198 protein-coding genes and 6 tRNA genes (2 of these 204 cut by a window edge) are annotated in these 227,560 nt (G+C 67.4%); 145 read left to right on the top strand and 59 right to left on the bottom strand.

Annotation, left to right across the window (positions count from 1 at the left end; translation table 11 throughout):
* The 3 genes in view from DK368_RS02120 to rsmA are tightly spaced (at most 5 nt apart) and all read left to right on the top strand, a layout consistent with a single transcriptional unit that may run on beyond the window.
* Positions 1–1,022, top strand: the 3' portion of a protein-coding gene (locus DK368_RS02120; RefSeq protein WP_162305822.1) for a peptidylprolyl isomerase. Its footprint begins 250 nt before the window's first position; only the last 1,022 of its 1,272 coding nucleotides appear in the window; its start codon lies beyond the left edge, outside the window; its stop codon occupies positions 1,020–1,022.
* Positions 1,022–2,038: a 4-hydroxythreonine-4-phosphate dehydrogenase PdxA gene (gene pdxA / locus DK368_RS02115; protein WP_114391879.1), complete on the top strand. Its 1,017-nt coding sequence runs from the start codon at positions 1,022–1,024 to the stop codon at positions 2,036–2,038. Before DK368_RS02120 ends, pdxA begins: the two co-directional genes overlap by 1 nt.
* A 5-nt stretch (positions 2,039–2,043) precedes the next feature.
* Positions 2,044–2,928, top strand: coding sequence for a 16S rRNA (adenine(1518)-N(6)/adenine(1519)-N(6))-dimethyltransferase RsmA (gene rsmA, locus DK368_RS02110; protein ID WP_420818883.1), 885 nt, complete (start codon positions 2,044–2,046; stop codon positions 2,926–2,928).
* 99 nt (positions 2,929–3,027) lie between these two features.
* Here rsmA and DK368_RS02105 read toward each other — a convergent pair whose 3' ends face one another.
* On the bottom strand, positions 3,028–6,072 hold the full coding sequence (locus DK368_RS02105) for an Rne/Rng family ribonuclease (RefSeq protein ID WP_114391878.1): 3,045 nt from the start codon (positions 6,070–6,072) through the stop codon (positions 3,028–3,030).
* 526 nt (positions 6,073–6,598) lie between these two features.
* On the opposite strand from DK368_RS02105, the gene DK368_RS02100 reads away from it, so the two are divergent.
* The 3 genes from DK368_RS02100 (at position 6,599) to DK368_RS02090 (ending at position 11,527) form a co-directional block, all read left to right on the top strand.
* Complete coding sequence (locus DK368_RS02100) at positions 6,599–7,909, top strand: N-acetylmuramoyl-L-alanine amidase (RefSeq protein WP_155524440.1); 1,311 nt, start codon at positions 6,599–6,601, stop codon at positions 7,907–7,909.
* A 119-nt stretch (positions 7,910–8,028) separates the two neighbouring features.
* Positions 8,029–10,653: a penicillin-binding protein 1A gene (locus DK368_RS02095; protein WP_114391876.1), complete on the top strand. Its 2,625-nt coding sequence runs from the start codon at positions 8,029–8,031 to the stop codon at positions 10,651–10,653.
* 205 nt (positions 10,654–10,858) lie between these two features.
* Positions 10,859–11,527: an OmpW/AlkL family protein gene (locus DK368_RS02090; protein ID WP_114391875.1), complete on the top strand. Its 669-nt coding sequence runs from the start codon at positions 10,859–10,861 to the stop codon at positions 11,525–11,527.
* Between the two features lie 131 nt (positions 11,528–11,658).
* Here DK368_RS02090 and DK368_RS02085 read toward each other — a convergent pair whose 3' ends face one another.
* The 3 genes from DK368_RS02085 to DK368_RS02075 all read right to left on the bottom strand — a co-directional run bounded on the left by DK368_RS02085 (position 11,659) and on the right by DK368_RS02075 (position 14,301).
* On the bottom strand, positions 11,659–12,231 hold the full coding sequence (locus tag DK368_RS02085) for a hypothetical protein (protein ID WP_114391874.1): 573 nt from the start codon (positions 12,229–12,231) through the stop codon (positions 11,659–11,661).
* A 140-nt stretch (positions 12,232–12,371) separates the two neighbouring features.
* Complete coding sequence (locus DK368_RS02080; protein ID WP_114391873.1) at positions 12,372–12,587, bottom strand: hypothetical protein; 216 nt, start codon at positions 12,585–12,587, stop codon at positions 12,372–12,374.
* 28 nt (positions 12,588–12,615) lie between these two features.
* Positions 12,616–14,301: a methyl-accepting chemotaxis protein gene (locus tag DK368_RS02075; RefSeq protein ID WP_114391872.1), complete on the bottom strand. Its 1,686-nt coding sequence runs from the start codon at positions 14,299–14,301 to the stop codon at positions 12,616–12,618.
* 690 nt (positions 14,302–14,991) lie between these two features.
* Here DK368_RS02075 and DK368_RS02070 point away from each other — a divergent pair.
* Both DK368_RS02070 and prfB read left to right on the top strand, forming a co-directional pair.
* Entirely contained in the window at positions 14,992–15,462 is a 471-nt protein-coding gene (locus DK368_RS02070) for a helix-turn-helix domain-containing protein (RefSeq protein WP_114391871.1), read from the top strand.
* Positions 15,463–15,604: 142 nt separating this feature from the next.
* Positions 15,605–16,727 (top strand): peptide chain release factor 2 gene (prfB, locus tag DK368_RS02065; protein WP_114391870.1). Its coding sequence is split into 2 segments (ribosomal slippage): positions 15,605–15,673 and positions 15,675–16,727, totalling 1,122 coding nucleotides; the frame shifts between segments, so codons are not numbered across the junction.
* Positions 16,728–16,883: 156 nt separating this feature from the next.
* Here the strand turns inward: prfB and DK368_RS02060 are convergent.
* Positions 16,884–18,722 (bottom strand): DUF885 domain-containing protein, encoded by a 1,839-nt coding sequence (locus tag DK368_RS02060; RefSeq protein ID WP_114391869.1) that lies wholly within the window; start codon positions 18,720–18,722, stop codon positions 16,884–16,886.
* A gap of 174 nt (positions 18,723–18,896) precedes the next feature.
* On the opposite strand from DK368_RS02060, the gene DK368_RS02055 reads away from it, so the two are divergent.
* Positions 18,897–19,439, top strand: a complete 543-nt coding sequence (locus DK368_RS02055; RefSeq protein WP_162305821.1) for a peptidoglycan-binding domain-containing protein — start codon at positions 18,897–18,899, stop codon at positions 19,437–19,439.
* Positions 19,440–19,500: 61 nt separating this feature from the next.
* Here the strand turns inward: DK368_RS02055 and DK368_RS02050 are convergent, their stop codons facing one another.
* Entirely contained in the window at positions 19,501–19,941 is a 441-nt protein-coding gene (locus DK368_RS02050; protein ID WP_155524439.1) for a hypothetical protein, read from the bottom strand.
* Positions 19,942–20,174: 233 nt separating this feature from the next.
* Between DK368_RS02050 and DK368_RS02045 the strand changes: the two genes are divergently transcribed.
* Positions 20,175–21,167 (top strand): chymotrypsin family serine protease, encoded by a 993-nt coding sequence (locus tag DK368_RS02045; RefSeq protein WP_114391866.1) that lies wholly within the window; start codon positions 20,175–20,177, stop codon positions 21,165–21,167.
* A gap of 161 nt (positions 21,168–21,328) precedes the next feature.
* On the opposite strand, the gene DK368_RS21200 is transcribed toward DK368_RS02045, so the two are convergent.
* The 4 genes from DK368_RS21200 to cysQ form a co-directional block, all read right to left on the bottom strand.
* Positions 21,329–21,571: a hypothetical protein gene (locus tag DK368_RS21200; protein WP_155524438.1), complete on the bottom strand. Its 243-nt coding sequence runs from the start codon at positions 21,569–21,571 to the stop codon at positions 21,329–21,331.
* A gap of 440 nt (positions 21,572–22,011) precedes the next feature.
* Positions 22,012–22,848 (bottom strand): ferritin-like domain-containing protein, encoded by an 837-nt coding sequence (locus DK368_RS02040; RefSeq protein ID WP_114392087.1) that lies wholly within the window; start codon positions 22,846–22,848, stop codon positions 22,012–22,014.
* 471 nt (positions 22,849–23,319) lie between these two features.
* A complete protein-coding gene (locus tag DK368_RS02035; protein ID WP_114391865.1) occupies positions 23,320–23,523 on the bottom strand; it encodes a hypothetical protein in 204 nt (67 codons plus the stop codon).
* 107 nt (positions 23,524–23,630) lie between these two features.
* Positions 23,631–24,416 (bottom strand): 3'(2'),5'-bisphosphate nucleotidase CysQ, encoded by a 786-nt coding sequence (gene cysQ, locus DK368_RS02030; protein ID WP_114391864.1) that lies wholly within the window; start codon positions 24,414–24,416, stop codon positions 23,631–23,633.
* A 495-nt stretch (positions 24,417–24,911) separates the two neighbouring features.
* On the opposite strand from cysQ, the gene DK368_RS02025 reads away from it, so the two are divergent.
* Positions 24,912–25,649 carry an SOS response-associated peptidase gene (locus tag DK368_RS02025; protein ID WP_114391863.1) on the top strand — a complete coding sequence of 246 codons (738 nt, stop codon included), beginning with the start codon at positions 24,912–24,914 and terminating at the stop codon, positions 25,647–25,649.
* 14 nt (positions 25,650–25,663) lie between these two features.
* Positions 25,664–26,149 carry a thermonuclease family protein gene (locus DK368_RS02020; RefSeq protein ID WP_240002292.1) on the top strand — a complete coding sequence of 162 codons (486 nt, stop codon included), beginning with the start codon at positions 25,664–25,666 and terminating at the stop codon, positions 26,147–26,149.
* Between the two features lie 38 nt (positions 26,150–26,187).
* Here the strand turns inward: DK368_RS02020 and DK368_RS02015 are convergent, their stop codons facing one another.
* Positions 26,188–26,454: a GlsB/YeaQ/YmgE family stress response membrane protein gene (locus tag DK368_RS02015; RefSeq protein WP_114391861.1), complete on the bottom strand. Its 267-nt coding sequence runs from the start codon at positions 26,452–26,454 to the stop codon at positions 26,188–26,190.
* A 201-nt stretch (positions 26,455–26,655) separates the two neighbouring features.
* Positions 26,656–26,730 (bottom strand) — tRNA-Val (locus DK368_RS02010).
* 219 nt (positions 26,731–26,949) lie between these two features.
* Here DK368_RS02010 and DK368_RS02005 point away from each other — a divergent pair.
* Positions 26,950–27,816 (top strand): DUF3108 domain-containing protein, encoded by an 867-nt coding sequence (locus tag DK368_RS02005; RefSeq protein ID WP_162305820.1) that lies wholly within the window; start codon positions 26,950–26,952, stop codon positions 27,814–27,816.
* Positions 27,817–27,842: 26 nt separating this feature from the next.
* Here DK368_RS02005 and gph read toward each other — a convergent pair whose 3' ends face one another.
* Complete coding sequence (gene gph / locus DK368_RS02000) at positions 27,843–28,532, bottom strand: phosphoglycolate phosphatase (protein ID WP_114391859.1); 690 nt, start codon at positions 28,530–28,532, stop codon at positions 27,843–27,845.
* 91 nt (positions 28,533–28,623) lie between these two features.
* Between gph and glmU the strand changes: the two genes are divergently transcribed.
* From glmU to gorA, 4 genes are all read left to right on the top strand, one after another.
* Entirely contained in the window at positions 28,624–29,985 is a 1,362-nt protein-coding gene (gene glmU, locus DK368_RS01995) for a bifunctional UDP-N-acetylglucosamine diphosphorylase/glucosamine-1-phosphate N-acetyltransferase GlmU (protein WP_114391858.1), read from the top strand.
* Positions 29,986–30,113: 128 nt separating this feature from the next.
* Entirely contained in the window at positions 30,114–31,601 is a 1,488-nt protein-coding gene (gene gabD, locus DK368_RS01990) for an NADP-dependent succinate-semialdehyde dehydrogenase (RefSeq protein ID WP_114391857.1), read from the top strand.
* 326 nt (positions 31,602–31,927) lie between these two features.
* Positions 31,928–32,329, top strand: a complete 402-nt coding sequence (locus tag DK368_RS01985) for a response regulator (RefSeq protein ID WP_114391856.1) — start codon at positions 31,928–31,930, stop codon at positions 32,327–32,329.
* A 193-nt stretch (positions 32,330–32,522) separates the two neighbouring features.
* A complete protein-coding gene (gorA, locus tag DK368_RS01980) occupies positions 32,523–33,899 on the top strand; it encodes a glutathione-disulfide reductase (protein ID WP_114391855.1) in 1,377 nt (458 codons plus the stop codon).
* Between the two features lie 51 nt (positions 33,900–33,950).
* Here gorA and gmk read toward each other — a convergent pair whose 3' ends face one another.
* Both gmk and DK368_RS01970 read right to left on the bottom strand, forming a co-directional pair.
* A complete protein-coding gene (gene gmk / locus DK368_RS01975) occupies positions 33,951–34,628 on the bottom strand; it encodes a guanylate kinase (RefSeq protein WP_114391854.1) in 678 nt (225 codons plus the stop codon).
* 62 nt (positions 34,629–34,690) lie between these two features.
* Entirely contained in the window at positions 34,691–35,560 is an 870-nt protein-coding gene (locus tag DK368_RS01970) for a YicC/YloC family endoribonuclease (protein WP_114392086.1), read from the bottom strand.
* Between the two features lie 193 nt (positions 35,561–35,753).
* Here DK368_RS01970 and DK368_RS01965 point away from each other — a divergent pair, with 193 nt between their 5' ends.
* Positions 35,754–36,518, top strand: a complete 765-nt coding sequence (locus DK368_RS01965; RefSeq protein WP_114391853.1) for an SDR family NAD(P)-dependent oxidoreductase — start codon at positions 35,754–35,756, stop codon at positions 36,516–36,518.
* A 34-nt stretch (positions 36,519–36,552) separates the two neighbouring features.
* Here the strand turns inward: DK368_RS01965 and DK368_RS01960 are convergent, their stop codons facing one another.
* Together DK368_RS01960 and DK368_RS01955 are read right to left on the bottom strand one after the other, a co-directional pair.
* Positions 36,553–37,152 carry a class I SAM-dependent methyltransferase gene (locus DK368_RS01960; RefSeq protein ID WP_114391852.1) on the bottom strand — a complete coding sequence of 200 codons (600 nt, stop codon included), beginning with the start codon at positions 37,150–37,152 and terminating at the stop codon, positions 36,553–36,555.
* A 271-nt stretch (positions 37,153–37,423) separates the two neighbouring features.
* Positions 37,424–39,316: an ABC-F family ATP-binding cassette domain-containing protein gene (locus DK368_RS01955; RefSeq protein WP_114391851.1), complete on the bottom strand. Its 1,893-nt coding sequence runs from the start codon at positions 39,314–39,316 to the stop codon at positions 37,424–37,426.
* Positions 39,317–39,484: 168 nt separating this feature from the next.
* Between DK368_RS01955 and ndk the strand changes: the two genes are divergently transcribed.
* Positions 39,485–39,907, top strand: coding sequence for a nucleoside-diphosphate kinase (gene ndk / locus DK368_RS01950; protein ID WP_114391850.1), 423 nt, complete (start codon positions 39,485–39,487; stop codon positions 39,905–39,907).
* A gap of 318 nt (positions 39,908–40,225) precedes the next feature.
* The gene (locus tag DK368_RS01945; RefSeq protein ID WP_114391849.1) at positions 40,226–41,800 is read left to right on the top strand and encodes a GGDEF domain-containing phosphodiesterase; all 1,575 of its coding nucleotides are present in this window, start codon (positions 40,226–40,228) and stop codon (positions 41,798–41,800) included.
* Positions 41,801–41,887: 87 nt separating this feature from the next.
* Here the strand turns inward: DK368_RS01945 and DK368_RS01940 are convergent, their stop codons facing one another.
* The 3 genes from DK368_RS01940 to purM all read right to left on the bottom strand — a co-directional run bounded on the left by DK368_RS01940 (position 41,888) and on the right by purM (position 43,974).
* Positions 41,888–42,112, bottom strand: coding sequence for a hypothetical protein (locus DK368_RS01940; RefSeq protein ID WP_114391848.1), 225 nt, complete (start codon positions 42,110–42,112; stop codon positions 41,888–41,890).
* Positions 42,113–42,262: 150 nt separating this feature from the next.
* Entirely contained in the window at positions 42,263–42,925 is a 663-nt protein-coding gene (gene purN, locus DK368_RS01935; RefSeq protein ID WP_240002312.1) for a phosphoribosylglycinamide formyltransferase, read from the bottom strand.
* A complete protein-coding gene (gene purM / locus DK368_RS01930; protein WP_114391847.1) occupies positions 42,922–43,974 on the bottom strand; it encodes a phosphoribosylformylglycinamidine cyclo-ligase in 1,053 nt (350 codons plus the stop codon). Before purM ends, purN begins: the two co-directional genes overlap by 4 nt.
* Before the next feature lie 112 nt (positions 43,975–44,086).
* On the opposite strand from purM, the gene DK368_RS01925 reads away from it, so the two are divergent.
* From DK368_RS01925 to DK368_RS01900, 6 genes are all read left to right on the top strand, one after another.
* Positions 44,087–45,259 (top strand): DUF2066 domain-containing protein, encoded by a 1,173-nt coding sequence (locus tag DK368_RS01925; RefSeq protein ID WP_114391846.1) that lies wholly within the window; start codon positions 44,087–44,089, stop codon positions 45,257–45,259.
* A 15-nt stretch (positions 45,260–45,274) separates the two neighbouring features.
* Entirely contained in the window at positions 45,275–45,877 is a 603-nt protein-coding gene (locus DK368_RS01920) for a CDP-alcohol phosphatidyltransferase family protein (RefSeq protein ID WP_240002291.1), read from the top strand.
* Entirely contained in the window at positions 45,874–47,043 is a 1,170-nt protein-coding gene (locus DK368_RS01915) for an AI-2E family transporter (protein ID WP_114391845.1), read from the top strand. Before DK368_RS01920 ends, DK368_RS01915 begins: the two co-directional genes overlap by 4 nt.
* A gap of 10 nt (positions 47,044–47,053) precedes the next feature.
* On the top strand, positions 47,054–47,776 hold the full coding sequence (locus DK368_RS01910) for an HdaA/DnaA family protein (protein WP_240002290.1): 723 nt from the start codon (positions 47,054–47,056) through the stop codon (positions 47,774–47,776).
* Between the two features lie 133 nt (positions 47,777–47,909).
* Entirely contained in the window at positions 47,910–50,078 is a 2,169-nt protein-coding gene (locus tag DK368_RS01905) for a TonB-dependent receptor (protein ID WP_240002311.1), read from the top strand.
* Between the two features lie 414 nt (positions 50,079–50,492).
* Complete coding sequence (locus DK368_RS01900) at positions 50,493–51,707, top strand: aldose 1-epimerase family protein (RefSeq protein WP_114391844.1); 1,215 nt, start codon at positions 50,493–50,495, stop codon at positions 51,705–51,707.
* 98 nt (positions 51,708–51,805) lie between these two features.
* Here DK368_RS01900 and DK368_RS01895 read toward each other — a convergent pair whose 3' ends face one another.
* Positions 51,806–53,335 carry a Ppx/GppA family phosphatase gene (locus DK368_RS01895; protein ID WP_240002289.1) on the bottom strand — a complete coding sequence of 510 codons (1,530 nt, stop codon included), beginning with the start codon at positions 53,333–53,335 and terminating at the stop codon, positions 51,806–51,808.
* Between the two features lie 12 nt (positions 53,336–53,347).
* Positions 53,348–55,645: an RNA degradosome polyphosphate kinase gene (locus DK368_RS01890; RefSeq protein ID WP_420818882.1), complete on the bottom strand. Its 2,298-nt coding sequence runs from the start codon at positions 55,643–55,645 to the stop codon at positions 53,348–53,350.
* Here DK368_RS01890 and DK368_RS01885 point away from each other — a divergent pair.
* Both DK368_RS01885 and DK368_RS01880 read left to right on the top strand, forming a co-directional pair.
* On the top strand, positions 55,632–56,162 hold the full coding sequence (locus DK368_RS01885) for a SixA phosphatase family protein (RefSeq protein ID WP_114391842.1): 531 nt from the start codon (positions 55,632–55,634) through the stop codon (positions 56,160–56,162). The genes DK368_RS01890 and DK368_RS01885 overlap by 14 nt on opposite strands.
* A gap of 103 nt (positions 56,163–56,265) precedes the next feature.
* Entirely contained in the window at positions 56,266–57,864 is a 1,599-nt protein-coding gene (locus tag DK368_RS01880) for a CYTH and CHAD domain-containing protein (RefSeq protein ID WP_162305819.1), read from the top strand.
* 39 nt (positions 57,865–57,903) lie between these two features.
* On the opposite strand, the gene DK368_RS01875 is transcribed toward DK368_RS01880, so the two are convergent.
* The gene (locus DK368_RS01875; protein WP_114391840.1) at positions 57,904–58,239 is read right to left on the bottom strand and encodes a DUF1491 family protein; all 336 of its coding nucleotides are present in this window, start codon (positions 58,237–58,239) and stop codon (positions 57,904–57,906) included.
* Positions 58,240–58,305: 66 nt separating this feature from the next.
* Here DK368_RS01875 and surE point away from each other — a divergent pair, with 66 nt between their 5' ends.
* The 3 genes from surE (at position 58,306) to DK368_RS01860 (ending at position 63,701) form a co-directional block, all read left to right on the top strand.
* The gene (surE, locus tag DK368_RS01870) at positions 58,306–59,061 is read left to right on the top strand and encodes a 5'/3'-nucleotidase SurE (protein ID WP_114391839.1); all 756 of its coding nucleotides are present in this window, start codon (positions 58,306–58,308) and stop codon (positions 59,059–59,061) included.
* 210 nt (positions 59,062–59,271) lie between these two features.
* On the top strand, positions 59,272–60,528 hold the full coding sequence (locus DK368_RS01865; RefSeq protein WP_114391838.1) for an efflux RND transporter periplasmic adaptor subunit: 1,257 nt from the start codon (positions 59,272–59,274) through the stop codon (positions 60,526–60,528).
* Positions 60,525–63,701: an efflux RND transporter permease subunit gene (locus tag DK368_RS01860; protein WP_114391837.1), complete on the top strand. Its 3,177-nt coding sequence runs from the start codon at positions 60,525–60,527 to the stop codon at positions 63,699–63,701. The genes DK368_RS01865 and DK368_RS01860 overlap by 4 nt, the downstream gene beginning before the upstream one ends.
* Before the next feature lie 112 nt (positions 63,702–63,813).
* Here DK368_RS01860 and DK368_RS01855 read toward each other — a convergent pair whose 3' ends face one another.
* From DK368_RS01855 to DK368_RS01845, 3 genes are all read right to left on the bottom strand, one after another.
* On the bottom strand, positions 63,814–65,511 hold the full coding sequence (locus DK368_RS01855; protein WP_114391836.1) for an AMP-binding protein: 1,698 nt from the start codon (positions 65,509–65,511) through the stop codon (positions 63,814–63,816).
* A 123-nt stretch (positions 65,512–65,634) separates the two neighbouring features.
* The gene (locus DK368_RS01850) at positions 65,635–67,188 is read right to left on the bottom strand and encodes an ATP-binding protein (protein WP_114391835.1); all 1,554 of its coding nucleotides are present in this window, start codon (positions 67,186–67,188) and stop codon (positions 65,635–65,637) included.
* A gap of 184 nt (positions 67,189–67,372) precedes the next feature.
* Entirely contained in the window at positions 67,373–68,617 is a 1,245-nt protein-coding gene (locus tag DK368_RS01845) for a YeeE/YedE family protein (RefSeq protein ID WP_114391834.1), read from the bottom strand.
* A gap of 428 nt (positions 68,618–69,045) precedes the next feature.
* On the opposite strand from DK368_RS01845, the gene DK368_RS01840 reads away from it, so the two are divergent.
* A complete protein-coding gene (locus DK368_RS01840) occupies positions 69,046–70,731 on the top strand; it encodes a methyl-accepting chemotaxis protein (protein ID WP_240002288.1) in 1,686 nt (561 codons plus the stop codon).
* Between the two features lie 187 nt (positions 70,732–70,918).
* Here DK368_RS01840 and DK368_RS01835 read toward each other — a convergent pair.
* Positions 70,919–70,992, bottom strand: a tRNA-Gln gene (locus tag DK368_RS01835).
* 327 nt (positions 70,993–71,319) lie between these two features.
* On the opposite strand from DK368_RS01835, the gene DK368_RS01830 reads away from it, so the two are divergent.
* From DK368_RS01830 to DK368_RS01815, 4 genes are all read left to right on the top strand, one after another.
* Positions 71,320–72,318 carry a Ppx/GppA phosphatase family protein gene (locus DK368_RS01830; RefSeq protein ID WP_114392080.1) on the top strand — a complete coding sequence of 333 codons (999 nt, stop codon included), beginning with the start codon at positions 71,320–71,322 and terminating at the stop codon, positions 72,316–72,318.
* 88 nt (positions 72,319–72,406) lie between these two features.
* Positions 72,407–73,153, top strand: coding sequence for an RlmE family RNA methyltransferase (locus DK368_RS01825; protein ID WP_114391832.1), 747 nt, complete (start codon positions 72,407–72,409; stop codon positions 73,151–73,153).
* Positions 73,154–73,347: 194 nt separating this feature from the next.
* Positions 73,348–74,835, top strand: coding sequence for an IMP dehydrogenase (gene guaB / locus DK368_RS01820; RefSeq protein ID WP_114391831.1), 1,488 nt, complete (start codon positions 73,348–73,350; stop codon positions 74,833–74,835).
* A 141-nt stretch (positions 74,836–74,976) separates the two neighbouring features.
* Positions 74,977–75,738, top strand: a complete 762-nt coding sequence (locus DK368_RS01815) for a TrmH family RNA methyltransferase (RefSeq protein WP_114391830.1) — start codon at positions 74,977–74,979, stop codon at positions 75,736–75,738.
* A 25-nt stretch (positions 75,739–75,763) separates the two neighbouring features.
* Here the strand turns inward: DK368_RS01815 and DK368_RS01810 are convergent, their stop codons facing one another.
* Both DK368_RS01810 and DK368_RS01805 read right to left on the bottom strand, forming a co-directional pair.
* Complete coding sequence (locus DK368_RS01810) at positions 75,764–76,288, bottom strand: isoprenylcysteine carboxyl methyltransferase family protein (protein ID WP_240002287.1); 525 nt, start codon at positions 76,286–76,288, stop codon at positions 75,764–75,766.
* Positions 76,288–77,364, bottom strand: coding sequence for a type III polyketide synthase (locus tag DK368_RS01805; RefSeq protein WP_114391829.1), 1,077 nt, complete (start codon positions 77,362–77,364; stop codon positions 76,288–76,290). The genes DK368_RS01810 and DK368_RS01805 overlap by 1 nt, the downstream gene beginning before the upstream one ends.
* 188 nt (positions 77,365–77,552) lie before the next feature.
* Between DK368_RS01805 and DK368_RS01800 the strand changes: the two genes are divergently transcribed.
* Complete coding sequence (locus DK368_RS01800; RefSeq protein ID WP_240002286.1) at positions 77,553–78,260, top strand: DUF502 domain-containing protein; 708 nt, start codon at positions 77,553–77,555, stop codon at positions 78,258–78,260.
* A gap of 35 nt (positions 78,261–78,295) precedes the next feature.
* On the opposite strand, the gene recG is transcribed toward DK368_RS01800, so the two are convergent.
* Positions 78,296–80,398 (bottom strand): ATP-dependent DNA helicase RecG, encoded by a 2,103-nt coding sequence (gene recG / locus DK368_RS01795; RefSeq protein WP_114391828.1) that lies wholly within the window; start codon positions 80,396–80,398, stop codon positions 78,296–78,298.
* 114 nt (positions 80,399–80,512) lie between these two features.
* Between recG and DK368_RS01790 the strand changes: the two genes are divergently transcribed.
* From DK368_RS01790 to DK368_RS01780, 3 genes are all read left to right on the top strand, one after another.
* A complete protein-coding gene (locus DK368_RS01790; protein ID WP_114391827.1) occupies positions 80,513–80,785 on the top strand; it encodes an FAD assembly factor SdhE in 273 nt (90 codons plus the stop codon).
* Between the two features lie 124 nt (positions 80,786–80,909).
* Positions 80,910–84,521 (top strand): transcription-repair coupling factor, encoded by a 3,612-nt coding sequence (gene mfd, locus DK368_RS01785; protein WP_240002285.1) that lies wholly within the window; start codon positions 80,910–80,912, stop codon positions 84,519–84,521.
* Positions 84,522–84,623: 102 nt separating this feature from the next.
* On the top strand, positions 84,624–85,010 hold the full coding sequence (locus DK368_RS01780; RefSeq protein ID WP_114391826.1) for a hypothetical protein: 387 nt from the start codon (positions 84,624–84,626) through the stop codon (positions 85,008–85,010).
* On the opposite strand, the gene DK368_RS01775 is transcribed toward DK368_RS01780, so the two are convergent.
* The 5 genes from DK368_RS01775 to DK368_RS01755 all read right to left on the bottom strand — a co-directional run bounded on the left by DK368_RS01775 (position 84,994) and on the right by DK368_RS01755 (position 90,714).
* Positions 84,994–86,088, bottom strand: coding sequence for a PepSY-associated TM helix domain-containing protein (locus tag DK368_RS01775; RefSeq protein WP_114391825.1), 1,095 nt, complete (start codon positions 86,086–86,088; stop codon positions 84,994–84,996). The genes DK368_RS01780 and DK368_RS01775 overlap by 17 nt on opposite strands.
* 4 nt (positions 86,089–86,092) lie before the next feature.
* Complete coding sequence (locus DK368_RS01770) at positions 86,093–88,261, bottom strand: TonB-dependent receptor (RefSeq protein WP_114391824.1); 2,169 nt, start codon at positions 88,259–88,261, stop codon at positions 86,093–86,095.
* A 155-nt stretch (positions 88,262–88,416) separates the two neighbouring features.
* Positions 88,417–88,692 (bottom strand): hypothetical protein, encoded by a 276-nt coding sequence (locus tag DK368_RS01765; RefSeq protein WP_114391823.1) that lies wholly within the window; start codon positions 88,690–88,692, stop codon positions 88,417–88,419.
* Between the two features lie 121 nt (positions 88,693–88,813).
* Positions 88,814–90,223, bottom strand: coding sequence for a type I glutamate--ammonia ligase (gene glnA, locus DK368_RS01760; RefSeq protein WP_114391822.1), 1,410 nt, complete (start codon positions 90,221–90,223; stop codon positions 88,814–88,816).
* 152 nt (positions 90,224–90,375) lie between these two features.
* Positions 90,376–90,714 carry a P-II family nitrogen regulator gene (locus DK368_RS01755; RefSeq protein WP_114391821.1) on the bottom strand — a complete coding sequence of 113 codons (339 nt, stop codon included), beginning with the start codon at positions 90,712–90,714 and terminating at the stop codon, positions 90,376–90,378.
* A gap of 400 nt (positions 90,715–91,114) precedes the next feature.
* Here DK368_RS01755 and DK368_RS01750 point away from each other — a divergent pair.
* The 33 genes from DK368_RS01750 (at position 91,115) to DK368_RS01590 (ending at position 124,771) form a co-directional block, all read left to right on the top strand.
* Positions 91,115–91,190, top strand: a tRNA-His gene (locus DK368_RS01750).
* Positions 91,191–91,392: 202 nt separating this feature from the next.
* On the top strand, positions 91,393–92,877 hold the full coding sequence (locus DK368_RS01745) for an NAD(P)H-hydrate dehydratase (protein ID WP_114391820.1): 1,485 nt from the start codon (positions 91,393–91,395) through the stop codon (positions 92,875–92,877).
* Positions 92,878–92,920: 43 nt separating this feature from the next.
* Positions 92,921–94,429, top strand: a complete 1,509-nt coding sequence (locus DK368_RS01740; RefSeq protein ID WP_114391819.1) for a malonyl-CoA decarboxylase — start codon at positions 92,921–92,923, stop codon at positions 94,427–94,429.
* Positions 94,430–94,540: 111 nt separating this feature from the next.
* Positions 94,541–94,759, top strand: coding sequence for a hypothetical protein (locus tag DK368_RS01735; protein ID WP_162305818.1), 219 nt, complete (start codon positions 94,541–94,543; stop codon positions 94,757–94,759).
* Between the two features lie 162 nt (positions 94,760–94,921).
* Complete coding sequence (locus tag DK368_RS01730) at positions 94,922–97,297, top strand: transketolase-like TK C-terminal-containing protein (protein ID WP_114391817.1); 2,376 nt, start codon at positions 94,922–94,924, stop codon at positions 97,295–97,297.
* A 117-nt stretch (positions 97,298–97,414) separates the two neighbouring features.
* Positions 97,415–97,499: transfer RNA gene (locus DK368_RS01725), tRNA-Leu, on the top strand.
* Positions 97,500–97,603: 104 nt separating this feature from the next.
* The gene (gene tig, locus DK368_RS01720; RefSeq protein WP_114391816.1) at positions 97,604–98,947 is read left to right on the top strand and encodes a trigger factor; all 1,344 of its coding nucleotides are present in this window, start codon (positions 97,604–97,606) and stop codon (positions 98,945–98,947) included.
* A 71-nt stretch (positions 98,948–99,018) separates the two neighbouring features.
* Positions 99,019–99,645, top strand: coding sequence for an ATP-dependent Clp endopeptidase proteolytic subunit ClpP (gene clpP / locus DK368_RS01715; RefSeq protein WP_114391815.1), 627 nt, complete (start codon positions 99,019–99,021; stop codon positions 99,643–99,645).
* A gap of 276 nt (positions 99,646–99,921) precedes the next feature.
* On the top strand, positions 99,922–101,187 hold the full coding sequence (gene clpX / locus DK368_RS01710) for an ATP-dependent Clp protease ATP-binding subunit ClpX (RefSeq protein ID WP_114391814.1): 1,266 nt from the start codon (positions 99,922–99,924) through the stop codon (positions 101,185–101,187).
* A 353-nt stretch (positions 101,188–101,540) separates the two neighbouring features.
* Positions 101,541–103,949 carry an endopeptidase La gene (lon, locus tag DK368_RS01705; protein WP_114391813.1) on the top strand — a complete coding sequence of 803 codons (2,409 nt, stop codon included), beginning with the start codon at positions 101,541–101,543 and terminating at the stop codon, positions 103,947–103,949.
* 139 nt (positions 103,950–104,088) lie between these two features.
* Complete coding sequence (locus DK368_RS01700) at positions 104,089–104,361, top strand: HU family DNA-binding protein (protein WP_114391812.1); 273 nt, start codon at positions 104,089–104,091, stop codon at positions 104,359–104,361.
* 252 nt (positions 104,362–104,613) lie between these two features.
* A tRNA-Val gene (locus DK368_RS01695) sits at positions 104,614–104,688 on the top strand.
* Positions 104,689–104,965: 277 nt separating this feature from the next.
* Positions 104,966–105,042 (top strand) — tRNA-Asp (locus DK368_RS01690).
* Positions 105,043–105,418: 376 nt separating this feature from the next.
* Positions 105,419–105,799: an NADH-quinone oxidoreductase subunit A gene (locus DK368_RS01685; protein ID WP_114392076.1), complete on the top strand. Its 381-nt coding sequence runs from the start codon at positions 105,419–105,421 to the stop codon at positions 105,797–105,799.
* Between the two features lie 28 nt (positions 105,800–105,827).
* Positions 105,828–106,400, top strand: a complete 573-nt coding sequence (locus DK368_RS01680) for a NuoB/complex I 20 kDa subunit family protein (RefSeq protein WP_114391811.1) — start codon at positions 105,828–105,830, stop codon at positions 106,398–106,400.
* A 28-nt stretch (positions 106,401–106,428) separates the two neighbouring features.
* Complete coding sequence (locus DK368_RS01675) at positions 106,429–107,133, top strand: NADH-quinone oxidoreductase subunit C (protein ID WP_114391810.1); 705 nt, start codon at positions 106,429–106,431, stop codon at positions 107,131–107,133.
* Between the two features lie 14 nt (positions 107,134–107,147).
* Complete coding sequence (locus DK368_RS01670; protein WP_114391809.1) at positions 107,148–108,359, top strand: NADH-quinone oxidoreductase subunit D; 1,212 nt, start codon at positions 107,148–107,150, stop codon at positions 108,357–108,359.
* Positions 108,356–109,018 (top strand): NADH-quinone oxidoreductase subunit NuoE, encoded by a 663-nt coding sequence (nuoE, locus tag DK368_RS01665; protein ID WP_114391808.1) that lies wholly within the window; start codon positions 108,356–108,358, stop codon positions 109,016–109,018. Before DK368_RS01670 ends, nuoE begins: the two co-directional genes overlap by 4 nt.
* A gap of 11 nt (positions 109,019–109,029) precedes the next feature.
* Positions 109,030–110,331 carry an NADH-quinone oxidoreductase subunit NuoF gene (gene nuoF / locus DK368_RS01660; RefSeq protein ID WP_114391807.1) on the top strand — a complete coding sequence of 434 codons (1,302 nt, stop codon included), beginning with the start codon at positions 109,030–109,032 and terminating at the stop codon, positions 110,329–110,331.
* A gap of 23 nt (positions 110,332–110,354) precedes the next feature.
* Positions 110,355–112,418, top strand: coding sequence for an NADH-quinone oxidoreductase subunit NuoG (nuoG, locus tag DK368_RS01655; protein ID WP_114391806.1), 2,064 nt, complete (start codon positions 110,355–110,357; stop codon positions 112,416–112,418).
* 7 nt (positions 112,419–112,425) lie between these two features.
* The gene (gene nuoH, locus DK368_RS01650) at positions 112,426–113,448 is read left to right on the top strand and encodes an NADH-quinone oxidoreductase subunit NuoH (protein ID WP_114391805.1); all 1,023 of its coding nucleotides are present in this window, start codon (positions 112,426–112,428) and stop codon (positions 113,446–113,448) included.
* A gap of 63 nt (positions 113,449–113,511) precedes the next feature.
* Positions 113,512–114,000, top strand: coding sequence for an NADH-quinone oxidoreductase subunit NuoI (gene nuoI / locus DK368_RS01645; protein WP_114391804.1), 489 nt, complete (start codon positions 113,512–113,514; stop codon positions 113,998–114,000).
* Positions 114,001–114,105: 105 nt separating this feature from the next.
* On the top strand, positions 114,106–114,711 hold the full coding sequence (locus tag DK368_RS01640) for an NADH-quinone oxidoreductase subunit J (RefSeq protein WP_114391803.1): 606 nt from the start codon (positions 114,106–114,108) through the stop codon (positions 114,709–114,711).
* A gap of 1 nt (position 114,712) precedes the next feature.
* Positions 114,713–115,021, top strand: a complete 309-nt coding sequence (gene nuoK, locus DK368_RS01635; RefSeq protein ID WP_114391802.1) for an NADH-quinone oxidoreductase subunit NuoK — start codon at positions 114,713–114,715, stop codon at positions 115,019–115,021.
* Between the two features lie 4 nt (positions 115,022–115,025).
* A complete protein-coding gene (nuoL, locus tag DK368_RS01630) occupies positions 115,026–116,960 on the top strand; it encodes an NADH-quinone oxidoreductase subunit L (RefSeq protein ID WP_114391801.1) in 1,935 nt (644 codons plus the stop codon).
* A gap of 21 nt (positions 116,961–116,981) precedes the next feature.
* Entirely contained in the window at positions 116,982–118,553 is a 1,572-nt protein-coding gene (locus DK368_RS01625) for an NADH-quinone oxidoreductase subunit M (RefSeq protein WP_114391800.1), read from the top strand.
* Positions 118,554–118,556: 3 nt separating this feature from the next.
* Positions 118,557–120,002 (top strand): NADH-quinone oxidoreductase subunit NuoN, encoded by a 1,446-nt coding sequence (gene nuoN / locus DK368_RS01620; RefSeq protein ID WP_114391799.1) that lies wholly within the window; start codon positions 118,557–118,559, stop codon positions 120,000–120,002.
* Positions 120,003–120,036: 34 nt separating this feature from the next.
* A complete protein-coding gene (locus tag DK368_RS01615) occupies positions 120,037–120,792 on the top strand; it encodes a biotin--[acetyl-CoA-carboxylase] ligase (protein ID WP_240002284.1) in 756 nt (251 codons plus the stop codon).
* 15 nt (positions 120,793–120,807) lie between these two features.
* Positions 120,808–121,602, top strand: a complete 795-nt coding sequence (locus DK368_RS01610) for a type III pantothenate kinase (RefSeq protein WP_114391797.1) — start codon at positions 120,808–120,810, stop codon at positions 121,600–121,602.
* 11 nt (positions 121,603–121,613) lie between these two features.
* Complete coding sequence (locus tag DK368_RS01605) at positions 121,614–123,296, top strand: ribonuclease J (protein WP_114391796.1); 1,683 nt, start codon at positions 121,614–121,616, stop codon at positions 123,294–123,296.
* An 87-nt stretch (positions 123,297–123,383) separates the two neighbouring features.
* A complete protein-coding gene (mce, locus tag DK368_RS01600) occupies positions 123,384–123,788 on the top strand; it encodes a methylmalonyl-CoA epimerase (protein WP_114391795.1) in 405 nt (134 codons plus the stop codon).
* A 15-nt stretch (positions 123,789–123,803) separates the two neighbouring features.
* Entirely contained in the window at positions 123,804–124,052 is a 249-nt protein-coding gene (locus DK368_RS01595; RefSeq protein ID WP_114391794.1) for a DUF1467 family protein, read from the top strand.
* A 149-nt stretch (positions 124,053–124,201) separates the two neighbouring features.
* Positions 124,202–124,771, top strand: a complete 570-nt coding sequence (locus tag DK368_RS01590) for a DNA-3-methyladenine glycosylase I (protein ID WP_114391793.1) — start codon at positions 124,202–124,204, stop codon at positions 124,769–124,771.
* A 396-nt stretch (positions 124,772–125,167) separates the two neighbouring features.
* Here the strand turns inward: DK368_RS01590 and DK368_RS01585 are convergent, their stop codons facing one another.
* Entirely contained in the window at positions 125,168–126,463 is a 1,296-nt protein-coding gene (locus DK368_RS01585) for an NCS2 family permease (protein WP_114391792.1), read from the bottom strand.
* 74 nt (positions 126,464–126,537) lie between these two features.
* On the opposite strand from DK368_RS01585, the gene DK368_RS01580 reads away from it, so the two are divergent.
* The 4 genes from DK368_RS01580 (at position 126,538) to DK368_RS01565 (ending at position 130,103) form a co-directional block, all read left to right on the top strand.
* Positions 126,538–127,086 (top strand): hypothetical protein, encoded by a 549-nt coding sequence (locus tag DK368_RS01580; RefSeq protein ID WP_114391791.1) that lies wholly within the window; start codon positions 126,538–126,540, stop codon positions 127,084–127,086.
* Positions 127,087–127,225: 139 nt separating this feature from the next.
* Positions 127,226–128,941, top strand: a complete 1,716-nt coding sequence (gene ade / locus DK368_RS01575; protein WP_114391790.1) for an adenine deaminase — start codon at positions 127,226–127,228, stop codon at positions 128,939–128,941.
* Between the two features lie 122 nt (positions 128,942–129,063).
* On the top strand, positions 129,064–129,804 hold the full coding sequence (locus DK368_RS01570) for a protein-S-isoprenylcysteine O-methyltransferase (protein WP_205027995.1): 741 nt from the start codon (positions 129,064–129,066) through the stop codon (positions 129,802–129,804).
* A gap of 116 nt (positions 129,805–129,920) precedes the next feature.
* Positions 129,921–130,103 (top strand): hypothetical protein, encoded by a 183-nt coding sequence (locus tag DK368_RS01565; RefSeq protein WP_114391789.1) that lies wholly within the window; start codon positions 129,921–129,923, stop codon positions 130,101–130,103.
* A 60-nt stretch (positions 130,104–130,163) separates the two neighbouring features.
* On the opposite strand, the gene DK368_RS01560 is transcribed toward DK368_RS01565, so the two are convergent.
* Positions 130,164–130,778: a flavin reductase family protein gene (locus DK368_RS01560; RefSeq protein ID WP_114391788.1), complete on the bottom strand. Its 615-nt coding sequence runs from the start codon at positions 130,776–130,778 to the stop codon at positions 130,164–130,166.
* A 152-nt stretch (positions 130,779–130,930) separates the two neighbouring features.
* Between DK368_RS01560 and DK368_RS01555 the strand changes: the two genes are divergently transcribed.
* Genes DK368_RS01555 through DK368_RS01545 form a run of 3 tightly spaced genes read left to right on the top strand, consistent with a single transcriptional unit; the run spans position 130,931 to position 133,717 of the window.
* On the top strand, positions 130,931–132,175 hold the full coding sequence (locus tag DK368_RS01555) for a lipoprotein-releasing ABC transporter permease subunit (protein WP_114391787.1): 1,245 nt from the start codon (positions 130,931–130,933) through the stop codon (positions 132,173–132,175).
* Positions 132,168–132,848 carry an ABC transporter ATP-binding protein gene (locus DK368_RS01550; protein WP_114391786.1) on the top strand — a complete coding sequence of 227 codons (681 nt, stop codon included), beginning with the start codon at positions 132,168–132,170 and terminating at the stop codon, positions 132,846–132,848. Before DK368_RS01555 ends, DK368_RS01550 begins: the two co-directional genes overlap by 8 nt.
* Entirely contained in the window at positions 132,845–133,717 is an 873-nt protein-coding gene (locus DK368_RS01545; protein ID WP_114391785.1) for a DNA-3-methyladenine glycosylase family protein, read from the top strand. The genes DK368_RS01550 and DK368_RS01545 overlap by 4 nt, the downstream gene beginning before the upstream one ends.
* Here DK368_RS01545 and DK368_RS01540 read toward each other — a convergent pair.
* A complete protein-coding gene (locus tag DK368_RS01540; RefSeq protein WP_114391784.1) occupies positions 133,714–134,142 on the bottom strand; it encodes an OsmC family protein in 429 nt (142 codons plus the stop codon). The two genes, DK368_RS01545 and DK368_RS01540, sit on opposite strands and share 4 nt — an antisense overlap.
* Before the next feature lie 176 nt (positions 134,143–134,318).
* On the opposite strand from DK368_RS01540, the gene DK368_RS01535 reads away from it, so the two are divergent.
* A complete protein-coding gene (locus DK368_RS01535) occupies positions 134,319–135,008 on the top strand; it encodes an RT0821/Lpp0805 family surface protein (protein WP_114392074.1) in 690 nt (229 codons plus the stop codon).
* A 152-nt stretch (positions 135,009–135,160) separates the two neighbouring features.
* Complete coding sequence (gene dnaE, locus DK368_RS01530) at positions 135,161–138,661, top strand: DNA polymerase III subunit alpha (protein WP_114391783.1); 3,501 nt, start codon at positions 135,161–135,163, stop codon at positions 138,659–138,661.
* Positions 138,662–138,710: 49 nt separating this feature from the next.
* Here dnaE and DK368_RS01525 read toward each other — a convergent pair whose 3' ends face one another.
* On the bottom strand, positions 138,711–139,259 hold the full coding sequence (locus DK368_RS01525) for a hypothetical protein (protein ID WP_114391782.1): 549 nt from the start codon (positions 139,257–139,259) through the stop codon (positions 138,711–138,713).
* 258 nt (positions 139,260–139,517) lie between these two features.
* Here DK368_RS01525 and rpsB point away from each other — a divergent pair, with 258 nt between their 5' ends.
* From rpsB to lpxB, 15 genes are all read left to right on the top strand, one after another.
* A complete protein-coding gene (rpsB, locus tag DK368_RS01520; RefSeq protein WP_114391781.1) occupies positions 139,518–140,306 on the top strand; it encodes a 30S ribosomal protein S2 in 789 nt (262 codons plus the stop codon).
* 112 nt (positions 140,307–140,418) lie between these two features.
* Positions 140,419–141,342 carry a translation elongation factor Ts gene (tsf, locus tag DK368_RS01515; protein WP_114391780.1) on the top strand — a complete coding sequence of 308 codons (924 nt, stop codon included), beginning with the start codon at positions 140,419–140,421 and terminating at the stop codon, positions 141,340–141,342.
* A 10-nt stretch (positions 141,343–141,352) separates the two neighbouring features.
* The gene (gene pyrH, locus DK368_RS01510) at positions 141,353–142,102 is read left to right on the top strand and encodes a UMP kinase (RefSeq protein ID WP_338045688.1); all 750 of its coding nucleotides are present in this window, start codon (positions 141,353–141,355) and stop codon (positions 142,100–142,102) included.
* Between the two features lie 37 nt (positions 142,103–142,139).
* Positions 142,140–142,661: a ribosome recycling factor gene (gene frr, locus DK368_RS01505; protein ID WP_420818881.1), complete on the top strand. Its 522-nt coding sequence runs from the start codon at positions 142,140–142,142 to the stop codon at positions 142,659–142,661.
* Between the two features lie 26 nt (positions 142,662–142,687).
* Positions 142,688–143,425: an isoprenyl transferase gene (locus DK368_RS01500; protein WP_114391777.1), complete on the top strand. Its 738-nt coding sequence runs from the start codon at positions 142,688–142,690 to the stop codon at positions 143,423–143,425.
* A gap of 1 nt (position 143,426) precedes the next feature.
* Positions 143,427–144,254: a phosphatidate cytidylyltransferase gene (locus DK368_RS01495; protein ID WP_240002283.1), complete on the top strand. Its 828-nt coding sequence runs from the start codon at positions 143,427–143,429 to the stop codon at positions 144,252–144,254.
* Positions 144,245–145,453 (top strand): 1-deoxy-D-xylulose-5-phosphate reductoisomerase, encoded by a 1,209-nt coding sequence (locus DK368_RS01490; RefSeq protein WP_114391775.1) that lies wholly within the window; start codon positions 144,245–144,247, stop codon positions 145,451–145,453. The genes DK368_RS01495 and DK368_RS01490 overlap by 10 nt, the downstream gene beginning before the upstream one ends.
* 26 nt (positions 145,454–145,479) lie before the next feature.
* The gene (rseP, locus tag DK368_RS01485; protein WP_114391774.1) at positions 145,480–146,613 is read left to right on the top strand and encodes an RIP metalloprotease RseP; all 1,134 of its coding nucleotides are present in this window, start codon (positions 145,480–145,482) and stop codon (positions 146,611–146,613) included.
* 16 nt (positions 146,614–146,629) lie between these two features.
* On the top strand, positions 146,630–148,981 hold the full coding sequence (bamA, locus tag DK368_RS01480) for an outer membrane protein assembly factor BamA (RefSeq protein ID WP_338045687.1): 2,352 nt from the start codon (positions 146,630–146,632) through the stop codon (positions 148,979–148,981).
* An 11-nt stretch (positions 148,982–148,992) separates the two neighbouring features.
* Positions 148,993–149,685: an OmpH/Skp family outer membrane protein gene (locus DK368_RS01475; protein WP_114391772.1), complete on the top strand. Its 693-nt coding sequence runs from the start codon at positions 148,993–148,995 to the stop codon at positions 149,683–149,685.
* A 4-nt stretch (positions 149,686–149,689) separates the two neighbouring features.
* Complete coding sequence (gene lpxD, locus DK368_RS01470; RefSeq protein WP_114391771.1) at positions 149,690–150,733, top strand: UDP-3-O-(3-hydroxymyristoyl)glucosamine N-acyltransferase; 1,044 nt, start codon at positions 149,690–149,692, stop codon at positions 150,731–150,733.
* A complete protein-coding gene (fabZ, locus tag DK368_RS01465; protein WP_114391770.1) occupies positions 150,717–151,184 on the top strand; it encodes a 3-hydroxyacyl-ACP dehydratase FabZ in 468 nt (155 codons plus the stop codon). The genes lpxD and fabZ overlap by 17 nt, the downstream gene beginning before the upstream one ends.
* A 282-nt stretch (positions 151,185–151,466) precedes the next feature.
* Positions 151,467–152,255 carry an acyl-ACP--UDP-N-acetylglucosamine O-acyltransferase gene (lpxA, locus tag DK368_RS01460; RefSeq protein ID WP_114391769.1) on the top strand — a complete coding sequence of 263 codons (789 nt, stop codon included), beginning with the start codon at positions 151,467–151,469 and terminating at the stop codon, positions 152,253–152,255.
* Positions 152,256–152,258: 3 nt separating this feature from the next.
* A complete protein-coding gene (locus DK368_RS01455) occupies positions 152,259–153,098 on the top strand; it encodes an LpxI family protein (RefSeq protein WP_114391768.1) in 840 nt (279 codons plus the stop codon).
* Positions 153,095–154,276 (top strand): lipid-A-disaccharide synthase, encoded by a 1,182-nt coding sequence (lpxB, locus tag DK368_RS01450; protein WP_114391767.1) that lies wholly within the window; start codon positions 153,095–153,097, stop codon positions 154,274–154,276. The genes DK368_RS01455 and lpxB overlap by 4 nt, the downstream gene beginning before the upstream one ends.
* A 51-nt stretch (positions 154,277–154,327) precedes the next feature.
* On the opposite strand, the gene DK368_RS01445 is transcribed toward lpxB, so the two are convergent.
* The 5 genes from DK368_RS01445 to DK368_RS01425 form a co-directional block, all read right to left on the bottom strand.
* Positions 154,328–154,561: a hypothetical protein gene (locus DK368_RS01445; protein ID WP_114392073.1), complete on the bottom strand. Its 234-nt coding sequence runs from the start codon at positions 154,559–154,561 to the stop codon at positions 154,328–154,330.
* 91 nt (positions 154,562–154,652) lie between these two features.
* Positions 154,653–155,267 carry a glutathione S-transferase family protein gene (locus DK368_RS01440; protein ID WP_114391766.1) on the bottom strand — a complete coding sequence of 205 codons (615 nt, stop codon included), beginning with the start codon at positions 155,265–155,267 and terminating at the stop codon, positions 154,653–154,655.
* A 9-nt stretch (positions 155,268–155,276) separates the two neighbouring features.
* Positions 155,277–157,271 carry a polysaccharide biosynthesis protein gene (locus tag DK368_RS01435; RefSeq protein ID WP_114391765.1) on the bottom strand — a complete coding sequence of 665 codons (1,995 nt, stop codon included), beginning with the start codon at positions 157,269–157,271 and terminating at the stop codon, positions 155,277–155,279.
* A 79-nt stretch (positions 157,272–157,350) separates the two neighbouring features.
* Entirely contained in the window at positions 157,351–158,064 is a 714-nt protein-coding gene (locus DK368_RS01430) for a sensor histidine kinase (protein WP_114391764.1), read from the bottom strand.
* A 258-nt stretch (positions 158,065–158,322) separates the two neighbouring features.
* A complete protein-coding gene (locus DK368_RS01425) occupies positions 158,323–158,544 on the bottom strand; it encodes a hypothetical protein (RefSeq protein WP_114391763.1) in 222 nt (73 codons plus the stop codon).
* A gap of 146 nt (positions 158,545–158,690) precedes the next feature.
* Between DK368_RS01425 and DK368_RS01420 the strand changes: the two genes are divergently transcribed.
* Both DK368_RS01420 and aptA read left to right on the top strand, forming a co-directional pair.
* Positions 158,691–159,707 (top strand): esterase-like activity of phytase family protein, encoded by a 1,017-nt coding sequence (locus DK368_RS01420; RefSeq protein WP_114391762.1) that lies wholly within the window; start codon positions 158,691–158,693, stop codon positions 159,705–159,707.
* An 80-nt stretch (positions 159,708–159,787) separates the two neighbouring features.
* Entirely contained in the window at positions 159,788–161,113 is a 1,326-nt protein-coding gene (aptA, locus tag DK368_RS01415; RefSeq protein ID WP_114391761.1) for an omega-aminotransferase AptA, read from the top strand.
* Here the strand turns inward: aptA and DK368_RS01410 are convergent.
* Together DK368_RS01410 and DK368_RS01405 are read right to left on the bottom strand one after the other, a co-directional pair.
* Positions 161,110–162,441, bottom strand: a complete 1,332-nt coding sequence (locus DK368_RS01410) for an FAD-dependent oxidoreductase (protein ID WP_114391760.1) — start codon at positions 162,439–162,441, stop codon at positions 161,110–161,112. The genes aptA and DK368_RS01410 overlap by 4 nt on opposite strands.
* 105 nt (positions 162,442–162,546) lie before the next feature.
* On the bottom strand, positions 162,547–163,917 hold the full coding sequence (locus DK368_RS01405) for a glutamine synthetase family protein (RefSeq protein ID WP_114391759.1): 1,371 nt from the start codon (positions 163,915–163,917) through the stop codon (positions 162,547–162,549).
* A 232-nt stretch (positions 163,918–164,149) separates the two neighbouring features.
* Between DK368_RS01405 and DK368_RS01400 the strand changes: the two genes are divergently transcribed.
* Positions 164,150–165,493 (top strand): glutamine synthetase family protein, encoded by a 1,344-nt coding sequence (locus tag DK368_RS01400; protein WP_114391758.1) that lies wholly within the window; start codon positions 164,150–164,152, stop codon positions 165,491–165,493.
* Here the strand turns inward: DK368_RS01400 and DK368_RS01395 are convergent.
* Entirely contained in the window at positions 165,453–167,306 is a 1,854-nt protein-coding gene (locus tag DK368_RS01395) for an ATP-binding protein (protein ID WP_162305817.1), read from the bottom strand. The two genes, DK368_RS01400 and DK368_RS01395, sit on opposite strands and share 41 nt — an antisense overlap.
* Positions 167,307–167,517: 211 nt before the next feature.
* Here DK368_RS01395 and DK368_RS01390 point away from each other — a divergent pair, with 211 nt between their 5' ends.
* The 11 genes from DK368_RS01390 (at position 167,518) to DK368_RS01345 (ending at position 177,464) form a co-directional block, all read left to right on the top strand.
* Entirely contained in the window at positions 167,518–167,907 is a 390-nt protein-coding gene (locus tag DK368_RS01390) for a hypothetical protein (RefSeq protein ID WP_114391756.1), read from the top strand.
* A gap of 42 nt (positions 167,908–167,949) precedes the next feature.
* Positions 167,950–168,087: a hypothetical protein gene (locus DK368_RS21590; protein WP_162305816.1), complete on the top strand. Its 138-nt coding sequence runs from the start codon at positions 167,950–167,952 to the stop codon at positions 168,085–168,087.
* Between the two features lie 61 nt (positions 168,088–168,148).
* A complete protein-coding gene (locus DK368_RS01385; protein WP_114391755.1) occupies positions 168,149–169,525 on the top strand; it encodes an aspartate aminotransferase family protein in 1,377 nt (458 codons plus the stop codon).
* Between the two features lie 234 nt (positions 169,526–169,759).
* Positions 169,760–170,857: a polyamine ABC transporter substrate-binding protein gene (locus DK368_RS01380; RefSeq protein WP_114391754.1), complete on the top strand. Its 1,098-nt coding sequence runs from the start codon at positions 169,760–169,762 to the stop codon at positions 170,855–170,857.
* A gap of 142 nt (positions 170,858–170,999) precedes the next feature.
* Positions 171,000–172,160 (top strand): ABC transporter ATP-binding protein, encoded by a 1,161-nt coding sequence (locus tag DK368_RS01375; RefSeq protein WP_114391753.1) that lies wholly within the window; start codon positions 171,000–171,002, stop codon positions 172,158–172,160.
* Between the two features lie 17 nt (positions 172,161–172,177).
* Positions 172,178–173,206, top strand: coding sequence for an ABC transporter permease subunit (locus DK368_RS01370; protein WP_114391752.1), 1,029 nt, complete (start codon positions 172,178–172,180; stop codon positions 173,204–173,206).
* A gap of 3 nt (positions 173,207–173,209) precedes the next feature.
* A complete protein-coding gene (locus tag DK368_RS01365; RefSeq protein WP_114391751.1) occupies positions 173,210–174,043 on the top strand; it encodes an ABC transporter permease subunit in 834 nt (277 codons plus the stop codon).
* Between the two features lie 4 nt (positions 174,044–174,047).
* Positions 174,048–174,503 carry a hypothetical protein gene (locus DK368_RS01360; protein WP_114391750.1) on the top strand — a complete coding sequence of 152 codons (456 nt, stop codon included), beginning with the start codon at positions 174,048–174,050 and terminating at the stop codon, positions 174,501–174,503.
* Positions 174,504–174,966: 463 nt separating this feature from the next.
* Positions 174,967–175,986, top strand: coding sequence for an agmatine deiminase (gene aguA, locus DK368_RS01355; protein ID WP_114391749.1), 1,020 nt, complete (start codon positions 174,967–174,969; stop codon positions 175,984–175,986).
* A gap of 101 nt (positions 175,987–176,087) precedes the next feature.
* A complete protein-coding gene (locus tag DK368_RS01350; protein WP_114391748.1) occupies positions 176,088–176,957 on the top strand; it encodes a manganese catalase family protein in 870 nt (289 codons plus the stop codon).
* Between the two features lie 87 nt (positions 176,958–177,044).
* Positions 177,045–177,464, top strand: coding sequence for a VOC family protein (locus DK368_RS01345; RefSeq protein WP_114391747.1), 420 nt, complete (start codon positions 177,045–177,047; stop codon positions 177,462–177,464).
* Between the two features lie 452 nt (positions 177,465–177,916).
* On the opposite strand, the gene DK368_RS01340 is transcribed toward DK368_RS01345, so the two are convergent.
* The 3 genes from DK368_RS01340 to DK368_RS01330 form a co-directional block, all read right to left on the bottom strand.
* Entirely contained in the window at positions 177,917–178,552 is a 636-nt protein-coding gene (locus tag DK368_RS01340; protein WP_114391746.1) for an ATP-dependent Clp protease proteolytic subunit, read from the bottom strand.
* 126 nt (positions 178,553–178,678) lie between these two features.
* Complete coding sequence (locus tag DK368_RS01335; protein WP_114391745.1) at positions 178,679–180,178, bottom strand: aldehyde dehydrogenase; 1,500 nt, start codon at positions 180,176–180,178, stop codon at positions 178,679–178,681.
* A 128-nt stretch (positions 180,179–180,306) separates the two neighbouring features.
* On the bottom strand, positions 180,307–181,104 hold the full coding sequence (locus DK368_RS01330; protein ID WP_114391744.1) for a phosphodiesterase: 798 nt from the start codon (positions 181,102–181,104) through the stop codon (positions 180,307–180,309).
* Between DK368_RS01330 and DK368_RS01325 the strand changes: the two genes are divergently transcribed.
* From DK368_RS01325 to DK368_RS01305, 5 genes are read left to right on the top strand one after another with little or no spacing between them, the layout of a single operon-like run.
* Positions 181,075–182,046 carry an SDR family oxidoreductase gene (locus tag DK368_RS01325; RefSeq protein WP_114392072.1) on the top strand — a complete coding sequence of 324 codons (972 nt, stop codon included), beginning with the start codon at positions 181,075–181,077 and terminating at the stop codon, positions 182,044–182,046. The genes DK368_RS01330 and DK368_RS01325 overlap by 30 nt on opposite strands.
* Positions 182,046–182,459, top strand: a complete 414-nt coding sequence (locus tag DK368_RS01320) for a dihydroneopterin aldolase (protein ID WP_114391743.1) — start codon at positions 182,046–182,048, stop codon at positions 182,457–182,459. Before DK368_RS01325 ends, DK368_RS01320 begins: the two co-directional genes overlap by 1 nt.
* 20 nt (positions 182,460–182,479) lie before the next feature.
* The gene (locus DK368_RS01315; protein WP_114392071.1) at positions 182,480–183,466 is read left to right on the top strand and encodes an ABC transporter substrate-binding protein; all 987 of its coding nucleotides are present in this window, start codon (positions 182,480–182,482) and stop codon (positions 183,464–183,466) included.
* A gap of 35 nt (positions 183,467–183,501) precedes the next feature.
* The gene (locus DK368_RS01310) at positions 183,502–184,269 is read left to right on the top strand and encodes an ABC transporter ATP-binding protein (RefSeq protein WP_338045686.1); all 768 of its coding nucleotides are present in this window, start codon (positions 183,502–183,504) and stop codon (positions 184,267–184,269) included.
* Positions 184,266–185,096, top strand: a complete 831-nt coding sequence (locus tag DK368_RS01305) for an ABC transporter permease (protein WP_114391741.1) — start codon at positions 184,266–184,268, stop codon at positions 185,094–185,096. Before DK368_RS01310 ends, DK368_RS01305 begins: the two co-directional genes overlap by 4 nt.
* Positions 185,097–185,123: 27 nt before the next feature.
* On the opposite strand, the gene DK368_RS01300 is transcribed toward DK368_RS01305, so the two are convergent.
* Positions 185,124–185,639 (bottom strand): adenine phosphoribosyltransferase, encoded by a 516-nt coding sequence (locus DK368_RS01300; RefSeq protein ID WP_114391740.1) that lies wholly within the window; start codon positions 185,637–185,639, stop codon positions 185,124–185,126.
* Positions 185,640–185,768: 129 nt separating this feature from the next.
* Here DK368_RS01300 and DK368_RS01295 point away from each other — a divergent pair, with 129 nt between their 5' ends.
* The 9 genes from DK368_RS01295 to DK368_RS01255 all read left to right on the top strand — a co-directional run bounded on the left by DK368_RS01295 (position 185,769) and on the right by DK368_RS01255 (position 194,428).
* The gene (locus tag DK368_RS01295; protein WP_114391739.1) at positions 185,769–186,911 is read left to right on the top strand and encodes an ABC transporter permease; all 1,143 of its coding nucleotides are present in this window, start codon (positions 185,769–185,771) and stop codon (positions 186,909–186,911) included.
* Positions 186,871–187,704 carry an ABC transporter ATP-binding protein gene (locus DK368_RS01290; RefSeq protein ID WP_114391738.1) on the top strand — a complete coding sequence of 278 codons (834 nt, stop codon included), beginning with the start codon at positions 186,871–186,873 and terminating at the stop codon, positions 187,702–187,704. The genes DK368_RS01295 and DK368_RS01290 overlap by 41 nt, the downstream gene beginning before the upstream one ends.
* A 4-nt stretch (positions 187,705–187,708) precedes the next feature.
* The gene (locus tag DK368_RS01285; protein ID WP_114391737.1) at positions 187,709–188,668 is read left to right on the top strand and encodes an MlaD family protein; all 960 of its coding nucleotides are present in this window, start codon (positions 187,709–187,711) and stop codon (positions 188,666–188,668) included.
* Entirely contained in the window at positions 188,665–189,351 is a 687-nt protein-coding gene (locus DK368_RS01280) for an ABC-type transport auxiliary lipoprotein family protein (RefSeq protein WP_114391736.1), read from the top strand. Before DK368_RS01285 ends, DK368_RS01280 begins: the two co-directional genes overlap by 4 nt.
* 31 nt (positions 189,352–189,382) lie before the next feature.
* A complete protein-coding gene (locus DK368_RS01275; protein ID WP_162305815.1) occupies positions 189,383–190,366 on the top strand; it encodes a TAXI family TRAP transporter solute-binding subunit in 984 nt (327 codons plus the stop codon).
* Between the two features lie 152 nt (positions 190,367–190,518).
* A complete protein-coding gene (locus DK368_RS01270) occupies positions 190,519–191,277 on the top strand; it encodes a DUF6969 family protein (protein ID WP_114391734.1) in 759 nt (252 codons plus the stop codon).
* Positions 191,278–191,412: 135 nt separating this feature from the next.
* A complete protein-coding gene (gene spbR / locus DK368_RS01265) occupies positions 191,413–192,519 on the top strand; it encodes a SpbR family protein (protein WP_114391733.1) in 1,107 nt (368 codons plus the stop codon).
* Positions 192,520–192,645: 126 nt separating this feature from the next.
* Positions 192,646–193,443: a DUF2383 domain-containing protein gene (locus tag DK368_RS01260; RefSeq protein ID WP_162305814.1), complete on the top strand. Its 798-nt coding sequence runs from the start codon at positions 192,646–192,648 to the stop codon at positions 193,441–193,443.
* A gap of 10 nt (positions 193,444–193,453) precedes the next feature.
* Complete coding sequence (locus tag DK368_RS01255) at positions 193,454–194,428, top strand: YihY/virulence factor BrkB family protein (protein ID WP_114391731.1); 975 nt, start codon at positions 193,454–193,456, stop codon at positions 194,426–194,428.
* 27 nt (positions 194,429–194,455) lie between these two features.
* Here the strand turns inward: DK368_RS01255 and hrpB are convergent, their stop codons facing one another.
* Positions 194,456–196,939 carry an ATP-dependent helicase HrpB gene (hrpB, locus tag DK368_RS01250; protein WP_114391730.1) on the bottom strand — a complete coding sequence of 828 codons (2,484 nt, stop codon included), beginning with the start codon at positions 196,937–196,939 and terminating at the stop codon, positions 194,456–194,458.
* A gap of 60 nt (positions 196,940–196,999) precedes the next feature.
* Entirely contained in the window at positions 197,000–197,380 is a 381-nt protein-coding gene (locus DK368_RS01245) for a response regulator (protein WP_162305813.1), read from the bottom strand.
* A 350-nt stretch (positions 197,381–197,730) separates the two neighbouring features.
* Between DK368_RS01245 and DK368_RS01240 the strand changes: the two genes are divergently transcribed.
* Together DK368_RS01240 and pssA are read left to right on the top strand one after the other, a co-directional pair.
* Complete coding sequence (locus DK368_RS01240) at positions 197,731–198,423, top strand: phosphatidylserine decarboxylase (RefSeq protein ID WP_114391728.1); 693 nt, start codon at positions 197,731–197,733, stop codon at positions 198,421–198,423.
* Positions 198,423–199,304 (top strand): CDP-diacylglycerol--serine O-phosphatidyltransferase, encoded by an 882-nt coding sequence (gene pssA / locus DK368_RS01235; protein WP_114391727.1) that lies wholly within the window; start codon positions 198,423–198,425, stop codon positions 199,302–199,304. Before DK368_RS01240 ends, pssA begins: the two co-directional genes overlap by 1 nt.
* 71 nt (positions 199,305–199,375) lie before the next feature.
* Here the strand turns inward: pssA and DK368_RS01230 are convergent, their stop codons facing one another.
* The 3 genes from DK368_RS01230 to DK368_RS01220 form a co-directional block, all read right to left on the bottom strand.
* A complete protein-coding gene (locus tag DK368_RS01230; protein ID WP_114391726.1) occupies positions 199,376–199,918 on the bottom strand; it encodes a PadR family transcriptional regulator in 543 nt (180 codons plus the stop codon).
* 117 nt (positions 199,919–200,035) lie between these two features.
* Positions 200,036–200,896 (bottom strand): class I SAM-dependent methyltransferase, encoded by an 861-nt coding sequence (locus DK368_RS01225; RefSeq protein WP_114391725.1) that lies wholly within the window; start codon positions 200,894–200,896, stop codon positions 200,036–200,038.
* A gap of 524 nt (positions 200,897–201,420) precedes the next feature.
* On the bottom strand, positions 201,421–201,768 hold the full coding sequence (locus DK368_RS01220) for a hypothetical protein (RefSeq protein ID WP_114391724.1): 348 nt from the start codon (positions 201,766–201,768) through the stop codon (positions 201,421–201,423).
* A 209-nt stretch (positions 201,769–201,977) separates the two neighbouring features.
* Between DK368_RS01220 and DK368_RS01215 the strand changes: the two genes are divergently transcribed.
* Both DK368_RS01215 and DK368_RS01210 read left to right on the top strand, forming a co-directional pair.
* A complete protein-coding gene (locus tag DK368_RS01215) occupies positions 201,978–202,637 on the top strand; it encodes a response regulator (RefSeq protein WP_114391723.1) in 660 nt (219 codons plus the stop codon).
* On the top strand, positions 202,609–203,118 hold the full coding sequence (locus DK368_RS01210; protein ID WP_114391722.1) for a hypothetical protein: 510 nt from the start codon (positions 202,609–202,611) through the stop codon (positions 203,116–203,118). Before DK368_RS01215 ends, DK368_RS01210 begins: the two co-directional genes overlap by 29 nt.
* 74 nt (positions 203,119–203,192) lie before the next feature.
* On the opposite strand, the gene DK368_RS01205 is transcribed toward DK368_RS01210, so the two are convergent.
* A complete protein-coding gene (locus DK368_RS01205; protein ID WP_114391721.1) occupies positions 203,193–205,616 on the bottom strand; it encodes a Tex family protein in 2,424 nt (807 codons plus the stop codon).
* Between the two features lie 386 nt (positions 205,617–206,002).
* Here DK368_RS01205 and hyfB point away from each other — a divergent pair, with 386 nt between their 5' ends.
* From hyfB to DK368_RS01175, 6 genes are read left to right on the top strand one after another with little or no spacing between them, the layout of a single operon-like run.
* Positions 206,003–208,036: a hydrogenase 4 subunit B gene (gene hyfB / locus DK368_RS01200; protein ID WP_114391720.1), complete on the top strand. Its 2,034-nt coding sequence runs from the start codon at positions 206,003–206,005 to the stop codon at positions 208,034–208,036.
* Positions 208,033–208,998 carry a respiratory chain complex I subunit 1 family protein gene (locus DK368_RS01195; RefSeq protein ID WP_193552236.1) on the top strand — a complete coding sequence of 322 codons (966 nt, stop codon included), beginning with the start codon at positions 208,033–208,035 and terminating at the stop codon, positions 208,996–208,998. The genes hyfB and DK368_RS01195 overlap by 4 nt, the downstream gene beginning before the upstream one ends.
* Before the next feature lie 3 nt (positions 208,999–209,001).
* Positions 209,002–209,667 carry a hydrogenase-4 component E gene (locus DK368_RS01190; protein WP_114391719.1) on the top strand — a complete coding sequence of 222 codons (666 nt, stop codon included), beginning with the start codon at positions 209,002–209,004 and terminating at the stop codon, positions 209,665–209,667.
* Positions 209,667–211,103, top strand: a complete 1,437-nt coding sequence (locus DK368_RS01185) for a hydrogenase 4 subunit F (protein ID WP_114391718.1) — start codon at positions 209,667–209,669, stop codon at positions 211,101–211,103. Before DK368_RS01190 ends, DK368_RS01185 begins: the two co-directional genes overlap by 1 nt.
* Positions 211,100–212,635 carry a hydrogenase large subunit gene (locus DK368_RS01180; RefSeq protein ID WP_114391717.1) on the top strand — a complete coding sequence of 512 codons (1,536 nt, stop codon included), beginning with the start codon at positions 211,100–211,102 and terminating at the stop codon, positions 212,633–212,635. Before DK368_RS01185 ends, DK368_RS01180 begins: the two co-directional genes overlap by 4 nt.
* Before the next feature lie 12 nt (positions 212,636–212,647).
* On the top strand, positions 212,648–213,211 hold the full coding sequence (locus tag DK368_RS01175; RefSeq protein WP_114391716.1) for an NADH-quinone oxidoreductase subunit B family protein: 564 nt from the start codon (positions 212,648–212,650) through the stop codon (positions 213,209–213,211).
* Here DK368_RS01175 and DK368_RS01170 read toward each other — a convergent pair.
* On the bottom strand, positions 213,208–214,812 hold the full coding sequence (locus DK368_RS01170) for an AAA family ATPase (protein ID WP_155524437.1): 1,605 nt from the start codon (positions 214,810–214,812) through the stop codon (positions 213,208–213,210). The genes DK368_RS01175 and DK368_RS01170 overlap by 4 nt on opposite strands.
* A 199-nt stretch (positions 214,813–215,011) precedes the next feature.
* Between DK368_RS01170 and otsB the strand changes: the two genes are divergently transcribed.
* The 4 genes from otsB (at position 215,012) to DK368_RS01150 (ending at position 220,093) form a co-directional block, all read left to right on the top strand.
* A complete protein-coding gene (otsB, locus tag DK368_RS01165; RefSeq protein ID WP_114391714.1) occupies positions 215,012–216,061 on the top strand; it encodes a trehalose-phosphatase in 1,050 nt (349 codons plus the stop codon).
* Positions 216,062–216,535: 474 nt separating this feature from the next.
* Entirely contained in the window at positions 216,536–217,108 is a 573-nt protein-coding gene (locus tag DK368_RS01160; protein WP_114391713.1) for a polysaccharide biosynthesis/export family protein, read from the top strand.
* A gap of 155 nt (positions 217,109–217,263) precedes the next feature.
* On the top strand, positions 217,264–218,736 hold the full coding sequence (locus DK368_RS01155; protein WP_155524436.1) for an nSTAND1 domain-containing NTPase: 1,473 nt from the start codon (positions 217,264–217,266) through the stop codon (positions 218,734–218,736).
* Between the two features lie 670 nt (positions 218,737–219,406).
* Entirely contained in the window at positions 219,407–220,093 is a 687-nt protein-coding gene (locus DK368_RS01150) for a LuxR C-terminal-related transcriptional regulator (RefSeq protein WP_114391711.1), read from the top strand.
* Positions 220,094–220,330: 237 nt separating this feature from the next.
* Here the strand turns inward: DK368_RS01150 and DK368_RS01145 are convergent, their stop codons facing one another.
* Positions 220,331–221,071, bottom strand: coding sequence for a helix-turn-helix transcriptional regulator (locus tag DK368_RS01145; RefSeq protein WP_240002279.1), 741 nt, complete (start codon positions 221,069–221,071; stop codon positions 220,331–220,333).
* A gap of 524 nt (positions 221,072–221,595) precedes the next feature.
* Between DK368_RS01145 and DK368_RS01140 the strand changes: the two genes are divergently transcribed.
* The 6 genes from DK368_RS01140 to DK368_RS01115 all read left to right on the top strand — a co-directional run.
* The gene (locus tag DK368_RS01140; protein ID WP_240002278.1) at positions 221,596–222,258 is read left to right on the top strand and encodes a response regulator transcription factor; all 663 of its coding nucleotides are present in this window, start codon (positions 221,596–221,598) and stop codon (positions 222,256–222,258) included.
* Positions 222,259–222,351: 93 nt separating this feature from the next.
* Positions 222,352–222,906, top strand: coding sequence for a thioredoxin family protein (locus DK368_RS01135; protein ID WP_114392068.1), 555 nt, complete (start codon positions 222,352–222,354; stop codon positions 222,904–222,906).
* 85 nt (positions 222,907–222,991) lie between these two features.
* A complete protein-coding gene (locus tag DK368_RS01130; RefSeq protein ID WP_114391709.1) occupies positions 222,992–223,657 on the top strand; it encodes a tetratricopeptide repeat protein in 666 nt (221 codons plus the stop codon).
* Positions 223,654–225,024, top strand: a complete 1,371-nt coding sequence (locus DK368_RS01125) for an outer membrane protein assembly factor BamB family protein (RefSeq protein ID WP_114391708.1) — start codon at positions 223,654–223,656, stop codon at positions 225,022–225,024. The genes DK368_RS01130 and DK368_RS01125 overlap by 4 nt, the downstream gene beginning before the upstream one ends.
* Positions 224,999–226,465, top strand: a complete 1,467-nt coding sequence (gene der / locus DK368_RS01120) for a ribosome biogenesis GTPase Der (protein ID WP_114391707.1) — start codon at positions 224,999–225,001, stop codon at positions 226,463–226,465. The genes DK368_RS01125 and der overlap by 26 nt, the downstream gene beginning before the upstream one ends.
* A 74-nt stretch (positions 226,466–226,539) precedes the next feature.
* A protein-coding gene (locus tag DK368_RS01115; protein ID WP_114391706.1) for a hypothetical protein crosses the window boundary here: on the top strand, positions 226,540–227,560 show its 5' portion. Its footprint extends 200 nt past the window's final position; only the first 1,021 of its 1,221 coding nucleotides appear in the window; the start codon lies at positions 226,540–226,542; the stop codon falls past the right edge of the window.

Below are 227,560 nucleotides of genomic sequence, written 5' to 3'. Positions count from 1 at the left end.
GGCTGCAGATCCAGGAGGCGCGGCAGCGTACCGTCAGCGTCAGCCCGGATGATGTGGATGACGAGCTGAACGATCTGGCCAAGCGCAACCGCATGACCATGGACCAGTTCAAGGAAGCGCTGGACAAGAGCGGGGTGCCCTTCAGCACCATCCGCGAACAGACCATCGCCCATGTCGCCTGGAGCAAGCTGGTCCAGCGCGCCGTGCGCCCGAGCGTCGTCGTGGCCGACGAGGAGGTCAACGCCTATCTCGAGCGCATCAAGGCCAATGCCGGCAAGCCGGAATATCTGGTCTCCGAGATCTTCATTCCCGTGGACAAGCCCACGGATGAGCAGCAGGCCAGCCAGCTGGCCGACCGTCTGGTCGACCAGATCGGGCAGGGGGCCAATTTCCAGGCCGTGGCCCAGCAATTCTCCCAGTCGGCCGGTGCCGCCACCGGCGGCGACCTGGGCTGGATCCAGCAGGGCCAGCTGGAGGAGAATCTCGACCGCGCCCTGCAGCAGCTGCGCCCGGGCCAGTTCTCCCGTCCCATCCGCAGCGTGGCCGGTTTCCATATCCTGTGGCTGCGCGACCAGCGCGCCGTTTCCGCCGGCGATCCCAAGGAGATCCAGGTCAGCCTGCGCCAGTTCGTGCTGCCGGTGGGCAATGCGCAGCAGGCCGAGGCCGTGATGGCGGCGGCCAAGCAGGTGGCCGAGGAGGCCTCCAGCTGCGAGGCGCTGGACGCCGCCGCCCAGCGCCTGCCCGGCGCCCAGACCCTGGCCCAGCCGCTGACCCGCATCGCCGACCTGCCGGCGCAGATCGGCCAGTTCGTCTCCAGCCTGGGTGTCGGCACGCCGACGCCGCCGATGATGACCGATCATGGTGCCATGATCCTGATGGTCTGCGACCGCGTGGTGCCGGAAGGCAGCCTGCCGCCGCTGGACCAGGTGCGCAACGCCCTGTTCCTGGAGCGGCTGGACATGCAGCAGCGCCGCTATCTGCGCGACCTGCGCCGGTCGGCCACCATCGAATACCGCCTGTGATGGTGGCGCCCGCCCGTCTTCCGCTCGCCCTGACCATGGGCGAGCCGGCCGGCATCGGCGGTGAAATCGCGATGAAGGCCTGGATGTCCCGGCAGGAGCAGGGGCTTCCGGCCTTCTTCCTGCTGGATGATCCGGACCGCCTGCGGTCCCTGGCCGCACGTCTCGGCTGGGACGTGCCGGTCTGCGCCATCGCCGACCCCGCGGCAGTGCCGGCACGGTTCGGCACGGCGCTGCCGGTGCTGCCGCTGCCGGTGTCCGCGCCGGTGGTGCCGGGCCAGCCCGATCCGGCCAACGGGCCGGCGGTCATCGCCAGCATCGACCGGGCGGTGGATCTGGTGCGCCAGGGCCATGCCGCAGCGCTGGTCACCAATCCCATCCAGAAGAGCAGCCTGTACCAGGCGGGGTTCCGCTGGCCCGGCCACACCGAATATCTGGCCCATCTGGCCGGGCTGTCCGACGATGGCACGGTGATGCTGCTGGAGGGCGGCGGCCTGCGTGTGGTGCTGGCCACCATCCATCTGGCGCTGCGGGAGGCGGCGCTCCGCCTGACGGCCGACTCCATCCTGCATGTGGCCCGTGTCACCCATGCCGCCCTGCGCCGCGATTTCGGCATCGCTGCGCCGCGGCTGGCCGTGGCCGCCCTCAATCCCCATGCCGGCGAATCCGGCAGCATGGGGCGGGAGGAGATCGACATCATCGCCCCGGCCGTGGCGGTGCTGCAGGGGGAGGGGATCGCGGCCAGCGGCCCGTATCCCGCCGACACGCTGTTTCATGCCGGTGCCCGCGCCCGCCATGACGCCGTGGTCTGCATGTACCACGACCAGGGCCTGATCCCGCTGAAGACCCTGGATTTCGATACGGGCGTCAACATCACCCTCGGCCTGCCCTTCATCCGCACCTCGCCGGACCACGGCACGGCGCTCGGCCTCGCCGGAACCGGCGGCGCCAGCGCCAGCAGTCTGGTGGCGGCGCTGCGCCGGGCCGCGGATCTGGCCGACCGCCGCGCCGGAGCCTGACCGCCATGACCATGACCATTCCGCCGGCCGTCGATCCGGTGCCCGCCGAGCGGCCGCACCCCGATCTGGCCAGCCTGCCGCCGCTGCGCGACGTCATCGCCCGCCATGATCTGGCAGCCAAGAAGGCCTTCGGCCAGCATTTCCTGCTCGACCTCAATGTCACCCGCCGCATCGTGCGCGAGGCCGGGGATTTCACCGGCGTCACCGTGGTGGAGGTGGGGCCCGGCCCCGGCGGCCTGACCCGCGCCCTGGTGGAGAGCAGGGCGCAGGGCGTGGTGGCGGTGGAGCGCGACCCGCGCTTCGCCGCGGCTTTGGCCGATCTCATCGCCGCCGCCGGTGGCCGGCTGCGGCTGGTGCAGGCCGATGCGCTGGAGGTGGACCCGGTCGATCTTGTCCCGGCGCCGCGCGCCGTGGTCTCGAACCTGCCTTACAATGTGGGCACGCCGCTGCTGATCGGCTGGCTGAAGCGCATCGACCAGTATGTGTCGCTGACGCTGATGTTCCAGAAGGAGGTGGCCGACCGCATCGTCGCCCGCCCGCGCAGCGGCGCCTATGGCCGTCTGGCCGTGATGTGCCAGTGGCTGGCGGACTGCCGCGCGGTCATGGATTTGCCGGCGCGGGCCTTCACCCCGCCGCCCAAGGTGGACAGCGCCGTGGTGCGGCTGACGCCCCGGATGCGTTCCGCCGACGATCCCGCCTTCGCCACCATGGAGGCGCTGGTGGCCGCGGCCTTCGGCCAGCGCCGCAAGATGCTGCGCGCCAGCCTCAAGGGCCTGCTGCACACGCCCGAGCCGCTGCTGGAAAGCGTCGGCATCGCCCCGACCGCGCGGGCGGAAGAGGTGGATGTGGACGGGTTCGTCCGCCTGGCCAAGGCCTGGCGCCCGCTCTGATCCCCGGGGCCGCGTCCGGGCGGCATCTCCCGTGCCGATATGAAAACGGGGGGATGCCCATGCATCCCCCCGTTTTGCTGGTCGGCGTCGTGACCGCCGTCAGCGGCGCTTGCTCCACCAGCCGCGGCGCGGGGACTCGGTCTCCGCGGCGGCCTCCGTCGGCTCGCCCGTCAGCGGCGCGCTGTTGGCCACAGGCTCGGCCGGCGTCTCGCTGATCGCCGGTGCCGCCTCGGCCACGGCCGGTTCTGCGGCCTTCTTGCGGCTGGCGCGCTTCTTCGGCGCCGGTGCTGCCTCGGCTTCGGGGACCGGCTCGGCCTTGGCCGCGGCGGCCTTGGTCCGGGCCTTGCTGCGCGACGGCTTGGCCGCCGGGGCTTCGGCCTCGGGCGCCACCTCGGCCGCGACAGGCTCGGCGGCCTTCTTGCGGCTGGCGCGCTTCTTCGGCGCCGGGGTCGCCTCGGCCGGTTCCGCCACGGTTTCGACCGCGGGCACCGGTTCGGCCGCGACAGGCTCGGCGGCCTTCTTACGGCTGCGGCTGGGCCGCTTCTTGGCGGCAGGGGCGTCCTCCGTCACTGCCGGCTCCACCAGAGCCGCGGCATCCGCCGTCACAGCCTCGGCCGGAACCACCGCCTCGACGGCGGCGGCGACGCTGTCGGCCACCTGCTCCACGGCCGCTTCGACCGCAGTCAGGGGGGGCGTCAGGGGCGCCGCGTCGGCCAGGCTGTCGGCCGTGCTCTCGGCTTCGTCGGACCCGCGTCCGCGCCGGCGCCCACCGCGCTTGCCGCGGCGACGCTTGCGCTTTTCGCTGTCCTCATCGTCGGCTGCGTCGGCCGTCTCCGCGGCAGCGTCCTCGGCAGCCTCATCCCCGGCAGGACCGTCCTCGGCACCGGGGGCGGCGGCGATGGCAGCCGGCATCTCGCCGGTCTCGTCGCTGTCCTCGTCACCCTCGGCGCCCTCATCCTCACCCTGCGGGTCCAGGGCGCGGCTGTCCGGCCGGTCGCCCCGACGACGGCGGCGCCGGCGGCGGCGGCCACGGCCTTCGCGCTCGCCATTGCCGGCGGACGGGGCGGGCGGGTTGGCGCTCTCCTCGGCTTCCTCCTCACCGGCGGCCTCGGCCTCGGCAGCCTCGGCGGCGGCCTCCTCCTGCTCCAGCTGGCGCTCGGTCATGGCGAAGACCTTTTCCGCCACCACGGGGGCGGGGGCGCTCTCTTCGCCCGGCAGCTTGGCCTTGATCCGCTCCAGCCGGTGGTCCGGGCCGGTCAGCTGGTCATCGGCCTGCATATAGACGCGCAGGCCGTGCCGCCGCTCGATATCCGCCAGAACCTCACGCTTCTGGTTGAGGATATAGAGCGTGACGCTGCTGGCGCAGGTGACGGTGATCTCGCTGGAGCGGCGGCGGATGCCTTCCTCCTCGATGGCCCGCAGCACGGCCAGCGCCGCGCTTTCCTGCGAGCGGATGAGGCCGGTGCCCTGGCAGTGCGGGCAGCGCTCGAAGTTGATCTCCTGCAGGCTGGGACGCAGCCGCTGGCGCGACAGTTCCAGCAGGCCGAACGGGCTGATGCGGCCCAGCTGGATGCGGGCACGGTCGGACTTCATCGCCTCTTTCAGGCGCTTCTCGACGGCGGCGTTGTTGCGCCCGTCCTCCATGTCGATGAAGTCGATGACGACCAGGCCGGCCAGATCGCGCAGACGCAGCTGGCGCGCCACCTCGTCGGCGGCCTCCAGATTGGTCTTCAGCGCCGTCTCCTCGATGTTGCGCTCCTTGGTGGAGCGGCCGGAGTTGACGTCGATGGCGACCAGCGCCTCGGTCTGGTTGATGACGATGTAGCCGCCCGACTTCAGCTGGACCACCGGGTTGAACATCGCCTCGATGGCACCCTCCACCTGGAAGCGGTGGAACAGGGGAATGCCCTCGTCCTTGTAGAGCTGGATCTTCTTGGCGTGGCTGGGCATCAGCATCCGCATGAAGTCCTTGGCGGTGCGATAGCCGTCCTCGCCCTCCACATGGATCTCGTCGATGTCGTTGGCGTACAGATCGCGGATGGACCGCTTGATCAGGTTCGCCTCTTCATAGATCAGCGCCGGCGCCACCGACTGCAGCGTCGTCTCGCGGATGCTGTCCCACAGGCGCATGAGATATTCGAGGTCGCGCCGGATCTCCGGCTTGCTGCGCTCGATGCCGGCGGTGCGCAGGATCACCGACATGCCCGAGGGGATGTCGAACTCCTCCAGCATCTCCTTCAGCCGCTTGCGGTCGGCAGGGTTGGTGATCTTGCGGGAGATGCCGCCGCCGCGCGGGGTGTTCGGCATCAGCACGGCATAGCGGCCGGGCAGCGACAGGTATGTCGTCAGGGCCGCACCCTTGTTGCCGCGCTCCTCCTTGGTCACCTGCACCAGCAGGATCTGCCGGCGCTTGATGACTTCCTGGATCTTGTAGCTGCGCAGCGGGCGGCGGCGGGCCGGGCGCGCCTCGTCCTCCGGCTCCTCTTCGATGGTCTCGCCGGTGTCGGCGGCGGCGTTCATGCGCCGCTCGCGGCCATTGCTGTGACGGAAGCGCGGGCGGCGGCGGCTTTTGGCCGGCGCGGCAGCCTCCTCGGGGGCATCCTCGGCGGCATCCTCGGCGGACGTCTCCGCCCCCGCGGCCCCCAGCGGGCTGGCTCCCTCAAGGGCGCTGTCGGGATCGGTCCCGTCGGCACCGGCCCCGTTGGCCTCGGTCCCGTCATCGCTCAGGCCGGCCTCGATCGGGGCGGGGGGGGCGCCCCCCACATCGTCCGGCAGCGGCAGGTCGGCCGTCTGTTCCTCGATGCTGCCGTCCTCGGCATCGGCCCGTTCGATGGCCTGGCGCTCGCGCTCCTCTTCCAGCTCCTGCTGCTCGCGCAGCAGGGCTTCGCGGTCGGCGACCGGGATGCGGTAATAGTCCGGATGGATTTCCGAGAAGGCCAGGAACCCGTGCCGGTTGCCGCCATACTCGACGAAGGCGGCCTGCAGCGAGGGCTCCACCCGGATGACCCGGGCCAGATAGATGTTGCCCTTCAGCTGCTTCCTGGAGGCGATCTCGAAATCAAGCTCGTCCAGGCGGTTTCCATTCACCACGACGACCCGGGTTTCCTCCGGATGCGTGGCGTCCACAAGCATACGCTTGGCCATATGTCGTCCCCGTGGCCACACCGACCACCCGTGCGACGCGGGTCGGCTGGCAGTCGCCACCGTCTGCTGCGGAGCGGGCGGCACGGAGTTCAACCTGTCGAACGGCGCTTCCGGGGAAGCGGCCAGGACGGGCCATCATGCCGATGCCGGGGTTCGGGCCGGCTCACCGGCTCGAAACCAGCTCCGTGGTTTCACAGGACCGCTTTCCAGAAGCGTCACGGCCCACAGTCGCGATACGGGCGCAAAACGGCCGATGGCGCGGGTTCGGGGGCGACGCAGACGCCCCGGGAAGGGGGCGCTTGGAGGAGAGCGGTTTGTCGCGGGACACAGGATAAACATCGTCCGGGTGTTCCACAATGAAAGAATTTAACCCTACCACCTCTCCTCCTTCGATCGGTCTGGTACATCGGGGTCACACCGGGCCGTGACATGAGTCGCGCTGTCATGAACGGCGTTGAAGCCCCTGATTCGTTAGGGGTATAAAGGGTGCCGTTCGTCCTGAAGGTCCCCCGAGTCGAGGTGATCCTTGCCCCATGGCCCGACCAGCTGGCTGCGTCACGGCCTTGCCGTGCTCTGCATCGCGTGCGTCGCCCTGCTGGCGGGGGGGGCGTCTGCCCGGACGGCTTCGGGGCAGATGACGGCGCAGACGGCGGCGCTGCCCGCCGCCGGGCTGGCCACGGCCGGGGCGGAGCATCAGATTCTGGGTGCCCGCTTGGGCGTCCATCCCGACAAGACCCGGTTCGTGCTGGACCTGTCCGCCGCCACCCCGTTCCGGGTGGAGACGCAGTCAAACCCCTGGCGCGTGGTGATCGATCTGCCGGAACTGGCCTGGGCCGTGCCGTCGCTGCCGCAGGGGCGGGGGCTGGTGCGCGCCGTCGGCCGCGAGCCTGCGGCGGCCGGGCGCAGCCGGCTGGTGCTGGACACCACCGGTCCGATCCATGTGCTGCAGGCGGCCGTGATCCCGCCGCGCGATGGCCATCCGCCGCGCTTCATCCTCGATCTGTCTCCCGGCGACGGCCGCACCCGGGCGGGCCAGACGGCCGGCACGCTGGCGGCGGCGAACCCGCCAGCCGCTTTGCCGCCGGCGGCCCGGGTGGCTGCGGCCACGGTGCCGCCGCCGGTGGCGCGCAAGCCGCTGACCAAGCCCCTGGTGGTGCTGGACCCCGGCCATGGCGGCAAGGACCCCGGTGCCCATGCCGTCAACGGCGTGCATGAGAAGGAAATCACCCTGGCCATGGCCAGGGAGGTGCGGCGTCAATTGCTGGCCACCGGCCGCTACCGTGTGGAGATGACCCGCGACCGCGACATCTATATCCCCCTGCGCGAGCGTGTGGCCTTCGCGCGCGACAAGGGGGCCGATCTGTTCATCTCGCTGCATGCCGACAGCATCGGCCGCAGCGAGGTCCGTGGCCTGTCCGTCTACACCCTGTCGGAGACTGCGTCCGACAAGGAGGCCGCCATGCTGGCGGAGCGGGAGAACCTGTCGGATGCCATCGCCGGCGTCGATCTCAAGGCCCGCTCGGCCCAGGTGGCCAGCATCCTCATCAACATGGCCCAGCGCGATACCATGAACCGGTCGCTGCGGTTCGCCTCGGGTTTCCTGGGATCGCTGGACCGGCAGGTGGCGGTGCTGCCGAACCGGCCGCTGCGGTCGGCCGGCTTCGCCGTGCTGACGGCGCCGGACATTCCGTCGGTGCTGGTGGAGATGGGCTACCTCTCCCACCGTGGCGACGCCAAGCTTCTGGCATCGCAGACGCATCAGAAGCGTCTCGGGGCGGCCTTCGTGCGTGCCGTCGATGCCTTCTTTGCCAAAGACACGGTATTGAGCCGGTCTTGATCAGGACATAATTGGGCATAGCCTGCATCGGTGGAAGGGCGGGACCCCGCCCGACGGGATTTTCATACCCGGCGCTGCCGGGGGCGTGCGCGCAGGCGGAAAACAGGCGGGTTTTGACGATGAAGCGTATTGTCGTGGGTGTGGTCGCCCTGCTGGCGGTCCTGGCCGGTCTCGGGGCCGGTGCCATCGGATTCGCCATCTGGCGCTATGGGCGTGACCTGCCGGAGTACCGGCAGCTGGCGGATTACCGTCCGCCCGTCGCCACCCGCGTCCATGCCGGCGACGGTCGGCTGGTGGCGGAATTCGCCAGCGAGCGCCGCGTCTTCGTGCCGATCGAGGCGATCCCCAAGCGCGTCTCCCGTGCCTTCATCTCGGCCGAGGACCAGAATTTCTACGACCATGGCGGCGTCGACTGGTTCGCCGTGCTGCGCGCCGCGGTGCAGAATCTCAAGAATATCGGCCAGGATCGCCGTCCCATCGGTGCCAGCACCATCACCCAGCAGATCACCCGCCATTTCCTGCTGACCAATGATGTCAGCTATGTGCGCAAGCTGAAGGAGGCCATGCTGGCCTCGCGCATCGAACAGGCCATGTCCAAGGACCAGATCCTGGAGATCTATCTCAATGAGATCTATCTGGGGAACCGGGCCTATGGTGTCGGCGCCGCGGCGCTGAACTATTTCGACAAGGCGCTGGACGAGTTGACCATTGCCGAGGCTGCCTTCCTGGCCAGCCTGCCCAAGGCGCCCGACCGTTATTTCCGCGAGCGCTTCCGCGACGCGGCGGCGGCGCGGCGCAACTATGTCATCGGCCGCATGCGCGAGGATGGCTTCATCACCGCCGAGGAGGCGGAGCAGGCGGCGCGGGAGCCGATCAATTTCCGTGACGGCCGCGGCGCCGACACCATCGAGGCCGATTACTTCGTCGAGGAGGTCCGGCGCGAGCTGGCCGGCGTCTATGGCGAACAGGCGCTCTATGGTGGCGGCCTGTCGGTGCGCACCACGCTGAACCCGCAGATCCAGACTTACGCCACCCATGCCCTGCGCAGCGGGCTCATGGCCTATGACCGGCGCGACGGCTGGCGCGGTCCGGTGGCCCATCTCGATACGGTCGACGGCTGGAAGGAGCAATTGGCCGGCATCCGCACGCCGCCGGGCGGTGAGGCCTGGACGCTGGCCGCCGTGCTGGAGCTGACGGCGGAGGAGGCCCGCATCGGCTTCGCCGACGGCGGACGGGGCATCCTGCCCCTGTCCGAACTGAAATGGGCGCGCAAGGCCAAGGACGGGCGCATCGTCGGCCCGATGGTGCAGAAGCCGGCCGACGCCCTGTCGATGGGCGATGTGGTCATGGTGGAGCCGCTGTCGGAGAAGGCATCGGACAAGGCGCCGGACGCCCGGGGCGCCGATGGCAAGGCTGCGGAGGGCAAGGCGGCCCGCGTCACCTATGCCCTGCGCCAGATTCCGGCGGTGCAGGGTGCCCTGGTGGCCATGGACCCGCATACGGGCCGTGTCCTGGCCATGAGCGGTGGTTTCAGCGCCCGGATGAGCGTGTTCAACCGTGCCACCCAGGCCATGCGCCAGCCGGGCTCCGCCTTCAAGCCGTTCGTCTATCTTACGGCGCTGGACCAGGGCTTCACCCCCAGCTCCCTGGTGCTGGATGCACCCTTCGCCATGGACCAGGGGCCGGGCTTGGGCAAATGGCGTCCGTCGAACTACAGCGAGCGCTTCTATGGGCCGACGCCGCTGCGCGTCGGCATCGAGAAGTCGCGCAACGTCATGACCGTGCGTCTGGCCCAGTATATCGGCATGGAGCCGATCGTGGAGACGGCCCGCAAGTTCGGCATCTACGACAATCTGCCGGCGCAGCTGTCGATGTCGCTGGGCGCCGGGGAGACCACGGTTCTGCGCCTGACCACGGCCTACAGCATGCTGGTCAATGGTGGACGCAAGGTCATGCCGACCTTCATCGACCGGGTGCAGGACCGGACCGGCAGGACCATCTACCGCCACGACAACCGGCCCTGTGCCGGGTGCAGCGATCCGCTGTCCCCGCCCGTTGCCGCCGATCCGGCGTCCGCCGCGGTGCCCGCGACCCCGGCGGTCATGGCTCCGGCGACCGCTCCCGTGACGACTCCCGCCATGGCCGCACCCGCCGCGGCGCCGGTCGATCCGGCCCAGGTGCCGCTTCTGCCGGACAACCGGCCGCAGATCGCCGACCCGCGCACGGTCTATCAGATCGTGTCCATGCTGGAGGGCGTGGTCCAGCGCGGCACCGGCACGCGGCTGAAGGAGATCGGCAAGCCCCTGGCCGGCAAGACCGGCACCACCAACGACGCCATGGATGCCTGGTTCGTCGGTTTCTCCCCCGACCTGGCCGTGGGCATCTTTGTCGGCTACGATCAGCCGCGGTCGCTGGGCGACCATGAGAGCGGCTCCAGCGTGGCCGTGCCGATCGCCAAGGATTTCCTGGCCGCGGCGCTGGCCAACGCCCCGGCCACCCCCTTCCGTGTGCCGCCGGGACTGCGCATGGTCCGCGTTGATCCGGAAACCGGTCGTCTGGCCGGTGCCGGTGAGCGCAACGCCATCTGGGAGGCCTTCATCCCCGGGACCGAGCCGCGCGGCAATGAAGGCGTGCTGGACGGCGGCGACCAGGGGGCCGCCATCGTTCCCGCCGAAGGCGAAGGGGCGCCCGGTGAGGCGGCGCCGCCGGCCAATGTCGGCACCGGAACCGGCGGGGTCTATTGATCCGTCAGTCCGGTGGTCGCCTAACTGTTGCTAAGATGGCACGGTGCAGCCGAACAGATCAGTGGCCGCGCCGTGCAAATCTCCAATTGATCCAAATCAGGGCAGCACCCCAGTGCGGCCCTTAAAAGCTCTCCTTGTCAAAGACAACCACAAGTGCGCAGCGCACCTGATTATTCGGCGAGCGCACGATAAAGGAGAGCAAGTCATGAGAGGTTTCGCTGGCTTTGCCGCCATGTCCTGCGCCGCCGTGGCGCTGCTGGCCGCCGCGCCGCAGGCTCATGCCGAGAAGGCCAAGGGCGACCTGATCGTGCGCAGCCGCGCCGTGCTGGTGACCCCGGACGAGGATGTGAACCTGTCCGTCGGTGGCGCCAAGATCGCCGGCAAGGGCCATGTCAGCGACCAGGTGATCCCCGAGCTGGACTTCAGCTACTTCTTCACCGACAACATCGCCGCCGAGCTGATCCTGGGCACCACCCAGCATGAAGTCAGCGTCACCGGCACGCCGGTCGGCGATGCCGATCTGGGCAGCGTCTGGCTGCTGCCGCCGACCCTGACCCTGCAGTACCACTTCGCTCCGAAGTCGGCCTTCAGCCCCTATGTCGGCGCCGGCATCAACTACACCATTTTCTATGGTGACAAAGAGAGCAAGAACATTAAGGGCGTCGATGTCTCCTACGACAACAGCTTCGGCTGGGCCCTGCAGGCCGGTGTCGATTACTTCATCACCGACCGTCTGCTCCTGAACTTCGACGTCAAGAAGATCTTCCTGAACACCGACGTCAAGGTGAAGGGTCTGGCCGGTATTCCGCTGGTGAAGGGCGATGCGGACATCGATCCGTGGCTGATCGGCGTCGGCATCGGCTACCGCTTCTGATCGCCGGCCGCGGGTCACCGCGGTCCGGATACAGGAACCGGATACAGGAAAGGGTGCGCTCCTACCGGAGCGCACCCTTTTTCTTTTTGAATTACGTGGTGTGCATCCCGTAGATCCCGGCGGCGCTCCCGTCAGTCCAGCAGCCAGCGCGTCATCTGCGGAAAGGGCGGCAGGCCGTTGTTCTGGAGCAGGGCAAAGGGGCCGGCGACGCCGGTCATGCCGGCTTGGGCCAGGGACGGAAGACCGAAATGGGTTCCGCTCTCGATCCAGCGCTGCATGGGGTGGGTGCCCTCATAATCGGTGTGCTTGTAGGCGCCGGGGAAGAAGATGCAGGCCGGCGGCACGCCGATGGCCAGGGCCGCGGCATAGGACCAGGCCTGGGCCATGCCCTCGCTGTTCAGCTGGATCTGGCGCAGGACCGGATCATCCGGTACCCCCATCTCCGCCGTGATGGCGGCGGTGGTGCTCTGTTGCAGATCGGTGCCCAGCTGCGGCCAGAAGCGCCGGGGCACGATGGCGATGTGACCCGCCTCGTGCAGCACGTCGCCTGAACCGACCAGGGTATCCGGGTCCACATGCAGGATTCCGGCATGGATATTGACCCCCGGCAGGAAGCCGCCCGCTGCTCCCGGCCCGATCTCCACCGCGAGGCCGATGTCACGCAGGAAGGCGATGATCGGGGGCAGGGCCTCCGGGTAATACATCCGAGTCGTCCTATCGGGGTGACCGCCATCGCGATCATCCCGTAAGAGGCAGTGTCCTGGCAAGGGCGTGCGTGCCCGGCTGCCATGTCCGCGTCCCGCCTGCGTTCCGGCGGCGGCCGGAACGCGGACGGGAGCGGCGCCTAGCGCAACGGGCGCGGCTTGCGCACAGAGAAGGGCCGGGCCTCGCCTGTCGGCGCGCCCTGGGACTGGGGGCGGGCCGACTGGTGGGCCAGGTCACGGCGGGTGGCGCCGTCGGCACAGTCGAACCAGGCCAGGCGGGCTACCCGTTCGGCCAGGGTCAATTGCCGGGCGGGCCGCTTGGGGCCAGCGTCGGGGGGAAGCGCTTTCCCGGTCATGGCTGTGCCGTCTGCTGGACGTCTGTGCTCAACTGGCTTTAACACCCGTAATGAAGGTTTCGACCGACTGCCGCAGCCGCACGGCCCGGCTTGCCAGGTCTCGGGATGCGGTCAGCACCTGCACGGCACCGGAGGCGGAGCTGGCGGCCCCGCCCTGGACGCCGCCGATGGCCCTGACCACCTCCTCGGTGCCGATGGCCGCTTCGGTGGCGTTGCGGCTGATCTCGCCGGTGGCGGCTGTCTGCTCTTCCACCGCCGAGGCGACCGATGTCGCCATCTCGTTCAGCCGGTAGATGACGTCGGTCACGCGGGTGATGGCATCGACCGTGTGCTGGATGGTGTCCTGCATGCCGGCGATCTGGCCGCGGATATCATCGGTGGCGCGGGCCGTCTGGTTGGCCAGGGTCTTGACCTCGCTGGCGACCACGGCGAAGCCCTTGCCGGCCTCGCCGGCCCGGGCCGCCTCGATGGTGGCGTTCAGGGCCAGCAGATTGGTCTGGCCGGCGATGCTCTCGATCAGGGCGATGACGTCGTTGATGCGCTTGCCGGCCTCGTCCAGCTGGCGGATGCGGGTCTGTGCCGCCGTGGCCTCTTCCGTGGCGCGGCTGGCCATGTCGCGTGACGTGCTCATCTGCCGCGCCACCTCCTGGATGGAGCTGGACATCTCCTCGGTCGCGGACGCCACGGTCTGGACACTGGCCGAGGCCTGACGGGTGGAACTGGCCACCACGCCGGACTGCTGCGACACCTGCTCGGCGGCCGAGGACAGGCTCTGGGCCGTGGCCTCCAGCTCGGTGGCGGCGGAGGTCACCACCTGCAGGATCTCGCTCACCTCGCCATCGAAGCGGGAGATCATGGCGGTGACGGTGCGGGTCCGTTCTTCCTTGATCTGCTGTTCCTGGCGCCGGGCCTCGGCCATCCGTTCGCGCTCAAGGGCATTCTGCTTGAACACCTGCATGGTCTCGGCGATGGCCCCGATCTCGTCGCGGCGGCCGACGCCGAAGACCTCCACCGTCAGATCCCCGTCGGCCAGCCGGCGCAGACAGGCGACCACCGCATTCAGCGGGGCGATAATGCCCTGACGGGCCACGGCCAGGCCGATGCCCAGGCCGAGCGCGATGCCGCCCAGGGCAATGATGATCAGGACCGTCTCGGTCCGCTGGGCCATGCTGGCCACATCGGCGGCGATCCGGTCCTCCTGCGCGTTGATATGGTTGACATAATCCAGAACCGCCTTCTCGAAGGCGGCCAGGGCCTCGCTGCTGGTCTGGATGGCGGTCAGGATGGACGCGCGCTTTTCCGCGTCCGTGCCCGAGCCGCCGGCGGCTCCCAGCGTCTGCGTCAGGCTGTTGGCATAGCGGCGATAGGCGGCCTCTGTCGCCTCCAGCAGCGGGGTGCTGGCCGGGGTCTTGGTCTTTGCCAGTTCAGCCAGATAGGTCTCGATCTCCTGCCGCTGTTTGGCCGTTGTGGCCGTGATGCTGGCCACCGCCGCCGGATTCCCGACCAGCCGCTGTTCCTCGCGGCTCAATTCCACCGCCAGCCGGCGGATGCGGGCGCCGAAGAGCACATCCTTGGACGCCATGTGGATGTGGGTGCTGGAGGTGCTGACCTCCGACAGGCTCCAGATGCCGATACCGGCGATCACGCCGGCGGTCAGAGCCAGAAAGGCGACAACTGCCAGAATCTTTGTGCTGATCCGGATATTGTTTAGCATGAAAGCTATCCTATTCCTGCCCCGCCCCGCACGATGCCCCCAATGCCTCGATCCTCGTTCCTGACCGGCTGTGCCAGCCCCCAACAGGCAAAGGCACTCCCATCCCGCGGCGGAGACCGGGCAGGAGAAGGGAGCGATTTCGGATTTTGGCGCGCGAGCGGCCGGTGCCCACGGTAGGATGACCGATGGGTCTCTGCGAGGAGGGGTGGCACGCAGATGCACGCAAAAAGAGAAGTCGGTGCAGCGACACAACGCCGCTGTCCGCTTGGACCAACTTCCACCTCACCCGCGTCATGCGACGAGAGGTGGTGAGATTTCTTAGGATTTTATGATCACGCTGGCTTCTGCGGCCATGCTGGTTTCAGCCACTCCAGTCGATGGCGGTCACGTCATGCGAAAGGGGGAGGCCCCATTCACCTGTCGTTCCGTACATCATTGCCCCCGTCAACCGGACGTAACCCAGGGAAGGTTTGCCCCCTTCCCATCGTGCTGAAGAACGATGTCGATGAAAATCAAGCTATTAAACGAAAAACCGACTGTCAACGATAAATCGGTAGATTTCACCCCTGTGCTTTACGACTTTTTCGGCATTTCAGCATATCCCAGTAACCAATGGCGGTTTTCTGGGGCCGAGATTGTCAGAAAATCGGAAGTTCCGGTACTGCACCGCCATAGGGGCGGGAGGTGCTCATGAATCCGATCGCACACAGGCTGTCGCTGGTGCGCCGGCAGTTCGGTCTCAACAGCCGGGCCCGGATGGCAGCAAAGCTCGGTCTGCCAACCTCGACCTACGCTGCCTATGAAGGGGAGGATGGCCCGCCGAAGCTCGACTGGCTGCAGCTTCTGCTGGGCTGGGGGGTCAACATCAACTGGCTGCTGTCGGGGCGTGGCCCGATGCTGGTCGAGACGGAGCAGCGGTCGACTCCCCCGCCGGCCAAGCCCGTCGTTTCCCCCGGCCTCGACGAGATCCTGTTGGCCGCCATGATCCGGACGGTCGAACGCAAGGAGCAGGAAAGCGGCCGTGCTTTCGGCCCCGTGGAGAAGGGCAGCATGGTGGCGCGGCTCTATGCCGTGGCCCATGGTGCCGCCGAGCGCGAACTGTCCATGCATGTGGATGGGTTTGTCGATGGGCGTCTCGATGGCGGTATGCCCCTGGATTGATATCGTCCCGGCGGAGGCCCCGGTGCAAAGAGTCTTGGCGTTCCGGCCCGCGGCCGCTACATAACGGGTTCGTCCTTGACGAATCCGTTACGTTCCGTCGAGTCCGTGAAACCGACTCACCCTTGATCGACAGGAGACCGCCATGCGGGCCGAGATCCAAGCGGTGGCCGAGGCTGTTGAACAGTCCTTGGCCCTGCTGAGGAGGCATCTTTGACTGGGAGAAATCCCTGTTCCGCCTCGATGAACTGAATGCGCTGACCGAAGACCCCAATCTCTGGAACGATCCCGAGCGGGCGCAGAAGCTGCTGCGGGAGAAGAACCAGCTCGACAGCGCGCTGACCGGCACCCGCCAGGTCGAGCAGGAGCTGCGCGACACGCTGGAACTGGTGGAAATGGCCGAGGCCGAGGGGGACGAAAGCCTCATCGACGACGCCCAGACCACGCTGGCCGCGCTGCGCGAGCGGGCGGCGAAGATGGAGCTGGAGAGCCTGCTCTCCGGTGAAGCCGATCCCAACGACTGCTTCCTGGAAGTCAATGCCGGCGCCGGCGGCACCGAGGCCCAGGACTGGGCCCTGATCCTGCTGCGCATGTACACGCGCTGGGCCGAGCAGCACGGCTACAAGGTCGATCTGCTGGACGAGACCAACGGCGAAGAGGCCGGCATCAAGTCCGCGACCATCCAGGTCAAGGGCCACAATGCCTATGGCTGGCTGAAGACGGAGTCGGGCGTGCACCGCCTGGTGCGCATCAGCCCCTTCGACAGCCAGGCGCGGCGTCACACCAGCTTCGCCTCCGTCGCCGTCACCCCGGTGATCGACGACAAGATCGTGGTGGAGATCAACGAGAAGGACGTGAAGGTCGATACCTTCCGTGCTTCGGGTGCCGGCGGTCAGCACGTCAACAAGACGGATTCGGCGGTCCGCTTCACCCACATCCCCACCGGCATCGTCGTGTCCTGCCAGCAGGAGCGCAGCCAGCACAAGAACCGGGCCAAGGCCTGGGACATGCTGCGCGCCCGCATCTATGAGATGGAGCTGCGCAAGCGCGAGGAGGCGGCCAGCGCCCTGGAGGCCACCAAGACCGACATCGGCTGGGGCCACCAGATCCGTTCCTACGTGCTGCAGCCCTATCAGATGGTGAAGGACCTGCGCACCGGGGTGGAGACCAGCAACAGCGGCGGCGTGCTGGACGGCGACCTGGACCAGTTCCTCCAGGCCGCTCTGGCCCACCGCATCAAGGGCCAGGGGGACGAGGCCGCGGCCTGATCTCCTGCCGACCGTAATGAGGCCCGCAGCCACGCTGCGGGCCTTTTTCATGGCGCCACGGATCTTCATGGCGCCGCCCTCCGCACAGGCGGAGCCCCCCGGGGCCAAGCCGATGCGGCTGACGCTGGTGCCGGGGGGCTGAACCGCCTCGGGGGGTCACGCCCCCCGCTTCACGTCGTCGATCCAGGCCAGGACCAGTTCCTCCAGCACCGGCAGGATCACCGAGCCGTTGGTCAGCACCACCTCGTGGAAGCCGCGCAGGTCGAATTTCGGCCCCAGCTCCCGCCGGGCCGTCTCGCGCAGGTCCAGGATCTTGTTCATGCCGATCTTGTAGCCCAGCGCCTGGCCGGGCCAGACGAAGTAGCGCTCGATCTCGTTCTCGTTGTCGGCCAGGCTGTTGGCCGTGTTCTCGGCCATCCAGGCGATGGCCTGCTCGCGCGTCCATTTCTTGTGGTGGATGCCGGTGTCCACCACCAGCCGCCCGGCGCGGAACAGCTCCGAGGCGATGCGGCCGGCCTCCGACCAGGGCTCCTTGTAGAAGCCGAAATCCTTGGCCATGCGCTCGGAATACATGGCCCAGCCCTCGCCATAGGCCACGTCGAAGCCGAAGCGGCGGAAGGTGGGCAGGCCCTCCATCTCCTGGGCGATGGCCACCTGCATGTGGTGACCGGGGATGGCTTCGTGGAAGCACAGCGATTGCAGGTCGTGCCGCGTCTGCACCGACATGTCGGACAGGTTGGCATAGAACACGCCGGGACGCTTCCCGTCGGGGCTGGACTGCTCGTAGAAGGCGCTGGGGGTGGCGTTCTCGCGGAAGGCCTCCACCGGCTTCACCACAATGTCGGCCTTGGGCTTGGTGATGAAGAATTCGTCCAGCCGCGCCTTCATCTCGTCGATATAGGCTGTCGCGGTGGCCAGATACTCCTTGCGCCCGGCCTCGCTGTCGGGGAAACGCAGGTCCGGCGAGGTGCGGATATGGTCGAAGAACTGGCGCACCGTGCCGGTGAAGCCCAGCACCGTCATGACCGCCTGCATCTCCCCGTGCAGCCGTTGGGTTTCCTTCAGCCCCAGCTCATGGATGGCCTCCGGCTCCAGCTCCAGCGAGGTGACGGAGAAGATGCGGTCCTTGTAATAGGCAGCACCGTCCGGCAGGGCCCAGGCGCCGTCGCTGCGGCTCTGGCGCGTCTGCATGGCCTCGATGGCGGCGATGAAGTGGCGGTAGGCCGGTGCCAGCTTCTCCGTCAGCGCCCGGTTGCCGGCGGCGATCAGCGCGCCCTTGTCGGCCAGCGGGATCTCCAGCGCCGCCACCTTCTCCTTCAGGTCGGCCAGGATCGGGCTGTCGCTCTTGGCCGCCGACTCGAACGGCACGCCGGTCAGCACGGCGCGGGCGGCGACCAGGATGCGCGGATAGCTGAAGGCCGGCGGCATGATGCCCTTGGCCGCGGCCCGCTGCAGATGCGCCACGGCGGCATCCAGCACCAGCGGCGCGCGCTCCAGCCGGGTGACGTAATCCCGGGCATCGGCGGCGGAGGCGACGGCGTGATAGCCGATCAGGAAGGAGGGAATGTTGGTGTGCGGCCCCTCCAGCTGGCTGACGGCGTACTGGTGGTCGCGCCAGCCATAGGCGCGCACCTGCTCCACCATCTGCACCTCGAACAGGCGGGCACTGACATGCACCGGCCGCGACAGCGACTCTGCCTTGAAGGCGCGGATGCGCTTCAGGTTGTCCTGGGCCAGCCGGTGCCCCTCGGCCAGGAAGGCCTCGTCCGCCACGGTCCAGCTGTCATGCGGGCCGGGCAGGCCCAGCTGGGTCCGCATTTCCGGGCTGCGCGCCAGCGCCTGCTGCCAGGCCTGTTCCAGGAAGGCCAGGACCTTGGCGTCCTCCGCCGTCTGCGCCGGGGCGGCGCCCGCGGCCCGGACCCAGCCCGGCAGCAGAGGGGCGGCGCTGACGGCGAGAAGGCCCGACAGGGCCGTGCGGCGGGTACAGGACGACATCAGGAACTCCGGTCGGCGGATGGGTAAAGTCGCCCCATCCTAGCGGCTGGCGGCGGGGCGCCAAGTCTTGTCCGTGTAACAGGGATGTAACGCTGGCCGCGCTGCCATCCCCTGCCATGCTGTTGCCATGCTCGCGGCGGATGCTTTCCGCCTCATCTCCGGAGACCGATGACGATGACGCGCCTTCTGTTGTCTGCGCCCGCCCTGGCGGGGATCACCGCCGCGTTCCTGCTGTCCGCGCCGGCCGATGCGGCGCAGCGCCGGGCCGATTGCCCGCGCACCGGCCTGACCGAGATGCAGCAGACGGCCATGGTCAAGGCGGTGCAGCAGGAGCTGGCCGTGCTGGGCTTCGATACCGGCCGCCCCGACGGCCGCGCTGGCCGCAACAGCGTCACCGCCATCCGTCACTACCAGTCCCAGGCCGGGCTGCAGGTGGATGGCTGCCCCAGCCCGGCCCTGCTGGACCGGTTGCGTTTCGCCCTGCCCAAGGTCTACAGCCCCCACCGGCCGCAGGAGCCGACGCAGGCGGTGCAGATCCAGGAGGAGCTTCTGCGCCGCGGCTATTGGCCCGGTCCGGCCGACGGCCGCGTCGGACCACGCACGCGCGACGCCATCCGCCAGTTCGAGATCGACTCCAACCGCCCGGTGATCGGCGAGCCCAGCAGCGATGTGCTCGCCGCGCTGAAGACCGGCAGCCGCGCCGCCCGGCGGGATTGATCCGGCGCCGGGACGCCTCCCGTCCCCACCGGATCGCCCTGGCCGCGCCGCGGCTTCGGCGTCACCGGGCCAGCCAGCGGCGCAGGTCGGTCAGGAACGGCGGCTGGGTGCCGGCGTGGCGGACCGCCTCCGGCGTGGCCGCCGGGGAAGCCTGCGGGGGGGCCGGCCGGCTGCCGTGAGGCTGCTCCGACTCCGCAACCAGCCGGCCGATGAAGGCCGGTCCGCCGACGCCCAGGACGAAGGCGTTCACCAGCGTCACCCCCTCGCTGATCCAGCCCAGGCAGCCGGCGATGAAGCAGGCCAACACCAGCCAGACATAGGTCCGTGCCTTGGTCAGTTCGATGTCCGGGGCGGCGCTCTTGTAGATGCGCAGGGCCTCCATGCAGGCGGCACCGGCGATGGCGCCGGTGATGCGCAGACCGGCCCCGGCAACCTCCGCACCGGCCGCCACGCCTGTCGCCATGGTTGCGGCCATGGTTGCCGCGTCAGCTCCACCCGCCATGCTGGCACTCCTGCTCGGATCCTGCCGTTGGTTACTGATCAGTCCTATGGCCGGAATCGATTTTTTCATGGATATGCGATACACGGTCAAATAGATTTTTGTCGTGAAATTCGTTCATGGGGCGTCACGACTTGGGAATGCACTCGCGCAGCGCAGCGGCCGTGACGATTGCCGCAGGGAAAAGGCACGATTCCGAAGGGGGGTGGAAAGGCGGGTCGGATGCTGTCCGGCCGGTGCGGCGTGGCGGTCTGGCCCGCCGCCGCCAGGAGGTGCCCAGCCTGGGCTACCGCCAGGATCTGCTGGGGGCGCGGGCCGAACTGGAGCGCCTGCTGCCGCAATGGCTTCCGCCCACGGCTTCTCGCGGTGCCATGGGCGTGAAACCCGGCCTGTCCTGCCTCAGCCTGTCGATCGGTGTGCCGGCCGGGCGGGGGCGCCCGCGATTCTGCGGCCATTATCCGATTGTGCTGAAAAGCAATGACCTCGACCTCGTGGCCCGGGCGCGGGCGCATTTCGCCCGCGGCTTTGCCGGCATGCCGGTGCATGTCCGCCCCTGGACGCCGCCGGTGCGGCAGGCCCGGATGGGGGCCTGTCTCAGCCATGCCGATGACCGGCAAAGTATCGGCACCTGCGGGTGTTTCCTGCGCGGGGGGGCGGATGGCCGGCTGTACGCCTTGACCGCCTGGCATGTCCTTGCCGGTCCGGGACCGGTTGTCAGCCCGTCCAATGCCCGTGGCGGGTTACTGCGCCGCCCCCAGCCTCTGGGTACGGCCGAGCGCTGGGATGAGGAGCATGACGCCTGCCTGATCGGGCTTGATCCGGCCCTGGCCGCCCAGGTCCGCAACGAATTTCCCCGGCTGCGGCGGCCGCCCAAGCTGATCCGCCGCTGGGCCGATGCGTGGAATGACAGGCCGGCCCCCTGGGATGAGGGCTGGTCGGTGCTGGGTCTGCGCGTGGCCATGGTCGGGGCCGCCAGCCGTTACCGGGTCGGCCATGTCACGGAAACGGAGCAGAGCATCCTGTTCGCCGATGGCTGGCAGGGGCGTGACCTGTTCACCATCCGCTCTGGCGACCGGCGGCCCTTTTCACGGCCGGGTGACTCGGGCAGCCTCGTCTTCGAGCAGAGTGGCCGCCGTCCCGTCGGATTGCTGATCGGCGGCCAGGGGGAGGAGTCGCTCTGCACCGAGTTCAATCACATCCGCAGTATCTTCGACGTCGATCTGGCCTGAGTCCGACCGGATGCGGACGGGTCTGTCCGCTAGGCGGCCCGTCGCCTGGAAGCCCCCGCCGAAGGCTCGCCGCGGCGGGTTGCGGACCGTCGGTCGTGGAGTATCGATCATGTGGGGAGTCAAACGTGGGGCGCCGGTCGTGCGGCGTCAAACGTGCGGCGTCAATACAGCCGGTAGGGGCCGGACTTCTTGATCTCGACCCGCAGTCCGGCCAATGCCGCGCGGATGGCTTCGGCATCACTGCCCGGCCGGACGGTGACCACCACATGCTCCGCACCATCATAACCGCCGATACCGACACCGATCACGCCCGGCATGCGCATGATCTCGTCGCGGCGAGCCTCCAGCAGAGGCTTCCAGGCGACGGACCGCCGCTCTGACCTTATCCGCGACTGTGCCGGCATGGCCTTCTCCAAAAGACGTCAGTCTATGCAGATAACGGGGCGCAAGCAAGGTTGGCGCCATTCCGTTCTATCGGACAGGCGCACTCCCGAACAGCAGTCAAAATGGTTAGGATGACAGAGACACCCACAGTGCCAACGGGCACCGGATCTGGCGTCTGTCCGGTGTTGATCGGCGCTTGTCTTTGGATTTCCTACGGATGGTTGTGCCGCGTCTTTGCTGCTACGAAATCTAGCATCCGTGCTGTGGCTTGCCTACATGGAATAGGGATATTTGCCGATTTATCGGGTCTTTGCGCCGGTTCCACCCGTTTTTTCCTATCGCAGGGCCGGTTGCGACCGCGCTCCCGCCTTCGCAAGCCTGGGTCTATCCGCTCGACAGGTCCGACTCGATCCCAGCGGCCAGTGGCCGGTCGCGTCCGCCTGCTCCGGGAACCGCCGGCTTACGCCACCCCCAGCGGCTCGTACCAGTCGGCGGGGAAGTCGGCGCGGCTGCGGCTGGGTTCATTGAAGGGGCGTTTCAGCACGCCGTTGAACCAGGTGCGCACCAGCTCCTGCCACCAGGATTGCGCGTCGCGGCCGCTGGCGTCGGCGCAGGCCTGGAACCAGCGGCGGCCGGCCGCCACATGGCTGATCTCCTCGTCATGGATGATCTGCAGCGCCTCTGCTGCCGCCGGGTCGCCGGCCCGGTTCAGGCTGTCGATCATGGCCGGCGTCACATCCAGCCCGCGCGCCTCCAGCACCAGGGGCACCACGGCCAGCCGCGCCGGCAGGTCGTGCGCCGTGGCTTCGCTGGCCTGCCACAGCCCGTCATGGGCCGGCAGGTCGCCATAGGAGGCGCCCAGCGCGTTCAGCCGCTGCTCCAGCAGGGCATGGTGCCTGGCCTCGTCGTCGGCCACCTGCACCCAGTCGTCCTGGAAGCCGCGCGGCAGCGCCGTGCCGTCGGGCAGGGTGGGGAAGCGGGCCACGATGTCCCAGGCCAGATCGATGGCGTTCAGTTCGATATGGGCCAGGGCGTGCAGCAGGGCGATGCGCCCGGCCAGGCTCTGGGCCTTGCGCCGTTTCGGCATGTCACGCGGCAGCCGCAGCTCCGGCCGTTCGGGGCGCGCCGGTCGGGCCGGCGGCCGCGCCGTGCCCAACGCCGCGATGCGCCCGTCGCGCCAGGCCGCGGCATAAAGCCGGGTCAGCCGCACCTTTTCAGCGGGCGCAGCCGTGGTCAGCACCGCCAGGGCGGCATCGCACAGGGTCGCGGGCAGGGCGGAGATGGGAGCAGGGGACATGGCCGCCAGATGACGGCGCGGCCCGGGCTCCGTCAAGGGGCTTGCCCATCCCCTTGCCGCTCCCTCCGCGTCCTCCTCCGCTCCCTCCCGCGTCCTCCTCCGCCCCCGCTCCCGCATCCTCCTCCGGCCCGCTCCCGCGTCCTCCTCCGCTCCCTCCGCGTCCTCCTCCGCCCCTCTCCCGCGTCATCCTCCGCGCAGGCGGAGGATCCAGGGGCCACAGGCGCCCCCGTCGGCCGGACCCCCGGTGCCCTCCTGCGGACAGGCCCGCTGCCGGTTCCGGCCCTGACCACCAAGCACACGGACGGCCCGCGCGGACAACACGGATGCCTCCGCACCACGGATGCCTCAGCATCCATGCCGCAGCCTGTTCCCTGTCCGTCGGTGTTCGCGCGAGGCATTCTCGATGATCGCCCCCGGTGTCGCCCGCGTTTCCGCGACGCACATCCGCCAGGGGCCGCCGGTGGGAGCGTCTTACTCGCCCTGTTGCAGGTACCAGCTGGCCGGCATCTTCGGCGTGTAATAGACGCCGGACTCCATCTTGGCCCGCTCGCGCTGGTCGGCCACATAGTCCAGCACCGGCAACGACCAGGCGGCGCCCAGCATGCTGACCCAGATCAGCAGGGTGATCAGCTTGTCCTTCAAGGACGGCAGCGGCGGCAGCGTCAGCGTGGTCATGGCCCATCCCCTTGGTCCGGGTGATAGGCCGAGCTTGGACCGGGTTTCCTACCCGGGGATTAACCACGGCGCCGCCAAAGGGGTAGTGGCCGGGAAAAACTGCCGGCCTATCCTTCTGCGTGTCGTCCCCGGCCGCGGGCCAGGAAATGCGGGTTGAGGAAGCCCGGCTTGCCATAGCGCAGCGTCTGACCGTCCAGCGTCTCCACCGCGCCGCCGGCCGCGGCCAGCACGGCATGGCCGGCCGCCGTGTCCCATTCGCAGGTGGGCCCCAGCCGCGGATACAGATCGCCGTCGCCCTCGGCGATGCGGCAGAATTTCAGCGAGCTGCCGGCGGCCAGCCGCTCCTTCACGGCATAGTCCTGCAAGAAGGCGCTCAGGGCCTCGTTGTCGGCGTGGGAGCGCGAGGTCAGCACCGTCAGCCCGTCCGCCGGGGCCGGCCGCGCCCGGATCGGCCGGTCGGGCTGGCCGGGATCGCTGCGCACGGCACCCTGGCCGACGATCCCGGCATAGAGCACACCGGTGACCGGTACCTGCACCACGCCCAGCACCGGGCTGCCCGCCCGCACCAGGGCGATGTTCACGGTGAATTCGCCGTTGCGCTTGATGAATTCCTTGGTCCCGTCCAGCGGGTCGACCAGCCAGAACAGGCCGGCCGACACGTCCGGCACGATGCCGGCGGCGCTGGCCTCCTCCGACACGATGGGGATGTCCGGGGTCAGGGCGCGCAGCGCCGGCAGGATCACCGCCTCCGCCGCCGTGTCGGCCGCCGTCACCGGGCTGCCGTCGGCCTTGCGCCGGGCCGTGGCCCCGGCCTCATACTCCACCAGGATGGCCCGCGCCGCGGCCTCGGCCGCCGCACGCACCGGCATCAGCAGGGAGGACAGGTCTGGCATCGGCGGGGTCCATCGGTCGGGGGCGTCCGGCCGACCATAGCCGCCCCTTGCCGGTGATAGAAGACCCCGCGTCTTCCGCCGGCGGCCTGTGGTCCCGGCCGCCGGCACGGGGCCGCCGCCGTCTTCTGCCTGCCCGGCGGCGCGCACAGGTCCGTCATTGGACAAAAATCCTAAAATATGGTTTCCTGCTCCGGGGGTCATGAACGTCTGGTCAGTTTCGAGCGGGAGTAAAAGACATGGTTTTCAGCTTAACGCACCAAAGGCGACCGGAAACGAAAATCCGTTGCGTTTGTCACCTTAAGGAAAATAGTCATAGTTTTTCAAGGGGGTAACAGGCGACATGCGGGACGGCCGATGTCACTTTAGTCGCCCTTGGGTCGCCTTATGTCGCCTTTGGTCGCTTCAGTGTCGGCTCTGGTCCGGCGGCGACGCGCCGGCATTCCGGCGGCGTCCTCGGGCTGCTACTGTGACGCCGCAAACCAGGGGACACGGGTGATGTGCGGACGGTTCGTTCAGGCAACGCCGGTGGCGGAGCTGGCCCGGCTGTTCGGGTTCGGCGACCTGCCGAACCTGGAGCCGCGCTGGAACGTGGCGCCGACGCAGGATATCGCCGCCGTGACCCGCGATGCCGGCGGGCAGCGGCATCTGCAGCGGCTGCGCTGGGGGCTGGTGCCGGCCTGGGCCAGGGAGCCCGGGATCGGGTCCCGCATGATCAATGCCCGCGCCGACGGGGTGGCGGAGAAGCCGGCCTTCCGTTCGGCTTTCCGCGCCCGCCGCTGCCTGATCCCGGCCGATGGCTTCTATGAGTGGCAGGCGGCCGGGGGGCGGGCGGGCCGCAAGCAGCCCTTCTACATCCTCCCGGCGGACAGGGCGGCCATGCCGGTCCTGGCTTTCGCCGGCCTGTGGGAAAGCTGGACCGGACCCGCATCGGCGCCTGCCGGCGCGGCGCCGGACCGTCCGCTGCGCACGGCCACCATCATCACCACGGACGCCAACGGGACCATGCGCCGTCTGCACGACCGCATGCCGGTGGTGCTGGACCCGGCGGACTGGGCGGCCTGGCTCGATCCGGCCACAGCACCGCGGGATCTGCTGGCGCTGCTGTGCCCGGCACCGGAGCATGTCCTGACGCTGCGGCCGGTGTCGCCGCGGGTCAATTCCGTCCGCACCCAGGGGGCGGACCTCATCCAGCCGGCGCCGCCGCCGGTGGATGAGGCGCCACGGCTGCTATGACGCGTCGGATCGGCATGGTTCTGCTGCTGCTGTCGCTGGTGTCACCGGCCGCGGCGGAGACGGTGAAGGGCAAGGCCACGGCCAAGGAAGGGGATCTGGTCAGCGTCAGCGGCCAGGATATCCGGCTGTTCGGCATCGACGCGCCGGACAAGGAGCAGCGCTGCAAGAATGTGCGCGGCGTGGAGTATGACTGTTTTGAGCTGGCGCGCACGGCGCTGGAGCGGCTGATCGGCGGCCAGCCCGTGGACTGCACGCTGAAGCCGTCGCCACCGGCGCAGAAGCTGGGGGTCTGCACGGCGGGCGGGCGCGACCTCGCCGCGCTGATGGTGCTGACCGGCTATGCCCTGGCCTATCGGCCCGTTGCCGACGACTATACGGCCGAGGAGGTCAGAGCCATGTCCTACCGTCGGGGCCTGTGGGCCGGCCGGGTCGAGCCGCCCTGGCTCTGGCGCTCCCGCCAGCTGGCCGACAAGGCGGCCGGCCGGCAGAAGACCCCCTGACGCCGGGTGGGTCTGCGCCGGCCAGCCTGTGCCGCCCGTCAGTAGGTGGTGGTCGTGGTCCGGCGGCCGGCAATCATACGGTAAATGGCCAGCAGGATGACGGCACCGATGACGGCACCGATGAAGCCGGCCCCCTCGCCGGCGCGGTACCAGCCGATGGCCTGACCCAGATAGGTGGCGACAAAGGCACCGGCAATGCCCAACAGGGTGGTGATGATGAATCCACCGGGGTCGCGGCCCGGCATCAGGAACTTGGCCACGATGCCGGCCAGCAGGCCGATGATCAGCGTGACGATGATATCCATGTCGATCTCCCGCGTTCTCCGTCCGGGTCCACTGCCCGTATCGAACGCAGCAACGGCGGAAGACTGGAAAGGGTTCCTTGCCGATGGATGCGGGGCCGATGGACGCGGGCCGATGGATGCGGGATGAAGCGGATATGACAAAACCGCCACAGGCGCTGTGCCTGGGCGTTGTCTCACCCTGATTTTCAGGAGGGGTTCGGATGGTGGGCGCGGTAGGGATTGAACCTACGACCCCCGCCGTGTGAAGGCGATGCTCTCCCGCTGAGCTACGCGCCCATCCGACCGTCGTGCGGTGTGGGCGGGCTTATAGGGCGCCGCCGGGGGGGCTGTCAACGCCCAAATCGAAAAAAAGTTCATCGGTGGGCCGGACGCGGGGGCATGCCCCGGTCCGCCCTGTTTTCCCCATGCCGCTGTTGTGTCCGGCACAGTCGTGCCTATGTTGATGGGCCTGTCTTGATACGATGTATCGCGCCGCCGACAGAGGAGAACGAAGCCATGGTCAGACCCATCCTCGCCGTTCTGACCCTGCTGGCGGCAACGCCGGTCCTGGCGCCGGCTCTGGCGGAGGACGGGCAGCCGCAGCCCGGCGATCTGCGGCTGGGCTATGCGGTCTATGTCGGCGGCCTCCATATGCTGGACGCCACCGCCCATCTGGGCATGGCGCCGGACCGCTACCGTATCGGCCTGCAGGCGGCCACGGACGGGTTCCTGGGGCGCGTGGCCGACTGGCGCACCGATGTGCTGGCCACCGGGCAACTGGGACAGGGACCGCTGCCCAAGCCCGATCTCTACCGTTCGGTCGGCGCCTGGCGCTCGCAGCCGCGCAACACGACCCTGACCTATGATGCCGAGGGCGTGCCGGCCCTGACCGTGGCCGAACCGAAGCCGGAGGAGGATCGGGAGCCGGTGCCCGCCAGCCTGCTGCCCCACACGGTCGACCCGCTCTCGGCCATGGTGGCGGCCCTGGTCTCGGTGGCGGCGGGGAAGGATTGCGGCGTCACCGTGCCCGTCTATGACGGGCGCCAGCGCTACGATCTCTCCTTCCTGCCCCGGGGTGACGAGGTGCTGCCGGCATCCGACCTGTCCAGCTTCGCCGGCCCGGCCAAGGCCTGCGGCCTCGACTACAAGCCGCTGGCGGGCCGCTGGAAGGAGCAGGACAGCCGTCGCGACCGGGATGAACGGCAGGGACGGTCGGGGCGGGGGGGCGACGTCACCTTCTGGCTGGCCCCGCCACGTCCCGGTGCCCCGCCGGTTCCGGTGAAGATGCAGGCGGACAGCCCGCTCGGCCCGGTGCTGGTGCATCTGGCCAGGGTGGAGATTGTGGGCCGGCAGGCCGACGCCACCGCCGCGTCCGGTCCCTGAGGACCGCTGGTCTGGCGGCGAGGGGTTCAGCCCGCCGCCAGACGGGCCAGCGCCTCCGGCAGGGCGGCGAACTGCTCGATGACCAGATCGGCGCCAAGCTCGGCCACCGGCATGCGCGGATAGCCATAGGCCACGGCGATGACGGGGATGCCGGCGGCGCGGGCGGCGGCCACGTCGTTGGCATTGTCGCCCACCATGACGGCCCCGGCCCGGGTCTGGCCCAGCCGCTCCATGGCCCAGAGCAGCGGGGCCGGGCTGGGCTTGCGCTCCGCCAGCGTATCGCCGCCGACGACGGCCCCGAACAGGGGCGACAGCCCCAGCTCCGTCAGCAGCAGCCGGGTGACCGAGCTGGGCTTGTTGGTGCACAGCCCCAGCCGGTGGCCGTCGGCGGCCAGGGTGCGCAGGGTTTCCGGCACGCCGGGATAGAGCGATTCGCGGCTGGTGGGCACGTCGGCATAGAGGGTGACGAAACGGTCCACCGCGGTCTTCAGGTCGTCGCCGGCCAGGGTGACACCGTTGGCGGCGAATCCGCGTTCCACCAGCTTCGGTGCGCCATCGCCGATGAACTGGCGCACCTGAGTCGGCGTGACCGGCTGAAGGCTGTACTCGGCCAGCAGGGCATTGAGGCCGGTGCCGATCTCATCGGCGCTGTCGATCAGGGTGCCGTCCAGGTCGAACAGCACGGCGGGGAAACGGTCCAGGGCGGAACAGGGCATTTTCATGGTCCGGGTCAGGTGACGGTGGCAGCGGACGGGAGAGTGTGGCAGCAAGTGCGGATGCTGTAACCGCTGAAACCGACTGCGTGCCATGACCCAGCGTCCGATCGCCTGTGTGATCCTTGCCGCCGGCAAGGGAACCCGCATGAAGTCAGCCCTGCCCAAGGTGCTGCACCCCCTGGGGGGTAAGCCCATGGTCGGGCATGTGCTGGATGCCGCCGCGGCGCTCGACCCAGACCGCATCATCGTCGTGGTCGGTCCCGGCATGGACAGCGTGGCGAAGGCTGTCGCCCCCCATTCCACCGTGGTGCAGCAGCGCCAGGCCGGAACCGGCGATGCCCTGGCGGCGGCCCTGCCGCTGCTCGACGGATTCGCGGGCGATGTGCTGGTGCTCTATGGCGATACCCCGCTGATCCGCCCGGAGACCCTGCGGGCCATGATCGCCGCCCGCCGGGGCGGGGGGGATCCGGCCGTGGTGGTCATGGGCATGCGTCCGGCCGATCCCGGCAGCTATGGCCGGCTGCTGCTGGGGTCCGATGGCGGGCTGGAGCGGATCGTGGAGTTCCTGGACGCCTCGCCGCAGGAGCGGGCCGTCGGCCTGTGCAATGCCGGCTTCATGGCCTTCGACGGGGCGCGTTTGCCGGCCCTGATCGCCGGCATCGGCAACGACAATGCCAAGGGCGAATATTACCTCACCGATGCCGTGGCCGTGGCCCGTGGCCGTGGCTGGCGCTGCGCCGTGGTCGAAGGGCCGGTGGAGGATGCGCTGGGCGTCAATTCCCGGGTGGAACTGGCGGGCCTCGAGACGATCTTCCAGGGCCGCATGCGCCGCGCCGCCATGGAGAACGGGGCCACCCTGCTGGACCCGGACACGGTCTATTTCTCGGCCGACACCCGCCTGGGGCGGGATGTGCTGGTGGGGCAGAATGTGGTGTTCGGTCCCGGCGTCCGCGTGGAGGACGGGGCGGAGATCAAGCCCTTCTGCCATTTCGAAGGGGTGGTGGTGAAAGCCGGTGCCCAGATCGGCCCCTATGCCCGTCTGCGTCCGGGTACGGTGGTGGGCGAGGGCTGCCATATCGGCAACTTCGTGGAGTTGAAGAACACCAATCTGGGCGCGGGTGCCAAGGCCAACCACCTCAGCTATCTCGGTGACAGCGATGTGGGCGGCGGCAGCAACATCGGTGCCGGCACCATCACCTGCAACTATGACGGCTTCCTGAAGCACCGCACGCGGATCGGCGGCGGGGTCTTCGTCGGCTCCAACAGCACCCTGATCGCCCCGGTGACGCTGGAGGACGGGGCCTATGTGGCGGCGGCCACGGTGGTGTCGAAGACGGTTCCGGCCGACAGTCTGGCCATCGCCCGTGTCCCGCAGGAGAACAGGATCGGCACCGCTGCCCGCCTGCGCGAGCGCAAGCGGGCGGAGAAGGCGGCGAAGGCGACGAAAGGCTGACGGTGCTTGCCGGCGGCCGGCCGGAAGGGGTTCCGGCATGGCAGCCCCCGCGTTAAGGTCCTGTCAGAAGCCGAAGATGCCGCCCACCTTGCGGCAGATCGGACGCCTTAACCTGGGAAGAATGCACCATGGACCGTCATCTCTCCGATGCCGTCGGCCGCCTGGGCTTGAAGGACCCCGGCCTGTTCCGCCAGCAGGCCTTCATCGCCGGCCGTTGGGTCGATGCCGACAGCGGCAAGACCATCACCGTCACCAATCCGGCCACGGCGGCGACGCTGGGCACCGTGCCGGACATGGGGGCGGAGGAGACCCGCCGCGCCATTGCCGCCGCCAATACGGCCTGGCCAGCCTGGCGGGCCAAGACGGCCAAGGAGCGGGCCGGCATCCTGCGCCGCTGGTTCGAACTGATGCTGGCCAACCAGGAGGATCTGGCCCGGCTGATGACGGCGGAGCAGGGCAAGCCCCTGGCGGAAAGCCGGGGCGAAATCGCCTATGCCGCAAGCTTCCTCGAGTGGTTCGCGGAGGAGGGCAAGCGCGTCTATGGCGATGTCGTCCCCACCTTCAAGGCCGATGCCCGCGTGGTGGTGGTGAAGGAGCCCATCGGCGTCACCGCCGCCATCACGCCCTGGAACTTCCCGGCCGCCATGATCACCCGCAAGGCCGGCCCGGCCCTGGCCGCCGGTTGCCCCATGGTGATCAAGCCGGCATCGGCAACGCCTTACAGCGCCCTGGCCATGGCGGTGCTGGCGGAGCGGGCTGGCGTTCCGGCCGGCATCATCAGCGTCGTCACCGGGTCCGCCCGCGCCATCGGCGGCGAGATGACCGCCAACCCCATCGTGCGCAAGCTCTCCTTCACCGGCTCCACCGAGATCGGCAAGGTGCTGATGCAGCAATGCGCCGGCACGGTGAAGAAGGTCAGCATGGAGTTGGGCGGCAATGCGCCGTTCATCGTTTTCGACGATGCCGATCTCGATGCCGCCGTGAAGGGGGCCATCGCCTCGAAGTACCGCAATGCCGGCCAGACCTGCGTCTGCGCCAACCGCATCCTGGTCCAGGATGGGGTCTACGAGGCTTTCACCCGCAAGCTGGGCGAGGCCGTCCGTGCCCTGAAGGTCGGCAACGGTGCCGATGACGGCGTGCTGATCGGGCCGCTGATCGACAGGGCCGCTGTCGAGAAGGTGGAGGAGCATATCCAGGACGCCGTGGCCAAGGGCGCCAGGATCGCGCTGGGCGGCAAGCGGCACGGCCTGGGGGGCAGCTTCTTCGAGCCGACCATCCTGACCGACGTCACCACCGCGATGAAGGTGGCGCGCGAGGAGACGTTCGGGCCACTGGCGCCGCTGTTCAAGTTCAGCGACGAGGCGGAGGCTATCCGCATGGCCAACGACACCGAGTTCGGTCTGGCGGCCTATTTCTACAGCCGCGACATCGGCCGGGTCTGGCGGGTGGCGGAAGCGCTGGAGTACGGCATCGTCGGCATCAACGAAGGCATCATCTCCTCCGAGGTCGCCCCCTTCGGCGGCGTCAAGGAGAGCGGGATCGGCCGGGAAGGCAGCAAGTACGGGATCGAGGATTATCTCGAGATCAAATATCTGCTGATGGGCGGCTTGAAGTAACGGACGGTCAAGCGGCCAGTGTCCGGGCGTGGCTGCTACGGGTGGCCACGCCCGGCATCTTTGCTGCGGCACAGCGCGGGAGGCGGTGTGCCGTTTGGATTGCCGCCTGGATTGCGGCCTGTGCATGGGCAGGCGTGTTTGTTCCCTGCCATTAAGCGGCATCCCCCGGTCCAATCGCACCGCCCCTGCGAGGGGCTACCCCATCCGGCGGCGAAAAGGCGGCGCCGAAGAGGACCGCCGAATGCTCAGGTGACGTTGGCCTGCGCCGCCCGGAAACTCATCCTCGCCACATTCCGGCCTGTCGTAACCGCGAAAGTGAGGGGATCATGTCCGAGCAGCCTCGAGTCCTGATCGTCGAAGACGATGCGGTAACGGCGCTTATGTTGCAGAATCTGCTGTCCAACATGGGCTGCCAGATCTGCGGACTGGCGTCGACCGCGCCGCGTGCCGTGGCCCTGGCCGATTATCACCGTCCCGATGTCGCCCTGGTCGATGTCCGCCTGGCCAAGGGGACGGACGGTTTGGCCGCCGCGCGTGAGATGCGGTACCAGCTGAAGCTGGACGTGCTGCTGATGACAGGCTGGCAGATGGATGCCGGCGCGGACGATGCCGATGATCTGCCGCTGATGCAGAAGCCGCTGGATCCGGCCAAGGTGGAGGATGCCGTGCGCCAGATGCTGGCCCGGCGCCATCCGGCGCTTGCAGAACCGGTCCTGGCCCGGGCCTGACCGCGGGCCGTCGCTGCGACGCTCTCGCTGCCGGGCGGAAATTGTCGTGCGCGGTGGGGATTCGCTGCCGCGGTGACAAGGGGAAAAGGAGACGGGCAGCCGCATGGCTTGCCCCGGTGCGGCGGGCTGGACGAAGCCGACCCTCTATTGCAAGTAAGAAAGGAGATCCACGATCCAGGCCGGGAGAGACGCCGTGGCAGCCTATGATTTCGACCTCTTCGTCATCGGTGCCGGGTCCGGCGGCGTCCGCGCGGCCCGGATCGCCGGCCAGCACGGGGCGCGGGTCGCCATCGCTGAGGACCGCTATTTCGGGGGAACCTGCGTCAATGTCGGCTGCGTTCCCAAGAAGCTGCTGGTGAACGCCGCCGAATATGCCTACGGCTTCGCCGATGCGGCCGGCTTCGGCTGGAACGTGGGGGTGACCAGCCACGACTGGACGGCTCTGCAGGCGGCTGTCGCCAAGGAGGTGGGGCGGCTCAACGGCATCTATCGCCGGCTGCTGGAAGGGGCGGGTGTCTCGATCTTCGAGGGCCGCGCGGTCCTGACCGATGCCCACACCGTGGAGGTGGCCGGCCAGCGGATCACGGCTGAACGGATCCTGATCGCCACGGGCGGCTGGCCGGAATTGCCGGACCAACCCGGCGCGCGTGAGTACGGCATCACTTCCAACGAGGTGTTTTCCCTGCCCGTGTTCCCCAAGCGGCTGGTGGTGGCCGGCGGCGGCTATATCGCCACGGAGTTCGCCTGCGTCTTCAACGGGCTGGGGGCCAAGGTCACGCAGCTCTACCGCGGCAAGCAGATCCTGCGCGGCTTTGACCGCGATATCCGGGAGTTCGTCTCGGAAGAGATCCTGAAGACCGGTGTCGATGTCCGCTACAACACCGTCATCAACCGCATCGAGAAATCGGGCGACTGTCTGCTGGCGACGCTGTCGGACGGCAGTGTTCTGGAATGCGATGCCGTTCTGTACGCCATCGGCCGGCATCCCATGAGCCGGGGACTGGGGCTTGAGGAGGTGGGTGTCGAGCTGGACGGCACCGGCGCCGTCAAGGTCGACGAGCATTACCAGACCAGCGTCCCGTCCATCTACGCCATCGGCGACGTCACCAACCGCGTGAACCTGACGCCGGTGGCGCTGAACGAGGGGCATGTGCTGGCGGACCGCCTGTTCGCCGGGCTGGAAGGGCGGGCGGTGAACTATGACAACATCCCGACCGCGGTGTTCTCGCTCCCGCCGGTGGCGACCGTCGGTCTGACCGAGGAGCAGGCCAGGGCCAGCGTTGGCGCCGTCGATATCTATCGCAGCAGCTTCAAGCCGATGCGGCATCAGCTGTCCGGACGCGACCAGCGGACCATGATGAAGCTGGTGGTGGAGCGGGCGACGCAGAAGGTGGTGGGCTGTCACATGGTCGGAGCCGACACGCCGGAGATGATCCAGGGCATCGCCGTGGCCATGAATGCCGGGGCGACCAAGCAGACCTTCGACCGGACCATCGGTCTGCATCCGACGGCGGCGGAGGAATTCGTGACCATGCGGACGCGGGCGCCTGACCCGCTGCCGCAGGACTGAACCGCGGCGGCGGCAGGAAGCCCCAGCCGTCGGCCGGGGCTTCGTTCAGGATTACAGACCGGCCTGGAGGCCGCGCACGAATTCACTGAGGCCGATCTGGCGGCGGCGGCGCAGCCGTTCGGCCTGGAGGATGGCGCGGACGGCGGCGACCGATTCCTCCACGTCGCGATTGACGATGACATAGTCGTATTCCGACCAGTGGCTCATCTCGTCATTGGCCTTGGCCATGCGCTTGGCGATGACCTCGGCGCTGTCCTGGGCCCGCCCCGTCAGCCGCCGTTCCAGTTCGCGGGCGCCGGGCGGCAGAATGAAGATGCTGACCAGATCGTCGCGGGCGGCTTCCTTCAGCTGCTGCGTGCCCTGCCAGTCGATGTCGAACAGCACGTCCTTGCCGGCCTGGAGCGCCTGTTCCACGGCGGATTTCGGCGTGCCGTAGTAGTTGTCGAACACTTTGGCGTGTTCCAGCAGATCGCGCCGGTTCACCATCATGTTGAACTCGGTGGGATCGATGAAGAAATAATCCCGGCCATGCACCTCGCCCGGCCGCATGGCACGGGTGGTCACCGAAACCGACATGGACAGGTTGGCGTCCAGGTCCAGCATGCGGCGGGAGATGGTGGTCTTGCCGGCGCCGGACGGCGACGACAGCACCAGCATCAGGCCCCGGCGGTGGATATGGCCGGGCAGGCTGTCGGTATCGGCAGGAACTGTGCTGGAAAAGCTGGACATGGATGGATCGCCGGGGCTGGTCGGTTGAACGGAAAAGAAAGGGCGCGGCCTGCGGCGGCCGCTTACTCGATATTCTGGACCTGTTCGCGGAACTGTTCGATGGTCGCCTTCAGGTCGAGACCGATGCGAGTCAGGTCCACGTCGGCCGATTTGGAGCAGAGGGTGTTGGCTTCGCGGTTGAATTCCTGGCAGAGGAAGTCCAGCCGGCGGCCGACGGCGCCGCCATCGGCCAGCAGCGCGCGGGCCTGGGCCACATGGGCGCGCAGCCGGTCCAATTCCTCCCGCACATCGGCCTTGGCGATCAGCAGGGCGGCCTCCTGGGCCAGGCGCTCTTCCGGCAGCGCCGGCAAGGCCTCCAGCAGGGCCTGAACCTGCTGGCGCAGCTTTTCGCGGATGGCGTCGGGTTGCAGAGAGGCCGTATCGGCCGCCGCCGCGGTCAGCCGCTCGATCTCATCCAGGTGGGTTGTCAGCACGGCCAGCAGATGGCCTCCCTCGTCCAGGCGGGCCGTGACCAGCCGTGACACCGCCTCGCCCACGCTGCCGATCATGGCGGCTTCCAGCGCGGCACGGCCATCGTCCGACTCCGCGGTCTCGACCGTGTCGATGACACCGCGGACGGACAGAAGCGCGTCGATCCGGGGGCGTTCGGCGCCGGCGCCTTCGATCTCGCGCGCCAGATCGATGATCTGTGCCAACAGCTCCCGGTTGAGACGCAGCGGTGCGGCCGTGGCGGAGCGGGTGACGGAGAGGCCGACACTGACATTGCCGCGCTTGAGCTGCCGGGCCACCTCGGTGCGCGCGGCTGCCTCCACAGCATCGTAGCCCGTGGGAACCCGGCAGCGCAGGTCCAGGGTCTTGCCATTGACGCTCTTGATCTCCACCGTCCAGTGCGTCGTGCCATCGCTGCCCTCGGCACGGGCGAACCCGGTCATGCTGGCGATCGGACTTTTGGTGGAAGGCGTCTTGCTGGTCACCGGACTCTCGATTTGGTTAGGGAGGCAATGCTAAATCCGGTTTATAGCGGTCGTGTCCGCCCACAACAAGTCGGCGTGGATCGTCGGGAGGCGGCCGGACGATGCCTCATCATCGGTGGCCGTATCCCGCCGCACTGGACATGGGAGCATCATGCGCGATCCACACTCCATCCTGATCACCGGCGGTTCCAGTGGAATCGGGGAGGCGCTGGCGCTGGCCTATGCGGCACCCGGCATTCGTCTTTTGCTGACGGGGCGGGACGCGCAGCGTCTCCACGCCGTGGCAGACGCATGCGAAAGCAGGGGAGCCGTGGTCGAACGGGCGGTGCTGGACGTCACCGACCGGCAGGCGATGGCGGCATGGCTGCAGGCGCAGGACGACCGCCATCCCATCGATCTGGCCATCGCCAATGCCGGCATTTCGGCCGGGACCGGGGATGGGGGGGAAAGCGAGGAACAGGCGCGGTCCATCTTCGCCGTCAATCTGGACGGGGTTCTGAACACCGTGCATCCGCTGATCCCGCGCATGCTGGCGCGGCGGCGGGGGCAACTGGCCCTGATCAGTTCATTAGCCGGGTTCCGCGGCCTTCCCGGCGCGCCGGCCTACTGCGCTTCGAAGGCGGCGGTCCGGATCTATGGCGAGGCGTTGCGCGGGGAACTGGCCGGACAGGGGGTGCAGGTCAGTGTCGTCTGCCCTGGCTTCGTCCGCTCCCGCATGACGGCGGTCAACCGCTTTCCCATGCCGTTCCTGATGGATGCGGAGCGGTCAGCGGCCATCATCCGGCGGGGCCTGGCGGCCAATCGGGCGCGCATCGCCTACCCGTTCCCGACCTATTGTGTCAGCTGGCTGCTGGGTGTACTGCCGCCGGCCCTGACCGACCGTCTGCTGGCGGCCGCGCCCCGGAAGGGTGGATGACCCTTTCCGGGGTGTCTGCTTCCACGCTGTCCGATCAGGCTTTGCGGAAGCCCCAGACGCTGGCCGGCGGGATATTGGCCACGGTGAAGCCGACCCGGCGTCCGGTGATGCCCAGCGGCTTGCGCTTCAGCGGCGAGCGGGCGGAATAGGTATAGGCCAGGAACTGCCGGTCATCCGGCATGATCTTGAAGATCTCGTCCACGATGACCCGCTGGGCTTCGAGCGGGATCAGGATCATGGGAATGCCAACGACGACGGTGCCCACCTTGCCGATGAACTGCGAGGGGATCAACTGGCGCACGTCGCGCACATCGCCCTCGACGATGTTCACATCGGGGAAATGCTGCCGCAGATAGGCGGCCAGTTCCGGATCGCGCTCGATGGTATAGAGCCGCGACGGAGGTACGCCGCACTCCACCAGCGCCTTGGTGATGGCTCCGGTTCCGCCACCGAACTCCACCACGATCTCATCGGGATCGCGGCGCACCTGACGGGCGATCAGCCGGGACAGCGACGGGGAGGAGGGGGTGATGGAGGCCATCGAGAGCGGATTGGCCATCCAACGCTTGAAGAACAGCCAGGCAGGATGGGGCGCCTTGCCAGCGGTGGCGGCCTCAACACGATCGAGCGGCATCGGGTGGATGGTCCCTGATATCGTTGGGAATGAAGGGCGGTCCAGAGATGGCATGGGCACCAGCACATTGCAATGCTTTGGCCGGCGCGCCCGTCTGCGACGGAGGTCCCGATGGCAAACCCGCCGGACCGCGTCCGGGTTCCCATCGCTGCCCGTGATGGGGCAACTGTTTGTGCAGGAATGCAAGCCCGCATGTAGGCGTCTGCAGTTGCAGCCCATGCGGATCAGGCGTGATGGATTAGCAAGAGCCGGTTGCCGACAGCATGTGCGCTCAGAGCGCGGCAGCGGCTTTCGCCTGCTCCAACTGCTCCGAGAGGTCCAGCCATTCCATCTCCGCGGCCTCGACGTCCCGACCGATGGTCCCCAAATCGATCTGCAGCGCGGAAACCCTGTCCGACGGGCCGGTGTAGAGCGTCGGGTCGGCCAGTTTGGCTTCAATGGCCGCCTTTTTCGTATGCAACTGGGTCAGGCGCTTCTCCACTGCCTCGACTTTCCGGCGCAGCGGCGCCAGCTGGGCACGGAGCTCGGCCGCTGCCCGCCGCTCATCCTTGCGGTTGGTCTTGCTGCTGTCCGCATCCTTGTCGGCGCGGGCTTCGGCCCGGGCCTTTTCCAGCAGCAGGCGCTTGTAATCCTCCAGATCTCCGTCAAAGGGCTTCGCCGTCCCGTCATTGACCAGCCACAGCCGGTCGGCCGTCAGCTCGATCAGATGGGGGTCGTGGCTGATGACGATGACGGCTCCTGCATAATCGTTCAGGGCCTCCACCAGCGCCTCGCGGCTGTCGATGTCGAGATGGTTTGTGGGCTCGTCCAGCATCAGGATGTGCGGCGCGTCGCGGGTCATCAGGGCCAGCAGCAGCTTGGCCTTTTCGCCGCCGGACAAGGCGCCGATCCTGGTTTCGGCCTTCTGCTGCGCCAGCCCGAACCGCCCCAGATGGCCACGCACGGACGTCTCATGGGTGTTCGGCGGCATCACCGCCGCCAGCTGCTGGATCGGAGTCCAGTCCAGGTTCAACTCGTCGGCCTGATGCTGGGCAAAATAGCCGACACGCAGCTTGCCCGAGCGCCGGATCTCGCCCGCCATCGGGGCCAGACGCCCGGCCAGCAGCTTGACCAGGGTCGACTTGCCGTTGCCGTTGGCACCCAGAAGGGCGATGCGGTCATCGGCATCGATTCGCAGCGAGACCTTGCGCAGCACCGCCCGGTCGTCATAGCCGATGCTGACATCGTCCACGGCGATCAGGGGGGGCGCCAGTTCCTCCGGCGACGGAAAATTAAAGCTGACGGGCGTGTCGTCGATGACCTGGATGCGGGGACCCAGCCGTTCGATGGCCTTCAGCTTGCTCTGCGCCTGGGTGGCCTTGCTGGCCTTGGAGCGGAAGCGGTCGACGAAGGCCTGGAGATGGGCGCGCTGCGCGTCCTGCTTGGCGGCCTGGGATTTGAGATTCTCCAGCCGCTGTGTGCGGACGCGGACGAAGGTGTCGTAATTGCCGCTATAGGCCGTGAGCTTCAGCTGGTCCAGATGGACGATGCTGGTGGGAACCTTGTTCAGCAGTTCCCGGTCGTGGCTGACGATCAGGATCGTGTGCGGGTAGGATTTCAGATAATCCTCCAGCCACAGGGTCGCTTCCAGATCCAGATGGTTGGTCGGTTCGTCCAGCAGCAGCAGGTCGGGCTGGGTGAACAGCACGCCGGCCAGAGCCACGCGCATGCGCCAACCACCGGAGAAGTCGCTGCAGGGACGCGCCTGGGCCGCGGCATCGAAGCCGAGACCGGACAGGATGCGGGCGGCGCGCGCTTCCGCGGAATGGGCCTGGATATCGGTCAGACGGGCGTGGATCTCGGCGATCCGCGTCGGGTCGGTGGCGGTGTCCGCCTCGGCCAGCAGGGCCGTGCGCTCGGTGTCGGCCGCCAGCACCGTCTCAATCAGAGTCATGGTGCCAGCCGGGGCTTCCTGCCGGACCCAGCCCACCCGGGCCCCGGCGGGCAGGGTGATGCTGCCGCCATCCGGCTGCAACTCGCCGCCGATCAGGCGCAGCAGGGTCGATTTGCCGGTTCCGTTGCGACCGACCAGGGCCACACGGTGTCCGGCGGGGACGGTCAGCGACGCCTGATCCAGCAGCAGGCGCCCGGCGATGCGGAAGGTGAGATCGGTGATTTGCAGCATGCCCGGCTCTGTAGCATAGAAGGCGGGGGCGGGCGAGGGGGCCTCGAGGGCCTGCCGGCCGCTCCCGTGCGGTGCGCCCTGATGTCGGCGCACGAATCCCGGTTGCGGCGGACGCCGGCCACGGATATAAGGCCGCAGCTTTTTCAGCGTTTTTTACGGAGATGAATCATGGCGATCGAACGGACGCTGTCGATCCTGAAGCCCGATGCGACCCGCCGCAACCTGACGGGCAAGATCAACGCCCGCTTCGAGGAAGCCGGTCTGCGCATCGTTGCCCAGAAGCGCGTGCAGCTCACCAAGGTCCAGGCCGAAAAGTTCTACGACGTTCATCGTGAGCGCCCCTTCTTCGGTGACCTCGTCTCCTTCATGATCTCGGGCCCGGTCGTGGTCCAGGTGCTCGAGGGCGACAACGCCGTGGCCCGCAATCGCGAGATCATGGGCGCGACCAACCCGGCCAATGCCGCTCCGGGCACGATCCGCAAGGACTTCGCCGAGAGCATCGAGGCCAACAGCGTTCATGGCTCGGACAGCCTTGAGAATGCGGCCCGTGAGGTTGCTTTCTTCTTCTCCGAGATCGAGATCGTCGGCTGATTTCCAGCCCTCATCTCCCGAGTGCGAAAGGGCTGCCGGTCAATCCGGCGGCCCTTTTTGTTTTTCCGCAACATTATCTTTTCCCAACATGGATATAATGTGGTTCGTTTCCAGTGATCGATTATATAGTTTCCTGTCATGGGATGAATGTGAAGCCAGGTGAGCGCGATTAATTCTTGGTTAATGTTCTGGTATTTCGGCCGGACATATACGTCAGATTTGCAGATGTTTTATTCATTTGTGCCAGACTGCTGATGCTGACGCGAGGATGCGTCAAATCCGGGGGAGGGACCCGGACGGCTGATCTGGAGTGCGGGAATGTGCAATGCGGAGCAATGGCTGGAGCTGATGCTGCAGGCCGGCCTTCATCCCTGGGTTCTCCAAGGCGACATGTTCCGTATGCCGACCCGGCCGCCCGATATGGCGACCAGCCCTGTCTGGCAGACCGATTGGTCCTTACGTGAACTGTTCGGCGACGAGGCCGCTGCCGTCCGCACCTGGGCTGGCGGTGAGGGGCCGACCAAGGCGAGTTTTCGGCTGCGCGGGATTGACGGCGGTGGCTCGATCCTGCTGATCCGCGGGCCCAGGCTTGCCGACGGTGTGTTCGGGTCCGTCTGCCAGCAGGGACCCCATCCCGGACGGCGCCTGTTCACCGACGATCTGACCGCGGCCATGGTCGCCGCGGCACGGCGGGGCGAGGACATCGCCCTGGTGCTGTTCGGCGTGCGTGATTTCGATCTTGTCCGCGATGGTGTTGGGCACTTGGTTGCCCATCGTGTCATCGGCGACATTGCCGACCGGCTCCGCCATGCCACCGCGTCCGGGCGTGTCTATCGTCTGGATGGCGGAGGCCTTGCCATCATCCTGGAAGGGGTTCCCTCCGGTGATATGGCGCTCTACCGAATCAGTGCCTTGGTTGACGAGGTCTTTTCCACACCGGTGGAGGTGGACTGCATGCTCCACCGCTTGTCCGGCCGCGCCGGCTTCGCGCTCTATCCTGCCGACGGGGCCTGTGTCGACGATCTGCTGCATGCGGCGACCCTGGCCTTGTCCATGGCCATGCGCTCGAAGCAGAGCCTGGCCATCCGTGTGGACCCGGACTGGGTGGCACGGGGCCGGGAGGATGTTGTCCTGGCGGCCGAAATGGCGGAAGCGATGGCCAGGCGGCAATTCCGCTTCCATCTCCAGCCCATCATCGATCTGCACAGCGGGGCTGTCGTCTCCGCCGAGGCGCTGGCCCGCTGGTCGCATCCCGAGTTGGGCAATATCGCGCCAGCGCGATTCGTCCCCCTGGCCGAGCGGCAGGACATCATGCTGGATATGACCATTGCCATGATGCGCGGCTTCAGCCGCGACGCGGCCGAGTTCAACCTGCCGCCGCTGCGCATCGCCATCAACCTGCCGCCGGAGGATTTGAGTCCCGGCCGTATCCAGCGCCTGTTGAATGCGATCCATCATGAGGATCTGCTGCCCCTGGACCGTCTGACGTTGGAGATCACGGAATCCGGGATGATGAATCATGCCGACGAGGGGATCGCCACAACCGTGGCCGCCTTGCGCGGGCAGGGTGTGAAGATCGCCATGGATGATTTCGGCACCGGCTACAGCTCGTTCGCCACCTTGGGCAGCCTGCCGATCGATATCCTGAAGATCGACCGCAGTCTGGTGTCCGATGTGCACCGGCGGCCCGAGCGCCAGCGCATTCTCTCCGCGATTTCGCTCATGGTTGCACCCCTGGGCATGCTGACGGTGGCCGAGGGGCTGGAATGCGTGGAGGAAAAGGAGATGGTGCAGTCGCTGGGGATCGACAGAGGGCAGGGCTATTGCCTTGGTCGCCCCCTTGATGTCCCCAGTTTCGTGCGCTTCTGCGCGGAGCGGCGGGTCCAGCTCTGAAGTCGGGTTCCGCTCCCCCGGGCACGCAAAAAGGTGAGCTATGGCACAGCCGTCGGCATCGCCAACGGCTGTGCGCAGTTCGGGGCGTCAGATTTTGCCCAGCACCGCGGAAACGATGGTCGCGATGAAGCCAAGGACCATCAGGAACAGGGCATAGCCCCATCCCACGAAGAAGTGCAGCAGGAACATCAACAGGATCAAGGTCACGAAGATGATGGCGACGGTCGTGAAGCGCGTGAAGGACTGCCAGCCTTCCGCGTGTTCGCGGACGATCTTCTCGCTGACCACCGGGGCGGTATGGGTGCCGGCCATGGTTGTGAACTCCCCGAATCTGTTTGTATTGACCGCAGATATCAGGGTGTAAGCAAGGCGTGCCGTCTTGACAAGATGCATGTGGCGGCAAACGGTGCGTGCCAGCATCAATTCCGCCAGCGAAGCAAATGGCCGCGTCTGCGCCAGCGTTCAGCCGGCCGGATTCAGGGCTGCGGCCGGCACGCAGGCATCCAGTCCTGGTTCGATCCGCGCCAGATCCCCATCGATCCGCACGCGGCCTTCGGCGATCAGTCGGACGGCCAGCGGATAGGCCCGGTGCTCCATGGCCAGAACGCGGTCGCCCAGGCTGTCGGCACTGTCGCCGGGATGCACGGGAACGGCAGCTTGGACCAGGATCGGGCCGCTGTCCATTTCCAGACGCACATAATGCACGGTGCAGCCGTGGAACCGCACGCCGGCGGCCAGCGCGCGCGCATGGGTGTCCAGGCCCGGGAAGGCCGGCAGCAGCGACGGATGAATGTTGATCAGGCGGTCCCGCCAGTGCTCGACGAAGGTCGGCCCCAGAAGGCGCATGAACCCGGCGAGGCAGACCAGCTGGACACCAGCCGCCTCCAGCGCCGCATTCATAGCCTGCTCGTAGGCGGCCTTGTCGGCGAATCCCTTGGCGGCCAGTGTCACGGTCGGGACGCCGGCCCGGGCGGCGCGGTCCAGCGCCGGGGCTGTCGCCTTGTTCGACAGGACCAGGGCCACCTCCGCCGGGAAACCGGGATCGGTGGCGGCGTCGATCAGGGCCTGGAGATTGCTGCCGCGGCCGGAGACCAGCACGCCCAGCCGCAGCCGCCCCCCAGTCACCGCCACCCCTCCATCCCGCGGATCACCACACGATGGGCGCCGGCCGGCACCACGGTGCCGATACGCGTCACGCTCTCCCCATGGGCGGCAAGGATGCTGGCGGCTTCACCGGCCTTGTCCGCGGGGCAGAGGGCGACCATGCCGATGCCGCAGTTGAAGGTGCGGGCCATTTCCTCGGGCGCGATGCTGCCGGTGCGCATCAGCCAGTGGAAGACATTGGGCATTTCCCAGGTTCCGGCATCCAGCTCCACGCCCAGCCCGTCCGGCAGGACGCGGGGAATGTTCTCCAGCAGCCCGCCGCCGGTGATGTGGGCCAAGGCCCGCACGGTGCCGGCGCGCACGGCAGCCAGGACGCTCTTCACATAGATGCGGGTCGGCGCCAGAAGCGCTTCCCCCAGGGTGCGGCCGGCATCCCAGGGGCAGGGGCTGCCATAATCCAGGCCGGCCACGCCGACCAGCTTGCGTACCAGCGAATAGCCATTGGAATGCACGCCGGAGGAGGCGAGCCCGAGGACAACATAGCCGGCGGCCACATCGGCGCCGGTCAGCACCTGGCTGCGCTCGACGGCACCGACGGAAAAGCCGGCCAGATCATAGTCGCCGCTGGCGTACATGCCCGGCATTTCCGCCGTCTCACCGCCGACCAGGGCGCATCCGGCCTGCCGGCAGCCCTCGGCGATGCCGGCGACGATGTCACGGCCGGCCGCGACGTCCAGCTTGCCCGTGGCGTAATAGTCCAGGAACAGCAGCGGCTCGGCGCCCTGGACCACCAGGTCATTGACGCACATGGCGACCAGGTCGATGCCGACCGTGTCGTGCTTGCCGGCTTCGATGGCCACCTTCAGCTTGGTGCCGACGCCATCGGTGGTGGAGACCAGCAGCGGGTCCTGGAACCCGGCGGCGCGCAGGTCGAACAGGGCGCCGAAGCCGCCCAGACCGGCATCGGACCCGGTGCGGGCGGTGGATTTGGCCAGCGGCTTGATCGCCTCGACCAGCGCATTGCCCGCATCGATATCGACACCGGCATCCCTGTAGGAGTAGCTGTTCATGGCGTCCTCACTTCTGGCGTAATGGCAGGCGGCTAAGGTAGAACACGGGCGACGACCCATCCCGCCGCACGTTGAAACGGCGCCGAACATAGCAAGATCGGAAGCCATAGCAATGCTGGTCCGCTGCACCCCCGCCCTGCGCCTCGGCCTCATCGGCCTGCTGCTGGGCGCATTCACGCCCGCCGGATCGACCCCGGCTGCCGCCGAGGCGATGGCACCGCAGGAATTCGGTGTCTTCACCGTGCGCAATGTGGAGGTCGATGTCACGGCCGGCTCCGCCAACGCCGCGCGTGAGCAGGGCATTGCCGAGGCCCAGCGCAAGGGTTGGCAGATGCTGCTGGCCCGCATCGCCCCGGAAGACGAGGTGCGTGCGGCGGGCGGCCTTGGTGCCGCCGAACTGGCCCGGCTGGTCACGGCTTTTGAAGTGCAGGAGGAGCGGACATCCGCGGTCCGTTATGTCGGCAAGCTGACGGTGCGCTTCGATCCGGCGGCCACCCGCAGTGAACTGCGCGGACGCGGCATCCGCTATACCGAGGTCCGCTCGAAGCCGATCGTGATTCTTCCGCTCGATCAGACGGGCGGCGCGCCTGTGCTCTGGGCGCAGGACACGCCCTGGCACCATGCCTGGGCCGGCATGGCGCCGCCGGAGGGGCTGGTGCCCATCATTGTTCCCCATGGGGAGGCCCAGGATGTCGCCGATATCGATGCGGCGCAGGCGCTGTCTGCCGATACGGAGGCGCTGCACCGCATCGCCGACCGCTATGGTGCAGGGGCTGTCGGCGTGGCCACCGCCGATGCGGGCGGGGGGCGGCTGACCGTCCATCGGCTGGATGGAAGCCGGGAGACCTATACGGCGACGGGCGGGCTTCCGGCTGCGGCGCAGTCGCTGGTCGCGCAAGTGGAGCAGGCCTGGATCCGGTCCAATCTCATTGCCCCGGGCCAGGAGCGGGTCCTGTCGGTGCAGGTGAGCTTCGCCACCATGAATGATTGGCTGGAGACGCGGCGGCGGCTGTCCCAGGTTCCGACGGTTCGGCAGGCGCAGGTCCGTTCCCTGTCGCGCGGGCAGGCCGAGGTTGAGCTGACCTATGTCGGCGACGAGACGCAACTGCGCACGGCTCTGGCCCAGCGTGACCTGCTGCTGGGAGCAGCCGGACCGGAGCGCGATCTGCGCTGGCGCGGTGCGTCCGTGCCGACCGAGCCCGGCGCAACGCCGACGGCAGCGACCCCGGCGGCTGCCAGCCCCTCGGCCGCTGCCCCAGGGCCCGGCTCCCCCTCCCCCAACTGACCGGGGCGATCGTCCGTGCCTCCCTTCATCGTCCATGTGCCCAACATCATCACCATAGGGCGGCTGCTCTGTGTGCCGCTGACCCTGTGGCTGATTCTGGAAGACCGCCTGACCCTGGCCTTCTGGCTGTTCGTGATCGCCGGCATCTCGGACGGGGTGGACGGGTTCATCGCCCGCAGCTTCCGTGCCCGTACCAAGCTGGGCGGCATTCTCGATCCGCTGGCCGACAAGGCCCTGCTGGTCGGAGTCTTCCTGGCCCTGGGCTATGAGCATCTGGTGTCGCCCTGGCTGGTCGGGCTGATCGTTCTGCGCGACATCGTCATCGTCATCGGTGTCGGCATCCTCACCCTGCTGCTGAAGGAGCGGCTGGCCATGCAGCCACTCTGGGTCAGCAAGGCCAACACGGCGCTGCAACTGGCCCTGGCGGCCCTGGTGCTGGCCGTGCAGGGACCCGGCTTGGGGCTGGACTTCTATGTGATGCCGATGACCTGGCTGGTGGCCCTGACCACCGCCTGGTCGCTGACGGCCTATGTCCTGCGCGGTCTGCTGATCCTGCGCACCCGTGGCACGGCCGACGACAGCGGCACGGCTGGCGGCAATGGGGAGGCTGCGCCATGAATCAGGGGCGTCAGGTCCGGTTCTGGCTGATCGGATTTTCGGTCTTCGTTCTGCTGCTCTGGCTGCTGGGCGAGGTTCTGGGGCCCTTCGTGGCCGGGATGGCTGTTGCCTATCTCCTGGACCCGCTGGTGGATCGGCTGGAGCGCAGCCGGGTGCCGCGCTGGCTTGCCACGACACTGGTGCTGCTGTCCTTCGTCGTTGTCGTCCTGCTGGCCCTGCTGCTGCTGTTCCCGCTGCTGCGTGGACAGGTGGAACAGCTCATCCACAGCGTGCCCGGCTGGGTCGAGTGGGCGCGCAACGAGGCCATGCCGAAGCTGGAGGCGCTGGTCGCCCGGCTGGCCCCGGAGGATGTGGAGCGGCTGCGCACGGCGGTGGGGGATTATGCCGGCACCGCCGTCAGTTGGGTCGGCAATGTCCTGCGCGGCGTGTTCAGTGGCGGTGTTGCCATCGTCGACATCATTTCCGTGCTGCTGATCACGCCGGTTGTCGCCTTCTACATGCTGCGCGACTGGGACAAGCTGCTGACAGCCATCGACGGCTGGTTGCCGCGCCCCCATGCCGAGACCATCCGCGAGCAGGCGCGCGAGGTGGACCGCACCCTGGCGGGCTTCGTCCGCGGTCAGGCCAGCGTCTGTCTGGCGCTGGGGCTGTTCTATGCCGTGGCCCTGTCCCTGAGCGGTCTGAAGTTCGGTCTGATCGTCGGGCTGTTTGCCGGACTGTTGTCCTTCATTCCCTATGTCGGCTCCCTGACCGGGTTTCTGGCCAGCGTCGGCATCGCCTTTTTCCAGTATGACGAGATGTGGCGGGTCGGGCTGGTGGCCGGCATTTTCATCGTCGGGCAGGCGGTGGAAGGCAATGTGCTGACGCCGAAGCTGGTGGGCGACCGGGTCGGACTGCATCCGGTCTGGGTCATGTTCGCCCTGCTGGCCGCCGGCAGCCTGTTCGGCTTCGTCGGCGTGCTGCTGGCCGTGCCGGTGGCGGCGGTCATCGGCGTGCTGGTGCGGTTCGGCTTGCGCCAGTACATGGCCAGTCCGCTTTATATCGGTGGTGTCGGCGGCCATCCTGGTGATGGCCCTGGCGCCTTCCCGGAGACGGCGCCACTTCCCCATCCCGCGGCGGAAGGGGCGGCTCCCCTGCTGCCGGCTGATACGCCGCCTGCACTCTGAGGGGACGGACGTGGTCGACACCAAGCAGCTGCCCCTGGATCTGGGTCACCGCTCCGCCATGGGCGAGGCGGATTTCCTGGTGGCGCCGGGCAATGCCGATGCGGTGGCCTGGCTGGATGCGTGGCCAGACTGGCCGGCGCCGGCCCTGGCTCTGTTCGGCCCGCATGGCAGCGGCAAGAGCCATCTGGCCCAGATCTGGCGTGCCCGCAGCCGCGCCAGCCTGATCGAACCGGAGGATCTGCGCACCGACGATCTGCCCGATCTGCTGCGGCCCATGCGGGCCCTGGTGCTGGACCATGCCCAGCAGGTGGCCGGCGATACCGGGCTGGAGCGGGCGCTGTTCCACCTCTACAATCTGGCCAAGGAGGCGGGGGGGCATCTGCTGCTGCTGGCGGAGGAGGCGCCGATCAACTGGGTCATGCGCCTGCCGGATCTGCGCTCCCGTCTGCTGGCGGCGCCGGCGGTCGGCATGGCCGCCCCCGACGATGCCCTGCTGATGGCCGTGCTGGTCAAGCTGTTCGCCGACCGCCAGATCCGCGTGGGCGAGGATGTCATCGCCTGGCTGATGACCCATACCGAGCGCAGCTTTGCCAATGCCCGCCGGGTGGTGGACCTGCTGGACCGGGCGGCGCTGGCCGCCAAGCGGCCTATCACCGTGCGCTTCTGCCGCCAGGTGCTGGGCCTGGGCGAACCCGGCGAGGTGGGGGAAGCCGGGCCGCCGGCCCTGGTCTGAGTCGTTGCATGTCCGGCCGGGATTTCCCGCTGCCGCGCTGACCCGCGGAGCTTGCGCTTGCATCGCGGGACCAAATCCGTACATCCACCGGCTCCCTTGAACCTCTCTGAAGAGCGAGAGCCGAATCGTGACGATGTTCGCCCGTACCCTGTCCTCCACCGTCGCCCTGCTGGCCCTGGTTGCGCCTGCCGCCGCGATGGCCGAGCGATATCCGGGCGAGGCCGAGCGATATCCGAGCCCCCTGGACGAGGTGGTGGTGACCGCCAACCGGCGGGCGGCGGCCGTGCGCGACGTGCCGGCCAGCGTCTCGAGCATTGATCTGGACACCGCCGAGACCCAGGCCACCCGCTTCGTCGGCGAGGAACTGCGCGGGCTGCCGGGCGTGACCTTGGCCACCAACGATCAGGGCACTTACACCGGCATCACCCTGCGCGGCGTGCCAAACCGCATCCATAACGACACGCTAGCCGTGCTCATGGATGGCGTGCCGTTCCTGACCGGTGATGATGAGGCCGATCTGGAGCAGCTTCCCTTCGGGGCCGCGGGCCGGGTCGATCTGGTGCGGGGCCCGATGTCGGCCCTGTATGGTCGTGGTGCCATCGCCGGCACCATCAACTATCGCACGCCCGAGGTGGGCGACAGCCGTGAGGGGCGCGTGCGCGCCACCGTGGGCAGCGACGGCTGGCGCGAGCTGGCCGCCAGCCTGCAGACCCCGACCGTGGAGAACGGCGCCCTGTTGCTGTCCGGTCAGGTGCAGACGGCCGACGGCTGGCGCGACCGCACCGGGCGCGACGAACAGAGCCTGTTCGCCAAGCATCGCCTGACCCTGAAGGAGTGGGGCCGGCTGAACCTCACCGCCACCTATGTCAACACCAAGCAGAAGCTGGCGGGCGAACTGCCCACCGATGCGCTGGGCCAGCCCATCGATCTGCCCGGCGGGCGCGAGGCCAACTACAACGAGGACAATGCCAGCTTCGCCAAGCGCATGCTGACCAGCACCGCCGTGCTGGAGGCGGATCTGGCCGAGGGGCTGACCAGCACCACCCGCCTGCATGCGCGCCAAGCCAAGACCGCGGCCATCCAGGGCGCCATGATCCGCTATACGCCCGGTGACAGCAGCCTGGGCTACAGCGGTTTCCGCGTTGACGGTGACACCAACACCCTGTTCGCCGAGCAGCAGCTGGACTGGCAGCGTGGCGACTGGCGGCTGCAGGCCGGGGCCAGCGCCGAGCAGGTGCGCGCCCATCATGTGGAGACCTGGACCGGCGAGTTCGATTTCGGCCCGCTGTTCTATGCCCAGCGCCGGGACATCGCCACCGGCGCCCATATCAACCGGGACGACTGGATCAGCGACCGCATGCTGGACGGGCACAGCCGTGCCCGCAACTATGCCGTCTACAGCCAGGCGGAATGGACGCATGGGCCGCTGACCCTGACCGGTGGCGCCCGCTGGGACAGCTTCGGCCGCCGCGTCTTCTACGGCCCCAGCGGCTCCGGTTACGGTCCTAATCCGGTGCAGACCGTGGAGGACCGCGACCAGCAGGTGACGCCCAAGGCCAGCGCCAGCTGGAAATTCAGTCCCGACCTGACGGCCTATGTCGCCTATGGCGAGGGGTTCAGCCCCGGCTTCGGCCCGATCTGGTCCTATCTCAACCGCAACACCGGCGTGGACCCGGAGCGCGCCCGCAACATCGAGGCCGGGGTCAAGGGCAGCCTGTTCGAGCGGCTGAGCTACACCCTGACCGCCTATCAGCTGAACCGCAGCGACCTGTTGCAGCTGCTGCCGGTCAATGGCACCGCCGTCTCCATCAATTCCGGCAAGGAGCGGGTGCGTGGCCTTGAACTGGAAAGCCGGCTGGATCTGGCCGACGCCGTGCCCGGCCTGTCGCTGGACGCCAGCTATGGCTACACCTTCGCCAAGTGGACGGAGAACGCCTATGTCAATTCCGGCACCGGCGTCTTCTACGACTTCTCCGGCAAGGAGGTGGCGGGCATTCCCCGCCATGCCGGCCGCCTGACCGTCAATCAGGAGATCGCCCCCTGGGACCTGACCGTGCAGGTCTGGGCCGACCTGTCCGGCGACTATGCCTATGACAAGGCCAACAGTGTCCGGGCCGGCGGCTATGCCCTCTACAACGCCGCCCTGGTCTGGCAACCGCTGGACCGGTTGGAGCTGACCCTGACGGTGCGGAACCTGTTCGACCGGGAGGTCAACAGCATCCTGACCGATGACGACGGCGCCTATGCCTATTTCCCGCAGGCGCCGCGGCAGTGGTTCCTGTCAGCCCAGGTCAGTTTCTAAGGCGATGAATGGTCGGTTGGGGTGATTGCCCATCGGCCGCTGCACCAAGAGTGCTGATGCCGAGTCTGCCATGTCCGCTGGTCCCGCGCAGCTCCCGCACCTTTGGCGGGTCCCGCGGGGCCGGCGGCATCCCGTGAGATAAACTGCCGCAGCAACCATGCCCCGGGGACTGCTCGGACATCGGCGGAGCCGCAATCCGGCTTGAAATCGTTTCCAATCACGGTGCATTCACCAGCTCCGCAGTGTGTCTGGATCAGCAGTGGTCCTTTCTTCATCGTCGGTTCCGTATTGACGTCAGAACTGAAAACGATTTCAGTTTCCCTGTACGGCGGTCCCGGCCCGGTCAAGGCGGGACGCCAGCGTGAACCGGGCTCCGGCGTGTGTCCGGAAAGCACCAAAAGATGAGGAGACGTCATGCACAAGTCACTGATCGCCCTTGGACTTTCATCGCTGCTGCTGTCGGGCACGGCGCTGGCGAAGGAATTCGTCCTCACCGATGTGAAGGGCAATGTCGAGGTGCCGACCTGGTCGGTGAAGAGCGAGGAGTTGGGGGTGAAAGGCGGACCGGCCTTCACCGTCAGCAAGAAGACGCTGCATGGCGGCAAGCAGGAGGGCAGCACGCTGATCACCATCAGCACCGCTGACCTTCAGGTCTCGATCATTCCGACCCGTGGCATGGCCCTGCACGAGATCACCAGCGGTTCCGTGCGTGCCGGCTGGGATTCCCCGGTGGACGAGATCGTCAATCCGGCCTTCATCAATCTGGAGCAGCGCGGCGGCCTGGGCTGGCTGGACGGCTTCAACGAAGCCATGGTGCGCGCCGGGTATGAATGGACCGGCCATCCCGGCCAGGACGAGAAGGGACGGCTGCTGAGCCTGCATGGGCGCGCCGGCAACACGCCGGCCTCCACCGTCATCGTCAGCATCGACGACAAGGCCCCCCATACCATCCACGTCAAGGGGTTGATCAAGGAGAACACCTTCAAGTTCAGCGCCCTGGAAACCTGGAGCGACATCTCGGTTACCCCGGGCGAGAAGACGGTGCGTCTGCATGACGTCACCACCAACACCGCCGATTACGACCGTCCCTATCAGATCATCTATCACAGCAATTTCGGCGCGCCGCTGCTGGAAGAGGGCGCCAAGTTCCTGGCGCCGGCCAAGGACGTATCGCCGTTCAACGAGTACGCCAAGAAATGGCTGAAGGACTGGCAGACCTATCTCGGCCCGACCAAGGGCTATGACGAGACGGTCTACAACATCGTGCCGCTGGCCGACGCCCAGGGCGGCACGGTCGGTCTGCTGCACAACAAGGCGGGCGACAAGGGGCTGGCCCTCAGCTTCAACGTCAAGCAGTTGCCGGTGCTGACGCTGTGGAAGAACACCGACACGCTGAAGCAGGGCTATGTCACCGGCATCGAACCGGGCACCAACTATGCCTATGCCCAGCAGATCGAGCGGCAGCAGGGCCGCCTGAAGATTCTGCCGCCGGGCGGAAGCCAAGCCTTCGACCTGGAATACACGCTGCTGACCACGGCGCCGGAGGTGGCGGCCGTGGTGAAGCGGATCGACACCATCCAGGGCAGCGCCAAGGTCAACCTCATCACCGAGCCCATGGCCGTGGAATAAGCGGCGCCTATCCCGTGGGACGTGACAACGTCCAGCAGCTTTCCGCTGCTGGACGTTTCCGTTTCAGGGCCGCGGGAAAGGGCGCGAGCCGCCGCAGGCTATCCCGCCAGCCGGGGGCCGGTCTGGACCGTGATCTCACCGGTGCGGTTCAGGGCCTTGGCCAGGGCGTCCAGGCGGCGCTGCACGGCATCGCCGGTCAGCATGGCCGCATCCTCCGGCAGAACCAGGGTCAGCTTTTCATCGCCGAGGCGCAGGAAAGTGCGCTGGAGCAGCATGGCGGCGCCGCCGGTCAGGGTATGGGCCAGCCGCAGCGACAGGCCGAGAATGCCGGCCCGGCTCAACGGCCCGTCCTTCAGCAGACCTTTTGCCGGTGCCAAGGTGGGGCTGTCGAGCGTACCGGCATAGCGCACGAAACTGGCTGCGGCCAGGAAGGCGCGTTCCGCGTGATCGAGGCCGGCGAAGGGCATGCGCAGAACGCGCAGGAAGGCCAGTTCGGCCCGATAGTCCGGATGCTCGGCCCAGCCGAGATCGGAGAGCAGGCAGGCGGCCTCGCGCAGGCGGCGGGCGCTGTCATCCTCCCCGGCGAACAGGGGAGCGGTCCAGGCACTCAGGGTCTCGGCATGGCCGAACCGGCCGATGCGCGCGGCCAGTTGCCGGCAGGAGACCAGCAGCGGGTCCTGCCGCCGCTCCTCCAACGTCAGCAGATCATAGAGGTGCCCCTCGCGCACGCCATAGGCGGAGAACACCACGCGCGCCGGCTGCACCGTGCGCAGCACCCGTTCCAGCACCAGTGCCGCCAGGGCCAGCGTCTCCAGCCGGCGGCGGGACATGCCCGGCACCTTTTCCAGTTGCGGCCGGTTCATGCGGGCGAGACCGCCGGCGTAGTCGGCCAGCACGCCGCCATCCACCGTGTACTGGTGGATGATGTGCAGCGGGTGGCTGGTGGTCTCCAGATGGGTCTTGGCGATGGCGCGCCAGGCGCCGCCCACGGGATAGAAGGCCTTGCCCTTGCCCTGGGACAGCCAGTCCAGCCGGCTGAGATGGCCGTCGATGACCTTCTGCGCCGCGCCGGGCTTGCCCTCCGCCACCTCCATCAGCCGCAGGGGACCCAGCGGCGTGGTGACCTGGTGGTTGATGCCGCCGCGATCCAGCCGCACCAGTTCCAGGCTGCCGCCGCCCAGATCGCCGGCGATGCCGTCGGCCTGGGGGGCACCGGACAGCACGCCCATGGCGGCCAGACGCGCCTCGTCCTCGCCGGACAGGATGGTCACGGTGAAACCGGTGCGTTTCTCCACCTCGGCCACGAAGGCGGGACCGTCCTTGGCGTCACGCACGGCCGCCGTGGCCAGCACCGAGACGCGGCCCACCTGCATGCCTTCCAGCAGACGGCGGAAGCGCACGAGATTGTCCAGCGCCAGCCGCACCCCGTCGGGATTCAGCCGGCCGGTCTTCTCCAGCGTCTTGCCCAGGCTGGGCAGCACCTTCTCGTTGAACAGCGCGACCGGTGAGCGGCACAGCCGCTCATACACCACCATGCGCATGGAATTGGAGCCGACATCGATCACCGCCAGGCGATCGTCGGCAGCCCCATGCTCCGGAGCCAGCGTGTCCGGCTTCAGCATCATCATCGGTCCGCTCGGTTACGGCAAACTGCGCAGCACCAGCTTCGGCGGCAGCCTGGTCTCGCTCAGGGCGCTGCCGCGCCCCGACAGGCTGGGGTTGGTCATGAAATAGGTGTGGGCGCTGAAGGGTTCCACGCAGGGTTCGACGCGGTGGTAGCGCCCCTCGGCATCGAGAGTCCAGCTTTGCCGATCGTCCTTGAGATTGGCGACCATGATCTGGTCGAGCACCTGCCGGTGAACGGTGGGATTCTCGATGGGAACCAGCGTCTCGATCCGCCGGTCGAGGTTGCGCGGCATCCAGTCGGCCGAGGAGATGAAGACCTTGGCCTCCGGCGAGGGCAGGCCCTGGCCATTGCCGAAGCAGACCACGCGGCCATGCTCCAGGAAGCGGCCGACGATGGACTTCACATGGATGTTCTCCGACAGGCCCGGCACGCCCGGACGCAGGCAGCAGATGCCGCGGATGACCATCTCGATCTTCACGCCGTTCTGCGAGGCTTCGTACAGCTTGTCGACGATGCGGGAATCCACAAGGCTGTTGAGCTTGACCCAGATCTGGGCCGGACGGCCGGCATGGGCATGGGCGATCTCGGCATCGATCAGTTCCACCAGCCGCTGGCGCAGGCTGACCGGGGCGATGGCGATCTTCTCCAGAGACTTCGGCGTGGCATAGCCGGTCATGTAGTTGAACATGTGGGCGGCGTCATGGCCCAGGGCCGGGTCGCAGGTGAAGAAGGACAGGTCCGTGTAGACCTTGGCCGTGATCGGGTGGTAGTTGCCGGTGCCGAAATGCACATAGGTGCGCAGGCCGCTGCTTTCCCGCCGCACCACCAGCGACACCTTGGCATGGGTCTTCAGGTCGACGAAGCCGTAGACCACCTGGACGCCGGCCCGCTCCATGTCGCGGGCCCAGCGGATGTTGGCCTCCTCGTCGAAGCGGGCCTTCAGCTCGACCAGGGCGGTGACGCTCTTGCCCTGTTCGGCGGCCTCGATCAGCGCCGCCACGATGGGGCTGTTCTTCGAGGTGCGGTAGAGCGTCTGCTTGATTGCCAGCACGTTGGGGTCTGCCGCCGCCTGACGCAGGAACTGCACCACCACGTCGAAGCTCTCGAACGGGTGGTGGACGACGATGTCCTTCTGGCGGATGGCGGCGAAGCAGTCGCCGCCGAAATCGCGGATGCGCTCGGGGAAGCGGGCATTGTAGGGCGGGAACAGCAGGTCCGGCCGTTCATCGACGATCAGCTGCTTGGTGTCCGCCAGCCCGATCAGCCCGTCCAGCACGAACAGGTCGTCCGAGGTGACCTGGAATTCGTCGCGCAGGAATTCGCGCAGGTCGGCGCTCATGCCCTGGTTCACGGCCAGACGGATGACATTGCCGCGCTTGCGCCGCTTCAGCGCCGATTCGAAGGTGCGGACCAGATCCTCCGACTCTTCCTCGATCTCCATGTCACTGTCGCGCAGGACCCGGAAGACGCCATGCCCCTTCAGCACGAACGGCGGGAATAGCCGGCTGATGAAGGACAGGATCACCTGTTCCATCAGCACGAAGCGCAGCTCCGAGCCCGGCAGGCGCACAAAGCGCTCCAACTGCTGCGGGATCAGCACCAGCGCGTCGAGCTGGGTGGTCTTGGACGGATCGAACAGCTGCAGCGCCAGGGCAAAGCCGCTGTTGGGAATGAAGGGGAAGGGGTGGGCCGGATCGACGGCGATGGGCGTCAGCACCGGGAAGATGTCGTCGATGAACTTGGCTTCCAGCCAGTCATGCTCGGCCGGACTCAGCTCCTCCGGGTCGATGACGGCGATGCCGGCATCGCGCAGCTCGCGCCGCATCAGCAGCCAGCAGGATTGCTGGTCGCGCATCAGGTCGGAGACGCGGGCATTGATGGCGGCCAGTTGCTGCGCCGGGGTCAGCCCGTCATCGGACGGGCTGGTGATGCCGGCAGCCACCTGGGCCTTCAGGCCGGCCACGCGCACCATGTAGAATTCGTCCAGATTGCTGGCCGAGATCGACAGGAACCGCAACCGCTCCAGCAGCGGGTGGTTGCGGTTATAGGATTCCTCCAGCACACGCTGGTTGAAGGCCAGCCACGAGATTTCCCGGTTGATGAACCGGTCGCGGCTGGACATGTCGATTCGCTCGGTCTCTGGCTCCGTCAGGGCGCTCACGGCCGTATCTCTCCCGGATGTCGGCAAAGGGGGCGCAGTATAGGTTGCTTCTGTGACGGTTTTCGGCTCGCCTGTCCGGGCCGGCTGCCGCCGTGTCCGGGGAACCCGGGGAGATCCAGATCGTGTCCGCGTCACCATGAAGACTCTCATCCTGCTGCGCCACGCCAAATCGGACTGGTCCGATCCGGACCTGTCCGACCATGACCGCCCGCTGAACCCCCGAGGGCGCGCCGCGGCGGCGGCAATGTCCGAGTATCTCAGAGCCGGCGGGGAAGGGCCACCCGCTTTGGATGGGGTGCTGTGCTCCAGCGCCCGCCGCGCCCGCGACACGATGGAGCGGGTGCTGCCGGCCTGGCCGGTGCCGCCGGTTCCCAGCATCGAGCCTGGACTTTATCTCTGTGGTGCCCTGGCCCTGCTGGAGCGGCTGCGCCGGCTGCCGGACGGGGTGGGGCGGGTGCTGCTGGTGGGGCACAATCCCGACCTGCACGATCTGGCCTGCAGGCTGGCCATCACGGGCGGGGCGGAGGCGCTGGTGGCGCTGCGGCAGAAATACCCGACCGGCGCCCTGGCGGAACTGGCTTTGCCCGACGGGTCCTGGCGCGACCTGACGGGCGGCCGGCTGGTCCGCTTCGTGCGGCCGCGCGACCTGATGGATCCCGACGCTTGATCCAAGCCTGGGGGCTTACCCTGGGGCCGCGGCTGCGGTAAGCAGGAGGCGCCTCCGGCCCATGGTTCCGAAACCGTGGCGCGGATGCAGCCCGGATAAGGTGATGAGCGTGCGTGACCCCCGTCCCCACGACCCGATGCGCCCGGCGGCAGCCCCTGCCGCGGCCCCGGCGATTCCCGGGCGGGAGGTGGAGTTGAAGCTGCTGGTGGCCGCGGCCGACCTGGAGCGGATCGCTGCGCTGCCGCTGCTGGCCGACATGCGGGTGGGCGATACCCTGCGCCTGCGGCAGGTCACCACCTATTACGACACGCCCACCCTTGATCTGGTCCGGCGTGGCTTTGCCCTGCGGCTGCGGCGGCAGGGGAGCAAGCGGGTGCAGACCGTGAAGACCCTGGGCGGCGGTGACGGCGATGCCGCCGCCGTCGCCGTCCGCCGCGAATGGGACTGGCCCGTGTCCGGTGATACGCCCGACCTGGCGCTGCTGACCGGCGGGGAACTGGCCATCCCGCCGGAGATGGCGGCGCGCCTGGGTCCCGTCTTCACCACCGACGTTCAGCGCGGCGTCATGCGGCTGCGGCCCGATCTGGTGACGGAGATCGAGCTGGCCCTGGACCGCGGCACGGCCACGGCGTCTCCGCCCGGTGGCGGCAGCGCCCACCAGCCCATCAGCGAGATCGAACTGGAACTGGTGGCCGGCCGTGTGGCCGACCTGTTCCGGCTGGCGGCGGAGATCCACCGGCGGGTGCCGTTGCGCCTGACCACCCGCAGCAAGGCCGACGCGGGCTTCGCCCTGCTGACCGGCAAACGGCCGGCCGCCAGCCCGGCCAAGCCGCTGGGGGTGTCGCCGGTGACCACCGTGGCCGAGGCCTTCCGCCATATCGGCCGCAACGCCCTGTCACAGCTGCTGGACAATGAGACGGCCCTGCTGGCCGGCGGCGACCCGGAGGCGCTGCGCGAGATGGCGGCGGCGCTGCGCCGTCTCGATGCGGGCTACAGCCTGTTCAAGGACCTGATCGAGAGTCCGCGCGGGGCGGGGCTGCGGGTCGAGCTGAAGCGGCTGGGCCGGGTGCTGGAGCAGGCGCGGGCCTGGGACCGGCTGGCCCTGCGCACACTGGCCGGCGGCGACAGCCTGCCGCGCCGGCTGGACGTGCTGGTGACGGCCCAGCGCCAGGCAACACGCGATGCGGCGCTGGCGCTGCTGGCCGGGCCGCGCTGGACCGGCTTCCTGCTGGATTTCGCCGCCTGGCTGGAGGAGGGCGACTGGTGCCGGCCGGACGGCGGTGGCCCCGGTCTGTTCGACCGAACCATGGGCGAGAGCGCCGCGGCCCTGCTGGCCCACCGGCTGCGCCGTCTGACCAAGGCCATGCTGCGGCTGCAGCGCGAGGGCACCGCCGAGACCTGGCCGCGGCTGTGGAAGCGGGCGCAGCGTCTGCGCTACGCCCTGGATTTCTGCCGGGCCGTCATGCCGGCCGAGCGGGTGCGCCCGCTGATGGCGGCGGTGGAGGCGCTGCGCACCGTGTTGAAGCGGGTGGCCGATAGCCAGGAGGCTGCGGACCTGCTGGGCACGGTGGCTGAGGGTGCGGAAATGCAGCGGGCAGCGAAGCCGGCCCTGGCGCGGCTGGCCCGTGCCCGCGACCGTGCCCTGGCCGAACTGCCGGAGGTGTGGCGCGGCGTGGAGCAGGCGGCTGGCGGCTGGGCCTGACGGTCGGGGCAGTTCCGACCTGGTGGCCTCGGGGCGACCTCAGATCGCCTTGCCGTCGAAGGGATGGCTGCCGTCGCGGCTTTCCACCTCCACCACCCAGAGGTCGGGATCGCGCTTCACCTGACGCTCGATATAGGCGTCGGCCTCGGACTCCGATACCAGGGCGCCGTTGAGGCCGGCGAGCCAGCCGAGATTGCCGTCCAGGTCGCGGCTCTGGCTGAAGACCCGTGCCCCCTGGAAGGGGAGGGTGACCTTCAGCACGATCATACCGCTTTCCCGCTCGCCCTTGCGCTGGACATAGGCGGGAATGCCCGCGGCGCTGCACCGCCAGAGATGGGCCTGGACATAGAGATGGGTGGGCAGGCGCTGGTCCATTGCGGCTCGACTCCCGCGGCGGGATGGGGTTTCCTGACGCCCCACCCAACAACCCGGACCCGGCAAATGCAAGCCTTCCCGTTCACGCGCGTGCTGCTGACCAACGATGATGGCATCGAGGCCACGGGACTGGCCGTGCTGGCGGAGGTGGCCGCGCGGCTGGCACAGGAGGTCTGGGTGGTGGCGCCGGAGCATGACCAGTCCGGCGTGTCCCGTGCCGTCAGCCTGCATGCGCCGCTGCGGGTCTATCCCCGGGGGCCGCGCCGTTTCGCCGTGGCCGGCACGCCCAGCGACTGCGTCATCCTGGCCCTGCGTCACCTGATGCTGGACAGCCCGCCCGATCTGGTTCTGTCGGGCATCAACCGCGGTGCCAATATCGGCGACGAGATCGCCTATTCCGGTACGGTCAGCGCCGCGCTGACGGCCCGGCTGTTCGGCTTGCCCGCCTATGCCTTCAGCCAGGCCTTCCGCGACCGGGACGCGGTGCGCTGGGACACGGCCGCCGGGCTGGTCGAGGCGGTTGTCGAGCGCTTCGGCACGCCGGACGGGGTCCTGAACGTCAATTTCCCCGATGTGGCACCGGATGAGGTCGGGGGCATCGAACCGGCCCGGCAGAGCCGTGGGACGCTGCTGGGCGTCGATGTGGAGACACGCACCGACACCCGTGGCGGCGACTATCACTGGCTGGCTTTCCGCCGCCAGCCGCGGGAACAGGCGGCGGACAGCGACGTGGCGGTGCTGCGGCGCAGGGGCGTGGCCGTGACGCCGATCGGATTCGACCAGACCGATGAACAAATATTGGCGCAAATGCATAAATTGTAATCAAGGTCGTGAGCTGTCTTGTGATGGACGTCACAAGGACTGTGATGGTCATCACAAGGTTGATGTGATCGGAATCACAGAAGCGGCGTAATAAGGCCGGGCTGACGTCTTTTTTATGGCATCCCATCATTTCGCAGCAAGAATCTGAAAGGCAAGAGGGGGCTGCTCCTCCCATCTCTCCGCCTCGGTGGGGAGAGATGGAGGGGTTCCATGATTTTCGGCCAAGCAAACCGTACCGGCCTTGATGGCGCGGTCGCGGGCCGGGGCGCCCGCGGCGTCCTGTTGGGTCTGGCCGCGGCTGGCACCATGCTGCTGGCCGGCTGCGGCGACGGCAAGGACCAGACGGCCGCCGCGCCGCCGCCGCCACAGGTGACGGTCAGCACGCCGGTACAGCAGACCGTGCGGGAATGGGATGAGTATACCGGCCGCTTCGCCGCGGTGGAGCGGGTGGAAGTGCGCGCCCGTGTCAGCGGCTATCTCGACCGCATCGCCTTCAAGGATGGCGATATCGTCTATAAGGGTGACCTGCTGTTCGTCATCGATCCGCGCCCCTATCAGGCGGCGGTCGATGCGGCCCGTGCCCGGGTGCAGCAGGCCCGGTCCAATGTGGCCCTGACCCAGCGCGAACTGGACCGGGCGCAGGACCTGCGCCGGACCCAGGCGGTATCGCAATCGACACTGGATCAGCGGGCGCAGGAGATGCAGGCGGCCCAGGCCTCGCTGCTGGAGGCGGAAGCCAACCTGCGCACGTCTGAGCTGGATCTGGAGTTCACCCAGGTCAAGGCCCCGGTCACCGGCCGCGTCAGCAACCGGCTGGTCAGCGTGGGCAATCTGGTCAGCGGCGGGTCGGAGCAGAGCACGCTTCTGACCACCATTGTCTCGCTGGATCCGATCTATTTCACCTTCGACGCCGACCAGGCCGCCTATCTGCGCTATGTCCGCCTGTCACGCTCGGGCGATGGCCCCAGCGCCAAGCCGGAATCGACGCCGGTGACGCTGGCGCTGCCGGACGAGAAGGCGTTCACCCATGCCGGCCATCTGGACTTCATCGACAACAGCATCGACGAGTCCACGGGCACCATCCAGGTGCGGGCCGTGTTCGACAATCCCGATCTGCTGTTCACGCCGGGCCAGTTCGCCCGCGTGCGCCTGATCGGCCGGGCCGACTATGCCGGCCTGCTGCTGCCCGACAGCGCCATCGGCACCGACCAGAGCCGCCGCTTCGTGCTGGTGGTGGACGGGGAGAACAAGGCCCAGTACCGCCCGGTGACCCCCGGTCCGTTGCAGAACGGGCTGCGGGTGATCCGTGACGGGCTGCAGCCCGCCGACCGTGTGGTCACTGCCGGCCTGCAGAAAGCCCGGCCCGGCAGCCCGGTGGCGCCGGTGGAGCAGCCGATCCAGCCGCCGCAGCAATCGGTGCAGGCGGTGCCGACGGACGGTGCCACGGTCAAGGAGGCCCGGCCATGAAGATCGGTCGTTTCTTCATCGACAGGCCGGTCTTCGCCATCGTCCTGTCCATTGTCATCCTGACCGTGGGCTTCATCGCCTATCGGGCGCTGCCGGTGGCGCAGTATCCCGAGGTGGTGCCGCCCACCGTGACGGTGAACGCGACATATCCCGGTGCCAATGCCGAAACCGTGGCCTCCACGGTGGCGGCGCCGATCGAGCAGGAGGTCAACGGTGTCGAGGGCATGCTCTACATGTCTTCGCAGAGCACCAGCGACGGCCAGATGAATCTGACCGTCACCTTCAAGCTGGGCACCGACCTGGATCAGGCCCAGGTGCTGGTCCAGAACCGGGTGGCCGTGGCCGAGCCGCGCCTGCCCGAAGAGGCCCGGCGCATCGGCATCACCACGCGCAAGAACTCCCCGGACCTGATGATGGTGATTCACCTCATCAGCCCGGACGACACCTATGACCAGCTCTACATCTCCAATTACGGGCTGTTGCAGGTGAAGGACGCTCTGGCCCGGGTGGAGGGCGTGGGCAATGTGCAGATGTTCGGCGCCCGCGACTATTCCATGCGTGTCTGGCTGGACCCGCACAAGATCGCCAATCTGGGACTGACCGGCAGCGATGTGGTGGCCGCCATCCAGGCGCAGAACGTGCAGGTGGCGGGCGGCCAGCTGGCGCAGCCGCCACTGGACACCGGTCGCGACTATCAGCTGAATCTGACCCTGCAGGGGCGGATGACCGACCCGGTCCAGTTCGAGAACATCATCGTCAAGAGCGGCCGCGACGGGCAGGTGGTCCGGCTGAAGGATGTGGCGCGGGTGGAACTGGGTGCGCGCGACTACGTCACCAACAGCTATCTCGACGGCAAGTCGGCCGTGGTCATGGCCATTTCCCAGCTGCCGGGATCGAACGCGCTGGCCACGGCGGCGCGGGTGCAGGAGACCATCAAGACCCTGTCCCAGTCCTTCCCGCCGGGGCTGGAATACCGCATCATCTACAACCCCACCGAATTCATCGCCAAGTCCATCGACGAGCTGCTGCACACCATCTATGAGGCGGTGGCACTGGTGGTGCTGGTGGTGCTGGTGTTCCTGCAGCGCTGGCGCGCCACGCTGATCCCCATCATCGCCATTCCGGTGTCGCTGATCGGCACCTTCGCCGTGATGGCGGCGCTGGGCTTCAGCATCAACAACCTGACCCTGTTCGGGCTGGTGCTGGCGGTGGGCATCGTCGTCGACGACGCCATCGTGGTGGTGGAGAATGTCGAGCGCAACCTGGCCCTGGGCCACAGCCCGGTGCAGGCCGCCCGCATCACCATGGACGAGGTGGGCGGAGCACTGGTGTCCATCGCCCTGGTGCTGTCGTCGGTGTTCATTCCCACCGCCTTCATCGAGGGCATCCAGGGCGAGTTCTACCGGCAGTTCGCCGTCACCATCGCCGTGGCCACCATCATCTCGGCCTTCAATTCGCTGACGTTGAGCCCGGCGCTCTGCGCCATGCTGCTGCAGGCCCACAACCCCGACCATCACGAGGCCAACCGCCGGCTGGGGCTGGCCTCACGGCTGGTGGAGCGCGGCTTCGGCGCCTTCAACCGCGGTTTCGACCGGCTGGGAGAGGTTTATGGCCGTCTGGTCGGCCGGCTGTCGCGCGCCACCGCCATCATGCTGGTGGTCTATGTCGCCCTGATCGCGCTGACCGGCTATCTGTTCACGCGGGTTCCGTCGGGCTTCATCCCGGCCCAGGACCAGGGGTATCTCATCGTTGTCGTGCAGACACCGGAAGGCACGTCGCTGGCCAACACCGACAAGGTGATCAAACGGGCCGAGCGCATGATCCTGGAGACGCCGGGCATCGAGCACACCGCCACCTTTGCCGGCTTCTCCGGCGCCACCCGCACCATCGCCACCAATGCCGGCGCCATCTTCGCCGTCATGGGACCCCATGGCGAGCGTCCTTCGGCGGTGGCGTTGCAGCAGCAGGTGCAGATGAAGGTCGCCGCCATTCCCGAGGCCATGATCTTCGTGGTGCAGCCGCCGCCGGTGCAGGGGCTGGGGACGTCCGGTGGCTTCACCATGCGTATCCTCGACCGGGCCGGCCATGGCTCGGCCGATCTGGAGCAGTCGACCTGGGCGGTGGCCATGGCCGCCAACCAGACGCCGGGCCTGGCCAATGTGTTCACTCCCTTCAGCGCCAAGGCGCCGCAGGTCTATGTGGACATCGACCGGGTCAAGGCGCAGATGCTGGGCGTGTCCGCCGGCGACCTGTTCGATACGCTGGAGGTCTATCTCGGCTCGGCCTATGTCAACGACACCAACCTGTTCGGCCGCACCTTCCGTGTGACGGCGCAGGCCGACGGGCCGTTCCGGCTCGATCCCGAGACCATCGCCCGGCTGGAGACGCGCAACCAGGCCGGCCGTATGGTCCCGCTGGGCAGCTTCGTCGATTTCCGCTTCGTCACCGGGCCGGACCGGGTGCTGCGCTACAATCTCTATCCCGCGTCGGAGCTTCAGGGCGACGCCAAGCCGGGCTTCAGCTCCGGTCAGGCCATCGCCGCCATGGAGCAGGTGGCGGCGCAGCAGTTGCCGGCCGGGTACGACGTGGCCTGGACCGACCTCAGCTATCAGGAGAAGACCACGGGCAATTCCGCCCTCTACATCTTTCCCTTGTGCGTCTTCTTCGTCTTCCTGGTGCTGGCTGCCCAGTATGAGAGCTGGTCCTTGCCCTTCGCCATCCTGCTGATCGTGCCGATGTGTCTGTTGTCGGCGGTCGGCGGCCTGATGATGCGGGGCATGGACAACAACATCCTGGCCCAGATCGGCTTCGTGGTGCTGGTGGGGCTGGCCTCGAAGAACGCCATCCTGATCGTCGAGTTCGCCCGGCAGCTGGAGGCGGAGGGTCGGGACCGCTTCGACGCCGTCATCGAGGCCTGCCGCCTGCGCCTGCGGCCGATCCTGATGACCAGCTTCGCCTTCATCCTGGGCGTGGTGCCGCTGATGATCGCCAGTGGTGCCGGCGCCGAGATGCGGCAGAGCATCGGCACCGCCGTGTTCTTCGGCATGCTGGGGGTGACCTTCTTCGGCCTGTTGTTCACCCCGGTCTTCTATGTGGCCATCCGCCGCTTCTTCGGCGGTCGGGCGGCTGCCCACCATGGCGGCCACATGGTGGGCGAGCCGGCGGCGGAATAACACCGGTTCAGATGTCCGAAAAAGCCCGGCGGCGTCAACCGCCGGGCTTTTTCATGGGAAGAGGCGGGGTATCAGAACGGGTCGCGTTCCTGAACGCCCGCCCGTCGGACTCTCAGCCCCGCAGTTCGGGGAAATCCTCTTCCCAGAATTCCTGCGCATGGCGGCCGTCGCTGCGGGCCTGTTCGGCCTTGCGCAGTTCCACCCGGCGGATCTTGCCGGAGATGGTCTTGGGCAGGTCGGTGAACTCGATCCGGCGTACCCGCTTGTAGGGAGGCAGGGTATCGCGGATATGGCGGAAGATCGACAGGGCCAGTTCGCGTGAGGGCTCCCGTCCGCCGGCCAGGACCAGGAAGGCCTTGGGCACGGCCAGCCGCACGGGGTCGGGCGAGGGGACGACCGCGGCCTCCGCCACCAGCGGACATTCGATCAGGGCGCTTTCCAGCTCGAACGGGCTGATGCGGTAGTCGCTGGCTTTGAACACGTCGTCGGCGCGGCCGACATAGGTCAGGTACCCGTCGGCGTCGCGGCTGGCCACGTCACCGGTGCGGTAGTATTCGCCGTCCGGCGCTTGTACCGGGGCGTCGGCCGCCGACTGGTAACCCGCCATCAGCCCGGCCGGGCGGGGCGACAGGGACAGCGCGATCTCCCCTTCCTCCGCCTCGTTGCCGTCCGGGTCCAGCAGAGCCACGCGGTAGCCGGGCAGGGGGCGGCCCATGCTGCCCGGCTTGATCGGCTGGCCCGGCGGATTGCCGATCTGGGCCGTGGTCTCGGTCTGGCCGTAGCCATCGCGGATCTCCAGCCCCCAGGCGGCCTTGACCCGCTCGATGACCTCGGGATTCAGCGGCTCGCCGGCGCCGACCAGCCCGGTCAGCTTCACCGGCCAGGCTGCCAAATCCTCCTGGATCAGCATGCGCCAGACCGTGGGCGGAGCGCAGAGCGTGGTGACACCGTATGTCACCAGGGCGTCGAGCACGGCCTTGGCCTGGAACCGGCTGAAATTATAGACGAACACCGTGGCCCCGGCGTTCAGGGGCGCGAACAGGTTGCTCCAGGCATGCTTGGCCCAGCCGGGAGAGCTGATGTTCCAGTGGATGTCGCCGGGCCGCAGCCCGATCCAGTACAGGGTCGAGAGGTGCCCCACGGGGTAGGAACGGTGGGTGTGCAGCACCAGCTTGGGCTTGGCCGTGGTGCCGGAGGTGAAATAGAGCAGCAGCGGATCATCGCCACGCGTCTCCCCGTCGGGGGTAAAGTCGGGCGGGGCCTGATAACCCTGTTCCAGTGCCGCCCAACCGGCCGGGGTGCCGCCTGCGGCACCCACGACGATACGGCCGAGATGGTCGGCCATGCCGGCGAACTTGGCGCAATGCTCGGCCAGGGCGATGACGAAGCGGGCGCCACCGCGCTCCAGCCGGTCGCGCAGTTCCTCGCCCGCCAGCAGGGTGGTGGCGGGAATGACCACCGCCCCCAGCTTCATGGCGGCCAGCATCACCTCCCACAGCGGGGCGACATTGGGCAGCATCAGCAGAATACGGTCGCCGCGGCCGACGCCTTGCCCGCGCAGCCAGTTGGCCAGCCGCGACGAGCGTTCGGCCAGATCGGCATAGGTCAGACGGACCGCGCTTCCATCCTCCTGCACCACATGCAGGGCCGGTTGGTCGTTGCCGCGGGCGATGCGGTCGAAATAGTCGAGCGCCCAGTTGAAGCGCTCCGCCGCCGGCCAGCGGAAGCGGGCAACGGCGCCGGCATAATCAGTACGGGCGGCCAACAGGGCGTCGCGGGCGGCGATGAACTCCTCACCTGCCGTCGTCATGGGCGGTCCTCCTCCTGGTTTTTCTTGTCTGCCGGGCACTGTGCCCGACCGGGCGGAACGCGACAAGGCGGAGCGGGACGGGGAGGGATCACCCGTTGGGAGGAGGACTGGCAGGACGCGGGTTCAGCCTGCGGCGAACAGGCCGCCCTCGTCCGCGGCGCCGTCCTCGCTGCCGGGCGGCTGGGCGTGGGGATCACCGGCAGCAGTCTGGCGGCCCAGATGCGGCAGGCCGATGGCGCGCATGCCGCCCAGCAGGCTGCGCTGCACGATGACGCCGCGCTGCTCCATATAGCTCAGCAGGCGACGGGCGCGGCCGGGGCTGCGGCTGCCGCAGGCACGGGCTACTTCTGCATCGGAGGGGCAGGGGGCGCCGGCCAGGGCGGCGCGGGCCAGCAGCAGGAACACGCCCTGCATATCCTCCGGCAGGTCGCGGGAGGCGGTCACGGCCTGCTCCCATTCCGGCGTGCCGGCCCCGCCGGCATCGACACCGGCGCGGACCACGCCGACGCGGCGGCGGAACTCCGGCAGGTCGATGCTCTCCCCGCGCAGCCGGTGGATGCGGCAGCGGACCAGGAAATCCTGATAGAGCACGGCATCGGTGCGGAAGGCGGAGTCCGGGTCGGCCAGCACATCGCGCAGGATCGCGTCCAGCCGCGCCTCCAGTTCCTCCGGCGGCATGTCCGGCAGTTCCGGCCCGGCGGCGGCCTGGGCGGCCGCGGCCTCGGCCTGGCGCTGGCCGGCCTGTCGCAGCAGCTGGTTGATGTCCTGGGGCGGCGGGGGCGGGGTGCGCCGCGGCGGCGGGGGCGGGGCCAGCAGCTCGCCGTCCGTCGGTGTCAGGATCAGATCACGGGCGTTTTCCTGTGGCGTCTCCGGCAATGGCATCAGCTTGGGCGAGCCGCCGCGGCCCGCCGTCTCCACGCCGCCGATGCGCACCGGCAGCGGCCGGCGGCTGACGGCCGGCCCCAGGGCGATGAAGCGGCCACGCTCCAGGTCGCGGAACATCTCGGCCTGGCGCCGCTCCATGCCCAGCAGGTCGGCGGCGCGGGCCATGTCGATGTCGAGGAAGGTGCGGCCCATCAGGAAGTTGCTGGCCTCCGCCGCCACATTCTTGGCCAGCTTGGCCAGACGCTGCGTGGCGATGATGCCGGCCAGACCGCGCTTGCGGCCACGGCACATCAGGTTGGTCATGGCGCCTAGCGACGCCTTGCGCGCCTCGTCCGAGACGTCGCCGGCGGCGGCGGGGGCGAAGAGCTGGGCCTCGTCCACCACCACCAGCATGGGATACCAATAGTCGCGCTCGGCATCGAACAGCCCGCCCAGATAGGCGGCGGCGAGACGCATCTGCATCTCCACATCGACACCTTCCAGATTCAGCACGGTCGAGACCCGGTGCTGGCGCACGCGGGCGGCGACGCGCTGGAGCGAGGCTTCGCTGTGCTCGGCCACATCCACGACGACATGGCCGTAAGCGTCGGCCAGGGTGACGAAATCCCCTTCCGGGTCCACCACGCATTGCTGCACATGGCGGGCGCTCTGCTCCAGCAGGCGGCGCAGCAGGTGCGACTTGCCCGAGCCGGAGTTGCCCTGCACCAGCAGGCGAGTTGCCAGCAATTCCTCCAGGTCCATGACCACCGACGCGCCGTCGGATGCCTGCCCCATGTCGATGCCGACCTTCATACCCACCTGCGTCTCTTGCGGAATGTGTCCCTGGTCCGGATCCCGGCCGGACGGGGCCCTTCCTATAGCGCAGCCCGTCCGCCGGTGCACGGGGCAAGCACCCCTGGCTGGGTCAGCGCAGGGGCAGGGCTGGCAGCAAAAAGGGCGGACCCATATGGCCCGCCCTTTGACCGGGAGGTGGCGATCAGCAGGAGGTCTGGCGCGGGGTGCGCTCCACCTCCAGCCCGAACAGCGGGCGCAGGGCGGTGCCGGCCCAGTTGCCGGCCAGGGCCAGCACGATCCAGAGCCAGCCATGCAGACTGCCCGAGGCGATGCCGCTGAAATAAGCGCCGATGTTGCAGCCATAGGCCAGACGCGATCCATAGCCCAGCAGCAGCCCGCCGATCACTGCCGCGGCCAGCGAGCGCCAGGGCAGATGCCAGACGGGGGCGAACTTGCCGGCCAGACCGGCGGCCAGCAGGGCGCCGAGGATGATGCCGAAATCCATGACCGAGGTGACGTCCGCCAGCACGCTGGCCTGGAGCGCCTTGGCCTGGGCCGGGGCCTGGAAGAAGGGCCAGGCGGCCACGTCGATCCCGGTCAGCGCCAACCCCTTGGCTCCCCAGAGCGCAAAGGCGCTGGTGATGCCCCAGGGCCGTCCGGCCAGGGCCAGGGTGGCGAAGTTCAGCAAGGCCAGGGCCACGGCACCCCAGACCAGCGGCCAGGGACCGCGCAGCAGCCGTGCGGACAACGGACCTTCGACGGGGCGTTCAAGCAGCCGTCCATGGCGCCGCTGCTCCAGCACCCGGGTCAGGGCATAGACCGCGGCAAAGACGGCCAGATGCGCAGCCAGGGCCAACGGCCAGCCCCAGAGCCTGACCAGCGAGGTGGGCGGCAGGCTGGGCTGTGTCTGCCACCAGGGCAGGTGCCAGGCGCCCAGCACCGAACCAACGATGAAGAAGGCCAGCGTCACGACCATGCGGGTGCTGCCGCCGCCCACCGTGTAAAGCGTGCCGGAGGCGCAGCCGCCGCCCAGTTGCATGCCGATGCCGAACAGGAAGGCGCCGACGACGACGGAGGTGCCGGCCGGCGCCACCAGCCCGCTGACCGGACTGCCGAACAGGCTGCCCGCGGCCAGCACCGGGAAGAACAGCACGCAGGCCACGGCCAGCATCACCATCTGCGCCCGCAGCCCGGCACCGCGCCGGTCGGCGATGAAGACACGGAAGGCCGAGGTGAAGCCGAACAGGGCATGGTAGAGCACCAGCCCCAGCGCCCCGCCCAACAGATAGAGCGCGGCCTGACGTCCGGACACGGCGCCGCCGACCCAGGCAGCACCTCCGGCCAGCGTCAGAGCCGCCACGGCCACCACACGCCAGTCGATGCCAGCCAGCGGTCCGGGACTGGCCGTGACACGGCCGTCTGTCCGGGGCAGGGATATGTCGGTCATGCTGGTGCTCCATAACAGAAAATAAATGTGAAAAAGCAAAAACAGCGCTCAATAACTGTAGATAGGGATCTTGCCCGGAAGGAAAGGCCGGTTCTGGCATGGGGGAATTGCATGGGGTGCGGGACAGCGCCGGGGACAGGTTCTGTTCGGCGCTGCCCGATCTATAGTTGGCAGAAAAACCATTGTCCGGGCGCATCGCAAGCATAAAAACAAGCGCGTGTGATGAAACTAACGTCGCGGTAGTAGCTTGTCGTTTTTTCAATTGGTCATATGTTGTTGAATGTATTAACAAAGCACCTTGCTGGTGAGATCTATTGTCACCAGCCGTTATCGTCATTTTATTTCAATTGACCTGGATCGATTCTTGCTCCCTCTTTCAGCTATCGTGCAGATGCTGCGGGATTGGTGCCATGCGGAACAATGGGCCTGTGACAGGGCGTGAAATCGTTTTTGACGATAACAAAGTTCTTGTCTCCCGCACGGACCTCAAAGGTCTGATCACCTTCGCCAATGCGGATTTCGTCGCGATCAGCGGCTACAGCGAGGCGGAGCTGATCGGCGCGCCCCATAATCTCGTCCGCCATCCCGACATGCCCAAGGCGGCCTTCGCCAATCTGTGGGAGACCATCCGGGCCGGCCGCCCCTGGGAGGGCATCGTCAAGAACCGGGCCAAGAGCGGGGATCATTACTGGGTCCGGGCCAATGTCACCCCGCTGACGGAGAATGGACAGGTCACCGGCTTCATCTCGATCCGGTCCAAGCCGTCACGGGAGGCGGTGGCCGAGGCGGAGCGGGTCTATGCGGCCCTCCAGGCCGGTCAGAGCCACGGGATCGGGCTGGTGGATGGCCAGATCGTCCGCCGCGGTGTCCTGGAAACCTGTCGCAGCGTGGCCGCCAGCATCGCCTTTCGCCTGTGGGCCTCCTATCTGCTGCTGCTGGCCGGACTGATCGTCATGGGGGTGCTGGCCTGCGCCAGCGCTCCCGAGCGGGGGCTGCTGGTCTGTCTGCTGCTGGCTGGCGGCATCGCCGTTGCCGCGGCGGCAGGATATGGCGTCCTGGCCAAGGTCAGGGAGCCGTTGCGGCGGGTGGAGCAGCATCTCGACGCCATGGCCCGTGGCGATTTCATGAGCGTGATCCCCAGTTCCGACGTGGCCGAATTCGCCCGCATCCGTGCCCAGCTCCGGGCGGTGAAAGCCCGCATGAACTACGCCAACCATGAACGGGTGCAGCATCAGCGGCAGTCGGAGCTGGACCGGCAGGCCGCCCTGCGCTCCATGGCCGATACGGTGGAGCAGGAGGTTGGCCGGGCCGTCGATCTGGTGGCGGCGCGCACCGGCGGCATGGTGCGCGATGCCGACGGCATGGCGGAATCGGCACGCCGCGTCAGCACCAATGCCCAGAGCGTGGCCGCCGCGGCGGAACAGGCTCAGGCCAATGTGCGCAACGTCGCGGCGGCAACGGAGGAGTTGGCGGCTTCGATCCGGGAAATCTCCAGCCAGATCGCCCGCTCCAGCACCGTCACGCAGCAGGCGGTGCAGACCGGCACGCGCACCCAGGCGACCATCCGGTCGCTGTCGACGGCGGTGGAACGCATCGGCGAGGTGGTGGCCCTGATCACCGAGATCGCGGCCCAGACCAACCTGCTGGCCCTGAATGCCACCATCGAGGCGGCGCGGGCTGGGGAAGCCGGCAAAGGCTTTGCCGTGGTGGCCGGCGAGGTCAAGAATCTGGCGACGCAGACGGCCCGCTCCACGGAAGAGATCACCAGCCAGATCCGCGACATCCAGGAGGCCACGCGCAACGCGGTGCAGGCAGTGGAGGAGATGGGGGCGGCCATTGCCGATGTCGATCAGATCTCCGGTTCCGTGGCCGCGGCCATGCAGCAGCAGGCGGCGGCCACCCATGAGATCAGCCGCAATCTCGGCGAGACCTCGGGGGCGGCGCGGGAGGTTTCCGAGCGCATCACGGCAGTGTCGCAGGAGAGCGAACAGACCGGGACCCAGGCCGGCCAGGTCGGCCGTGTTTCCGGCGAACTGGCAGCCAGCATCGAGAGCCTGCAGCGGGTGCTGGTGCAGGTTGTGCGCGATGCCGCCGGCGGCCGGCGGGCCGGCTGATCTCTGAAGGCCGGACAATCGGCACACATGCGGGCGGCCCCGGGCGGGCCACCCGTTTGCTGGGCAGGCCTCCGCGTGGCTGAGGGCCGATGCGCTGTGCCCCTGGCCTGCCGCCATGGCAGGTGCGCAAGGCGCAGGCCGTACCGACCGGTTTTCCGGTCCATCATGCTGAAGTATTGGGAGAGGTTGGCTGGGGAACTAGGATTCGAACCTAGACTGGCGGAGTCAGAGTCCGCTGTCCTACCGTTAGACGATTCCCCAGTAGGGCCACCGGTTCGCTTCAGTGTCGCGCCGCTGTGTTTCAGCGGTACCGGCGGGGTGGGCGGGCTTATAGCAGGGGGTTTTGGGGTTGTGAAGCCCTTTTTTGAGATTTTTTCTGCAGCCCGGACGGGCCAGGGACAGGGCCGTTCTGCTGGCGCAAGAGGAGCAGGCTGTGGCTTCGGCCCTTGCTCCTGCCCGCCCTTCGGGTACGATACGATTCTGTAACAGTCGGCCGGTGGGCGAGGGCAGCCGCCGGACCGATTGATCCGAGGCCCGGCGGCAGAAGGCCGCCAAGCGGGGTGTGTGGTGGAACTGGGATTGCCGGCCATGGGATGGGGATTGCCGGGTGGCGTGGATATCGCCCCGCGTCCGCCGGTCATGGCCGCCCTCGACCTGGGCACGAACAATTGCCGGCTGCTGATTGCCCGGCCGGCGCGCGACGGTTTCCGTGTCATCGACGCCTTTTCCCGCATCGTGCGGCTGGGGGAAGGCTTGAGCCGCACCGACCGCTTGAGCGACGAGGCCATGGACCGCACCGTACAGGCGCTGAAGGTCTGCCGAGCCAAGATGGACCGACGCGCCGTCACCATCGCCCGCGCCGTGGGGACCGAGGCCTGCCGCCGGGCCGGCAACGGGGCCGAGTTCCTGTCGGCCGTGGAACAGGAAACAGGCCTGCGCATCGAGATCATCACCCCGCGCGAGGAGGCACGGCTGGCTCTTGCCGGCTGCGCCCCGCTGCTGGCGCCGACGGTGCCGCGGGCCCTGGTGTTCGACATCGGCGGCGGCTCCACCGAGCTGATCTGGATCGAGGTCCGCAGCGGCCGGCCGCGGGTGCTGGACCAGATCTCCATCCCGCTGGGCGTGGTCAACCTGACCGAAACCCACGGCGGCGACCGCGTCAGCCCGGAGCAGTATGCCGCCATGGTGGAGGCCGTGGCCGGCTATCTGGCGGGATTCGACAGACGCAACCGCATCGGTGAGCAGGTGGCGGCCAAGCGGGTGCAGATGCTGGGCGCCTCTGGTACCGTTACCACCCTGGCCGGTATCCGGATGGGTCTGCCGCGCTATGACCGCAGCCGTGTCGACGGCACCCGGCTGCTGCGCGAGGATGCCCGGACCATCACCGACGAGCTGCTGACGCTGGATTATTGCGGACGGGCCGACCATCCCTGCATCGGGCGCGACCGGGCCGATCTCGTCATCGCCGGCTGCGCCATCCTGGACGCCGTCTGGACACGCTGGCCGGTGCCGAGCCTGCGCATCGCCGACCGCGGCGTGCGCGAGGGCATCCTGTTCGAGCTGGCGGCATCGGCCCGGCGCCCCTGAGGCGGGCGCCTGGTCCCCCGGCCAGGGCATGAGGCGGCTGCGCCGGTGGCGCTTGCCGCCCCGGCGGAAACGGCCGATATAGGGCGTTATGAAGAAGACATCCGGCAATTCGTCCAGCGGCTCCACCCCCACAGGCCGTACCCAGGCCGTGCGCGTGAAGACAGCCAAGCGGCGCTCCGTCTCCTCCGCCCGCTGGCTGGAGCGGCAGCTCAACGACCCCTATGTGGCCGAGGCCAAGAAGCGCGGCTTCCGCAGCCGTGCCGCCTTCAAGCTGCTGCAGCTGGACGAGAAGTTCCACTTCCTGAAGAAGGGTCAGCGCATCGTCGATCTGGGGGCCGCCCCTGGCGGCTGGACCCAGATCGCCGTGGACCGGGCCAAGCCCGGCCCCGCCGGCAGCGGCGGCGCCGTGGTGGTGGGCATCGATCTGCTGGAGGTGCAGCCGGTGCCCGGCGCCACCATCATCCAGATGGATTTCCTGCACCCCGATGCGCCGGCGCGGCTGAAGCAGTTGCTGGGCGGGCCGGCGGACATCGTCATGTCCGACATGGCCGCCAACACCACGGGACATGCGCCCACGGACCATCTCCGCATCATGGGGCTGGCCGAGACAGCCTACCAGTTCGCTGCGGAGGTGCTGAGCCCCGGCGGTGTCTTCCTGTGCAAGCTGTTCCAGGGCGGGGCGGAAAAGACGCTGCTGGACGCGCTGAAGCGCGATTTTGCTACGGTGCGTCATGCCAAGCCGGCGGCCAGCCGTCAGGACAGCAGCGAAACCTATGTGGTGGCGCTGGGCTTCCGCGGCCGGGCAGAGCAGGAACCCGGGGCCGAGGAGGCATGAGCCGCGGGGGTACCCCCGCCGCTTAAGCAACCCTGACCTTCTATAGGCGGTGTCTTCCCTTCCTCCGGCCCCTGTGTATAGTGCGGCGAACCTTGAGACATGGGACCGATGGTCCGCCCGGCGCTGACGGGCGGGGCGCCGGCCCATAAGCCACATCCAGAGCCGGCGGGGCGCCGCCGCGGGAGATCAGGTTCATGACCAGCAGCGGCCGCATCGGCACCTCCGCCCGTTTCCGTGAAGCGCTGACCTTTGACGACGTGCTTTTGGTGCCGGCGGAATCCGCCGTGATGCCGGCCGAGGTCAGCACCCGCACCCGCCTGACCAAGAGCATCGAGCTGGGCATCCCGCTGATGTCGGCGGCCATGGACACGGTGACGGAAAGCGCGCTGGCCATCGCCATGGCCCAGGCGGGCGGCCTGGGCGTTATCCACCGCAACATGGACATCGAGCGTCAGGCCGAGGAAGTGCGGCGGGTGAAGCGCTTCGAGAGCGGCATGGTGGTGAACCCCATCACCATCACCCCCGAAGCCACCCTGGCCGATGCGCTGTCGCTGATGGCCCGCCATCACATCTCCGGCATTCCCGTGACCGACCATGCCGGCCATCTGGTCGGCATCCTGACCAACCGTGACGTGCGCTTCGCCAGCAACCCCAGCCAGCCCGTAGCCGAGCTGATGACCAAGGACCGGCTGATCACGGTCCGCGACGGGGTGGAGAAGGAAGAGGCCAAGCGCCTGCTGCACCAGTACCGCATCGAGAAGCTGCTGGTGGTGGATGGCGAATACCGCTGCGTCGGCCTGATCACGGTGAAGGACATCGAGAAGGCGCAGCTGCACCCCAATTCCGCCAAGGACGCCAAGGGCCGGCTGCGCGCCGCCGCCGCCACCGGCACCGGGCCGGACGGGCTGAAGCGGGCCGAGGCGCTGTTCGACGCCGGCGTGGACGTGCTGGTGATCGACACCGCACACGGCCATTCGCGCAAGGTGGCGGAACAGGTGGCCGCCGCCCGCAACCTTGCCAACTACACCCAGATCGTGGCCGGCAACGTGGCCACGGCCGAGGCGGCCAAGGCCCTGATCGATGCCGGCGCCGACGCCGTCAAGGTCGGCATCGGGCCGGGCAGCATCTGCACCACCCGCATCGTGGCCGGCGTGGGCGTGCCGCAGCTGACGGCGGTGCTGGACGTGGTGGAGGAATGCCACAAGCAGGGCATCCCCGTGATCGCCGATGGCGGCATCAAATATTCCGGCGATCTGGCCAAGGCCATCGCCGCCGGTGCCGATGTGGCCATGCTGGGCAGCCTGTTCGCCGGCACGGACGAGAGCCCGGGCGAGGTCATCCTGTTCCAGGGGCGCAGCTACAAATCCTACCGCGGCATGGGCAGCGTCGGCGCTATGGCCCGCGGCTCCGCTGACCGCTATTTCCAGGCCGAGGTCTCCAACACCCTGAAGCTGGTGCCGGAGGGGGTGGAGGGCCGCGTGCCCTACAAGGGGCCGATCTCCGCCGTCATCCACCAGCTGGTGGGCGGCCTGCGCGCCGCCATGGGTTATACCGGCTGCGCCACCATCCCGGAGATGCAGACCCGGCCGCAGTTCGTGCGCATCACCAGCGCCGGCCTGCGCGAAAGCCACGTCCACGACATCACCATCACCAACGAAGCTCCGAACTACCGTCCGGGCTGACCCGGGGCGCGCGCCGGCCGTGCCTGCGCGGCCGTTGGTGCAGTGCTTCCTGTTCCGTTGATATCGCATGATCCGGCGGGCCGCTTCGGCGGCCCGTCGTCCTGCCGGGACCGGCCGTCGGCCCGGTCGCCTGGAGCCGCCATGTCCCGCCCGCCGCTGCTGATCGAATCCGCCCAGAATCCCCGCTTCAAGAGCTGGGAATCGCTGCTGGAGTCCCGTGGCATCCGCAAGGCCGGGCAGTTCCTGCTGGCCGGCCTGAAGCTGGTGCCGGAAGCGCTGACGCGCTGGCCGGAGCGCTTCGGCACCATCCTGGTCCCCCACCTCAACTGGATCGCCGACTGGCCGCTGCCCGAGCATGTGGAGCGGGTGCAGCTGGCGCCGGAGCTGTTCCGGCGGCTGGACGTGTCGGGCACCGACTATCCGCTGCTGGTGGGGCAAGTGCCGGAGCTGCCGACCGCGGATCTGGCCGCGCCGCCGCGGGGGCTGGAACTGGTCTGCGCCCTGGGCGATCCCGCCAATCTCGGCGCCCTGTTGCGCAGCGCCGCCAGTTTCGGCGCCACGCGGGTGATCCTGCTGGAGGAGGCGGCGCACCCCTTCCATCCCAAGTGCCTCCGCGCCGCTGCCAACGGCGTGTTCAGTCTGAACCTCGCCCGCGGCGGGCGCTGGGGCGATCTGGCTCGGGCCGCCGGGCCGCTGCTGGCGCTGGATGCCGGGGGGGAGGACCTGTCCCGCATCACCTGGCCTGGGGACCTGCGCCTGGTGCTGGGGGAGGAGGGCAAGGGTGTGCCGCCCGACCTGCCGCTGCGCCGCCTGACCGTGCCGACGACGGGCGAGGTGGAATCCCTGAATGCCACGGTGGCGGCCAGCATCGCTCTGTTCAGCTGGTACAGCAGCCGCTATTGACCGGCGGTCCGGCGGGTCCCCGGGCTCAGCCCGCCCGCCGCGGGGCCAGGGCCGCTTCCTCCCTGCGGATGCGATAGGCCAGCAGGGCAGCGTTCAGCAGACTGAACAGCAAGGCCAGCTCCCAGGCACCGAAGGCCAGCGGCAGCACCGCAATCTCCCCGGCGACGATGAGGTAGTTGGGGTGGCGGACCAGCCGGAACGGACCGCGCCGCACCAGCGGCGCCCCCGGCAGCGTGATGATCCGGGTGGTCCAGAACCGCCCCAGCGTGGCAATGACCCAGACACGGCCGGCCTGCAACAGCAGGAACAGCAGCAGCAAGCCCGCATGAATCGACGCCTGTGCCGGCACCAGCAGCAGCAGCGCCAGCAGCCAGCTCCCATGCAGCAGCGGGAACAGGGGATAATGGCCCGCCCCCACCTCCACAGCACCCCGGGCCAGCAGCCGGGCGGTGTTGCGGTTGGCCAGCACCAGTTCTCCCAGCCGCTGGGCCGCGACCAGGAGCACGATCAGCTGTGGCCAGCCTATCTCCGCCATCACCGCGGACGGCATCAGAGATCCAGCAGGGCCAGTCCGGCGCTGAAGCCGGGACCCAGCGCCGTCATCAGATGCGGGCCGCGGGCGCCACTGGCGATGCGGCGCTCCAGCACGAACAGAACGGTGGCCGCAGACATGTTGCCGTGGTCGCGCAGCACGGTCCGGGCCTCCTCCATCCCGGCGGTACAGGGCGCCAGCACCTCCTCCAGTGAGTCGATCACCTTGGCGCCGCCCGGGTGGCAGATGCTTCCGGTCAACCGGCCGCGGTCCAGTCCTTGACTGTCAAGGAAGCGGTCGACCACTGCGCCGAAGCGCAGACGGACCAGGGCCGGGATGCTCTGGCTGAAGATGACGCCCAGCCCATCCTCCTCGACCCGCCAGCCCATGACATCCAGCGTGTCCGGCCAAGTGTGCTCGGCCGTGGCGCGCAGGGCCGGGCCTGGGGGAGCGCCGGTTTCCGGCCCGGTTCCGGGTTCAGGTCCGGGTGCCCGCAGCAGCACTGCGGCGGCGCCGTCTCCGAACAGGGCCGTGGCGACGACATTGGCGTTGGAGACATCGTCGCGGCGGAAGGAAAGGGCGCACAGCTCCACCACCAGCAGCAGCACGGTGGAGCCCGGCCGGGCCCGGGCCCAGTCGGCGGCGCGGGCCAGTCCCAGGACGCCGCCGGCACATCCCAGACCGAACACCGGCAGCCGTTGCACATCGGGGCGCAACCCCAGACGCTGGATCACCCGGGCATCCAGGCTGGGGGTGGCGATGCCTGTCGAGGAGACGCAGACGATGGCGTCGATGCAGCCCGGCTCCAGATCGGCGCGGGCCAGGGCTGCGCGTGTGGCCCGGTCCAATAGCTCCAGGGCATGGCCGAGATAGAGCGCGGTGCGGTCGCGCCAGCCATGGCGGGTCCGATACCAGTCCAGCGGCACGCAGGACTGGCGGGAATCGATGCCGGCATTGGTGAAGACCGGCGCCAGCCGCTCGAAATCGCGCATGTGGTCAGCGAAGACGCTGCGCGCCACCTCCCGTGTTTGCTCCTGGGTCAGACGGTGGGGCGGGGTGGCCGTGGCCAGGCCGAGCAGATGCGCCGTGGGCATGAACACCCTGAGAGTGGGATTGCGGGGCAGGACTTGCGTGCGATGCCTCCTCAACACCCGATGGCGCGGAGAAGTTCACCCGCGCGGAGGGGGTGTGCGTCGTCAAAGACCTGGAGACGCTTGCATTTGTCACGAAGCCGCCGCACGTAGGCGCTAAGGTGGGGTGGTCGGTGCGAAGAGGTGGCATTGTGGGCGGTAAGAGCGGTGGAACGGAAAAGACGCTGAAGCGGGCCTTTGGCCTGGGGCTGGCGGCGCGGCTGCGGGCCTATCTGTTCGCCGGCATCCTGGTGACGGCGCCGGTGACCATCACGCTCTACCTGGTCTGGGTCGTGGTCGGCGGCATCGACGCCCTGGTCACGGCCATCCTGCCCACGGCCTATAATCCCGAAACCTATCTGCCCTTCACCATTCCCGGTGTGGGGGTGCTGCTGGTGCTGGTGGCGCTGATCCTGATCGGCATGTTCGCCGCCGGCTTTCTGGGCCGGCTGGTGGTCCGGCTGGGCGAGGCCATCCTGGGGCGCATGCCCATCGTCCGCGGCATCTATGCCGCCACCAAGCAGATCTTCGAGACGGTGCTGGCCAACCAGTCCGACGCCTTCCGCGAGGTGGTGCTGGTCGAATATCCGCGCAAGGGCATGTGGTCCATCGCCTTCATCACCGGCACCACCCAGGGCGAGGTGCAGAGCCTGACCGAGGACGAGGTGGTCAATGTCTTCGTCCCGACGACGCCCAATCCCACCTCGGGCTATCTGCTGTTCGTGCCGCGCCAGGATCTGGTGAAGCTCAGCATGTCGGTGGAGGACGGGCTGAAGATGGTGGTGTCCGGCGGCATCGTCACCCCGCCGGAGCGGCCGGCCGCGGTGGTGGAGGGCGGGGCGCTGACGCACAGCGCCTGACCGCTGCCGGCCAGGGGGCCGGTCTGGTCGGGACCTCAGCCCGAGCGGAGATACTTCACCGCCGCGTCGCGCTCGAACAGATAGAGCAGCACACGCAGGGCTTGGCCGCGCGGGCTGTCCAGCTCGGGGTCGCGCTCGATGATGAGGCGGGCATCGTCGCGGGCGGTGGCCAGCAGGTCGCCATGCTGGGCCAGATCGGCCAGCCTGAATTCCGGCAGGCCGCTCTGCCGGGTGCCCAGCACCTCACCGGCGCCGCGCAGTTCCAGGTCCTTCTCGGCGATGAGGAAGCCGTCCTCGGTCTCCTTCATCACCTGCAGCCGCTCCCGCGCCGTCTCCCCCAGCGGCTGGGACCAGAGCAGCAGGCAGGTGCTGGCCCCGGCACCGCGGCCCACGCGCCCGCGCAGCTGGTGCAGCTGGGCCAGGCCGAAGCGCTCGGCATGCTCGATGACCATGATGGTGGCCTCGGGCACATTGACGCCCACCTCGATCACCGTGGTCGCCACCAGCACATCCAGCCGGCCCTCGGCGAAGGCGGCCATGACGGCATCCTTCTCCGGCCCCTTCATCTTGCCGTGGATCAGCCCGACGCGGTCGCTCAGCCGTTCGTGCAGGGTGGCATGGCGCAGGGTGGCGGCGGCAAGGTCCACCTGCTCGCTCTCCTCCACCAGGGGGCAGACCCAGTAGATGCGCTGGCCGCCGGCGATGGCGCGGGGCAGGCCGGCCACCACCTCCTCCAGCCGGTCGGCGGACATGACCACGGTGCGCACGGGCTGGCGGCCCGGCGGCTTCTCGTCCAGGCGCGACACGTCCATGTCGCCATAGGCGGTCAGGGTCAGGGTGCGGGGAATCGGCGTCGCCGTCATCACCAGCGTATCGACGCCGCGGCCCTTGGCCGCCAGTTGCAGCCGCTGATGGACGCCGAACTTGTGCTGCTCGTCGATGACGGCCAGGGCCAGATCCCTGAACGCTACCTCGTCCTGGAACAGGGCGTGGGTGCCGACCAGGATATGGATCTCTCCCGCCGCCAGCCGCTCCAGCAAGGCGGCACGGGCCTTGCCCTTGTCACGGCCGGTCAGTACGGCCAGGGTAATGCCCGCCGCCGCGCACAGGGGCGACAGGCTTTCGGCATGCTGGCGGGCCAGGATCTCGGTCGGGGCCATCAGCGCCGCCTGGGCCCCGCTTTCCACCGCCGTCAGCATGGCCATCAGTGCCACGATGGTCTTGCCGCTGCCCACATCGCCCTGGAGCAGGCGCAGCATGCGCTCCGGCGCCGCCATGTCGCGGTCGATCTCGGCCAGGGACCGCTCCTGGGCGCCGGTCAGCCGATAGGGCAGGGCCGCCGCCACCTGGGCGCGCAGGTGTCCGTCGCCGCGGATCTCCCGCCCGGTCAGGCGGCGCTGGTGCCAGCGCACCAGGGCCAGGGCCAGCTGGTTGGCCAGCAGCTCGTCATAGGCAAGCCGCTGGCGGTGGGGCGCGTCCAGCTGCACGTCGCCCGTGCTTTCTGGATGGTGCAGCCGGCTGATGGCGCTGTGCCAGTCGGGCCAGCCTGTGCGTTGCAGCCAAGCCGGGTCCTGCCATTCCGGCAGCTGCGGCGCCCGTTGCAGCGCGCCCTCGATGGCGGTGCGCAGCGGCTTGGGGTTCAGCCCGCCGGTCAGGGGATAGACCGGCTCCACGGCACTGCCCGAGGGCATGGCCGAGGAACCGCCGGCCAGATCGTCGGCGGGGCCGTAGTAATCGGGATGCACGATCTGCAGCTGGCCGTTGAAGCGCTCGGCCTTGCCGCTGACGACGATGCGTTGGCCTTCCGGCAGCTTCTTGACCAGCCAGTCGCCCTTGATGTGGAAGAAGACCAGGTCCATCAGGCCGGTATGGTCGGTGCAGCGCACGCGGTAGGGGCGGCCCGGCATGACCGCGGGCACATGCGCGTCCACCCGCACCGTCAGGGTGACGATACGCCCCTCCGGTGCCTCGGCGATGGAGCCGACGGCCAGACGGTCCAGCACGCCGCTGGGTTTGTGCCACAGCAGGTCGACCACATGCGGCCCGGCCAGCCGCTCGGCCAGCTTGCCGAGCTTCGGACCCAGCCCGGGCAGGCTGGTGATGGGCGCGAACAGGGGGAAGAGGATGGCGGGGCGCACGGGCGGATCGGGGTCGAGACGGCTGACAGCAGCGGGAGGCGGTTCTATATCGTATGCCGGTCGCGGCTTCACGCGCCATGCGAACCTTATCCCCTTTCCCCCGCCGGAGCGCCCATGTCCGAGATTGTCGAAACCACCCTGGATCCGCGGCGCAAGCGCCTGATCTTCCGCAGCTGGCATCGCGGCACCAAGGAGATGGACCTGCTGATGGGCAGCTTCGCCGAAAAGCACCTGCCCAGCCTGGGCGAGGCCGATGTGGATGCCTATGAGCGTCTGCTGCTGGAACAGGACCCGGATGTCTATGACTGGATCCTGGGTCGGCTGCCGGTGCCGGCCGAGCACGACACCCCGGTCATGGCCCTGCTGCAACAGCACCGCTACGCCTGATGCTGCGGCAATCTGCCGAGAAATACCACGGTGCATGGGTGTGGTCCGCCCCCGTGGTCCTTGCCCCCGTGGCCGGCATGCCTATTAGTTAGGCCGTCCTGCCCGCATCCCTCGAGTTCCGCCCGTGATCCCCACGCCCGATATCGCCCTCAATCTGGGCCAGCCCCGCCGTCTGCTGATCGCCGGGGCGCCCGACGGACAGGATGCCCGCCTGCTGGCGGCGCTGGCGCGCAAGGGCGGCAGCCTGCTGCACATCGCCACCGACGATGCCCGGGCGGCACGGCTGGCGGAGGCGGTGGGCTTCTTCGCGCCGGAGATCGAGGTGGTGCCGTTCCCGGCCTGGGACTGCCTGCCCTATGACCGCGTCTCCCCCAATGGCGAGATCGTGGCCCGGCGGATCGAGGCGCTGACACGGCTGCTGCGCCCAGCCCAGCCGGGGCGGCCGCTGCTGGTCATCACCACGGTGAACGCGGCGCTGCAGAAGGTGCCGCCGCGGCTGGCCTTCCGCAATGCCAGCTTCAGCGCCACGGTGGGCGAGCGCATCAATCTGGCGGAGTTGCAGCGCTTCCTCAGCCAGAACGGCTATGTGCGGGCGCAGACGGTGCGCGAGCCGGGTGAGTTCGCCATCCGCGGCGGCATCATCGACCTGTATCCGCCGGGAACGGCCGAGCCGCTGCGTCTGGATCTGTTCGGCGACGATCTCGACGGCGTCCGCACCTTCGATCCCATGACCCAGCTGACCACGGAGAAGCGTGACGGCTTCCAGCTGACGCCCATGTCCGAGGTGTTCCTGGACGAGATGTCGGTGCAGCGCTTCCGCACCGGCTACCGCGAGCTGTTCGGGGCGGTGACGGGCGAGGACCCGCTCTATGAGGCCGTCAGCGCCGGGCGCAAACATGCCGGCATGGAACATTGGCTGCCGCTGTTCCATCCGGGGCTGGAGACACTGTTCGACTATCTGCCCCACGCCTCGGTGACGCTGGATGCCAATGTGGAGGAGGCGCGCGACCAGCGCCTGTCCCAGATCGAGGATTTCTACACTGCCCGCCGCACCCTGCAGGAGGCGGAAAAGAAGTCGGGCAATCCGGTCTACCGGCCCGTGCCCACCGGCAGCCTGTTCCTCGGCGGGGACGGATGGGATCTGCATCTGGCGGTGCGGGCCGTTGGCCAGCTGTCCCCCTTCGCCGCGGTGGAGGGCGAGACCGGCAACCGCGATCTGGCCGATGCCGGCGGCCGGCGTGGCCGCGACTTCGCCGATGCCCGCGTGCAGTCCGGGGTCAATGTCTTCGACGTGCTGCGCCAGCATGTGGACGGGCTGCTGGCCGAGGAGCGCCGTGTGGTCATCGCCGGCTATTCCGCTGGCGCCCGCGACCGTCTGGCCTCGGTGCTGAAGGAGCATGGCATCGACCGCATCAAGGCTGTGGAGGCCTGGGAGGCGGTGGGTGGGCTGCCGCGCACGACCATCGCCCTGGTGGTGCTGCCGCTGGACCATGGCTTCACCGCGCCGGGACTGGCCGTCATCACCGAGCAGGACATATTGGGTGACCGGCTGGTGCGGGCCGGGTCGAAGCGCAAGCGGCGGGCGGCCAACTTCATTTCCGAGGCGGCGGGGCTGAATCCCGGCGATCTGGTGGTGCATGTGGATCACGGCATCGGCCGCTATGACGGGCTGGAGACGCTGACCGTCGGCGGCGCCCCCCATGACTGTCTGCGCCTTCTCTATGAGGGTGGGGACAAGCTCTATGTCCCGGTCGAGAACATCGAGGTGCTGTCGCGCTTCGGCAGCGAAGAGGCGGCGACCCAGCTGGACAAGCTGGGCGGTGTGGGCTGGCAGTCGCGCAAGGCGCGGGTCAAGAAGCGGCTGAAGGACATGGCCGCAGCCCTGCTGCGCATCGCCGCCGAGCGGGCGCTGCGCCGGGCCGATGCCATCACTGTCCCGGACGGTGCCTGGGACGAGTTCTGCGCCCGCTTCCCCTTCGCCGAAACCGACGACCAGCTGCACGCCATCGAGGATGTCATCGGCGATCTGGGCGGCGGCAAGCCCATGGACCGGCTGATCTGCGGTGATGTGGGCTTCGGCAAGACCGAGGTGGCGCTGCGCGCCGCCTTCCTGGCTGTGATGGCCGGCATGCAGGTGGCGGTCGTGGTGCCGACCACGCTTCTGGCCCGCCAGCATTACCGCACCTTCGAGCAGCGCTTCCAGGGCCTGCCGGTGCGGCTGGGCCAGCTGTCGCGCATGGTCACGGGCAAGGAACAGAGCCTGGTGAAGCAGGGCCTGTCCGACGGCACCGTGGACATTGTCGTCGGCACCCATGCCCTGTTGGGCAAGGGCGTGGATTTCAAGCGGCTGGGGCTGGTCATCGTCGATGAGGAACAGCATTTCGGCGTCAAGCAGAAGGAGCGGCTGAAGGAGCTGCGCGCTGACGTGCATATGCTGACGCTGACGGCCACGCCGATCCCGCGCACGCTGCAACTGGCCCTGTCCGGCGTGCGCGAGCTGTCGGTCATCGCCACGCCGCCGGTGGACCGGCTGGCCGTGCGCACCTTCGTGCTGCCCTATGACCCGGTGGTGATCCGCGAGGCCATCCTGCGCGAGCATTACCGCGGCGGCCAGAGCTTCTATGTCTGCCCGCGGGTCGAGGATCTGGCCAAGGTCCAGCGGGCGCTGGAGGAGCTGGTGCCGGAGGTCAAGCTGATCACGGCCCACGGCCAGATGGCCGCGTCGGAGCTGGAGGACGTGATGACGGCCTTCGACGACGGCAAGTACGACGTACTGCTGGCCACCAACATCATCGAGTCCGGCCTGGACATCCCCAGCGCCAATACCATGATCGTCCACCGGTCCGACCTGTTCGGTCTGGCCCAGCTCTATCAGATCCGGGGCCGCGTCGGCCGCGCCAAGGTGCGCGGCTACGCCTATCTGACCTATCAGCCGCGCACGGTGCTGTCGACTACGGCACAGCAGCGCCTCCACGTCATCGAGACGCTGGACAGTCTGGGTGCCGGCTTCCAGCTGGCCAGCCACGACATGGATATCCGTGGCGCCGGCAACCTTCTGGGCGAGGAGCAGTCCGGCCATATCAAGGAGGTGGGTGTCGAGCTGTACCAGCAGATGCTGGAGGAGGCCGTGGCCGCCGCCCGCGAGGGCCGGGCCGAGGCCGGCGAGGCCGAGCAGGCCGGCTGGACGCCGCAGATCAATCTGGGCATGCCGGTGCTGATCCCGGAGGGCTATGTGGCCGATCTGGGCATCCGGCTGACGCTGTACCGCCGCGTGGCCGATCTGGCCGACCGGGCCGAGATCGACAGCTTCGCCGCCGAGCTGATCGACCGCTTCGGCCCGCTGCCGGAGGAGGTGGACAACCTGCTGAAGCTGGTGGAGATCAAGCGGCTGTGCAAGGAAGCCGGCATCGCCACCCTGGATGCCGGGCCCAAGGGCGCCGTCATGGGCTTCCGCGACAACAGCTTCAAGAATCCGGCCCGGCTGGTGGAATTCCTGCAGGGGCAGGCGGGCACTGCCAAGCTGCGGCCCGACCATAAGCTGGTGGTGCTGCGGCCCTGGGACAGCCCGGAGACGCGGATGGCCGGCGTGCGCACCCTGATGCAGGCCATGGCCCAGATGGCGGCGGGGCAGGCGCCGACGGAGAAGCTGGCGCCGCCGCCCCCGCCGCCGCCGGTTCCGCCCACCAACGTGCCGCTGGTGAAGTCGCGCAAGGGGCCGCCGCGCTGGCGGCGGTGACCCCGTGACGGCACATGACCGGACGGTGCGGACGGAGAATATCCTTTTGCGTCCCCCGTCCCCTCCGTTACCCTGGAGGCCGCAGCAAATGAGGGGCGCGCCATGAGCGAAACCTATGTCACGCTCAAGATCCGCGAAGCGTTGACCGTGGCCCAGGGCAGCCGCAGCCAGGCCCAGCGCGTGCTGATGGCCTGGGCGCTGGATGACGAGCAATTGCTGCGTGGCCTGTGCCGGCCCTTCCTGAAGGCCATCACCGGCAGTGCCATCGCCCGTATGGCCGGCAGCGGTGCCGGCGGCCGCGCCGCACCGCCCGCGGCGGCCAGCCCCAGTCCCCGCAGTGCCGGGCCGAAGAAGCTGCCGCCGCAGATGCTGGACGCCATCATCGCCCGCATGGGCAATCCTGGGGCATCCCCGGCGGCACCCGCCGATGAGGGCGATCAGGCCGAGGCGCTGAAATCCCTGGCCAAGGCGTTCAAACGCCCGCTTTGACCCGGCGGGCCACCGCCTGGCGCCGCGACAGCTGCATCTTCAGGAAGCACCAGCCACCGGTCAGGGAAAGCCCGGCCAGCACCAGTCCGGTCAGGCCTATGGCCAGGCGCCAGGGCAGGCCGCCGACGAAGCCTCCATGCAGCGGATAGACGGTGTTGTAGATCCGCTCGCCGCGCGGCTGGGCCAGGGCGTCCGTGCGCTCCAGCAGGGTGCCGGTCGTGGTGTCGATGCGCACGACGGTTCGGCCGTTGGGGTGCCATTCCGCCGGCTGGCGCAGGCGGAAGGTCAGGACCCCGTCCGGCGCCGGGCCGATCCGGCGGATGCTGGCGGCGGGGAACTGACGCATGGCTTCCGCCGTGGCTGCGGCCCAGCCCGGACCGGGTGATGCGGGGGCGGGAGGCGGGGCGGCCACCACGCTGCCCGCCGGCAGCACGCCCAGAATGGCCCGCGCCGCCGGCCCGAAGCAGAGCGAAACGCCGGTGATGGCGGTCAGCAGCAGCAACGGCGTCAGCAGCGTGCCGAAATCCCGGTGCCAGTCCAGCAGTCCCCGCCGCCGTCCGGTCTTCGGCCAGGGCCGGTAGCTGTGGCGGCCCGGCCAACTGGTCCAGAGGGCGATACCGGTGCCGATGAACACAAGCACTGTCAGCCCCAGCGTGCCGACCACCAGTTCCCCACCCTTGCCCAGCAGCAGGTAATGATGGAGCTGGAACAGCCAGTCCATTAGTGTGCCGCCCCTGTCCCAGCGCGACACGACGGCCAGCGTTTCGGCGTCGACCAGGGCGCCGCCACCATCCTTCAGCATCACCTCCCAGCCGGCGAAGTCCGGGTCGGGCGGGCGCAGGCCGCGCACTTCGCCTGCGAACAGGGCCGCCACCCGCTCCGCCTCCCGGCCCAGTCCGGCGGCGTCGGGCGCGGTCCAGGGCCGGGCCTGCTCGGCATAGGCCAGCTGCCGCCATAACGGGCGCGCCGTCAGCAGGGTACCGGACAGGGCGATGGCGGCGATCAGCAGACACAGCAGCAGGCCGGCCCAGGCGTGCAGGCTGCGGATCAGGACCATGGGACGCGGGGCGCCGGCCATGGGCTCAGAAATCCCGGGTCCAGCGCAGAGTCAGGGTGCGTCCGCGCCCGGCGAAGAAGCGCAGATTGTCCGTGGCCCGGTCGGTGTCGGAGATATAGGTGATGTACTGGCGGTCCAGCAGGTTCTGGATGGACAGGGTGAAAGCGCCCAGATTCTGGCCGGCGATGGTGCCCTGATAGCCCACGGCCGCGTCGAACAAGGCATACCCCTGGAAGTCATTGGCCTGCTGGTTGGCGGCGGCGATGCCCGGCCCCTCGAAATCCCGCTGCATCAGCCAGGCGCCCTGCAGACGCAGGGTCCAGTCCTGGGCAATGGTGCCCTCGACCCAGCCATTCAGCCGGTCGGGGGCGATGTTCGGGCCGTCGAGATCGGTATCAACCTTGCCGTCGCCATTGCTGTCGCGGCGCCCCTCCATGACCGAGAGGCTGCTGCCCACCTGCCAGTCCGGCGTCACCGCATAACTGGCGCGCAGTTCCAGGCCGCGGATACGGGTGCGTTCGCGCTGCACATTGTAGACGTCGCTGCCGGCCTGGCGCACCAGCAGGCTGCCCAGCTTGGCGGTGCTGCGGAACAGGGCGGCGCCCAGTGTAAGGCTGTCCAGCGTGTACTCGCCGCCGATTTCCAGATTGTTGGTCACGATGGGGCTGAGATCGACCAGATCATCGGCCCGCTGGTTGGGAATGTTGACACCGCGCAGCACACGGCCCACGTCGGGCAGGCCGAAGCCCTGGGCGAAGGAGACATAGACCGACACCCCGTCCAGCGGCCGCACCACGGCGCCGGCATTGAACAGGGTCTTGTCGAAGGAGGGCTCGCCGCCCTGGACTGTCTGCGGTCCGTAGAAATTCAAGGTGGTGTAGGTCGGCACGTCCAGCGAGGCATGATCCTGGCGTACACCGCCGGTCAGGTGCAGCCGCTTGTCGAACAGGTCCTTGTCCAGCTGCACGAAGCCCGCCACCTCGTTGAAGGTGGTCTCCGGGACCCATTTGCGGCCGGTCTGCACCAGGTCCTGGTAGGTCTTGTCGTGCAGCCAGTCCAGCCCGGCGGTGATGCCGATTCCGGTGCCGGCGATGTTGGTCCAGCTCTGGGTCAGCTTGGTGCCGATCTTTTCGGAATGGTTGGCAGACTGGTCGAAGATCAGCTGTCCCGGTGCCAGCCGGAAGGTCTGGTCGGACAGACCGCCATAGATGGCACGGAAATTCTGGTAGAAGGCCTGGCCGGTCAGCCGGCCGCCCAGGAATGCCTCGTCGGTATAGTCCAGGCTGGCGGTGCGCACCCGGTTGCTGACGGCATCGCCCTGGGGCGTCCCGCGGATGCTGGTGGCGGGCAGGTTGGCGGCACGGTTGCCGGCCTGGGCCACGTAATCCTGATCGCCTTTCAGCGTGAAGGCGTTGCCCATCAGCTGCAGGCGCCGCTCGTCGTCGATGGTCCAGCCCAGCTTCAGGAAGCCGTTCCAGCTTTTGCTGTCCATCAGATCGCCCTGGGTGTCGTCCACGGCGATGGCGCGGCCATTGGCGTCGAAGAACAGGCCACGGGTTTCCAGCGCTCCGGCGGCGGTGATGTCGATCCTGCCGATCTGGCCGCTGGTGACGGCGGCCATGCGGTAGCCCTGACCGTCATCGGAGAAATCATCGTCGCTGGTGACCTGCAGTTCGGCCTTGGTGGTCCAGGTCCCGTCCGTGGCCGGCTTGCGAGTGACGAAATTGATCAGGCCGCCGGTGGCGCCCAGCCCCTGCAGGGCGTTGGCGCCGGCGATCACCTCCACCCGTTCGATGGCGATGGGATCGATGGTGAAGCCCTCACGCGAGCCGTCGCGCAGCGGGTTCGACTGCGGCACCCCGTCGACGAGATAGACCGGCTTGCGCCCACGGAAGGTCTCGCCGGCTCCGGTCAGTTTCTGCCGGCCCGGAGAGAAGGAGGGGACGAACTGCGACAGGCTTTCGATGACATTGCCGCTGATGGCCACCTGGGTGTCGAGCGCCTGTTTGTCGATCAGCGTCACCGAATAGGGCAGGGCGGACACGGGCACCGGCGTGCGTGCCGCCGTCACCACCACTTCTTCGATGGCCGCATCGGCCTGGGCCAGGGCCGGGCCGGCGGCCAGGACCGCCAGCAGGGCGGTGCCGCAGCGGAGCAGGGGACGGGTGGCATTCAGTCGTATTGTCTGCCGCATGGTTCGCAGGCGCCTTCAAGTCCATCGGGAAAGAAGCGTCGCCTAACAGAAATGATAATCAGTCGCAATAGTGTCCGGGAGAGGCAAGATCATGAAGCCAGCGCACTGTGTTCGGTGCGGCACAGGTGGGGCCGGCCGCCGGGCACACGGTCCCGTCAGCGCAGAACCGTGCAGATGCGGTCGCGGCACTGGATCAGCACGAACATGTCCTTCTGGCCGGTGCAGGCGATCTTGTAGATGATTTCCGGCGTGCGGCCATTGACCCGCTTCATGGTCTCCACCTTGCCCGGCGTGCAGCTGGCCAGCCGGGCGGCATCCTTGGCCTCGGCCTGCTGGGCGCGGGCTGGCAGGCTGGCAACAGCGAGGCTGGCGGCCAGGACGGCGAGGGCGGCAAGGCCGGGCAGCAAGGAGCGGCGGGTTCTCGAGCGCATGGGCAAGGAATGATCCCGGTGGCGGCAGTGCGCAAGGGGCAAACAGCAAAAACCCCCGCCGGCGAACGGCGGGGGCTGATGCCGGCTGACCGGTGCGGACCCAGATGGACCCGCGGGTCGATCAGACGCTGTAGTACATCTTGTACTCGATCGGGTGCGGCGAGGTCTCGAAGGCCAGGACCTCTTCCATCTTCAGATCGATGTAGGAGTTGATCATGTCCTCGGTGAACACGTCGCCCTTCTTCAGGAACTCATTGTCGGCGGCCAGGTTCTCCATGGCCTCGCGCAGCGAGCGGCAGACGGTCGGAATGTCCTTCAGCTCCTCCGGCGGCAGGTCATACAGGTTCTTGTCCATGGCATCGCCCGGATGGATCTTGTTCTGGATGCCATCGAGGCCGGCCATCAGCATGGCGGCGAACGCCAGATAGGGGTTGGCGGCCGGGTCGGGGAAACGGACCTCGACGCGCTTGCCCTTCGGGCTGTTGACATAGGGGATGCGGCAGGAGGCCGAGCGGTTGCGGCTGGAATAGGCCAGCAGCACCGGGGCTTCGTAGCCCGGCACCAGACGCTTGTAGCTGTTGGTGGTCGGGTTGGTGAAGGCGTTCAGGGCGCGGGCATGCTTGATGATGCCGCCGATATAGTACAGCGCGGTGTCCGACAGGTCGGCATAGCCGGAGCCGGCGAACAGGGGCTTGCCGTCCTTCCAGATCGACTGGTGACAGTGCATGCCCGAGCCGTTGTCGCCGAAGACCGGCTTCGGCATGAAGGTGGCGGTCTTGCCGTAGCTGTGGGCCACGTTGTGGACCACATACTTGAACAGCTGCATGCCGTCGGCCATCTTCACCAGCGTGCCGAACTTCACGCCCAGCTCGTGCTGCGAGGCGGCGACCTCGTGGTGGTGCTTCTCGATCTCGACGCCCATGTCGCCCAGAACGGTCAGCATCTCGGCGCGCAGATCCTGGGCACTGTCGACCGGGGCCACGGGGAAATAGCCGCCCTTCACCGCCGGGCGGTGGGCCAGATTGCCGCCCTCATAGGCCTTGCTGGAGGTGTAGGGGCCTTCCTCGCTGTCGAACTCGTACATCACCTTGTTCATCGAGACTTCGAACTTCACGTCGTCGAAGACGAAGAACTCGGCCTCGGGGCCGAAATAGGCGGTGTCACCGATGCCGGCGGAAGCCATGTACTTCTCGGCGGCCTTGGCGATGGAGCGCGGATCGCGCTTGTAGGGCTGGCCGGTGGAGGGCTCGTACACGTCACAGAAGATGGTCAGCAGCGGCTGGGCCGCGAACGGGTCCATGACGGCGGTCGAGGCATCCGGCATCAGGATCATGTCCGACTCGTTGATCGCCTTCCAGCCGGCGATCGAGGACCCGTCGAACATGACGCCGTCGGTGAACATATCCTCGTTCACCGTGCAGATGTGCTGCGCCGTATGCTGCAGCTTGCCCTTCGGGTCGGTGAAGCGGAAGTCGACGTACTTGACGTCATGCTCTTTGATCAGGTCGAAGACTTTGGAGATGTCAGACATAGCCTCGGAGTCCGTTGTTTGAGGTTTGTCGCCGGTAGGCAGGCGTCGCGCCGGGGCCGCAGGTCGGCTGGGCGGACGGAATGGAAATGGGAAGGCCGGGCATCCCGACCCTCCGCCGGGCGTCAGCCCCCTGGGGTGGCGTCAGCCCGAAATCAGATGGCGTCGGGTCCGCGCTCGCCGGTGCGGATGCGGATCACCTCCTCGACCTGGGTGACGAAGATCTTGCCGTCGCCGATGCGCCCGGTATGGGCCGCCTGCTGGATGGCTTCGATCGCCCGGTCGACCATCGTGTCGTCCATGACGATCTCGATCTTCACCTTCGGCAGGAAATCCACCACGTACTCGGCGCCGCGGTAGAGTTCGGTATGGCCCTTCTGGCGGCCGAAGCCCTTGGCCTCGGTCACGGTGATGCCCTTGATCCCCACTTCGTGGAGGGCTTCCTTCACCTCGTCCAGCTTGAACGGCTTGATGATCGCTTCGATTTTCTTCATCGAGTCCCGCTGCTCCCTTCGCGGCGGCCATCCCGCCGATGGCGTCAGCCTCCGCGGCCCCGGATGCCGCGACCTCTACGGCACGACGTCGTCAGGGGGGGCGCAGGCAGCCGGCGCAGGTTCAATTGTAAGCACACCCTGTGCCATCACTCCAAGCGGGCATTCCGCATGGGCTCAGGGGCCAGCACCCCGTTTGCCTGCTCATCATAAGGGCAAATGATTGCCTGAATAATAACCATGTCGCCTGATCTAACGGCATATTCGGCGCTGGCCGGCCGTTTCGGCTGCAACATGCCCAGATTACGGGCGGTTCCGGCGCATCCCGAAAAAATTCCAGGCACGGTGAAGACAGCGCTTGACGCCGGGGATGCGCTACGGCATACAGCGGCTCCCAACGGCGGCGATGGTAGCTCAGTTGGTAGAGCCCTCGGTTGTGGTCCGAGTGGTCGTGGGTTCGAGTCCCATCCATCGCCCCAGTTGCCCCGCTCGACAGAGCCTTCCCAACGACAATCCGGCCATGGTTTCAAGTCACACCGTTCTTCGGCGTGGCCTCTATCCATTTGCGCAGGCCGGCCGGTTGCCGCCCTGGCGCCTTTGGCCCCATCATGGCGCCCTGCCGTCGACGGCGGGTGCGCCAGGCGCTTGCCGTCCATCCTCGTCCTGTACCAGGGGGCGTCCATGCGCGCCGAATTACTCAGCATAGAGCAGATGTATGCGGCCGACCGCGCCGCCATGGCCGCCGGCATCGCCGGAACGGCGCTGATGGAGCGGGCCGGCCGCGCTGTGGCCGAGGCGGTGGCTGCCCGCTGGACAGCGCGGCCGGTCACGGTGCTGTGCGGACCCGGCAACAATGGCGGCGACGGTTTCGTCGCGGCCCGCCATCTGCGTGCCATGGGCTGGCCGGTGCGGCTGGCCCTGCTGGGCGCGCGGGACGGGCTGGCCGGCGATGCCGCCTGGGCGGCCGCGGGCTGGGACGGGTCGGTGGAGATGGCCGACCCCGCTGTGTTGACCGGGGCCGGCCTTGTCATCGACGCCCTGTTCGGCGCCGGGCTGACCCGGCCGCTGGAGGACATGGCGCAGACGCTGGTGGAGGCGGTGATTGCCGCCGGCCTGCCGGTGGTGGCCGTGGATGTGCCCAGCGGCGTCAATGGTGATGACGGCAGCGTCATGGGGATCGCGCCGCGGGCGGCCCTCACCGTCACCTTCTTCCGCCGCAAGCCGGGGCATCTGCTGCTGCCGGGCCGGCTCCATTGCGGCGAGATCGTGCTGGCCGATATCGGCATTCCCGACACGGTGCTGCCGGATCTGGAGATCCGCTGCCGGGAGAACGGGCCGGATCTGTGGCTGGACCGGTTTCCCTGGCCGCAGGCTGACGGTCATAAATACAGCCGCGGCCATGCGCTGCTGCTGGGGGGCGGGGTGATGACCGGGGCCGGGCGGCTGGCGGCCCGCGCCGCGCTGCGCGCCGGGGCGGGGTTGGTGACCATTGCCGCGCCCATGGCTGCCCTGCCGATCTATGCCGTGTCGATCCCGTCGGCCATCGTGATGCCGGCCGACGACCCGGCCGCCTGGACGGCGCTGCTGGATGACCCGCGGCGCAATGCCGTGCTGCTGGGACCCGGTGCCGGGGCCGACGACCGGCTGAAGAAGGCTGTGCGCGAGGCGCTGTGCAACGAGAAGGCCGGCGTGCTGGATGCCGACGTCTTCACCGCCTTCGCCGGCGATCTGGACAGTTTGCGGATCGGTCTCAATGACCATTGGCTGCTGACTCCCCATGCCGGTGAATTCGAGCGGCTGTTCGGGGATCTTCCGGGCAGCAAGCTGGAGCGGGTGCGGCTGGCGGCCCTGGAGAGCCGGGCCGTGGTGCTGCTGAAAGGGGCCGACACAGTCATCGCTCATCCCGACGGCCGCGCAGTGATCGCGGCCAATGGTACGCCCGACCTGGCCACGGCTGGCAGCGGCGATGTTCTGTCCGGACTGGCCCTGGGGCTGCTGGCCCAGGGGCTGGACGCGTTCGATGCCGCCTGCATCGCCGCCTGGCTGCATGGCGAGGCCGGCCGACTGGCCGGACCCGGCCTGATCGCCGAGGATCTTCCCGAACTGCTGCCGCCGGTGCTGCGCCGGCTCAAAGGGGGGGAGGAGCGCAGAGGGGGAAGGGGCTGAGCCGCCGCTTGCAGGCGTCGGCCGACATGGGGAGACTCCGGCCATGACCAGCGAGACCAAGACATCTTCACCGCCCGTATCGCCGCTCGTCGAGGCATCCGCCGACTCCACCCGGCCGCTGTCGCTGCCACCGCCGTCCCGGGAGGCGGGGCTGTTCGACCGCACACTGGGCAATCTGCGCACGGTCTGGCGCGACATCGCCAGTTCGGCCCTGGGTGTCGTCGACACTCTACGGACCGGCGGCCGCAGCGAGGAGGAGCGCTGGCGCGACCAGATCCGCGACTGTCTGGCGGCGCGCGGCGGCGAAGTATCGGCGCGGGCGCGGGCCGCCGATCTGGGGCGCACCTATCTGGGGCTGGATGCCGAGGGGCGCGCGCGCTTCCTGCGTCTGCTGGCGGCAGATTTCGATGTGGACCGGGCGGCGGTGGACCGGGCGGTGCGGGTGTTCAACCAGGCCGCCGACCCGGTGGCCCGCGGCGAGGCGGAGCGGGCCCTGCGCCGCGTACTGGAACCCGGCCGGCTGAAACTGCTGACCCAGTTCAACACCCTGCCGGACGGGGTGAAGTTCCTGGTGGAGATGCGGGCCGAACTGCTGGACCTGTCACGCTCGGCTCCACCGGCGGACACGCCGCTGTATGCGGCGCTGGAGGCCGACCTCAAGGGGCTGCTGGCCGGCTGGTTCGATGTGGGATTCCTGGATCTGCGCCGCATCACCTGGGACAGCCCAGCCAGCCTGCTGGAAAAGCTGATCCGGTATGAGGCCGTCCATGCCATCCGCGGCTGGCAGGACCTGAAGGACAGGCTGGACAGCGACCGGCGCTGCTTCGGCTTCTTCCATCCGCGCATGCCGGACGAGCCCCTGATCTTCGTGGAGGTGGCGCTGGTGCGGGGGCTGGCCGACAGCGTGCAGGTTCTGCTGGACGCCGAGGCGCCGCCCATCGACCCGGCCACGGCCGATACGGCCATCTTCTATTCCATTTCCAATGCCCAGAAGGGGTTGGCCGGAATCAGCTTCGGCAATTTCCTGATCAAGCGTGTGGTCGATCTGCTGCAGGGCGAGTTCGGCAATCTTCGCCAATTCGCCACCCTGTCGCCGATTCCCGGCTTTCGCCGTTGGCTGGAGCGCGAAGTGCAGAGTCAGGGCGACCTGATGCTGGCAGCCGGCGAAGGCGAGCGGCTGGCAGGTGTCGTTTCGGAGCCGGACCGGCCTCTGCTGGCTGCGGCATTGGACGGTTTCGCTGACGACCTGGCGCGGCAGGAGCTTCTGCGTCCGATCCTGATGCGGCTGGCCGCGACCTATCTGCTGACGGCGCGCAAGGGGCCGCGTGCAGCCGATCCGGTGGCCCATTTTCATCTCAGCAACGGGGCCCGGGTGGAACGGCTGAACTGGATGGCGGATGCCTCGCCAAAAGGAAACGCAGAATCATACGGGATGATGGTCAACTATGCCTATCGGCTCGCCAGTATCGACGTTAACCATGAATCCTATCGGGGAGAGAGTAAAATCACTTCATCCGCGGCAATGAGATCCTTGCTTAAGGCCTCTGCCTGAATTACCGTTTTACGTGCGCTTTAACACGTTATTAGTGCTAATCGCGTAGAAGCGATCTGCGGGGATGAGGGGGTCGCCATGGGTCTTTCGCTGTTCAAACGGTCACGGTCCATGGAAGCGCCGGTCCCCGGCGCGGTCTACCGGCGGGTGCTGCCAGGCAATGTCGTGGAAACGGCCCGGGTCGTGGCCATCACCGACCGGGGGCTGCCGCTGCCCCATGTGCGCTTCGTCCTGCGCAATGCCGTGACCGATGGGGCCACCGAAGGCACGGTCCGCATCCTGTCCCTGGACAGTTTCCACCGCGCCTTTTCCAAATTGGACGTCGACTGACGGTCTTTTCCCGGGGCGCGGATCCGCGCTTGGCCGTTCCGCTGGCGGAGCGGACGGCCTATATAGGCGAGATGATCCCGGCCGGTCGCGGCCGGGGCCGGGACTCCGCAGAACGGGTCCCGCGGCAATAATCGCCTGTTCCGGGAAGGAAGACGCTCCGCCATGCCCGATACCTCCATTCTCGCTCCGGCCCTCTCCGGTCCCGAGGCCGTGGCCCGTCGCCTGCGCCTGTTGAAGGCGCTGGAGCGCAAGGTGCTGTGGCTCAGCACCTGGATGATCCACAATGCCAACCATCTGCGCGACAGCCGCGACGGGCTGAAGGTCGGCGGACACCAGGCCTCCAGCGCCTCGCTCGCCACCATCATGACCGCGCTCTATTTCGACGTGCTGCGGCCGCAGGACCGGGTGGCGGTGAAGCCCCATGCCAGCCCCGTTTTCCATGCCATCCAATACCTGATGGGCCGGCAGACGCGGGAGAAGATGGAGCGGTTCCGGGCGCTGGGCGGGGCGCAGAGCTATCCCTCGCGCACCAAGGACACCGCAGACGTGGACTTCTCCACCGGTTCGGTCGGGTTGGGCGTCGCCATCACCGCCTTCGCCAGTCTGGTGCAGGATTATGTGCAGCTGAAGGGCCTGAGCCCGCAGCCGCAGGGCCGCATGGTTGCCCTGGTCGGGGATGCCGAACTGGATGAAGGCAATGTCTTCGAGGCCATGCTGGAAGGCTGGAAGCACGATCTGCGCAACGCCTGGTGGATCATCGACTACAACCGCCAGAGTCTGGACAGTGTGGTATCGGACAAGCTGTGGGTTCCGATCGAGGGCATGTTCCGCTCGCTGGGCTGGCAGGTGAACATCCTGAAATACGGCAAGCGGCTGGAGGCCGCCTTCCGCCGCCCCGGCGGCGATGCCCTGCGCCAGTGGATCGATGGTTGTCCCAACCAGCTCTATTCCGCTTTGACCTTCAAGGGGGGCGCCGCCTGGCGCGAGATCCTGAAACGGGACCTGGGCGACACGTCCGGCATCCGGGCGCTGCTGGACGAGCATGACGACGCCATGCTGGGCGCCCTGATGACCAATCTGGCCGGCCATGACCTGGAAACGCTGCTGGAGAGCTTCCATGCGGCGGAGAGCGAGCAGCCCGCCTGCTTCATCGCCTATACTGTCAAGGGCATGGGGCTGCCGTTCCAGGGCCATAAGGACAATCACGCCGGGCTGATGAATCCGGAGCAGATCGCCGCCTTTAAGGCCCAGTGCAACCTGCGCGACGGCGAGGAGTGGGAGCGCTTCGCCGGCCTCGACGTGGATGTGGCGGAGTTGCAGCGCTTCCTGACGGAAGAGGTGCCCTTCGTCGCCGGCGATGGCCGTAGCGGCGCTGGCGGCAGCCGCCGTCTGTCTGCCGCATCCGTCCCGGTTCCGACGGTGCTGGACGTGCCGCTGAGTGAGCGCATGTCGACGCAGGAGGGATTCGGCAAGATTCTGGGCGAACTGGCGAAGCAGGACAGCGAACTGGCCGCGCGCATCGTCACCACCTCGCCCGACGTGACCGTGTCCACCAATCTCGGCGCCTGGGTCAACCGCCGTGGCCTGTTCGACCGCGCGCTGCGCGAGGACATCTTCAAGGAGCAGAAGGTGGTGTCGGCCCAGCGCTGGCAGGGCAGCCCCGAGGGCCAGCATCTGGAGCTGGGCATCGCCGAGCACAACCTGTTCCTGATGCTGGGGGCCTTGGGCCTGAGCCACGACCTGTTCGGGGCGCGGCTGCTGCCCATCGGCACGCTGTACGATCCCTTTGTGAAGCGCGGGCTGGATGCGCTGAACTATGCGCTCTATCAGGATGCCCGCTTCATGGTGGTGGCGACGCCGTCGGGTGTGACGCTGGCACCGGAAGGCGGTGCCCACCAGTCCATCGCCACGCCGCTGATCGGAATCGGTCTGCCCAAGCTGGCCAGCTTCGAGCCGGCCTATGTGGATGAGCTGGCCGCCATCATGCGCTGGGGTTTCGCGCATATGCAGGCGGCGGACGGGGGCAGCCTCTATCTGCGCCTGTCCACCCGCAGCATCGACCAGCCGGCCCGGCCGCTGGACACGGCGGCTGTGATCGAGGGGGGCTATTGGCTGAAGCCGCCGGCCGCGGACGCCGACCTTGCCATCATCGCCATGGGCACGGTACTGCCGGAGGCGCTGGAAGCCCATGCCCAGCTGCTGGAGGATGTGCCCGGGGCCGGGCTGCTGGCCGTGACCTCGGCCGACCGTCTGCATGCCGGCTGGTCGGCGGCCCGCAAGGCACGGCAGCAGGGCGGGGCCGCGGACAGTCCGGTCGAGCGGCTTCTGGGCGCGCTTTCGCCGCAGGCCCGCCTGGTGACCGTGGTCGACGGCCACCCCGCCACCCTGTCCTGGCTGGGGGCGGTGCGGGGGCACCGGGTGGCGCCGCTGGGGGTGGAGCAGTTCGGCCAGTCCGCCGACATTCCCGATCTTTACCGGGCCATGGGCATCGACGCCGACGGAATCCTCGATGCCGCTGCCCGCGTGCTGCTGGATTAGCGGCGGCCGTTCCCTTTTGTTCCGCCGGGCCGCTCTCTGACCGACATGGTGCTTGGCGTGGGCGGAAGTGCTTGCTATACGGTGCGCTCCCCCGGTCGGGCTTTCCCGCCCGGTGGAGCGGGCGTGGCGGAACTGGTAGACGCGCCGGATTTAGGTTCCGGTGTCGAAAGACGTGGGGGTTCGAGTCCCTTCGCCCGCACCATGAGTTTTGAACCGCAACCAACCGCGGGGGGTCCGCCCTTGCGGGAGCTCCGGCCGGCCATCCGGTCCGAGGGGCGCCACAGAAAAAGACAGGCATTTCGTCCCATGCAGATCACCGAGACCAGCGCCGACGGCCTTCGCCGTGAATTCAAGGTCATCATCCCGGCCAAGGACATCGACTCCCGGGTCGCCGACCGCCTGCGGGAAGTGGGCAAGACGGTGCGCATGCCCGGCTTCCGTCCCGGCAAGGTGCCGATGCCGATCCTGAAGCAGCGCTACGGTCAGTCCGTCATGGGCGAGGTGCTGGAAGCCGCGCTGAACGACAGCACCGCCAAGGCCATCGAGCAGAACAGCCTGCGCCCGGCCCTGCAGCCGAAGGTGGAGATCATCAACTTCGCCGAGGGCCAGGACCTGGAATTCTCCATGGCCGTGGAACTGCTGCCCGAGTTCGAGCCGGCCGACCTGTCCGGTGTCGAGATCGCCAAGCCGGTGGTCGAGGTCACCGATGTCATGGTCGACGAGTCCCTGGGCCGTCTGGCCAAGGGCCGCCGCACCAGCGAGAAGGTCGAGGACGACCGCGCCGCCGTGTCCGGCGACATCCTGCTGATCAACTTCGACGGCTCCGTCGATGGCGAGAAGCGCCCCGGCATGCAGGGCGACGATTATGAGCTGGAGCTGGGCTCCGGCACCTTCATTCCCGGCTTCGAGGATCAGCTGATCGGCGCCAAGGCCGGTGAGCACAAGGCCGTGACCGTGACCTTCCCCGAGCAGTACCACGCTGCCGAGCTGGCCGGTAAGGAGGCCGTGTTCGAGGTCGATGTGAAGGAGCTGCGCCAGGGCAAGGACGCGGAGATCAATGACGAGCTCGCCAAGTCCTTCGGCTTCGACGATCTGGCCGCGCTGAAGGCCGCCATCCGCGAGCGCATGGCCGGCGACTATGGCAACACCTCGCGCCTGCGTGCCAAGCGCACCCTGCTGGACAAGCTGGCCGAGCTGCACAGCTTCGACGTGCCGGCCGGTATGGTCGACATCGAGTTCAACCAGATCTGGGAGCGGCTGCAGCAGGAGCTGAAGGCCGGCGGCGGCGAGGCCGAGGACAAGGAGAAGGACGAGGAGACGCTGAAGGCGGAGTACCGCGACATTGCCATCCGCCGCGTCCGTCTGGGTCTGCTCCTTTCCGAGATCGGTCGTCGCAACAATATCACGGTGACCCGGGACGAGCTGAACCAGGCGGTGGTCGCCGAGGCGCGGCGCTATCCGGGCCAGGAGCGTGAAGTCTTCGACTTCTTCCGGAAGAACCCCCAGGCCATCGAAGGCCTGCGGGCGCCGATCTATGAAGACAAGGTGGTCGACTTCATCCTGGGAAGCATTAAGGTGAACGAGGAGACCGTGTCGGTTGAAGAGCTGATGCGGGAGCCCGACGACGAAGGCATCGCCGCTACGGCGTAAGGCGCGGGGATGCCAAGGAGTACATGGGGGCGGTGGCGCCCCCATGTAACGCGAGGAGCAGAGCAGGACCCATGATCGAGCCGCAGATGAACGCGCTGGTCCCCATGGTGGTCGAACAGACCAACCGCGGCGAACGCGCCTATGACATCTACTCCCGTCTCCTCAAGGAACGGATCATCTTCCTGGTCGGCGGGGTCAACGACGCGGTGGCGAGCCTCGTCTGTGCCCAGCTGCTCTTCCTGGAGGCGGAGAATCCCAGCAAGGAGATCTCCTTCTACATCAACTCGCCCGGCGGCTATGTCACGGCCGGTCTGGCGATCTATGACACCATGCAGTACATCCGCTGCCCGGTGGCGACCATCTGCATGGGCCAGGCGGCCAGCATGGGGGCGCTGCTGCTGGCGGGCGGTGCTGCCGGACGGCGCTTCTCGCTGCCCAACAGCCGGATCATGATCCACCAGCCCTCGGGCGGTGCCCAGGGTCAGGCCGCTGACATCGAGATCCAGGCGCAGGAGATCCTGCGCATGCGCCAGCGCCTGAACGAGATCTTCAATCATCATACCGGCCAACCGCTGGACGTCATTGAAAAGGCCGTCGAGCGCGACAAATTCATGAGTCCGGAGGAGGCCAAGGCCTTCGGCCTGATCGACGAGGTGTTCAACCACCGTCCTGGCGGCCTGTCCACCCAGGCGGCGTGACCTTTGGGGGAGCAGCGACCAACAAGCTATTGATCGCTGTGTCAACCGTGGTGTTGAATGGCAGGCAGGGCGGAAACGCCCGGCCTACCGCGTCGGTTCTCCGGTGGGGTTGTCAGTCGGGTTCATGGCATCGGATCGGCACAGCCACCGGATGTTGTGGGGAACGGCAGGCGATCCAGCCAGTTAAGAGGACATCCGGCGGGTGTCCGGGCGCACGGGGAGGGAGCCACAAGGGGGTTCCGCCCTGTACGCCACCCGGTGATGTACGGAGCCCATATGACCAAGTCGACCGGCGGCGACAGCAAGAATACCCTCTACTGCTCCTTCTGCGGAAAGAGCCAGCATGAGGTGCGCAAGCTCATTGCCGGCCCCACCGTGTTCATCTGCGATGAATGCGTCGAGCTGTGCATGGACATCATCCGCGAGGAGAACAAGACCACGCTGGTGAAGTCTCGCGACGGGGTGCCGACCCCGCGCGACATCTGCACGGTCCTGGATGATTACGTGATCGGGCAGGAGCACGCCAAGCGGGTGCTGTCCGTGGCCGTGCATAACCACTACAAGCGTCTGGCCCACGGCGCCAAGCACAACGACGTCGAACTGGCCAAGTCGAACATCCTGCTGATCGGCCCGACGGGGTCGGGCAAGACGCTGCTGGCCCAGACACTGGCCCGCATCATCGACGTGCCCTTCACCATGGCCGACGCCACCACGCTGACCGAAGCCGGTTACGTGGGCGAGGACGTGGAGAACATCATCCTCAAGCTGCTGCAGGCGGCCGACTACAATGTCGAACGGGCGCAGCGCGGCATCGTCTATATCGACGAGGTCGACAAGATCAGCCGCAAGTCCGACAACCCCTCCATCACCCGCGACGTCTCGGGCGAGGGCGTGCAGCAGGCGCTGCTGAAGATCATGGAAGGCACGGTCGCCTCCGTGCCGCCGCAGGGCGGGCGCAAGCATCCGCAGCAGGAGTTCCTGCAGGTCGACACCACCAACATCCTCTTCATCTGCGGCGGTGCCTTCGCCGGGCTGGAAAAGATCATCGCCGCCCGCGGCAAGGGCACGTCCATCGGCTTCGGTGCCGATGTGCGTGCGCCGGATGAGCGCCGCACCGGTGACATCCTGCGTGAGGTCGAGCCGGAGGATCTGCTGAAGTTCGGCCTGATTCCCGAGTTCGTCGGCCGTCTGCCGGTGCTGGCCACGCTGCGCGACCTCGACGAGGCAGCACTGATCGAGATCCTGTCCAAGCCGAAGAACGCGCTGGTCAAGCAGTACCAGCGCCTGTTCGAGATGGAGGATGTCAAGCTGACGGTGCATGAGGAGGCCCTGCGCGCCATCGCCCTGAAGGCGATTCAGCGCAAGACCGGTGCCCGCGGCCTGCGTTCCATCATGGAGACCATCCTGCTGGAACCGATGTTCGATCTGCCCGGCCTGCAGGGCGTGGAGGAGATCGTCATCAACAAGGAAGTGGTGGAGGGGCGGGCGCGCCCGCTCTACATCTACTCCGACCGCCGCAGTGAGGCCGCCCCTGGCGCCTGAGGTTCCGGCCCGGCAGGGCACAGGGCGGTGCATTGCAGGAAATGCGTGACGGAACGGACCCATTCCCGGCGGATGGGTCCGTTTTCGTTTGCCGGTGATGGCCCATGTGCTGCGATCGGCCGCCTATACGCCGGGATAGGCCGTGCATCCCAGCCAAAATCCGGCCGATCCGCCCCGAAATGGCCGCGATAGCGCGGTGACATCGCAGTTCAAGCCCTTGAAGGGGGGGTATGGCTGTGCCACGTTACCTGCTGCGCTGTCGCCGTGTGCTGCCGTGCCCAGTGGGGGCGGACACGCGGACCGGGCCCAGGCTGGGCTGACGGCACGGAGACTTTGAGAAGGCGAGACGCCAAATGCTGGACATCCCCCGTGGTGCTCTTTATCCGGTCCTGCCGCTGAGGGACATCGTTGTCTTTCCGCACATGATCGTTCCGCTGTTTGTTGGCCGCGAGAAGTCGGTCAAGGCGCTCGAGGATGTCATGAAGGACGACAAGCAGATCCTGCTTGTCACCCAGAAGAACGCCTCGCAGGACGATCCCACGCCCGCCGACATCTACAGCGTGGGCACGGTGGGTACGGTGCTGCAGCTGCTGAAGCTGCCCGACGGCACGGTCAAGGTGCTGGTCGAGGGCGGCAAGCGCGCCAGCGTCGTGAAGTTCGCGGAGAATGAGGAGTTCTTCCAGGCCTATGCCGAACTGATCGACGAGAAGGTCGGTGAACCGCAGGAGCTGGAAGCCCTGTCCCGCGCCGCCGTCTCCCAGTTCGAGCAGTACATCAAGCTCAACAAGAAGATTCCGCCCGAGGTTCTGGTCTCGATCAACCAGATCGACGATGCCGGCAAGCTGGCCGACACCATCGCCTCGCATCTGCAGCTGAAGATCGCCGAGAAGCAGCAGCTGCTGGAGACCCCGACCATCGCCGAGCGGCTGGAGAAGGTCTATGCCTTCATGGAAGGCGAGATCGGCGTGCTGCAGGTGGAAAAGCGCATCCGCAACCGCGTCAAGCGGCAGATGGAGAAGACCCAGCGCGAGTACTATCTCAACGAGCAGATGAAGGCCATCCAGAAGGAGCTGGGCGAGAGCGAGGATGGCAAGGACGAGGTCGCGGAGATCGAGGAGAAGATCGCCAAGACCAAGCTCAGCAAGGAGGCCCGCGACAAGGCCATGGCGGAGGTGAAGAAGCTCCGCACCATGAGCCCGATGTCTGCCGAGGCCACGGTGGTGCGCAACTACCTGGACTGGATGCTGAGCCTGCCCTGGAAGAAGCGCACCAAGGTCAAGAAGGATATCAAGGGCGCCGAGAAGATCCTCAACCAGGACCATTACGGGCTGGAGAAGGTCAAGGAGCGCATTCTGGAGTACCTGGCCGTGCAGCAGCGCATGGACAAGGTGCGTGGCCCCATTCTCTGCCTGGTCGGCCCGCCCGGCGTCGGCAAGACCTCGCTGGGCAAGTCCATCGCCAAGGCGACGGGGCGCAATTTCGTCCGCATGTCGCTGGGCGGTGTCCGCGACGAGGCCGAGGTGCGGGGGCATCGCCGCACCTATATCGGCTCCATGCCCGGCAAGGTCATCCAGGGCATGAAGAAGGCCAAATCGTCCAATCCGCTGTTCCTGATGGACGAGATCGACAAGCTGGGCGCCGACTGGCGCGGCGATCCCTCCTCGGCCCTGCTGGAGGTGCTGGATCCCGAGCAGAACAGCACCTTCGCCGACCATTATCTCGAGGTGGACTACGATCTGTCGGACGTGATGTTCGTCTGCACGGCCAATACGCTGCGCATGCCACAGCCGCTGCTGGACCGTATGGAGATCATCCGGCTGGCCGGTTACACCGAGGATGAGAAGGTCGAGATCGCCAAGCGGCACCTGCTGGACAAGCAGGTGAAGGATCATGGGCTGAAGCCCGGCGAGTTCACCATCTCCGACGACGCGCTGCGCGACCTGATCCGCTACTACACCCGCGAAGCCGGCGTGCGGAACCTGGAGCGCGAGATCGCCAATCTGGCCCGCAAGGTCATCAAGGAGATCCTGATGAAGGGTCTCGAGAAGGTGGCGGTCACGCGCAAGAATCTGGAGAAATATGCCGGCGTCCGCCGTTACCATTTCGGTGAGGTGGAGACGGAGGACATGGTCGGCATCGTCACCGGCCTTGCCTGGACCGAGGTCGGGGGCGAACTGCTGTCCATCGAGTCCGTCATGCTGCGTGGCAAGGGCCGGGTGGTCACCACCGGCAAGCTGGGCGATGTCATGAAGGAATCGGTGCAGGCGGCCGAAAGCTATGTGCGCTCACGCGCCACGCAGTTCGGCATCAAGCCGACCCTGTTCGAGAAGCGCGACATCCATGTGCATGTCCCGGAGGGAGCGACCCCGAAGGACGGCCCCTCCGCCGGCGTGGCCATGATCACCTCCATCGTCTCGGTGCTGACCGGCATTCCGGTCCGCAAGGACGTGGCGATGACCGGTGAGATCACGCTGCGCGGGCGCGTGCTGCCCATCGGCGGGCTGAAGGAGAAGCTGCTGGCTGCCTTGCGTGGCGGCATCAAGACCGTGCTGATTCCCAAGGACAATGAAAAGGACCTGGCCGACATCCCCGACAATGTGAAGCGGGGCATGACCATCATCCCGGTGATCACGGTGGACGAGGTCTTGGCCAATGCCCTGACCCAGGCCCCGGTCGCCATTGAATGGTCGGAGGCCGACGAGGTGCCCGCAGTACCGGCAAAAGCCGGGGACGAGGACCGTGAGGGCGTGATTCGCCATTGAAGTAGGCCCCGAAATCGTGTGAATTGAAGGCCATCTGCACCCCGCCTGCGCGGGGTGCGGCTGGCTTTTCAGTGAAACAAGCTCCCGGGGATTACCTGGGGCCCGCAACCGTATCTCTCTTGATGAAGGGGGGCCTTAAGTGAACAAGAACGATCTCGTTGCCGCTGTCGCCGAGACGGCCGGCCTGTCCAAGGCTGACGCCACCAAGGCTGTCGACGCGGTTTTCGATGCGGTGACCGTCGCCCTGCAGAAGGGGGATGAAGTGCGTCTGGTGGGCTTCGGTACCTTTGCCGTGGCCGAGCGTGCGGCGTCTGAAGGGCGCAACCCGCGGACGGGCGAGAAGATCGCCATTGCCGCCAGCAAGCAGCCGAAGTTCAAGCCCGGCAAGGGCCTGAAGGACGCGCTGAACTGAGCCGACGCCGGGCGGCACACCGGCCTGGTTGAGGGGCCTGGCCGCCTGTGCCCCCGCAGGGGAGAGGACCCGAGCCAGAAGGCCGGGAAGGCGGATGGCGGCGCGGCGCCATCAACGGTACGCAGGCGATGCACGACAGGTGCAGCCGGTTTTCCAACGGGGCGTCTCACGACGTCCCGTTTTTTGTTTTTCAGGAGCCGCCAGCCGTGCTATCCGGGCCTCCACCGGACCGCCGCGGGGCGGTCGCTGGATGGGCGGTTAGCTCAGGGGTAGAGCATCGGTTTTACACACCGTTGGTCGGGGGTTCAAATCCCTCACCGCCCACCACCATCACCCCCGCTTCCACCCGCACCGAAACAGACCAGTGTAGGATCCAGGCCGGGGCAGGCCCCTGCGGGATGCACGTCCGCATGCCGTGGGGCGCGGCGGAACGGCTGGCGGCAGGGGAGGGCTCTTATTCGCGGCGATAAAAGAATGCGGCGGTGATCGATTTTCCTGTTTGACAAGGATCTCCAGCCCGCCTATACACCCGCCCACGCCACGGACGACGGCGCGGCGCTGACGAAAGACAGCGGCGGCCGGGGTCAAAGAGGTCAATAAATACGCGGGTGTAGCTCAGTTGGTTAGAGCGCCGGCCTGTCACGCCGGAGGCCGCGGGTTCAAGTCCCGTCACTCGCGCCACCTCATCGTGGTCTGTTCCGCAAGCGGCGCCCTCCGGGCGCCGTTTTCGCATCCGGACCTTGCCTGGCCAGCGTCGGCGCTGCTCCGCCGGTGCCGGGTATCGGGGTGATGTCTTGGTCCTGCATGTTGGCGATATCCCGTATTTTCAGGGACTTGACCGAAGACATTACAGCGTAAATGCAAATCATTCTCAATTGGTCGCGACGGACTGACCCTGCGACGAAATGGGCGTAATTTGCTTTCCTTGGCTAGACGGGCGGCCTATATTCCACCGGGCCCCGTTCTGGGGCCTTCCGTCCATGATCCGCTTGGCTGGAACGGGCGCAAATGTCCGCTGATGCGGGCGCGCACGCCAGTCGGCTGCAACGGTGTGGCGATGACTGATCCGCTGTCCAATCCTCTGCTGGTCGAGTACCTGCCGATTCTGGTTTTCCTGGCGATCGCCATGGCCGTGGCCGGCGCCATGCTGGTGGCCTCGCTGCTGGCCGGCAAGCAGAACCCTGACAGCGAGAAGCTGTCTGCCTACGAGTGCGGGTTCGAGGCCTTCGATGATGCCCGCAGCAAGTTTGATGTCCGCTTCTATCTGGTGGCCATCCTCTTCATCATCTTCGACCTGGAAGTGGCCTTCCTGTTCCCCTGGGCCGTGTCCCTGGGGGGGATCGGCCTGTTCGGTTTTTGGTCGATGATGGTGTTCCTGGGCATCCTGACCATCGGCTTCATCTACGAGTGGAAGAAGGGCGCGCTGGACTGGGAGTGATCCCGTCCACCCGTCCATGGAGCACCCCATGAGCAACCTTGTGACCACCAACGCCGCCGGCTCCGTCATCGGCAACACCAGCCCGCTGCCCCCGGGCTCCGCCCAGGACACCTATATGAAGGCGGTGACCACGGAGTTGCAGGACAAGGGCTTCCTGACGGCCCGGTACGAGAACCTGCTGGAATGGGCCCGCACCGGCTCGCTGTGGCCGATGACCTTCGGTCTGGCCTGTTGTGCCGTGGAGATGATCCACTCCTACATGGCCCGCTACGACCTGGACCGGTTCGGCGTCATTCCCCGGCCCAGCCCGCGCCAGTCGGACGTGATGATCGTCGCCGGCACCCTGTGCAACAAGATGGCGCCGGCCCTGCGCAAGGTCTATGACCAGATGGCGGAGCCGCGCTGGGTCATCTCCATGGGCTCCTGCGCCAATGGCGGCGGCTATTACCATTACAGCTACTCGGTGGTCCGTGGCTGCGACCGCATCGTGCCGGTCGACATCTATGTGCCGGGATGCCCGCCGACGGCCGAGGCGCTGGTCTATGGCATCCTGCAGCTGCAGAAGAAGATCAAGAACGGCAACCGCCTGATCCGCGCGTGATCCGGGTCGGACAGAGGATGCTAAGAGAATGAGCGATCAAGCCCTTCAGGAACTCGGCGACTACATCCAGAACGCCCTGGGGACCGACATCGTCTCGGTCGAGGTCAAGCTGGGTGAGCTGTGTGTCACCGTGGTCCGCCACGCCGTGGCCAAGGCGCTGCAGTTCCTGCGCGACGACTCCACCTGTCACTGCGAGATGCTGGCCGACATTGCCGGTGTGGATTATCCGGCCCGCGCCGAGCGGTTCGAGGTGGTCTACAATCTTCTGTCGGTGAAGCATAACCATCGCGTGCGTGTGAAGGTCAGCACCGACGAGGACACGCCCGTGCCCTCCGTCACCGGCATCTATCCTGTGGCCGGCTGGTTCGAGCGCGAGGCCTGGGATCTCTATGGCATCTTCTTCTCCGGTCACCCCGATCTGCGCCGCATCCTGACCGACTACGGTTTCGAGGGGCATCCGCTGCGCAAGGACTTCCCGCTGACCGGGTATGTCGAGCTTCGTTACGACGAGGACCAGAAGCGCGTCGTCTATGAGCCGGTGACCCTGACCCAGGATTTCCGCACCTTCGATTTCCTGTCGCCCTGGGAAGGCATGACCGACGTGCAGCTGCCCGGCGACGAGAAGGCGCAGATCCCGCTCGGTGCCGTCAATCCCACCCAGCGCGAGCTGGCCGACAATCCTGCTGCGAAGCCCATCGCCACACCGACCGGCGCTACGCCGGTGAAGGGCTGAGGGGGAGAGTGAACATGGCCCAGACCCAGGTTGCCAATCCCGGCGGCGAAGTCCAGATCAAGCCGTTCACCATCAATTTCGGCCCGCAGCATCCGGCTGCGCACGGCGTGCTGCGCCTGGTGCTGGAGATGGACGGCGAGGTGGTCGAGCGTGCCGATCCCCATGTCGGCCTGCTGCATCGCGGCACCGAGAAGCTGATCGAGTACAAGACCTATCTCCAGGCCAACCCCTATTTCGACCGGCTGGACTATGTGTCGCCCATGTGCATGGAGCACACCTATGTCCTGGCCCAGGAGAAGCTGCTCGGCATCACTCCGCCGAAGCGGGCGCAGTATATCCGCGTGCTGTTCGCGGAGATGACGCGCGTCCTGAACCATCTGCTGAACATCACCACCTTCGCGCTCGACGTCGGCGCCATCACGCCGTCGCTGTGGGGCTTCGAAGAGCGTGAGAAGCTGATGGAGTTCTACGAGCGTGTGTCCGGCGCCCGGCTGCACGCCAACTATTTCCGCTGTGGCGGTGTGAATCTGGATCTGCCGGCCGGTCTGGCCGATGACATCTGGGATTATACCGAGACCTTCGAGAAGTTTCTGGCCGACCTGGAAGGGCTGCTGACCGAGAACCGCGTGTTCAAGCAGCGCACCGTCGATATCGGCGTGGTCAGCGCCGCCGACGCCCTGGCCTGGGGCTTCAGCGGCCCCATGCTGCGCGGCTCGAACGTGGCCTGGGATCTGCGCAAGGCGCAGCCCTATGACAGCTATGACGAGTTCGATTTCGACATCCCCGTCGGCCTGACCGGCGACTGCTATGCGCGCTATCTCGTGCGCATCGAGGAGATGCGCGAGTCCAACAAGATCATGCGTCAGGCCCTGCAGAAGCTGGCCAACACGCCGGGTCCGGTGCGTGTCAACGACCGCAAGGTGGCGCCGCCGCCGCGGGGTGAGATGAAGCGGTCGATGGAATCGCTGATCCACCACTTCAAGCTCTACACCGAGGGCTATCACGTCCCGGCCGGTGAGACCTACACTGCCACGGAATCGCCCAAGGGCGAGTTCGGCGTCTATCTGGTGTCTGACGGGACCAACAAGCCGTACCGGTGCAAGATCCGCCCCACCGGCTTCTCGCACCTGCAGGCCATGGATTTCATGTCCAAGGGTCACATGCTCGCCGACGCGGTGGCGATCATCGGCTCCATGGACATCGTGTTCGGAGAGATTGATCGATGAGTGCCGCCGAGACCAAGGTCGCCGCCGGGGCCGCCGAAACGGGGTCCACGGAACCGGGCAGCTTCGCCTTCACGCCCGAGAACCTCGAGCTGGCCAAGCGCATCATCGCCAAGTACCCGCCGGGCCGCCAGCAGAGCGCGGTCATGCCGCTGCTCGACCTGGCCCAGCGCCAGAACGGCAACTGGTTGCCGGAGATCGCCATCAACTATGTCGCGGACATGCTGGAGATGCCCCGGATCCGCGCCAAGGAAGTGGCGACCTTCTACACCATGTACAACCTGAAGCCGGTGGGGAAGCACTTCGTCCAGGTCTGCACCACCACCCCGTGCTGGCTGCGCGGCTCTGACGCGGTGCTGCACGCCTGTGAGAAGAAGCTGGGCATCAAGGCCGGGGAGACCACCGCCGACGGCCAGTTCACCGTCATCGAGGTGGAATGCCTGGGCGCCTGCGCCAACGCGCCGATGATGCAGATCAACGACGATTTCTACGAGGACCTGACGGCCGCGACGACCGAGGCGGTGCTGGATGCGCTGGCCCGGGGCGAACAGCCGAAGACCGGTCCGCAGAACGGCCGCATCGCCGCCTGTCCCGAGGGCGGGCCGACGACGCTGATCGAGTCCGCCACCCGCGCCGGCGTCAAGCCGGCCGGCCAGAGCTGAGGAGTGCAGCCATGCTGCGCGATGAAGACCGCATCTTCACCAACCTCTACGGCTTCGAGAGCCCCTTCCTGGAAGGAGCCAAGGCCCGTGGCGACTGGCAGGGGACCAAGGACATCCTGGATCTCGGCCGCGACAAGATCATCGAGCTGGTGAAGGAATCCGGCCTGCGCGGCCGTGGCGGCGCCGGTTTCTCCACCGGCATGAAGTGGTCCTTCATGCCGAAGAAGACCGATGGCGGCCCGGTCTATCTGGTCATCAACGCCGACGAGGGCGAGCCCGGGACCTGCAAGGACCGGGAGATCATGCGCCATGATCCGCACAAGCTGATCGAGGGCTGCCTGATCGCCGGTTTCGCCATCGGCGCCACCGCCTGCTACATCTATATCCGCGGCGAGTTCTACAGCGAGGGCTCCAACGTCCAGCGCGCCATCGACGAGGCCTATGCGGCCGGTCTGATCGGCAAGAATGCCTGCGGCACCGGCTATGATTACGATGTCTACCTGCACCGCGGCGCCGGCGCCTATATCTGCGGTGAGGAGACGGCGCTGATCGAAAGCCTGGAAGGCAAGAAGGGCCAGCCCCGCAACAAGCCGCCGTTCCCGGCCATGGCCGGCCTCTATGCCCGGCCCACCACCGTGAACAATGTGGAATCCATCGCGGTGGTTCCCACCATCCTGCGCCGCGGTGCCTCCTGGTTCGCCAATCTGGGGCGGCCCAAGAACAGCGGCACCAAGCTGTTCTGCATCTCCGGTCACGTGAACAAGCCCTGCACGGTGGAAGAGGAGATGGGCATTCCGCTGAAGGAGCTTCTGGAGAAGCATTGCGGCGGCGTGCGCGGCGGCTGGGACAATCTGCTGGCCATCATCCCCGGCGGCTCCTCGGTGCCGGTGCTGCCGAAGGAGACCTGCGAGACCGTGCTGATGGACTTCGACAGCCTGCGCGAAGTCCGCTCCGGTCTCGGCACGGCTGCGGTCATCGTCATGGACAAGTCCACCGACATTGTCCGCGCCATCGCCCGCCTGTCGAAATTCTACATGCATGAGAGCTGCGGCCAGTGCACGCCCTGCCGCGAGGGCACCGGCTGGATGTGGCGCGTCATGGAACGCATGGTGAAGGGCAATGCGCGTGTCGAGGAAATCGACATGCTGCTCGACGTCACCAAGCAGGTGGAAGGCCATACCATCTGCGCCCTGGGTGATGCGGCCGCCTGGCCGATCCAGGGCCTGATCCGGCATTTCCGCCCGGAAATGGAACGCCGCATCCTCGAATACCGCGCGACCGCCGACCGTGGCGTGCGCGTGGCGGCCGAGTAAGGACGGGGCGCGAGAGGAAGACCATGCCCAAACTCACCATCGACGGCATCGAGATCGAAGTCGCGCCGGGCACGTCCGTGCTCCAGGCCTGCGAACAGCTCGGGATCGAGGTTCCGCGCTTCTGCTACCACGAACGCCTGTCCGTTCCGGCCAACTGCCGCATGTGCCTGGTCGAGATCGAGCGCTCGCCCAAGCCGGTGGCGTCCTGCGCCATGCCGGCCGGCGAGGGCATGGTGGTCAAGACCAACACCGAGACGGTGCACAAGGCCCGCAAGGGCGTGATGGAATTCCTGCTGGTCAACCACCCGCTGGATTGCCCGATCTGCGATCAGGGCGGCGAGTGCGACCTGCAGGACCAGGCCGTGTCCTATGGCTACGACCGCGGCCGCTTCGCCGAGAACAAGCGGGCGGTCAAGGACAAGGACATGGGGCCGCTGATCAAGACCTTCATGACCCGCTGCATCCATTGCACGCGCTGCATCCGCTTCATGGATGAGATCGCGGGCGTGTCGGCCCTCGGCGGACTGAACCGCGGCGAGCATCTGGAGATCACGCCGGCCCTGGAGGCCGGCATCGCCTCCGAACTGTCCGGCAATCTGGTCGATGTCTGCCCGGTGGGGGCGCTGACCAGCAAGCCCTACAGCTTCACGGCCCGCCCCTGGGAGCTGCGCAAGACCGAGACCATCGATGTGCTGGACGCCGTGGGCTCCAACATCCGCGTCGATACCCGCGGCCCCGAGGTGATGCGCGTGCAGCCCCGCCTGCACGAGGACATCAACGAGGAGTGGATCAGCGACAAGACCCGCTACAGCCATGACGGGCTGAAGCGGCAGCGACTGGACCGCCCCTATGTGCGCGGCGCCGACGGCAAGCTGAAGCCAGCCAGCTGGGCCGAGGCCTTCGCTGTCATCGCCCAGCGCCTGTCGGGCGTGGCGGGCACCCGCATGGCCGCCCTGGCCGGCGATCTGGCCGATGTGGAATCGACCCTGGCGCTGAAGCAGCTGATGCAGGCCCTGGGCAGCCCGAACCTGGAATGCCGCCAGGACGGCGCCAGGTTCGACGTGTCGGCCCGCGCCGGCTACGTCTTCAACAGCACCATCGCCGGTATCGAGCAGGCCGACGCCGTGCTGATCATCGGCGCCAATCCCCGCTGGGATGCGCCGCTGGTCAATGCCCGCATCCGCAAGCGCTACCTGACCGGTGGCCTGAAGCATGTGGGCGTGCTGGGGCAGAATTTCGATCTGACCTATCCCACGACCTATCTGGGCGAGGGTGGGGCCGAGCTGGCGGCGCTGGCTGCCGGGACGCATCCGTTCCTCGAGGTGCTGAAGGCGGCCAAGAACCCGCTGATCATCCTGGGCATGGGCGCGCTGCGCCGCCCGGACGGTGCGGCGGTGCAGGCGGCGGTCCGCACCCTGGCCGAGGCGGTCGGCGCCATCCGCGAGGATTGGAACGGCTTCAACCTGCTGCACACCGCGGCGGGCCGCGTCGGTGCCCTGGATGTGGGCTTCGTGCCCCAGGCCGGCGGCCGCGATCTGGCCGGCATCCTGGCCGGCTGCCAGTCCGGCGAGATCGAGGTTGTGTATCTGCTGGGGGCCGATGAGATCCCTGGCGACAAGTTCGGCAAGGCCTTCGTCATCTACCAGGGCCACCATGGCGACCGCGGTGCCCACCGCGCCGACGTGATCCTGCCGGGTGCGGCCTACACCGAGAAGAACGCCACCTACGTCAACACCGAAGGCCGGGTGCAGCAGGCCCGCATGGCCGTGTTCCCGCTGGGCGAGGCCCGCGAGGACTGGAAGATCCTGCGTGCCCTGTCGGCCGAGCTGGGCAAGACGCTGCCCTATGACACCCTGTCCCAGCTGCGCCAGCATCTGGTCTCGGTGAACCCGGTGTTCGGCCAGATCGACACCATCGTGCCGGCCCCCTGGGTGGCCTTCGGCACGGCGGGCGAGATCGGCGGCGGGCACTTCATCTCGCCGATCGAGAATTTCTACATGACCGACCCGATCAGCCGCGCGTCGGTCACCATGGCCAAGTGCACCGAGGCCTTCCTGAAGCCGGCGGTGCCGGCCGCCGCGGAGTGACCGGACGATGGGTGAGTATCTGACGAGCTTGTGGGGCGACCTGCCCGTTGTCGTGCGCATCGTGGCGGCCATCCTGGCCATCGTGGTGCCGCTGCTGGTCGGCATGGCCATGCTGACCTATATGGAACGCAAGGTGCTGGGCGCCATGCAGCTGCGCCAGGGCCCGGCCCTGGTCGGCCCCTTCGGCCTGCTGCAGCCCTTCGCCGACGGTCTCAAGCTGCTGGCGAAGGAAACCATCATCCCGTCCGGCGCCAACCGTATGGTGTTCCTGGCGGCGCCGATGCTGACCTTCCTGCTGGCTCTGGTGGCCTGGGCGGTGATCCCGTTCGGCGAGGGGCTGGTGCTGGCCAACATCAATGTGGGCGTGCTCTACCTGTTCGCCATCAGTTCGCTGGGTGTCTATGGCATCATCATGGCGGGCTGGGCCTCGAACTCGAAGTACTCGTTCCTGGGCGGTCTGCGCTCGGCGGCGCAGATGGTCAGCTATGAGGTCTCCATCGGCCTCGTCATCATCACCGTTCTGCTCTGTGTCGGGTCGCTGAACCTGTCGAAGATCGTGGAAGCGCAGAGGACCGTCTGGTTCTGCATCCCGCTGTTCCCGATGTTCGTGGTGTTCTTCGTCTCGGCCCTGGCGGAAACCAATCGCGCGCCCTTCGACCTGCCGGAAGGCGAGTCGGAACTGTCCGGCGGCTTCTTCGTCGAATATTCGTCGATGAGCTTCGCCATGTTCTTCCTGGGCGAATACATCAACATGATCCTGATGAGCGCGCTGACCTCGGTCCTGTTCCTGGGCGGCTGGCTGCCGCCGCTGGACATCGCGCCGTTCAACTGGCTGCCCGGGCCGATCTGGTTCATCCTGAAGATCGTGCTGGTCCTGTTCTTCTTCATCTGGGTGCGTGCCACGCTGCCGCGCTACCGCTACGACCAGCTGATGCGGCTGGGCTGGAAGGTTTTCCTGCCGTTCTCGCTGATCTGGGTGGTGCTGACGGCCGGCGTCCTGGTCTATTTCGACCTGCTGCCGACGACCTGAGACTAAGTCCTGGGGCAGGGGGCCGGACGGCCCCCTCGCTTCAAAGGGGTAAGGAGGTAAGTGATGGCCCTGCTTGACCGTACGGCACGCGGCCTGTTCCTGACCGAGCTGGTGAAGGGCATGGCGCTGACCTTCAGCTACATGTTCCGCCCGCGGGCCACGATCAACTACCCGTATGAGCGGGGGCCCATCAGCCCGCGCTTCCGCGGCGAGCACGCCCTGCGGCGCTATCCCAACGGGGAAGAGCGCTGCATCGCCTGCAAGCTGTGCGAGGCGGTGTGCCCGGCGCTCGCCATCACCATCGAGGCCGAACCGCGTGAGGACGGCTCCCGCCGCACCACGCGCTACGACATCGACATGACGAAATGCATCTATTGCGGTCTGTGCCAGGAGGCCTGCCCGGTCGATGCCATCGTCGAGGGGCCGAACCTGGAATTCGCCACCGAGACCCGCGAGGAGCTCTTCTACAACAAGGAGAAGCTGCTTTCGAACGGGGACCGGTGGGAGGCGCAGCTTGCCTCCAACATTGCGGCGGACGCCCCATACCGCTAAAAAGCCCCGGCTTCCCGAACCTTTCGGGGAGCCGAATTTCCCTTCGCCCGGAGTGCTCTCCGTGATCCCGTCCTGTCCACGTTCCGCGCCGGAGGCGGCGTAACCATGACCTTGACCGCACTCGCGTTCTACGCGTTCGCGACCATCCTGCTGGCATCAGCCGTGCGGGTGATCACGGCCAAGAATCCGGTCCACTCGGTGCTGTTCCTGATCCTGGCGTTCTTCAACGCCGCGGGTCTGTTCGTGCTGATCGGGGCTGAATTCGTCGCTTTCATCCTGGTCATCGTTTATGTCGGCGCCGTGGCGGTGCTGTTCCTCTTCGTCGTCATGATGCTGGATATCGACTTCCAGCAGCTGCGATCGGGGTTCCTGCAGAACCTGCCGGTGGGGATCATCGTCGGCCTGATCCTGGCCGTGGAGCTGGTGGCGCTGGTCGCCCTGCACTATGTGCAGCCCGGCGCCGGCGTGGCGACGGCGGCTCCGGCCGCGGCGGTGTCCAACACCGAGGCCATCGGGCGTGTGCTCTACACCGACTATGTCTATGCCTTCCAGGCCTCGGGCCTGATCCTGCTGGTGGCCATGATCGGCGCCATCGTGCTGACGCTGCGCCACCGTGCCGGTGTGCGCCGGCAGCAGATCGCCCAGCAGCTGGACCGGAAGCGCAGCGACGTGGTCGCCATTCGCAAGGTTCCGACGCGGGGGGGCGTCTGAGATGGAAATCGGCCTGTCCCACTATCTCACAGTTGCGGCCATGCTGTTCACGCTGGGCGTGTTCGGCATCTTCCTCAACCGCAAGAACGTGATCATCATCCTGATGTCGATCGAGCTGATCCTGTTGGCCGTCAACATCAATCTGGTGGCTTTCTCCGCCTTCCTGGGTGACCTGGTCGGCCAGATCTTCACCATGTTCATCCTGACCGTCGCCGCCGCGGAAGCGGCCATCGGCCTGGCCATCCTTGTCGTCTACTTCCGCAACCGCGGCACGATCGCGGTGGAAGACATCAACATGATGAAGGGCTGAGGGCATGGAAATCGCTGCCATCTTCCTGCCGCTGGCCGCCGCCTTCATCGCCGGCTTCTTCGGTCGCTTCATCGGCGACCGTGGCGCGCAGATCGTCACCTGTGCCGCGGTTCTGGCCGCGGCCGCCATCTCCGTGATGCTGTTCATGCAGATCGGCCTGGGCGGTCCCGAGGCGGCCCGCACCGTCGAGCTGTTCACTTGGATCGACAGCGGCAGCTTCGAAGTGAGCTGGGCGCTGCGCCTCGATACCCTGACCGCCGTCATGCTGGTGGTGGTCAACGGCGTGTCGGCCATGGTCCATGTCTACTCGGTCGGCTATATGAGCCATGATCCGAGCAAGGCCCGCTTCATGGCCTATCTCAGCCTGTTCACCTTCATGATGCTCATGCTGGTGACGGCGGACAATCTGCTGCAGATGTTCTTCGGCTGGGAGGGCGTCGGTCTGGCCTCCTACCTGCTGATCAATTTCTGGTTCCACAAGACCAGCGCCAACGACGCCTCGATGAAGGCGTTCCTGGTGAACCGCGTGGGTGACTTCGGCTTCGCGCTGGGCATCATGGCGGTGTTCCTGATCTTCGGGACCATCCAGTTCGACCAGATCTTCGCCCAGGTGGCCGCCAAGGCCGATCTGAGCATCAACTTCCTGGGCTTCCAGGTGCATGCGCTGACCTGCGCCTGCCTGCTGCTGTTTGTCGGCGCCATGGGCAAGTCGGCCCAGCTGGGGCTGCACACCTGGCTGCCGGACGCCATGGAAGGCCCGACCCCGGTGTCGGCGCTGATCCACGCAGCCACCATGGTGACGGCCGGCGTGTTCATGCTGGCCCGCATGAGCCCGGTGTTCGAGTATGCGCCCGCGGCGCTGTCCTTCGTCACCGTGATGGGGGCGCTGACGGCTATCGTCGCCGCCACCATCGGCATGACCCAGTTCGACATCAAGCGCGTCATCGCCTATTCGACGATGTCCCAGCTGGGCTACATGTTCTTCGCCATCGGTGTCGGCGCCTATCCGGCCGCCGTGTTCCACCTGATGACCCATGCCTTCTTCAAGGCGCTGCTGTTCCTGGGCGCCGGCTCGGTGATCCATGCCATGTCCGACGAGCAGGACATGCGCAACATGGGCGGTATCTGGAAGCTGATCCCCGTCACCTACGTTATGATGTGGATCGGCAATCTGGCCCTGGCCGGCATCCCGTTCTTCGCCGGCTACTACTCCAAGGACATGATCCTGGAGGTGGCCTACGCCAAGCACACCGCCGCCGGCAGCTTCGCCTTCTGGCTGGGCCTGGGTGCGGCGTTGATGACCGCCTTCTATTCCTGGCGCCTGCTGATCCTGACCTTCCATGGCCGCCCGCGCGCCAACGAGACGGTCATGGCCCATGTGCATGAAAGCCCGCTGGTCATGCTGCTGCCGCTGTGCGTGCTGGCCGTCGGTGCCCTGTTCTCGGGCTGGGTCGCCTATGACTGGTTCGTCGGCCATGACTGGGCCGAGTTCTGGGGCGAGAGCATCCTGATGCGCGCCGGCGAGCACGGCACCATCATCGACGCGGCCCACCATGTGCCGGCCTGGGTGCCGCTGTCGCCCTTCATCGCCGGCCTGATCGGCATCGCCCTGGCCTATCTGTTCTACATGATCAAGCCGGATCTGCCCGGCCAGTTCGTCGGCGCCTTCCGGTCGCTGCACGGCATCGTCTTCCGCAAGTACTATTTCGACGAGCTGTACAACGCCCTGTTCGTGAAGCCGGCCATGGCCCTGGGCTTCGGCCTGTGGAAGGGGGGCGATCAGGTGGTGATCGACGGGTTCGGACCCGACGGCGCCGCCCGCGTCACCCGCGGCCTGTCGGTGGTCGCCAGCCGGCTGCAGACCGGATACGTGTTCCACTATGCCTTCGTGATGGTGATCGGCGTGGTTGCGCTGGTCGGTTGGTTCTGGTTCCGCTGAGGGTAGGGGAGTAGTCGAAACATGGCGGACTTGCCGATCCTCACGCTGACGACGTTCCTTCCGCTCGTCGGCGCGTTCTTCATCCTGGTGATCCGCGGCGATGCGGAGACGGTGGCGCGCAATGCGCGCGCCGTCGCCCTGTGGACGTCGCTGATCACCTTCATCATCTCGCTGTTCATCCTGACGAACTTCGACCCCTCCAACCCCGGCTTCCAGCTGGTGGAGGAATACGCTTGGCTGCCGTCCTACAAGATCGCCTACATCAAGGGCGTGGACGGTGTGTCGATCTGGTTCGTCCTGGCGTCCACCTTCCTGACGCCGATCTGCGTGCTCGCCTCCTGGACTTCGGTCGAGAAGCGGGTGAAGGAGTTCATGATCGCGCTGCTGGTGCTTGAGACCATGATGGTCGGCATGTTCACCGCGCTCGACTTCGTGCTCTTCTACCTGTTCTTCGAAGGCGTCCTGCTGCCGATGTTCCTGCTCATCGGCGTCTGGGGCGGTCCGCAGCGCGTCTACGCCGCCTACAAGTTCTTCCTCTACACCTTCATCGGGTCCGTGCTGATGCTGCTGGCCATCCTGGCCATGTATCTGACCACCGGCACGATGGATATGCGGGTGATGCTGGACTACCAGTTCGCATCCGATCTGCAGAAGTGGCTGTGGGTGGCCTTCTTCATCGCCTTCGCGGTGAAGACCCCGATCTGGCCGCTGCACACCTGGTTGCCCTTCGCCCATGTGGAGGCGCCGACGGCGGGTTCGGTCATGCTGGCCGGTGTCATGCTGAAGATGGGCGGCTACGGCCTGATCCGTGCCAATGTGCAGATGCTGCCCGTCGGCACCGCCTGGGCCACCGACTTCGTCTTCGTGCTGTCGGTCGTCGCCATCATGTACGCCTCGCTGGTGGCACTGGCGCAGACCGACATGAAGAAGATGATCGCCTACAGCTCGGTGGCGCACATGGGCTATGTGACCATGGGCATCTTCACCATGAACCATCAGGGACTGGACGGCGCCATGTTCCAGATGCTCAGCCACACCGTGGTCTCGGCCGCGCTGTTCCTGTGCATCGGCGTCGCCTACAACCGGCTGCATACCCGCGAGATGGCGGCCTATGGCGGCCTGGCCCACAACATGCCGCGCTATGCCGTGGTGTTCATGGTGTTCATGCTGGCCTCGGTCGGCCTGCCCGGCACCAGCGGCTTCGTCGGTGAGTTCCTGACCATGCTGGGGGCGTTCCAGGTCAACACCTGGGTGGCATTCTTCGCCGCCACCGGCCTGGTCCTGGGGGCCGCCTACATGCTGCTGCTGTACCGCATGCTGTTCTTCGGCAAGCTGGACAAGCCCGAGGTCAAGGCCATGCCCGACCTCAGCTGGCAGGAGATGGCCTATTTCGCCCCGCTGATCGCCATCGTGCTGATCATGGGTGTCTATCCCGCCAGCTTCAAGGATGTGTACATGCCCACGGTGGAGAAGATCCTCACCGACCATCAGGCATCGCTCCAGGCCGCCGGCCTGACGGCGCCCGCCCCGGTGCAGGCCGCATCCATCGAGACCGTTGCCCCTGCCGCGGCCGTCAACGCGAGCGAGAACTGAGCCATGCAGACTCTTCCCGACCTTCTTCCCGCCCTGCCGGAGATCGTGCTGGCCTGTGCCGGCATGGCCCTGCTGATGATCGGCGTGTTCCGGGGTGAGGGCAGCCTGCGGCTGGTCTCCTGGCTGGCGGTGGCGGCTCTTGTGGTCGTCGGCGTCCTGCTGGTCCAGGGACCGGCGGAGCGGGCGGTGACCTTCAGCGGCCTGTTCGTCAGCGATGCCTTCGGCATCTTCGCCAAGCTGCTGATCGTCACGGCCTCGGCCCTGTCGATCATCCTCTCCATGAACTATCTGGAGCGGGAGCAGCTGGCCCGGTTCGAGTATCCGGTGCTGCTGGTGTTCGCCACCCTCGGCATGCTGGCCATGGTGTCGGCCAACAACCTGATCTCGCTCTATATCGGGCTGGAGCTGCAGAGCCTGTCGCTCTATGTCGTCGCCGCCTTCCGCCGCGACGTGGCCAAGTCGTCCGAAGCGGGTCTGAAATACTTCGTGCTGGGCGCACTGTCGTCCGGTCTGCTGCTCTATGGCGCGTCGCTGGTCTATGGCTTCACCGGCACCACCAGCTTCGACCGTCTGGCTGTGATGTTCGCCGGTGGCGCCACCCCGCCGCTGGGCGTGATCGTGGGCATGGTGTTCGTGGCTGCCGGTCTGGCCTTCAAGATCTCGGCCGTGCCGTTCCACATGTGGACGCCGGACGTGTATGAGGGCGCCCCGACCAGCGTCACCGCCTTCTTCGCGGTGGCGCCGAAGGTGGCGGCCATGAGCCTGTTCATCCGCGTGCTGACCGAGCCGTTCGGCCATCTGCTGCCGCAGTGGCAGCAGGTGATCTGGTTCTGCTCGCTGGCCTCGATGATCATCGGCGCGCTGGCGGCCATCCAGCAGACCAACATCAAGCGTCTGATGGCCTACAGCTCCATCGGCCATATCGGCTACGCGCTGGTGGGTCTGGCTGCCGGGTCGCAGGAAGGTGTGCGCGGCGTCCTGATCTATCTGGCCATCTATCTGGCCATGAATGTCGGCACCTTCGCCATCATCCTGTCGATGCGCCAGCAGGGCCGCATGGTGGAGCGCATCTCCGATCTGGCCGGCCTGTCGAAAAGCCATCCGCTGATGGCCTTTGCCATGGCCATGTTCATGTTCTCCATGGCGGGTGTGCCGCCGCTGGCCGGCTTCTTCGGCAAGTTCTACGTCTTCATGTCGGCGATCCAGGCCGGCCTGTACGGTCTGGCCATCCTGGGCGTGCTGACCAGCGTGGCCAGCTGCTACTATTATCTCCGCATCATCAAGGTCATGTACTTCGATGATCTGGTGGAGCCGCTGGAGCGGCCGGGCCGCGCGGCGGCGCTGGTGATGACGGGCACCGCCCTGTTCATCTTCCCGGTGTTCTACCTGTTTGCCGAGCCGCTGCTGAGCGGCGCCGGGGCCGCGGCGGCCGCCCTGTTCCACGGCTGATCCTGCCGCAATGGCCGGGCCGGAACCGAACGGCATGATGGAGGAAACGCGGGCAGGCGGGCTGCCCGCGTTTTTCCGTCTGGTGTCCCTGGACAGCTGCGGCAGCACCAATGACGAGGCCAAGGAGCTGGCCCGCTCCGGTGCGCTGGAAGGAACGCTGGTCTGGGCGCTGCGTCAGACCGGGGGGCGCGGCCGGCGCGGGCGCGTCTGGACCTCGCCGCCGGGCAACCTTTATTGCAGCCTGATCCTGCGGCCGGACATGCCAGCGGCGGCGGCGGCGCTGGTGTCCTTCGTCGCTGCCATCGCTGTGGCCGAGGCGGTGTCGGCCCTGATCCCCGGCCGGCCGCAGCTGAAATGGCCCAACGACGTGCTGGTGGACGGGGCCAAGATTTCCGGCATCCTGCTGGAGTCGGAGGCCGGCGCCGCCGGCCGGCTCGACTGGCTGGTGCTGGGGGTGGGGATCAATGTGGCCCACCGGCCGGAGGGGCTGCCCTATGCCGCCACCTCGCTGGCCGCGGCCGGGGCGGCGGAGCTTGACGTGGCCGTGGTGCTCGGCCGCTATGCCTCCTCCTTCGCTGCCTGGTATGCGCGGTTCCGGCAGCAGGGGTTCGCGCCTGTCCGCGCGGCGTGGCGCAATGCGGCCTTTGGCCTCGGCGGTCCCATCACCGTCCGGTTGCAGGATGGGCAATTCGAGGGCCGCTTCATCGATCTCGATGCCGAGGGCGGCCTGCTGGTGGAAACGGGGGACGGGCTGCGCCGCGTCACCGCCGGCGATGTGTTCTTCGCCTGAGAAGGGGGCGGTCCGATGCTGTTGGCCATTGATGCCGGCAACACCAATGTGGTTTTCGCCGTGTTCGACGGGGAGGAGAAGCGCGGACACTGGCGCATCTCCACCGACGGGCGGCGGACGGCGGACGAATACGCCGTCTGGCTGACGGCGCTGATGACGATGAAGGGGCTGGCGCCGCGCGACATCAAGGCCGCCATCCTTTCCTCGGTGGTGCCGTCGCAGACCCATACGCTGGTCCGTCTGTGCGAGGACCATTTCGCCTGCCGGCCCATGCGCGTGGGCGATCCGGCGGTGAAGCTGGGGATCGAGATCCGCATCGACAATCCGCGCGAGGCCGGGGCCGACCGGCTGGCCAATGCCGTCTCGGCCGTGGAACGCTATTCCGCGCCGCTGGTGGTGTTGGATATCGGCACCGGCACCACGTTCGACGTGGTCGATGCCGAGGGCAATTTCGCCGGTGGCGTCATCGCACCGGGGCCGGCCCTGTCGCTGGACGCGCTGCACCGGGTGGCGGCGCAGCTGCCCAAGGTGGATATCGCCCGGCCGGGCCGGGTCATCGGCAAAAGCACGGTCGGGGCCATGCAATCCGGCATGTTCTGGGGCTATACCAGCATGATCGAGGGAATCCTGCGCCGTATCCGCGCGGAACTGTCGCCCAGCGGGACGCCCAGGGTTACTGTGATTGGCACCGGCGGCCTTGTCCGCGTGTTTGCCGAAGGGACGGATCTGGTCGATGTCATCGACGGCGACCTGACCCTCCGCGGCCTGCTGCTCATCCATCAACGCAACCAGGGCCAGAAGGCCCCTTGATCCAGGTATCCATGACCGATCGCGCCACGTCCGACACCGACTCCATCGATCCCGAGGCCCTGTACTTCCTGCCCCTGGGCGGGTCCGGGGAAATCGGGATGAACCTCAACCTCTACAGCCATGCCGGCAAATGGCTGATGGTGGATCTGGGGGTGAGCTTCGGGGACGAGAGCACGCCGGGCATCGACCTCATCCTGCCCGACACCGGCTTCATCGAGGATCGGCTGGACGATCTGGTTGGGCTGGTCCTGACCCATGCGCATGAGGACCATCTGGGGGCCGTGCCGCACCTGTGGGAGGATCTGCGCTGCCCCGTCTATTGCACGCCCTTCACCGCCGAGTTCCTGCGCACCAAGCTGGACGAGAAGGGGCTGCGCAAGGCGGTGCCCATCATCGAGGTGCCGCTGGGCGGGCGCTTCCAGCTCGGCCCCTTCGATCTGGAATTCATCACCGTCACCCATTCCATTCCCGAGCCCAACGCGCTGGTGATCCGCACGGCGGCCGGCACCGTGCTGCACAGCGGCGACTGGAAGCTGGACCCGGCCCCCATCATCGGCCCCACCGCCGATGAGGCGGCGCTGAAGGCCTTGGGCCATCAGGGGGTGACGGCGCTGATCTGCGACAGCACCAACGCCCTGGTTCCCGGCGTCTCCGGGTCGGAAGCCGCGGTGCGCGACAGCCTGACCCAGCTGTTCGGCCGCTATCCCCACCGCATCGCCGTGGCCTGCTTCGCCAGCAATGTGGCCCGGCTGCATTCCATCGCCAAGGCGGCCCAGGCCAATGACCGGCAGGTGGCCCTGGTCGGGCGCTCGCTGCGCCGCATCGACGAGGTGGCGCGCGCCACCGGCTATCTGGACGATCTTCCGCCCTTCCTGACCGAGCAGGAGGCCGGCTTCATCCCGCGTGAGAGGCTGGTGATGATCTGCACCGGCAGCCAGGGGGAGCCGCGCGCGGCCCTGGCCCGCATCGCCGCCGGCGATCATCCCGACGTGGATCTTGAGTCCGGCGACACGGTGATCTTCTCCGCCCGCGAGATCCCCGGCAATGAGAAGTCCATCGCCCGCATCCAGAACGCGCTGATCAAGCGCGGGGTCGAGGTGGTGACGGCCGACGACGCCTTCGTCCATGTCTCCGGCCATCCGGCGCGGGATGAGCTGATCAGCATGTACCAGTGGGTGCGGCCGGCCATTGCCGTGCCGGTGCATGGCGAGCACCGCCATCTCGAGGCCCATGCCCAACTGGCCCGCGATTGTCAGGTCCCCCAGGCGCTGATCCCCGAGGATGGCGCCTTGATCCGGCTGGCCCCGGGGCCGGCCGCCATGGTCGGGCAGGTGCCGGCGGGACGGCTGGTGGTGGATGGCCGCCGTATCGTGCCGCTGGGCGGGCAGGCGCTGCGCGCCCGCCACCGCATGGCCCAGAACGGCGCCGCCGTGGTGACGCTGGTGCTGTCGGCCAAGGGCGATCTGCTGGCCCAGCCGCAGGTGGCGGCCATGGGGCTGCTGGAGGAGGATGAGATCGAGGAGGAACTCAGGGATCTCGGTCAGCGCGTGCGCAGTGCCATCGAGTCCATGACCCGTGGTGCCCGCCAGGATGATGTGGCGGTGAAGGAGGCGGCGCGCCTGGCCGTCCGCCGCGCCTTCCACGGCAGTCAGGGCCGCAAGCCGCTGACCGACGTGCATCTGGTGCGCGTCTGAGCGCGGATGGGCTATGCTTGCCGCCGCCCGCATCGGCGGCGGTGGCCGTAGCGCTGGTGCTCGGGAAGAACGAACAGGGGAGGAAGCATGATCGGTCGTCTCAACCATGTGGCTATCGTGGTGCCGGATCTGGCCGCGGCCACGGCCACCTATCGCGATACGTTGGGCGCCCGGGTCAGCGATCCGCTGGACCTGCCGGCGCATGGCGTGACCACGGTCTTCGTCGAGCTGCCCAACACCAAGATCGAGCTGCTGCATCCGCTGAGGGCGGACAGTCCGGTGGCCAAGTTCCTGGCCAACAATCCCTCTGGCGGCATCCACCATGTCTGCTACGAGGTGGAGGACATCCTGGCCGCCCGCGACCGGCTGAAGGCGCAGGGGCTGCGCGTGCTGGGCGACGGCAACCCCAAGATCGGCGCCCATGACAAGCCGGTGCTGTTCCTGCATCCCAAGGATCTGTTCGGGACCCTGGTAGAGCTGGAACAGATCTGACGGAGTGTCGGGGCGATGAGCTGGGTTACCTGGGCCGCCATCTATTTCACCGTCTGGTGGGTCGTTCTTTTCGCCGTGCTGCCCCTGGGCGTGCGGCGGAGTGAGACTCCGGCACCGGGCCATGAGCCCGGCGCTCCGGCGCAGCCCCGGCTGAAATGGAAATTCCTGCTGACCAGCCTGATCTCGGCCGCGCTGGTTCTGGCGGGATGGGCGCTGTTCGCCACCGGCCTACTGGACTGGCAGGCGCTGATGCGGCCGGACTGAGCCGGTCACACTCTCCAAACCGGGTGGCAGCCGCACAAACAGGGTCGCGGCGTTGGCATGAATGTTCTATCTTTGTTCCTGTTGGCGGGCGGTTGACGCCGCTGCCCTGAACCGTGGCATCCGCCGCCCGTCTGTGCGGGAGCGTTTCCATGACCCTGTCCTATTGCGATGTGGCCCCCGGCCATGCCTGGCACGGCTCTTACCATGATGACGAATACGGCTTGCCGCTGACCGGCGAGGCCGAACTGTTCGAGCGGCTGGTGCTGGAGATCAACCAGGCCGGCCTGTCCTGGTTGACCATCCTGCGCAAGCGGGATGCCTTCCGCGCCGCCTATGCCGGCTTCGATGTGGATCGTGTGGCCGCCTTCGGCCCGGAGGATGTGGAACGGCTGCTGGCCGATCCTGGCATCATCCGCAACCGGCTGAAGGTGGAGGCTGCCATCGCCAATGCCCGCACCCTGCAGGGGCTGCGCGCCAGCCATGGCGGGTTCCATGCCTGGCTGGAGGCCCATCACCCCCGGGCTAAGCCGGCCTGGGTCGCCCTGTTCAAGAAGACCTTCCGCTTCACCGGCGGCGAGATCGTGGGCGAGTTCCTGATGAGCATCGGCTATTTGCCAGGAGCGCACCGGCCCGACTGTCCGGTGCAGCAGCGCTTGAATCGACTGGATCAGCCCTGGCAACGGGCCGTGGCCGCCGGGTTCACCGGTTATGGCGCCTAGAAAAGGTGCAATGTTCTGCGTGAGGCAATGGCAATGGAATAAAATATAGGCAAATCGGCCAGAAAATGCACAAATGAAAAGGCAAGCCACGTTTTTGGGCTTGCCTTGGTAAAGTGTGCAGACCAAACTGACATTCGTTGAGAGGGTTGATCCCTCTTAGCTGACGCCTGGTGGCGATTCCTCCCTAAACTCAGGCCGCGACCTCTATGGGCGCGGCTTCTTTTTGTGCCCCGAGTATAGTCACTCGTGCAGGGGCCGTCACCATCATTTTTTCAGATAAGAGCCTGATTGGCAGAACTTTTATCAGAATTGGCGCGGGGGGCGGAAAGTCGAAGCGCTTTGCTGCACTGCACCTAAACTTTGTTAGCGTTGTCATCCGTTCGGAATCGGTACTATTCACCCGACCACGGCGAACTTCACGACAAATAGAACCGACAGCACCAGCACGGTGATTCCGGCCTCACGCCAGCGGCCCGTCAGCACCTTGATGGCGGCATAGGTGATGAAGCCGAAGGCGATGCCATGGGCGATGGAATAGGTCAGCGGCATGGCCAGGGCCGTCACCACCGCCGGGGCGAACTCGGTCACGTCGTCCCAGTCCACCTCGGTCAGGCCACGGGCCATCAGGCAGGCCACATAGAGCAGGGCCGGTGCTGTGGCATAGCCGGGGATATTGGCGGCCAGCGGTGCCAGGAACAGGGCGGCGAGGAACAGCAGGGCCACGACCACGGCCGTCAGCCCGGTGCGGCCGCCCACATTGGTGCCGGCGGCGCTTTCGATATAGCTGGTGACGGTGGAGGTGCCCAGGGTGGCGCCGATCATGGTGGCGGTGCTGTCGGCGAACAGGGCCTGGCCCAGCCGCGGGATGCGGCCGTCCTTGTCGGTCAGCCCGGCCCGGTGGGCCACGCCGACCAGCGTGCCGGCATTGTCGAACAGATCGACGAACAGGAAGGCGAAGACCACGGTCAGCAGCCCCATATGCAGGGCACCGGACAGGTCCATGGCGAACAGGGTCGGGGCCACGCTGGGCGGCAGGGACATGATGCGGCCACTGAACGGCGTCACGCCCAGCAGCATGCCGGCGGCAGCCGTGACCAGGATGGCGATGACCACAGCGCCGGTGACCCGGCGCGCCGCCAGGGCGCACAGCAGCAGGAAGCCGCCGGCAGCCAGCATGGCCTGCGGCCGGGTGATATCGCCCAGGGTGACCAGGGTGGTGGGATGGCCGCTGATGAAGCCGGCATTCTCCAGGGCGATGATGCCCAGAAACAGGCCGATGCCGGCGGAAATGGCCATTTTCAGGCTTTTCGGGATGGCGTTGACGATGGCTTCGCGCACCGGCAGCACCGTCAGAACGAAGAACACGACGCCCGAGATGAACACCGCGCCCAGCGCCACCGGCCAGGGATGGCCCATCTGTCCGACCACGGTGAAGGCAAAATAGGCGTTCAGCCCCATACCGGGCGCCAGGGCGATGGGATAGTTGGCCACCAGCCCCATGACCAGCGATCCCATGGCCGAGGCGATGCAGGTGGCCACGAACACGGCTCCGGCATCCATCCCCGTGCCCGACAGGATCTGCGGGTTGACGAAGATGATGTAGGCCATGGTCAGGAAGGTGGTGAAACCGGCCAGGATCTCGGTGCGCACGTTGGTGCCGTGTTCATCGAGCTTGAAGTAGGATTGCAGCACGGGGGAAATCCCTGGAACAGACGGGAGAAGGCGGGATGCGAGTATTCCCTGCAAAGTCTCTGGGCGCCATAGGGATGCTGGGTCTCTGCGCCGTTGCGCCGCTGCTGGCGCCCTGGACCGCGTCCGCCCAGACCGCATCCGTTCAGGCCGGCGCGCCGGCCGAAGCCGAGCGGCCGGCCCAGGCGCCGTCCTGGGTGGCGCCGCCGAAACAGCCGCCGTCCGTCACCACCGCGCCGCGGCCGGATTCTTCCCGGCAGGAGAAGGCAGCCGCAGCGCGCGCCGGCACCATCATCGTCGACGCCGATACCTGTCGTTGGGTCCAGCGCCACCAGCCTGCCGCCGATGTGGAGTACAAGCCGGGGGTGGATGTGCAGGGCCGGGCCGTGGCTCCGGCCGACCTGCCGGGCAGCGGCGGCGTCGCCCTGCCGCAGACGATCGAGATCGGCATCACCGTGGATCTGGCCGAGCGCTTCGGCCTGCCGAAGACCCTCTATGGCAGCGAAGCCTATCTCGGAACGGTGACGGTGGACGGAAACCGGGTATTGTTCAACGGCAAGCCGGTCACCCCGGATGCGGAGCAGGAGCTGGTGGCCCTGTGCTCCGGCCGGCCGGTGGGGCGATGATCGGGTCTTGATGCCGAGCGGGCGGTGTCGCGCGTTCGGTGATGGTGGGGCTGTTGATCGGTCGTGATCGGCGGCCCCGGTGCTGTGACAAGGAGCGGGGCCGTGGTGTCCCATCCCCTGGAGCGTGAGGAGTGTTTTTATGGAGCGGGCGCAAGCCAAGGCGGTGCTGAAGCGCCGGATCGATCAGGCGCTTGGACGCGGCCGCGCCGATCTGGTGGTGAAGAACGCCCGGATGCTGAACGTGGCCACGGGCGAACTGGTGGAGACCGACATCGCCATCTGCGGCGACACCATCGTCGGCACCTATGACCGCTATGATGGGCTGGTGGAGATCGACGCCCGCGGCCGCTTCGCCGTGCCGGGATTCATCGATACCCATGTGCATTGCGAAAGCACCTGCGTGCCGCCGGTCGAATTCGACCGCTGTGTGCTGCCCCGCGGCACCACCACGGCCATCTGCGATCCGCACGAGATCTGCAATGTGCTTGGGGAGGCGGGGTTGCAGTATTTCCTGGACAGTGCCGGGACCCTGGCGCTGGACCTGCGGGTGCAGCTCAGTTCCTGCGTGCCCGCCACCCATCTGGAGACGGCGGGCGCCCGGCTGACGGCGGACGATCTGGTGCGCCACCGCCACCATCCCAAGGTCATCGGCCTGGCCGAGTTCATGAACTTTCCCGGCGTGCTGCTGAAGGACGAGGAGACGCTGGACAAGCTGGCGGCCTTCCTGGGCAGCCACATCGACGGGCATTCCCCCCTGGTCCGGGGCAAGGACCTCAACGCCTATCTCTCCTGCGGCATCCGCAACTGCCATGAATGCACCGGGCTGGAGGAGGCGCGGGAGAAGATCGCCAAGGGCATGCAGGTGCTGATCCGCGACGGCAGCGTGTCCAAGGATGTGGATGCGCTGGCGCCGCTGGTGGACATGACCACCAGCCCCTTCGTCGCCTTCTGCACCGACGACCGCAATCCGCTGGACATCGCGGAGGAGGGGCATCTCGACCATCTGATCCGCCGGGCCATCGCCGGCGGGGCCGACCGCACCGCCGTCTACCGCGCCGCCACCTGGTCGGCGGCCCGTGGTTTCGGGCTGGGTGACCGCGGTCTGCTGGCGCCGGGTTACCGCGCCGACATCGTGCTGCTGGACGATCTCGATCAGTGCAGTGTCACCCAGGTCATCTCCGCCGGACGGCCGGTGACGCCGGACCTGTTCCAGGGGCGGACCGCGCCGGCCCCGGTGGGGCTGGACAGCATGAAACGCGCGCCGGTCCAGGCCGGCGATTTCGCCATCCCGGCCCAGGGACCGACCACGCCGGTCATCGGCGTGCTGCCGGGCAAGATCCTGACGGCGGCCATGACGGCCACCGTGCCGTTCCGCGGCGGTCAGCGCCACGCCGACCCGGACAACGACATCCTGAAGATCTGCGTGGTGGAGCGGCATGGCCGCACCCGCAACATCGGCAAGGGCTTTGCCCATGGCTTCGGCCTGAGGCGCGGCGCGTTGGCCAGCAGCGTCGGCCATGACAGCCACAATATCTGTGTCGTCGGCAGCGACGATGCCGAGATGGCGCTGGCGGTGAACCGGCTGCTGGCGTTGGGCGGCGGTTTCGTTGTCGTGCGCGACGGGGCCGTGGCCGGGGAGGTGGCGCTGCCGCTGGCCGGTCTGATGAGCCTGAAGCCGTTCGAGACGGTCGAGCATGAACTGGCCGCCATCCGCCGCGTGGTGCGGGACATGGGCTGCCCCCTGGCCGAACCCTTCCTGCAACTGGCCTTCCTGCCGTTGCCGGTGATCCCGCATCTGAAGATCACCGATATGGGGCTGGTCGACGTGGACCGGTTCGAGCTGGTCGCCGCCTGAACCGGGCCTGGCCGTGCCGACCCGGCATGACCATCCTGGCTTTCTTATCCATTTTGCACTTGATAATCATTCTTAACTAAGGGAGCCTGCGACATTCTTTCCCCGTGGTGAAGACCGCTGCCATGACCGATCCCCTGTCCACCGCCCGGCGCGACCGGCCCTCGCCGGCCCGCTCGATGATGACCAGCCTGCCGGCCCTGCTGACCATGGCGGGCATGGTGATGCTGTTGACTGCGGCATTGCTGCGCTGGCAGGCCAATGGCTGGGGCGCGCTGGTCTGGCTGGCGGCCTTCCTGGTCATGGTGCTCATCCGCACGCCGCATTCCGTCCGCAACCGGGCCAATATCATCGTGCAGTCCCGCCGCGACAGCCAGGAGACGGCGCTGCTGGCCGGCATGTTCCTGACCATGATGGTGCTGCCGCTGGTGCATCTGTCGACCGGACTGTTCCTGTTCGCCGATTACCGCCTGCCGGGTTGGATCACGCTGATCGGGGCGGTGCTGCAGATCCCCTTCCTCTGGCTGTTCTGGCGCAGCCACGCCGATCTCGGCCGCAACTGGAGTCCGGGGCTGGAGGTGCATCTGCACCACCGGCTGGTGACGGAAGGGGTCTATGCCCGCATCCGCCACCCCATGTATGCCGCCATCTGGATCTCCGCCCTGACGCAGCCGTTGCTGATCCAGAACTGGATCGCCGGCAGTCTTGTGATCCCGGCCTTCGCCGCCATGTGGTATCTGCGCGTGCCGCGGGAGGAGGCGCTGATGCGGGCACGGTTCGGCGCGGCCTATGACGCCTATGCCGACCGGAGCGGTCGGCTCTGGCCGAAGGCGCAACCGCACCGGACTGTTTCGATCGGGCCATGAGCGCCTCCGACGCTTGGGGGGCCGGACCTGACCTTCCGGACTATTGAGACATCCCGGTCTCATCCCCCATCTTTGACCCACCCCACGACCGAAGCCCGTTAGAGCAGGAGGAAAATATGGGGCGTAACGCACCCGACCGGGAACTGACCGTGAAGGAAATGCTGGCCGATCCCATCGTCCAGATCCTCATGCGCCGCGATGGCGTGCGGCAGGATGATGTCCTGGCGGCCCTGCACCGCCGCCCGCTGATCGGACTGACCCGTCAGCACACGTCCGCCGCGCTGCGCCGCGCCGCGTGACCTATGGTTTAGCCCCGGGATCAGCCCGGGGCCGATGAGGGGCGGCATGGCGCCGCCCCTTCAGGCGCCCGGCCGCAGCATCTGCACCCGCTCTCCCAGGGTAAAGTAATCGGCGGGACCGCCGCCGCGCAGCAGCGGGTCGCCCTTCAGCGTGTCATAGACGCCGTCCGTCAGCAGATCCGTGCGGATATGCACGGTAATGACCTCCCCCAGCACCAGCCAGGTGTCGATGGCGCCGCCGGCCGCATCGGTCAGGCGGATCAGCTGTGTCAGCCGGCATTCGAACGCGACCGGGCTTTCCGCCACCCGCGGGGCGGCAATGTGCCGGCAGGGCGCCGCGGTCAGCCCGGCCAGGGTGAACTCGTCCACCGACGGCGGGACCGGGGCGGAGCTGGCATTCATGGCCGGCCCCAGGGCGCGCGTGACCAGATTCCAGGCGAATTCGCCCGTGGCCTCGATGTTGCGGACACTGTCCTTCCAGCCGGTGCTGGCGAATCCGATGATGGGCGGCTTGTAGTTGAAGGCATTGAAGAAACTGTAGGGGGCGAGGTTTGCCACCCCGTCGGCCCCGCGGCTGGAAATCCAGCCGATGGGGCGCGGGGCGATGATGGCGTTAAGCGGATCATGCCGCAGCCCGTGGCCCGCGGCCGGCTCATAGACGTGGAAGTCGCTCATCCGTCCCTCTTTTCCTGTCCGGGGCCGCCCCGCCTTCGCGGCCGGCTGAAAGTGCCGGACCGGCCGCAGGAGGCTGGACGCCATCTTTCCGCCAACCTATAGGGATAGCGCGATGCGATCCGCATCTTTCCTCTTCAGGCCCGAAGGCCCGCATGATCTTCTCCGCTTTCGAACGCATGGTCGCGATGCGCTATCTCCGTGCCCGTCGGCAGGAGGGGTTCATCTCGGTCATCGCCGGCTTCTCGCTGCTGGGCATCGCCCTGGGCGTCGCCACCCTGATCATCGTCATGTCCGTGATGAACGGCTTCCGGGCCGAACTGCTGGGCCGGGTGCTGGGCCTGAACGGGCATCTCAACGTCTATGGCGCCACCGGGCCGATGAGCGATTACGACCCGCTGGTTGAGCGCTTGCGCAGCATGCCCGGTGTGCGGCTGGTGATGCCGTCGGTGGAGGCGCAGGCCCTGGTCACCACCCAGGGCACCGCCAGCGGTGCCGTCGTGCGCGGCATCGCGCCGGAGGATCTGCTGAAGCGCCCGGTGCTGGCCGAGTCCATCGTCGCCGGCGATCCCGCCGATTTCCGCGAGGATGGGGTTGCCATTGGTATGCGCATGGCCCAGCGGCTCAATCTGCGCGTGGGTGACCGCATCACCCTGCTCAGTCCCCGCGGCGCCGCCACCGCCTTCGGCACGGTGCCACGCCAGCGCAGCTATCCCGTCGCCGTCATCTTCGAAGTCGGCATGTTCGAATATGACAACAGCTTCATCTTCATGCCGCTGGAGGCGGCGCAGACCTTCTTCCAGCTGCCGGAACAGGTCACGACGCTGGAGGTCTTCGTCGACGATCCCACCCGCATCGGCGGCTACCGCCAGGACATGGCCGTGGCCATGGCCGGCAAGGCCCGCGTCCTGGACTGGCAGCAGTCCAATGCCAGCTTCTTCACCGCGCTTCAGGTGGAACGCAACGTCATGTTCCTGATCCTGTCGCTGATCATCATGGTGGCGGCGTTCAACATCATTTCCAGCATGATCATGCTGGTGAAGGACAAGGGCCGCGACATCGCCATCCTGCGCACCATGGGGGCGACGCGTGGCATGATCCTGCGCGTGTTCTTCCTGGCCGGCGCCTCCATCGGCGTCATCGGCACCGTGGCCGGTCTGGTGCTGGGCGTGGCCTTCGCCGACAACATCGAAAGCATCCGTCAGACCATCCAGGGCCTGACCGGGACCGACCTGTTCAATGCCGAGATCTATTTCCTGTCGCACCTGCCGGCCAAGATCGACTGGGGCGAGGTGACCCAGGTGGTGCTGATGGCCCTGGGCCTGACCTTCCTGGCCACGATCTATCCGGCCTGGCGGGCCGCCCGCCTCGATCCCGTGGAGGCCTTGCGCTATGAGTGATGTGGTTCTGGCCCTGGAGGGCATCCGCCGCAGCTTCAAGCAGGCCGGCGCCACCCTGGATGTGCTGCGCGGGGCGGCCTGTGCCGTCCGCGCCGGTGAACTGGTGGCCCTGGTCGGCCCCAGCGGCGCCGGCAAGTCCACCCTGCTGCACATCGCCGGATTGCTGGAGCGCGCCGATGCCGGTGAGGTCCGTATCGGCGGGACCGCCGTCACCGGCCTGGGCGACGGCGAGCGCACGGCGCTGCGGCGGGAGAAGATCGGCTTCGTCTACCAGTTCCACCACCTGCTGCCGGAGTTCAGCGCCGAGGAGAACATCGTGCTGCCGCAGATGATCGGCGGCGTCTCGAAGGCCAAGGCCCGCGGGCGGGCGCAGGAACTGCTGGGCCTGATCGGGTTGCAGCAGCGCGGCAGCCACCGCCCGGCCCAGCTGTCCGGCGGTGAGCAGCAGCGCGTGGCCATCGCCCGCGCCCTGGCCAACCGGCCGCGTGTGCTGATCGCCGATGAGCCCACCGGCAATCTCGACCAGCACACGGCGGAAAGCGTGTTCGCCATGTTCCAGTCGCTGGTGCGCACCCAGGGGCTGGGGGCGCTGGTGGCCACCCACAATCTCGATCTGGCCCGGCGCATGGACCGGGTGCTGGAGATGCAGGACGGGCTGCTGGTGGAGCATTGATCCGGCGCAGCCTGGCGCTGCCGCCGGGATACCGGCCCGACTGGGCGCTGGCCTATCACGGCCGCGACCCCGACGGGCCGTCCGACCGCGTGGCGGGCGGGACCATCCTCAAGGCGGTGGAGCTGGGCGACCGGCCGGTGGTCCTGCGTCTGACCCCGGACGGCGATCAGGCGCATCTGTCCAGCGATGACAGCCTTGTGCCCGGCGAGGTGGAGCGGTTGGAGGCCATCGGGCGCCGCATGCTGGGCGTGGCTGCGGATGTCTCCGGCCTGGAGCGGCGGGCGGCCAGCGACCCGTCCGTGGCCCGGCTGCTGGGCGACCGGGCCGGCCTGCGGCTGCCGTTGACCGCCACCGTGTGGGAGGGGCTGGTCTGGGCCATTGTCGGGCAGCAGGTCAATCTACGCTTCGCCGGCCAACTGCGCCGGACGCTGATCGAACGGGCCGGCCGCCCCCATGCCGGCGGCATGATCGCCCATCCCGGCCCCGCGGCCGTGGCCCGGCTCGATCCGGCGGATCTGGGCCGGCGCAAATTCTCCCGCGCCAAGGCCGAGTATCTCCTCGGCGCGGCCCGCGCCGCGGCCGAGGGGCGCATCAACTATGAAACGCTGCCGGATCTCGACCCGGCCGAGGCGGAAGCCCGGTTGACCGGGCTGAAGGGGGTGGGGCCGTGGACGCGGCACTATCTGCTGCTGCGGGCCTGTGGCTTTCCCGACTGCGTGCCCGTGGGCGATGCCGGTCTGGCTGCGGCACTGCAACGCTTCCACGGGCTGGAGCGGCGGCCCACCCCGGCGGAGCAGGCGGCCCTGATGGCGGGCTACGCCCCCTGGCGCAGCCTCGCCACCGCCCATTTCTGGGCCGGCTGGTCCTAATCCTCCAGCCGGGCGTCGAGACCGATCTCGACGGCCTGCAAGGCCCGGGAGATGGGGCAGGTGCGCTTGGCCTCCGCCGCGATCTCCTGGAACCGGTCCTGATCGATGCCGGGCACGCGGGCACTGGTGTCGAGGTCGATGCGGCTGACACCCCAGCCCGCGTCCTGCTTGTCCAGATGCACCCGTGCCGTGGTGCGCACCTGCTCCGGCTTGAACCCGGCCTTGCCCAGGGCTGCGGCCAGCGCCATGGAGAAGCAGCCGGCGTGGCTGGCGCCCAGCAACTCCTCGGGATTGGTGCCCTGGCCGCTCTCGAAGCGGGAGGGGAAGGAGTAGGGCGTATCGAAGGCCTGACTTTCGACGCTGATCCGGCCTGATCCGTCGGGAAGCCCGCCGGTCCATTCGGCCTGGGCGATGCGAGTCGGCATGGAACTGTCTCCTGTCGCTGGGTGGGGACTGGAACAACAGATGAGGCGGCACGATGGCAATCAGCCTGCCACCGGAAGAAGCCAGCTATTCCGGCGGAGCAGGCGGGGACCGGCGGCGGCTGCCGTATCAGTGACGGTGGGGCTCCCTTCCACCGGTCATGGAGTTCAAGGTCATCATGGGTACGTTGGTGAAGCGCATTGTCGGAACCGCGGTGGCGCTGGCGCTGCTGGCGCCCACCGTGCAGGCGCACGAGTACCGGGACGGTCCCCGCTGGGCCAATCCGGGTCCCATCGAATGGCGGGGCGGCGATTGGCATGGTGGTGATGGACACGGCCATGACTGGCACGGCGGCCCGCCGCCGCAAGCCTGGCGTCCCGGCCCGCCGCAGGGCTATTACCGGCCCGGCCCGCCGCCGCCAGCCTATTACTACCGCCGCCCGGGTCCGCCGCCCTGGGTGCGCACGCTGCCGCCCGACCGCTGGCGCGTCTATCATGACGTGGTGATCGTCCGGCCTTACGGGCACTGGTACCATGGCTATGGTCATTTCTACGACGATGATGCCGCCCTGGCCTTCCTGGGCTTCACCGCCATCAGCTTCGCCCTGCTGGATGCCCTGAGCGAGGCGCAGCAGCGCGCGCATGAGGAGGCACAGATCCGCGCCACCAATGCCCCGGTCGGCCAGCCCATCATCTGGTCCGACGGAGGGGCCAGCGGGACCGTGGTGGCCCTGCGTGAGGGACATACGGGGGACGGGCGTTACTGCCGCGAGTTCCAGCAGAACGTCACCATCGGCGGCCGTGGCGAGCAGGCCTATGGCACGGCCTGCCGGCAGCCGGATGGCACCTGGCAGATCGTGGATCAGTGATCCGGCCCGTCATCGGGCAATGCGGGGCGGGACGGCCTGACGATCGGGCCCGTCCCGTCTCCTTTCTGCCGTGTCGTCCGTGCGCGTTTGCGGCCGCCGCCGACAGGCACTAGGATGCGGACCCGGCCCCGTTGCTTTGCGGTCCAACGCCAGTGTCTGATCCCGGCTTCATCCATCTCCGCGTCCACTCCGCCTATTCGCTGGCCGAGGGGGCGATCAAGACCAAGGAACTGGTCAAGCTGTGCAAGAAGCACGGCTTCCCGGCGGTGGCGGTCACCGACACCGGCAATCTGTTCGGCTGCCTGGAATTCTCCATGGCGGCCTCGGACGAGGGCATCCAGCCAATCATCGGCTGCCAGATGTGGGTCACACCCTATGGCCCGGTGAAGAAGGTCCAGGGCCGCGTGGCCGGCCCGGGTGCCGATCAGCTTGTCCTGATCGTGCAGAGTGAGCTGGGCTACCGCAACCTGATGAAGCTGGTCTCCAAGGCCTTCCTGGAGACCGAGCCGGGCCTGCTGCCGCAAATTGCGCTGGAGGATCTCAACGGCTTCAGCGAGGGTCTGATCTGCCTGACCGGCGGCCCCGGCGGCGGCATCGGCCGTCTGCTGGCCGACGGGCAGAAGCCCCATGCCGAGGAACTGCTGCTGGCGCTGAAGACCCTGTTCCCCGGCCGGCTCTATCTGGAGCTGATGCGCCATGTGGACGGGCCGATGGCCGCGCTGGAAGACCGGATCGAGCCGGACTTCCTCGATCTGGCCTACCGCCACGACATTCCGCTGGTGGCCACCAACGACGTCTATTTCGCCACGGCCGACATGTACGAGGCGCACGACGTGCTGCTCTGCATCGCCGAGGGTGCCTATGTCATGCAGGAGGAACGGCGGCGGGTGACGCCGCACCATTACTTCAAGACCGCGGCCGAGATGCGGGAGCTGTTCGCCGACCTGCCGGAGGCGGTGGACAACACCCTGGTCATCGCGCGCCGCTGTGCCTACATGCCGCGCAAGGTCAACCCGATCCTGCCGGCCTTCGTGCCCGGCGACAGCAAGGAGGCGCAGGAGGCGCTGGAGGCGGACGAGCTGCGCAAGCAGGCGGCGGACGGCCTCACCTTCCGTCTGGAGAAATACGTCTATACCCCTGAAATGACGCCGGAAAAGCGGGCGGAGGTGGAGACGGAGTACCGGGCGCGGCTGGAATTCGAGCTGGAGATCATCGTCAAGATGAAGTTCCCCGGCTACTTCCTGATCGTGTCGGACTTCATCAAATGGGCCAAGCAGAACCACATCCCCGTCGGGCCGGGCCGTGGCTCCGGTGCCGGCAGTCTCGTGGCCTGGTCGCTGCAGATCACCGATCTGGACCCGATCCGTTACGGCCTTCTGTTCGAGCGTTTTCTCAACCCCGAACGCGTGTCCATGCCCGACTTCGACGTGGATTTCTGCCAGGACCGGCGTGAAGAGGTCATCCGTTACGTCCAGAAGAAGTACGGCTACGACCGCGTGGCCCAGATCATCACCTTCGGTAAGCTGCAGGCCCGCGCCGTGGTGCGCGATGTCGGGCGCACGCTGCAGATGCCCTATGGTCAGGTGGACCGGATCTGCAAGCTGATCCCCAACAACCCGGCCAATCCGGTGACGCTGGAGCAGGCCATCGAGGGTGAGCCGCAGCTGCAGGAATGGGAGAAGTCGGACGAGACGGTGGGGCGCCTGCTGGGCATCGCCCGCCGGCTGGAGGGCCTGTACCGCCACGCCTCCACCCATGCCGCCGGTGTCGTGATCGGCGACCGTCCGCTGCATGAGCTGGTGCCGCTCTACCGAGACCCGCGCTCGGACATGCCGGTCACCCAGTTCAACATGAAGTATGTGGAGCAGGCCGGCCTGGTGAAGTTCGACTTCCTCGGCCTGAAGACGCTGACGGTGCTGAAGACGGCGGTCGATCATGTGCGCGACCGCGACATCGAGCTGGATCTGCTGGCGCTCGACCTGCATGACGAGCCGTCCTACGGCATCCTGGGGCGGGCCGAAAGCTCGGGCGTGTTCCAGCTGGAAAGTTCGGGCATGCGCGACGTGCTGCGCCGCATGAAGCCCAACCGCATCGAGGACATCATCGCCCTGGTCTCGCTCTACCGGCCGGGTCCGATGGACAACATCCCGAAATACATCAAGGTGAAGTTCGGGCAGGAGGAGCCCGACTACATGCATCCGGCCCTGGAGCCGATCCTGAAGGAGACCTTCGGGATCATGGTCTATCAGGAACAGGTCATGCAGATCGCCCAGGTGCTGGCCGGCTACAGCCTGGGCGGCGCCGACCTGCTGCGCCGCGCCATGGGCAAGAAGATCAAGGAGGAGATGGAGAAGGAACGGGCCAAGTTCATCAAGGGCGCCCTGGAGAAGATGGGCGTCGATGCCGAACATTCCGGCCTGATCTTCGACCAGGTGAACAAGTTCGCCGGCTACGGCTTCAACAAGTCCCATGCCGCGGCCTACGCCCTGGTGGCCTATCAGACGGCCTTCCTCAAGGCCAACTACCCCGTCGAGTTCATGGCCGCCACCATGACCTACGATATGGGCAACACCGACAAGCTCAATGCCTTCCGTCAGGAGCTGAACCGCTTGCGGATCAAGCTCTTGCCGCCTGATATCAACAAATCGGGCGAGCGGTTCCGGGTCGAGGTCCTGCCCAATGGCGAGCGTGCCGTGCGCTATGCCCTGGCCGCCATCAAGGGTGTCGGCCTGCCGGCCATGGAGGCGGTGGTGGCCGAGCGCGCAGCCCATGGTCCGTTCAAGGATGTGTTCGACTTCGCCCGGCGTATCGATACCAACAGCCTGAACAAGCGCATGATGGAGAAGCTGGTCTGCGCCGGCGCCTTTGACAGCCTGTCGGCCAACCGCAACCAGCTGTTCTCCGGCCTGGAAACCATCGTGCGCTTTGCCCAGGCCGAGGCACAGGAGCGGCAGAGCGGCATGGCCAGCCTGTTCGGCGGCAGCGCGCTGAAGGCACCGGACCTGCCCAAGGTGCCGGACTGGGACCCGCTGGAGCGGCTGCGCCACGAGTTCGACGCCATCGGCTTCTATCTGTCGGCCCATCCGTTGGACACGTTCGGTCCGGCCCTGCAGCGGCTGAAGGTGGTGCGCTTCGCCGATCTGTCGAAATCGATCCGCGAGGGCAAGGCCACCCGCGTGCGTATGGCCGGCATCGTCATCGCCCGGCAGGAGCGCACGGCCAAGAGCGGCAACCGCTTTGCCTTCGTCTCCCTGTCCGACGCCTCCGGCGTGTACGAGGTGACGCTGTTCGCCGAGGCGCTGGCCCCGGCGCGCGAGATGCTGGAGGCCGGCAATGCCGTCCTCATCACCGTGGATGTGCAGCAGAACGGCGAGGAACTGCGTCTGACCGGCGGCCATGTGCAGTCGCTGGAGGAAGAGGTGGCCAAGACCGCCGCCGGGCTGAAGGTGCTGCTGGACCAGCCGCAGGCGGTGGAGGCGCTGCACACCACCCTGCAGCGGCTGCCGGCCGGGCGCGGCAAGGTCCTGGTGACGCTGGAGCTGGAGGATCTGCAGGAGGTCGATATCCTGCTGCCCCAGGCCTATCAGATCACCGCAGCCGGGCGGCAGGCCATCAAGGCCATCCACGGCGTGCTGGACGTGCAGGATCTGTGAGAGGCGGACCGCCGGGGCACAAGCCCGGTGACCGGGTCTGCTGACGCTGTCAGGTCCGGGGCGCGTGCCCGCTGAGGATTTCCACGGCGGCACCGATGACGGCGCCGCTGTCGAAGCGCAGGACGGTGGCGCGCCCGAACAGGGTGGCTCCCGGCCGCGTCGCCAGCAGTGTGGACAGCCGGGACTCGGCCACCACCCGGAAGAACCCCTCCGGCCGGCTGCTGAAGGCCAGGCCGGCCTGGCGCAGGGCCGTGCCGAACGGCACGGTTCCGGCCCGCACCGGCTCCCGCGCCCGCAGCGGCAGGGCCGCCATGTCCACCTCGATCACCCCCAGCTCCGCCGGGCGGGCGCTGCCGGCGGCGCGCAGCACCACGGTCCGGCGCAAAACACCGTCGGACTCGTCACGGCCGATGATGCTGATCTGCATCGGCGCCCGCCAATAGGCCTCCAGGGCCGCCGTCATGCTGCGGCCATGATCCAAAAGGTCGCGGGCGACCCGGGGCAGGGCGGCGGCGGCCACGGGAACCGGGCTCAGGCGGGGGGCGTCCGGCACCCGGGCCAGACGGTCGAACAGGGAGCGGAAGGCGGCGTCTGACATGGGCACCGGCGGGTTTCGGATGGGCGCGACCATAAGGGGCAGGGGCCGCCCTGCCAAGACATGGCGGCATGCACAGTCCGGCGGATGAGCGGGGTTGCAATGGGCGGGGCGGCGGGGTATCTAACCGCCCGTCGTCAATCCCGCACGCGGGCTTGCGGTGCGTCTGCGCATTCAGCAAACGCCCCGATCCGGTGTTCCTGGGCCGTCCGGCCGAGGAACAACGCCCGCGGAGGATCAACCGGAGAAGGAAGACCTTCCATGGCTATGCCCACCTTTACCATGCGCCAGCTCCTCGAGGCCGGCGTGCATTTCGGTCACCACACCCGCCGCTGGAACCCGAAGATGGCCCCGTACCTCTTCGGCGTGCGCAACGGCGTCCATATCATCGACCTCGAGCAGACCGTGCCGATGCTGTATCGCGGCATGCAGGCTGTTCGTGACGTCGTCGCCGGTGGCGGTCGCGTCCTGTTCGTCGGCACCAAGCGCGCCGCCCAGGACAAGGTGGCCGAAGGCGCCAAGCGCTGCGGCCAGTACTATGTCAACCACCGTTGGCTCGGCGGCATGCTGACCAACTGGAAGACCATCTCCCAGTCCATCCGTCGCCTGAAGGAAATGGACGAGATGCTGGCCGCCGGTGAGCAGTCCGGCCGCACCAAGAAGGAACTGCTGAACATGACGCGCGACCGCGACAAGCTGGAGCGCGCGCTGGGCGGTATCCGTGACATGGGCGGCCTGCCGGACCTGCTGTTCATCATCGACACCAACAAGGAATCGCTGGCCATCCAGGAAGCCAACAAGCTGGGCATTCCGGTCGTGGCCGTGGTTGACAGCAACAGCGATCCGGACGGCGTGACCTTCCCGATCCCCGGCAACGACGACGCCCTGCGCGCCATCGATACCTATTGCGAGCTGGTGGCCGGTGCGGTGCTGGACGGCCTGCAGGCCGAGATGAGCGCTGCCGGCATCGACGTGGGCGCCGCCGAGGAGGCCCCGGCCGAGGTCCTGCCGGAAGAGGGTACGGGCGAGGCTGTCGAGGCCCAGGCCTGATCGACCCGATCGACGGCCGGGCCGCGCCTGCAACCGGGTGCGGTCCGGCCGTTGTGCTGTTTGACCGAGTTTGTTCGTTTATCGACGACACCTTTGGGATAGAGAGGCTGAGATGGCCGAGATCACCGCTTCGCTCGTCAAGGACCTGCGCGAGAAGACCGGCGCGGGCATGATGGACTGCAAGAAGGCCCTGAACGAGACCCAGGGCGACCTTGAGGCCGCCATCGACTGGCTGCGCAAGAAGGGCCTGGCCGCCGCTGCCAAGAAGGCCGGCCGCGTGGCTGCCGAAGGTCTGGTCGGCGTGGCCAGCACCGGCACCGTCGGCGCTGCCGTCGAGGTCAATGCCGAGACCGACTTCGTTGCCCGCAACGAGACCTTCCAGGCCTATGTCTCCAAGGTCACCGAGCTGGCCCTGGCCGGCAACGGCGATGCGGAGGCCCTGAAGGCCGTCGCCTTCCCGGGGACCGGCCGCACCGTCGCCGAGGAGCTGACCCATCTGGTCGCCACCATCGGCGAGAACATGAATCTGCGTCGCGCTGCCAAGCTGTCGGTCACCGACGGCGTGGTCGCCACCTATGTCCACAACGCCCTGGTGGCGGGCCTGGGCAAGATCGGCGTCCTGGTGGCCCTGGAGTCCACCGGCGACAAGGCCAAGCTGGCCGAACTGGGCAAGCAGCTGGCCATGCACATCGCCGCCGCTCGTCCGGAGGCGCTGGATATCGCCGACGTCGACACCTCCGCACTGGACCGTGAGCGCGCCGTGCTCTCCGAGCAGGCCCGTGCCAGCGGCAAGCCGGAAGAGATCATCGCCAAGATGGTCGAGGGCCGGATCCGCAAGTACTACGAGGAAGTGGTGCTGCTGGAGCAGGTCTACGTCATCGACGGCGAGACCAAGGTCCGCAAGGTTATCGAGAACGCCGCCAAGGCCGTGGGCGCTCCGGTGAAGCTGACCGGCTTCGTCCGTTTCGTCCTGGGCGAGGGCATCGAGAAGGAAGCCAGCGACTTCGCGGCCGAAGTGGCCTCGATGGCGCGCTGACGCCGCCAGGATTTCAACCCCCAGACCAAGAGGCCATGCCGTGACCGCCCGCTACAAACGCGTTCTGCTGAAGCTTTCGGGCGAAGCCCTGATGGGTGAGCGGGGCTACGGCCTCGATCCGAAGGTGCTGGACCGCATGGCGCGGGAGATCAAGTCGGTTGTCGACATGGGGGTTGAGGTCTGCGCCGTGATCGGTGGCGGTAACATCTTCCGGGGGATCTCCGGAGCCGCCACCGGCATGGAGCGGGCGACCGCGGACTATATGGGCATGCTGGCCACGGTGATGAACGCCCTGGCCGTGCAGAACGCCCTGGAAAAGGCCGGCGTGCAGACGCGGGTGCAGTCGGCCATTCCCATGGCCAGCGTCTGCGAGCCCTATATCCGCCGCCGGGCTGCCCGGCACATGGAGAAGGGGCGGGTGGTGATCTTCGCCGCCGGCACGGGCAATCCCTTCTTCACCACCGACACCGCTGCGGCGTTGCGCGCGTCCGAAATGGGCTGCGATGCCATGCTGAAGGCGACCGGGGTGGACGGCGTCTATTCCGCCGACCCCAAGAAGGTGCCGGATGCCGTGCGTTATGACCGGCTGACCTATCTGGAGGTCCTGTCCAAGGATCTGCAGGTCATGGACGCGTCGGCCATTTCGCTTGCCCGTGAGAATAATATTCCTATCCTCGTCTTCTCGATCCACACCGATGGCGCCTTTGCCGAGGTGATGGCGGGTCGTGGAAAGTTCACCATCATTACCGAAGAGGCATAAGGTGGCCGCTCCCGACATAAAGGACGTCGAGCGCCGGATGTCCGGTGCCGTCGAAACGCTCCGCAAGGAATTCGCCGGTCTGCGCACGGGCCGTGCGTCGGCCAGTCTGCTGGAGCCCGTGTCCGTTGACGCCTATGGCAGCACGGTGCCGTTGCATCAGGTTGCCAACGTCAGCGTGCCCGAGCCCCGTCTGATCACGGTGTCGGTCTGGGACCGGGCCACCGTGAAGGCGGTCGAGAAGGCCATCCGCGAGGCCGGTCTGGGGCTGAACCCGCAGACGGAAGGCCAGACCATCCGTGTGCCGGTCCCGGAGCTGAACCAGGAGCGCCGCAAGGAGCTGAGCAAGGTCGCCGCCAAATATGCCGAACATGCCCGGGTTGCCGTGCGCAATGTGCGCCGCGACGGCATGGACATGCTGAAGAAGCAGCAGAAGGATGGCGACCTGTCCGAAGACGAGCTGAAGGTCTGGTCGGACAAGGTGCAGGGCATGACCGACGCCCACATCAAGAAGATCGATGAGGCGCTGGCCGCCAAGGAAAAAGAGATCATGCAGGTCTGACCGGGACCGCAGGAAGGCGCCCGCCCATGCTCAGCTCCGTCAGTCAGACGTCTGGCCCGCCCCCGGTCCATATCGCCATCATCATGGATGGCAATGGGCGCTGGGCCAAGGCGCGGGGACTGCCCCGCACCGCCGGCCACAAGAAGGGTGTCGAGGCGGTCCGGACCGCCCTGACGGCGGCGCAGGAGCTTGGGGTGCGCTATCTCACCCTCTACAGCTTCTCCACCGAGAATTGGAGCCGTCCGCAGGACGAGGTGTCGGCGCTGATGCAGCTGCTGCGCTTCTACCTGCGGGGCGAAATCGCCTCCCTGCACAAGAACAATGTGCGCGTCCGCATCATCGGCGAGCGGTCCCGGCTGTCGGCCGATATCCAGTCCATGGTCGAGCATGCGGAAACGCTGACGGCGGGCAACACCGGGCTGACCCTGGTGCTGGCCCTGAGCTATGGCGGCCGGCCGGAATTGGTGACGGCCACCCGCCGCATCGCCGAGGCGGTGCAGTCCGGCCGGCTGGCGCTGGATGATATCGACGATTCGGTGGTTTCCTCCCACCTGTTCACCGCCGGCATTCCCGATCCTGATCTGGTCATCCGCACCAGTGGGGAAAAACGCATCAGCAACTTCCTGCTCTGGCAGATGGCCTATGCGGAACTGGTCTTCCTCGATACGCTGTGGCCGGATTTCTCCAAGCGTGATCTGGAAGATGCCATCGAGGAGTTCCACCGGCGCGACCGCCGGTACGGGGCATCGGCAGGCAGCCGCTGACGTGGCGCCGCCGCCGTCCTCCCGCGCGGGCGATCTGACGATCCGCATCCTCTCCGCGGTCCTGCTGGGGCCACCGGTGCTGGCCGCCGTCTGGTATGGCGGCTGGGTGTTCCAGGCCCTGGTGCTGCTGGCGGCGTTGCTGTCGGTGCGGGAATGGGTACGGCTGGTGGAGCCGGGGGCACGGCGTCTGCCGCTGCTGCTGTCGCTGGCCTGCGTGGCCGCCGTGGTCGTCACCGGCATGGGCTGGGGCTGTCTGGTCGCCCTGTGGGTGGCCGCAGCCGCCACGCCGGTGCTGTTCCTGGCCGTCAAGGCCGTGCGGGCCGGCCACGCCAAGGCTCTGGCCTTCGCCATCCCCTATATCGCCGTCGCCTGCCTGGCCCTGATGTGGGTGCGGACGGAGACGGGGGAGGCGGGGCTGCCGCTGTTCCTGTTCCTGCTGCTGGCCATCTGGGCCACGGATATCGGGGCCTATGCCGCCGGTCGCAGCATCGGCGGGCCGAAGCTGGCGCCACGCATCAGCCCGAAGAAGACCTGGGCCGGCCTGATCGGCGGCATGGCGGCGGCGGCTCTGGTGGGCTATGGCGTCGCCGCCCTGTTCGGGGCCCGGCTGCCGGCCGTCGGCGCCGGACTCGCGGCGGTGCTGGCCGTGGCCGGGCAGGCGGGGGATCTGTTCGAGTCCTACGTCAAGCGCCGGCGGGATGTGAAGGATAGCGGGACGCTGATCCCGGGCCATGGCGGTCTGCTGGACCGTATCGACGGCCTGATCGTGGCTGCGCCCCTTTTCGCCCTGTTCCATGGGCTTCTTGGTGAATGGGTGCAATGGTGGTGACGTCGACTCTGACGGCGGCGGCCGGAACCGGCCGGCCGCGCAGCGTGACGGTGCTGGGCAGCACGGGCTCGGTCGGCTGCAACACGGTGGAGCTTCTGGCCGCATCCCCCGGTCACTATGAGGTCGAGGCGCTGGTCGCCAACCGCAATGTCGAGCGGCTGGCGCAGCAGGCCCGCCAGTTGCGGGCGCGGCTGGCCGTGGTGGCCGATTCCGCCTGCTATGGTGCTTTGAAGGATGCGCTGGCCGGGACCGGCATCGCTGTGGCGGCGGGGCCGGAGGCGGTGGTCGAGGCGGCGCAGCGCCCGGCCGACTGGGTCATGGCCGCCATCGTCGGCGCCGCCGGACTGGAGTCGGCCCTGGCCGCGGTGCGCCGCGGGGCCATGGTCGGGTTGGCCAACAAGGAGTGTCTGGTCTGCGCCGGCGCCCTGATGATGGCCGAGGTGCGGCGGCACGGCGCCACGCTGCTGCCGGTGGACAGCGAACACAACGCCATCTTCCAGGTTCTGGACACCCGCCAGCCTGAAGCGGTCAGCCGGCTGATCCTGACGGCTTCGGGCGGCCCCTTCCGCACCTGGACGCGGGCGCAGATGGCGGCGGCGACTCCGGCCCAGGCCGTGGCCCATCCCAACTGGTCGATGGGCGCCAAGATCTCGGTCGACAGCGCGTCGATGATGAACAAGGGGTTGGAACTGATCGAAGCCCACCACCTGTTCGCCATGCCGGAGGCCCGGATCGACGTGCTGGTGCATCCGCAATCCGTGGTCCACAGTCTGGTCGAGTATGTGGACGGGTCCGTGCTGGCCCAGCTGGGCACGCCGGATATGCGCACGCCCATCGCTGTGGCCCTGGGCTGGCCCCGGCGTATCCCGACCCCCGGCGCGCGGCTGGATCTGGTCAGCGCGGCGCGGCTGGAGTTCCAGGCGCCGGACCCGGAACGGTTCCCGGCGCTGCGGCTGGCGCGGCAGGCCTTGCAAAGCGGGGGGGCCGCTCCTACAGTGCTGAACGCTGCGAATGAGCGTGCGGTGCAGGGATTCCTGGATGGTCGTATCGGCTTCCTGGATATCGAGCGGGTGGTGGAGACCGCATTGACGGAATTGCCCCATGGGCCGCTGCAGACGCTCGACGATGTGCGGCAGGCGGATCGCGACGCCCGCCGCCATGCGGATGCCCAAATCTCCGGATTGAGTAGCGGCTCCTGACGCGGGGGAGCCTGGAGGCACAGCACATGGAAGTATTCAGCTTCATCTGGAACTACGGGATCATGTTCCTGGTGGTGCTGACCGTTCTCGTGTTCGTGCATGAGTTCGGGCACTACTGGGCCGCCCGGCGCAACGGCGTGCGGGTCGATGTCTTCTCCATCGGATTCGGGCCGGAGATCTTCGGTTTCCATGACCGGGCGGGCACGCGCTGGAAGTTCAGCCTGATCCCGCTGGGTGGCTATGTGAAGATGTTCGGCGATGCCGACGCCACCAGCCGGCCGGGCGAGGAGGTCAGGACCATGACCGCCGAGGAGCGGCAGGTGTCCTTCTTCCACAAGCGGCTGGGACAGAAGGCCATCATCGTCGCCGCCGGCCCGATCGCCAATTTCCTGTTCGCCATCATCGTGCTGGCCTTGATGTTCATGCTGTATGGGCAGCCCTACACCCCGCCGGTGGTGCAGGAGGTGCAGCCCGACGGCGCCGCTGCCGCGGCTGGGATTCAGGCCGGTGACAGCATTGTCAGCGTCAACGGATCGGGCGTGGACCGGTTCCAGGACGTGCTGCAGGTCATCGTGCTCAACCCCGGTGTGCCGCTGGAGATGGTGGTGGAGCGCAACGGCACCCGGGTGCCGGTGACGGTGACGCCGCGTCCCGTGCAGCTGACCGACCGCTTCGGTAACAGCCACACCATCGGCCGCCTTGGCGTCCTGCGGGGCGCCGACGAATACCGCAAGCAACCGCCGCTGACCGCGGTGGTGCAGGCCATGCGCGAGACCTGGAGCCTGACGACCGGCACGCTGGATGCCGTGTGGCAGATGGCCGCCGGGGTGCGCAGCACCGAAGAGCTGGGCGGCCCTCTGCGCATCGCGCAGATGTCGGGTCAGGTGGCCCAGACCAGCTTTGTCGCTCTGGTCTGGTTCCTGGCCGTGCTGTCCATCAATCTCGGTCTGATCAATCTGTTTCCGGTGCCGATGTTGGATGGCGGCCATCTGCTCTTCTACGGCATCGAAGCCGCGCGCGGTCGCCCTCTCGGCGAGCGGGCACAGGAATATGGTTTCCGGATCGGTCTTGCTTTGGTATTGAGCTTGATGGTCTTCGCCACATGGAATGACCTCGTCCACCTGCGTGTGGTCGAGTTCTTCAGGGATCTTCTCTCCTAGCCTTTCGGGGGAACGCTTGGGTTCGGTTTCCAGGGTCGCGGCGCTGTGCCTGCTGATTGGCAGCACCACCGCTACGTCGGTCATTGCGCTGACTTCCGGCGCCATGGCCCAGCAGGCCTTTGATGGCGGTACAATCCGGGAGATCCGGGTCGAGGGGACGCAACGCATCGAGGGGGCGACCGTCCGGTCGTACCTGACGGTCCAGCCCGGCGATTCGTTCGATCCGCAACGCATCGACCAGTCGCTGAAGTCGCTGTTCGCCACCGGCCTGTTTGCCGACGTCACGCTGCGGCGCGATGGCGGCACGCTGGTGGTGACGGTGGTCGAGAATCCCATCATCAACCGCATCTCCTTCGAGGGGAACAAGCGGGTGAAGACGGAGGATCTGACCGCCGAGGTGCAGCTGCGTCCGCGCGTGGTCTATACCCGGACCCGCGTGCAGAACGATGTCCAGCGCATGCTGGAGGTCTATCGCCGCGGTGGCCGCTTCGCCGCCCGTATCGAGCCGAAGATCATCCAGCTGGAACAGAACCGCGTCGATCTGGTGTTCGAGATCGACGAAGGGCAGCTGACCGGCGTGCAGCAGATCAACTTCATCAACAACAATGTCTTCAGCGACAGCGATCTGAAGGACATCATGCTGACGAAGGAGTCGCGCTGGTGGCGGTTCCTGTCCAGCAGCGACACCTATGATCCCGATCGCCTGCGTTACGACCAGGAGCAGATCCGCCGCTTCTATCTGCGCAACGGCTATGCCGACTTCCGAGTGCTGTCCTCCATCGCCGAGCTGACGCCCGACCGCGAGGATTTCTTCATCACCATGACGGTGGATGAGGGCAAGCGCTACAAGTTCGGCAAGATCGAGATCAAGAGCGACATTCCCGAACTCAATCCCGAACTGCTGCGTCCCTTCATCATCGCGCAGTCGGGCGAGTGGTATAACGCCGACCTGATCGAGAGCAGCGTCAATCTGCTGACCGATCGCCTGGGCGATATGCAGTACGCCTTCATCAATATCGATCCGCTGCTGCAGCGCAACCAGGAGGACCAGACCGTCGATCTGGTCTTCGAGATCAACGAGAGCCCGCGCGTCTATGTCGAGCGTATCAACGTGGTCGGCAATACCGGCACGCTCGACAAGGTCATCCGCCGCGAAATGCTGCTGGTGGAGGGCGATCCGTTCAGCACCTCGAAGATCAAGCGTTCGGAACAGCGCATCAAGGATCTTGGCTTCTTCCAGGACGTGGAGATCAAGACCGCCGAAGGCAGCACGCGCGACCAGTCGGTGGTCACCGTCAATCTGACGGAACAGCCCACCGGTGAAATCCAGGTCGGCGCCGGCTATTCCACGTCCGACGGCGCCCTGATCGACTTCTCCATCCGGCAGCGCAACCTGTTGGGCAAAGGCCAGGATCTGCGCCTGTCCACGCTGCTGTCCAGCCGCACCTTCGAGCTGGATCTGAGCTTCACCGAGCCCTATTTCCTTGATCGCGATCTGGCGGCCGGTGTCGATCTGTTCCGCATCGTGCGCGACAGCAATGACGACTACTCCTATTCCTACGATCTGAAGAGCACCGGTATGGTGCTGCGCGCCGGCTATCCCCTGTCGGACCGTCTGCGCCAGCGCCTCAGCTATACGGTGGCGGCCAACACCATCGACAATGTCCGCAGCACGGCGTCGCGCTTCGTTCAGGATCAGGAAGGCACCAGCATCAAATCGTCGGTCGAATCACAGCTGATGTATGATGCCCGCAACAGCCGCCTCAATCCGACCGACGGCTATTACGTGATGCTGGCCAACGAGTTCGCCGGTGTGGGCGGCAATGTGCGCTATCTCAGCAACCGGGTGACGGCCGGCACCTATTGGGGGTTGGCGGAGGATTGGGTCCTGGGCCTGACCACCGAGGCGGGCTACCTGGCCAAGCTGGGCAAGCGCATCCGCATCAACGACCGCTTCTTCCTGGGCGGCGATACGCTGCGCGGTTTCGAGCCGGGCGGTATCGGTCCGCGCGCTTTCACCTACAGCAGCACCACCGGTCAGGTGCTGGACAGCGAAGGCGATGCCCTGGGCGGCACCATCTTCAGCCGCGCCAGCCTGGAACTGACCCTGCCGGTCGGTCTGCCGGACGAGCTGGGGGTGAAGGCCCATGCCTTCACCGATGCCGGCACGCTGACCAAGTCGGGCAGCGGCCAGCCGGAGCAGAACGAAATCTTCCGTGACGATTCCAGCGTCCGCTGGTCGGCCGGTGTGGGCCTGTCGTGGAAGTCGCCGTTCGGTCCGATTCGTCTGGATCTGGCCTATCCGATCCAGAAGGAGGAATATGACCGGACCGAGACCTTCCGGTTCAGCTTCGGAACCCGCTTCTAAGGAGACGGGGCATGTCGCTCCGCGGCTGGATACGGATCGGCCCGGCCCTGATCGCCGGCATGATCTGGGCGGGTGCCGCCGGGGCGCAGGATACGGGCGGGCTGCCCGGCACGGGGGGACTGTCCGGCCAGGCTGAGCCGGGCCAGGACCCGGTGGTGCTGCCGCCGGCCAGCACGGCGCCGGGTTCCCCGTCCGCTACACCGGCCGCCCCGCCGGCGGCGTGGTCTGCCGGCACGCGGCTGGTGGTGGTCAATGTCAAGATGCTGCTGGAGGAATCGCGGGCGGCCCGCAGCCTGCAGCAACAGCTGGATGCGCAGAAGGAGACGCTGGCGCGGGATATGAACGCCCAGCAGGACCGCCTCAGCGCTGCCGAGCAGGAACTGGCGAACCTGCGCAAGACTGCCTCACCGGAGGAATTCGATCGCCGCCGGTCGGAGTTCGAGCGGGAGGTCATGGCCACCAGCCGGGCCACGCAGGACCGGACGCGCCGGCTCGACGCGGCCTTCAATCAGGGCCGCAACCAGCTTCTGGAAGCCCTGCGCGACGTGGTGGCGCAGGTGGCGGGCGAGCGGGGCGCAACAGTGGTGATCTCGTCCCAGTTCGTGCTTTACCAGACCGACCGTTCCGTGGATATCACCGACGCGGTCATGCAGCGGCTCAACGCCAAGCTGCCGACCATCACCGTTCATCTGCCGCAGCAGTGAGATCATGGCGGACCCACGTTTCTTCCATCGCGCCGGCCCCTTCCGTCTGGCGGATCTGGCGCGCATCGCCGGAGCCGAGCTGTCGGACGGCGCCGACCCCGACCGGCTGATCTCGGATGTGGCGGCGCTGGACCAGGCCGGACCGCAGCAGCTGAGCTTTCTCGACAACAAGAAATATGCGGAGGCCTTCGCCGTCAGCGCGGCCGGTGCCTGTGTGGTGCATCCGGCCATGGCGTCGCGGGCTCCGGCGGGCATGGCTCTGCTGCTGACCAAGCGGCCGTACAAGGGCTATGCCCTGTGCGCCCAGGCCTTCTATCCCAATCCCGCACCGGATGGCGGCATCGCCGTCGGCGCCCATGTGCATCCAACGGCCGAGATCGGGCCGGGCACCGAGGTGGCGCCCGGCGCGGTGGTGGAGGCGGGCGCGCGGATCGGGGCCGGCTGCCGCATCGGCGCCAATGCCGTCATTGGCCGCAATGTGGTGGTGGGGGACAACAGTGTGGTCGGCCCCTGCGCCTCGCTGACGCACTGCCTGATCGGGTCCCGGGTGGTGATCTATCCCGGCGCCCGCATCGGCCAGGATGGATTTGGCTTCGCCATGGATCTGGCCGGGCATGTGCGTGTGCCGCAGCTTGGCCGCGTCATCGTCGAAGATGATGTGGAGATCGGTGCCAATGTCACCATCGATCGCGGCGCCGGCCCTGATACCGTCATCGGTCGGGGGTGCATGATTGATAATTTGGTTCAGATCGGGCACAACGTGGCGCTCGGCCCGGGCTGCGTGATCGTCGCCCAGGCCGGAATTTCGGGAAGCACCAAGCTGGACCACCATGTCGTCCTGGCGGCCCAGGCGGGCGTCACCGGCCATCTGAAGATCGGCGCCGGTGCGCAGATCGCCGCGCAGAGCGGGGTCATGCGGGATGTGGCGCCGGGCGAGAAGGTCGGGGGATCTCCGGCCGTGCCGATGCGCCAATGGCTGCGGCAGGTCGCCGTTCTGGGACGGCTGGTGCGTGTTAAAGGTGATCAGGGCGATGGACGCGACAGCTGAACGCAAGACGGTGACCGATCTCGACATTCATCGGATCATGCAGATGATCCCTCATCGGTACCCGATGCTCCTGATTGACAGGATCGTGGATATCGTTGATGGCGAGAGCTGCACGGGCATCAAGAACGTCACCATCAACGAGCCGTTCTTTACCGGCCATTTTCCGGCGCGTCCGGTCATGCCCGGCGTGATGATCGTGGAGGCCATGGCCCAGACCTCGGCCGTGCTGGTGATGCACACGCTGGGACAGTCGGCCGAAGGCAAGCTGGTCTATTTCATGGGCATCGACGAGGCGCGCTTCCGCCGCCCGATCGGCCCGGGCGACCGCATCGAGATCAAGGTGCAGAAGATCCAGAACCGCCGCACCGTCTGGAAGTTCAAGGGTGAAGCCTGGGTCGATGGCCAGCTCTGCGCCGAGGCCAGCTACACCGCCATGATCGTCATGGATTGAGCCCCGCTTTCCCGGTCCGTCAGGATTGGGCCGCGGCGGTGACGCCGCGCTCCCCGCGGGCCGGGTCCGGACGGCATGGTAATATTCTGTAAAGAACAGTGATTTGCGCCGAATCGGCCGCCGCGTCTAAGACCTTCGGCCAGGAAGTCTGACCGGCCGTCGCCGCCGCGGCTGGCTTGGATGGTGGCTGCCGGAACCTGGTCGCCCGCGTCCGATGCCGAGCCCGGCGCGGGCGGTCTCAGACTTTCCCCGCTTCCGGTCCGTCCAGCAGGAACAGCGTTCATGCCTGTCAGCCTTCATCCGACCGCCGTTGTCGACCCCGCGGCCCGGCTTGGTGCCGATGTGTCGATCGGTCCCTTCTGTGTCGTCGGCCCCGATGTGGAACTGGGGGACGGGGTCCGGCTGATTTCGCATGTGGTGGTGGATGGCCGCACACGCATCGGCAGCGGCACGGTGATCTATCCCTTCGCCTCCATCGGCCTGCCGCCACAGGATCTGAAGTACCGGGGCGAACCGTCGGAACTGGTGATCGGCCGCAACAACCGCATCCGTGAGCATGTGACCATGAATCCGGGCACGGAGGGCGGCGGCATGCTGACCTCGGTCGGGGATGGCGGGCTGTTCATGGTCGGTGTCCATATCGGCCACGACTGCCGCGTCGGCAATGGCGTGATCTTCGCCAACAATGCCACCCTGGGCGGCCATGTCGAGGTGGGGGATTACACCGTGATCGGCGGCCTGTCGGCCGTGCACCAGTTCGTCCGCATCGGCGCCCATGCCATGATCGGCGGCATGACCGGGGTGGAGGCCGATGTCGTTCCCTTCGGTCTGGTCAAGGGGGAGCGCGGTCATCTGGCCGGCCTCAACCTGGTCGGTCTGGAACGCCGCGGCTTCGCCAAGGAGGAGATCCACGGCCTGCGGCATGCCTTCAAGCAACTGTTCGGTGGCGAGGGCACCCTGGCCGACCGCACGGCCTTGGTGGCCGAGTCCTTCCCCGACCGGGCGCTGGTGGCCCAGATGCTGGCCTTTCTGGCCGAGCGCGGGTCGCGGGCGCTGACCCTGCCGCGCTGAGCCATGGCGGCCACGCTCGGCATCCTGGCCGGTGGCGGCGATCTGCCGGCCCGCCTGATCGACGCCTGCCGTCGCGATGGACGGCCGCTGTTCGTCATCGCCCTGGAGGGACAGGCCGAAGCGGAGCGGCTGCCCGCCGATGTGCCGCAGGCCTGGTTCCGCATGGGGGCTGCCGGCGCCATCCTCGACCGGCTGAAGGCCGAAGGGGTGCGCGACATCGTCATGGCCGGCCGTGTGCGCCGGCCGTCCCTGTCGGAACTGCGGCCGGACTGGAAGGCCGCCCAGTTCTTCGCCCGCATCGGGGCCCGTGCCCTGGGTGATGACGGGCTGCTGCGCAGCGTCGTCGGTCTGCTGGAGCAGGAGGGGTTCCGTGTCGTCGGTGTGCAGGACCTGACCGGAGACCTGCTGACCCCGGCCGGCACCCTGGGGCGGGTGGCGCCGGATGCGGCGGCCCTGGCCGATATCGACCATGGCATCGCGGTCGCCCGGGCGCTGGGGCGGCTCGATGTGGGGCAGGCCGTGGTGGTGCAGCAGGGGCTGGTGCTGGGCGTGGAGGCCATCGAGGGCACCGATGCCCTGGTCGCCCGCTGCGCCGGGCTGAAGCGCGACGGTGCCGCCCCGGTGCTGGTGAAGATGCGCAAGCCGCAACAGGACGGGCGCCTGGATCTGCCGACCTTCGGACCGGAGACGCTGCGCGGAGCCGCCGCCGCCGGCTTCGCCGGGATCGCGGCCGAGGCTGGTGGCACCCTGCTGCTGGCCCGTGACGAGGTGCGCCGGCTGGCCGATGCCGCCGGCCTGTTCGTGGTCGGCGTGACGCCGTCAGATGAAGGCAAGGCTCCATGACCGACGCGCCGCTGATCTTCCTCATCGCCGGGGAACCGTCTGGCGATGTCATCGGCGGGCGGCTGATGGCCGCCCTGAAGGACGCCACCGGCGGCAAGGTCCGCTTCGCCGGAGTCGGCGGGGAGCGCATGACGGCCCAGGGGCTGGTGTCGCTGTTCCCCATGGAGGAGCTGGCCCTGTTCGGGCTGGCCGAACTTCTGCCCAAGCTGCCCAACCTGCTGCGGCGTCTGGACCAGACCACCCGCGCCGTGCTCGACCATGCCCCTGACGCCCTGGTCAGCATCGATGCGCCGGATTTCTGTTTCCGCATCGCCCGGCGCGTGCGCAAGGCCGGCAGCCCGGTGCCCCTGATCCATTATGTGGCCCCCACGGTCTGGGCCTGGCGGCCGAAGCGGGCCAAGACCGTGGCCGGCTTCCTGGACCATCTGCTGGCGTTGCTGCCGTTCGAGCCGCCCTATTTCGAGAAGGAGGGGCTGCCCTGCAGCTTCGTCGGCCATCCCGTGGTGGAGGGCGGGGCCGACAAGGGCGATGGCCGGCGCTTCCGCGACAGGTTCGGCCTCGCGGCCGACACGCCGCTGCTGACCGTGCTGCCGGGCAGCCGCCGCAGCGAGGTGACAACGCTGTTGCCGGATTTCGGGGAGACGCTGCGGTTGCTGGCGCAGCGCTTTCCGGACCTGCACGTGGTGGTGCCGACCGTGCCGCAGGTGGCGCCGCTGGTCGGGGCCGCGGTCAAGGGCTGGCCGCTGCCGACCATCCTGGTGCAGGGCGACGCGGACAAGTACGACGCCTTCGCCGCCAGCACTGCGGCCCTGGCCGCGTCCGGCACCGTGGCGCTGGAACTGGCGCTGGCGCGGTTGCCGGCGGTCGTGGCCTACCGCATCCATCCGCTGACCTACCGGCTCTACCGTCGGCTGATCCGCGTCCGCTTCGTCAATCTGGTCAACATCATGCTGGACCGGCCGCTTGTGCCGGAACTGTTGCAGGGGGACTGCACACCGGACCGGCTGGCCGAGCAGGTGGGGCGGTTGCTGTCAGACCCCACCGCCCGCCAGGGCCAGATCGACGGCGTGTCCGAGGTCTCGCGCTGGCTCGGTCAGGGCGATGTGCCGCCCAGCCGCCGTGCGGCCGACGTGGTGCTGCGGGTCATCGCGGAGCACCGGCACGTGGCGCGGGGCTGACACCGGAAGCGCCTCCGGATGGCGGCACCGGCGGGGGGCGCCCCTGCCGGGTCAGCAATCGTCCCAGTCCGGTTCGTCGGCGCGCAGCAGCTCGATCAGCCGGCTGATGCGGGGATCGAGCCGCTTGCCCAGATCCCCGCCGAGCACATCGTCGGCGGCAAGCCAGCTGCGGGCTTCCATCAATTCGGCCGGGCTGGCCCCGGTACCGATGATGCTGGCTATGCGCATATCGTCCAGCCGGCCGCAGATCTCGACAACCTGATCGCGGGTCAGCGTCGTGGTCATCATCCGTTCCGCCGAAGCATCGGGCCCATCCGGGCCGTCGCCATGGACATGGCAGATAAAGGAGGCGCGGGGCCGCGCGTCAAGCCCCGCCTCAGCCCGGCACGGCCATACCCCGGCGCACGGCGGGGCGGGCGCCCACCTCCCCGTACCAGCGGTTCAGCTCTGGCAGGCGGCCGGCCAGGCCGCCGCCCTTGGCAATGGCATCGATGAAGGGGAAGGCGGCGATGTCGGCAATGGTGTACGCATGGCCGCCCAGCCAGGGACACTGGCCCAGCCGGCCATCCAGCGCCAGCAGACAGCGCTCCACCTCGCCGGCGAAATAGTCCATGGCATAGGGCAGCCGTTCCGGCGCCAGAACATGGAAACGGAACTGGCCGGATGTGGCTGGTGTCAGATCGGTCAGCACCAGATTGAACCAGCACTGGAAGCCGGCCTGCTCGGCCGGGTCGGCGGGCAGCAGCTTGCCATTCTCCGCGGCCAGACAGGTCAGGATGGCGCCGGAGCCGAACAAGGCGCGCTCCTGGCCGTCGCGGGTGTCGACCAGGGCCGGGAACTTGCCGAGCGGACTGATCCGGGCGAAGTCGGGATCATGGACGCGTCCGTCATGATAATCGACGCGCTGCACCTTGTACGGCAGGCCCAACTCCTCCAGCAGGATGGAGGCGCGATGGCCGTGCGGGGTGCTGAAACTGTACAGGGTGATCATGGCGCAAGCTCACAAGGGCGCGCGCGGCGCCGTGCCGGCAGCGGAAACGGGAATGCCGGCCGCGCGGGCCGCCTCCGGGTGGAATTCCGGAACGATGTGCTGCAACAGGGTGATCACGCGCGCCTCGTCCCAGCTCTGGGCCGCCGCCAGAAGCTCGTCCAGCGACCGGCGCAGGATAGCCGAATCCACGGCCCGGGGCGAGGCGACAAGCACGCCTTCGGCGCCGGTGCGCACCGGCGGTTCGGCCTCGTCGAACATCTCCTCATACAGTTTCTCGCCAGGACGCAGGCCGGTGAAGACGATCTGGATGTCACGGCCGGGACGCAGGCCCGCCAGCCGGATCATCTGCCGGGCCAGATCGACGATGCGCACGGGCTGGCCCATATCCAGCACGAAGATGCGTCCGCGGTCATCGGTGCTGCCCATGCCATAGGCCGAGGCCTGCAGCACCAGCTCGACCGCCTCCCGCACTGTCATGAAGTAGCGGCAGACCTCGGGGTGGGTGACGGTCAGCGGGCCGCCGGCCTTGAGCTGGCGGGTGAACAGCGGCACCACCGAGCCGGTGGAGCCCAGCACATTGCCGAATCGCACGGTCAGGAAGCGCGTGCCGCCGCCATCCGTTCCCGCCGCGCCGGCGCGGGGACGCGGCAGATCCAGGGCCTGACAGTAGCATTCGGCCACGCGCTTGGTGGCCCCCATGACGTTGGTGGGCGACACCGCCTTGTCGGTGGAGATCAGCACCATGGCCAGACTGCCGCAGGCCGCGGCGGCATCGGCCACGTTGCGGGTGCCCATGATGTTGGTCAGCACGCCCTCGATGGGGTTGAACTCCACCATCGGCACATGCTTCAGCGCCGCGGCGTGGAACACCAGCTCCGGCTGCTCCTCCTGGAAGACCTGGAGCATGCGGGTGCGGTTGCGCACATCGGCCAGGACACTGCGCCGGTCCAGGGCGGGGAAGGCTTCGCCCAGTTCCAGATCGATGCTGTAGAGGTTGAACTCGCCATGGTCGATGAGAACCAGCCGGCGCGGTCCAAGCGTGGCGATCTGCCGGGTCAGCTCCGCACCGATGGTGCCGCCGGCGCCGGTGACCAGTACGCTGCGCCCGGCCACCAGCCCGCCGATGGACTGGCGGTCCAGCCGCACCGGCGGCCGGCCCAGTAGATCCTCGATGACGATGGGGCGCAGGCGCACGCTGCCCTCGGTCTCCACCGCCTCACGGAAATCGGTGAGGTCGGGCAGGCGGGCCAGCACCAGATTGAGGGCTTCGCACTGTTCGATCAGCTGACCGAGATCGGCCGAGCGGTGCAGATGCGGACGCGTCAGGATCAACCGGCGCGGCCGTTCACCGCCTTCGGCCAGGCGGTTGACCACCTCGCCCAGCTGGTCCAGACCGCCCAGCACGGGAACGGCATGGATGTGGCGGCCGACACGGCTGGACTTGTCGTCCAGGATGCCGACCACGCGGAAGGCGGCATCGGGGGCATGGTTCATGGCCCGGATGAACAGCTCCGCCTCGTCGGCGGCGCCGACCAGCAGCACGGGGATGCGGTCGCGGCTGTTGGTCTCCAGGATGCCGGTGATGCGCCGGTCCTTGAACACGCGGTAGATCAGGCGCGGCCCGCCCAGGAATACCACCAGCACGAACCAGTTGATCAGCGGCAGCGAACGCGGCAGCAGCTCCAGCCGCGTCACCAGGAACAGCAGGGCCAGGAACACCAGAACCGTGGCCGTGACCGCGCGGGCGATGGCCATGAGGTCGCGCAGCGAGGCATAGCGCCAGACCCCGGAATTCATGCCGACCAGGGGATAGCTGATGGCCGCCGTGGCCGTGAACACCAGCAGACCCGGCCACAGGGCCGGGGCGAACTCCATCAGCTGGCTGCCGACCCGCAGGTAAAGAGAGACAATGAAGGACAGGGCGGCCGCCAGCACATCGTGGAGGGTGGCCAGCGTCCGGGCATCGGTGCCGTAACGGCGGACGAGCGCACTCAGCGTCTGCATTCTGCTCCCTTGTGCATCGGCGCAGCCGTTCCCGGCCGGCCCCCATGCCTGAGGGGGCCGGGTGTCGGCGCGGCCGGACTCAGAGCTTCAGCGTCAGATGGACAGCGGTTCCCGATCCGTGACTGAGATCCAGATCGGCCCCCAGCTGGGTGGCCAGGGCCTCCACCAGCATGCTGGCCGCATCGGCATCGGCATCGAAGCCCTGGGGCAGGCCGCGGCCGCTGTCGGCTACGGTCAGCTTGGCGCTGCCGCTGGGCAACTGCTCCAGCCGGACCCGCATCCAGGCATCCTCGGGATAGGCATGGCGCAGGCCCTGCATCACCAGTTCATTGGCGATCAGCCCCAGCGGCATGGCCGTGTAGAGCGAGGTGGTCAGCGGTTCGGCCTCCACCGACAGCGTTACCGGCACCGGCACGTCACCCACGTTGGCAATGGCGGTTTCACAGACTTCACGCAGATAACGCGCCAGATTGACCTGGGTTTCCGAGCGGGCCTCATGCACCTGGCGGTAGAGGATGGCCAGAACCTCGACCCGGAACATGGTCTGATCATAGGCGGCGCGGGCCACCGGGTCCGTGATGCGGTGGTGCTGCAGGCGCAAAAGGCTGATGACCAGCTGCAGGCTGTTCTTGGCCCGGTGCTGGAGTTCCCGCAGCGCCGCCTCCTTGTCGGCCACGGCGGCTTCCAGGGCGCGGATGCAGGCGACCAGTTCCGCCGGCGGCAGGGACTCCAGTTCGCTGCTGCTGTTTTCACCACGGGGCTGGTTCCCCGCAGCCAAATCTACTTTCGCCATTCGGAGCCGGGAGTCACGCTGTTCATGATCGGATAATGTTTCTAGAACACCGCATTCAACACCGGAAATAGAGCTTCCGACCTACTTCGCCCGCCATACACCGTCTACCGGTACGAACAGCTGTATTATTGTCTTCTCTTGCGGTGTGGAGACTTAATCCACTGGTGGGAAAATAAGCGCACCCCATGCCGACAGGGTAATCCTTCCTTCCCCCGGGCCGGCCCGGCGGGGGCCGGTTGCCGGCGGGTCTGGGGCGCGTCAGTGCAGCAGATGCGTCAGCAGCACCAGGGCCACGACGGCGATCATCACGGTCAGCACCGGATTCAGGCGCAGCCAGGCCGCCAGCGACTCGCCCTCGGCGGCTTGAGCCGTGCCCGTCGGGGCCTGGTCGGCCAGACGCTGCTCCAGCAGCGCGATGCGCCGCTCCAGCGCTTCAAGGCGGTCTTCGGACGTGGAGTTGATTTCGGTGATCTCGGTCATGCTTGTGCTCTTGCCACTTTTGATCGTACCCCTCAGGGGCGGGAAGAATAGCGCTTCCCGGACACGGCCCGAAAGGGCGGTGAATGTCTGGTCTGGATCATCCGGTTTGAAACTGCCGGTCCGGCGCTGCCCCGAGGAACCCCCTGATGCGTCTTCCCCGTCTCCGCTGCCAGTCCCGCCGCTGCTTCCGCCCCTTGCCCCTGCTGCTGCTGCTGGGCCTGCCCTTGTTGTCGGCCTGCGCGGCCTCGGCCCCGCGGCCGGGCGGCTGGTCGGTTCCGGTGGCCCTGTCGGAGGAGCCGGGGGCCGGTGAACGCGCCGGCAGCCTGCTCTATCGCGGCGGGCTGCATCTGGAGCATGATGACGCCGCCTTCGGCGGCCTCTCGTCCCTGCGCGTCAGCCCGGACGGGACCCAATTCGTGGCCATCAGTGATCGGGCGCAGGTTGTGCGGGGTCGCCTGGGATATGGCGCCGATGGCCGCCTGGCCGCAGCATCCGACCTGCGCATCGCACCGCTGCCGCTGGACCGGGAACGAAACGGCGTCACCTCCAGCGATTCCGAAGGGCTGGCCTTGCTGGGGGCCTGGCCCGGTCAGGGCTGGGTGGTGTCCTTCGAGCGCGATCACCGGCTGCTGCGCTACGGCGCCGATCTGGCCGGCGCGCCGACCCGGTTGGACGGTCCCGACGGGCTGGCCGGCCTTGGCTTCAACGAAGGTGTGGAAACGCTGACCAGCTGGGATGACGGCCGGCTGCTGCTGATCGTCGAGGGGGAGGAGGCGGGGCTGCATCGCGGCTGGCTGGGCAGGCCCGGCGGCTGGCAGCCCTTCCGCTACCGTGCCAGGCCCTCCTTCCTGCCGGTGGACGCCACGCGGCTGCCCGACGGCGATCTGGTGGTGCTGGAACGGCGGGCCAGTTGGACCGGCGGCTGGGGCAGCCGCATCGTCCGCGTCGCCGCGGCCGATCTGAAACGGGCGGTGGCCGCCGATGGCGTGGTCGAGGGGGTGGAGTTGGGCCGGCTCGGACCGCCCGGCATTGCCGACAATTTCGAAGGCATCGATGCCCGTGCCCTGCCGGACGGGCGTGTGCTGCTCTACCTCGTCTCCGACAACAATTTCAGCGGGCTGCAGCGCACACTTCTGCTGATGTTCGAGCTGCCGAAGGAGTGACCGGTCTGTCGCCGGGCCTGTGACGGGACGGAACCGCCGTGTTACCGTTCCGTCCGGGATCAACCACCGGTGAGCGTGTCATGGACGGCCACAGCCCGGCACAGAACGATCTGTCCGCCTATTGGATGCCTTTCACCGCCAACCGCCAGTTCAAGGCGGCGCCGCGGCTGCTGGTGTCGGCCGACGGCATGTATTACCGCAGCCAGGACGGGCGGCAGATCCTGGACGGTACCGCGGGCCTCTGGTGCGTCAATGCCGGGCACAACCGTGCCGCCATCACCGCGGCCATCCGTCAGGCCGCAGGCGAGTTGGACTATGCGCCCAGCTTCCAGATGGGCCATCCCGGCGCCTTCCGTACCGCGGCCCGGCTGGCCGCCCTGGCGCCGGGCGATCTCAACCATGTGTTCTTCACCAACTCCGGCTCGGAGTCCGTCGATACGGCGCTGAAGATGGCCCTGGCCTATCACCGGGCCCGTGGCGAGGGCCAGCGGACCCGGCTGATCGGGCGCGAGCGCGGCTATCACGGGGTCGGCTTCGGCGGCATTTCCGTGGGTGGCATCCCCGGCAACCGCAAGGCGTTCGGGCCGCTGCTGCCCGGCGTCGATCATCTGCCCCACACCCATGATCCCGTCCGCAACGCCTTCTCCCGCGGCCAGCCGGCCCAGGGGGCGGATCTGGCCGATGCGCTGGAGCGCATCCTGGCCCTGCATGGAGCGGAGACGGTGGCGGCGGTCATCGTCGAGCCGCTGGCCGGGTCCACCGGCGTTCTGGTGCCGCCGGTCGGCTATCTGGAGCGGCTGCGGGCGCTGTGCGACCGGCACGGGCTGCTGCTGATCTTCGACGAGGTCATCACCGGCTATGGCCGGCTGGGCGCCCCCTTCGCCGCCGACCGCTTCGGCGTGCTGCCCGACATCCTGGTCACGGCCAAGGGCATCAGCAACGGGACCGTGCCCATGGGCGCCGTCTTTGTCCGCGATTCCATCCACGAGGCCTTCATGGCCGGCCCGCCGGGGGCGATCGAGCTGTTCCACGGCTATACCTACAGCGGCCATCCGCTGGCCTGCGCCGCGGCGGAGGCGACGCTGAACGTCTACCGCGACGACGGGCTGTTCCAGCGCGCCCGCGCCCTGGAACCCTGTTTCGAGCAGGCGGTCCATGGGCTGACGGGGTGCCGCCACGTCATCGACATCCGCAATCTCGGCCTGGTCGGCGGCATTGAACTGGCCCCCCGGCCCGATGCGCCCGGCGCCCGCGCCTACGAGACCTTCGTGAAGTGCTTCGAGGCCGGCGTGCTGATCCGTGTCACCGGCGACATCATCGCCCTGTCGCCGCCGCTGATCGTGGAGGAGGCGCAGATCGCCCGGATCGTCGATACCATCGCCGGCGTGCTGGCCACCGTCGACTAAAGCAGGTCCCGCATCCGGTACCAGGTCATGGCCAGCACCAGGGCCGGGGTCTTCAGCGGGCCGGGGCCGGGGAAGGGGGCGTGGGGCAGGCGGGCGAAGACGTCGAAACGCCCGGCCTGCCCGTTGATGGCCTCGGCCAGCAGCCGGCCGCAGACGGCGGTCAGGGCCACGCCATGGCCGCTGTAGCCCTGGGCGAAATAGGTGGTGGGCGACAGCCGGCCCAGATGCGGGGTGCGGTTCAAGGTGATGGCCACATGGCCGCCCCAGCAATAATCGCTGCGCACGTCACGCAGCTGCGGGAAATATTTCAGCATGGTCCGGCGCAGCAGCCCGGCCAGTTCGGGCCGGTCCAGCCCGGAATAGCTGACGCCGCCGCCGAACAGCAGACGGTGGTCGCTCGACAGCCGGTAATAGTTCAGCACGAAATTCACGTCGGCCACGGCGATGTCGGCCGGGATCAGCGCCCGGGCCCGTTCCGGTCCCAGCACCTCGGTGCCGATCATGTAGGTGGCCACCGGCATGATGCGCGACTGGATCTTCGGCGCCAGCCGGCCGAGATAGGCGTTGCCGGCCAGGACCAGGAACCTGGCCCGCACCGTGCCCGCCGCCGTGCTGGCGCTGGGGGCCGGCCCGTGGTCGATATGGGTGACACGGGACCCCTCATGGATGCGCACGCCCAGGGCTTCGGCCGCCGCCGCCAGCCCCAGCGCATAGTTCAGCGGGTGCAGCTGGCCGCTGCGGGCATCGTACAGCCCGCCCACATAGCGGCGGCAGGCCACCAGCGACGGCACCTCGTCCCGCTCCACCATGCGGGTCCCGCCATAGCCCAGCGCCTCCAGCTCGTGGTGGTAGTCGCGCAGTTCCTCCAGATGGCGGGGCTTCAGTGCGGCGTGCAGATAGCCCCATTTCAGGTCACAGGGGATGGCATGGCGCGCCACCAGATCGGCCAGGATGGCCTTGGCCTCCTCACTGAGATCCCAGAGGTGGCGGGCATCATCCTTGCCTACCCAGTTGGCGATGGTGCTGATGGGCTTGTTGTAGCCGGTGACGATCTGGCCGCCATTGCGCCCCGAGGCGCCCCAGCCCACACGTTCCGCCTCCAGCACTGTCACGCTGTAGCCCTTGCCCGCCAGTTCGATGGCGGTGACCAGACCCGTATAGCCGGCGCCGACGACGCAGACATCGGCACGGACCTCGCCGGCCAGCGGCGGCCGTGGCGGACAGGCAATGGCGGTATCGGAATACCAGGAGCGGGGCCAGGAGGGGGCGTGGGGCTTCGGCGTCATGACACCCGGTCGGCGGTTGCGGCCCCCCGACCCTAAGACCAGGGCGACGGCAGGACAAGCGGACAGACCGCGGGCCGGACGTGCAGTCCTGTCCGCTTGGTCCGCTCGCCTGGTCCGTCCGTCTCCGCTGTCCGGTTGATCCAGGGGTCAGGCGCTGCGCAGGTACCAGTCCAGTTCCAGCGGCGTCACCCGGGCGGCGAACTTGGCGCGCTCGGCTTCTTTGGTGATGCGGTAGGTGTCGATGAAGGAATCCCCCAGATGCCGGCGCAGCACGGCCGAGCGGCCGAACAGGTCCAGCGCCGCCTCCCAGGTGGTCGGCAGGTGCGGGGCCTCGGCGCCATAGGCGTTGCCCACCAGCGGCGGGCCGGGGTCGATGCGGTTCTCCAGCCCGTGCAGCAGTCCGGCCAGCATGCCGGCCAGCACCAGATAGGGATTGGCGTCGGCGCCGGCGATCCGGTACTCCACCCGACGGCTGGCGGGCGGCCCGGCGGGGATGCGCAGCGGCGCCGTGCGGTTGTTGACCCCCCAGGCGATGACGGTGGGGGCATAGCTGCCCACCTGGAAGCGGCGCCAGGAGTTGGCGCCGGGTGCGGCCAGCGCCATGCAGGCGGGCATGGTCTCGGCCAGTCCGCCGATGGCCCAGCGCAGCGCCTCGCTGCCTTCCGGCGCCTCGGCGGCGAAGATGTTGCGCCCGTCCGGCCCCAGCACGCTCATATGGATGTGCATGCCGCTGCTGGCCTGGTCGGTATAGGGCTTGGCCATGAAGGTGGCCTCGAAACCGTGGCGCTGGGCCACGCCCTTGACCGCGCGCTTGAACAGGATGGCGTCGTCGGCCGCCTTCAGCGCGTCCGCCACATGGGACAGGGTGATCTCGTACTGGCCGGGGCCGTATTCGGCGATGGCGGTGCCGGCGGGGATGCCCTGGGCGCGGGCGCTGGCGGTGATCTCGTCCAGCACCGCCTCGAAATCCTCCAGCTCCGCCAGCCCGTAGACCTGGGTGCGGTTCTGCGGCAGGCCGCTCCTCGGGCTGACGGGGGGCTGCGGCGGCGCGCCCGGCTCCCGTCCGCCGGCGATGAGATAGAACTCCAGCTCGATGGCCACCACCGGGGTCAGACCCTTTGCCTTCAGCCGGGTCAGCAGCATCTCCACCAGCGACCGTGGGGCCAGCGGGAAGGGGCCGCCATCGGGCGCGCGCATGTTCAGCAGCACCTGCCCCAGGGGCTTGGCTGCCCAGGGTACCGGCGCCAGCGTGCCCGCCACCGGCCGGCAGATCTGGTCGGGCACGCCGCGTTCGATCGACATGCCGGTTTCTTCGATGGTCTCGCCGGTGATGTCCACGGCGAAAGTGCAGCCGGGCAGGGCGACGCCGTCGCCATAGACCTTGTCCAGCTCGTCCATGGGCACGCGTTTGCCGCGATAGACCCCGCACAGATCGGGCAGCAGCACGTCCACGGCCCCGATGTCGGGATGGCGGCTGCGGAATTCCTGGATCTCCGGGGGAAGGCTGTCGCTGCTCATGGCGCTCCGTCGGGGCTGGCCCCGTTGCTGTTCTGACGCGTGCATGCTCACCAGGGGGGCGCACGTAAGTCAAGGTCCGGTGGTTGCGGGATGCTGCGCTGCTTCCCCCTTGCCGGCCCCCGTCACCCTCTGCCTATACTTTTCCCGGTCGCAACAGCAGGGAGGGCTGCGGGAGTCGCTCCATCCGCCTGGTCAGGCCACGGGGTCAGGGCCGCCAACCCGCGGCGATTGCATGAGCAGTCTCGAAGATTTCATCCGCTCCCGCACCATCACCGAGGTCGAGTGCCTGGTGCCGGACCTGGCGGGCATCGCCCGCGGCAAGATCGTGCCGGCCGAGAAGTTCCTGCGCATCCTGCGGGACCGCGGGCTGCGCCTGCCGGAATCCATCTTCATCCAGACCGTGACCGGCGAATATCCCGAGGATGAGGACGTCACCAGCCCCGAGAATTCCGACGTCTATATGATCCCGGACGGCAGCACCATCCGCATGGTGCCCTGGTACCAGGAGGCGACGGCGCAGGTCATCTGCGACTGCTTCTATGCCGACCAGTCGCCGGTGGACATTTCCCCGCGTTATGTGCTGAAGCGGGTGCTGGCGCTCTACGAGGAGCGGGGCTGGCGCCCCATCGTGGCGCCGGAGCTGGAGTTCTTCCTGGTTGCCATCAACAAGGACCCGGACTATCCGCTGGTGCCGCCCGTCGGTCGCTCCGGCCGGCAGGAAAGCGGACGGCAGGCCTACGGCATCGACGCCGTCAACGAGTTCGATCCGATCTTCGAGGATGTCTACGATTTCTGCGAGAAGCAGGAGATCGACGTGGACACCATGTCCCACGAGGCCGGGGCCGCCCAGATCGAGATCAACTTCAACCATGGCGACGCGCTGGAACTGGCCGATCAGGTCTTCCTGTTCAAGCGCACGGTGCGCGAGGCCGCCATTCGCCACAATGTCTATGCCACCTTCATGGCCAAGCCCATGCAGAACGAGCCGGGCAGCGCCATGCATGTGCATCAGTCGCTGGTGGACCGGGTTACGGGCCAGAACCTGTTCGCCAATGCCGACGGCAGCGACACGCCGCTGTTTCTGAACTTCATCGCCGGGCTGCAGAAATACCTGCCCTATGCCATGCCGCTGCTGGCGCCCAACGTGAACAGCTACCGCCGTCTGGTCCAGGGCTCCGACGCGCCGATCAATGTGCATTGGGGGCGGGACAACCGCACCACGGGCTTCCGCGTGCCGGTCAGCCCGCCGGAAGCGCGGCGGGTGGAGAACCGCGTGGCCGGCGCCGACGCCAACCCCTATCTCGCCATCGCCGCCAGTCTGGCCTGCGGCTATCTCGGCATTGTCCACCAGCTGGAACCGAGCGATCCGGTCAAGGGCAGTGCCCACCGGCTGGCCTTCTCGCTGCCGCGGCACCAGGCCGACGCGTTGGGCAAGTTCAGCGGCTGCCGGCCACTGAAGGAGGTGCTGGGCGACCGCTTCGTCTCCGCCGTCTCCTACGTCAAGCAGGCGGAGTACGAAGCCTATCAGCGGGTCATCAGCTCGTGGGAGCGGGAGAATCTGCTGCTGAATGTGTGACGGAGGCGGCGCCCGTGCTGCTGCCGTTGGGAAGGGAGCCAGGGAGCGGGCGGCGGGTCTGGTCCGCCGCTGCCCGCTCCATCCGCCCTAGCAGGGCGGACAGGGCCTGCAGATCGATGGGCTTGGGCAGGATCTCGGTGACGCCGGCGGCCCGATAGGTGGCGATATCATCCGGGAACAGGTTGGCGGTCATGGCGACGACGGGCAGATCCGCCAGCCTCGGATCGTCCAGCGCCCGCAGGCGCCGGGTCATCTCCAGCCCGTCGATGCCGGGCAGCCGGATATCGGTCATCACCAGATCGACGGGCCGTTGACCCAGCCGGGCCAGCCCGTCCTCGCCCGTTTCGGCCAGGACGCAGCCATGGCCGAGATGGTCCAGCATCTTCTCCAGGATGAAGCGGTTGACATAGACATCCTCCACCACCAGCACGGTGAGGGAGAGCCGCGGACTGCCGGTCACCACCGCGGCCGGTGCCACGGCGGCCGGTGTCGGGGCGGCGGGCGGCTCGGCCGCCGGCAGTCGGGCCACGACCGTCGTGCCGCGGCCGGGCACGCTGTCAAGGTACAGGGTGCCGCCCATGGCCGCCAGCAGACCACGGCTGATCGACAGGCCCAGTCCAGCCCCGCCGCGGGCAGGGTCGGGACCGATGCCGCCTTCATCCAACTGGCGCTGGCGCGCCGGTGCGATGCCGATGCCGGTGTCGCGGACCTCGGCCGTCAGTATGCCGTCCCGCCAGTCCAGCCGCAGGGCCACGCCTCCCTGGTCGGTGAATTTCACGGCGTTGCCAGCCAGATTCAGCAAGACCTGACGCACCCGTGCCTCATCGCCGGTCAGCCGCTCGGGCAGCCCGGTGCCGACGCTGGCGTTGAGGGTCAATCCCTTGGCATTGGCGGTCGGGCGCAGGATGCCGGCCACGGTGTCCAGCAGCACCCGCGGGGCGAAGGGCCGCTGCACGATGCGCACACGTCCTCCCTCCACATTGGCCAGATCCAGCAGATCGTTCACCAGCGACAGCAGGCCACGGCCGGCTTCATGCAGCACCTGCACCAGTGTTGCCTCGTCCGGACCCAGCGGCCGGCTGCGCAGCAGCTGTGCCGCCCCCAGCATGCCGTTCAACGGTGTGCGCAGCTCATGGCTCATGCTGGCGAGAAAGCCCGTCTTGGCCTGGTTGGCCCGTTCCGCGGCATCGCGGGCAGCGGCCAGATCGGCGATCAGACCGTCTTTTTCGTGCTGCAGCCGGATCAGCCGGGTGGTGTTGCGGTTGGTGACGATGGCGGGAAACATGACATAGGAGACGAAGGCGATGCACAGCAGCGAATAGGTCGGCCCGAAGCCTTCCCGGCCCAGGGAGGGAACACTGACCAGGGCGGCAGCCACCGGCACGGTATCGATGAGATAAAGCGGCCAGCGCGCGGTGCTGAGCGCGGCTGACGACCCCAGCGATCCGATCAGCAGCACCACGATCAGACTATTGTTGAACAGGTTGCCCTCCTGCCAGCCCCAGAAGGGCAGGGAAGCCCACATCAGAGTCAGAATCAGGCGCACGGCCGCGATCCGGGCGAACCAGCGGGCGGCCGCGTCGGGCGGCGGTACGATGGCCAGGAAGCGGGCGTAGGACCGGTGGGCCAGCAGCAGGACGGGGAGATAGGTTCCCGACCACACGGCCGGGATCTGCCAGGGCAGCCAGGTCTGCATGACCATGGCCACCAGCAGCACGATCACGCTTTCCAGATAGGCATCGTTGCGGTGGGTATCCACGTACAGCCGCAGCTGATCCAACTGCACCTGTGCGGCAAGGGGGGGAACGGTCATCGGCTCCGGCGGGGTTCGGACCTGTTCGTCGGGACTATATCGTCCGGGTTGCGGCCTGTCACCGGATGCGCGCTTACGCGGCAAGGCAGCCTTGCAGATCTTCATCTGCGCGAGGAGCGGGGAACAGATTAGAAACCGGGCAAGTTAATTTGAAATTGTATGCTTTTTCGGAAAAGAGGTTGGGCGCGGGCTGTATGTCGGAGCAGGTGCCATGATCAATCTGTCGGGTCCCACGGGGGGCGTGACATTGGAACGCCATGGCGATCTCCTGCTCGTCACCGCGGCGGACGAACCGCCCATGGAGGAGGTGCTCCGGGCCTGCACACTGGCGCATGAGGCCGGCATGTTGGAGGGCTGTGCCGCGGTCCTGGTCGATGTGACCGGATTTGTCGGCAGCATAGACTGGTCGGTGATCCGCCGGATCGGGGCCTTGACGCCCTGGATCTTGCAGTCCCGGCCGCAGGTGCGCGCCGCCTATCTCATCCGCAATTCCGCCTTTGCCCTGGTGGTGAAGGTGATTGCGGCCCTGTTCCCCGGGGCGGAGCACCGGGTCTTCACCAGCCGTCACCAGGCCATGGTCTGGTTGCAGCAGGCGGTGTGAGCGCTGGAAATTCCACCTGACAGAGCGGGACCGGCTTCGGCTATGATGATGGCTGTTCAGCCCGACCTGACCAGCCTGCTGGACCCGCTGATGATGTTTCGCGTGCGCCACCGCGCCCTGACGCGCAAGGACGAGATGCTGCTGCTCTGCGCCCGGATCGGATTCAATCCTCCGGCGTGAGCCGTGCCGTTTCCGGCATGTCCCCCTCTCCATCTCTTCCGTTCGTGCAAAGGGCCGATCCATGATCGACGCGCTGTCCGCTGCCACGCTGAAGCAGCTGTCCACCCGCCACCACCTCTATCCCTTCACCGATTACAAGGAACTGGCGGCCGCCGGCGGTCCCCGCATCATCACCCATGCCGAGGGGGTGTGGCTGACCGACAGTGACGGCCAGAAGATCCTGGACGGCATGGCCGGACTCTGGTGCGTGAATGTGGGTTATGGCCGCAAGGAACTGGCGGAGGCGGCTTATCGCCAGTTGCTGGACCTCAGCTTCTATCACGGCTTCTTCAAGACCACGACGGAGCCGGCGGCCCTGCTGTCGGCCAAGCTGGCGGAACTGTGCCCGCCCGGCCTCGACCGGGTGTTCTTCGCCAATTCCGGGTCGGAGGCCAACGACACCATCGTGCGTATGGTGCGTCACTACTGGAACCTGCGCGGCAAGCCGTCGAAGAAGACCTTCATCAGCCGCCAGCACGGCTATCACGGCACCACCATGGCCAGCACCTCGCTGGGCGGCATGAGCGCCATGCACGGGCAGGGCGACCTGCCGCTGCCGGGCTTCGTGCATGTCATGGCCCCCTATGGCTTCGAGGCCGGCCGCGACATGGACGCCGAGTCGTTCGGACGTCTGGCCGCCCGGGCCGTCGAGGAGAAGATCCTGGAACTGGGGCCGGAGAATGTGGCGGCCTTCATCGGCGAGCCGATCCAGGGGGCCGGCGGCGTCATCATCCCGCCGGAAAGCTATTGGCCGGAGATCAACCGCATCTGCAAGCAGCATGACGTGCTGCTGATCGCCGACGAGGTCATTTGCGGATTCGGCCGTCTGGGCCACTGGTTCGGCAGCCAGCGCTATGGCATCGAGCCGGATTTCATGACCCTGGCCAAGGGCATCACCTCCGGTTATCTGCCGCTGTCGGCGGTCATGGTCGGCGACCGCGTGGCCGAGACGCTGATCGAGGAGGGCGGGGAATTCTATCACGGCTTCACCTACAGCGGTCATCCCGTGCCCTGCGCCGTGGCCCTGGCCAACATCGCCGTGATGGAGCAGGAGGGGCTGGTGGCGCGGGTGCGCGATGATATCGGCCCCTATCTCCGCGCCCGCCTGGACGAAGCCCTGGCCGACCATCCCATCGTCGGGGAGATCCGCAGCGAGGGCCTGATCGGCGCCATCGAAATCGTCAAGGACAAGCGCACCGGCGAGCGCTTCCCCGGCAAGGGCAAGGTCGGGCTGATGGCCCGCGACCACTGTTTCCGCAACAATGTCATCATGCGCGGCATCCGCGACAGCCTGGTGTTCGCGCCGGCGCTGACGCTGAGCCATGCCGAGGCCGACGAGATGGCCCGGCTGGCCCGGCTGGCCCTGGATCTGACTGCCAAGGATCTGGGCATTCTCTGACGGGAAATCGGGCACTGTGCCGGGCCGGATGGCAGAGGTCCGGCCCGGTCCGGTGTCCGGGTGTCCGCCGGGTTGCCGGCCAGGGAGAGCCCCGGCCGGCAAGTCCTTCACCGAGTTGAAGTCCCGGCGTTCTCCGCCGTTGACAAGGGGCGGGTGTGCAAGTGCAATACACGCCATCCGGGAGGCCCGGAAGGGCGCGCTAACGTGCCCGCATGTCCACTCAGGGGGTCGTTCATGACGGTGAAGACTTTTTTCAGCGCCGCACTGGGTGCGGTCGCGGCCATTGCCCTCTCCAATGCGGCCCTGGCCCAGGACAAGAAGGTGAATGTCTACAGCTGGGCCGACTATATCGGCGAGGACACGCTGGCGACCTTCACCAAGGCCACCGGCATCACCCCGCAATATGACGTCTTCACCGACCTCGAAACCCTGGAATCGAAGCTGCTGGTGGGCAATTCCGGCTACGATGTCATCGTGCCGACCGCCGAGCCGACCCTGCGCAAGCTGATCCAGGCCAAGGCCGTCCAGAAGCTGGACAAGTCGAAGATCCCGAATCTCAAGAACCTTGACCCGGCGCTGATGAAGCTGGTGTCCACGACCGACCCCGGCAACGACTACGCCGTGATCTACCAGTGGGGCACCATCGGCATCGGCTTCAATGTGGAGAAGGTGAAGCAGGCCGCGCCCGACGTGGACATGACCAGCTGGTCCGCCATCTTCAAGCCGGAGAACGCCAAGAAGCTGGCCGCCTGCGGCATCGTCGTGCTGGACAGCCAGACCGATGTGCTGCCGACCATCTTCAACTATCTCGGCCTCGACCCGAACTCGGAGAAGGCCGAGGATCTGAAGAAGGTGGAAGCCACCTTCCAGGCCGTGCGTCCGTCGATCAAGGCGTTCGTGCCCTCGGTCATCGACCCGCTGGCCAGCGGCGATGCCTGTGTGGCGCTGGGTTATTCCGGTGACGTGTTCCAGGCGGCTACCCGGGCCGAGACGGCCAAGACCGGCACCATCGAATATTCGATCCCGACCGAAGGGGCCCAGGTGTGGTTCGACACGCTGGCCATTCCGGCCAGTGCGCCGAACCTGGAGTCCGCCCATGCCTACATCAACTATATCCTCGATCCCAAGGTCATGGCCGGCATCAGCGATTTCGTCTCCTATGCCAACGCCGTGCCGGCGTCCTGGCCGCTGATGAAGCCCGAAGTGGCGCAGAACCCGAAGGTGTTCCCGCCGAAGGAGGCCATGGACAAGATGTTCACGGTCAAGCAGGTCAGCCAGAAGACGGAACGTGATCGGACCCGGACCTGGACCCGGGTCAAGACGGGCCACTGAGCTGCCGCTCCTCCCGATATGACGCAGGGCGCCCCGGCAAGGTTTCTGCCGGGGCGCTTCCGTTTGTCTCAAATCTCATACATCCTGGCCTCAGGCCCCTGAAGCCTCAGGCCCTTGAAGGACGGGACGGACTGAAGACATCATGGCCACGCCCCAACCCAGCCGGACGCAGCAGAAGCAGTTGGAACCCTGGCGCAACGCCGGGGAAAAGCCCTATGTCCGGGTCGAGAAGGTGACGAAGCGGTTCGGCGATTTCACCGCCGTCGACGACGTCTCCCTGTCGATCTATCGCGGCGAGTTTTTCTCCCTGCTCGGCGGTTCCGGCTCCGGCAAGACCACATTGCTGCGCATGCTGGCCGGTTTCGAGCAGCCGACGGAAGGCAAGATCTTCATCGACGGCGTCGACATGTCGGACGTGCCGCCCTATGAGCGGCCGGTCAACATGATGTTCCAGTCCTACGCGCTGTTCCCGCATATGTCGGTGGAAAGCAACATCGCCTTCGGCTTGCAGCAGGACCGGGTACCCAAGGCCGAGATCCGCGACCGCGTGGCGGAGATGCTGGAGCTGGTGCAGCTCAGCCCCTTCGCCAAGCGCCGGCCGCACCAGCTGTCGGGCGGGCAGCGGCAGCGCGTGGCCCTGGCCCGTGCCCTGGTGAAGAAGCCCAAGCTGCTGCTGTTGGACGAGCCGCTGGGGGCGCTGGACAAGAAGCTGCGCGAAAAGACCCAGTTCGAGCTGGTGAACATCCAGGAGAAGGTCGGCATCACCTTCGTGATCGTCACCCACGATCAGGAAGAGGCCATGACCATGTCCTCGCGCATCGCCGTGATGAACAAGGGCTATATCGCCCAGGTCGGCACGCCGACCGAGATCTATGAATATCCCAATACCCGCATGGTGGCGGAATTCATCGGGTCGGTGAACATCTTCGAGGGGCGGGTGGTGGAATCCGAACCGGACCATTCCCTGATCCGGTCCGACGAAGCGGCCTGCGACCTCTATGTCTCCCACCCCGCCCATATCGGTGTCGGCACCGCCTGCTGGGTGGCGGTGCGGCCGGAGAAGATCGCCATCAGCAAGGAGCCGCCCCTGGGCGGCGAGCCGGGGCGGAACCAGACCGCCGGCGTGGTCAAGGAGATCGCCTATCTCGGCGACGTCTCCATCTATGACGTCGATCTCGACACCGGCAAGCGGGTGCGGGTGACGGCGCCGAACCTGACGCGGCGGACCGAGATGCCCATCACCTGGGAGGACCGGGTCTATCTCAGCTGGCGGCCGTTCGCCGGCAGCGTTCTGACCGAGTAGGCCGGGGGAGGCGGAGCATGGCGGGACCGTTCACGTCCGGGGCCGGGGCGCCTGTCGCCGGTGGCCCTGTTGCCGGTGGAGGGCACAGCAGTGCGGGTGTGGTGCTGACCGGTCCTGTCCAGGGCGGCGGACGCAGCGGACTGGGCCGTTTCCTCACCCGGTTGGCCGGCGGCCGCCGGCTGGTGGTGGCCGTGCCCTATGGCTGGCTGCTGCTCTTCTTCCTGGTGCCCTTCCTGATCGTGCTGAAGATCGCGCTCAGCTCGTCCCAGGTGGGGATTCCCCCGTTCACACCCATGTTCGAGACCAGCCTGGACGAGGGCAAGACCATCGTCAATCTGGTCTGGTACAACTTCACCTATCTGCTCAGCGACAATCTCTACATCATCGCCTATCTCAACAGCCTGTGGATCGCCGCCATCGCCACCGTGCTGTGCCTGCTGCTCGGCTATCCCATGGCCTATGCCATCGCCAAGGCCGACCCGCGCTGGCGCGCGCCGCTGCTGATGCTGGTGATCTTGCCCTTCTGGACCTCGTTCCTGATCCGCGTCTATGCCTGGATCGGTATCCTGCGCAACGAGGGTGTGCTGAACAACCTGCTGATGTGGACGGGACTGATCGACCAGCCGCTGCATCTGCTCTACACGCCCGGCGCCACCTATGTGGGCATCGTCTACAATTATCTGCCCTTCATGATCCTGCCGCTCTACGCCACGCTGGAGAAGATGGACAACACCCTGCTGGAGGCGGCGGCGGATCTGGGCTGCCCGCCCTGGAAGGCGTTCCTGCGCATCACGCTGCCGCTGTCCGTGCCCGGCATGCTGGCGGGATCGCTGCTGGTGTTCATCCCGGCCACGGGCGAGTTCGTGATCCCCGAGCTGCTGGGTGGGCCGGACACGCTGATGATCGGCCGGGTGCTGTGGGCAGAGTTCTTCAACAACCGCGACTGGCCGGTGGCATCCGCCGTGGCCGTGGCGCTGCTGCTGTTCCTGGTGGTGCCGATCATGCTGTTCCAGAACGTCCAGGGCAAACAGCAGGGAAAGGCCTGACCCATGCCGAAATCCTGGTTCCTGCGCTTCGGCCTGCTGGTCGGTCTGCTGTTCCTCTACATCCCCATCCTGCTGCTGATCGTGATGTCCTTCAATGAGGGGCGGCTGGGGGTGTGGACGGGCTTCTCCCTGCACTGGTATGCCCAGCTGTTCCAGAACGACCAGCTGCTGGGCGCGGCCTGGCTGTCGGTCCAGGTGGCCTTCGTCAGCGCGTCCGGCGCCGTGGTGCTGGGCACCATGGCCGGCATGCTGCTGGCCCGGTTCGGAGCCTTCCGTGGTCGTGCCCTGTTCTCCGGCATGGTCTCGGCGCCGCTGGTCATGCCGGAGGTGATCATGGGGCTGGCCATGCTGCTGCTGTTCGTCAGCCTGGAGCAGCTGACCGGCTGGCCCGAGGGGCGGGGCATGATGACCATCATCCTGGCCCATATCACCTTCACCATGTCCTTCGTCACCGTGGTGGTGCAGTCGCGGCTGGTCAGCCTGGACGCCAGCCTGGAAGAGGCGGCCATGGACCTGGGGGCCCGCCCGGCCAAGGTCTTCTTCGTCATCACCCTGCCGATCATCGCGCCGGCCATCGTTTCGGGCTGGCTGCTGGCCTTCACCCTGTCGCTGGATGATCTGGTCATCACCAGCTTCGTCTCCGGCCCCGGCAGCAGCACGCTGCCGCAGGTGGTGTTCTCCAGCGTGCGCCTGGGCGTCAGCCCGCAGATCAACGCGCTGGCCACCATCGTCGTCTCCATCGTCGCCCTCGGCATCCTCGGGGCCGGATTCTACAACGCCCGGCAGGAGAAGCTGCGCCGGCGCGACGAGCAACTGGCCCAGCAGCAGGGCGGCTGACCCGATGGCCGCCCACCCGCCCGGCCTGCATCTGCGCGGCGTCTTCGTTCTCGTCGGGGCGGGTCTGGCTGCCGCCCTGACCGGCGGGCTCTATACGCTTTCCACCTGGGAAGAGGCGGCGCCGCTGCTGCCGATGGCGGGCGGTGCCGGACAGGCGGGAGCGGGATCGTCGCCGGAGGCCTTCCTGCCAACCACCATGCCGCTTCGCTTCCAAGGGGCGCGTGGCGCGACACCGGAGCAGGACCCGTCCTCCCGGCGGCGGGTCTGCTTGGGGGATCAGGACCTTGGCACCCCCCAGGGCCCCACCGCCGCCCTGCGTGAGCCCCCGGTCCGGGGCCTTTCATCGCTGGGTTTCAGTCTGGTCGATTGCCGTGGCCGACTGGCGCCGGCCTGGAGCGGCGACCCGCTGTCGTCATTCGGTTTACGCATAGCTCGACCGCCAGGCGGCTTCGGCCCCTGATCGGCCATTTGACCGATTGTCGCATCGGAAGCGGCTTTCGCGGTGGGCGCCAGGAAATTGCCCCTTATCAAGCCATGCGCCATGCGCAGGCCGGCCCTGGCGCGGCCCCGGCTGGTGCTGGACGCTATGCGCAATTATATTACCAGCATCGTCAACTATGATTGAGGCGTGCCATGCGGTACCTCCTGATGCTTCCCCTGTTGCGGCTGGGTATTTTTTCTCCCTTTGCCGCTGAATCTTACGAATCCCGGGCCTTCGGGCCCACGGCCGCCCGCCGTGATTGAGGCGAATCGGCCAAGTTCTTTTCTAAGTCTCTGTTTTTCAGTCTGACCAAGAGCCAGTCTGGCCGGTATCCATTTTCGCGGGCCGGCATGTGGTTGTCAGAATGGCGCTCCGGCGGTTAGCTTCCGCCGGGGCGTTTTTTGTTTCAGCCCTGTCACCGATGCCCGAGGATGTCCGCCCGATGACCACACCCGCCGCCGACGGTTTCCGCATGCCCGCCGAATGGGCACCCCACGCCCGCTGCTGGATGGCCTGGCCGGTGCGGGCCGAGACCTTCATCCATGGGCTGGCTCCGGCCCGTGCGGCCTATGCCGAGGTGGCCAAGGCCATCGCCCAGTTCGAGCCGGTGACCATGGTCTGCCCGGAGGGAGAGGTGGCGGAGGTCAGCCTGGCCTGCGGCAAGGACGTGGCGGTGATGCCGCTGCCGATTTCCGACAGCTGGCTGCGCGACAACGGTCCCAGCTTCGTGGTCAATGCCGCCGGCGATGTGGCCGGCGTCCACTGGCAGTTCAATGCCTGGGGCCGCAATTACGAGGATTTCCAGCCGGATACCGAGGTGGCCCGCCATATCCTGGAGCGGCTGAAGCTGCCGCGCTACGCGGCGCCGCTGGTGATGGAGGGCGGCTCCTTCCATGTGGACGGGGAGGGTACGCTGCTGACCACGGAGGAATGCCTGCTGAACCCCAACCGCAATCCGCATCTGGGCAGGGCGGAGATCGAGCGGCATCTGCGTGATCATCTCGGTGTCAGCCAGATCATCTGGCTGGGGCGGGGTTATGAGCAGGACGAGACCGACGGCCATATCGACGAGATCGCCTGCTTCGTGCGGCCCGGCGTTGTCCTGGCCATGACCACCGACGATCCGGCCGATCCCAACTATCCCGTGTTCCAGGACAATCTGGAGCGACTGTCCATGGCCCGGGACGCCGCCGGCCGCGAGTTGGAGATCGTCACCCTGCGCACCCCGGCGCGGCTGGAGCACAACGGCGTGCGTCTCACCCTGTCCTACACGAATTTCTACATGGCCAATGGCGGCATCGTCATGCCGGTGTTCGAGGACCCGGCCGATGACGAGGCCATCCGCACCTTCAAGAAGCTGTTTCCCGAGCGGCAGATCGTGCCGGTGCCGGCACTGGACATCGTCCGCGGCGGCGGCGGCATCCACTGCATCACGCAGCAGCAGCCCGCCGGTCGCGGCTGACCGTTCGGGCCGCTTCACTCCAATGAGCGGGGCTGCGGCCCCGAACGCGGGCACCGCCCCTCTGTTGCAAGGGTTCCGATCCTTCCAACGGAGGCGACCCCGTGTATTACCACGACAAGCGACTGCAATATCCGGTCCGCGTCGAAACCCCGGACCCCCTGTTTGCCCGCCAGCTGCAACAGGCCATCGGCGGTATTGAGGGTGAGATCCGCGTCTGTCTGCAATACTTCTTCCAGGCCTGGGGGGCCCGTGGCCCGACCAAGAAGTACCGGGACATGCTGCTGCACACGGCGACGGAGGAGATCGGCCATATCGAGATGCTGGCCACCGCCGTGGCGCTGAACCTGGAAGAGGCGCCGTTGAGCCTGCAGGAAACCACGGCCGCGGCCAATCCGGTGGTCAATGCCGTCATGGGCGGCGAGCGGCCCCGCCATGTGGTCGAGGGCATGTTGCAGAAGCATCTGCTCTCCACCGGGCTGGCGGCCTTTCCCGGCAATGCCGACGGTGTGCCCTTCGATTGCTCCCATATTTATGCCAGTGGCAATCTGGCCGGCGACATGCTCGCCAATGTCACGGCGGAGGCCACGGGCCGCACCCTGGCCGTGCGGCTGTACAATGCCGCCCATGATCCCGGCATGAAGGACATGCTGAGCTTCCTCATCGCCCGTGACACCATGCACCAGCAGCAATGGCTGGCGGTCATTGAGGAACTGGGCGGCTTCACCGGTGCCCTCCCGATCCCCAACAGCTTCGATCAGAGCCTGGAGAAGACGGAGTTCAGCTACGCCTTCTTCGGCCATGACAAGGATGGGGTGCCGCCGCCCGCCGGCCGCTTCACCGAAGGTCCGTCGCTGGACGGCAAGGGCCAGTTCTCCGCCGTACAGTCCACACCGATGGGCGACGAGCCGAACCTGGGTCCGGCCCGCGACGGATCGGGGGCCCAGAGCGAGCAGATCGGCAAGCCGGCCTGAGGCCGGTGCGCTGATCCGGTGGCCGGGGCGGGTGTCCATCCGTCCCGGCCTGGAAGGCGGCTCTGCGAAACAGCGGATGGCAGCCTCATGCCCTACCATGCCGGCCGTTTCATTGATCATGTCCACATCAAGGTGCGGGACCTGGCCGCTGCCCGGCACTTCTACCAGGCCGTCGCCGCCGCGCTTGAGATCCCGGTGACCAGTGAAGGCGATCGGCATCTCTGCATCGACGAGCTGTGGATCGCCGAGCCGGAACCCGGTCAGATGCTGACCAGCGGTCTGCATCTGGCGTTCCAGGCGCGCAGCCCGGCGCTGGTGGACCGGTTCCATGCGTCGGCCCTGGCGTCCGGTGGACGCGACAATGGCGGCCCGGGTGAACGGTCCTACCATCCCGGCTATTACGGTGCCTTCGTACTCGATCCGGACGGCAACAACATCGAAGCCGTCTGGCACGGCCCCGCCAACCGCTCCGCCGACAGTGTGCTCATCACCCCGGCAGTCCCGTAGACAGCAGATCCCCTGCCCGCGCCTTTGTAAAGCGTCCGTTGGCTCTCCCCCATTCCCGCATCGTGCCCGCGCAGGAGGGCACCCTGGCCACGCTCACGATGCATCGGCCTGCTGCCCCTGGATCCTCCGCCTGCGCGGAGGATGATGCGGAGAAGGGGGCGGCGGCGGGGTGGTTGCAGGCTGGTGTTTGACACAGCCCGCATCGCCTGCCAGCCGGCTCGTCCGGCATTTTGATCGACGAAGCAGAAGTCCCCGCGTAGACAATGGCAATGAACCAGCCGAACCCAGTGGATGGCCTCGACCGCCGCAGAGATGACCCGTGCTCGCCAGACGCCATCAGGGATGGCGTGCCGGGTGGGGGCGCCCCCGGCTAGACCACAAAAGAAAAACCGGACTGACAAGTCAGCCCGGTTTTCTTTCACATCAAGGGGATGGACCCTGATGCGATTGGCTCACTTGAAGTCGTCGATGCTGTCGACGATATGGGTCACCAGCCCGTATTCCTTGGCCTCGCTCGCGCTCATCCAGTAATTGCGGTCGGTGTCCTGCTCCACCCGCTCCAGCGACTGGCCGGTCTCGCGGGCGATGATGGCATTGATGCGCTTGCGCATCTTGATGATTTCCTGCGCCTCGATGGCGATGTCGGAGGCGCGGCCGCCGGCGCCGCCCAGCGGCTGGTGGATCAGGAAGCGGGTATTGGGCAGGCAGAAGCGGTTTTCCTTCTTGGCGCCCAGGAAGATGTGGGCGCCGGCCGAGGCCACCCAGCCCGTGCCCAGCACCATGACCCGCGGTTTGATGAAGCGGATCATGTCATGGATGCTGTCGCCCGATTCCACATGCCCGCCCGGCGAGTTGATGATCAGGCGGATGGGATCGTCGCTGATGGCGGCATAGGCCAGCAGCTGGGCCACCGTGTCCTGCGCCACCTTCTGGTTGATCTCACCGAACACCAGCACGGTGCGGCTCTTGAACAGCGCCTGCTGGATGGCCTGGAACGGACCCGGCTGGGTCTCGGCCTTCTTGTCACCGGCTTCCGGATTGTCCGGCTTCGGGTCTTCGTCGTCGAGACGGAACGGTTGAACCAGCACGGGGGCGCTCCATGGATTTGCGGAACTTGTAGATTAGTCACCTAGCGGGAAACGGCCCGCTGTTCAACCCATCACGCAGGCCATTCCACAGGCCATCCGGCGGGAGGGCCGGGCGGGCCGCCGCTGTCACAGCTCGATCCAGACGCTTTTCAGGTCGGTGTACTTCTCCAGCGCATGCAGGCTCTTGTCGCGGCCGAAGCCCGACTGTTTGAAGCCTCCGAAGGGGGTGGTGATGTCGCCGGCGTCGAAGCAGTTGATCCAGACGCTGCCGGCCTTGATGGTCTTGGCCGCCTTCATGGCCACGGAGATATCCTTGGTCCAGATTGCCGCAGCCAACCCGTAGATGGTGTCGTTGGCGATGCGGAAGGCCTCTTCCGTGCTGCGGAAGGTCAGGGTGGACAGCACCGGCCCGAAGATCTCCTCCTGGGCGATGGTCATGCCGGGGGAGACTCCGTCGAACACGGTGGGCTGGATGTAATAGCCGCCGCTGTCCGTCCGCGCCGCGGCGCCGCCGCACTTCAGCTCGGCCCCTTCCTGCTGGCCCTTGGCGATATAGCCCAGCACACGCTCGTGCTGGCGGCTGTCCACCAGGGCGCCCATGCGGGTGGCCGGGTCCAGCGGGTCGCCCGGAACCCAACTGCGGCCATAGGCGATGACCTTGGCCAGGAACTCGTCCTTGATGGACTCATGGACCAGCAGGCGGGAACCGGCGTTGCAGACCTCGCCCTGGTTGAAGAAGATGCCGCCGGCCGCCTCCTGCGCCGCCCGGTCCAGGTCGGCGGCGTCGGGCATGACGATGTGCGGGGTCTTGCCGCCGCATTCCAGCGACACGCGCTTCAGGTTGCTTTCCCCCGAATAGCGCATGAAGTACTTGCCGACCTCGGTGCTGCCGGTGAAGGTCAGCATGTCCACATCCATATGGCGGCCGATGGCCTGTCCCGCCGTTTCGCCGAAACCGGGCACCACGTTCAGCACGCCGGGCGGCAATCCCGCCTCCAGCGCCAGTTCGCCCAGGCGGATGGCCGTCAGCGGCGACTGCTCCGCCGGCTTCAGCACCAGCGAATTGCCCACGGCCAGGGCCGGGGCCACCTTCCACACCGCCATCATCAGCGGGAAATTCCAGGGCACGACCACGCCTATGACGCCCAGCGGTTCGCGCAGGATCAGCGACATGGAGCCGGGACCGCTGGGGCCGACCTGGTCGTACAGCTTGTCGATGGCTTCGGCGTAGTACTGGACGCAGCGGGCCGACAGGGGCACGTCGATGTTCAGGCTGTCGCGGATGGGCTTGCCCATGTCCAGCGTTTCCAGCAGCGCCAGCTCCTCGGCATTCTCCTCGATCAGCCGGGCCAGCGTCAGCAGCACGGCCTTGCGCGCCCGCGGATGCTGCTCGCGCCAGACGCCGCTTTCGAAGCTGCGCCGGGCCGCCGCCACGGCGCGGTCCACATCCTCCGCATCGCAGGAGGCCACCCGGGTCAGCACCCGGCCGTCACGCGGACTGATGTCGTCGAAGCTCTTGCCCGACGCCGCCGGGACGAGCCGGCCGTCGATCAGGGCCTGATTGCGGATCTGCAACCGGGCGGCGCGTTCTTCCCAGCTGGCAAGGGTGGGGGTGGACGCATCCATGGTGTTCTTCCCTCCGCGATCGTCTGTTGGGCGAAGAGTGCATCGGCCCCATGGCTGCGACAACCCCCAATCGGCCCCCAATCGGCCCCCAAGCAGGCCCCGGCCCGGCTCCCGCCTTGGCTGCCGTCTCAGCCGAACGGTGTCGGCGGGAAATCCCCGATGGGAACCACATGGCTGCGCAGGGGCTGGCCGGGGTGCCATTGGTGCAGGGCCAGGGCCGGCGGTTCCCGGGTCCAGCGGGCCGGTGCGTCCGGATCCGGCTGGAAAGCCATCTGGAAGGCGGAGGACGGGCAGCAGAACCCCACGCTGCCGGCGAAACTCTGGGCGATGGCCCGGTGCACATGCCCGGTCAGCACCCCGACGACGGCGCCGTGGCGGCGCAGCAGCGCCTCCAGCCTGTCACCGTTGGCACAGCCGATGGCGTCCATGAAGCCGATGCCCGTGGGAAAGGGCGGGTGGTGCAGGGCCACCAGGGTCGGCCGGTCGTCCTCGGCCAGTCGCGCGGCGATCCAGTCCAGCCGCGCCGGGCACAGCGTCCCCTCGACCCGGCCGGGGATGGTGCTGTCCAGTGCCAGCAGGCGCAGCGGCCCCAGATCCAGCGCCTGATGCAGGAATTCGCCCGCCGCCGGAACCGCCGCGGGAAAAGCGGCCGGAAAGGCGGTGCGCAGGCCGGCGCGGTCGTCATGGTTGCCGGGGATCAGCCGCAGCGGCAGGGACAGGCCGGCCAGGATCTCCGCCGCCGCCTCGTACTCGCCCGGCTTCGGCCCGTTGATCAGGTCGCCGGTCAGCAGCACCAGATCCGGGCGCGGGTCCAGCCGGTTGAGGAAGGCCACGGCGCGGGCCAGGGCGGTGTTGGTGTCGATGGCTCCCAGGGCCAGCGTGCCCTTGGCGGTGACATGGCAATCGGTGAGCTGTGCGATCAACATCGGCGTGTCCTCCCCTGCGTCCGCTGCGACCGGCGTCCTGCTGGTGCCTGCCGCCGGATCTTGATATGCCCCGTGCGTGATACCAGCGTGAAGGCGGGCTGGCCCAGTCGGCCGATCGCGCTACATGGTGGCCGGCAGCAACAGCAGGGGGCAAGGACGTTGGACGGGAGCGCGGGCAGGCGGCGGGTGGCGCTGGTGACGGGAGGCGCCAGGCGCATGGGGCGCCGGATCGTCGAGCGGCTGGCCGAGGAAGGCTGGACCGTGGCGGTGCATTACCACAGCTCCGCCACGGAGGCGGACGCCGTGGTGGCACGCATCACCGCAGCCGGCGGCCAGGCGGTTGCACTGGGCGCCGATCTCGGCGACCCGCGGCAGGCCGAGGGGCTGGCCCATGCCGCGGCGGACCGTCTGGGGCCGCTGGACCTGCTGGTCAACAATGCCAGCCAGTTCGAGTTCGATTCGCTGGAGACGCTGGAGCCGGGCCTGTGGTCGCGGCTGATGGCGGCCAACCTGCAGGGGCCGGTGTTCCTGGCCAAGGGCTTCGCCGCGCGCTGCGAGGCGGGGGCCGATCCGGTCATCGTCAACATCCTCGACCAGAAGATCGTCAATCTGAACCCGGATTTCTTCAGCTACACCGCCACCAAGATGGCGCTGCACGGGGCGACGCAACTGCTGGCTTCGGCCCTGGCCGGGCGGGTGCGGGTGCATGGGCTGGCGCCGGGCCTGTCGCTGCCCTCTGCCGACCAGACGCCGGAGGAATTCGAGAAGGCACACCGCATGGCCCCGCTGGGGCGCGGCTCTACGCCCGACGACATCGCCAACGCCGTCCTGTTCATCGCCGCCGTGCCGGGCTATGCCAGTGATCTGCTGGTGGTCGATGGCGGGCAGCATCTGCAGCCGCTGTCCCGCGATGTGATGTATGTGGTGCGAGAGGAGTCCTGATGCCCGCCCGCCTTCCCGATGAGCATCGTCTGCGCCTGATCGCGGCGCTGGGCGAGGCCCGTGTCATTTTCCTGCGCAATTTCGCCCTGCCGACCTCCATCGGCATTCATGCTTTCGAGAAGGCGGCCCCCCAGCGCCTGCTGGTCAATATCGAGCTGTTCCTGCGCCCGCAGCGGCTGGAGCGGGACGAGATCGACGATGTGCTGGATTATGACGTTCTGCGGCGGCAGATCGCCGATCTGGCCGGCAGCCGCCATTGGAACCTGCAGGAAACGCTGCTCGACCGCATCGCCGCCCTCTGCCTGGATCCGCCCATGGTCCTGGGCGTGCGCGTCAGCACGGAAAAGCCGGACGTCTATCCCGATTGCGAAGCCGTCGGGCTGGAGGTCAGCCGGTTCAAGCCGCTGGAATAGGGGGCGGGGTAGGCATGACCATGACGGGACTTCGGGTCCGTGCCGCGCTGGCGGCCCTGCTGCTTCTGTTCTCGGGGACCGTGGCGCAGGCTGCGGACAGGCTGGTCTTCGCCACCGACTGGCGGGCCCAGGCGGAACAGGGCGGATTCTACCAGGCCGTGGCCAAGGGCATCTATGCCCGGCACGGGCTGGAGGTGGATTTGCGCCAGGGCGGCGTCGGCATGGACCCGCAGCAATTGCTGGCTGCCGGCGCCATCGACGGGGCCATGGGCTCCAGCGGCTTCTTCACCCTCAATCTGGTGGAGGCGGGGGCCGATGTGGTCACCGTGGCGGCGCTGTTCCAGAAGGATCCCTGGATGCTGATGACGCATCCGCGTGCCGACATCACCAGCCTGGAGCAGATGCGGGGCAAGCCGATCATGATCGGCGACCCCTCCGTCAACACCATCTGGCGCTGGCTGAAGTCCCGCTACGGTTTCCAGGACAGCCAGATCCGCAAATACACCTTCAACATCGCCCCCTTCCTGGTGGACCAGGGCGCCATCCAGCAGGGCTATGTCACGTCGGAGCCGTTCACGGCCGGCAAGGCCGGGGTCACACCGCAGGTCTATCTGCTGGCGGACCATGGCTATCTCAGCTACGCCGCCACCATCATGCTGCGGCGCGATCTGGTGGAGAAGAGACCGGATCTGGTCCAGGCCTTCGTCGATGCCAGCATCGAGGGCTGGATCAGCTATCTGCATGACGATCCCGGCCCGGCCAACGCCCTGATCAAGACGGCGAACCCGGACATGGACGATGAGACCATCGCCTATGCCCGGCAGAAGATGATCGCGTACGGCATCGTCGAGAGCGGGGATGCCGTCCGCCTGGGTGTCGGCGCCATGACCGCGGACCGCTGGCAGGCCTTCACCGACGAGATGAAGGCACTGGGCATCTATAGAAGCGATCTCGACTGGCGGCGCGGGGTGGATCTGCGCTTCGTCAACAAGGGGGGCCGCAACTGACACCGTCACCGGACCCGCTGCTGACGCTGGAACGGGTGGGATTGCGCTATTCTGCCGGGAACGGCCGCGGCGCCGACGCAGAGGCCGGCACCGCGGCGCTGGCCGGCATCGATCTGCGCGTGGCCCGCGGCGAATTCCTCAGCCTGCTGGGGCCGTCCGGCTGCGGCAAGAGCACCCTGCTGCGGCTGGTGGCCGGGCTGTTGGCTCCCACCAGCGGGCGCCTGTCCTGGGCGGCGGCGCCGGCACCCGGCGGCATCGGCTTCGTCTTCCAGGAGCCGACGCTGATGCCCTGGGCGCGGGTGGCGGAGAATGTGCGGCTGCCGCTGGATCTGGCCGGCGTGCCGCGGGCAGAGGCTGCGGCGCGGGCCGCCGCCTTGCTGGAGCAGGTGGGGCTGGCCGATTTCGCCCGCGCCTATCCGCGCGAACTGTCGGGCGGCATGCGCATGCGCGCCGCCCTGGCCCGCGCCCTGGTGACCGGCCCGCAGGTGCTGCTGCTGGACGAGCCGTTTGCGGCGCTGGACGAGATCACCCGTTTCCGCCTCAACGATGATCTGCTGGACCTGTGGCGGCAGACGGGCTTCACCGCCCTGTTCGTCACCCACAGCGTCTTCGAGTCCGTCTATCTCTCCAGCCGCATCGCCGTGCTTGGTCCGCGGCCGGGCCGGATGGTGGCCGAGCGGGTGGTGGATCTGCCCTGGCCGCGGACCGCCGCCCTGCGCACCAGCCCGTCCTTCAACGCCGTGGTGCGCGAGGTCTCGGGCCTGCTGGCCTCCGCCATGGGCGAGGGGGAGCGGACAGCATGAGCCGGGGCGATGGGCGCGATGGGAACGGACCCGATGAGAACGGGCGCAAGGGCCGCGGTCTCCGCATCCTGCTGCCGCTGCTGCTGGCCGTGCTGGTGCTGGGCTCCTGGGAGGGGCTGGTGCGTTGGCGCCAGATCCCGGTGTTCGTGCTGCCGCCGCCATCACTGATCCTGCGCGCCTTGGTCGGCGATGCCGGCACCCTGGGCGCCAGCCTGTGGCTGACCCTGACCATCACGCTTCAGGCCTTCGCCCTGGCCGTCGTCTCCGGCGTGGCGCTGGCCGTGCTGTTCAGCCAGAGCCGCAGCCTGGCCGCTGCGCTCTACCCCTATGCCGTGATCCTGCAGGTCACGCCCGTGGTGGCTATTGCGCCGCTGGTCATCATCTGGGTCGGCTACGAGCGGGTTGACCTGGCCCTGCTGATCCTGGCCTGGATCGTGGCCTTCTTCCCCATCCTGTCGAACACCAGCCTGGGCCTCAGCGCCGTCGACCCCAATCTGCGCGACCTGTTCCGGCTCTATGGCGCCAGCCGCCGGCAGATGCTGCTGCGGCTGCAACTTCCCTCGGCGCTGCCCTACCTGCTGGCGGGGATGAAGGTGTCGGCCGGATTGGCGCTGATCGGCGCCGTGGTGGCGGAGTTCGTGGCCGGCAGCGGCACGGCGTCGGGGCTGGCCTGGCGCATCGTGGAGTCCGGCAACCGGCTGAACATCCCGCGGATGTTCGCCGCCCTGGCCCTGCTGGCGGGCCTGGGCGTGCTTCTGTTCGCGATGCTGTCCTGGCTGCAGGCACGCCTGCTGAACCGCTGGCATGAAAGCGGCCTGGATCGGTAGAGCCGTATCCAGCCGGCCGCTGCGGTCCTACTGGTCGTAGCTGACCAGAGTCGTCACCGGCACGTCGAGATTCTTGCGGCCGTCGAGAAAGCCGAGTTCGACGATGAAGGCGGCGGCGCGCACATCGGCGCCGACGCTGCGCAGCAGGTGGATGGCGGCCGCCATGGTGCCGCCGGTGGCCAGCAGATCGTCCAGCACCACCACCCGCTGACCCGGCGTGATGGCATCGGCCTGGATCTCCACCGTGTCGGTGCCGTACTCCAGATCATAGGTGTGGCGGATGACCGCGCCGGGCAGCTTGCCCTTTTTGCGCACCATGATGAAGCCCACGCCCAGCGCCAGGGCCAGCGGCGCCGCCGTCAGGAAGCCGCGGGATTCGATGCCGACCAGCAGGTCCGGCTTGTGCGGGCGCACGGCTTCGGCCAGTTGGTCCACCGTGGCCCGCCAGGCCGCGGCATGGGCCAGCAGGGTGGAGATGTCGTAGAACTGGATGCCCGGCTTCGGGAAGTCGGGGATGCTGCGGATATGCTGGCGGATGTCCATGAAGTCGGTTCCCGAAGGGGCAGGAAGCCGGCCCTCGGGCCGGCGGAAAGTCCGGCCCGCTGTTGACCGTGCCGGAGCGCTCATGTCAAGTGGGCGCCGCGGGCAGCGTAACACGGAAAGGGGAGCGGGGTGGTAGAGCGGGGCAGTCTCAGCACGGCATGGGCCGGGCAGCAATGGGTGCTGTCCGCGGCGGGCCGCTGGGACCTGGGCGCCGTCCAGGGGCTGGAGCCGCAGCTGCGCCGCGTCGATCCGGGCCGGGCCGCGGCCAGCATCTGCCTGGACCTGTCGGGCATGACGGCGCTGGATACCGCCGGGGCGCTGCTGATCGACCGGCTGATCGCGCGCCTGCGCGGGCAGGGACATTCGGTCGCGGTGGTCGGGGCCCGCGATGATCTCTGCACCCTGCTGAAGGAGGTGCGGCGGGCGGTGGCCGCCGCCGTCTCGGCACCGCAGCCGGTGGAACCGGTGCGGCCTTTCCGTGACCTGCTGGAGCGTGTCGGCCACGCCACGGTGACGGCCGGGCGCGAGGGGCTGGCCCTGCTGGGGTTCCTTGGCCTGGTGACAGTGACGGCGCTGCGGCTGCTGCGCCGGCCCGGCCGTTTCCGCGCCCGTCCCTTCGCCTTCCATCTGGAGCAGGTGGGGCTCAACGCCCTGGGCATCGTCGGCCTGCTGTCCTTCCTGATCGGCGTCGTCCTGGCCTATCAGGGGGCCGACCAGCTGCGCCGCTTCGGCGCCGACATCTTCGTGGTCAATCTGCTGGGAATCGGTGTGCTGCGGGAGATCGGCATCCTGATGACGGCCATCATCGTGGCCGGCCGCTCAGGCTCCGCCTTCACGGCCCAGATCGGCACCATGAAGGTCAACCAGGAGATCGACGCCATGCGCACCCTGGGCCTGGACCCGGTGGAGCTGCTGGTGCTGCCGCGCATGCTGGCGCTGCTGGTGGCCCTGCCGCTGTTGGGCGTCTATGCCGACATCGTGGCGCTGGCGGGCGGCGCCGTCATGGCCTACGGCTATCTCGACATCACCTTCGGCCAGTTCCTGCGCCAGTTGCAGATGGCAGTCGGCGCCGGCACCCTGTTCGTCGGACTGGTCAAGGCGCCGGTCTTTGCGGTGGTGATCTCCCTGGTCGGCTGCTACGAGGGGATGCGGGTCACCGGCAGCGCCGAAAGCGTGGGCCTGCTGACCACACGCTCGGTCGTCATTTCCATCTTCCTGGTGATCGTGCTCGATGCCTTCTTCTCCATCCTCTTCTCCTATCTCGGCGTCTGATGGTGCCGGACCCGGCCCGCAGGAGCCGGTGATCCGGGTCCGCGGGCTGCACACGCGCTTCGGCGCGCAGGTGGTGCATGCCGGCGTCGATCTTGATGTGCGCAAGGGGGAGGTGCTGGGGCTGGTCGGCGGGTCCGGCGCCGGCAAATCGGTTCTGCTGCGCGAGATCGTCGGGCTGATGCAGCCCAGCGCCGGCCGGATCGAGGTGCTGGGCCAGGATACCAGCCGCCTCAGCGAGGAGGAACGCGTGCGCCTCCAGGCCCGCTGGGGCATGCTGTTCCAGGATGGCGCCCTGTTCAGCTCGCTGACGGTGCTGGAGAATATCCAGGTGCCGCTGAAGGAGCATACGAGCCTGCCTGATGATCTCATCGCCGAGATCGCCCGGGTCAAGATCGCCATGGTCGGGCTGCCTCCCGATTCCGCCGGCAAATATCCGGCCCAGCTGTCGGGGGGCATGCGCAAACGCGCCGGGCTGGCCCGTGCCCTTGCCCTGGACCCCGAAATCCTGTTCCTGGACGAACCCACGGCGGGGCTGGACCCCATCGGCGCCGCCGCCTTCGACCAGTTGATCGGCAGTCTTCAGAAAAGCCTGGGCCTGACGGTTTTCATGGTGACCCACGACCTGGACAGCCTGTATGCAATCTGTGACCGTATTGCCGTGCTGATCGATAAGCGTTTGATCGTGGGAACCATCCGGACATTGCTGGAAGAAAGCCATCCCTGGATCCGGGATTATTTCCACGGGCCGCGTGGCCGGGCTGCGCAGGCGGCAGGCCGCGCGGCGGAGAGGTGAGGGAATGGAGACGCGGGCCAGTTACACTCTCGTCGGGGCCTTCGTTCTGGCCCTGGTGGCCGCGTTGGCCGTGTTCACGGTCTATCTGGCCAAGGTCCAGTTCGATCAGGCCATGCAGCCCTATTTCATCTACACCACCGGCAGTGTGACCGGCTTGGTGGAGGGCAGCCCCGTCCGCTATCGCGGCGTCGCCGTCGGCACCGTGTCCGATATCCGCATCGACCCGCAGAATGTGGAGCGCATCCGCATCACCATCGAGGTGCCGGAGGAAACGCCGGTCAAGGCCGATGCCGTAGCCAGCCTGGAACCCATGGGTGTCACCGGCGGCGTCTATGTGGAGATCACGGGCGGCTCGCAAGCGGCGCCGCTGCTGCGCGACCAGGCCGATGGCACGCCGGAGATCCCGTCGCGTCAGAGCGCCTTGTCCTCGGTGCTGGAAAGAACCCCGGACATGCTGGTGCGCGTCATCGACGCGGCCCAGCGTGTCAGTCAGCTTCTCAACGAGCAGAACCAGGAATCCATTCAGACGCTGCTGGCCAACATGGCTCAGGCCAGTGTCGGCGCCAACGATACCATCCGCAACGCCAACCTGCTGGTGGTGGATCTGCGCGGCCAGGTCAACCAGCTCAGCGGGCAGGCCAATACGCTGCTGAAGACGGCCAACAGCACCCTGAACAAGGTCGGCAACGACGCCGGGACCATCTCGGGCGACCTGGCCCAGACCACGCGGGAGCTGAACCGCCTGACGCAGTCGCTGACCCGGACCTCCAACGAACTGGAGGGGCTGATCGCCGAGAACCGGGAGCCGATCCGCGATTTCACCAGCACCGGCCTCTACGATTTCGGCCAGCTTCTGGTGCATCTGCAGGACCTGACGGCCAATCTGGCCCGTGTCACCAACAAGCTTGAGCGTGATCCGTCGGAACTGCTGTTCGGCGGCAAGAGCGGGGTTGATGTGAAATGAGTGCGCAGCCGTTCCGCCGTCCCCTGCCTCGCCGTGCCTTGCTGTCGGCCGCCGCGCTGCTGCCCCTCGGCGCGTGCAGCGCGGCCCGTCTGCTGGACCCCGGGGCGCCCCCCCGTCTTTATACCCTCAGCCCGGCGCGGGAATTCGCCGCCGGGCTGCCGCGGGTCGACTGGCAACTGGTGGTGGAAACGCCGCTGGCCAACACTGGCATCGACACCGGCCGCATCGCCCTGGGCGAAACCCCGGCCCGCCTGACCTATTATGCCGACTGCGCCTGGGTCGATACGGCACCGGAGATGGTGCAGCTGTTGCTGGTTGAATCGCTGGAGAACAGCAACCGCATCGTCGCTGTGGGGGTGGAGGCCAGCGGTCTGCGCTCCGATTTCGTGCTGAAGTCCGATCTGCGCGACTTCCAGGCGGAATATAATGGTGGCAGTCCCGACAGCAGCGCGCCGGAGGCGCATGTCCGGCTCAATGCCAAGCTGGTGCGCATGCCCCGGCGGAACATCGTGGCCAGTGATACGTTCGAGGCGCGGGTGGCAGCCAAGTCGGCATCCTTCGACCATGTCATCGCCGCTTTCGATCAGGCGCTGGATATGGTGCTGCGGCGCACGGTCGAATGGACCCTGCGCCAGGGGGCGGCCAATGCGGCCCAGGCACCGCTGCCGACCGCCAGCCGTTAGGCACACCGTTCCCCGTGATATCGGACCCGTCATGACCGTTTCCCGACGCTGTCGCCGCCTGCTGCCGGGCATGGCCGCCCTTTTGTCCCTGTGGACCCTGTCCACCGCGGCGCAGCCGCCGGCTGTTGCCGAGATGCTGGTCGGCACCGGTGGCGTCACCGGCCTCTATTACCCGGTCGGCGGCGCCATCTGCCACCTGCTCAACGGCCTGCAGGACAAGGGGCGCCCGCCCTGCCATGTGGTGCCCAGCGACGGGTCTCTGGCCAACATTGCCGCCCTGCGGGCCGGCAGCATCGACTATGCCCTGGTGCAGAACGACTGGCAGCGTCTGGCCCTGGCCGGGGAAGGGCGCCTGTCCGCGGCCGGTCCGTTCGCCGATCTGCGGGCGGTGATGAGCCTGCATGCCGAAAGCGTGACCATCCTGGCCCGACCCGATGCCGAGATCGCCGGGTTGGCCGACCTCAAGGGCAAGCGCGTCAATGCCGGCCCGCCCGGTTCGGCCCTGCGCCTTCTGGCCGAGGCCGTGCTGGCGCCGCTGGGCAAACTTCCCGCTGCCGATCTGGCCGGCCTGCCGCCGGACGAAGCGCTGTCCGCCCTGTGTGACGGGCAGGTCGATGCGGTGGTCCTGGCCGTCGGGCATCCCAATGGCGCGGTCCAGTCGGCGGTGACGACCTGTGCCGCCGTGCCGGTCGGACTTACGGCCGAGGAGCGGACGCGCATCCTGGCAGACAGCCCCGATCTCGTGGCCACCCGCATTCCGGCTGGAACCTATCCCGGCGTGACGGAGGAGGTGCAGACGGTGGGGCTGGTGGCGACCTTGGTGACCCGTGCCGATGTGCCCGACAATGCGGTGCAGACCGTGGTGTCGGCGCTGCTGGCCCGCTTCGATGCGTTCCAGGGGGAGCACCCGGCTCTGGCCGGGCTGAAGCGGGCGGACCTGCCGGGTCTCGGGCGTGCGGCGCCGCTGCATCCGGGCGCGGAGCAGGCCTATCGGGCGGCCGGGCTGCTGCCCTGAGGAGGCCGCCTGCTGCCCTGGCGGCTGGAATCGCACGGGCAGCCCGTACTTCATAGGGGGTATGTTAACAGGGTTGCATTCCCGGCGCCTAAAACCATAACTATTTTGTGGTTTCCCCGGCAGCGGACCTGGGAGCGGCGCAGGACGATGCCATGACCGATTTCGACAGTGTGGAACAGGAGGAACTCGCGGCCCTGGCCGAGGCGGCGCGCGAGGTCAAACTGTGCATGCGCGTCCTCACCAAGACTGGCGACACCGTGCTGACGGAGTTGTTCCGCGGGATCGGGCCGGGGTCCCGTGGTGTCGAGGACTGGCAGCACTATCCCGCCGACGACGTCTATGACGCCGAATTCCACGCCCAATACTATTATCATGCTCATCCGGTCACGGAGCGGGTGGAGGACGAGGCTGGGCATTTCCACACCTTCCTGCGGCCGCTGGGCATGCCGGACGGGGTTGCGCCGCTGCCTCTGCCCGATCTGGCGCCCGACCCCGATGGCAACGGGGCACTGTCCCATCTGGTCGGCATCTCGGTTGATCGATTCGGTCAGCCGATCCGTCTGTTCACCACGAACCGCTGGGTGACGGGTGAAACCTGGTATGGGGCGTCGGATGTGGTGCGGATGCTGGACGGGTTCGTCATCGATCATGCGCGTCCGTCCTGGCCGCTCAATCGCTGGTTGACAGCCCTGGTGCGCTTGTACCGTCCTGCGGTCGTGGACTTGCTGCACCGCCGCGATGCCACCGTGGCCCGCTGGCAATCCGCGAATCCCGGGATCAATGTGTTCGAGGACCGCCGGCTCGAGGTGACCTCGGAAATGCAGATCAGTCTTGATGAATATATCGGCCATGTTGAACAGGCCATGCGGCGACTGCGCCGTCGTCTGCGTGCGCAGCAGGCTTTTGCCTGATCCGGAGTGGTGGTGCAGGTAACGCGGCATTTTTCACTGTCGCAAACGGGGGCGGCCTCGACTAAAATCCGGCCAAGCGGCGACGTGGGGCCTGGTGCCAGTCCGGTCCGCCAAACGGGGAGCGAGCGTCCAGCCATGACCGACACCTTGACCCAACAGGATGTGCAGCGGCTGTTGCGGGACCCGTCGCCGGTGACCCGCGCCGAACTGGCCGGAAAGGTCGCGTCCCAGTTCGGGACCGAGGGCCTGAGTGAAAGCGAGCGCGGGCTGGCGGAGGATATCGTCCGCCTGATGGCCCGCGACGTCGCCTCGCGCGTGCGGGCGGCGCTGGCCGACAGCCTCAAGGCCAATCCGGCGGTGCCGCGCGATGTAGCGCTGATCCTGGCCCGCGACGTGGAGGAGGTGTCGCTCCCCTTCATCGAGGTGTCGTCGGTGCTGACCGACGCCGATCTGGTGGAGATCGTCCGCAACGGTTCGCTGCACAAGCAGGTGGCCGTGGCCAAGCGGCCGGACGTGTCGGAGACCGTGGCCGATGCCATCGCCGACCATGCGGAGGAGCAGGCGGTGGCCACCCTGATGGCCAATGCCGCGGCCGCCATCCCGGAACAGGCCATGGGACGGGCGCTGGAGCGCTTCCCCGGCAGCGCGGCCGTGGCCGAACCGCTGGTCGAGCGGGCGCGGCTGCCGGTGACCGTGGCCGAACGTCTGGTGACCCTGGTATCGGAACATCTGCGTCAGCGGCTGGTGGCCCGGCATGAGCTGCCGGCCGATCTGGCCGCCGACATCGTGCTGCAGACGCGGGAGCGGGCCACCTATGGCCTGGTCGGCGGCGCCGGCGAGAGCGAGCTGGAACGGCTGGTCCACCAGTTGAAGGAGGGGCGCCGCCTGACCCCGTCGCTGCTGGTGCGGGCCTTGTGCCTGGGGGATCTGCCCTTCTTCGAGGTGGCGCTGGCCCATCTGGCCGACATTCCGGTGGTCAATGCCCGGCTGCTGATCCATGACGCCGGCAAGCTCGGGCTGAAGTCGCTGTTCGAGCGGGCCAGCCTGCCGTCGCAGCTCTATCCGGCCATGCGCATCGCCCTGGACGTGGCGCGGGAGACGGAGCTGGATGGGGGCGAGCGCGACCTGGAGCGCCATCGCCGCCGCAGCATCGAGCGTATCCTGACCCAGTTCGAGGAACTGGCGACCGACGATATCGATTATCTCCTGCGCAAGCTCAGCGATCTGTCGCCGGCAACCTGATCCGGGCCAGCCCCTGATCCACACCGGACCGTCGCCACCGGAACCGGGAGTGGTCTGGAACCTCGGATGCCGGCCCATGTTACCCCACCGCCTTTGCACCGCCTGTGCATGGAGGGGAGAGGGGACATGGTGGACGACACCCGGGCGGGCCGCGATGCCTTCCGCCGGACGGACGAGATCGAGACTGATATCCTGGACATCCGGTCCCGGCTGAACAGCACGCTGTCGGAAATCGAGCGGCGGTTGCAGCCGGACCAGTTGGCCGGCACCGCCCTGGGGCTGGTCCGCAGTCTGGCCGAGGGGCGGCCCCATCCCATCGGCGATGCCATCCGCCGTAACCCCGTGCCGGCCGTGATTGCCGGCATCGGACTGGCCTGGCTGGCGGTGGAGGTGCTGCGCGGTGAGCAGCAGCCGCCGCCGCTGTTACCCGGCACGCCCGACGGGCGCCGGCTGACGGATCGTCCGACCGATGGCAACCCTGCGGCAACCCCGCCGGCCATCACCCTGCTGCACGATCTGATCGGCGTGGCCCGCCAGGGCACCAAGGCGTTGCGTCAGGCCGGGATGGCCCTGCCGGATGGGCCGGTGCGCATGGCCCTGCGCCGCGCGGCCGAGGAGCGTGGACGCACCGCCGCCCTGCTGCAGGACGAGGTGCTGGCCCTGGGCTGGCCCTCCGTCCATGGTGACGCGCCCAACGGCGACCTGCTGCCGGCCTGGCAGCAGGTCGAGGCGCTGGTCCCTGGCGGCAATGCGACCGCCCTGCTGGAGGCCATCGCCGTGGCGGAGTCGCAAACGCTGTTCCGCTTCCGCACGGCCCTGAAGCGGGATCTTCCCGACGATCTCCGCATCATCCTGGGGGGCCGCTTCCATGAGGTCGAGCAGACGCGGGCGCGTCTGCTGGCCTTGCATGACGCCGTGCAGTAGGGGCAGGCAGATGTCCAACACCACGCTGCAGGACGACCATTCCGACCGCGGCCGGCACGCGCATCGGCCGGGTGAGATTCCCCGCCGCGGCTGGCTCGACATCCTCAAGCGGGCCTGGAGCGAATCCTCCAGCGACAATATCAGCATCGTTGCCGCCGGCGTGGCCTTCCTCAGCCTGCTGTCACTGTTCCCGGCCCTGTCGGCCACCATTTCCCTCTACGGTCTGGTGGCCGACCCGCAGGACATCACCCGGCATGTGGAATCGATCTCCGCCGTGCTGCCGCCCCAGGGCCGCGACCTGCTGCTGCAGCAGCTCCAGGGGCTGGCCGCGCGCGGCAATGACAGCGCGCTCGGTTTCGGCCTCGCCGTCAGCATCCTCCTGGCGCTGTGGAGCACGTCGAGTGGTGTCAAATCGATGATGACGGCCCTCAACATCGCCTATGACGAACAGGAGCGGCGCAGTTTCCTGCGTTTCACCCTGACCGGCCTGGGCCTGACCCTGGGCTTCATTCTCATGCTGTTCATCGCCGTCGCCATCGTGGTGGTGGTGCCGGTGATCCTCGGCATCCTCGGCCTCGACCAGCTGTTCGCCTGGCTGGCCCGTATCCTGCGCTGGCCGGTGCTGGGTGCAGCCATCATCCTGGCCCTGGCCGTCCTCTACCGCTTCGGGCCCAGCCGGGCGCAGCCGCGCTGGCGCTGGATCACGCCGGGCGCGCTGGTGGCCACGGTGTTGTGGGTGGCGGGCTCCATCGCCTTTTCCCTCTATGTCTCGAACTTTGCCGACTACAACGCCACCTATGGCTCGCTGGGGGCCGGCATCATCCTGCTGCTCTGGCTCTATCTCGGCGCCTATGTGGTGCTGCTCGGGGCGGAGCTGAACGCCGAGATGGAACACCAGACCATGGCCGACACCACCACCGGGCCGGAGCAGCCCATGGGCAGGCGCGATGCCCATGTGGCCGACACGCTGGGTGAAAGCCGCTAGGTCGGCCCACCGGTTCATGTGCCCCGATCAGGTGCCGCGGCGCTTGGCCCGGGCTGTCGGCTCCGCCACCAGCGGATCGTCGGGCCAGTAATGGCGGGGGTAGCGCCCGGCCAGGTCCTTCTTCACCTCGCGGTAGCCGCTGGCCCAGAAGCTGACCAGATCGCGCGTCACCTGCACCGGCCGGTGGGCCGGCGACAGCAGATGCAGCAGCACCGGCACCCGCCCGCCCAGCACCGTGGGCGTCTGTGCCTGTCCGAACATCTCCTGCAGCCGCACCGCCAGCACCGGCTCGTCGCTGGCATAGTCGATGGGAATGCGGGAGCCGGTGGGCACGGTCAGATGCGTCGGCGCCAGCCGGTCCAGCTCCTGCTGCCTGGACCAGTCCAGCAGTCCCGTCAGGGCGGCATGCAGATCGACGCGCTCCAGATGACTGCGTCGGGTCACCCCGGTCAGATAGGGGGCCAGCCAGTCCTCCAGCGTCGACAGCAGCCCGGCATCGCTGACATCGGGCCAACGCTCGTCATGCCGGCGCAGGAAGCCCACGCGCAGGCGCCATGCCTCCAGCGCCGGGGTCCAGGGCAGGCAGCGCAGGCCCATCTCGCGGATGCCGGCCAGCAGGGCCGGCAAGACCAGCTCGACCGGTGGGTTGGGCAGCGGCCGGTCCTCCAGTACCAGGGCAGCCAGCCGCCGCTGCCGCCGGGCCAGGACCAATCCCTCGCGCCCGTCCCACTGCACGCTGTCGCGGCCCTGGATCTGGTCGGCGAAATCCTCCTCCAGCTCGGCCAGGGTCAGGGGGGCGGCCAGGAAGATGCGGGCGCTGCCGCCCTGGCCGTCCAGGTCGGCCACGGCCAGGAATTCGGCGGTGGCCAGCGGGTCCACCGGGTCCAGGCTGGCCCCCTTGCCGTTGGACAGGCGAAACTGCCCGGCCTGTCCCGGCCGACGCTGGCCGATACGGTCGGGATAGGCCAGGGCCAGCAGCGCGCCGGCATCCTCGTGATCCCCGTTGCCTGGAGGCGCTTTCAGCTGGCGTTCCAGCTGCCGCGCGGCTTCGCGCACCTGATGCAGGGCGCCGCGGTCCACGCCCCGTTCGCCGCCCCGGTCCTGCAGCAGTTCCAGGCGCGTGCGCAGGTCGGCATCGCGTCCCGGTCCGCGCAGCAGGTCGCGCTCGCCCAGCAGGGCGGCGATGCGGCAGGCCAGCCGGGCCTTGCCGCGGGCGGCGCCGACCAGCACCAGATGGGCCAGCCGGGGATGCAGCCCCAGCCCGGCCATGCGCCGCCCGTGCGGGGTGATGCGCCCGGCCGCGTCCAGCGCCCCCAGTTCCGTCAGCAGTGCCCGGGCCTGGGCCAGCGCCGCGTCCGGTGGCGGATCGAGCCAGGGCAGCTCCGCCGCGTCGGTCACGCCCCAATTGGCCAGTTCCAGCGCCAGCGGCGCCAGATCGGCGCGCAGGATCTCCGCCGGGGTGAAGGGCTGCAAGGCCCGGTCGGCGGCCTCGCTCCACAGCCGGATGCAGACGCCGGGCTCCAGCCGGCCGGCACGGCCGCGACGCTGGTCGGCGGAGGCGCGGGACACCCGCACCGTCTCCAGCCGGCCCATGCCGCTGCGCGGGTCGAACCGGGCCAGACGCGACTGGCCGGCATCGATGACGACGCGGATGCCGTCGATGGTCAGGCTGGTCTCGGCGATGCTGGTGGCCAGCACCACCTTGCGCTGGCCGGGCGGAGCCGGGCGGATGGCGGCGTCCTGTGCCTCCAGTGCCAGATCGCCATAGAGCGGCGTCACCAGCACATGCGCCGGCAGCGCGGCCTCGGCCAGGGTGCGTTCCACCCGGCGGATCTCGCCGCCACCGGGCAGGAACACCAGCAGGCTGCCCGCCTCCTCGCCCAGGGCGCGGCGGATGGTGCGGGCGGTCCACTCCTCCAGCCGCTCGCCGGCCGGCGGCTCGGCCCAGCGGGTCTCCACCGGGTAGCTGCGCCCTTCGGAGGTGAGGATGGGCGCGTCGCCCAGCAGGGCGGCCACCGGCTCCCCGTCCAGGGTGGCGGACATCACCAGCAGGCGCAGATCCTCACGCAGCAGGGTCTGACTCTGGCGGCAGAAGGCCAGCGACAGGTCGGCGTCCAGCGAGCGCTCGTGGAACTCGTCAAATAGAACCGCGGCCACGCCTTCCAGCGCCGGATCGGCCTGAAGCTGGCGCAGGAAGATGCCTTCGGTCACCACCTCGATGCGGGTGCGGGCGGAGACGCGGCTGTCCAGCCGCACCCGGTACCCGACGGTGCCGCCGACCTCCTCGCCCAGCATCTGCGCCATGCGCCGGGCCGCACCGCGGGCGGCCAGCCGGCGCGGTTCCAGCATGATGATGCGCCCATCCCCGACCCAGGGCTGATCCAGCAGGGCCAGCGGCACGCGGGTGGTCTTGCCGGCACCGGGCGGCGCCTGCAGCACCGCGTTGGGACTGGCGGACAGGGCCGCCAGCAGCGGCGGCAGCACGGACTCGATGGGCAGCAGCGGAAGCATGCCGCCCTATACCCCAGCCGCCGGCGGGGCGCCAGGGGGCCGCCATCGATCCGGCCCCGGTCAGTCGGCGGGAAGCTGTTCCAGGCAGCGGCGCAGGATATCGGGACGATAGGGCTTGCTGAGAAAGCCATAAGGGCGGGCCGCCGCCATCCGTTCCCGCACCTGCGGTCCGTCGATGGCGGTCATGATCAGGCTGGGAATGCCGAAGCGGCTGCGGATGGCACAGGCGGCCTCGATCCCGTCGCCGGGACCGCGCAGCATGACATCCATCAGCACCAGATCGGGGCGGTGCTGCTCCGCCGCGGCGACGGCCTCCTCGGCGGAGGCGCAGACGGCACAGACCTCATGGCCGAACGCCGTCACCATCATCTGCAGCCCCATGGCGATGATGGCTTCGTCTTCACAGATGATGAGGCGGAGTGGGGGAGCGGACACGGTCATTGTCGATTGCGCCAGGGCGCTCCTGCCATGCTGGGGGGCCTGCCGGGTCCCGTGCGGGGTCCTACTGGACCCGGCTTTGCAGGTCCGCATAGGGACGCTGGGCCGGCTTTGCCGGCGGCGGCGGGCACCGGTTCCACAGCCGGGGCGGGGCGGTTTTCCGCAGGGTGCGCACAACGACACTGTGCCCGATGGGGGATCCCCGTGTTAACACGAATTTCGATATAAATGTGGGCTAGGCCGTCCGGCTGAGCCGGGGTCGTGGCGCCGGCCTGCGCGAATTGGCTTAATTTCCGCCCCGGGGCTGACTAGTATGGCTGGGAACTCCACGACTTTCCGGTAGTTTTCTCGACATGTCCGCACTCAAGACCGTCATGGTGCCGATCAACAAGGCCGGCTATCCCTTCATCGCCGCCTTTGCCGTCGTCACGCTGCTGCTGTTCACCCTTTCGCAGGCGCTGGGCTGGATCGGACTGATCCTGACGGCATGGTGCGTCTATTTCTTCCGCGACCCCGACCGGGTGACGCCGACCAAGCCTGGTCTGGTGGTCAGTCCGGCCGATGGCACCGTCATCATGATCACCAAGGCGGCACCGCCGCCCGAACTGGGCATGGGAGAGGTGCGGCTGACCCGCATCAGCGTGTTCCTCAACGTCTTCGACGTGCATGTGAACCGCGCCCCGGCCGAGGGCACCATCCGGGACCTGGCCTATCACAAGGGCACCTTCGTCAATGCCGCCCTGGACAAGGCCAGCGACGACAACGAGCGCATGTCCATCCGCATGACCCTGCCGGACGGGCGGGAGATGGTGTTCGTGCAGATCGCCGGGCTGGTGGCCCGCCGCATCCTCTGGTGGGTGGCGCCGGGCCAGATCCTGCGCGCCGGTGAGCGCTATGGCCTGATCCGCTTCGGCAGCCGTTGCGACGTCTATCTGCCCGACGATGTGGCGCCGCTGGTCTGCGTCGGTCAGAAGATGGTGGCCGGTGAAACGGTCCTGGCCGATCTCAACGGCAGCGAGGCGCAGCGCCAGGGGGAGGTCCGCTGATGGTGCGCTCCACAGGCGTCTTCCGGCCCCGTCCCCGGCGGGACCGTCCGCGGCGCCTCGGCGGACTGACCCTGAACAAGCTGCTGCCCAACATGCTGACCATGCTGGCGCTTGCCTCCGGCATGACGGCCATGCGCTTCGGTATGGAGGGCAATTGGAAATCGGCGGTGCTGTCCATCGCCGTGGCAGCCGTGTTCGATGCGCTCGACGGGCGCATCGCCCGCATGCTGAATGCCCAGAGCAAGTTCGGGGAGGAACTGGACAGCCTGTCCGACGTGGTCAGCTTCGGGGTGGCCCCCGGCATGATCCTGTTCATGTGGACCCTGAACGGCGCCGGTACCTTCGGCTGGATTGCGGCCGTTCTGCTCGGGATCTGCGCTGCGCTGCGTCTGGCCCGATTCAACACCATGATCGGGCTGGCGGCGGACAAGCCGGCCTGGGCCTACAATTATTTCACCGGGGTCCCGGCGCCGGCCGGGGCCGGCATCGCGTTGCTGCCGCTGATCGCCACGCTGGAGATCGGGCCGGGCTGGGTCGATTCGCCGTGGCTGGTGGCACCCTGGGCCGTGGCCATCGCAGCCCTGATGATCAGCGCCATTCCCACCTTCTCGCTGAAGGGCCTGCGCATTCCCCAGCATTACGTGGTGTTTCTGCTGCTGGGCGTCGGTGTCCTGGCGGCAGCGCTGGTCAGTGCCCCCTGGGCGACCCTGACCATCCTGGGAATCGGTTATCTCTGCACCTTGCCGTTCAGCCTCCGGCGCTACCGTCGCCTGACGGAGGAGGCGGCCCGGATAAAGTCGGCAGAACCGGAAACCGCGCCCGTGGGGGCGGTGGATGCAGGGGCGGAGACTGTGCCCGGCGGACCGGGCACCTCCGCTTGATCCCGGCACCGCGAAAGCGGGCCGGATCATTGAAGCCAGTGGGATGAGGCAAAGCCTCATCCCACTGGCATTTACTCAGCGACCTTGTTTTCCATCAGGGCGGCGCCAACCAGCTCATGGCGGTGCTCTTCCAGATAGGTCAGGGCCGCCTTGTAGGTGGCCAGGCTCAGCCCATCGACAAACTTCTCGCCGGCATTGCCCGGGCGGTCGGCCGAGCGCTCCAGGGTCTCCACGGCGCGCTGCAGATGGTCGATGCGGTCGCCTAGGATGCGGTCCAGATGCCGCGGCGGCAGCATATGGCCGAAGAACAGCATGAACATCAGGTCGGAGCGCAGCTTGTCCTGGGCGGGCTGCCGCGTCAGAGCCTGGTACAGCACATGCCGGCCGGCCGGCGTGATGCGATAGACCTTCTTGTCGGGACGGGAGTCGCCGCCCTGCGGCAACATGATGATGTGGCCGTCTTCCAGCAGCTTCTTCAGCGCGGGATAGATGGACCCGAAACCGGCATCGCTGAAATGGCTCAGAGGGCCATCCTCAAACTCCTTGCGGATTTCGTAACCGGAGGCGTCATCACGACTGAGGACGCCGAGGCAGAGTGTTTTTACGTCGATCATCATAAAACCTGCATAACTGACGAATCAGACCATACGACCTTACTCTGTATAGTCAAGATATGTATCGAACCATAAGCCGCAAAGCGACGCAGTCAACGGCATTCCGCTGTTGTGATTTCAGACAGACGTCGGTGTGATTGCCGCGGCCAAGCGCGCATGCATACGTAAGTATATTTTTCCGTCGGATCCAGCCAGGCGGGCGAAGGCACGGACGATATCGGTGTCGATCTGCTGGCGAATCACCATGGGCAGGCCCTGGAGCAACGGCCCGAAGACCATCTCCAGCGCCGGTCGCCAGAACGGACGGTCCAACCGTGTTGCGGCATCGGTCAGGACCGCGGTTTCGCTGACATCGCTGAATCCGGCCTGCCGGAACAGATCGGCGGTCCGTCCGGGATCGGCATGCCGGAACAGCACCTCCAGGGCCTGATCGGCATCCGGCCCCAGATGTCTGGCCACGACTCGCCCCAGTTCGGCAAACAGGGTGTTGTCGGCCCGTGGCCCCCAGACGGCCACGACGGCCCGGCCGCCGGGCCGCAGCACCCGCCGCATTTCCTCCACCGCCTGGCGGTCGTCAGGTACGAACATCAGACCCAGGCGGCAGCTGACCCGGTCCATGCTGGCATCGGCGAAGGGAAGCCGGGTCATGTCGGCGGCACCGAAGACCAGGGGAGCAGTGCTGCCGGCCCTCCGCCGGGCGCCGGTCAGCATCGCCGGCGCCAGATCGGTGGCAAGGACCAGACCATCGGGGCCGACCAGGGACGCGGCCGTCAGCGCCGGCTCTCCGGCACCGGCGGCCAGATCCAGAAGACGATGGCCTGGCTGCAGGTCCAGCCGTTCCAGCAGGGGGCGGTTGATGCGGTCGGCCGGATCGGCCATCGCGTCGGCCCAGCGATCCCAGAAGGGGCCGGACTGGTCCCAGCGCTGCCGCTCCCTGCCGGGATCGATGGCGATGTGCTGGCTGGCGCGGTCGGTCATGCGCGGGGCGCCTTCTCCTCGGGCAATGGGGCGGACTGCTGCCCCTTGGGCGGCAGTGTCACAGGCGGGCGGCGGTCCGGCTGTGACCGCGGACACGCACCGGCATGAACGTGATCGGCGGGCCGGTCCGTGCCGGCGGAAAGCGCCACGCAGGGTCTCTTCGTCGATATGGACAAAAGTCCTACGCCATGATCTGATTTAATCCGTCCCGCGGGGTGGTTGCGGGGCGCGATTCTTGGCAAGCGTGAAGAAAAGAGAATGCAGGGCCTGGATGTTGCCGTTGCGGATGGTGACAGGCGCTCATCGTGCGACTCATGTCACCTTATGTCACTTTAAGGAAAAAAATCATTTAACTGCGGGGGCTTGAGGGGCGACGCCCCTGCGGCTGGCGTCGCGTTAACGTCACCTTAGGGTAGCGTTTACGTCACCTTAAGTCACCTTGACGTCACTTTGACATCGCTTGCGGTCGCCCCGCGTCGCCTTTGGACGGGGCATGGCCAGTGGAATGGACGGGGGGCTTGCGCCTACAGCCCCGGTTCGGCACTGCCGGCCGGCCCCGGCAGCGTGGCCAGATGGCCGCCGAAGGCGCGCAGCACCGGCAGGAAGCGGTCGATCTGGGGACGCACCACATGGGCATCGGTTTTGAGGATGATTCCGGGGGCCGAGTTCATCAGCCGCTCGGTGCGGAACGGGCCGATCTTGTCGTCCAGATACATGGACAGCCCCATCAGCATGCCCAGGCTGATGTCGTCCTGCGCCTCCGGAACCGCCAGCACATCATGCAGTTGTTCCATCAGCCCGTACATCACGATCGCGGTGCGCTCGATCGTGTCGTCATTGGTCCGTTCCTGGCTCTGCCCGGTCTCTGACATGGGAAAGCGGCCTCCTGCTGAGACAGTGAGGCTAGGCGGTCTTTCGTCAGCAAAAGGTTAAGGTCTTCTGGAATTCTGTTTCGAGCGGATATTTCCACGCAGGGGGGCATCACTGACGTGACGGCGGCAGTGCGCCCGGCTAGGTTGGGCGGGATCGGGCCGGCCGGGGGTGGGCGGCAGATCGGTAAGGGGGGTGGCCTGGGTACGCCATGAGCCGCAATGTCAGCAGCGGAAAGTTCTACCGGTTCGACGGCCTCAGCATTCTGCTGGTCGATGACAACCGTTTTGTCCGCACCATCCTCGCTGCCATCCTCAAGGGACTCGGCATCGGCAAGGTGCTCCAGGCCGACAATGGGGAAGAAGCGACCGGTCTGCTGGAGGTGACGGCCCTGACCACCGGCGATGCCCGCGATGTCGACGTGATCTTTGCCGACCACCTGATGGCCCCCATGGGGGGGCTGGACCTGCTGCGCTGGGTCCGCGGTCATGAAAGCGACAAGGTCCGCTTTCTGCCCTTCATCATGATGAGCGGCGAGGCCGACCGGGAGGCCGTCTGCAACGCCCGCGATGCCGGCGTGACCGAATATCTGGCCAAGCCCATGTCGGTGATCAATGTGGCGTCGCGGCTGCTGGCGGTGATCGACAAGCCGCGGCCCTTCATCCGGGCTCCCCACTATTTCGGCCCGGACCGCCGCCGCCAGACCCTGCCCTATGAGGGGCATGACCGCCGGGTGCTGGACGCCGATAATGTGCGGGTCATCGACGAGGGCGACCATATGGTCATCGAAACCGAGCCGCCGCCGGCGGAATCCGAAGGCATGCAACCAGCGGAGAATCAAGATGAGCGAGGAGTCGAAGCCGCGGGTTGAGATCATCCACCGGCCCAACACGCTGCGGGAGAAGGTGGGAGGATCAGCCGATGGCAAGCCCGGTCGCATCGATCCGGTGGCGCTGAGCCGCGCCAGCCTGCATGTCTCCCGCCTGGCGGAGGCACACAAGACCCAGACCCGCATCGACCTCACCGAGTTGCAGGCGGCATTCCAGGCCGCCATGGCGGCCCCGGATCAGCGGGCGGCGCATCTGCGACGGGTGTTCAAGATCTCCGATGGCATCCTGACGCTGGGCAAGACCTTCGGTTACGACCTGCTCTCGGATGTGGCCAATGCGCTGAACCATCTGCTGATCGATCTGGAGGCGCCGACCGCAGCCCAACTGCAGGTGGTGGCGCTGCATATTGACGCCATGCAGCTGATCGTCCGCGATGACATGAAGGGAGATGGCGGCAACACGGGGCAGGCGCTGGCCCAGTCACTGGCCCTGGCCCGGGAAAAGGTCGGCGGCCGCCGCTGATTCTGCCGCGCCGCTGACCGACCGCAAACAGGGCAGCGCCGGCCCCGGCACAGGGGGCCGGCGCTGCTGCCGGGTCAGCCCTTCTTCCGGGCCAGGGCGGCCGCCAGCGCGGCGCCGAGGGCGCCCGGCTCCTCCGGTTTGGCAGGCTGCTGCTTGAACATGGCGGGCTTGCCGCCCCCCTGCGGGCGCTGCCCCTGTGAAGTGGGTCCCTGCGAATTTGCAGCGCGTGAGTTGGTCCCGTGCGCGTTGGCACGCTGGGGCTGGCGCTCGGGGCGCCGCTCGCCCCTGGCCTCATTGCGGCCTTCCCCGCGCGGTGCCGGCCGCGCCGCCTGTTCCTCCAGCTTCATGGTCAGGGCCACGCGCTTGCGCTTCAGGTCCACTTCCAGGACCTTGACCTTGACGATGTCCCCGGCCTTCACCACGGCATGCGGGTCCTTCACGAAGCTGTGGGCCAGCTGGCTGATATGGACCAGCCCGTCCTGGTGCACGCCCACATCGACGAAGGCCCCGAAATTGGTGACGTTGGTGACCACGCCCTCCAGCACCATGCCGGGCTGCAGATCCTTCAGTGCCTCGACCCCCTCCTTGAAGATGGCGGTCTTGAACTCCGGCCGCGGGTCGCGGCCCGGCTTCTCCAGCTCGCGCAGGATGTCGGTCACGGTGGGGATGCCGAACCGTTCGTCGGTGAAATCCGCCGGGTCCAGCGACCGCAGGAAGGCGGCATCGCCGATGATCTGGGGCAGGGTGCGGCCGGTCTTCTCCAGCAGGCGCTGCACCACAGGATAAGCCTCCGGATGGACGGAGGAGGCGTCCAGCGGGTTGGCTCCGTCGCGGATGCGCAGGAAGCCCGCCGCCTGTTCAAAGGCCTTCGGCCCCAGCCGCGACACCGCCAGCAGCTGCTGGCGCAGGCTGAAGGCACCGTTCGAGTTGCGGTACTCCACCACGTTCCGGGCCACACTTTCCGACAGGCCGGAAACGCGGGCCAGCAGCGGCACCGAGGCGGTGTTGAGATCGACGCCGACGCCGTTCACGCAATCCTCGACCACGGCATCCAGGGTGCGGGCCAGCTTGGTCGGGCTGACATCGTGCTGGTACTGGCCGACACCGATGGCCTTGGGCTCGATCTTCACCAGTTCGGCCAGCGGGTCCTGCAGGCGCCGGGCGATGGAGACAGCCCCGCGCAGCGATACATCAAGACCGGGGAATTCCAGCGCCGCCACTTCCGAGGCCGAATAGACCGAGGCGCCGGCCTCGGACACCATGACCTTGGTCAGGGGCAGCTCCGGGTGGCGCTTCATCAGATCGGCGGCCAGCTTGTCGGTCTCGCGGCTGGCGGTGCCGTTGCCGATGGCGATCAGCTCGACCTTGTGGCGGGCGGCCAGGGCCGCCAGCACGGCGATGGAGCCGTCCCAGTCACGCCGGGGCTCATGCGGATAGATGGTGGCGGTTTCCACCAGCTTGCCGGTGGCATCGACCACGGCCACCTTGACGCCCGTGCGGATGCCGGGGTCCAGCCCGATGGTCGTGCGCATGCCCGCCGGCGGTGCCAGCAGCAGATCCTTGAGGTTGCGGCCGAAGACGGTGATGGCCTCGTCCTCCGCCCGCTCGCGGACCACATTCATCAGGTCCAGCTCGATATGCAGGGCGATCTTGGTGCGCCAGGCCCAGCGGCAGGTGTCCAGCAGCCACTTGTCGGCGGCGCGGCCACGGTCGGCAATGCCGTAAGTGGCGGCGATCATGGTTTCGGCCGGGTGGGCGTCGCCGGGGGCGGGGGCCTCGCCCACCTCCAGGCGCAGATCCAGCACGCCGGCGGCGCGGCCGCGGAACAGGGCCAGGGCCCGGTGTGACGGCACCTTCGGCAGCGGCTCGGAGAAATCGAAGTAATCGCTGAACTTGGCACCCTCGTCGGCCTTGCCTTCCACCAGCCTGGAGACGACGCGGCCATGGTTCTGGCTGAACTCGCGCAGACGCCCGACCAAGCCGGCATCCTCGCCCATGCGCTCCACCAGGATGGCGCGGGCCCCGTCCAGGGCAGCCTTGATGTCGGCCACGCCCTTGTCGGCATCGACGAAGCGGGCGGCTTCCTCCTCCGGCGTGCGGGTGGGATCGCCGATCAGCAGATCGGCCAGCGGCTCCAGCCCGGCTTCGCGGGCGATCATGGCCTTGGTCCGGCGCTTCGGCCGGTAGGGCAGGTACAGGTCTTCGAGTCGGGTCTTGGTGTCCGCCTCGTCGATATCCTTGGCCAGTTCCGGCGTCAGCTTGCCCTGTTCCTCGATGCTGGCGCGGATGGCGGCCCGCCGCTCTTCCAACTCCCGCAGGTAACGCAGCCGCTCATCCAGGGTGCGCAGCTGGGTATCGTCCAGGCCGCCCGTGGCCTCCTTGCGGTAGCGGGCGATGAACGGAACGGTCGAACCCTCGTCCAGCAGCTTGACGGCCGCCTCCACCTGGGCGGGGCGGACGGCGAGTTCCTGGGCGATGCGGTCGGAAATCGGGATCATGCGAGCTTCGTCGTCAATGGGGACGGAAGGCCGCTCATTACCCCAGATGCCGCGCCGGGGCCAGTGCCGTCTCTGGTTCCTGTGAAACCGGCCGTTACCTTCAGCACCGTCAGCCGCACGGACCTATCCTATTTCGCACCTCTATACTTGCCGGTCATGATGGGCTGTTAACGCGGCATTAGGTGTTTGGCTGGCATATCGGTCAGGCAACTGTGGTTGCGTTTCCTCCCTAGCAGACTTCACAAGCCCCGGCGCCCAGCGTCCGGGGCTTTCTTTTCACCTCGTCCCTGTCGGCCGGACAGGGTAACTGCGTCGCGGATGAAGCGCTTGCATTGCCAGGGGGCTGCGACCTTACACTGCGCCGTCCCCTCCGCGCCGGTGTTCCTGTGGTTCTTCTCGTCCTGGCATTGCTGATCTTTGTTGTGCTCGGCCTCGTCGCCGTCATGGGACGGGGGCCGGTGGCGGCATTGATCTATGGCGGCAGTGGCGTCGCCGCCCTGCTGGTGACGGGCGTTGCCTTCGCCTTCCTGATACAGGGCGACAGCCCCTGGCATCTGAAGATACCGATCGGGCCGCCGGGCCTGGGCGCCAGCCTCGTCCTTGACGGGCTGTCCGCGGTGTTTCTGCTGGCCGTGGGGCTGGCCGGGGCAACGGCCAGTGTGTTCGGCTGGGGTTATGGGCGTGATGGTGCCCACAAGCCAGGGCATCACGGGCCGGCACCTGCACGGGTCCTGCCCTTCTTTCCGCTGTTCCTGGCCGGCATGGTGATGGTGCTGCTGGCCGGCGACGCCTTCGGTTTCCTGTTCGGCTGGGAAGTGATGTCCGTTGCCTCCTGGCTTCTGGTGCTGAGCACGCACGATGAGCCGGAAACGCCACGGGCCGCCCGGCTCTACCTGGTGATGGCCGCCATCGGCAGTCTGTGCCTGATGGTCAGCTTCGGGCTGCTGGCCGGACCGGAAGCGGCGTTCAGCTTCACGGCCATGCGGGAGCAGGGTGTGGGGGACGGTCTGACGGCGCTGGCGGTCGTCCTGGCCGTGCTGGGTGCTGGATCGAAGGCTGGCCTCGTTCCCCTGCATATCTGGCTGCCGCTGGCCCATCCCGCGGCCCCCAGCCATGTCTCGGCCCTGATGAGCGGCGTCATGACCAAGGTGGCGCTCTATGGTCTTTGCCGCATCCTGTTCGATCTCGCCGGCATGCCGGACTGGTGGTGGGGGGCGCTGCTGGCGGCGCTGGGCAGCCTGACGGCGGTGGCCGGCGTGCTCTACGCACTGTTGCAGGACGATATCAAGCGCCTGCTGGCCTATTCGACCGTGGAGAATGTGGGCTTCATCTGCCTGAGCCTCGGGCTGGCGCTGATGTTCAAGGCCGATGGCAAGCCGGTGATCGCGGCTCTGGCCTTCTCCGCCGCTCTGTTGCATGTGCTCAATCACAGTCTGTTCAAGACGCTGCTGTTCTACGGCGCGGGGGCGGTGGTGGCGGCCACGGGAACCCGGTCGCTGGAGACGCTCGGCGGGCTGATCCATCGGCTGCCGCGCACGGCGCCGCTTCTGTTGATCGGATCGGCTGCGGCCTCGGCCCTGCCGCCGTTGAACGGCTTCGCCTCGGAATGGCTGGGTTTCCAGGCCATCCTCAACGGTCCGCAGCTCAGCCTGTGGGGGCTGAAGGTGGGGGTGATGGTGGTCGGTGTCTTCGCTGCCCTGGCGGCAGCCCTGGCCGCCGCCTGTTTCCTGCGTTTCTTTGGGATCGCGTTCCTGGGCCGTCCGCGTTCGGCAGAGGCGGTTGCAGCCCAGGAGGTCACGGCGCCGCTGCAACTGGCCATGGTGGTGCCGGCGCTCCTCTGCGTTCTGGTCGGCATCCTGCCGGGATTGGTACTGCGCCTGTTGCATGATGCCGCCGCCATCGCCGTCGGAACCGCCTTGCCGGCCAGCGGATCGCTCGGCTGGTTGTGGCTCGCCCCCGTCGGACAGGCGGGAGGGCTGGCCGGCAATTCCTACAGCGGATTCTTCGTGCTGTTGGTGGCTGGCGGGTTGGCGCTTCTGGTCTTCCGTTTGATCCGGCGCCATGCCGCCAGCGGCCTGCGGCGGGCCGATGCCTGGGGCTGCGGCTATCCGCCGGTGGGACCGGTCTCACAGTACAGCGGAGCCAGCTTCGCCCAGCCGTTGCGGCGGGTCTTTGCCAGCGGCGTGTTCCAGGCGCGGGAACAGGTCTCCATGCCGGAACCGGGCGAAACCGGGGCCGCCAGCCATCTGCTCCGCTGGCGTGATCCGGCCTGGGACTTCGTGGCACGTCCGGTCTGGGCCACCGTCGACTGGCTGGCGGGCCGGTTGAACCATCTGCAGTTCCTGACCATCCGGCGCTATCTGATGCTGATGTTCGCCACCCTGGTGACCCTGCTGGCGATCATGGCGGTGCTGGCATGACTTCCGTGCTGCTGTCCGTTCTGTTCCAGCTGGTGCAGCTGGCACTGGTGCTGGCCGTGGCGCCACTGCTGACCGGCTGTGTCCGTTTTGCCAAGGCACGGTTGCTGGGGCGCAGCGGCGCGGACCCACTACAGCCCTACCGCACACTGCTGCGCCTGTTCCGCAAGGAGGCGGTGGTGGCGCACGGGACCTCCTGGCTGTTCCGTGCCGCCCCCTATGCCGTGTTCACGTTGATCTGGCTGGCGGCGGGGCTGGTGCCCACCTTCAGCACCCAGCTGGTGCTGGCGCCGGCGGCTGACCTCATCGCCCTGGTGGCCCTGCTGGGCAGTGCCCGTTTCTTCACCATCCTGGCCGGCATGGATGCCGGAACGGCCTTCGGCGGTATCGGCGCCTCCCGCGAGGCGATGATCGCCACCCTGGCGGAGCCGGCCATGCTGATGGTGATCTTCACCCTGGCCATCCTGTTGCAGACCACGTCGCTGGCCGGGATCGTCGAGACCATCCTGGGGCAGGGGGTGGGCCTGCGTATTTCCCTGGCCTTGGGACTGGTCAGCCTGCTGATGGTCGCCATTGCCGAAGCCGGCCGCATCCCCATCGACAACCCGTCGACCCATCTGGAACTGACCATGGTGCATGAGGCCATGGTGCTGGAATATTCCGGACGCCATCTGGCACTGATGGAACTGGCGGGCATGTTGCGCCTGCTGCTGTTCATGGCCCTGATCGCCTGTGTGTTCTGCCCCTGGGGCATCGCCCGAGCCGGCGACGGTCCGCTGGTCTGGCTACTGGGCCTTGTCACCTTCTTCGGCAAGATGATGGTCGCCGTGGCTGCGCTGGCAGTGTTTGAAACCAGCATCGCCAAGATGCGCGTCTTCCGCATCGGCGAGTTCCTGGGCGGCGCCCTGCTGTTGGGGCTGCTGGCCTCGATCTTCCTGTTCGTCTCAACCGGGTTCAAGGGCTAGGCCATGGGCGAGATCGGTTATGACGTCGCCCACCTGCTGGGAACCTCGATCCTGCTGGTCAGCTTCGCCCTCCTGTACCAGCGGCGGCTGACGTCGCTGATCAATGCGTTCGCCGTGCAGTCGGTGCTGCTGGCGGCGGCGGCGGCCTGGCAGGGCTGGATCCAGGCCAGCCCACACCTTTACCTGACCGCCTTGATCGCGCTGGTGCTGAAGGCCGTGGTCATTCCCGTCGCCCTGCACCGCATCATCGCCCGTCTGGGCATCCATCGCACCATCGAGCGCGTCCTGGGTGTCGCATCGACCCTGGCCCTGGCCGTGGGGCTGGTGGCCCTGTCGCTGGCGCTGGTGCTGCCTCTGGCCGGGGAGGCGGCGGCGCTGACGCGCGAGGATCTGGCCCTGGCCCTGTCGGTCGTGCTGCTGGCCCTGCTGATGATGATCAGCCGCCGCAACGCCATCGGTCAGGTGGTCGGCTTCATGAGCCTGGAGAACGGGCTGATCCTGGCGGCGATCGGTGTGAAGGGCATGCCGCTGGTGGTGGAGATGTCCGTGGCCTTCGCCGTCATGGTGGCCTTCATCATCTTCGGCGTCTTCTTCTTCCAGATCCGTGAGCGGTTCGACAGCCTCGACGTCCAGTATCTCGAGCGGTTCCGCGGCGAGGGGGACCGTTGATGCTGAATGGCGCTGTCCTGGTGCTGCTGGTTCCGGCGCTCTTCGCCGGCCTGCTGCTGCTGGTGAAGCCGGAGCGTCTGGCCGCCCGGCTGAACTGTGTCGGGTCGGCCCTGACCCTGGCGGCGGCCCTGAGCCTGATCGTGTCGCGGCCGCAGAGCGGCCCGACGCTGCTGGTGGATGATTTCAACGTTTACCTGGTGGTGCTGACGGCCTTTGTCGGCTTCACCACCAGCCTGTTCAGCGCCGGCTATATTGCCGACGAGGTGCGGTCAGGCCGGCTGACGCCGCTGCGGCTGCGTTTCTACCACGCCATGTTCCAGGCCTTCCTTTTCACCATGCTGCTGGCGCTGCTGGCCAACAATCTGGGCCTGCTGTGGGTGGCGGTGGAGGGGGCGACCCTGACCACGGTGCTGATGGTCAGCCTGTACCGGACGCCGGCCGCTATCGAGGCGGCGTGGAAATACTTCATCCTCTGCGGCGTCGGCATCGCCCTGGCCCTGTTCGGGACCATCCTGATGTATCTGGCGGCGCAGCCGGTGCTGGGCAGCGGTGCAGCCGGCATGACCTGGACGGAACTGCTGGAGGTGGCGGCGGAGGTCGATCCCCGCATCCTCAATCTGGCCTTCATCTTCCTGCTGGTCGGCTATGGCACCAAGGTCGGGCTGGCGCCGCTGAACGCTTGGCTGCCGGATGCCCATGCGGAAGGACCGACTCCGATCTCCGCGGTGCTGTCGGGCCTGCTGCTGAATGTGGCCCTCTATGCCGTGCTGCGCTTCAAGATGTTGCTGGCCGCCAATGGCGCAGCCATGGCGCCAGGCGTGCTGATGACGGTCATGGGCCTGGGCACGCTGCTGCTGGCGGCGCTGATGCTCTATCGCCGACGCGATGTGAAGCGCTTCTTCGCCTACAGCTCCATCGAGCAGATGGGGATCATCACTTTCGCCTTCGGCCTCGGCGGGCCGTTGGCCAATTTTGCCGGGCTGCTGCACATGGCGCTGCACAGCCTGACCAAGTCGGCGATCTTCTTCGCCGTGGGCCACGCCATCCATGCCAAGGGCAGCCAGCGTATCGCCGATATCACCGGCTTGACGGTCAGCCATCCCGCCCTGGGCTGGAGCCTGCTGCTGGGAATCGTCGCCATCGCCGGCCTGCCGCCCTTCGGCCTGTTCATGAGCGAGTGGATGATCGTCAGCGGCACCGTCGGCGCATCGCCCTGGCTTGCCCTGCCGCTGGTGCTGGGCCTGCTGCTGGGGTTTGGTGCCCTGATTCTGCGTGCCCAGTCGCTCTGCTTCGGAGCGCCGGCCGGTGACAGCCGCCCTTTGCAGGCGTCGCTGGCGCCCATCTATGTCCATCTGCTGCTGGTGGCCGCCATCGGTCTGTGGATGCCGGCGCCGCTGGTCGCCTGGTTCCACTCTGTGGCGAGGTTGCTGGGATGACCGTCGATCGCATCAGCCTGACAGACTTCCTGGCCGCCCTGGGCACGCCGGCGGCGCGGCATGAGCCTTGGCCGCGCTTCGAACTGTCGGTGGAGGGCTGGACCGGTCTGCGGGACCGGTTGGCCGCGGTACCGGCCTGGAGCCTTCTGGGGCTCTGGGGTGAGACGGGCATGGTCCATCTGGCCCTGCGGGATGACACGGATGGCGACATCGCCGTCGCCAGCCTGACCTGCCCGCAGCAGAGCTTCCCGTCGCTGTCCGGCGTGCGACCGGCGGCCAAGCGGCTGGAGCGCGCCATCCAGGACCTGACGGGCCTGGCGGCGGACGGGTTGGATGATCCGCGCCCCTGGCTCGACCATGACCGCTGGCGTCTGCGCCATCCGCTGGCTGCCGTGCCTGGGGCGCCATTGGGGGAGCCGGCCCCCTATCCCTTCCTTCCCTCCGACGGTGAGGGGCTGCATCAGATCCCCGTCGGGCCGGTCCATGCCGGCATCATCGAGCCCGGACATTTCCGCTTCACCTGCCAGGGCGAGACCGTGGTGCGGCTGGAGGAGCGGCTGGGCTATGTCCACAAGGGCGTGGAACGGCTGATGAAGGGCCGCTTGCCCGAGGAGGCGGCCCGGCTGGCCGGACGCCTGTCCGGCGACAGCAGCGTGGCCCATACGCTGGCCTTCTGTCTGGCGGTGGAGGCGGCACTGGGCGTCACGGCACCACGGCGGGCGCAGCTGGTGCGGGCCGTGATGGCGGAGCTGGAGCGCATCGCCAACCATGTCAACGACATTGGCGCCATCGCCAATGATGGCGGCTTCGCCTTCCTGCTGGCGGAATGCGCGGTCCTGCGCGAACAGGTCATGCGGACCAATGAGCGCTGCTTCGGTCACCGTTTCCTGATGGACCGGGTGGTTCCCGGTGGGATCGCCGTCGACCTCAAGCAGGAGGGACGGCAGGCCCTGGCCGACCTGCTGCCGGTGTTCGCCAAACGATTCCGCAAACTGGTGTCGATCTACGACGCCAAATCGTCCTTGCTGGACCGCACGGTCGGTACGGGTGTGGTCTCCAGCGATCTTGCCCATCGTTTTGGGGCAGGTGGTTATGTCGGCCGGGCCTCGTCCCGGGGGCTGGATGCCCGGCGGATGCCGGGCTATGCCCCCTATGACGAGTTGGATTTCCAGGTGCCGGTCCTGCCCGAGGGGGATGTCAATGCCCGGGTCTGGATCCGCATCCGCGAGGTGGAACAGAGCCTGGACCTGATCGCGCAGATCCTCAAGCGTCTGGAGTCCGGCCCGGGGCGGGCCTTCCTGCCGGAGTCACACGCCGTGTCGGAGGGGATGGCCCTGGTCGAAGGGTTCCGCGGGGAGATCCTGGCCTGGGTCCGCATCAGCGACGGGGGCCGGATCGAGCGGGCGCACAGCCGCGATCCGTCCTGGTTCCAGTGGCCGCTGCTGGAAGCGGCCATCGAGGGCAACATCGTGGCGGACTTCCCGCTCTGCAACAAGTCGTTCAACTGTTCCTATTCCGGCCACGATCTCTGACGGAGGCGGCTTGTGTTCGGCATCATCGCCCGTAATCTTCTCAAGGGGTCCCGCAGCGAGGCTGTGAGCGAACCGGGCGACAGGGCTGTGCAGGATTTGCTGGCCAAGCTGCACGCTGCGGCGCGGCGGCGGCTGGGGCGCAGCCTGGCCATCCGCCAGGTGGATGCCGGGTCCTGCAATGCCTGCGAACTGGAGATCCAGGCGCTCAGCAATCCGCTCTATGATCTTGAACGGCTTGGCCTCAGCTTCGTGGCATCGCCCCGTCACGCCGATGTGCTGCTGGTGACGGGACCTGTCACCGCCAATATGCGTGAAGGTCTGCTGAAGACCTGGGAGGCGACGCCGGACCCGAAATGGGTGGTTGCCCTCGGCCAGTGCGCCATCGACGGACATCTGTTCGCGGACAGCTATGCGGTCGTTGGCGGTGTATCGCAGGTCCTGCCGGTGGATCTGGTCATTCCCGGCTGTCCGCCGCGGCCGGCGGACATTCTCGCCGGGCTTCTGGCCCTGATCGAGGCGGAAGGGCGGCCACAAGCGGGTGTGGCCGCTTCGACGGCGGGTGCCGACAAAGGTTAAGGCCGCAAGCTGGGGAGCGGCGGTTCCTGGTCCGGTTCTGGAGACGTTACGGTGGCCGTGCGTGCGGGACTATCGTCGGGCTGTGCCGGTGAGCGTGACGGTTTGCGGCGGCGGTCCAGCGAGGCCAGCAGTGTCCTGACGGTCGGATCGTCGCCATCCACGGCCAGGGCGCGCTCATAGTAGAGGCGCGCCAAGTCCCATTGGCTGCGCCGTTCGGCATTGCGCCCCCAGACCCGGTAGGTTTCGACCATACGGGTCTTCAACGCGGGAATGGCCGGGTGACCGGCCTCCAGCGCGGCGATGGCATGGACCACCTCAAGGGCATTGTCACCCTTCGGCGTCGTTAATTGCCGCTGATCCACCAGCTCCTCAGCCTTCTGGATCAGATCCCGGATCAGCGCCGCGCCTTCTCCCGAATGGCGTCTGCTGTCGCCCAGAGGGGCACGGGGACCGGGAACGGCCGGCTCCTGCGCCTCCGGCTGATCAGGCGATGCGGTGGTCGACACCATGCTGTCCGGGGCAGACGGGGTTGCCACGGGTGGCGGCGGGACAGGCGCTTGCGATACCTCCACCGTCATGTCATCGGGTCGCTCCTCAGGGGACAGGGGCGCCGCCGGCTGGGACGGGCGGATCGGCACCGTCGTCGCCAGAGGGGCGGCCGGCGGCGTGGCTTGGCTTGTCGCCGGTTCCGTGGAAAGAGGCAGGCCGTATTGTTGTGCCAAAAGCAGCAGATCCGTCCTGTCCCGGGTCGCCATGACCGTGCCGGCGATGGTCAGGCAGGTGGCTGCCAGCCCGAACCAGAGCAGACCATGGCTGCGCCGGTGCCGAACCTGCTGGAGACCGGCCCGGCGTTGCGCCTGCAACACGGGGCGCTCTCCAGGCCCCGGCGGAGGAAATGGAACCTCAGCCCGGGGAGCGGACCTTGCCGCTGGCAGAGAAGGAGCTGGAAGATCCGGCGCCAACGGCGGTGTCGTGTCGCCAGGACCGGCCCTCTCGAGACGGTAGAGGGTTCCCACGGCCCGAACCATCGGCAGCAGATCGGCCTGCTCCAAGCGGTGATCCAGCTGCGCACCGCCTGCGAGAAGAATCTGCAGAAAGCACCCCTGGCCGCTCAAGGAGCCGCTGAGATCGGCCAGATCCCGCAGCGTCTCGACAGGAAGCTTGTCCGCATCCTCGATCATGAGGATGCCCGTGCCCGCCTGATCGAGATGGCTTTCCAGCTGTACGACCACATCGTCGAAGCCGAGGGCGGCGCCCGACCTGCCCAACAGGGTGCGCCCGGCAACTTCGACCAGATCCTCCACGGTAATGCCGCTGCTGGCGGTCACGGTCAGGACCATGGACCCGTCGGCGGCGATATGGTGGGCCAGCCGAGCAAGCAGCGCCATCCGGTCATCCGGACACTCACCAACAAGAACCAGCAGCCGACGCCGACCGATAACGGCCAGAAGAAGACCACTGAAGATGGCATCATCATCGATCGTGCTGGACGTTTCGTCGGACTCGAGGATGGCCAACGGTGCGTTTCGCATGTCGCGACCGCTCCCAAACAGTTTGCGCCAGATCGGAAAACACCGGGCGCGCCAGATCGGCAACGCCATCCGGTGCCGGGTGCCAGTGTAGAGGAGGGGGCGGGGGTATGGCTGCGGCGCGTCCGGTATGAAGGCCCGTCCATTGGAGGGGGCGGTTGCCCCTCCCGTCAGACGGAAACAGACGCGAAGGACCAGCCCCGTCACCTGACGCGAATCCGTCCGGTCCGCGCCGTTCGGCCATTGGACCTAGAGCCGATGTCTCTGCCTCATGGCAGATTGCGATGGTCCGCAAGGTCTGGCAGAAGCGGTTCCAGGCATCCTGTCGTGGCACAGGCTCGACCGGGTCGGGACGGAAACGCCCGAAAAGGGCACATGGACCATAAGCGATGAACAGCCGGGCGGCGTGTTTCCCATCCGGTTTTCAAGGGCGGTTTTCAAGGGCGTGCTGGCGGCCTTTCCGGAGGGCGGCCGAGCCGCAATATGGGAAGACATGTGGAACGACAGAAAACCCGTCAGCCGGGATCAGCCGCCCGCTTCTTTGCCCGCGGGGGACGGGGCAGCCATCAAAGCCCTTGCCGCTGATATCGCCCAGCGCAGGCCGGTGCTTTTTCTCGACTATGACGGCACGCTGACCCCCATTGTCATTCGACCGGACGCCGCCACGCTGCATCCGGACATGCGGGTCCGTGTCCAGAGACTGGCGGCCCGCTGTCCAGTGGCTGTCATCAGTGGCCGGGATCTTGAGGATGTGCGGACCCTGGTCGGACTCCCCGGACTGATCTACGCCGGCAGCCATGGGCTTGATATCGATGCACCGTCTGGACGCGCGCTGCTGGGAGAGCCGTTTCGTCCCGCGCTGGAGCGGGCAATCGCGCGGCTTCAGGGGGAATTGGCGTCTGTTCCCGGCGCTCTTGTCCAGCCGAAGCGGTATGCCGTGACGGTCCATACGCGTGAAGTGGAGCCGGGTGACAAGCCCATCATCCATGACATCGTGCGGGAGGTTCTCGGTCGGGAACCGGAACTCCGGTATATGGCGGGAAAAGAGGTCCACGAGTTGCGCCCTGCGTTCGACTGGGACAAGGGCAAGGCCATCCGGCATCTGCTCGATACCGAAGGGATGTCGGCCCATTTTCCGGTTTTCATCGGCGATGACGTTACCGATGAGGACGGTTTCCGGGCGGTGCGGGAAATCGGGCTGGGCATCCGCGTGGCGGAAGAGCCAGCGTCAACGGCGGCCCGGGTCACTTTCCCCGACATCCCCAGCGTAGGCGCGTTCCTCGATCATCTGGCCGATGCGCTGGGACGGCTTTCTCCCTGAGGGGTCAGGGGGCCGTTTTCGGCGGATAGGCCGGCATCCGGTGGCGGGGATTGGCCTTCTCATCCAGGTCCGGTTCGGGTGTGCCGCCGGGAGAATAGGGCGGCAGTCGGTCTGATCCGGGATGGCGGGGGGATGGTGGCCGGGGCCTCTGTCCTGTCTGGTCCGGAGCTGTCTGGTCCGGGCGCGGAGCGCTGGATGATGTGGGTATGGTGGCCTGAGTTGACATGGTCTGGCTTCGTTTGCACCTGAGGGTTTATTGGCCAACCGGCAGGCTGCGCCGGATGTCATCGGCGGGGTGCCAATCATGACAAACAGTCTCCAAACGGAGCGGTTCCAGTCCACCCCTAAACTCCCCCCGATAACGGATGACGTACATCGGAAGCCCGCTCATGTTCATCTTCTCCGTTTTTTCGGCATGGCGATGCTGCATTTACACTGCGTCATCAGTGTTCATGACGAAAACATGAGGAATCCATGGGACTGTGGAAAGCGTTGCGGTCGTGCGTCGTTGCCGTGGCGATCGCCGTCAGCGGCTGCTCCGCCAGCGCACCGCCGCTGGAAACGACCTCCGCCGGACCGATCGAGACCGATGTCTATCGGCTCGGTTCTGGTGACAATCTGCGTGTCATCGTCTTCGGACAGGATCAGCTGTCCGGCCAGTTCGCTGTCGATGGCTCGGGTCGGATCGCCATGCCACTTGTCGGCGAGGTGATGGCACGCGGGCTGACCCCACGCGAACTGGAGGCGAGCCTCAGCAAACGTCTTGCCGAAGGCTACATCCGTGATCCGAAGGTCAGCGTGGAGGTCTTGAACTTCCGGCCCTTCTATATCATCGGCGAGGTCAACAAGCCGGGTCAGTATCCCTATGCCAGCGGGATGACGGCCCTCAGTGCCGTGGCCGCCGCCGGTGGGTTCACCTATCGCGGTCGCCAGGACTATGTCCTGATCACCCGCACGATCGATGGCAGAAAGGTGGAGCGGTCTGCACTGCCCGAGACGCCGATCCTGCCGGACGACGTAATCCGGGTGCCCGAACGCTTCTTCTGATGCGTCGCGGCGGATCAGAGCACGGGAGCGTCTCCATCCGTTTCCTGACTGCAGCCCGCCCTGTCGAGGACAAGGCATGAGCCGGAGCGGCACCGCCCGGCTCATCGCCTCGGCGGTCTGGAACACGGGCGATCTTCAGGAGCAGTGGCGGCATCATGCGCAGCTTTTTCCGCAAACGTCGTGGCCAGGACGAGACGATTCCGCCATTGGAGACGTCATCGATCGACATCCCGCCTTACACAGTCGCACCGGCGCCGCCCTTGCGCCCGGCGGAGACGCAGCGCCCCTTGTCATCGGGCGCCCGGCCGCCGACGCCGATGCCCGAGATTTCCGAACCACCGCGACCGCGGTTCCGGCACGCCCCTCCGGAACCGACGTCTGTTCCTGCCGAGGAGCTTCCCCGCTTCGCCTTCTCCGTGACCCATGGCATGCGGCCGGCCACCGTTTCAGGGATCGAGCCGGAGGTGGCCAAGGTCCTGAGGGAGGCCTTCACGCCGACGCGCCCGAAGCGTGAGGTCAATGCCCTGTTCGTCGGACGGCTGGGTACCATCCGCCGCATCATCTCCGCTATCGAGGAGGAGCGTGCGCATGTGGTCCTTTATGGGGATCGGGGACGGGGCAAGACCTCGCTCGGCAATGCGGTGGAGCAGATTGCGGCACAGGCCGGCTACCTTCCGACCAAGCTCACCTGTTCAGCCGAGCTCGGTTTCGAAGAGATGTTCCGGACGCTGCTGAAGCGGGTGCCGTCGGGATATCTGGGGGCTGACAGTGGTGGCTACGCCGGAACGCGGAACTTCGGCACTGCCGATGAACGCCTGCCACCCGGCTCTTTCACCGTGACTCAGCTCGTCGACCTGCTCGACGAGATTTCCGGCACGCATGTGCTGATGATGCTGGACGAGTACGACCGTCTCCAGAACGAGGATGTGAAGAACAAGCTGGCCGAACTGATCAAGAATTTGAGCGACCGTGGTTGCCAGGCGACCCTGTTCATTATCGGCGTCGCCGAGAGTGTCGATCAACTCCTGGGCAAGCATCCCTCAATCCAGCGCTCTCTCGTGGCCGTCCATCTGCCGCCCATGAGCGACCGGGAGATCGAGCGCATCATTCTCTCAGGCTCGGAAATGGCCGGCCTGACCTTTTCGGCGGAGGCGCGCCGGATCATCGTCGGGCTGTCGAAAGGACTGCCCTATTACGCCCAGCTCCTCAGCCTTCATGCGGCCCGGACCGCTGTCGCCAGAGGCAGCCGTGACGTGGAACGGGCGGACATGGCGGACGCTGTCCGACGCTGCACGGAAGAGGCGGAGCGGGCGCTGCTTGAGATCTACCATCGTGCCGTCGGCCCGGATGAGGGCCGGGTCGCCGACATCCTGTATCTCGCGGCGCAAGCGGAATACGACACCTATGGCAGCTTCACACCTGCCGATCTGCAGGCGGTTCGACCCGCACAGGGGGAGCGGATGCCGTCCATGGACGTCATCGATGCAACGCTTGACCACCTTGTGGACGGGCAGGCCCCCGTTCTGGAGCGGGTTATTCTGCCCGGCGGATACCGTTTGCGATTTCGCAATCAGATGATGCGGCAGATCATCCTGCTCATCCAGGCTCCCAAACGGGGATTGGTCTGAGAGCAGCCCGTCCTGAAGACGACGATGACGCATGGCCCCACGGTCTGCCGGCCATCCTGATGGCGGTTATTGCAGAGGACAGGGCTCCGGATCGAACCTGCCCCGAACTCTTCCTTGGCATTCCCCCTAAAGTAGAAGATTGCTGGTTATAGGCCAGACAGACGGCATAGACCGCGTTCGGAGCCGACCGCATATCCAAGGATGCTTTCGCGCCGCGCAGCCGATTAAAACACCACTGTGCGATATTTTTATTGCGTGTTATCGACTATTTTTAATTCCGTCTTTAGAAAATTAATTGAAAGAATTAGGTCTTATGTGGCCTTGAGCCGCCTGGCGACGCTCCGAATTGGCGAGCGGGCGCCCCATGCGTAGCCGGCTTCCTGCCAAAAATCCAATAATTCACAGTTCATCACGGACTTGATTATCACTTTTACTTTGAAGAGTAATTAAAACAGAAAATTCGAGGCATGAAATCCGATATATATCGAAAGCGTTCTGAGTTTAATGCCTTCGAGAGATATTAATCCAGATAACCACGCGGTATTTTTCACCCGAAAGAGAACGACGGATTAGAACGTCGCGCCGGGAGGCAGGGGGAACGCACCCTGGCGGTCTTAAACAGAAGACTATTGGATCAACAAATTACCAAATCTAGCGCGGGAGCAAGAGCATGGAGAACGTTACGGCATTCCTCATCGACGCGAATAAGCTCTTCCGTGAAGGTCTGAAACGCCTGCTCGATGAATCGCCTTTTCAGATCATTGCCGAAGCCGGGAATGTTCGTGAAGGTGTGCAGATTGCGGAGCAGGGGCTGAAACCTGACCTTGTCCTGCTCGATCTGGTCAATGGGGGGGAAGAGGAAGCGGAAGCCATGCGGCGTCTTCGCCATGTGCTGCCCAATTCCCGCATGGTGGTCCTGACGACTGATCTGTGTACACGTCGCTTGTCCAACGCGCTCGAAGCCGGAGCCGATGGGTACCTGATGAAGGATCTGTCGTCGGATGCGCTGACCCAGTCCTTGCGGCTGGTGATGATGGGGGAAAAGGTTTTTCCGACGCATCTCGCGGCCTTGCTGATCAGCGGGCGCGTCAACGGCAATGGCCTTGAGATGCCAGTGTCGCGTAAGGGATTGTCGCAGCGGGAGATTCAGATCCTCCGCTGTCTGCTGAACGGCGACAGCAACAAGATGATCGCCAACCACCTGAACATCACCGAGGCCACGGTCAAGGTCCACCTGAAGAGCCTGCTGCGTAAGATCAACGCCTCCAACCGCACGCAGGCGGCCATCTGGGCGCTGAACAATGGCATCGGCGGAGAGTTCTCCGGTACGGGGGTGCCTGTAGCGGCGGCCGGCTAAGAGGATCGGAACACACGGGTGGCGTTGATCGGCCCACCCGCGTCTCCAACCCCGCCTGTCCCACGGGCGCATCCTGTTGCTGATGGGCAAGGGGGGCGTGGCGGGCACAAGTCCAGACAGGCTGTACTTGCCAATCGGCCGGGGCGGAGCCTTGGCCGATTGGTGTTTCCTGCCTTGGGTAGGCTCATGCTGGTCAGCCAACAGCAGGTGACGCTGTCAGAGGATCGCCGCCTTGCTTCAGGCGGAGCGGACTTCAGTCCCAGGATCCGCCGAGCGGCCGGTTTCGCTCTGCCGAGCGGCCGGAAGCGCATTCTGCTGCCGTGCGGCGAAGACGCCGGCTTCCGTCCTGTTGCGGAAATGCAGCTTGGCCAGAACGCTGCGGACCATCGACTTGATGACGGCTTCGGAAAGACCGAGGCGTTCGGCGATGGTCCGGTTGTTCAAACCTTGCCCCAGCAGTTGGAGGCAGCGGAACTCGATGTCGGTCAGCCGTGGCAGCAAGGTCAGACGGATCTCATCCACGCCCAGGCGCGAGAGGAATTGCTTAGGCAGGATGCAGTGCCCCTCCACGCCCAGTTCGATCAGTTCGTTGGCGCGGCTGAGATTGATGTCCTCGAAGACCCAGGCATCGGCAAAGGCCAGAATGTGGGCGGCATCCAGCAGTTCGCGGCTGCTGAGGATCACGATGATACGACTGCGCCGGGACAGGCGCAGATAGACCATGGGTTCATTCTCGCGCAGGGCGGCGAATTGTTGGACATCGATCAGGATGACGTCAGGCGTGGACGTGGCCTGGCTCAGTTCCGTGATGTCCTGGCAGACAGTGACCCGATGCCGCCCCTCCCGATCCAGGGAAGCAAGAAGCTGGCTGGCGACGAGTTCGTCTCCGGGGACCAAACAAACATGCATCGTGTTCACCTTGGCCCGGCGGGGCGGCTTTTGGGCAGGCTCCATGGGGCGGCTATTGTGGGCATCCATGTCGTCGCTCTTCGATGAAGATGTTCGCCAAGCGTGAACAATTGTGTGTTTCCGTTGCTTCCGTGACCCAAGAGAAGTCAAACGCAGTGCGTAATACGTCCGGGTTGGCAGTTGCTTTGAAATTATGACTAATTTTGTTTCCGCAACTGCTTTGAACGATTTCCAGTGCCTGTGTATTGAATACATGGCAGACATGATACTCAAGGCAGGCAAATGGTTAATCTGCTTTATGTCGTGATAGCCCGTAGGTTTTTCTGGGCCGAATGGGGGATATCATCCCCTCTTCTGCGTAAAGGCCTGTCTCGTCCGCTGGCAGCGGCTTGGGCGCTATCGTAGAACGTGCAGGTGTCGGCGAGCGCTTTTACCAACCAAAGCGGCCACCTCAGCCTTCACCTATCCGCAAGAATGTAGAGTTTTCTCTTGCATAAAATTGTATGAAAGGTGACATGGGTTCTATATCGGACCGGCAACGGTCTTATCCCGTCCGGGCCGGAACGGACGGGCTTCCGCAGGAAATGAGCCATATGCACCTTTACATTCTCGACCATGATCCGTCGGTCCGGACCCGTATCCGCCAGATCCTTTCATCCCTGGCCGAAGTGGAGGCTGTTACGGATATCGCTGCAGCAGGCGATATTCAGACAACGAAAATAAAGGGAAATATTCCCGTTATGGTGGCATCCGCTGCGGCTTTGGGGCGTGGGGACATCCAAAAGTTGCTCCGTCTGGATCCACATCTGGCGGTGATTGTCGTTGGCGGCAACGATACCGAACGGATGCGGGCGGCCTTCAGCGAGGGGGCCCGGGCCTTCGTGCGCAAATCCGAGTTGACGGAGGAATTGCCGTCGGCGCTGGAAATCCTTGCCGGAGGGGGGATCTATCTGCCGCCTGTGATCGGCATGCGGGCCGGCGGGGAACCGCTGATGACCACGGCCGGGCCGGTGCCGGCAGGCTTCTTCCGCGAGGATGGGGCACAGCAGCTGACGCCGCGGCAGCGGGAAATCCTCAGCATGATCCGCGATGGCTACAACAACACGGAGATCGCCGAGGCCCTGGACCTGACGGTCGGCACCGTCAAGATCCACATCACGGCCATATTCAAGGCGCTGGGGGTACGCAACCGGACCCAGGCGACCATTGCTGCGGAGTGGCTGGACCTGCCGAAGCATGGCAAGGCCCAGGGGTAATCCACCGCCCGTTCGAGGTTCTGGCCGCTGCGTCATGACCGTGCCAAGATCCGCCGTCAAAGGACGATGGGATATCTGGTCCGGGAGGATGAAATGGCGGCTCAGACGCCTCTCTGCGATTTCGGCTGGAAAGCCAGGGATTTCCGCCTGACCGGTACCGATGGGCGGCAGTACGGGCTGGAGGATGTCCGCGGACCGGCGGGTCTGCTGGTGATGTTCATCTGCAATCACTGCCCCTATGTGAAGGCGGTGATCGACCGTCTCGTGCAGACAACCGGCCAACTGGCACAGGCGGGGATCGGCAGTATCGCCATCATGTCGAACGATACCGAGCGTTATCCCGACGACTCGTTCGAGAATATGGCACGCTTCGCCGCCGAGCACCGCTTCGGCTTCCCCTATGTCATCGATGCGGATCAGGCTGTGGCCCGTACCTATGGCGCGGTCTGCACGCCGGACTTCTTCGGGTTCAATGCCGACCTCGAGCTTCAGTACCGTGGCCGCCTGGACGCATCGCGCGTGCAGCCTGTGCCGGATGCCGAGCCGGAGTTGCTCAATGCCATGCTGAAGGTGGCGCGCACGGGGCGCGGCCCTGTCGATCAGATCGCCAGTATGGGCTGCTCGATCAAATGGCGCGAGGGGGTGTAATCCTACCGTGCCTTGACCCGGAGGTGGGGGTCTGCTATCCGCGGCCTTTGACAATTCTGACCGGCGCGTCCGCCGGGGGTGATGCATGTCCGATATTTTCCGCGAAGTCGATGAAGATCTGCGCCGGGATCAGCTGACCCAGATCTGGAAGCGCTACGGGTCTCTGATCGTCGCCGGTGCTGTCCTGCTGGTGGTGGGCGTGGCCGGCTATGTGGTCTGGGAGCGCTGGCACAAGGCGCGGATGGAAGAGCGGACCTCGGCCCTGGTGCAGGCGATGCAGCCCTTGCGCCCTGCCGAAGGCAAAGCGCCCGATGCGGCGGCAGCCATTGCCAATCTTGATGCGGCGACCAAGCAGTTGACTGGAAGCCATGCGACATTGGCCCAACTGCAGCAGGCTGCCCTGTTGGTCCGCGACGGCAAGATCGAGGCGGCTGTATCGGTTTATGACCGGATTGCCGCCGATGCGACGGCAGATCGGCAGTTCCGCGATCTGGCCGCGCTTCTGTCGGTCACGCATCGCCTGGACAGCGCCGATCCTGGACAGCTCCAGGCCCAACTGTTGCCTCTGACCGCGCCCGACAATGCCTGGCGTTGGTCGGCGCGGGAATTGTCGGGACTTGTTGCCGCGCGCCAGGGCGATACAGCCCGCGCCCATGATCTTTTCCGCCAATTGGCCGATGATCCCGAGACGCCGCCGGGAACCCGCAGCCGCGCGTCCGAACTCGCCGCCCTCTACCAGCCGTCGAAATGAGCAGCATGGTCAACCAACTCTCCAGTTCCCGCCCGACCTTCCCGGTGTCCAAGCGCGCCGCTGCCGGGCTTCTGGCCTGCCTCCTCCTCTCCGGTTGCGGCATTGGCGACTGGTTCAGTGGCGATGATGATGGTCCGAAGCTTGGCGGCAACCGCATCTCCGTGCTGCAGCTGGATCGGCAGTTGGAGGTCGATGCCCAGGTCAGCGCGTTGCAGGTGGACCTCCCGCCGGCAGAGGCCAATGCCGACTGGTCGCAGCCGGGCCGCACGCCGACCCATGCCATCGGTCATCTGGCCTTGCCGGACACGTTGCGCGAGGCCTGGAGCGTCTCGATCGAGGGCAATGGGACGGGGACGCGCCTGCTGAGCGGACCGATCATTGCTGGCGGCCGCGTCTACGTCCTGGATACGGATTACGACCTGCATGCCCTCGACGAAAGGACCGGTCGGTCGGTCTGGGTGCGCAACATGCGCCGCGAAGGCCAGGAAGGCGAAGCCCTGGGCGGCGGCGTGACCTTCGGCGAAGGACGCCTCTATGTCACCACCGGCTTCGGCGAGGCGCTGGCGGTCAACCCCGACAATGGCGATGTGATCTGGCGTCAGAAGATCGCCGGCCCCATCCGCTCGGCCCCCGTGGTGGCCGGCGGCCGCGTCTTCGTTGTCGCCAGCGACAACCAGTTGATCACCCTGGCGGCCGACAGCCGTGTGCTGCAATGGTTCCACACCGGTCTGGTGGAGTCGGCGGCCTTGCTCGGCGGCTCCAGCGTGGCAGTGGAAGGAGACACGGTGGTGGTGCCGTACTCCTCCGGCGAAGTCTATGCGCTGCGGGTGGAGAACGGCCGGCAGAATTGGCAGGACAGCCTGTCGACGCTGCGCCGCGGGGCGACGCTGTCCAGCCTGTCGGACATCCGTGGGCTGCCGGTCATTGATCGCGGGCAGGTCTTCGCAGTCAGCTACAGCGGTCGCATGGCCGCCATCGACCTGCGGACGGGCCAGCGCGTCTGGGAACAGGATGTGGGCGGCCTGACCACGCCGGCGGTCGTGGGCGATTGGGTCTTCGTCACCACCAGCGACTCCCAGGTCGTAGCCCTGACCCGCAATAGCGGGCGCGTGCGCTGGATGAGCCAGCTGGCCCAGTATGAGGACCCGGAGGACCGGAAGGACCCGATCATCTGGTCCGGCCCGCTGGTGGCCGGCGGCCGCCTGATCCTGGTGAGCAGCACCGGCGAGATGGTGGAAATGTCCCCCGCCGACGGAGCTGTGATCCGCAAGCGGGAATTGCCGGACCCGGTGACGGTTCCGCCTGTTGTCGCCAATAATACCCTGTACATTTTGACCACAGATGGCGAACTGGTCGCCTATCGCTGACGGGAGACCCGCTGTGGCTTCGGCGGAACGCCGGTTGACGGTTGCCATTATCGGGCGGCCCAATGTCGGCAAATCAACCTTGTTCAACCGGCTGGTCGGCAAGAAGCTGGCCCTTGTCGACGACACGCCCGGCGTTACCCGCGACTGGCGGGCCGGGGAAGCGCGAGTCGGCGGAATCGAGATGACCGTCGTGGATACGGCGGGTCTGGAAGAGGCCTTCGACTCCAGCCTGGAGGCGCGCATGCGCCGCCAGACGGAGCAGGCCATCGCCCGTGCGGACGTGACGCTGTTCCTGATCGACGCCCGAGCCGGCGTGACCGCACTGGACCGGCATTTCGCCTCCTGGCTGCGCCGCGGCGGCACGCCGATCATCCTGGTTGCCAACAAATGTGAAGGCGCCGCAGGGCGTCCGGGCCTCGTGGAAGCCTTCGAACTGGGATTGGGAGAACCCGTTGCCCTGTCGGCCGAGCATGGCGAAGGGCTGGCCGATCTGGTTGAGGCGCTGCTGCCGTTCCTGCCGAAGGACGAAGAGCCCGAGGCAGAGGAAGCCGAGTCCGCGTCCGCCGACATGCTCTCGGCCGAGCAGGCCGCTGCCACCGGGGCGGACATGCCGGCGGAGCCGGAGCCCAAGGCGCTGCAGATGGCCATTGTCGGCCGCCCCAATGTGGGCAAGTCGACTCTGCTGAACAGCCTTATCGGCGAGGAGCGGGTCCTCACCGGGCCGGAAGCCGGCATGACCCGTGATGCCATCGCCGTCGAATGGACCTGGAAGGGACGTCCGATCCGTCTGGTCGATACTGCGGGCCTGCGCAAGCGGGCGCGCATCGAGGCCAAGCTGGAAAAGCTGGCGGTCGCCGACACCTTGCGTGTGATCCGCATGGCCCATGTGGTCGTGCTGGTGCTCGATGCCGATGCGATCCTGGACAAGCAGGACCTGACCATCGCCCGTCTGGTACTTGACGAGGGGCGTGCCCTGGTCATCGCCGTGAACAAATGGGACGCGGTGGAGGACAAGCAGGCGGCCCTTCAGCAGCTCAACGACCGGCTGCAGACCTCGGTAGCCCAGGCGAAGGGGATCGCCACAATCACCATCTCCGCCCTGCGGCAGCAGCGGCTGGATGAGTTGCTCGATGTGGTGGTTTCCACCTATGGCCTGTGGAACCGTCGTATCCCGACGGCACAGTTGAACAAGTGGCTTCAGGGCATGCTGGAGACGCATCCGCCTCCCCTGGTTGACGGCCGTCGCCTGAAGATCCGCTATATGACCCAGGTGAAGAGCCGTCCGCCGACTTTCGCCATGTTCGTCAGCAAGCCCGTAGAGATGCCGGAAAGCTATACCCGCTATCTCGTCAATGGTCTGCGGGAGGCATTCGATCTGCCCGGCGTTCCAATCCGCATGATGCTGCGGAAGACGGGCAAGAATCCCTATACTGACGCATAAGGTCCCAGGGTTCCGGTATTCGTACCGTATCGCGGGTCACGCCTCTCCGTTAGGATGATCCCGAACGGGGAGGTATGGCTTTGTTCTTCGGGCTTGGCTTTTGGAACCGCAAGGTCAGTTACGAGGTCTTCCTGCAGCAGGATGGCCGCTGGCAGTTGGATGCCATCTGCGACGACGAGGATGGCGCTATCCATGAAGCCAAGCATATCCTGGCCACCGGGCGCAGCAAGGCCGTCCGGGTCGTTCGTCTCCGCACCCTGTCGAACGGGGCCGGATCGGAAACCGTCATCTATGAGCAGGAAGTCAAGGTGGCGGCGGAGCGGCCGCTGAGCATCAGCACCCCATCGGGAGAGGTCGTGCTCTGTCGTTCGCTCGACGACCTCCTGGCCACTGCCGGTCGCCGGACGGTGGGGCAGGTGATGCGGGATTATCTGCAGCGCACCGGCATCAGCGCCACGGAGCTTCTGCACAATTGGAGCCATATCCGCAAGCTCCAGGACAAGGGCGGTCTGCTTATGGCGGCGGTCCATCGCGTTGCCGGCATCCAGGCCGAAGCAGCCGGTCAATCCAAGAAGGAGCGGGTCCAGACCATTGATGCCCTGCTGGAGGAAGCCAGCCGCCGGGCCAGGGATTTCGCTTCGGAACGGGGCCGATATCCATCCTTCCAGGGGCATGACCTGCCGGGGTTCGCCGCTACGGTGACTGGTCTGGCAGGCGAACGCGGCGATTATGTCCTGACATCGTTGCTGACTGTATGGCTGTTCGAGATACGCAGCCTGGCCGGCAAGGTCGATGTGCTGGTGCCGCTGGTTGATGGTGTCGATGATGCCCGCCTTCTGGCCCTGATCGACGGACTTGTTGCCGACTGCCTCGGGTTCGCCGAAGTGGTCCAGGATCTTTTCGGTGCGCAGGCCAGTCTGGGGCAGTGCCTGATCCGGATGGCCGGCGTGATCCAGGGGCGGGAGGCGGACATCGCTGCCCTGCGGGAGGGCGCCTTGAAACGGGTCGGTCGCCTTATCCAGGCCGGGCAATTCCCGGAGTGTCGCACGGCCCTGACCGGCCGTCTGATGCGTGAACTGGCGGGTGATCGTCCAT

Source organism: Oleisolibacter albus, from assembly GCF_003336875.1.
In the GTDB taxonomy this organism is placed as follows: domain Bacteria; phylum Pseudomonadota; class Alphaproteobacteria; order Azospirillales; family Azospirillaceae; genus Niveispirillum; species Niveispirillum album.
The sequence above is the reverse complement of the archived record's forward strand: the minus strand, read 5'-3'. Positions and strand labels throughout refer to the sequence as shown.

What these genes read in the sequence shown, in the direction of transcription:
- DK368_RS01405 (WP_114391759.1), bottom strand. Translation starts at nt 163,917, where the DNA reads ATGAGCAGCGACAGCCTTCCCCCGGAGATCCAGGAATTCCGCAGCCGC.
- DK368_RS01140 (WP_240002278.1), top strand. Translation starts at nt 221,596, where the DNA reads ATGCACCTTTACATTCTCGACCATGATCCGTCGGTCCGGACCCGTATC.
- surE (WP_114391839.1), top strand. Translation starts at nt 58,306, where the DNA reads ATGCAAGCCTTCCCGTTCACGCGCGTGCTGCTGACCAACGATGATGGC.
- DK368_RS02060 (WP_114391869.1), bottom strand. Translation starts at nt 18,722, where the DNA reads ATGTCGTCCTGTACCCGCCGCACGGCCCTGTCGGGCCTTCTCGCCGTC.
- DK368_RS01290 (WP_114391738.1), top strand. Translation starts at nt 186,871, where the DNA reads ATGCCTTCTTCTCCATCCTCTTCTCCTATCTCGGCGTCTGATGGTGCC.
- nuoI (WP_114391804.1), top strand. Translation starts at nt 113,512, where the DNA reads ATGGCCCTGCTTGACCGTACGGCACGCGGCCTGTTCCTGACCGAGCTG.
- DK368_RS01675 (WP_114391810.1), top strand. Translation starts at nt 106,429, where the DNA reads ATGAGCGATCAAGCCCTTCAGGAACTCGGCGACTACATCCAGAACGCC.
- DK368_RS01230 (WP_114391726.1), bottom strand. Translation starts at nt 199,918, where the DNA reads ATGATCGACGTAAAAACACTCTGCCTCGGCGTCCTCAGTCGTGATGAC.
- nuoL (WP_114391801.1), top strand. Translation starts at nt 115,026, where the DNA reads ATGGAAATCGCTGCCATCTTCCTGCCGCTGGCCGCCGCCTTCATCGCC.
- DK368_RS01875 (WP_114391840.1), bottom strand. Translation starts at nt 58,239, where the DNA reads ATGGACCAGCGCCTGCCCACCCATCTCTATGTCCAGGCCCATCTCTGG.
- DK368_RS01880 (WP_162305819.1), top strand. Translation starts at nt 56,266, where the DNA reads ATGAGCGTGCGTGACCCCCGTCCCCACGACCCGATGCGCCCGGCGGCA.
- clpP (WP_114391815.1), top strand. Translation starts at nt 99,019, where the DNA reads ATGATCGAGCCGCAGATGAACGCGCTGGTCCCCATGGTGGTCGAACAG.
- DK368_RS01590 (WP_114391793.1), top strand. Translation starts at nt 124,202, where the DNA reads ATGACCCTGTCCTATTGCGATGTGGCCCCCGGCCATGCCTGGCACGGC.
- DK368_RS02095 (WP_114391876.1), top strand. Translation starts at nt 8,029, where the DNA reads ATGAAGCGTATTGTCGTGGGTGTGGTCGCCCTGCTGGCGGTCCTGGCC.
- cysQ (WP_114391864.1), bottom strand. Translation starts at nt 24,416, where the DNA reads ATGCCAGACCTGTCCTCCCTGCTGATGCCGGTGCGTGCGGCGGCCGAG.
- DK368_RS01260 (WP_162305814.1), top strand. Translation starts at nt 192,646, where the DNA reads ATGGTGGACGACACCCGGGCGGGCCGCGATGCCTTCCGCCGGACGGAC.
- DK368_RS01390 (WP_114391756.1), top strand. Translation starts at nt 167,518, where the DNA reads ATGATCAATCTGTCGGGTCCCACGGGGGGCGTGACATTGGAACGCCAT.
- DK368_RS02050 (WP_155524439.1), bottom strand. Translation starts at nt 19,941, where the DNA reads ATGGCGGGTGGAGCTGACGCGGCAACCATGGCCGCAACCATGGCGACA.
- DK368_RS01560 (WP_114391788.1), bottom strand. Translation starts at nt 130,778, where the DNA reads ATGAGCGACTTCCACGTCTATGAGCCGGCCGCGGGCCACGGGCTGCGG.
- DK368_RS01550 (WP_114391786.1), top strand. Translation starts at nt 132,168, where the DNA reads ATGAGTGATGTGGTTCTGGCCCTGGAGGGCATCCGCCGCAGCTTCAAG.
- DK368_RS01155 (WP_155524436.1), top strand. Translation starts at nt 217,264, where the DNA reads ATGCGCAGCTTTTTCCGCAAACGTCGTGGCCAGGACGAGACGATTCCG.
- glnA (WP_114391822.1), bottom strand. Translation starts at nt 90,223, where the DNA reads ATGTCTGACATCTCCAAAGTCTTCGACCTGATCAAAGAGCATGACGTC.
- DK368_RS01610 (WP_114391797.1), top strand. Translation starts at nt 120,808, where the DNA reads ATGCTGTTGGCCATTGATGCCGGCAACACCAATGTGGTTTTCGCCGTG.
- guaB (WP_114391831.1), top strand. Translation starts at nt 73,348, where the DNA reads ATGACCAGCAGCGGCCGCATCGGCACCTCCGCCCGTTTCCGTGAAGCG.
- DK368_RS01855 (WP_114391836.1), bottom strand. Translation starts at nt 65,511, where the DNA reads ATGACGACGGCAGGTGAGGAGTTCATCGCCGCCCGCGACGCCCTGTTG.
- DK368_RS01420 (WP_114391762.1), top strand. Translation starts at nt 158,691, where the DNA reads ATGCGTCTTCCCCGTCTCCGCTGCCAGTCCCGCCGCTGCTTCCGCCCC.
- DK368_RS01455 (WP_114391768.1), top strand. Translation starts at nt 152,259, where the DNA reads ATGGCGGCCACGCTCGGCATCCTGGCCGGTGGCGGCGATCTGCCGGCC.
- DK368_RS01685 (WP_114392076.1), top strand. Translation starts at nt 105,419, where the DNA reads ATGACTGATCCGCTGTCCAATCCTCTGCTGGTCGAGTACCTGCCGATT.
- DK368_RS01810 (WP_240002287.1), bottom strand. Translation starts at nt 76,288, where the DNA reads ATGCCGTCCGCGGTGATGGCGGAGATAGGCTGGCCACAGCTGATCGTG.
- DK368_RS01145 (WP_240002279.1), bottom strand. Translation starts at nt 221,071, where the DNA reads ATGGATGCCCACAATAGCCGCCCCATGGAGCCTGCCCAAAAGCCGCCC.
- clpX (WP_114391814.1), top strand. Translation starts at nt 99,922, where the DNA reads ATGACCAAGTCGACCGGCGGCGACAGCAAGAATACCCTCTACTGCTCC.
- DK368_RS01640 (WP_114391803.1), top strand. Translation starts at nt 114,106, where the DNA reads ATGACCTTGACCGCACTCGCGTTCTACGCGTTCGCGACCATCCTGCTG.
- DK368_RS01400 (WP_114391758.1), top strand. Translation starts at nt 164,150, where the DNA reads ATGAGCAGTCTCGAAGATTTCATCCGCTCCCGCACCATCACCGAGGTC.
- DK368_RS01360 (WP_114391750.1), top strand. Translation starts at nt 174,048, where the DNA reads ATGGCCGCCCACCCGCCCGGCCTGCATCTGCGCGGCGTCTTCGTTCTC.
- gph (WP_114391859.1), bottom strand. Translation starts at nt 28,532, where the DNA reads ATGCCCTGTTCCGCCCTGGACCGTTTCCCCGCCGTGCTGTTCGACCTG.
- DK368_RS02025 (WP_114391863.1), top strand. Translation starts at nt 24,912, where the DNA reads ATGTGCGGACGGTTCGTTCAGGCAACGCCGGTGGCGGAGCTGGCCCGG.
- DK368_RS21200 (WP_155524438.1), bottom strand. Translation starts at nt 21,571, where the DNA reads ATGCCGGCACAGTCGCGGATAAGGTCAGAGCGGCGGTCCGTCGCCTGG.
- DK368_RS01865 (WP_114391838.1), top strand. Translation starts at nt 59,272, where the DNA reads ATGATTTTCGGCCAAGCAAACCGTACCGGCCTTGATGGCGCGGTCGCG.
- rseP (WP_114391774.1), top strand. Translation starts at nt 145,480, where the DNA reads ATGGAAGTATTCAGCTTCATCTGGAACTACGGGATCATGTTCCTGGTG.
- pdxA (WP_114391879.1), top strand. Translation starts at nt 1,022, where the DNA reads ATGGTGGCGCCCGCCCGTCTTCCGCTCGCCCTGACCATGGGCGAGCCG.
- DK368_RS01380 (WP_114391754.1), top strand. Translation starts at nt 169,760, where the DNA reads ATGACGGTGAAGACTTTTTTCAGCGCCGCACTGGGTGCGGTCGCGGCC.
- DK368_RS01745 (WP_114391820.1), top strand. Translation starts at nt 91,393, where the DNA reads ATGCGCGCCGAATTACTCAGCATAGAGCAGATGTATGCGGCCGACCGC.
- DK368_RS02040 (WP_114392087.1), bottom strand. Translation starts at nt 22,848, where the DNA reads ATGTCCCCTGCTCCCATCTCCGCCCTGCCCGCGACCCTGTGCGATGCC.
- DK368_RS01915 (WP_114391845.1), top strand. Translation starts at nt 45,874, where the DNA reads ATGAATCAGGGGCGTCAGGTCCGGTTCTGGCTGATCGGATTTTCGGTC.
- DK368_RS01790 (WP_114391827.1), top strand. Translation starts at nt 80,513, where the DNA reads ATGTCCGAGATTGTCGAAACCACCCTGGATCCGCGGCGCAAGCGCCTG.
- DK368_RS01435 (WP_114391765.1), bottom strand. Translation starts at nt 157,271, where the DNA reads ATGCAGACGCTGAGTGCGCTCGTCCGCCGTTACGGCACCGATGCCCGG.
- DK368_RS01170 (WP_155524437.1), bottom strand. Translation starts at nt 214,812, where the DNA reads ATGGCGTTGCCGATCTGGCGCGCCCGGTGTTTTCCGATCTGGCGCAAA.
- DK368_RS01500 (WP_114391777.1), top strand. Translation starts at nt 142,688, where the DNA reads ATGCTCAGCTCCGTCAGTCAGACGTCTGGCCCGCCCCCGGTCCATATC.
- DK368_RS01945 (WP_114391849.1), top strand. Translation starts at nt 40,226, where the DNA reads ATGTGCAATGCGGAGCAATGGCTGGAGCTGATGCTGCAGGCCGGCCTT.
- ade (WP_114391790.1), top strand. Translation starts at nt 127,226, where the DNA reads ATGGAGCGGGCGCAAGCCAAGGCGGTGCTGAAGCGCCGGATCGATCAG.
- DK368_RS01135 (WP_114392068.1), top strand. Translation starts at nt 222,352, where the DNA reads ATGGCGGCTCAGACGCCTCTCTGCGATTTCGGCTGGAAAGCCAGGGAT.
- rsmA (WP_420818883.1), top strand. Translation starts at nt 2,044, where the DNA reads ATGACCATGACCATTCCGCCGGCCGTCGATCCGGTGCCCGCCGAGCGG.
- DK368_RS01540 (WP_114391784.1), bottom strand. Translation starts at nt 134,142, where the DNA reads ATGCCGACTCGCATCGCCCAGGCCGAATGGACCGGCGGGCTTCCCGAC.
- DK368_RS01305 (WP_114391741.1), top strand. Translation starts at nt 184,266, where the DNA reads ATGAGCCGGGGCGATGGGCGCGATGGGAACGGACCCGATGAGAACGGG.
- nuoN (WP_114391799.1), top strand. Translation starts at nt 118,557, where the DNA reads ATGCAGACTCTTCCCGACCTTCTTCCCGCCCTGCCGGAGATCGTGCTG.
- DK368_RS01890 (WP_420818882.1), bottom strand. Translation starts at nt 55,645, where the DNA reads ATGAGAGTCTTCATGGTGACGCGGACACGATCTGGATCTCCCCGGGTT.
- DK368_RS01830 (WP_114392080.1), top strand. Translation starts at nt 71,320, where the DNA reads ATGGGATGGGGATTGCCGGGTGGCGTGGATATCGCCCCGCGTCCGCCG.
- nuoH (WP_114391805.1), top strand. Translation starts at nt 112,426, where the DNA reads ATGGGTGAGTATCTGACGAGCTTGTGGGGCGACCTGCCCGTTGTCGTG.
- DK368_RS01125 (WP_114391708.1), top strand. Translation starts at nt 223,654, where the DNA reads ATGAGCAGCATGGTCAACCAACTCTCCAGTTCCCGCCCGACCTTCCCG.
- DK368_RS21590 (WP_162305816.1), top strand. Translation starts at nt 167,950, where the DNA reads ATGATGATGGCTGTTCAGCCCGACCTGACCAGCCTGCTGGACCCGCTG.
- DK368_RS01925 (WP_114391846.1), top strand. Translation starts at nt 44,087, where the DNA reads ATGCTGGTCCGCTGCACCCCCGCCCTGCGCCTCGGCCTCATCGGCCTG.
- DK368_RS01280 (WP_114391736.1), top strand. Translation starts at nt 188,665, where the DNA reads ATGAGTGCGCAGCCGTTCCGCCGTCCCCTGCCTCGCCGTGCCTTGCTG.
- DK368_RS01205 (WP_114391721.1), bottom strand. Translation starts at nt 205,616, where the DNA reads ATGATCCCGATTTCCGACCGCATCGCCCAGGAACTCGCCGTCCGCCCC.
- DK368_RS01770 (WP_114391824.1), bottom strand. Translation starts at nt 88,261, where the DNA reads ATGCGGCAGACAATACGACTGAATGCCACCCGTCCCCTGCTCCGCTGC.
- DK368_RS01670 (WP_114391809.1), top strand. Translation starts at nt 107,148, where the DNA reads ATGGCCCAGACCCAGGTTGCCAATCCCGGCGGCGAAGTCCAGATCAAG.
- DK368_RS01345 (WP_114391747.1), top strand. Translation starts at nt 177,045, where the DNA reads ATGCCCTACCATGCCGGCCGTTTCATTGATCATGTCCACATCAAGGTG.
- DK368_RS01825 (WP_114391832.1), top strand. Translation starts at nt 72,407, where the DNA reads ATGAAGAAGACATCCGGCAATTCGTCCAGCGGCTCCACCCCCACAGGC.
- DK368_RS01185 (WP_114391718.1), top strand. Translation starts at nt 209,667, where the DNA reads ATGCTGAATGGCGCTGTCCTGGTGCTGCTGGTTCCGGCGCTCTTCGCC.
- DK368_RS01580 (WP_114391791.1), top strand. Translation starts at nt 126,538, where the DNA reads ATGCTGGGTCTCTGCGCCGTTGCGCCGCTGCTGGCGCCCTGGACCGCG.
- DK368_RS01240 (WP_114391728.1), top strand. Translation starts at nt 197,731, where the DNA reads ATGTCCGCACTCAAGACCGTCATGGTGCCGATCAACAAGGCCGGCTAT.
- DK368_RS01195 (WP_193552236.1), top strand. Translation starts at nt 208,033, where the DNA reads ATGACTTCCGTGCTGCTGTCCGTTCTGTTCCAGCTGGTGCAGCTGGCA.
- DK368_RS01445 (WP_114392073.1), bottom strand. Translation starts at nt 154,561, where the DNA reads ATGACCACGACGCTGACCCGCGATCAGGTTGTCGAGATCTGCGGCCGG.
- DK368_RS01525 (WP_114391782.1), bottom strand. Translation starts at nt 139,259, where the DNA reads ATGTCAGACGCCGCCTTCCGCTCCCTGTTCGACCGTCTGGCCCGGGTG.
- DK368_RS01215 (WP_114391723.1), top strand. Translation starts at nt 201,978, where the DNA reads ATGAGCCGCAATGTCAGCAGCGGAAAGTTCTACCGGTTCGACGGCCTC.
- DK368_RS01150 (WP_114391711.1), top strand. Translation starts at nt 219,407, where the DNA reads ATGGAGAACGTTACGGCATTCCTCATCGACGCGAATAAGCTCTTCCGT.
- DK368_RS01940 (WP_114391848.1), bottom strand. Translation starts at nt 42,112, where the DNA reads ATGGCCGGCACCCATACCGCCCCGGTGGTCAGCGAGAAGATCGTCCGC.
- DK368_RS01440 (WP_114391766.1), bottom strand. Translation starts at nt 155,267, where the DNA reads ATGATCACCCTGTACAGTTTCAGCACCCCGCACGGCCATCGCGCCTCC.
- lpxB (WP_114391767.1), top strand. Translation starts at nt 153,095, where the DNA reads ATGACCGACGCGCCGCTGATCTTCCTCATCGCCGGGGAACCGTCTGGC.
- DK368_RS01365 (WP_114391751.1), top strand. Translation starts at nt 173,210, where the DNA reads ATGCCGAAATCCTGGTTCCTGCGCTTCGGCCTGCTGGTCGGTCTGCTG.
- mce (WP_114391795.1), top strand. Translation starts at nt 123,384, where the DNA reads ATGATCGGTCGTCTCAACCATGTGGCTATCGTGGTGCCGGATCTGGCC.
- nuoF (WP_114391807.1), top strand. Translation starts at nt 109,030, where the DNA reads ATGCTGCGCGATGAAGACCGCATCTTCACCAACCTCTACGGCTTCGAG.
- DK368_RS01625 (WP_114391800.1), top strand. Translation starts at nt 116,982, where the DNA reads ATGGCGGACTTGCCGATCCTCACGCTGACGACGTTCCTTCCGCTCGTC.
- DK368_RS01430 (WP_114391764.1), bottom strand. Translation starts at nt 158,064, where the DNA reads ATGGCGAAAGTAGATTTGGCTGCGGGGAACCAGCCCCGTGGTGAAAAC.
- DK368_RS02015 (WP_114391861.1), bottom strand. Translation starts at nt 26,454, where the DNA reads ATGGATATCATCGTCACGCTGATCATCGGCCTGCTGGCCGGCATCGTG.
- DK368_RS01490 (WP_114391775.1), top strand. Translation starts at nt 144,245, where the DNA reads ATGGTGGTGACGTCGACTCTGACGGCGGCGGCCGGAACCGGCCGGCCG.
- DK368_RS01320 (WP_114391743.1), top strand. Translation starts at nt 182,046, where the DNA reads ATGCCCGCCCGCCTTCCCGATGAGCATCGTCTGCGCCTGATCGCGGCG.
- DK368_RS01815 (WP_114391830.1), top strand. Translation starts at nt 74,977, where the DNA reads ATGTCCCGCCCGCCGCTGCTGATCGAATCCGCCCAGAATCCCCGCTTC.
- DK368_RS02005 (WP_162305820.1), top strand. Translation starts at nt 26,950, where the DNA reads ATGGTCAGACCCATCCTCGCCGTTCTGACCCTGCTGGCGGCAACGCCG.
- DK368_RS01130 (WP_114391709.1), top strand. Translation starts at nt 222,992, where the DNA reads ATGTCCGATATTTTCCGCGAAGTCGATGAAGATCTGCGCCGGGATCAG.
- DK368_RS01755 (WP_114391821.1), bottom strand. Translation starts at nt 90,714, where the DNA reads ATGAAGAAAATCGAAGCGATCATCAAGCCGTTCAAGCTGGACGAGGTG.
- DK368_RS01325 (WP_114392072.1), top strand. Translation starts at nt 181,075, where the DNA reads ATGGCAATCGGTGAGCTGTGCGATCAACATCGGCGTGTCCTCCCCTGC.
- purM (WP_114391847.1), bottom strand. Translation starts at nt 43,974, where the DNA reads ATGAACAGCTACTCCTACAGGGATGCCGGTGTCGATATCGATGCGGGC.
- rpsB (WP_114391781.1), top strand. Translation starts at nt 139,518, where the DNA reads ATGGCTATGCCCACCTTTACCATGCGCCAGCTCCTCGAGGCCGGCGTG.
- DK368_RS01190 (WP_114391719.1), top strand. Translation starts at nt 209,002, where the DNA reads ATGGGCGAGATCGGTTATGACGTCGCCCACCTGCTGGGAACCTCGATC.
- frr (WP_420818881.1), top strand. Translation starts at nt 142,140, where the DNA reads ATGTCCGGTGCCGTCGAAACGCTCCGCAAGGAATTCGCCGGTCTGCGC.
- lpxA (WP_114391769.1), top strand. Translation starts at nt 151,467, where the DNA reads ATGCCTGTCAGCCTTCATCCGACCGCCGTTGTCGACCCCGCGGCCCGG.
- aptA (WP_114391761.1), top strand. Translation starts at nt 159,788, where the DNA reads ATGGACGGCCACAGCCCGGCACAGAACGATCTGTCCGCCTATTGGATG.
- DK368_RS02070 (WP_114391871.1), top strand. Translation starts at nt 14,992, where the DNA reads ATGAATCCGATCGCACACAGGCTGTCGCTGGTGCGCCGGCAGTTCGGT.
- DK368_RS01180 (WP_114391717.1), top strand. Translation starts at nt 211,100, where the DNA reads ATGACCGTCGATCGCATCAGCCTGACAGACTTCCTGGCCGCCCTGGGC.
- DK368_RS01960 (WP_114391852.1), bottom strand. Translation starts at nt 37,152, where the DNA reads ATGCCGCTCGATCGTGTTGAGGCCGCCACCGCTGGCAAGGCGCCCCAT.
- aguA (WP_114391749.1), top strand. Translation starts at nt 174,967, where the DNA reads ATGACCACACCCGCCGCCGACGGTTTCCGCATGCCCGCCGAATGGGCA.
- DK368_RS01780 (WP_114391826.1), top strand. Translation starts at nt 84,624, where the DNA reads ATGAGCGAAACCTATGTCACGCTCAAGATCCGCGAAGCGTTGACCGTG.
- DK368_RS01805 (WP_114391829.1), bottom strand. Translation starts at nt 77,364, where the DNA reads ATGCCCACGGCGCATCTGCTCGGCCTGGCCACGGCCACCCCGCCCCAC.
- DK368_RS01615 (WP_240002284.1), top strand. Translation starts at nt 120,037, where the DNA reads ATGATGGAGGAAACGCGGGCAGGCGGGCTGCCCGCGTTTTTCCGTCTG.
- DK368_RS01330 (WP_114391744.1), bottom strand. Translation starts at nt 181,104, where the DNA reads ATGTTGATCGCACAGCTCACCGATTGCCATGTCACCGCCAAGGGCACG.
- DK368_RS01335 (WP_114391745.1), bottom strand. Translation starts at nt 180,178, where the DNA reads ATGGATGCGTCCACCCCCACCCTTGCCAGCTGGGAAGAACGCGCCGCC.
- DK368_RS01245 (WP_162305813.1), bottom strand. Translation starts at nt 197,380, where the DNA reads ATGACCGTGTCCGCTCCCCCACTCCGCCTCATCATCTGTGAAGACGAA.
- DK368_RS01535 (WP_114392074.1), top strand. Translation starts at nt 134,319, where the DNA reads ATGGGTACGTTGGTGAAGCGCATTGTCGGAACCGCGGTGGCGCTGGCG.
- hrpB (WP_114391730.1), bottom strand. Translation starts at nt 196,939, where the DNA reads ATGCTTCCGCTGCTGCCCATCGAGTCCGTGCTGCCGCCGCTGCTGGCG.
- DK368_RS01970 (WP_114392086.1), bottom strand. Translation starts at nt 35,560, where the DNA reads ATGACCGGGTTCGCCCGTGCCGAGGGCAGCGATGGCACGACGCACTGG.
- DK368_RS01370 (WP_114391752.1), top strand. Translation starts at nt 172,178, where the DNA reads ATGGCGGGACCGTTCACGTCCGGGGCCGGGGCGCCTGTCGCCGGTGGC.
- DK368_RS01565 (WP_114391789.1), top strand. Translation starts at nt 129,921, where the DNA reads ATGGGGCGTAACGCACCCGACCGGGAACTGACCGTGAAGGAAATGCTG.
- DK368_RS01225 (WP_114391725.1), bottom strand. Translation starts at nt 200,896, where the DNA reads ATGACCGACCGCGCCAGCCAGCACATCGCCATCGATCCCGGCAGGGAG.
- DK368_RS01275 (WP_162305815.1), top strand. Translation starts at nt 189,383, where the DNA reads ATGACCGTTTCCCGACGCTGTCGCCGCCTGCTGCCGGGCATGGCCGCC.
- spbR (WP_114391733.1), top strand. Translation starts at nt 191,413, where the DNA reads ATGACCGACACCTTGACCCAACAGGATGTGCAGCGGCTGTTGCGGGAC.
- DK368_RS01860 (WP_114391837.1), top strand. Translation starts at nt 60,525, where the DNA reads ATGAAGATCGGTCGTTTCTTCATCGACAGGCCGGTCTTCGCCATCGTC.
- gabD (WP_114391857.1), top strand. Translation starts at nt 30,114, where the DNA reads ATGGACCGTCATCTCTCCGATGCCGTCGGCCGCCTGGGCTTGAAGGAC.
- DK368_RS01740 (WP_114391819.1), top strand. Translation starts at nt 92,921, where the DNA reads ATGACCAGCGAGACCAAGACATCTTCACCGCCCGTATCGCCGCTCGTC.
- fabZ (WP_114391770.1), top strand. Translation starts at nt 150,717, where the DNA reads ATGGACGCGACAGCTGAACGCAAGACGGTGACCGATCTCGACATTCAT.
- DK368_RS02055 (WP_162305821.1), top strand. Translation starts at nt 18,897, where the DNA reads ATGACGCGCCTTCTGTTGTCTGCGCCCGCCCTGGCGGGGATCACCGCC.
- DK368_RS02035 (WP_114391865.1), bottom strand. Translation starts at nt 23,523, where the DNA reads ATGACCACGCTGACGCTGCCGCCGCTGCCGTCCTTGAAGGACAAGCTG.
- gmk (WP_114391854.1), bottom strand. Translation starts at nt 34,628, where the DNA reads ATGTCCAGCTTTTCCAGCACAGTTCCTGCCGATACCGACAGCCTGCCC.
- otsB (WP_114391714.1), top strand. Translation starts at nt 215,012, where the DNA reads ATGGCAGATTGCGATGGTCCGCAAGGTCTGGCAGAAGCGGTTCCAGGC.
- tig (WP_114391816.1), top strand. Translation starts at nt 97,604, where the DNA reads ATGCAGATCACCGAGACCAGCGCCGACGGCCTTCGCCGTGAATTCAAG.
- DK368_RS01775 (WP_114391825.1), bottom strand. Translation starts at nt 86,088, where the DNA reads ATGGCCGGCGCCCCGCGTCCCATGGTCCTGATCCGCAGCCTGCACGCC.
- DK368_RS02080 (WP_114391873.1), bottom strand. Translation starts at nt 12,587, where the DNA reads ATGACCGGGAAAGCGCTTCCCCCCGACGCTGGCCCCAAGCGGCCCGCC.
- DK368_RS01475 (WP_114391772.1), top strand. Translation starts at nt 148,993, where the DNA reads ATGTCGCTCCGCGGCTGGATACGGATCGGCCCGGCCCTGATCGCCGGC.
- DK368_RS01965 (WP_114391853.1), top strand. Translation starts at nt 35,754, where the DNA reads ATGCGCGATCCACACTCCATCCTGATCACCGGCGGTTCCAGTGGAATC.
- DK368_RS02090 (WP_114391875.1), top strand. Translation starts at nt 10,859, where the DNA reads ATGAGAGGTTTCGCTGGCTTTGCCGCCATGTCCTGCGCCGCCGTGGCG.
- DK368_RS01270 (WP_114391734.1), top strand. Translation starts at nt 190,519, where the DNA reads ATGACCGATTTCGACAGTGTGGAACAGGAGGAACTCGCGGCCCTGGCC.
- ndk (WP_114391850.1), top strand. Translation starts at nt 39,485, where the DNA reads ATGGCGATCGAACGGACGCTGTCGATCCTGAAGCCCGATGCGACCCGC.
- DK368_RS02105 (WP_114391878.1), bottom strand. Translation starts at nt 6,072, where the DNA reads ATGGCCAAGCGTATGCTTGTGGACGCCACGCATCCGGAGGAAACCCGG.
- DK368_RS01955 (WP_114391851.1), bottom strand. Translation starts at nt 39,316, where the DNA reads ATGCTGCAAATCACCGATCTCACCTTCCGCATCGCCGGGCGCCTGCTG.
- DK368_RS01845 (WP_114391834.1), bottom strand. Translation starts at nt 68,617, where the DNA reads ATGACCGACATATCCCTGCCCCGGACAGACGGCCGTGTCACGGCCAGT.
- DK368_RS01375 (WP_114391753.1), top strand. Translation starts at nt 171,000, where the DNA reads ATGGCCACGCCCCAACCCAGCCGGACGCAGCAGAAGCAGTTGGAACCC.
- DK368_RS01570 (WP_205027995.1), top strand. Translation starts at nt 129,064, where the DNA reads ATGACCGATCCCCTGTCCACCGCCCGGCGCGACCGGCCCTCGCCGGCC.
- DK368_RS02020 (WP_240002292.1), top strand. Translation starts at nt 25,664, where the DNA reads ATGGTTCTGCTGCTGCTGTCGCTGGTGTCACCGGCCGCGGCGGAGACG.
- DK368_RS01730 (WP_114391817.1), top strand. Translation starts at nt 94,922, where the DNA reads ATGCCCGATACCTCCATTCTCGCTCCGGCCCTCTCCGGTCCCGAGGCC.
- DK368_RS01285 (WP_114391737.1), top strand. Translation starts at nt 187,709, where the DNA reads ATGGAGACGCGGGCCAGTTACACTCTCGTCGGGGCCTTCGTTCTGGCC.
- DK368_RS01385 (WP_114391755.1), top strand. Translation starts at nt 168,149, where the DNA reads ATGATCGACGCGCTGTCCGCTGCCACGCTGAAGCAGCTGTCCACCCGC.
- tsf (WP_114391780.1), top strand. Translation starts at nt 140,419, where the DNA reads ATGGCCGAGATCACCGCTTCGCTCGTCAAGGACCTGCGCGAGAAGACC.
- DK368_RS01895 (WP_240002289.1), bottom strand. Translation starts at nt 53,335, where the DNA reads ATGATGATGCTGAAGCCGGACACGCTGGCTCCGGAGCATGGGGCTGCC.
- DK368_RS01425 (WP_114391763.1), bottom strand. Translation starts at nt 158,544, where the DNA reads ATGACCGAGATCACCGAAATCAACTCCACGTCCGAAGACCGCCTTGAA.
- DK368_RS01765 (WP_114391823.1), bottom strand. Translation starts at nt 88,692, where the DNA reads ATGCGCTCGAGAACCCGCCGCTCCTTGCTGCCCGGCCTTGCCGCCCTC.
- DK368_RS01850 (WP_114391835.1), bottom strand. Translation starts at nt 67,188, where the DNA reads ATGAAGGTCGGCATCGACATGGGGCAGGCATCCGACGGCGCGTCGGTG.
- nuoG (WP_114391806.1), top strand. Translation starts at nt 110,355, where the DNA reads ATGCCCAAACTCACCATCGACGGCATCGAGATCGAAGTCGCGCCGGGC.
- lon (WP_114391813.1), top strand. Translation starts at nt 101,541, where the DNA reads ATGCTGGACATCCCCCGTGGTGCTCTTTATCCGGTCCTGCCGCTGAGG.
- DK368_RS01300 (WP_114391740.1), bottom strand. Translation starts at nt 185,639, where the DNA reads ATGGACATCCGCCAGCATATCCGCAGCATCCCCGACTTCCCGAAGCCG.
- pssA (WP_114391727.1), top strand. Translation starts at nt 198,423, where the DNA reads ATGGTGCGCTCCACAGGCGTCTTCCGGCCCCGTCCCCGGCGGGACCGT.
- glmU (WP_114391858.1), top strand. Translation starts at nt 28,624, where the DNA reads ATGACCCAGCGTCCGATCGCCTGTGTGATCCTTGCCGCCGGCAAGGGA.
- DK368_RS01605 (WP_114391796.1), top strand. Translation starts at nt 121,614, where the DNA reads ATGACCGATCGCGCCACGTCCGACACCGACTCCATCGATCCCGAGGCC.
- lpxD (WP_114391771.1), top strand. Translation starts at nt 149,690, where the DNA reads ATGGCGGACCCACGTTTCTTCCATCGCGCCGGCCCCTTCCGTCTGGCG.
- DK368_RS01160 (WP_114391713.1), top strand. Translation starts at nt 216,536, where the DNA reads ATGGGACTGTGGAAAGCGTTGCGGTCGTGCGTCGTTGCCGTGGCGATC.
- DK368_RS01900 (WP_114391844.1), top strand. Translation starts at nt 50,493, where the DNA reads ATGCACAAGTCACTGATCGCCCTTGGACTTTCATCGCTGCTGCTGTCG.
- nuoK (WP_114391802.1), top strand. Translation starts at nt 114,713, where the DNA reads ATGGAAATCGGCCTGTCCCACTATCTCACAGTTGCGGCCATGCTGTTC.
- DK368_RS01210 (WP_114391722.1), top strand. Translation starts at nt 202,609, where the DNA reads ATGAGCGAGGAGTCGAAGCCGCGGGTTGAGATCATCCACCGGCCCAAC.
- DK368_RS01905 (WP_240002311.1), top strand. Translation starts at nt 47,910, where the DNA reads ATGTTCGCCCGTACCCTGTCCTCCACCGTCGCCCTGCTGGCCCTGGTT.
- DK368_RS02075 (WP_114391872.1), bottom strand. Translation starts at nt 14,301, where the DNA reads ATGCTAAACAATATCCGGATCAGCACAAAGATTCTGGCAGTTGTCGCC.
- DK368_RS01255 (WP_114391731.1), top strand. Translation starts at nt 193,454, where the DNA reads ATGTCCAACACCACGCTGCAGGACGACCATTCCGACCGCGGCCGGCAC.
- DK368_RS01885 (WP_114391842.1), top strand. Translation starts at nt 55,632, where the DNA reads ATGAAGACTCTCATCCTGCTGCGCCACGCCAAATCGGACTGGTCCGAT.
- DK368_RS01395 (WP_162305817.1), bottom strand. Translation starts at nt 167,306, where the DNA reads ATGACCGTTCCCCCCCTTGCCGCACAGGTGCAGTTGGATCAGCTGCGG.
- DK368_RS01985 (WP_114391856.1), top strand. Translation starts at nt 31,928, where the DNA reads ATGTCCGAGCAGCCTCGAGTCCTGATCGTCGAAGACGATGCGGTAACG.
- der (WP_114391707.1), top strand. Translation starts at nt 224,999, where the DNA reads ATGGCGAACTGGTCGCCTATCGCTGACGGGAGACCCGCTGTGGCTTCG.
- DK368_RS02085 (WP_114391874.1), bottom strand. Translation starts at nt 12,231, where the DNA reads ATGTATTACCCGGAGGCCCTGCCCCCGATCATCGCCTTCCTGCGTGAC.
- DK368_RS01680 (WP_114391811.1), top strand. Translation starts at nt 105,828, where the DNA reads ATGAGCAACCTTGTGACCACCAACGCCGCCGGCTCCGTCATCGGCAAC.
- DK368_RS01735 (WP_162305818.1), top strand. Translation starts at nt 94,541, where the DNA reads ATGGAAGCGCCGGTCCCCGGCGCGGTCTACCGGCGGGTGCTGCCAGGC.
- DK368_RS01315 (WP_114392071.1), top strand. Translation starts at nt 182,480, where the DNA reads ATGACGGGACTTCGGGTCCGTGCCGCGCTGGCGGCCCTGCTGCTTCTG.
- nuoE (WP_114391808.1), top strand. Translation starts at nt 108,356, where the DNA reads ATGAGTGCCGCCGAGACCAAGGTCGCCGCCGGGGCCGCCGAAACGGGG.
- DK368_RS01595 (WP_114391794.1), top strand. Translation starts at nt 123,804, where the DNA reads ATGAGCTGGGTTACCTGGGCCGCCATCTATTTCACCGTCTGGTGGGTC.
- DK368_RS01555 (WP_114391787.1), top strand. Translation starts at nt 130,931, where the DNA reads ATGATCTTCTCCGCTTTCGAACGCATGGTCGCGATGCGCTATCTCCGT.
- DK368_RS01220 (WP_114391724.1), bottom strand. Translation starts at nt 201,768, where the DNA reads ATGTCAGAGACCGGGCAGAGCCAGGAACGGACCAATGACGACACGATC.